Annotated in this window: 198 protein-coding genes and 1 tRNA gene; 81 read left to right on the forward strand and 118 right to left on the reverse strand. The window is 31.2% G+C overall.

Annotation, left to right across the window (positions count from 1 at the left end; translation table 11 throughout):
- The first annotated feature begins 35 nt into the window (after positions 1–35).
- Together PXD04_RS13880 and PXD04_RS13885 are read left to right on the forward strand one after the other, a co-directional pair.
- The gene (locus tag PXD04_RS13880) at positions 36–647 is read left to right on the forward strand and encodes a ZPR1 zinc finger domain-containing protein (RefSeq protein WP_323735432.1); all 612 of its coding nucleotides are present in this window, start codon (positions 36–38) and stop codon (positions 645–647) included.
- Positions 647–1,150 (forward strand): nitroreductase family protein, encoded by a 504-nt coding sequence (locus PXD04_RS13885; protein WP_323735433.1) that lies wholly within the window; start codon positions 647–649, stop codon positions 1,148–1,150. The genes PXD04_RS13880 and PXD04_RS13885 overlap by 1 nt, the downstream gene beginning before the upstream one ends.
- A gap of 11 nt (positions 1,151–1,161) precedes the next feature.
- On the opposite strand, the gene PXD04_RS13890 is transcribed toward PXD04_RS13885, so the two are convergent.
- From PXD04_RS13890 to nadC, 4 genes are all read right to left on the reverse strand, one after another.
- Positions 1,162–2,088 (reverse strand): TDT family transporter, encoded by a 927-nt coding sequence (locus tag PXD04_RS13890; protein ID WP_323735434.1) that lies wholly within the window; start codon positions 2,086–2,088, stop codon positions 1,162–1,164.
- 173 nt (positions 2,089–2,261) lie between these two features.
- Entirely contained in the window at positions 2,262–3,590 is a 1,329-nt protein-coding gene (locus tag PXD04_RS13895; protein WP_323735435.1) for a transposase, read from the reverse strand.
- 311 nt (positions 3,591–3,901) lie between these two features.
- Positions 3,902–4,366 (reverse strand): hypothetical protein, encoded by a 465-nt coding sequence (locus PXD04_RS13900; protein ID WP_323735436.1) that lies wholly within the window; start codon positions 4,364–4,366, stop codon positions 3,902–3,904.
- A gap of 289 nt (positions 4,367–4,655) precedes the next feature.
- Complete coding sequence (gene nadC / locus PXD04_RS13905; RefSeq protein ID WP_323735437.1) at positions 4,656–5,498, reverse strand: carboxylating nicotinate-nucleotide diphosphorylase; 843 nt, start codon at positions 5,496–5,498, stop codon at positions 4,656–4,658.
- A gap of 189 nt (positions 5,499–5,687) precedes the next feature.
- Here nadC and rnz point away from each other — a divergent pair, with 189 nt between their 5' ends.
- From rnz to guaB, 11 genes are all read left to right on the forward strand, one after another.
- Positions 5,688–6,629 carry a ribonuclease Z gene (rnz, locus tag PXD04_RS13910; RefSeq protein ID WP_323737437.1) on the forward strand — a complete coding sequence of 314 codons (942 nt, stop codon included), beginning with the start codon at positions 5,688–5,690 and terminating at the stop codon, positions 6,627–6,629.
- 4 nt (positions 6,630–6,633) lie between these two features.
- Positions 6,634–7,872 carry an SHOCT domain-containing protein gene (locus tag PXD04_RS13915; protein ID WP_323735438.1) on the forward strand — a complete coding sequence of 413 codons (1,239 nt, stop codon included), beginning with the start codon at positions 6,634–6,636 and terminating at the stop codon, positions 7,870–7,872.
- A gap of 122 nt (positions 7,873–7,994) precedes the next feature.
- Complete coding sequence (locus PXD04_RS13920) at positions 7,995–8,951, forward strand: replication factor C small subunit (RefSeq protein ID WP_323735439.1); 957 nt, start codon at positions 7,995–7,997, stop codon at positions 8,949–8,951.
- Positions 8,952–8,963: 12 nt separating this feature from the next.
- On the forward strand, positions 8,964–10,508 hold the full coding sequence (locus tag PXD04_RS13925) for a replication factor C large subunit (RefSeq protein ID WP_323735440.1): 1,545 nt from the start codon (positions 8,964–8,966) through the stop codon (positions 10,506–10,508).
- Between the two features lie 222 nt (positions 10,509–10,730).
- Positions 10,731–11,618, forward strand: coding sequence for an agmatinase (gene speB, locus PXD04_RS13930; RefSeq protein ID WP_323735441.1), 888 nt, complete (start codon positions 10,731–10,733; stop codon positions 11,616–11,618).
- 15 nt (positions 11,619–11,633) lie between these two features.
- Complete coding sequence (gene hemB, locus PXD04_RS13935) at positions 11,634–12,599, forward strand: porphobilinogen synthase (protein ID WP_323735442.1); 966 nt, start codon at positions 11,634–11,636, stop codon at positions 12,597–12,599.
- Between the two features lie 119 nt (positions 12,600–12,718).
- Positions 12,719–13,651 (forward strand): triphosphoribosyl-dephospho-CoA synthase, encoded by a 933-nt coding sequence (locus PXD04_RS13940; RefSeq protein WP_323735443.1) that lies wholly within the window; start codon positions 12,719–12,721, stop codon positions 13,649–13,651.
- Between the two features lie 19 nt (positions 13,652–13,670).
- Positions 13,671–15,224, forward strand: coding sequence for a phenylalanine--tRNA ligase subunit alpha (locus PXD04_RS13945; protein ID WP_323735444.1), 1,554 nt, complete (start codon positions 13,671–13,673; stop codon positions 15,222–15,224).
- 12 nt (positions 15,225–15,236) lie between these two features.
- Positions 15,237–15,386 (forward strand): hypothetical protein, encoded by a 150-nt coding sequence (locus PXD04_RS13950; RefSeq protein WP_323735445.1) that lies wholly within the window; start codon positions 15,237–15,239, stop codon positions 15,384–15,386.
- A gap of 49 nt (positions 15,387–15,435) precedes the next feature.
- Positions 15,436–16,140: a (5-formylfuran-3-yl)methyl phosphate synthase gene (locus tag PXD04_RS13955; RefSeq protein ID WP_323735446.1), complete on the forward strand. Its 705-nt coding sequence runs from the start codon at positions 15,436–15,438 to the stop codon at positions 16,138–16,140.
- Positions 16,141–16,222: 82 nt separating this feature from the next.
- Positions 16,223–17,713: an IMP dehydrogenase gene (guaB, locus tag PXD04_RS13960; RefSeq protein ID WP_323735447.1), complete on the forward strand. Its 1,491-nt coding sequence runs from the start codon at positions 16,223–16,225 to the stop codon at positions 17,711–17,713.
- 26 nt (positions 17,714–17,739) lie between these two features.
- Here guaB and PXD04_RS13965 read toward each other — a convergent pair whose 3' ends face one another.
- From PXD04_RS13965 to PXD04_RS13975, 3 genes are all read right to left on the reverse strand, one after another.
- On the reverse strand, positions 17,740–18,633 hold the full coding sequence (locus PXD04_RS13965; protein WP_323735448.1) for a hypothetical protein: 894 nt from the start codon (positions 18,631–18,633) through the stop codon (positions 17,740–17,742).
- 764 nt (positions 18,634–19,397) lie between these two features.
- Positions 19,398–20,567 (reverse strand): HD domain-containing protein, encoded by a 1,170-nt coding sequence (locus PXD04_RS13970; RefSeq protein WP_323735449.1) that lies wholly within the window; start codon positions 20,565–20,567, stop codon positions 19,398–19,400.
- 18 nt (positions 20,568–20,585) lie between these two features.
- Positions 20,586–21,122 (reverse strand): nicotinamide-nucleotide adenylyltransferase, encoded by a 537-nt coding sequence (locus PXD04_RS13975; RefSeq protein WP_323735450.1) that lies wholly within the window; start codon positions 21,120–21,122, stop codon positions 20,586–20,588.
- Positions 21,123–21,484: 362 nt separating this feature from the next.
- Here PXD04_RS13975 and PXD04_RS13980 point away from each other — a divergent pair, with 362 nt between their 5' ends.
- Complete coding sequence (locus PXD04_RS13980; RefSeq protein WP_323735451.1) at positions 21,485–22,546, forward strand: adenosylcobinamide amidohydrolase; 1,062 nt, start codon at positions 21,485–21,487, stop codon at positions 22,544–22,546.
- Here the strand turns inward: PXD04_RS13980 and PXD04_RS13985 are convergent.
- From PXD04_RS13985 to PXD04_RS13995, 3 genes are all read right to left on the reverse strand, one after another.
- On the reverse strand, positions 22,535–22,930 hold the full coding sequence (locus PXD04_RS13985) for a universal stress protein (RefSeq protein WP_323735452.1): 396 nt from the start codon (positions 22,928–22,930) through the stop codon (positions 22,535–22,537). The genes PXD04_RS13980 and PXD04_RS13985 overlap by 12 nt on opposite strands.
- Positions 22,931–22,938: 8 nt before the next feature.
- Positions 22,939–24,621, reverse strand: coding sequence for an ATP-binding cassette domain-containing protein (locus PXD04_RS13990; protein ID WP_323735453.1), 1,683 nt, complete (start codon positions 24,619–24,621; stop codon positions 22,939–22,941).
- A gap of 115 nt (positions 24,622–24,736) precedes the next feature.
- Positions 24,737–25,285 (reverse strand): manganese efflux pump MntP family protein, encoded by a 549-nt coding sequence (locus PXD04_RS13995; RefSeq protein WP_323735454.1) that lies wholly within the window; start codon positions 25,283–25,285, stop codon positions 24,737–24,739.
- A 490-nt stretch (positions 25,286–25,775) separates the two neighbouring features.
- Here PXD04_RS13995 and PXD04_RS14000 point away from each other — a divergent pair, with 490 nt between their 5' ends.
- Entirely contained in the window at positions 25,776–26,168 is a 393-nt protein-coding gene (locus PXD04_RS14000) for a hypothetical protein (protein WP_323735455.1), read from the forward strand.
- A 364-nt stretch (positions 26,169–26,532) separates the two neighbouring features.
- Entirely contained in the window at positions 26,533–27,600 is a 1,068-nt protein-coding gene (locus PXD04_RS14005) for a transposase (RefSeq protein ID WP_323735456.1), read from the forward strand.
- A gap of 178 nt (positions 27,601–27,778) precedes the next feature.
- Here the strand turns inward: PXD04_RS14005 and PXD04_RS14010 are convergent, their stop codons facing one another.
- Positions 27,779–28,450, reverse strand: a complete 672-nt coding sequence (locus tag PXD04_RS14010; RefSeq protein ID WP_323735457.1) for a DsbA family oxidoreductase — start codon at positions 28,448–28,450, stop codon at positions 27,779–27,781.
- Between the two features lie 168 nt (positions 28,451–28,618).
- Positions 28,619–28,879, reverse strand: coding sequence for a hypothetical protein (locus PXD04_RS14015; protein WP_323735458.1), 261 nt, complete (start codon positions 28,877–28,879; stop codon positions 28,619–28,621).
- A 162-nt stretch (positions 28,880–29,041) separates the two neighbouring features.
- On the opposite strand from PXD04_RS14015, the gene PXD04_RS14020 reads away from it, so the two are divergent.
- From PXD04_RS14020 to PXD04_RS14035, 4 genes are all read left to right on the forward strand, one after another.
- Complete coding sequence (locus PXD04_RS14020; protein ID WP_323735459.1) at positions 29,042–29,338, forward strand: winged helix-turn-helix domain-containing protein; 297 nt, start codon at positions 29,042–29,044, stop codon at positions 29,336–29,338.
- Between the two features lie 42 nt (positions 29,339–29,380).
- Entirely contained in the window at positions 29,381–29,950 is a 570-nt protein-coding gene (locus PXD04_RS14025) for a sugar O-acetyltransferase (protein WP_323735460.1), read from the forward strand.
- 478 nt (positions 29,951–30,428) lie between these two features.
- Complete coding sequence (locus PXD04_RS14030) at positions 30,429–31,115, forward strand: hypothetical protein (RefSeq protein ID WP_323735461.1); 687 nt, start codon at positions 30,429–30,431, stop codon at positions 31,113–31,115.
- Positions 31,105–31,743, forward strand: a complete 639-nt coding sequence (locus PXD04_RS14035) for a hypothetical protein (protein WP_323735462.1) — start codon at positions 31,105–31,107, stop codon at positions 31,741–31,743. Before PXD04_RS14030 ends, PXD04_RS14035 begins: the two co-directional genes overlap by 11 nt.
- Positions 31,744–31,829: 86 nt before the next feature.
- On the opposite strand, the gene PXD04_RS14040 is transcribed toward PXD04_RS14035, so the two are convergent.
- Both PXD04_RS14040 and PXD04_RS14045 read right to left on the reverse strand, forming a co-directional pair.
- Positions 31,830–33,779: a cation:proton antiporter gene (locus tag PXD04_RS14040; protein WP_323735463.1), complete on the reverse strand. Its 1,950-nt coding sequence runs from the start codon at positions 33,777–33,779 to the stop codon at positions 31,830–31,832.
- 150 nt (positions 33,780–33,929) lie between these two features.
- Positions 33,930–34,622, reverse strand: coding sequence for a PepSY domain-containing protein (locus PXD04_RS14045; RefSeq protein ID WP_323735464.1), 693 nt, complete (start codon positions 34,620–34,622; stop codon positions 33,930–33,932).
- A 127-nt stretch (positions 34,623–34,749) separates the two neighbouring features.
- Here PXD04_RS14045 and PXD04_RS14050 point away from each other — a divergent pair, with 127 nt between their 5' ends.
- Together PXD04_RS14050 and PXD04_RS14055 are read left to right on the forward strand one after the other, a co-directional pair.
- Positions 34,750–35,904: a DUF763 domain-containing protein gene (locus PXD04_RS14050; RefSeq protein ID WP_323735465.1), complete on the forward strand. Its 1,155-nt coding sequence runs from the start codon at positions 34,750–34,752 to the stop codon at positions 35,902–35,904.
- 61 nt (positions 35,905–35,965) lie between these two features.
- Complete coding sequence (locus tag PXD04_RS14055) at positions 35,966–36,523, forward strand: nitroreductase (RefSeq protein ID WP_323735466.1); 558 nt, start codon at positions 35,966–35,968, stop codon at positions 36,521–36,523.
- On the opposite strand, the gene PXD04_RS14060 is transcribed toward PXD04_RS14055, so the two are convergent.
- Positions 36,516–36,776, reverse strand: coding sequence for a hypothetical protein (locus tag PXD04_RS14060; RefSeq protein ID WP_323735467.1), 261 nt, complete (start codon positions 36,774–36,776; stop codon positions 36,516–36,518). The genes PXD04_RS14055 and PXD04_RS14060 overlap by 8 nt on opposite strands.
- A gap of 145 nt (positions 36,777–36,921) precedes the next feature.
- Here PXD04_RS14060 and PXD04_RS14065 point away from each other — a divergent pair, with 145 nt between their 5' ends.
- The 3 genes from PXD04_RS14065 to PXD04_RS14075 all read left to right on the forward strand — a co-directional run bounded on the left by PXD04_RS14065 (position 36,922) and on the right by PXD04_RS14075 (position 42,149).
- Positions 36,922–37,626, forward strand: coding sequence for an ABC transporter ATP-binding protein (locus PXD04_RS14065; RefSeq protein ID WP_323735468.1), 705 nt, complete (start codon positions 36,922–36,924; stop codon positions 37,624–37,626).
- Positions 37,627–37,674: 48 nt separating this feature from the next.
- Positions 37,675–39,897 (forward strand): ABC transporter permease, encoded by a 2,223-nt coding sequence (locus tag PXD04_RS14070; RefSeq protein WP_323735469.1) that lies wholly within the window; start codon positions 37,675–37,677, stop codon positions 39,895–39,897.
- Between the two features lie 572 nt (positions 39,898–40,469).
- Positions 40,470–42,149: an AAA domain-containing protein gene (locus PXD04_RS14075; RefSeq protein ID WP_323735470.1), complete on the forward strand. Its 1,680-nt coding sequence runs from the start codon at positions 40,470–40,472 to the stop codon at positions 42,147–42,149.
- A gap of 127 nt (positions 42,150–42,276) precedes the next feature.
- Here the strand turns inward: PXD04_RS14075 and PXD04_RS14080 are convergent, their stop codons facing one another.
- Positions 42,277–43,602, reverse strand: coding sequence for an IS4 family transposase (locus tag PXD04_RS14080; RefSeq protein ID WP_323735471.1), 1,326 nt, complete (start codon positions 43,600–43,602; stop codon positions 42,277–42,279).
- 695 nt (positions 43,603–44,297) lie between these two features.
- On the opposite strand from PXD04_RS14080, the gene PXD04_RS14085 reads away from it, so the two are divergent.
- From PXD04_RS14085 to PXD04_RS14095, 3 genes are all read left to right on the forward strand, one after another.
- Positions 44,298–45,584: an O-acetylhomoserine aminocarboxypropyltransferase/cysteine synthase family protein gene (locus tag PXD04_RS14085; protein ID WP_323735472.1), complete on the forward strand. Its 1,287-nt coding sequence runs from the start codon at positions 44,298–44,300 to the stop codon at positions 45,582–45,584.
- A gap of 155 nt (positions 45,585–45,739) precedes the next feature.
- Positions 45,740–47,215, forward strand: a complete 1,476-nt coding sequence (locus PXD04_RS14090) for a homoserine O-acetyltransferase (RefSeq protein ID WP_323735473.1) — start codon at positions 45,740–45,742, stop codon at positions 47,213–47,215.
- Between the two features lie 130 nt (positions 47,216–47,345).
- Complete coding sequence (locus PXD04_RS14095; RefSeq protein ID WP_323735474.1) at positions 47,346–48,119, forward strand: alpha/beta hydrolase; 774 nt, start codon at positions 47,346–47,348, stop codon at positions 48,117–48,119.
- A 95-nt stretch (positions 48,120–48,214) separates the two neighbouring features.
- On the opposite strand, the gene fbp is transcribed toward PXD04_RS14095, so the two are convergent.
- The gene (gene fbp / locus PXD04_RS14100; protein WP_323735475.1) at positions 48,215–49,309 is read right to left on the reverse strand and encodes a fructose-1,6-bisphosphate aldolase/phosphatase; all 1,095 of its coding nucleotides are present in this window, start codon (positions 49,307–49,309) and stop codon (positions 48,215–48,217) included.
- Positions 49,310–49,498: 189 nt separating this feature from the next.
- Entirely contained in the window at positions 49,499–50,470 is a 972-nt protein-coding gene (locus PXD04_RS14105) for an isocitrate/isopropylmalate dehydrogenase family protein (protein ID WP_323735476.1), read from the reverse strand.
- 108 nt (positions 50,471–50,578) lie between these two features.
- On the opposite strand from PXD04_RS14105, the gene PXD04_RS14110 reads away from it, so the two are divergent.
- The 3 genes from PXD04_RS14110 (at position 50,579) to npdG (ending at position 53,116) form a co-directional block, all read left to right on the forward strand.
- A complete protein-coding gene (locus tag PXD04_RS14110; RefSeq protein WP_323737438.1) occupies positions 50,579–51,157 on the forward strand; it encodes a HEAT repeat domain-containing protein in 579 nt (192 codons plus the stop codon).
- A gap of 213 nt (positions 51,158–51,370) precedes the next feature.
- Positions 51,371–52,321, forward strand: coding sequence for a malate dehydrogenase (locus PXD04_RS14115; protein WP_323737439.1), 951 nt, complete (start codon positions 51,371–51,373; stop codon positions 52,319–52,321).
- 117 nt (positions 52,322–52,438) lie between these two features.
- The gene (npdG, locus tag PXD04_RS14120) at positions 52,439–53,116 is read left to right on the forward strand and encodes an NADPH-dependent F420 reductase (RefSeq protein ID WP_323735477.1); all 678 of its coding nucleotides are present in this window, start codon (positions 52,439–52,441) and stop codon (positions 53,114–53,116) included.
- A gap of 232 nt (positions 53,117–53,348) precedes the next feature.
- Here npdG and PXD04_RS14125 read toward each other — a convergent pair whose 3' ends face one another.
- The 5 genes from PXD04_RS14125 to PXD04_RS14145 form a co-directional block, all read right to left on the reverse strand.
- A complete protein-coding gene (locus PXD04_RS14125) occupies positions 53,349–53,687 on the reverse strand; it encodes a P-II family nitrogen regulator (protein WP_323735478.1) in 339 nt (112 codons plus the stop codon).
- Positions 53,688–53,702: 15 nt separating this feature from the next.
- On the reverse strand, positions 53,703–54,926 hold the full coding sequence (locus tag PXD04_RS14130) for an ammonium transporter (RefSeq protein ID WP_323735479.1): 1,224 nt from the start codon (positions 54,924–54,926) through the stop codon (positions 53,703–53,705).
- Positions 54,927–55,204: 278 nt separating this feature from the next.
- The gene (locus PXD04_RS14135; protein ID WP_323735480.1) at positions 55,205–56,347 is read right to left on the reverse strand and encodes an alanine--glyoxylate aminotransferase family protein; all 1,143 of its coding nucleotides are present in this window, start codon (positions 56,345–56,347) and stop codon (positions 55,205–55,207) included.
- Positions 56,348–57,379: 1,032 nt separating this feature from the next.
- A complete protein-coding gene (locus PXD04_RS14140; protein ID WP_323735471.1) occupies positions 57,380–58,705 on the reverse strand; it encodes an IS4 family transposase in 1,326 nt (441 codons plus the stop codon).
- 2,877 nt (positions 58,706–61,582) lie between these two features.
- Positions 61,583–61,780, reverse strand: coding sequence for a histone family protein (locus tag PXD04_RS14145; RefSeq protein WP_323735481.1), 198 nt, complete (start codon positions 61,778–61,780; stop codon positions 61,583–61,585).
- A 468-nt stretch (positions 61,781–62,248) separates the two neighbouring features.
- On the opposite strand from PXD04_RS14145, the gene PXD04_RS14150 reads away from it, so the two are divergent.
- A complete protein-coding gene (locus PXD04_RS14150) occupies positions 62,249–62,974 on the forward strand; it encodes a 6-hydroxymethylpterin diphosphokinase MptE-like protein (RefSeq protein ID WP_323735482.1) in 726 nt (241 codons plus the stop codon).
- A 654-nt stretch (positions 62,975–63,628) separates the two neighbouring features.
- Here the strand turns inward: PXD04_RS14150 and PXD04_RS14155 are convergent.
- The 12 genes from PXD04_RS14155 to hisS form a co-directional block, all read right to left on the reverse strand.
- Complete coding sequence (locus PXD04_RS14155) at positions 63,629–64,726, reverse strand: GTP-binding protein (RefSeq protein ID WP_323735483.1); 1,098 nt, start codon at positions 64,724–64,726, stop codon at positions 63,629–63,631.
- A 386-nt stretch (positions 64,727–65,112) separates the two neighbouring features.
- Positions 65,113–65,856 (reverse strand): hypothetical protein, encoded by a 744-nt coding sequence (locus PXD04_RS14160; protein WP_323735484.1) that lies wholly within the window; start codon positions 65,854–65,856, stop codon positions 65,113–65,115.
- Positions 65,857–66,031: 175 nt separating this feature from the next.
- Positions 66,032–66,826: a cobalt ECF transporter T component CbiQ gene (cbiQ, locus tag PXD04_RS14165; protein ID WP_323735485.1), complete on the reverse strand. Its 795-nt coding sequence runs from the start codon at positions 66,824–66,826 to the stop codon at positions 66,032–66,034.
- Between the two features lie 126 nt (positions 66,827–66,952).
- Positions 66,953–67,240: a PDGLE domain-containing protein gene (locus tag PXD04_RS14170; RefSeq protein ID WP_323735486.1), complete on the reverse strand. Its 288-nt coding sequence runs from the start codon at positions 67,238–67,240 to the stop codon at positions 66,953–66,955.
- A gap of 4 nt (positions 67,241–67,244) precedes the next feature.
- On the reverse strand, positions 67,245–67,868 hold the full coding sequence (gene cbiM, locus PXD04_RS14175) for a cobalt transporter CbiM (protein ID WP_323735487.1): 624 nt from the start codon (positions 67,866–67,868) through the stop codon (positions 67,245–67,247).
- A gap of 354 nt (positions 67,869–68,222) precedes the next feature.
- Positions 68,223–69,833 carry a DUF6508 domain-containing protein gene (locus PXD04_RS14180; protein ID WP_323735488.1) on the reverse strand — a complete coding sequence of 537 codons (1,611 nt, stop codon included), beginning with the start codon at positions 69,831–69,833 and terminating at the stop codon, positions 68,223–68,225.
- A 189-nt stretch (positions 69,834–70,022) separates the two neighbouring features.
- Entirely contained in the window at positions 70,023–71,111 is a 1,089-nt protein-coding gene (locus PXD04_RS14185; protein ID WP_323737440.1) for a tryptophan--tRNA ligase, read from the reverse strand.
- A 52-nt stretch (positions 71,112–71,163) separates the two neighbouring features.
- Positions 71,164–71,670 (reverse strand): tRNA-intron lyase, encoded by a 507-nt coding sequence (gene endA, locus PXD04_RS14190; RefSeq protein WP_323735489.1) that lies wholly within the window; start codon positions 71,668–71,670, stop codon positions 71,164–71,166.
- 21 nt (positions 71,671–71,691) lie between these two features.
- Positions 71,692–72,450, reverse strand: coding sequence for a sugar phosphate isomerase/epimerase family protein (locus PXD04_RS14195; RefSeq protein WP_323735490.1), 759 nt, complete (start codon positions 72,448–72,450; stop codon positions 71,692–71,694).
- A gap of 12 nt (positions 72,451–72,462) precedes the next feature.
- The gene (locus tag PXD04_RS14200; RefSeq protein WP_323735491.1) at positions 72,463–74,319 is read right to left on the reverse strand and encodes a PINc/VapC family ATPase; all 1,857 of its coding nucleotides are present in this window, start codon (positions 74,317–74,319) and stop codon (positions 72,463–72,465) included.
- Between the two features lie 13 nt (positions 74,320–74,332).
- Complete coding sequence (gene hisI, locus PXD04_RS14205; RefSeq protein WP_323737441.1) at positions 74,333–74,716, reverse strand: phosphoribosyl-AMP cyclohydrolase; 384 nt, start codon at positions 74,714–74,716, stop codon at positions 74,333–74,335.
- 16 nt (positions 74,717–74,732) lie between these two features.
- The gene (hisS, locus tag PXD04_RS14210) at positions 74,733–76,013 is read right to left on the reverse strand and encodes a histidine--tRNA ligase (RefSeq protein ID WP_323735492.1); all 1,281 of its coding nucleotides are present in this window, start codon (positions 76,011–76,013) and stop codon (positions 74,733–74,735) included.
- A gap of 298 nt (positions 76,014–76,311) precedes the next feature.
- Here hisS and aroE point away from each other — a divergent pair, with 298 nt between their 5' ends.
- Positions 76,312–77,163 carry a shikimate dehydrogenase gene (gene aroE, locus PXD04_RS14215; protein ID WP_323735493.1) on the forward strand — a complete coding sequence of 284 codons (852 nt, stop codon included), beginning with the start codon at positions 76,312–76,314 and terminating at the stop codon, positions 77,161–77,163.
- Positions 77,164–77,169: 6 nt separating this feature from the next.
- Here the strand turns inward: aroE and PXD04_RS14220 are convergent, their stop codons facing one another.
- Positions 77,170–78,945, reverse strand: a complete 1,776-nt coding sequence (locus PXD04_RS14220) for an MJ1255/VC2487 family glycosyltransferase (RefSeq protein WP_323735494.1) — start codon at positions 78,943–78,945, stop codon at positions 77,170–77,172.
- Positions 78,946–79,089: 144 nt separating this feature from the next.
- Between PXD04_RS14220 and PXD04_RS14225 the strand changes: the two genes are divergently transcribed.
- On the forward strand, positions 79,090–79,725 hold the full coding sequence (locus PXD04_RS14225; protein ID WP_323735495.1) for a site-2 protease family protein: 636 nt from the start codon (positions 79,090–79,092) through the stop codon (positions 79,723–79,725).
- 44 nt (positions 79,726–79,769) lie between these two features.
- Here PXD04_RS14225 and PXD04_RS14230 read toward each other — a convergent pair whose 3' ends face one another.
- The 5 genes from PXD04_RS14230 to PXD04_RS14250 form a co-directional block, all read right to left on the reverse strand.
- Positions 79,770–80,819 carry a hypothetical protein gene (locus PXD04_RS14230; RefSeq protein WP_323735496.1) on the reverse strand — a complete coding sequence of 350 codons (1,050 nt, stop codon included), beginning with the start codon at positions 80,817–80,819 and terminating at the stop codon, positions 79,770–79,772.
- A gap of 63 nt (positions 80,820–80,882) precedes the next feature.
- Positions 80,883–81,797 carry a quinolinate synthase NadA gene (gene nadA / locus PXD04_RS14235; RefSeq protein ID WP_323735497.1) on the reverse strand — a complete coding sequence of 305 codons (915 nt, stop codon included), beginning with the start codon at positions 81,795–81,797 and terminating at the stop codon, positions 80,883–80,885.
- A 64-nt stretch (positions 81,798–81,861) separates the two neighbouring features.
- A complete protein-coding gene (locus PXD04_RS14240; RefSeq protein ID WP_323735498.1) occupies positions 81,862–82,623 on the reverse strand; it encodes an MTAP family purine nucleoside phosphorylase in 762 nt (253 codons plus the stop codon).
- 4 nt (positions 82,624–82,627) lie between these two features.
- A complete protein-coding gene (locus PXD04_RS14245) occupies positions 82,628–84,076 on the reverse strand; it encodes an RtcB family protein (protein ID WP_323735499.1) in 1,449 nt (482 codons plus the stop codon).
- A 109-nt stretch (positions 84,077–84,185) separates the two neighbouring features.
- Positions 84,186–84,614 carry an archease gene (locus PXD04_RS14250; protein WP_323735500.1) on the reverse strand — a complete coding sequence of 143 codons (429 nt, stop codon included), beginning with the start codon at positions 84,612–84,614 and terminating at the stop codon, positions 84,186–84,188.
- Between the two features lie 314 nt (positions 84,615–84,928).
- On the opposite strand from PXD04_RS14250, the gene PXD04_RS14255 reads away from it, so the two are divergent.
- Positions 84,929–85,099, forward strand: a complete 171-nt coding sequence (locus PXD04_RS14255) for a hypothetical protein (RefSeq protein WP_323735501.1) — start codon at positions 84,929–84,931, stop codon at positions 85,097–85,099.
- A 23-nt stretch (positions 85,100–85,122) separates the two neighbouring features.
- Positions 85,123–85,245: a hypothetical protein gene (locus PXD04_RS14260; RefSeq protein ID WP_323735502.1), complete on the forward strand. Its 123-nt coding sequence runs from the start codon at positions 85,123–85,125 to the stop codon at positions 85,243–85,245.
- 36 nt (positions 85,246–85,281) lie between these two features.
- Here the strand turns inward: PXD04_RS14260 and PXD04_RS14265 are convergent, their stop codons facing one another.
- Both PXD04_RS14265 and PXD04_RS14270 read right to left on the reverse strand, forming a co-directional pair.
- Positions 85,282–86,406 carry an ORC1-type DNA replication protein gene (locus PXD04_RS14265; RefSeq protein ID WP_323735503.1) on the reverse strand — a complete coding sequence of 375 codons (1,125 nt, stop codon included), beginning with the start codon at positions 86,404–86,406 and terminating at the stop codon, positions 85,282–85,284.
- 28 nt (positions 86,407–86,434) lie between these two features.
- Positions 86,435–87,256, reverse strand: a complete 822-nt coding sequence (locus tag PXD04_RS14270; RefSeq protein ID WP_323735504.1) for a UbiA family prenyltransferase — start codon at positions 87,254–87,256, stop codon at positions 86,435–86,437.
- A gap of 214 nt (positions 87,257–87,470) precedes the next feature.
- Between PXD04_RS14270 and PXD04_RS14275 the strand changes: the two genes are divergently transcribed.
- The 19 genes from PXD04_RS14275 to PXD04_RS14365 all read left to right on the forward strand — a co-directional run bounded on the left by PXD04_RS14275 (position 87,471) and on the right by PXD04_RS14365 (position 132,368).
- Complete coding sequence (locus PXD04_RS14275) at positions 87,471–91,853, forward strand: right-handed parallel beta-helix repeat-containing protein (protein ID WP_323735505.1); 4,383 nt, start codon at positions 87,471–87,473, stop codon at positions 91,851–91,853.
- A 388-nt stretch (positions 91,854–92,241) separates the two neighbouring features.
- Entirely contained in the window at positions 92,242–92,613 is a 372-nt protein-coding gene (gene rpl7ae, locus PXD04_RS14280) for a 50S ribosomal protein L7Ae (protein WP_323735506.1), read from the forward strand.
- Between the two features lie 234 nt (positions 92,614–92,847).
- On the forward strand, positions 92,848–93,054 hold the full coding sequence (locus tag PXD04_RS14285; RefSeq protein WP_011406230.1) for a 30S ribosomal protein S28e: 207 nt from the start codon (positions 92,848–92,850) through the stop codon (positions 93,052–93,054).
- A gap of 75 nt (positions 93,055–93,129) precedes the next feature.
- Positions 93,130–93,288 carry a 50S ribosomal protein L24e gene (locus PXD04_RS14290; RefSeq protein WP_011406229.1) on the forward strand — a complete coding sequence of 53 codons (159 nt, stop codon included), beginning with the start codon at positions 93,130–93,132 and terminating at the stop codon, positions 93,286–93,288.
- Positions 93,285–93,737, forward strand: a complete 453-nt coding sequence (gene ndk, locus PXD04_RS14295) for a nucleoside-diphosphate kinase (RefSeq protein ID WP_323735507.1) — start codon at positions 93,285–93,287, stop codon at positions 93,735–93,737. The genes PXD04_RS14290 and ndk overlap by 4 nt, the downstream gene beginning before the upstream one ends.
- A gap of 404 nt (positions 93,738–94,141) precedes the next feature.
- Entirely contained in the window at positions 94,142–95,983 is a 1,842-nt protein-coding gene (infB, locus tag PXD04_RS14300) for a translation initiation factor IF-2 (RefSeq protein ID WP_323735508.1), read from the forward strand.
- A gap of 92 nt (positions 95,984–96,075) precedes the next feature.
- Entirely contained in the window at positions 96,076–96,471 is a 396-nt protein-coding gene (locus PXD04_RS14305) for a 30S ribosomal protein S6e (RefSeq protein WP_323735509.1), read from the forward strand.
- Positions 96,472–96,524: 53 nt separating this feature from the next.
- Positions 96,525–97,754, forward strand: a complete 1,230-nt coding sequence (locus PXD04_RS14310; protein WP_323735510.1) for a translation initiation factor IF-2 subunit gamma — start codon at positions 96,525–96,527, stop codon at positions 97,752–97,754.
- A 24-nt stretch (positions 97,755–97,778) separates the two neighbouring features.
- Positions 97,779–98,150 carry a twitching motility protein PilT gene (locus PXD04_RS14315; RefSeq protein ID WP_323737442.1) on the forward strand — a complete coding sequence of 124 codons (372 nt, stop codon included), beginning with the start codon at positions 97,779–97,781 and terminating at the stop codon, positions 98,148–98,150.
- A 32-nt stretch (positions 98,151–98,182) separates the two neighbouring features.
- Positions 98,183–98,710: an inorganic diphosphatase gene (locus PXD04_RS14320; protein WP_323735511.1), complete on the forward strand. Its 528-nt coding sequence runs from the start codon at positions 98,183–98,185 to the stop codon at positions 98,708–98,710.
- Between the two features lie 29 nt (positions 98,711–98,739).
- The gene (locus tag PXD04_RS14325; protein ID WP_323737443.1) at positions 98,740–99,288 is read left to right on the forward strand and encodes a DNA-directed RNA polymerase; all 549 of its coding nucleotides are present in this window, start codon (positions 98,740–98,742) and stop codon (positions 99,286–99,288) included.
- A 27-nt stretch (positions 99,289–99,315) separates the two neighbouring features.
- Positions 99,316–99,504, forward strand: coding sequence for a transcription elongation factor subunit Spt4 (spt4, locus tag PXD04_RS14330; protein ID WP_323735512.1), 189 nt, complete (start codon positions 99,316–99,318; stop codon positions 99,502–99,504).
- Between the two features lie 11 nt (positions 99,505–99,515).
- Positions 99,516–100,025: a GTP-dependent dephospho-CoA kinase family protein gene (locus tag PXD04_RS14335; protein ID WP_323735513.1), complete on the forward strand. Its 510-nt coding sequence runs from the start codon at positions 99,516–99,518 to the stop codon at positions 100,023–100,025.
- Between the two features lie 7 nt (positions 100,026–100,032).
- A complete protein-coding gene (locus PXD04_RS14340) occupies positions 100,033–100,362 on the forward strand; it encodes a 30S ribosomal protein S24e (protein WP_323735514.1) in 330 nt (109 codons plus the stop codon).
- 25 nt (positions 100,363–100,387) lie between these two features.
- Positions 100,388–100,543 (forward strand): 30S ribosomal protein S27ae, encoded by a 156-nt coding sequence (locus PXD04_RS14345; protein WP_011406218.1) that lies wholly within the window; start codon positions 100,388–100,390, stop codon positions 100,541–100,543.
- Between the two features lie 738 nt (positions 100,544–101,281).
- Entirely contained in the window at positions 101,282–129,808 is a 28,527-nt protein-coding gene (locus PXD04_RS14350) for an Ig-like domain repeat protein (protein ID WP_323735515.1), read from the forward strand.
- Positions 129,809–129,947: 139 nt separating this feature from the next.
- A complete protein-coding gene (locus PXD04_RS14355; RefSeq protein ID WP_323735516.1) occupies positions 129,948–130,673 on the forward strand; it encodes a nitroreductase family protein in 726 nt (241 codons plus the stop codon).
- Positions 130,674–130,780: 107 nt separating this feature from the next.
- On the forward strand, positions 130,781–132,178 hold the full coding sequence (gene argH / locus PXD04_RS14360) for an argininosuccinate lyase (RefSeq protein ID WP_323735517.1): 1,398 nt from the start codon (positions 130,781–130,783) through the stop codon (positions 132,176–132,178).
- 52 nt (positions 132,179–132,230) lie between these two features.
- Entirely contained in the window at positions 132,231–132,368 is a 138-nt protein-coding gene (locus PXD04_RS14365) for a hypothetical protein (protein WP_323735518.1), read from the forward strand.
- On the opposite strand, the gene PXD04_RS14370 is transcribed toward PXD04_RS14365, so the two are convergent.
- From PXD04_RS14370 to PXD04_RS14385, 4 genes are all read right to left on the reverse strand, one after another.
- Positions 132,361–133,386: a 7-cyano-7-deazaguanine synthase gene (locus PXD04_RS14370; protein WP_323735519.1), complete on the reverse strand. Its 1,026-nt coding sequence runs from the start codon at positions 133,384–133,386 to the stop codon at positions 132,361–132,363. The two genes, PXD04_RS14365 and PXD04_RS14370, sit on opposite strands and share 8 nt — an antisense overlap.
- The gene (locus tag PXD04_RS14375; protein WP_336470721.1) at positions 133,387–134,844 is read right to left on the reverse strand and encodes a glycosyltransferase family 39 protein; all 1,458 of its coding nucleotides are present in this window, start codon (positions 134,842–134,844) and stop codon (positions 133,387–133,389) included.
- A gap of 172 nt (positions 134,845–135,016) precedes the next feature.
- Entirely contained in the window at positions 135,017–136,810 is a 1,794-nt protein-coding gene (locus PXD04_RS14380; RefSeq protein WP_323735522.1) for a glycosyltransferase family 39 protein, read from the reverse strand.
- Between the two features lie 374 nt (positions 136,811–137,184).
- Entirely contained in the window at positions 137,185–137,394 is a 210-nt protein-coding gene (locus PXD04_RS14385) for a histone family protein (RefSeq protein ID WP_323735523.1), read from the reverse strand.
- 725 nt (positions 137,395–138,119) lie between these two features.
- Between PXD04_RS14385 and PXD04_RS14390 the strand changes: the two genes are divergently transcribed.
- Together PXD04_RS14390 and PXD04_RS14395 are read left to right on the forward strand one after the other, a co-directional pair.
- The gene (locus tag PXD04_RS14390; protein WP_323735524.1) at positions 138,120–139,895 is read left to right on the forward strand and encodes a ribosome biogenesis/translation initiation ATPase RLI; all 1,776 of its coding nucleotides are present in this window, start codon (positions 138,120–138,122) and stop codon (positions 139,893–139,895) included.
- A 30-nt stretch (positions 139,896–139,925) separates the two neighbouring features.
- Complete coding sequence (locus tag PXD04_RS14395; RefSeq protein WP_323735525.1) at positions 139,926–141,095, forward strand: TIGR04083 family peptide-modifying radical SAM enzyme; 1,170 nt, start codon at positions 139,926–139,928, stop codon at positions 141,093–141,095.
- A gap of 71 nt (positions 141,096–141,166) precedes the next feature.
- Here PXD04_RS14395 and PXD04_RS14400 read toward each other — a convergent pair whose 3' ends face one another.
- Both PXD04_RS14400 and PXD04_RS14405 read right to left on the reverse strand, forming a co-directional pair.
- On the reverse strand, positions 141,167–142,753 hold the full coding sequence (locus tag PXD04_RS14400) for a thiamine pyrophosphate-binding protein (protein WP_323735526.1): 1,587 nt from the start codon (positions 142,751–142,753) through the stop codon (positions 141,167–141,169).
- A gap of 16 nt (positions 142,754–142,769) precedes the next feature.
- Entirely contained in the window at positions 142,770–143,234 is a 465-nt protein-coding gene (locus tag PXD04_RS14405; RefSeq protein ID WP_323737444.1) for a dCTP deaminase domain-containing protein, read from the reverse strand.
- Positions 143,235–143,385: 151 nt separating this feature from the next.
- On the opposite strand from PXD04_RS14405, the gene PXD04_RS14410 reads away from it, so the two are divergent.
- Both PXD04_RS14410 and PXD04_RS14415 read left to right on the forward strand, forming a co-directional pair.
- A complete protein-coding gene (locus tag PXD04_RS14410) occupies positions 143,386–144,198 on the forward strand; it encodes a DUF368 domain-containing protein (RefSeq protein WP_323737445.1) in 813 nt (270 codons plus the stop codon).
- 17 nt (positions 144,199–144,215) lie between these two features.
- The gene (locus PXD04_RS14415; protein ID WP_323735527.1) at positions 144,216–144,899 is read left to right on the forward strand and encodes a class I SAM-dependent methyltransferase; all 684 of its coding nucleotides are present in this window, start codon (positions 144,216–144,218) and stop codon (positions 144,897–144,899) included.
- Between the two features lie 71 nt (positions 144,900–144,970).
- Here PXD04_RS14415 and ftsY read toward each other — a convergent pair whose 3' ends face one another.
- The 20 genes from ftsY to PXD04_RS14515 all read right to left on the reverse strand — a co-directional run bounded on the left by ftsY (position 144,971) and on the right by PXD04_RS14515 (position 161,402).
- Positions 144,971–146,338 (reverse strand): signal recognition particle-docking protein FtsY, encoded by a 1,368-nt coding sequence (gene ftsY, locus PXD04_RS14420; RefSeq protein ID WP_409988280.1) that lies wholly within the window; start codon positions 146,336–146,338, stop codon positions 144,971–144,973.
- A 353-nt stretch (positions 146,339–146,691) separates the two neighbouring features.
- Positions 146,692–148,242, reverse strand: a complete 1,551-nt coding sequence (locus PXD04_RS14425; RefSeq protein WP_323735529.1) for an MFS transporter — start codon at positions 148,240–148,242, stop codon at positions 146,692–146,694.
- 165 nt (positions 148,243–148,407) lie between these two features.
- Positions 148,408–148,824, reverse strand: coding sequence for a prefoldin subunit alpha (gene pfdA / locus PXD04_RS14430; protein ID WP_323735530.1), 417 nt, complete (start codon positions 148,822–148,824; stop codon positions 148,408–148,410).
- Positions 148,825–148,859: 35 nt separating this feature from the next.
- Positions 148,860–149,084, reverse strand: coding sequence for a 50S ribosomal protein L18Ae (gene rpl18a, locus PXD04_RS14435; RefSeq protein WP_323735531.1), 225 nt, complete (start codon positions 149,082–149,084; stop codon positions 148,860–148,862).
- The gene (locus tag PXD04_RS14440) at positions 149,081–149,755 is read right to left on the reverse strand and encodes a translation initiation factor IF-6 (RefSeq protein WP_323735532.1); all 675 of its coding nucleotides are present in this window, start codon (positions 149,753–149,755) and stop codon (positions 149,081–149,083) included. The genes rpl18a and PXD04_RS14440 overlap by 4 nt, the downstream gene beginning before the upstream one ends.
- A gap of 214 nt (positions 149,756–149,969) precedes the next feature.
- Entirely contained in the window at positions 149,970–150,215 is a 246-nt protein-coding gene (locus PXD04_RS14445) for a 50S ribosomal protein L31e (protein ID WP_323735533.1), read from the reverse strand.
- Between the two features lie 51 nt (positions 150,216–150,266).
- On the reverse strand, positions 150,267–150,422 hold the full coding sequence (locus PXD04_RS14450) for a 50S ribosomal protein L39e (protein WP_323737446.1): 156 nt from the start codon (positions 150,420–150,422) through the stop codon (positions 150,267–150,269).
- Between the two features lie 2 nt (positions 150,423–150,424).
- Positions 150,425–151,006 (reverse strand): hypothetical protein, encoded by a 582-nt coding sequence (locus tag PXD04_RS14455; RefSeq protein ID WP_323735534.1) that lies wholly within the window; start codon positions 151,004–151,006, stop codon positions 150,425–150,427.
- A 35-nt stretch (positions 151,007–151,041) separates the two neighbouring features.
- Positions 151,042–151,398 carry a DNA-binding protein gene (locus PXD04_RS14460; RefSeq protein ID WP_323735535.1) on the reverse strand — a complete coding sequence of 119 codons (357 nt, stop codon included), beginning with the start codon at positions 151,396–151,398 and terminating at the stop codon, positions 151,042–151,044.
- A 46-nt stretch (positions 151,399–151,444) separates the two neighbouring features.
- On the reverse strand, positions 151,445–151,882 hold the full coding sequence (locus PXD04_RS14465; protein WP_323735536.1) for a 30S ribosomal protein S19e: 438 nt from the start codon (positions 151,880–151,882) through the stop codon (positions 151,445–151,447).
- 70 nt (positions 151,883–151,952) lie between these two features.
- Entirely contained in the window at positions 151,953–152,183 is a 231-nt protein-coding gene (locus tag PXD04_RS14470) for a YhbY family RNA-binding protein (protein ID WP_323737447.1), read from the reverse strand.
- 63 nt (positions 152,184–152,246) lie between these two features.
- On the reverse strand, positions 152,247–152,564 hold the full coding sequence (locus PXD04_RS14475) for a ribonuclease P protein component 4 (RefSeq protein ID WP_323735537.1): 318 nt from the start codon (positions 152,562–152,564) through the stop codon (positions 152,247–152,249).
- Between the two features lie 339 nt (positions 152,565–152,903).
- A complete protein-coding gene (locus PXD04_RS14480) occupies positions 152,904–153,446 on the reverse strand; it encodes an adenylate kinase family protein (protein ID WP_323735538.1) in 543 nt (180 codons plus the stop codon).
- Between the two features lie 15 nt (positions 153,447–153,461).
- Positions 153,462–153,968, reverse strand: coding sequence for a stage II sporulation protein M (locus PXD04_RS14485; RefSeq protein WP_323737448.1), 507 nt, complete (start codon positions 153,966–153,968; stop codon positions 153,462–153,464).
- Between the two features lie 140 nt (positions 153,969–154,108).
- A complete protein-coding gene (locus PXD04_RS14490) occupies positions 154,109–155,437 on the reverse strand; it encodes a transposase (protein WP_323735539.1) in 1,329 nt (442 codons plus the stop codon).
- A gap of 447 nt (positions 155,438–155,884) precedes the next feature.
- The gene (gene thrC, locus PXD04_RS14495) at positions 155,885–157,081 is read right to left on the reverse strand and encodes a threonine synthase (protein WP_323735540.1); all 1,197 of its coding nucleotides are present in this window, start codon (positions 157,079–157,081) and stop codon (positions 155,885–155,887) included.
- Between the two features lie 483 nt (positions 157,082–157,564).
- Positions 157,565–158,152, reverse strand: coding sequence for a TIGR00267 family protein (locus PXD04_RS14500; RefSeq protein ID WP_323735541.1), 588 nt, complete (start codon positions 158,150–158,152; stop codon positions 157,565–157,567).
- 20 nt (positions 158,153–158,172) lie between these two features.
- Entirely contained in the window at positions 158,173–159,384 is a 1,212-nt protein-coding gene (hmgA, locus tag PXD04_RS14505) for a hydroxymethylglutaryl-CoA reductase (NADPH) (protein WP_323735542.1), read from the reverse strand.
- Between the two features lie 170 nt (positions 159,385–159,554).
- Positions 159,555–160,418 (reverse strand): succinate--CoA ligase subunit alpha, encoded by an 864-nt coding sequence (sucD, locus tag PXD04_RS14510; protein ID WP_323735543.1) that lies wholly within the window; start codon positions 160,416–160,418, stop codon positions 159,555–159,557.
- Positions 160,419–160,670: 252 nt separating this feature from the next.
- Positions 160,671–161,402, reverse strand: coding sequence for a hypothetical protein (locus tag PXD04_RS14515; protein ID WP_323735544.1), 732 nt, complete (start codon positions 161,400–161,402; stop codon positions 160,671–160,673).
- A gap of 133 nt (positions 161,403–161,535) precedes the next feature.
- Here PXD04_RS14515 and aroD point away from each other — a divergent pair, with 133 nt between their 5' ends.
- The 3 genes from aroD to aroC are packed head-to-tail and all read left to right on the forward strand — an operon-like array spanning position 161,536 to position 163,959.
- A complete protein-coding gene (gene aroD, locus PXD04_RS14520) occupies positions 161,536–162,195 on the forward strand; it encodes a type I 3-dehydroquinate dehydratase (protein WP_323735545.1) in 660 nt (219 codons plus the stop codon).
- Between the two features lie 6 nt (positions 162,196–162,201).
- The gene (locus PXD04_RS14525; RefSeq protein WP_323735546.1) at positions 162,202–162,858 is read left to right on the forward strand and encodes a hypothetical protein; all 657 of its coding nucleotides are present in this window, start codon (positions 162,202–162,204) and stop codon (positions 162,856–162,858) included.
- A gap of 6 nt (positions 162,859–162,864) precedes the next feature.
- Positions 162,865–163,959, forward strand: coding sequence for a chorismate synthase (gene aroC, locus PXD04_RS14530; protein WP_323735547.1), 1,095 nt, complete (start codon positions 162,865–162,867; stop codon positions 163,957–163,959).
- A 6-nt stretch (positions 163,960–163,965) separates the two neighbouring features.
- Here the strand turns inward: aroC and PXD04_RS14535 are convergent.
- From PXD04_RS14535 to PXD04_RS14565, 7 genes are all read right to left on the reverse strand, one after another.
- Positions 163,966–164,039, reverse strand: a tRNA-Thr gene (locus tag PXD04_RS14535).
- Between the two features lie 63 nt (positions 164,040–164,102).
- The gene (locus tag PXD04_RS14540) at positions 164,103–164,876 is read right to left on the reverse strand and encodes an MBL fold metallo-hydrolase (RefSeq protein ID WP_323735548.1); all 774 of its coding nucleotides are present in this window, start codon (positions 164,874–164,876) and stop codon (positions 164,103–164,105) included.
- A 176-nt stretch (positions 164,877–165,052) separates the two neighbouring features.
- Positions 165,053–167,920: an excinuclease ABC subunit UvrA gene (gene uvrA / locus PXD04_RS14545; protein ID WP_323735549.1), complete on the reverse strand. Its 2,868-nt coding sequence runs from the start codon at positions 167,918–167,920 to the stop codon at positions 165,053–165,055.
- Between the two features lies 1 nt (position 167,921).
- Complete coding sequence (gene uvrB / locus PXD04_RS14550; RefSeq protein ID WP_323735550.1) at positions 167,922–169,871, reverse strand: excinuclease ABC subunit UvrB; 1,950 nt, start codon at positions 169,869–169,871, stop codon at positions 167,922–167,924.
- A 279-nt stretch (positions 169,872–170,150) separates the two neighbouring features.
- Entirely contained in the window at positions 170,151–170,789 is a 639-nt protein-coding gene (locus PXD04_RS14555) for an RNA-guided endonuclease TnpB family protein (protein ID WP_323735551.1), read from the reverse strand.
- A complete protein-coding gene (locus PXD04_RS14560) occupies positions 170,746–171,276 on the reverse strand; it encodes a helix-turn-helix domain-containing protein (protein WP_323735552.1) in 531 nt (176 codons plus the stop codon). Before PXD04_RS14560 ends, PXD04_RS14555 begins: the two co-directional genes overlap by 44 nt.
- Before the next feature lie 136 nt (positions 171,277–171,412).
- Positions 171,413–172,777 carry an IS4 family transposase gene (locus PXD04_RS14565; RefSeq protein ID WP_323735553.1) on the reverse strand — a complete coding sequence of 455 codons (1,365 nt, stop codon included), beginning with the start codon at positions 172,775–172,777 and terminating at the stop codon, positions 171,413–171,415.
- A gap of 565 nt (positions 172,778–173,342) precedes the next feature.
- Between PXD04_RS14565 and PXD04_RS14570 the strand changes: the two genes are divergently transcribed.
- Together PXD04_RS14570 and uvrC are read left to right on the forward strand one after the other, a co-directional pair.
- On the forward strand, positions 173,343–173,732 hold the full coding sequence (locus PXD04_RS14570; protein ID WP_323735554.1) for a hypothetical protein: 390 nt from the start codon (positions 173,343–173,345) through the stop codon (positions 173,730–173,732).
- A 33-nt stretch (positions 173,733–173,765) separates the two neighbouring features.
- The gene (gene uvrC, locus PXD04_RS14575; RefSeq protein ID WP_323735555.1) at positions 173,766–175,589 is read left to right on the forward strand and encodes an excinuclease ABC subunit UvrC; all 1,824 of its coding nucleotides are present in this window, start codon (positions 173,766–173,768) and stop codon (positions 175,587–175,589) included.
- Here the strand turns inward: uvrC and PXD04_RS14580 are convergent.
- The 4 genes from PXD04_RS14580 to PXD04_RS14595 are packed head-to-tail and all read right to left on the reverse strand — an operon-like array spanning position 175,586 to position 177,946.
- Entirely contained in the window at positions 175,586–176,167 is a 582-nt protein-coding gene (locus tag PXD04_RS14580; protein WP_323735556.1) for a flavodoxin family protein, read from the reverse strand. The genes uvrC and PXD04_RS14580 overlap by 4 nt on opposite strands.
- The gene (locus PXD04_RS14585) at positions 176,164–176,865 is read right to left on the reverse strand and encodes a 4Fe-4S double cluster binding domain-containing protein (RefSeq protein WP_323735557.1); all 702 of its coding nucleotides are present in this window, start codon (positions 176,863–176,865) and stop codon (positions 176,164–176,166) included. The genes PXD04_RS14580 and PXD04_RS14585 overlap by 4 nt, the downstream gene beginning before the upstream one ends.
- Positions 176,866–176,871: 6 nt before the next feature.
- Positions 176,872–177,447 (reverse strand): hypothetical protein, encoded by a 576-nt coding sequence (locus PXD04_RS14590; protein ID WP_323735558.1) that lies wholly within the window; start codon positions 177,445–177,447, stop codon positions 176,872–176,874.
- A gap of 16 nt (positions 177,448–177,463) precedes the next feature.
- Entirely contained in the window at positions 177,464–177,946 is a 483-nt protein-coding gene (locus PXD04_RS14595) for a hypothetical protein (RefSeq protein WP_323735559.1), read from the reverse strand.
- Positions 177,947–178,204: 258 nt separating this feature from the next.
- Here PXD04_RS14595 and PXD04_RS14600 point away from each other — a divergent pair, with 258 nt between their 5' ends.
- Entirely contained in the window at positions 178,205–178,624 is a 420-nt protein-coding gene (locus PXD04_RS14600) for a helix-turn-helix domain-containing protein (RefSeq protein WP_323735560.1), read from the forward strand.
- On the opposite strand, the gene PXD04_RS14605 is transcribed toward PXD04_RS14600, so the two are convergent.
- Positions 178,612–179,175: a hypothetical protein gene (locus PXD04_RS14605; RefSeq protein ID WP_323735561.1), complete on the reverse strand. Its 564-nt coding sequence runs from the start codon at positions 179,173–179,175 to the stop codon at positions 178,612–178,614. The genes PXD04_RS14600 and PXD04_RS14605 overlap by 13 nt on opposite strands.
- A gap of 1 nt (position 179,176) precedes the next feature.
- A complete protein-coding gene (locus PXD04_RS14610) occupies positions 179,177–179,734 on the reverse strand; it encodes a flavodoxin family protein (RefSeq protein WP_323735562.1) in 558 nt (185 codons plus the stop codon).
- A gap of 107 nt (positions 179,735–179,841) precedes the next feature.
- Here PXD04_RS14610 and PXD04_RS14615 point away from each other — a divergent pair, with 107 nt between their 5' ends.
- Positions 179,842–180,375 carry a Yip1 family protein gene (locus PXD04_RS14615; protein ID WP_323735563.1) on the forward strand — a complete coding sequence of 178 codons (534 nt, stop codon included), beginning with the start codon at positions 179,842–179,844 and terminating at the stop codon, positions 180,373–180,375.
- Positions 180,376–181,179, forward strand: coding sequence for a hypothetical protein (locus PXD04_RS14620; protein WP_323735564.1), 804 nt, complete (start codon positions 180,376–180,378; stop codon positions 181,177–181,179).
- 101 nt (positions 181,180–181,280) lie between these two features.
- Here PXD04_RS14620 and PXD04_RS14625 read toward each other — a convergent pair whose 3' ends face one another.
- Entirely contained in the window at positions 181,281–182,309 is a 1,029-nt protein-coding gene (locus tag PXD04_RS14625) for a M42 family metallopeptidase (RefSeq protein ID WP_323735565.1), read from the reverse strand.
- 204 nt (positions 182,310–182,513) lie between these two features.
- Here PXD04_RS14625 and PXD04_RS14630 point away from each other — a divergent pair, with 204 nt between their 5' ends.
- Both PXD04_RS14630 and PXD04_RS14635 read left to right on the forward strand, forming a co-directional pair.
- Positions 182,514–183,665, forward strand: coding sequence for a hypothetical protein (locus PXD04_RS14630; RefSeq protein ID WP_323735566.1), 1,152 nt, complete (start codon positions 182,514–182,516; stop codon positions 183,663–183,665).
- An 82-nt stretch (positions 183,666–183,747) separates the two neighbouring features.
- Positions 183,748–184,443 carry a TIGR00289 family protein gene (locus tag PXD04_RS14635; protein WP_323735567.1) on the forward strand — a complete coding sequence of 232 codons (696 nt, stop codon included), beginning with the start codon at positions 183,748–183,750 and terminating at the stop codon, positions 184,441–184,443.
- On the opposite strand, the gene PXD04_RS14640 is transcribed toward PXD04_RS14635, so the two are convergent.
- From PXD04_RS14640 to rfbF, 33 genes are all read right to left on the reverse strand, one after another.
- Positions 184,438–184,797 carry a hypothetical protein gene (locus tag PXD04_RS14640; RefSeq protein ID WP_323737449.1) on the reverse strand — a complete coding sequence of 120 codons (360 nt, stop codon included), beginning with the start codon at positions 184,795–184,797 and terminating at the stop codon, positions 184,438–184,440. The two genes, PXD04_RS14635 and PXD04_RS14640, sit on opposite strands and share 6 nt — an antisense overlap.
- Positions 184,697–185,446 (reverse strand): AAA family ATPase, encoded by a 750-nt coding sequence (locus PXD04_RS14645; protein WP_323735568.1) that lies wholly within the window; start codon positions 185,444–185,446, stop codon positions 184,697–184,699. Before PXD04_RS14645 ends, PXD04_RS14640 begins: the two co-directional genes overlap by 101 nt.
- A 48-nt stretch (positions 185,447–185,494) precedes the next feature.
- Entirely contained in the window at positions 185,495–186,235 is a 741-nt protein-coding gene (locus PXD04_RS14650; RefSeq protein ID WP_323735569.1) for a phosphopantothenate/pantothenate synthetase, read from the reverse strand.
- A 55-nt stretch (positions 186,236–186,290) separates the two neighbouring features.
- On the reverse strand, positions 186,291–187,178 hold the full coding sequence (locus PXD04_RS14655; RefSeq protein WP_323735570.1) for a hypothetical protein: 888 nt from the start codon (positions 187,176–187,178) through the stop codon (positions 186,291–186,293).
- A complete protein-coding gene (locus tag PXD04_RS14660) occupies positions 187,123–187,470 on the reverse strand; it encodes an ATP-binding protein (RefSeq protein WP_323735571.1) in 348 nt (115 codons plus the stop codon). Before PXD04_RS14660 ends, PXD04_RS14655 begins: the two co-directional genes overlap by 56 nt.
- Before the next feature lie 170 nt (positions 187,471–187,640).
- Complete coding sequence (locus PXD04_RS14665) at positions 187,641–189,083, reverse strand: transposase (protein WP_323735572.1); 1,443 nt, start codon at positions 189,081–189,083, stop codon at positions 187,641–187,643.
- A 372-nt stretch (positions 189,084–189,455) separates the two neighbouring features.
- Positions 189,456–190,787, reverse strand: coding sequence for a preprotein translocase subunit SecD (locus PXD04_RS14670; protein WP_323735573.1), 1,332 nt, complete (start codon positions 190,785–190,787; stop codon positions 189,456–189,458).
- Positions 190,774–191,625 carry a protein translocase subunit SecF gene (locus tag PXD04_RS14675; RefSeq protein WP_323735574.1) on the reverse strand — a complete coding sequence of 284 codons (852 nt, stop codon included), beginning with the start codon at positions 191,623–191,625 and terminating at the stop codon, positions 190,774–190,776. Before PXD04_RS14675 ends, PXD04_RS14670 begins: the two co-directional genes overlap by 14 nt.
- A 177-nt stretch (positions 191,626–191,802) precedes the next feature.
- Positions 191,803–192,291 (reverse strand): flavodoxin family protein, encoded by a 489-nt coding sequence (locus PXD04_RS14680; RefSeq protein WP_323735575.1) that lies wholly within the window; start codon positions 192,289–192,291, stop codon positions 191,803–191,805.
- 4 nt (positions 192,292–192,295) lie between these two features.
- Positions 192,296–192,772, reverse strand: a complete 477-nt coding sequence (locus tag PXD04_RS14685; protein ID WP_323735576.1) for a flavodoxin family protein — start codon at positions 192,770–192,772, stop codon at positions 192,296–192,298.
- Between the two features lie 144 nt (positions 192,773–192,916).
- Positions 192,917–193,378, reverse strand: a complete 462-nt coding sequence (locus PXD04_RS14690; protein ID WP_323735577.1) for a flavodoxin family protein — start codon at positions 193,376–193,378, stop codon at positions 192,917–192,919.
- A gap of 14 nt (positions 193,379–193,392) precedes the next feature.
- The gene (gene argC / locus PXD04_RS14695; protein WP_323735578.1) at positions 193,393–194,421 is read right to left on the reverse strand and encodes an N-acetyl-gamma-glutamyl-phosphate reductase; all 1,029 of its coding nucleotides are present in this window, start codon (positions 194,419–194,421) and stop codon (positions 193,393–193,395) included.
- 18 nt (positions 194,422–194,439) lie between these two features.
- Positions 194,440–195,333, reverse strand: a complete 894-nt coding sequence (locus PXD04_RS14700; RefSeq protein WP_323735579.1) for a ribonuclease HIII — start codon at positions 195,331–195,333, stop codon at positions 194,440–194,442.
- 51 nt (positions 195,334–195,384) lie between these two features.
- Positions 195,385–195,690 (reverse strand): nucleotidyltransferase domain-containing protein, encoded by a 306-nt coding sequence (locus tag PXD04_RS14705; RefSeq protein WP_323735580.1) that lies wholly within the window; start codon positions 195,688–195,690, stop codon positions 195,385–195,387.
- Positions 195,691–195,961: 271 nt separating this feature from the next.
- Positions 195,962–196,858: an acetylglutamate kinase gene (gene argB, locus PXD04_RS14710; protein ID WP_323735581.1), complete on the reverse strand. Its 897-nt coding sequence runs from the start codon at positions 196,856–196,858 to the stop codon at positions 195,962–195,964.
- A 20-nt stretch (positions 196,859–196,878) separates the two neighbouring features.
- Entirely contained in the window at positions 196,879–198,081 is a 1,203-nt protein-coding gene (argJ, locus tag PXD04_RS14715; protein ID WP_323737450.1) for a bifunctional ornithine acetyltransferase/N-acetylglutamate synthase, read from the reverse strand.
- Positions 198,082–198,155: 74 nt separating this feature from the next.
- Positions 198,156–198,587 carry a hypothetical protein gene (locus PXD04_RS14720; RefSeq protein WP_323735582.1) on the reverse strand — a complete coding sequence of 144 codons (432 nt, stop codon included), beginning with the start codon at positions 198,585–198,587 and terminating at the stop codon, positions 198,156–198,158.
- A 13-nt stretch (positions 198,588–198,600) separates the two neighbouring features.
- Positions 198,601–199,815, reverse strand: a complete 1,215-nt coding sequence (locus PXD04_RS14725) for a hypothetical protein (RefSeq protein ID WP_323735583.1) — start codon at positions 199,813–199,815, stop codon at positions 198,601–198,603.
- 1 nt (position 199,816) lies between these two features.
- Positions 199,817–200,857 carry an NYN domain-containing protein gene (locus PXD04_RS14730; protein ID WP_323735584.1) on the reverse strand — a complete coding sequence of 347 codons (1,041 nt, stop codon included), beginning with the start codon at positions 200,855–200,857 and terminating at the stop codon, positions 199,817–199,819.
- A 216-nt stretch (positions 200,858–201,073) separates the two neighbouring features.
- Positions 201,074–201,439 (reverse strand): nascent polypeptide-associated complex protein, encoded by a 366-nt coding sequence (locus tag PXD04_RS14735; RefSeq protein WP_323737451.1) that lies wholly within the window; start codon positions 201,437–201,439, stop codon positions 201,074–201,076.
- Between the two features lie 180 nt (positions 201,440–201,619).
- Positions 201,620–201,949: a DUF2304 domain-containing protein gene (locus PXD04_RS14740; protein ID WP_323735585.1), complete on the reverse strand. Its 330-nt coding sequence runs from the start codon at positions 201,947–201,949 to the stop codon at positions 201,620–201,622.
- A gap of 17 nt (positions 201,950–201,966) precedes the next feature.
- The gene (locus PXD04_RS14745; protein ID WP_323735586.1) at positions 201,967–202,677 is read right to left on the reverse strand and encodes a glycosyltransferase family 2 protein; all 711 of its coding nucleotides are present in this window, start codon (positions 202,675–202,677) and stop codon (positions 201,967–201,969) included.
- 403 nt (positions 202,678–203,080) lie between these two features.
- Positions 203,081–203,659, reverse strand: coding sequence for a flavodoxin family protein (locus PXD04_RS14750; RefSeq protein ID WP_323735587.1), 579 nt, complete (start codon positions 203,657–203,659; stop codon positions 203,081–203,083).
- Between the two features lie 117 nt (positions 203,660–203,776).
- A complete protein-coding gene (locus PXD04_RS14755; RefSeq protein ID WP_323735588.1) occupies positions 203,777–204,790 on the reverse strand; it encodes a glycosyltransferase family 2 protein in 1,014 nt (337 codons plus the stop codon).
- A 15-nt stretch (positions 204,791–204,805) separates the two neighbouring features.
- Positions 204,806–205,579, reverse strand: coding sequence for a glycosyltransferase (locus PXD04_RS14760; RefSeq protein WP_323735589.1), 774 nt, complete (start codon positions 205,577–205,579; stop codon positions 204,806–204,808).
- 138 nt (positions 205,580–205,717) lie between these two features.
- Positions 205,718–206,632 (reverse strand): NAD(P)-dependent oxidoreductase, encoded by a 915-nt coding sequence (locus tag PXD04_RS14765; RefSeq protein ID WP_323735590.1) that lies wholly within the window; start codon positions 206,630–206,632, stop codon positions 205,718–205,720.
- A gap of 5 nt (positions 206,633–206,637) precedes the next feature.
- Positions 206,638–208,461, reverse strand: a complete 1,824-nt coding sequence (locus tag PXD04_RS14770) for a thiamine pyrophosphate-binding protein (RefSeq protein ID WP_323735591.1) — start codon at positions 208,459–208,461, stop codon at positions 206,638–206,640.
- Between the two features lie 30 nt (positions 208,462–208,491).
- A complete protein-coding gene (locus PXD04_RS14775; protein WP_323735592.1) occupies positions 208,492–209,178 on the reverse strand; it encodes a sugar kinase in 687 nt (228 codons plus the stop codon).
- Between the two features lie 62 nt (positions 209,179–209,240).
- On the reverse strand, positions 209,241–209,513 hold the full coding sequence (locus tag PXD04_RS14780; protein WP_323735593.1) for a PfkB family carbohydrate kinase: 273 nt from the start codon (positions 209,511–209,513) through the stop codon (positions 209,241–209,243).
- Between the two features lie 229 nt (positions 209,514–209,742).
- Positions 209,743–210,303, reverse strand: a complete 561-nt coding sequence (locus PXD04_RS14785; RefSeq protein ID WP_323735594.1) for an aldolase/citrate lyase family protein — start codon at positions 210,301–210,303, stop codon at positions 209,743–209,745.
- Positions 210,304–210,349: 46 nt separating this feature from the next.
- On the reverse strand, positions 210,350–211,696 hold the full coding sequence (gene rfbH, locus PXD04_RS14790) for a lipopolysaccharide biosynthesis protein RfbH (protein WP_323735595.1): 1,347 nt from the start codon (positions 211,694–211,696) through the stop codon (positions 210,350–210,352).
- Positions 211,693–212,766 carry a CDP-glucose 4,6-dehydratase gene (gene rfbG / locus PXD04_RS14795; RefSeq protein ID WP_323737452.1) on the reverse strand — a complete coding sequence of 358 codons (1,074 nt, stop codon included), beginning with the start codon at positions 212,764–212,766 and terminating at the stop codon, positions 211,693–211,695. Before rfbG ends, rfbH begins: the two co-directional genes overlap by 4 nt.
- A 3-nt stretch (positions 212,767–212,769) precedes the next feature.
- Positions 212,770–213,546: a glucose-1-phosphate cytidylyltransferase gene (gene rfbF, locus PXD04_RS14800; protein ID WP_323735596.1), complete on the reverse strand. Its 777-nt coding sequence runs from the start codon at positions 213,544–213,546 to the stop codon at positions 212,770–212,772.
- 522 nt (positions 213,547–214,068) lie between these two features.
- Between rfbF and PXD04_RS14805 the strand changes: the two genes are divergently transcribed.
- The 10 genes from PXD04_RS14805 (at position 214,069) to PXD04_RS14850 (ending at position 226,087) form a co-directional block, all read left to right on the forward strand.
- Positions 214,069–215,199: a glycosyltransferase family 4 protein gene (locus tag PXD04_RS14805; RefSeq protein WP_323735597.1), complete on the forward strand. Its 1,131-nt coding sequence runs from the start codon at positions 214,069–214,071 to the stop codon at positions 215,197–215,199.
- Positions 215,196–216,200, forward strand: a complete 1,005-nt coding sequence (locus PXD04_RS14810; protein ID WP_323735598.1) for a glycosyltransferase family 8 protein — start codon at positions 215,196–215,198, stop codon at positions 216,198–216,200. Before PXD04_RS14805 ends, PXD04_RS14810 begins: the two co-directional genes overlap by 4 nt.
- Before the next feature lie 22 nt (positions 216,201–216,222).
- Complete coding sequence (locus PXD04_RS14815; protein ID WP_323735599.1) at positions 216,223–217,266, forward strand: glycosyltransferase family 2 protein; 1,044 nt, start codon at positions 216,223–216,225, stop codon at positions 217,264–217,266.
- Positions 217,267–217,440: 174 nt separating this feature from the next.
- On the forward strand, positions 217,441–218,490 hold the full coding sequence (locus PXD04_RS14820) for a class I SAM-dependent methyltransferase (protein WP_323735600.1): 1,050 nt from the start codon (positions 217,441–217,443) through the stop codon (positions 218,488–218,490).
- Between the two features lie 575 nt (positions 218,491–219,065).
- Entirely contained in the window at positions 219,066–219,593 is a 528-nt protein-coding gene (locus PXD04_RS14825) for a transposase (RefSeq protein ID WP_323735601.1), read from the forward strand.
- 118 nt (positions 219,594–219,711) lie between these two features.
- Positions 219,712–220,206 carry a hypothetical protein gene (locus PXD04_RS14830; RefSeq protein WP_323735602.1) on the forward strand — a complete coding sequence of 165 codons (495 nt, stop codon included), beginning with the start codon at positions 219,712–219,714 and terminating at the stop codon, positions 220,204–220,206.
- Positions 220,178–220,813: a transposase gene (locus PXD04_RS14835; RefSeq protein ID WP_323735603.1), complete on the forward strand. Its 636-nt coding sequence runs from the start codon at positions 220,178–220,180 to the stop codon at positions 220,811–220,813. Before PXD04_RS14830 ends, PXD04_RS14835 begins: the two co-directional genes overlap by 29 nt.
- Before the next feature lie 735 nt (positions 220,814–221,548).
- Positions 221,549–223,111, forward strand: a complete 1,563-nt coding sequence (ltrA, locus tag PXD04_RS14840) for a group II intron reverse transcriptase/maturase (RefSeq protein ID WP_323735604.1) — start codon at positions 221,549–221,551, stop codon at positions 223,109–223,111.
- 400 nt (positions 223,112–223,511) lie between these two features.
- On the forward strand, positions 223,512–224,957 hold the full coding sequence (locus PXD04_RS14845; RefSeq protein WP_323735605.1) for a flippase: 1,446 nt from the start codon (positions 223,512–223,514) through the stop codon (positions 224,955–224,957).
- 8 nt (positions 224,958–224,965) lie between these two features.
- Complete coding sequence (locus PXD04_RS14850; RefSeq protein ID WP_323735606.1) at positions 224,966–226,087, forward strand: glycosyltransferase family 4 protein; 1,122 nt, start codon at positions 224,966–224,968, stop codon at positions 226,085–226,087.
- Here the strand turns inward: PXD04_RS14850 and bsh are convergent.
- Both bsh and glf read right to left on the reverse strand, forming a co-directional pair.
- Positions 226,084–227,055 (reverse strand): choloylglycine hydrolase, encoded by a 972-nt coding sequence (gene bsh, locus PXD04_RS14855; RefSeq protein ID WP_323735607.1) that lies wholly within the window; start codon positions 227,053–227,055, stop codon positions 226,084–226,086. The two genes, PXD04_RS14850 and bsh, sit on opposite strands and share 4 nt — an antisense overlap.
- 13 nt (positions 227,056–227,068) lie before the next feature.
- Positions 227,069–228,169 (reverse strand): UDP-galactopyranose mutase, encoded by a 1,101-nt coding sequence (gene glf / locus PXD04_RS14860; protein WP_323735608.1) that lies wholly within the window; start codon positions 228,167–228,169, stop codon positions 227,069–227,071.
- 114 nt (positions 228,170–228,283) lie between these two features.
- Here glf and rfbC point away from each other — a divergent pair, with 114 nt between their 5' ends.
- The gene (gene rfbC / locus PXD04_RS14865; RefSeq protein WP_323735609.1) at positions 228,284–228,841 is read left to right on the forward strand and encodes a dTDP-4-dehydrorhamnose 3,5-epimerase; all 558 of its coding nucleotides are present in this window, start codon (positions 228,284–228,286) and stop codon (positions 228,839–228,841) included.
- Positions 228,842–228,955: 114 nt separating this feature from the next.
- Positions 228,956–230,467 carry a hypothetical protein gene (locus tag PXD04_RS14870; protein ID WP_323735610.1) on the forward strand — a complete coding sequence of 504 codons (1,512 nt, stop codon included), beginning with the start codon at positions 228,956–228,958 and terminating at the stop codon, positions 230,465–230,467.
- Positions 230,468–230,686 lie beyond the last annotated feature (219 nt).

A 230,686-nucleotide genomic window follows, 5' to 3' on the forward strand; every position in this document is an offset into this window, starting at 1 on the left:
AATGTTAAGAAATAAAAAATTAATAAATGATTATTATGAGTGAAGATAATATAAATTTTACAAAAGAAGTAATGTATTCAGATTGTCCAGTATGTGGTGGAGAAAAAACACTAGAAGTAACAAACAGAACAGATAACATACCTTACTTCGGGGACATATTAGAATCTGCAGTATCTTGTAAAGAATGTGGTTATCAATCATCAGACAGTATATCCTTAGAACATAATGATCCTGTAAGATATACATTAAAAATAGATGATACGAAACTAAATACGAGGGTTGCAAAATCTCAAACAGCTACAGTAACACTTCCTGATTTAGGTTTAAAAGTAGAACCGGGTCCAAAATCTCAGGGTTATGTTTCTAATGTGGAAGGTATATTGAACCGTTTTGAGAGTGCTGTAGTTAGAGCTATAAAATTAGAAGGCAATGAAATAGAACCATCAGTTCAAGAAAATGCACTTAATATTATAGATTCATTAGCAAAAATTAAAATTGGTGAATACAGTACTATACTCATACTTGAGGATCCTTTCGGTAACAGTATAATTGATGATGATGATGCAGATAAGGAATTATTAACTCAAGAGGAAGCGGAAAAATTACAAACTGGTTTCACAACAATCGATCAAGAAGAGGTGGAATAATGACTGTATTGGATGTAATGGAAGAAAGATATAGTGTAAGAGGTTATCTTGATAAAGAAATTGAGAAGGAGAAATTAGATAAAGTTCTTAGAGCAGCACAAATAGCTCCAACTGGAGTTAATGCTCAAGCTTTTAAAATTTTTGTTATTGATACTAAAAAGCATGAAGATGAATTAAAACTTGTTGGTAAATGGGATTGGTTTACTGAAGCACCTTATATTATTGCTGTTGTTTCAAAACCTAGTGATGCATGGACTAGGTGGGATGGAAAGAATATTTCTGATATTGATGCTACTATTGTCATGGATCATATTATACTTGAAGCAACTGAACTTGGTTTAGGTACTTGTTATATTGCTGCTTTTAATAAAGATCCATTATCTGAATTGCTTGGTTTGTCTGATGATTATGAGCCTGTTTTATTAACTCCTTTGGGTTATCCTAACGCTGAGCCTCGTGGTACTGATAGGAAAAGTATAGATGAGTTAGTAGAATTTATTTAAATCATTTTTTTTTAATCTATTTTTTTTCGTAATTCAAAAATGTTCATTAAGAACTGTATTAGTATATATGTTACTAATAATATTGCAATTATCATTTCTATCATTAATTCATATTGCATAAACCATAAATTAATTCCATTATTTTTTAAGAACTCTATAGTTTGAAGAGTCGTTATTGTATTAATTACAATAGGAAATGTATAAGCAGCATATGTTGGGTAAAATGGAAAATGTCTATATTCAATAAATTTTTCTAAAACTATTATGTACAAAATTTTAGTCATAATATAAAAACCCATAACCATGATTAAATTATTTGGAGCGACTGATGAAAGGTATCCTACACTACATAAACTAAATGGGGCTGCATAAACTCCTATAATTGGTTTTGTCTGATTATTAACTGGAATTTTAATGTATCTATAAGTTACTATTAGAAATACTAACAGTACTAGTATAAAGCTTATCCAGAAACATATCGTTCCAATAAATTCTTGATTAAATGTTGGTGCTGTAATGGCTATCATTTGTATTCCTGCAAATACTACAAATGAACCCGCAGTAAAATCACTAGTATCTAATTTATAAAAAAATTTCACAATATAATTTATAACGAAGAAGATATGTAACATGATGGCAATAACCCATAATAACATGGAATAACTACCGATGTAAAAGTAAAGATAATTTGAATACAACATTAATGTCATCGATAATGTAGCGATAATACTTGCTAAAATTGGATTGTTTAAATCTTCTTTAAACGTATTGGGATATTTTACTAATTTTATCAGTACTAATATGAAAAGGAAAGTTGAAATTAAATCGCATATTTCCCTACTATACATAAAATAATCGTAGAATAAATTGCCCATTGCTGTTAATCCTAATATTACTCCGCCTATTGAAATGGGCATCATTTTAATGTTAATGTTCATTCTTTTAATCCTTATAATTTTATTATGTAGATTAAAATATGAGACTTGGCATAAATTAGTTTCAAGAGAAAAAAAGTAATACTCGAAAAAATATTAACCTTTTTTTTCAAAATGATAACCAGCATTATGTCTTTGTTCAAATCAAATGTAACAATACCCTTTTCTTTTATTGTTTATTTTTGAAAATAGTCTTGTATTTTTTTGATTTTCCCTGGGGCAGTCCGTGCCCACTTATACAGTCGTTCCTTGGGGAAGTTCTGCTTACTTTTACGTATGATGTTACATGCTGCGTTGATATCTGCATTTATTAATGTTCCGGTGCTTGTTTTATAGAGTCCTCTTTTTATTCGTTTTCCTTTAAATTTATATTCCTCTTTTTTTTCTTCGTTTGTTTTGTAGGTTGGTAGTATGTCGTTGTCTAGGAAACTGCTTTTGCTTGTGTAGGATTCTTCGGTAATAATTAGTTTGATGTCGTATTTTTGGCATTGTGTTTTTAGTTTGTTTATGAATTTTTTGAAAGCTATTTGTGTGAATATTTGGTTTTGTTTTTTTCCCATATCTGTTTCGTATTGGAAGTTTTTGTTGTATCCGAGTATTATGGTTCCTATGTCTTGTTTTTTGCATGTTTCTATTATGAATTTGGTTGTGTGATCTAGGAAGTTGTTTTGTATTGCTTTAAATTTGGTGTTTATTTTTTGTATTCGTTTGGATGTTTTTAGTCCCTGTTTGTTTAGTATTGATTGGTATTGTGCTGTTTTTTTGCATTTGAAGGCTATTTGATTTTTTAAAAATCGCCCGCCCACAAGATATGGGGTCCCTTCACTTGTAACAATACTTGCAAAATTATTAACACCCAAATCAATACCCATCATTTTACTTTCATCTAAATTTAGGGACTCTTTTTTCATTTGGTATGTGAAATTGGCTTTAAACGTTTGTCCATTCTTTAGGGGTATAATTTCTACTTGTATAATCTTTTTATCACGTATATTTTCAGGAATTCTAATACGTGGTCTGCAATCTTTGGATTTTAACTCTTTTTTATATTCTCTGCTTAAGGGTAATTCAATGTAACCCTGTGCCAATTTTTTCTTGGAAGAAGTTATTGACTCCCGCGGTATTATAATATTATGTAAACTGTTATCTCTCCGTTTAGGTTTATTTAATGGTCGTTTATATTCATTATCGATGCTTTTATTTGTTAATGCCACATAGGAATTAAAAGATTCAACATGCTTTTTAATAACATTATTTGCTATATGGGCTTGAATAAGTGAATAATCTTTACTGAATTCAGTTTTAACTTTAGTGATTATTGATTTGAAATTCAACTGTTTAAAATGTTTATCATCAGCACATTTATCTAATTTAGTAGTTTTTATAGAACAATTTCGTAAATCATTTAATTTCAATGAAATATCCACTAAAACATTGAATTGTTTCTTAGAAAGACCTCTAATAAGAGTACTTTGAGTTAAATATATACAATTTTCATCTATCATAATAATTAATACTGCTTATTTCACTCCATTAACTTTAAAACCGAAAAATCAAGAAAAGAATTTCATAAAATAACAATTCTATGACTTCGATAATATAAATTATAGAATAAAATGTATATAAGTTTAATCCAAGAGCAGCTGGTAAGTAATCAAGGGGGTCTTGGTAAGTAATATTTAACAATATTATATATACATAAGTAACAATCATACCAAAAAAAAAGTTTCATCCACATAAAAAAGTATTACAAAAACGAATTCATGCCAACACTCAATATTTAAAAAAAAGTAACTGTGGTGGTGAAAATGGAAGGTTAGAATAGGTCTTCGTCGTCTTCTTCTTGGTTTGGTTTATCGTTTATTTTCAGAGTTGCTTTTACATCCATACTTAATGCATCACAATCTGCTTTAATTGCATCTAAATGTTTTAGTATTCTGATTTTTTCTTCGTTGATTCTTTCTATGTTTGTGTATGGGTATGTTGATTCTTTGAGCATTTCGTATTCTACTGTTGAGTAAGGATAATCATTTAATTGTTTGCATACATTTGCGAGTACGTCACCTAAGAATTTGTTCATTTCTACTTTTACTCTTTCTCTTATCATTTTGTCATCGTCTAAGTGTTGTTTCATTAGACGTACAACTTCTGCTTTTGCGAATGGGAGTTTTTCATCGTCTTCACTTAGGTATTCTTCGTTTTCTTCTAAATTTTCTTCGTTTTCGAAGTTTTCTACTTCAGTTTCTTCGATTTCTTCATTTATTTCTTCAAATTCTGCCATAATAATCACATTAATTTTTTTTTATATTATTAAAATCATTCACTGTTATTAATTATGTTATTTTTTATTAATAAATGTAATGTTAATTTAATTACTTTTATGATTAATTTTTCATATGTTTCTCTTAACTGTACTGATTCTTATGAAATGACTATTTAATTTACTTAATTTTAATATTATTTTTTTTAAAAAAAAGTTAAAGAAATATAGGTAAAAAACACTTCTTTTCCTAAAATAAAGAAGATATGAATTTAATGAAAATACCACTAAAGAAAATATTTCAAAAAGTTTATAAAATATTCAAACTCAAATCAAGAGATTTTGCACTGTTTGTAATAAAACCACTGGAAATAACATCAACATCAAGCTTAGCATATTCCTCAATATTATCTGGATTAATACCACCACTAACCTCTATTAAAACATCTTCTCTTAATCTACGCTCTTTCAAAGTATTTAAAACAGATTCAATTTCATCAGGAGTCATATTATCTAACATAACAATATCTGCTCCAAACATACTAGCTCGAACAGCATCTTCTTCATTTTCAACTTCAATCTCAATCTTTTTAGTAAAACTAACATTTTCCTTAGCTAACTCAATAGATTCAATAACTCCTCCGACAACTTGGATGTGATTATCCTTAATTAAAACACAATCATCTAACTTAAAACGATGAGTATCTCCTCCACCTATTTCAACTGCTTTTTTCTCAAGTTTTTGAAGACCAGGCGTAGTTTTACGCGTACATGCTACTCTCACATTAGGATTTATTTCCTTCACTTTTTCACAGGTTTTCCTTACAACAGTAGCAATACCACTTAAATGCATCATATAATTCAATATACTTCTTTCAACCATAAGGACATCCCGTGCCTTACCTTCAAATTCAAGAATAACATCGCCCTTACGAATATCATCACCATCAAAAAAAGTACTGCTAATATTCAAACCAAATTCATTTATAATATAATGAGCTACATCCATTCCTGCAAGAACACCATCTTCTTTACATAATATTTCCGCTTGAGCCCATTTATTTTCAGGAACAAGACTATTTGTAGTAATGTCCTCAAATCCAATATCATCATATATATTCTCGATAATCCTGTTATCACTAAATATTGTCATGTTATCATCAATTCCATTTTTTTAGTAAAAGTAACCATTTTTTCTGAATTTTTTTTTTTTTCATTTAATAAAATATATGTTACACGTTAATCAAAAAATATTCTATTTAAAATAGGAAATATAAATATAATAATATATTGAATTTTATTGTTTCATTAATAAAAAAAATATTTATGAGGTATTAATATAATAGAATTAACTTTTTTAGGAACTGCATCAGCTATTCCTACCAAAACCCGTAATCACACGTCTATTGTATTAAAAGTTTATGATAGAACAGTATTATTTGATTGTGGAGAAGGAACTCAAAAACAAATAATGGATGCACAAGTAAGTCCTATGAAAATAGATGATATTTATATCACACACTTACATGGTGATCACATACTAGGCTTGCCAGGAATTATACAATCACTAGCATTTCGTGGAAGAACCAGGCCATTAAACATTTATGGACCACCAGGAATAATAGAATTAATTGAACATATTAAAAAATTAGGTTTCTTCACAATTGCATATGAAATAGTAGTACATGAAATAACACAAGATGATGAAATAATATATCAACAAAACAATTTCTTAATAAAAGCAATGAAAATGAAACACACAATAACAAATTATGCATATAAAATAGAAGAAATCAAGCAACCTAAATTTTTAAGACCAAAAGCCATAGAACTGGGAATTCCTCCAGGACCGTTATTTGGGAAATTACAGGCAGGAATCCCAATTACCCTAAATGGAAAAGAAATACTTCCAGAACAAGTATTAGGACCACCACGAGAAGGAGTTAAACTAGTATATAGTGGAGATACAATACCTCAAGAACAAATGATTTACTTTGCTAAAGATGTTAAAGTTTTGATACATGAAGCAACTTTTGCCAAAGAATATCAAGATAAAGCAATCGAAAATGGACACACTATAGCTGCAGACGCAGCAAAAATAGCTAAAAATGCAAATGTAGAACAATTAATATTAACTCATTTATCGAATCGTTATACAAATTCAAAAACTTTGGAAGACGAAGCTAAAGAAATATTTGAAAACACAGTATATGCCGAAGATATGATGACAATAATAATTGAAAACAATAAACCAGTACAAATAATAAAAAAAGAATGGGTGTAAAATTATGTCTTTATTTAGTAAAACAGAAATTAAACCAGAAATGGAATCATTTATAGCAAAAGGTGAAGGAGTAGGAATAGTTAAAGTCAACGATTACGGAAAAGCTTCCGCCAGATTAGAATCACATAAAATTATTTTAGAATCATATGATAACGAATATCCTATTATAGAATCAATATCATCAATAAGTTATCTAAGTTATGATCCAGGAAATTTTTTCCAAGAACCAAAACTAGAAATAGGTTTAGGACAAAAAAAATACATCCTTGCAGGAGTAGACAATAATGATGATGAATTGGAAGCTTTTTATAAATCAGTACTTAATTTAAAAAATCAGGAAAAAAAACAATTAATCGATTCTAAAACAGATGCTCCAAAAATTCAAAACAAAACAAATAATAACTATGATGAATTAGATGAATTTGAAGAAGAAGTTGAGTCTAAACAAGGAATTAAAGATACAACCAACAAAATCAAAGGATTTTTAAGTAAAAGATTCGTTATATCTGAAGAAAAAGAAGAACCAGCAACACCAATAAATAATCCAAATAATATTAACGAATTCATTGATAAAAAAACAGAAAAAACAAACGATTTAGAAACTGTTCTTGACGAAGAAGAATTTATTGATGAAGAAGACGATGAAGAAATTCTATTAATAGATGAAGAAATAGAAGAAAAACAACCTGAAACAACCAAAACTCAGAAAAAACAGGAAATAGAAGAAATCAATGATTATGATGAGTTTGATGAGTTTGATGAAATAGATGACTTTGAAGAATTAGATGACTTTGAAGAATTAGATGCATTTGAAGATGACGAACTAATTCTTGAAGAGGATATAGAAGAAGAAGTAATTGAAGAAAAACCATCCGAAGATAATGAAAACAGCAATGAAAAACTCCAAAAAACACAACAACCTCCAGAAAATAAAGAAATAACACAACCAACAGCAAAAAATATTAAAGATACAGTAGAACAGCCAGAAGAACCACAAGCAACACCTCAAAAAATCAACAATACAAAAACAGAATTAAATCAGGAAATAACACAACTAAAAGATGATGTTAATAATAACATAAATAAGGTAAATCAACAAGCAAAACAAAATGTTGACAATACGGGAACATCCGAAGAATTTGACCCTGTATATCAAATAAGAAGATACTATGAACTAAAAACGGATGGTATAATCACAGAAGAAGAATTTGAACAAAAGAAAAAACAATTACTAAATCTATAGTTCTGATTAAAATGAAATCATATAATATTGTTGGTATGATAATAGGATTTGTAATCACACTAACAATATTATTAATATTAATAATTAAACTTATAATATGACATTAACATTTAGGTGAAACAATGAATATTCCATGGGTAGAAAAATATAGGCCACAAACATTAGATGATGTAGTAGGACAAGAACAAATAGTGACTAGACTAAAAAGATATGTAGATGAAAATTCAATGCCGAACATAATGTTCACAGGCTCTGCAGGGGTAGGAAAAACAACATGTGCCCTTGCATTAGCTAAAAGTTTACTGGGCGAATATTGGCAACAAAACTTTCTAGAACTAAACGCATCAGATGCTAGGGGAATAGATACTGTAAGAAACGAAATAAAAAGTTTTTGTAAATTAAAAGCAGTAGGATCACCATTCAGAATAATATTCTTGGATGAAGTTGATAACATGACTAAAGATGCACAACAAGCATTACGCCGAGAAATGGAAATGTACACAAAAACATCATCATTTATCCTATCATGTAATTATTCATCCAAAATAATAGATCCAATTCAATCAAGATGTGCAATATTCCGATTTTCACCAATAAAAGCATTTCAAATAATAAACAGATTACAATACATATCAGAACAAGAAGGAATAGAAGCAGAACAATCCGCATTAGAAAACATAGTCTACTTTACTCAGGGAGACATGAGACGTTCTATAAATATATTGCAAGCATCAACAACACAAGACAATAAAATAACAGAAGATGCAGTATATGAGGTAATAAGTAGAGCAAAACCAAAAGATGTTAGAAAAATCATAAACAAAGCATTAGATAAAGACTTTACAGGAGCACGAGATTTACTAAGGGACATATTAATAGTAGAAGGAATAAGTGGTGATGACTTAATTACACAACTATATCAAGAAGTAACTGAAATGTCTTCAGCAGGATTAATAGATGAAGAAAACTTTGTAAAAATAATGGAATATATGAGTGAATGTGATTATAGAATTAGGGAAGGAGCAAATCCAAGACTCCAACTTGAAGCTTTAATAAGTAAATTTTTATTAGTTAAATAAGGTTGCATTAAATTGAAATGGGTAGAAAAATATTCACCTAAAACATTGGGTGACGTACTTGGAAATGCTAAAATAAAAGCAGAAATAGAAGTATGGGCAAAAAATTGGACAAAAGGCATTGTTCAAAAACCATTATTATTAATGGGTCCTCCAGGTGTTGGAAAAACAACAATGGCACATTTAGTTGGAAAAGAATATTTTTCTGAAACGATAGAAGTAAATGCTAGTGATAAAAGATCATATGACATCCTAAAAAGAAGCATAGGCGAAGCATCACAAACAAGAAGTCTGTTCCAAGAAGGTTATAAATTATTAATTATGGATGAAGTTGATGGTATAAACGGACGTGACGATTCTGGTGGAGTAAGAGCAATTAATGAAACAATAAAAAACACCAAACAACCATTAATTATGATGGCAAACGACCCATACAGTAAAAGATTAACTTCAATAAAAACAAAATGTCAAGCCATAAAATTCTCAAAAGTTCATTCAAACACTATTAATGCACAACTAAAAAGAATATGTGCACAGGAAGATATTCAATATGATCCTGAAGCATTAAAAGCTTTAAGCAAACAAAGCAATGGTGATTTACGTTCAGCTATTACAAGTCTTGAAGCAATAGTTGATTCAGAGAAAAACATTACGATGGACAGTATTAACGTAATATCAAAAAAAGACGGAGAACAAAACATATTTGATACTGTTAGAACAGTACTAAAAAGTAAAAACCCAGAACATGTAAAAGAGGCTATGAGGGTTGATGCACAACCATCAATGTTGATAGAATTCATAGCAGAAAACATTCCAAAAGAATATGAACGAGTTGATGAAATAGCTAAAGCTTATGAAATGATTGCTTTAGCAGATTTAAACCTTGGAAGAGCATTCAGAACACAAAATTATACTTACTGGAAATATGCATTCTTGTTTATGGGTAGAGGTGTTGCTGCTAGTAAAAAACAAACATATAAAAAATTTGCCAGATATTCTGGTTCCACCGTATTCCAAAAAATGTCAAAAAGTAGGAAAAGAAAAAATTTAGTAGAAGCAGTAACTAATAAAATGTCTCCTAAACTGCATACTTCACCAAAAGAATTAGAAAAACACATACCATTCTATGAAATATTATTCGAAGATAATGAACGGGCATATGACTTAAAAGAATATTTTAAACTAGAAGATGATGAAGTTAAACTGTTCCGTTCCAGAAAAATACCTGCATCGATAGAAAAAAATCGTATTAAAATGCTTAAAAAACAACAAGAACAAGAAGAGAAAGAGATTCAGAAACAGAAAAAAGAACAAGAAAAAACAAAAAAACAAAAAACATCTGAAGAAAAAGTACTGGTTAACACAGAAAAATTAGATGAAATTATAACTCCAAAACAGTCAAAACAGTCAAAACAATCTAAATCAAAGCAAAACATTAAAAATACAGATACATCTACAAAAAAAGAAAAGAATATTCCAAAAAATAACAATTCAGATAAACAAGATGAAGAAAAACCTAAAACAAAAAAATATAAACAAACAACATTATTCGACTTTTAATCTCATTAAAAGTCCTTTTTCTCAATACCTTTTTTTATTAAATACATAACTAAGATTATAATCAGTATTCAAACATTTAAAACAATCATTTTAACCAATAGATAAGTTATTATAATTTATTTTTTAGTCACTCCCAAAATTTAATTATTTAAAAATCTAAAATATATATTAAATGAATAATATTTTTTATTATTTTCAATATATTACACGAGATTATCTAAAATGTTTTTTTATACAGAAAATATGAATAAATTTGCTTTTTCAACTGAAATTCCTGAAAATGAAGAGATAGAATCAGGGTATGCTATTTTTGGAGTTGCATTCGATAGTACAACTAGCTACAAATCTGGTGCAAGATATGGTCCAAAAGCAGTAAGAGAAGCATCATATAACTTTGAATCATTTAACTTAAAGTTTAACACTTCCTTAACAGTTACTAATTATGATATAGGAGATGTGACTGTAAATTATGGTGATTATGAAAGTACGCATATGATGATAACAGATACTGTTTTATCTCTTCTTAATATGGGGCTTAAACCTATCATGATAGGTGGAGAACATACAGTAACAAATGGGGTTATACAAGCTATTCATGATTATGATGAAAATCTTTTTCATGAACTAACCATAGTACATTTAGATGCACATTTTGATATGAGAAATGAGTATCTTGGAGAAAAATATTCTCATGCAACAGTTTTAAGACGAATTCATGAATTAAATCCTAAAGAAATAATACAATTAGGAATAAGATCAGCAGAAAAAGAAGAATTTGATTATGTTAAAAAACAAGACAACATTTCATATTATACAAATTATGATATTAAATATGACTTTACAACAGTAATTAAACATTTGGAGAAAATTAATACTCCAATATATGTTACAGTAGATATTGATGTGCTCGATCCAGCATATGCTCCATCAGTTGGTACGCCAGCACCATGTGGTATTAATCCTTTTGAATTACAACAGATAATTGGCGTTCTAGCACAGAAAGATATTGTTGGATTGGATGTAGTTGAAGTTTCTGCAGATACAATAGGTGATTCAACCAGTATTAATGCAGCTCAAGTAATATATGATTTTTTATGTTTAAAAAATTAAGGTGGCTAGAAAAATATGTTTCCTAATATAAGAATGAGAAGAATGAGAACAGATGAACGTATAAGGGCAATGTTTAGAGAAACTAACGTTGGGATAGAAGATTTAATATATCCTATTTATATTAAAGAATCAGCTAAAGATGGTGAACCAGAAGAAATTCCAACCATGCCCGGCCAATACAGGTATTCTGTAAACGATGCTATAGAATTTGCAGGACTGCTCGAAGATAGTGGTTTAACATCAACTATTCTCTTTGGAATACCAGATCATAAAGATGAATATGCTAGTAGCGCATATGATTCAAAAGGTATAATTCAACAAACTATTCGAGGATTAAAAGATCAGACAAATCTTGTAGTTCTAGGTGATGTTTGTATGTGTGAATACACAAACCATGGACATTGTGGAATAATAAACAATCAATATGTACAAAACGATGAAACATTATACTATCTTTCAAAAATAGCCATAAGCTATGCTGAGGCAGGTGTGGATGTAATAGCTCCAAGTGACATGATGGATGGACGAGTAAAAGCAATAAGGGAAGCTCTTGATACATACGATTATATTAATACTCCAATATTTTCCTACGCTGCTAAATATGCATCAACATACTACGCACCATTTAGGGATGCGGCAGATTCAACACCTAGCTTCGGAGACAGAAAATCATATCAAATGGACCCAGCTAACTTTAACGAAGCACTAAGAGAAGTGAGTTTAGATGTTCAGGAAGGAGCAGATGCTATAATAGTTAAACCTGCTTTAGCATATCTTGATGTATTAAGAGAAGTAAAACAACAATTTAAAATGCCTACAATAGCATATCAGGTAAGTGGAGAATATTCTATGATTACTGCAGGAATAGAAAAAGGATACATAACTGAAGACTTACTTGATGAAACATTACTTAGCATTAAACGAGCCGGTGCTGATATGATAATTAGTTATTTTGTACCTCAATTACTTGGTATAGAATAATCATTACCCACATCTTTTTTTCCATAACTTAATAACCAATTAAAAATATAAATTTATATATACTAAATAATTACCTTTCTTTAATATATAATTATTAAACACTACAACAAGGAGATTAAATGATATTAAATTCTAGAAACATAGCACAACTAGGTGAAATAGCAACATTACTAGAAGTAAGTGCCTATCCAAAACCAGGAAATGTGCATAGAACACAAGATTTTAATGATATGATTTATGAAGATTTCTTAATCAGCGGAACAGTTCTAAGAGAAAGTCTAGAAATAGTAGCATACAATGCATCAAAATATTATCCAAATTTATTAGATAAAATTCAAATAGGTGATGCAATACTACAGTCAATCAGAACTACTAAAAAATTAGTTAACACAAACACTAATCTAGGCATATCAATGTTATTAATACCAATATCTGCTGGTTGTGGTGCATTAGAACATGAAGAATCTATATACAATCTGCCAAAAATGGTTGATATAATCATGAAGAATACACGGTCAGAAGATGCGGTAGCATTAACTAAAGCCATAATACTAGCTCAACCAGGCGGATTAGATAATAAAACCACGAAGTATGATGTAAATAATAAAAACACAATAGATGACATAATAAATAATAATATTAACTTATATGATTTATTCAAATTATCATCAAAATATGATAAAATATCATACGAACTAATAAATGGTTTACCCATAATATCAGAAATTGGTTATCCAACATACTGTAAATATGAACAACAATACTCAAAAAATGATGTTACACTAGAAACTTATTTAACACTACTATCAAAAGTTCCAGATACACTAATAAATAGGAAGTATGGGGAAGAAGTAGCAAAAGACGTTACTCAAAGAGCAAAAGAAATACTCGAAAACACAGAAATAGCCACACCAGAAAGATTTGAAGAAATAACAACTTTCGATAAATATTTAAGAGAAAATAAATACAATCCAGGAACAACAGCAGACTTCACAGCAGCTTCATTATTTGTAGGTTTAGTTGACAAATACTCAAAAACAGGTTTATACTAAGAATAGGAGATGAAAATTAATGTTAGATAAAATAATAAACGAATTACATCTTTACGAAAAAAAATTACTTAAAGAATTATCAAAAAATACTGAAATAACTCCTGAAGAAATAGCTAAAAATGAAAACATGCCTCTAAAAGCAGTAACTAGTGCTGCAGGAATGTTATCCAGTAAAGATATTATAACTGTAGATAAAAAATCAACAGATCAAATAAAATTATCTGAAGAAGGAAAAGACTATGTAAACCAAGGCTTACCAGAACACAGAATCCTTAAAGCTTTACAAGAATTTTCAGAACAAGAAAAAGACGAAGCCACAATAGATGAAATCATAGAAAAATCTGGTGTAACAAAACAACAAATGAACTTTTCTATAGGAGTAATGATGCGACATAGATGGGTTCGAATGAAAGATGGAAAATTATCTTTAACAGAAGAAGGTAAAACCACAAATATTGAAGAACTACCTCAAGTAAAATTCCTAAAATTCATAAACGAAGCAAAAGAGGTTGCTAGTGACAAAATACCAGGGGAATATGATAAAGTCAGACAAGAATTCAAAAAAAGAAAAGAATTGTTTGATATCAAAACTTCACAAGAATTTAATTTTAAATTAAATGACTTAGGTAAACAAATACTAGATAAAGGAGTAACTATTCAAGAAGAAGCAACACAATTAACACACGAACAACTAAAAACTGGGTCATGGAAAAATCTACATTACCGAGGATATGATATTAACGCATCTGCTCCAAACACTTTTCCAGGTAAAATTCATCCATTACAACAAACAATAGAAGAAATAAGAAGTATCTTCATAGACATGGGATTTGATGAAGCAAAAGGAACAATTCTAGAATCAGCATTTTGGAATTTTGACATGTTATTCCAACCACAAGACCACGCCGCAAGAGAAATGCAAGATACATTCTACGTGAATAACCCACCAATTGCAGACTTACCAAATCAAGAATTAGTAGAAAAAACAAAAATAGAACACGAATGTGGTGGAAATACTGGAAGTACTGGATGGCAATACAAATGGGATGTGGAAATCGCAAAACAAATGGTTTTAAGAACCCATACAACAGGTCTATCAGTAAGATACTTATCAGAACATCAACCTCCTCTTAAAATGTTTTCAGTAGGAAGAGTATTTAGACGTGAAACATTAGACTACAAACACTTGCCAGAATTCCATCAAGTAGAAGGTATAGTTGCCGGAGAAGATATGAGCTTTAAAAATCTCTTAGGTATTCTCAAAGAATTCTATAGAAAATTAGGTTTCAAAGTAAGATTCAGGCCAGCTTACTTCCCATACACATATTTATCAGTAGAATCAGAAATATATGTTCCAGAAAAGAAAAGTTGGATGGAATTAGGAGGATCCGGAATGTTCAGGCCAGAAGTACTTGAACCGTTAGGAATAAAAACTCAAGTAGCAGCATTTGGTTTAGGAATTGAACGATTAGCAATGATGCGTTGTAACGTCGAAGACATACGTATGCTATATCAAAGTGACATTGGATGGTTAAGAAAATTACCAGTAACAAAAAATGTTAAATCATTTTAGGAGGAATATATTATGGTTATAAGTCCTTTAGAATTAAATCTGGAAGCTATAACAAATACAATAACAATGCTTGAAAAAGAAAACAAAGATGAAAACAAAGAAAAAATAGACAGTCTCAAAAAAGAACGAGACAAATTATTAAAAGAATTAAAAGTATTTTAATTCATAAACTTATTTTTTTTTTTAATTATATTTATTTCAGAGTGATTATATGCAATTATTAGTAAGTGCAATAAATCTAGATGAAGCAAAAGAAGCAACAATGGGTGGAGCAGATATTCTAGATGTAAAAAATCCAAAAGAAGGTTCACTAGGAGCAAACTTTCCATGGATAATCAAAGAAATAAGTAACTATGCAAATAATAATATAATTGTTAGTACTACCATAGGTGATGTACCATATAAACCAGGAACAGTATCTCTTGCAGCACTCGGAAGTGCTGTATCAGGTTCAAATTATGTTAAAGTAGGATTATATGGTACAAAAACATATGAAGAAGCATTAGAAGTTATGAAAGCAGTTGTTAAAACAATCAAAGAATATGATTCTTCAATTACTGTTGTAGCATGCGGATATGCAGATGCATACAAAACAGGCTCAATAGAACCAGAGTTCATACCAAAAGTAGCGAAAGATAGTGGTTCAGACTTAGCTATGTTAGATACTTACATTAAAGATGGTCACAGATTAACTGATCATATGACTACCGAACAATTACAAAACTTTGTTAATACAAGTCATAACTATGGATTAAAAGTTGCATTAGCAGGTTCCGTAAACAAAAATGATGTAGCAATGCTTAAAAAAATAGGCTGTGATATCATGGGAGTAAGAGGTTGTGTATGTACTCAAGGGGACAGAAATAATGGAACCATCAACCGAGAATTAGTTCAGGATTTAAAAGATAATATTTAATTAGGATTTAAAATAAAAATAATACTAATATAAAATTTTATAAAAAAATGTTTAAAATTATAATAAATAAAGGGGTATTATAATGAATAAATTTACAGACAAATTAACCAAAGCAGAAGATACTTATACATTTGATGATTTTCTAATAAAACCAGGTTTATCCAGCATAGAACCTAAAGATGTAACATTACAAACCAAAGTATCTACCAATTTTGATTTAAACATACCAGTAATTAGTTCTGCTATGGATACAGTAACAGAATCTGACATGGCAATTTCACTAGCAAGACAAGGTGGACTTGGAGTAATTCATAGAAACTTAACTATAGAACAAGAAGTAAAAGAAGTTAAAAAAGTAAAATATGCTAATGAACTAACAGTTAAAGAAGTAATAACCATATCTCCCGAAGAAACTGTATCAGATGCTCAAGAAATTATGGATATGGAAGGAGTAAGTGGATTACCAGTAGTCAATGAAAATAATATAGTTATTGGTATTATCAGTAGAAGAGATATCAAACCATTACAAGGAAAACATATGAATCGTAAGATTCAAGAAGCTATGACACATAACGTAGTAACTATAACTGAAAATACTGATTTAGAATCTGCATTGGATTTAGCATACGAAAACAAAGTTGAAAGATTACCAGTAGTTGCAGATAACAATGAACTAGTTGGTATTGTTACAATGAAAGATATCCTTGAAAGAAAAAAATATCCTAACGCTGTTCGTGATAAAAAAGGAAGATACTTAGTTGCTGCAGCATGTGGACCCTTTGACATGGATAGAGCAATGGCATTAAGTGATGCTGGAGCAGATCTTATAGCAATTGACAGTGCTCACGGACATAAAACAGATATTATAGAATCAGTACGTGAAATGAATAAAAATGTAGAATCAGATATTCTTCTAGGAAATATTGCAACTGCAAAAGCTGCAGAAGATATTCTAAAAGCTGAAATTAATGGTATAAAAGTAGGTATAGGTCCAGGTTCTATTTGTACAACACGTATTGTTGCCGGGGTAGGAGTACCACAATTAAGTGCTGTAAGTAGTGTAGCAGATGTTGCTTCAGATTATGATGTTCCTGTTATTGCTGATGGTGGATTAAGATATTCTGGGGATATAGCTAAAGCTTTAGCTGTTGGTGCAAATGTTGTAATGGTAGGTAGTTTATTAGCTGGTACCACTGAATCTCCTGGTGAAATGACTATTAGAAATGGTAGAAAATACAAACAATATAGGGGAATGGGTTCTCTAGGAGCTATGACTGGGGGAGTAGGTGCTGGTAAAGACAGATACTTCCAATCAGGTAGTAGTAATATGAATTCTACTAAATTAGTACCTGAAGGAATAGAAGGAGTTGTTCCATATAAAGGAGAAGCTAGTCAAATAGTTTATCAACTAATGGGAGGTTTAAAATCTTCAATGGGTTATGTTGGAGCTTCTTCTATAAAGGAAATGCATGAAAAAGCAGAATTAGTTCATATTACTCCTAATGGTATGTCTGAAAGTCATCCACATGATATAACCATAACTAATGAAAGTCCTAATTATCATCCTAGATAATTAACATTTAAACCCCTTTATTTTTATTAAGATTTTAATTCTTTAATATCTTCAGGATATTTACCAAGAATACGTTCCATTATTGACATCTTTTTGATTTCTGCGAACATAACATTGTACTTTTTATTTTCATTTTGAACATCATTGAATTCTTCATGTAATTTGTTTAAATTTTCTACTATATGTTTATAATCACTTCTTGCTGTTCTAGTGTCTTTTTGTTGTTGTTTTAATTCTTCTGTTAATGTTTTCAATGATTCATTTAAAACAGTATTTTCATTTTTTAAATTTTCATATAACTCTTCTAAGTTATCGTACTGTTTTTGAAGTAATTCTTTTTCTCTTAGAGGTATATCAGAGTTTCCTTTTAATTTTATGTTTTCTTCGGTTAGTTTGTGATTGTTTTCTTCAATTGTTTTATTTTGATCTTCTAGTTTTTTGTTCTCTTTTTCTAGTTGTTCTATTTTTTCTAAGGTTTCATGTAATTTTGAATCAGTGTTTTCTTTATTATTTTTTATAATTTTTAGTTGATTATTTTCTTCAGTAATTTTTTTATTTGCTTGTTCTGACTCATTTAACTTATTTTTGATATCAGAATTATTTGACTTTAATATTTTATTTTCATTATTTAATAGTGAAATCTTATTATTTAGGTCTGCTACTTCTTTATCTAAAATATTATTTTTTTCTTGTATATCATGTAACTTATTTTCGTCTATTTCTATCTTTTCTTTTAAAGTAGTAATTTCCTGTTTTAATATTTCATATTCGTTAATGTCTATTAACTTATCTTCATTATATGCTACTAATATACTTTCTAATGCTTCACCAATTTTAATTCCTTTAGTTTCAGCATTTTTTTTAAACTTATGCCATTCTTCAATATTTTTAATTCGTGCAGTAGCTTGACCAGATGTCATAATAATTCACCATTAGCTAAATTAATTATATTAAAAAATAGTGTTAACATATGTTTTACTTTTTGTTAACAGGAAATGGTATGTTAACAATTTGTTAACAATTATTTATCTTTTAAAGTATACTGATATTATATTGTATCTGTGAACCTTTGTTCTATCTGTACTCAATCTAGTTACCTTTTTTATAAATATTTTTTTAGTTAACATCTTGTTAACATTTCTTTCTTGTAACTAAGTTTGTGAGTACTACTATATAAATGTTGTTAACAAATGTTTTCAAAATGTTTTATAATATTAACATAACTTTTTATTTTTAAAACATCTTGTTATCATATGTTATCACTAAAATTATTGTTAACATTTTGTTAACATTATATTTTTAGATCTATTTTTAATACTTTATATCCTACTTACGTTCTATTTACTCTATTTACATAAAGTTAACTTTTGTTAACAATTAACTTTTTTTTCCATCATAACATATACTCTGATTTTATATGCTCCATAATTGTTAACAAACTTAAAACGTTTTGTTAATCTTATTTAACTATTTGTAAACTTTTTTTAATATATGTTTTGATAAAATTATTTAGTTAACATATTTGATGTCTTTGTTAACTTTTTAAAATATTTGGTTATCAATTTACATTGCAAATATACTAAAAATAACTTATATTTTAATATTTAAGGGGAGATGATATTACAAAATGTCATGTTTTATTGATGTTTTCATTTGTTAACATAATAAAAAAAATAGTTAAATATTAATTAGGTAAGGTTATATAATCTTCTAATTTAATATTTTTTGATATTGCTTTTTCTTTATTTTTTGGTGACATAAATAATGCTAAATCAGCATAATTATACTGAGCTTTTTTCAATGAATCAATTATTGTTGAAACTTCGGTTAAAGGTTTCAATCCATCTGATGTTTCTACTTGAACATTCATTTTTTTATAAGATAATTCTTCTGGCATATCTATTATAACTTCTTCAGGTTTTATATCTAATTTCTTAGCTATTTCTTCTTCTGCTTCTGTTAAATATTTTTCATCCATTTCTACTATTGCTGATGGATCATTGAATTGGGCTAAGTTTATAGTATCTGTTTTCTTATATAACTGTCGAGTATCTAAATTTTTCATAGTTTGTTCTGGTAATCCTTTTGTATTTCTAGTAATATTTATTAAATCACCATCATCCAAATACCTTAATTCTTCCTCAGTAACAGTTCCATCTTCTAATAATCGTGACAATGACACTTTGAACATACTATTGACAATTCTTGTTGTATGATGTTGGTATACTGTAGGATACATAAAATATCTTGCAAGTAATGTTGATTCAGCTGCTTGAACTCCTTTTGGTGTAAGTACAAGTTTGTCTTCATTATATGTTAAACTGTATATTAATCGTTCAGTATCTATTACGCCATATGCAACACCAGTATAATAGGAATCTCTTGCTAAGTAGTCCATTCGATCTACATCTAAATCTCCAGATATTATCTTACCAAATTTTGTTTTTCCATCAACAATATTGTTTATAAGTTTTACATCAAATTGTTCTTCAATAATATCGGTGATGCTTGAATTTGCTATTATTTCTTTGGTCACATATTCATGTTTGTGTTTTAATGCTTTTTCTGATACGTGTGAAAATGGTGAATGTCCTATATCATGTAATAATCCACATACTCGTAGTAATGATATTACTTCATTGTCTAATCCTAATGTTTGTCCTACTTTGTTTGCTAAGTATAATGTTCCTATAGAATGTTCAAAACGTGTATGATTAGCACCAGGATACACTAAGTTTGTGAAACCTAATTGTTTTATTCTTCTTAGTCTTTGCATTTCAACAGTATCAATAATTTTTAATTCAAAATCGGTTAAATGCAAGTCACCATGAATACTATCTCGTATAAATCCCATTTTAAACAACTCTCATGTTTATATTAATTCACTTATTTCTTTTTGATTTAATTTATGTATACGTTGGGTTCCTTTTATTTCATTAATTACTTTAACAACTGCTGGTGGTACTAGTTCTTCCCAATTTGTGTTATTCAGTATTCTTTTTCTTACTTCTGTACCGGAATATTCTGTTCTATTAAATAAGGGTGGCTGAATAACTTTAATGTTTTCTTCTTCAAATAATTGTTGTACTAAACTATTTCCTGAATATACTTTGTTAAATGGGGGTGTTAACATTTTTACATGCCCTACCCATAGTGAATTACAAGAAATATCTTCTAATGGTATAATATAGTATCGTGATGGATCAATGTTAGATTCTCTTAATGCTTTTGTAAGCATTAATATTCTTTCACCACCTGTGAATGGGTTAGAATTTGTATGACTTTTATCGGCACTACCTATACCTATTATTAATTCATCGACTTCTTCAAGAGTATCCTTAATTACATTTATGTGACCTTTATGAACAGGTTGCATTCTACCTATTAACAATCCTCTATTACCATTCATTGTCCTTCACTTTTTCAGTTATTTCTATTATTTGTTATCTATTTTATGTTTTCTTATTATTTATACTTTTCAATGATTTTTAGACTATTTTTAATTATTTACACCTATAAATTAAATTATATTAATTTTTATTTAAATATTCCTTAAGTTTTTTTTCTTTTTTCTTAATTTTGGATGTTTAAAATTTTATTTTCAAAAAATTTTTTTTTTTACTAAAAAACTTTAAATAGTTATTTGAAGATATATTAATATGTATTATTTTTCTCATAGTCCTTTAGGGTAGTGGCAATCCTACGAGACTCTGGATCTTGTGACAGCGGTTCGACTCCGCTAAGGACTATTTTTCTTATTATGGTGTTTCTATGACTACTAATTATTCTGAAGAAATATTCGAAACTAATTTTTTTAAAATAATAAAGAAAGATGATGCTTTAATTCTTAATTTAAAACAGGACAATAATGTGTTAATTTCATCCTGGTTAAATGGTGGATTAAAACATAATATGAAAAACATTGTTAATCAAAGTATTTCTGATGAAGATTATAATATGATGGCTAATGGTGACTTTGACAGTTTTCAAGAATATAAATTTCAAAAATTAAATTTATCCCCACTAACATCTGCAGGTCTTATTACATCAGCATGTATGGATAATTATGCTATTTCAACAAAAAAATATGAAAAATTAGAAGTGACTAGTATCATAACAGCTGGAGCTGATAAGAATGCTGTAAAAGCAGGTGATAAAGCATCTTTTTATGAATATAATAATCATTATTTCTCACATTTTGGTACAATAAACATCATTACTATTATAAATGCAAACTTGGAAGATGGAGCATTAGTTACAGCATCCATAACTGCTACTGAAGCAAAATCCAGTATCCTCCAAGATTTAAAAATAGAAAGTCAATATTCTAATTTTATTGCTACAGGAACTGGAACAGATGGAATAGCAATAATTTCTAACAAAAATAGTGAAAATCATATTGAAAATGCAGGTAAACACTCAAAATTAGGTGAACTAATAGCTACAAGTATCCGAGATGCATTAAAAAAAGCATTATATCTACAAACATTCATGTCAATAGACTATCAGAGTACAGTATTAAGTCGCTTATCACGTTTTAATATATTATTTGATGATTTCTATGAACAATCCTCTGAAACAAATAAAATCGCATATGCCAGCAAATTCTATCACTTTAATAACAATAAAGAAAATGTATCATTTATTAGTTCTATAGTTAACTTAATTGATGAAGTTCAATTACAATTATTGACATGGGATGATGTTGAAACAGTAATAAAGCAATTAATTAAATATTATTTAAATGTTGAAGTACCTGAAAAAAAATTAAAAGAAAAAAATGATGTATTAAACTTGTTGATTAAATCAGTTAATTTACATCTATTTGATTAAAATTATTGGAAGTTTAATGTTTTTTAAAACATTCTGTGTGAAACTACCCAGTAAAGTACTGGTTATACCTGTTTTTCCATGTGTTCCTAACATTATACTATCAGCTTCACTCTTTCGGGTTAATGTCATTAAATCATATTTGGGACTGCCATAAATTATTTGACTTTCACATTCCACATCATTTTCTACAGCATAATCTACAATTGTTTTAATATATTGTTGGGCTTCACTTTCCAGTTCATCATAAGGTCTGGTTGAACCTTGATCAATAATATGTGTAACAATTACTTTTCCACCAGTCTTTTTAGCTAATTTCACTGCTTCAAAACCAGCTTTTTCTGCCAATTTTGATCCATCTGTTGGAACTAATATTTTTTCAAACATCTTTTCACCTATATACTTTCCATTTCAATAAAATGATCTGTTACTTCTTCAGGGTTTCCTTCTTCAATGAGTTTTCCTTTATTTATAAGAATAGTTCTCGTAGATACTTCTTTTACAAATTCCATTGTGTGACTAACTAATATTATTGTGGTTCCAAGTTTTTCATTAATTTTTTTCAATGAATTAGCTACTTGTCTTAATGTAACAGGATCTAAATCTCCGAATGGTTCATCAAGAATTAATATGTCTGGATTTGATGCAAGTACTGTTGCCATTGCAACTCGGACTTTTTGACCACCAGATAATTCAATGAACTGTCTTGAAAGGAGAGGTAAAGGTAAATCTAATGCTTCAAATACTGGTTTAGAGTATTCTATTATTTTTTCCACTTCTATTGTTGGGAATAATATGTTAAGAATTTCAGGACTTAAGTTTAATTTTTCTAATTTAATTATAGCTTCATTTTTTGATAAGTCTGTTAATTGATAGATAACATCTAATGCTTCTTCACTTAACCCAAATTCTTTAGCTTTTTCAAGTGCATGTTCGTATGTTTCATCAGTTTTGGGTGAAATTTTGTATCCTAATTGTTCAATAATTGGTGTATGTGGAGTTAATGCAAATTCCTGGTGCATAAAACCAAGGTTTTTTCGTATATTCATCCTGTTTTCGCCATATTCTGTCATGTTTATCCATTCATCCTTGGCAAGAATTTCTATGCTTCCTTCATCAGCTTTTTCAAAACCAGCTATCATCCGCAATATTTCAGTTTTTCCAGAACCTGTTGGACCAATAATTGATAATATTTCTCCTTTGTTGACTTCAAAATTTATATCTTCGATTGTTAATACGTGACCTCCCTTGTATAAGTAGAAATCTCTCATTAAATTTTTAACTTTAATAATTGGTTGTGTTCTGTCCATGTCTGCAATAGGATATTCTGGTTCTTCATCTTTTAAGAAATCAGTTATAATTTCCTCAGGTTCTCCAATTTTTTTAACTTTACCGTTAAACATTAACATAATTCTATCTGCCATATATCTTTGAATTTCTGGCTGATGAGATACTATAATGACTGTTGTACCATATTTTTCATGAATTCGTTTTATTGTATCAAGTACTTCTTTTCTTTTTTTAGGGCTGCTCATTGTAGCAGGTTCATCTAATAATAATATTTCAGGTTTTTTAGCAAGTTGTCTTGCAAGAACTAATCTTTGTTTTTCTCCACCACTAAGAACTGGGGCAAAATGGTTTGCTTTTTCTTTTAAACCAACAGTTTCCAGTATGTCTAATGCTTCTTCCATATATTCGTCTTTGATATCGTTTATGTCGGCTGTTGTTTCATCTCCAGTTTTTATACCGTATAATTTGTGTATAACATTTTCCACTGCAGTTTTTGACCATAGTCCGAATGATCTTTGGAGGTGTATTGCTGTTTTTTCTTTTAATTCATTTTTGTAGTTATTATAAGTCTTTGGAGTAATTACCATGTCATCAATTGTAATTGTACCTTCATCGAAGGGTTCTACTCCTCTTAGTATTCTCATTAATGTAGATTTTCCTGATCCACTTATTCCCATGATACCAAAGGTTTCATTATCTTTTATTTCAAATGAAACATCATCTAATGCTTTAATCATGTTTCTGTCTTTGAGTTTGTAAATTTTTGTTAAATTTTCTATTTTAATCATATATACATCTTCTTTTTTTTCTTTCTTCTCTTAATAATATATTTAGGGATAATAATTATTAATAATAGTTAATTTTTATAACATTACAGTCTTTGAATTCTTTAATAATTTATTTTTAGAGGCCTAACAAAATTTTGATACCTATTATTATTAATATTATTCCTCCGATTATCTGGAATTTATCACCAAATATGTTTCCTAATTTCTTACCAATATATATTCCAATTATACTGAATAAGAATGCTACAATACCAATTAAGAATGAAGGAAATAGTGGGTTGGTATTAATGAATGCAAATGTTAAACCTACTGCAAATGCATCAATACTTGTAGCAATTGCTAAAAGAGTTACTTCTTTAAAGCTGAATTTATCAGTAATTTCTTCTTCGTCATTACTTAAACTTTCTCGGATCATGTTTAAACCAATGATTAGAAGTAATATGAAACCAATAAGTGGTGCAATAAATGCTATGAATGAGCTGATTGTGCTTCCACAAAAATAGCCGAGTAGGGGCATTATTGCTTGGAATCCTCCAAAGAAAATACCATACCATAATATTTGAGTATTGGTTAATTCTTTTTGTGTAAATCCTTTAGTAATTGATACGCTAAAAGCATCCATAGCTAGGGCAACTGCGATTAAAAATACAGATATGAAATCCATTTTTTTTCACCTAAAAAAAATATTTAATATAATTCTAATTAATTATTTTTAATCTATGATTTATACAGTTTTCAATTAGTGTGTTGATTGAATATTTTTCAGATATTTGTTGCATTATTTTTGTATGGTTATTATTTGATTTTAATATAATTTTATGAAAATATGAATTTTTGAGTTTGGTTTTGGGATATTCCTTTAATATTTTATTTTTAGGACATTTTTTTATTATATGGTATATATGTATTTGTTTAATTTTGTATTTCTTTCATGTTTTGTTTAGGTCTTTTTTTAAATTATTTTCTTTCACTTCGTTATATAAGGGTATAGCGAACTAAAATAGTAATCATTTCAAACAAAAAAAAATAGCATCAGCAGAAAATCTTAACAAATAATTCAAATTCAATTCCATATAAATCCAAATTAGTAAGTATTAATATTTTAAATAACATACATAACTGTAACATATAATAATAATTTGGGAGAAATTTTAATGGAAATAAACAATATACTAGATGCATTAATTATGGACGGAGTTAGTGAAATAGTACAATATTGCGAATGTAAATATAATGATAAACTAATAGAGTTCAGGTTAATCAATGATGATATTGGAGTAGTTGATGAAATAGAATTCAAAATATCTGAAGACGAATGGGCATATGAATATGAAGGTAATGATGAAGATATGAAACTCATGGTAAATGCTATAAATGAAGCACCTTATGAAGTATTCCATAAAAGCGATGTTGGCGCAGAACTAGTATTAAATCATGAAAGCATAAAACCACAAAATGTACCAAATCATATGAAAACAGGATTCTATGTAGATCAAGAAGGTCCTATCCAGTTTACCCTAATAAAAAATGTTGTAAAATTAGATTAATAAACTAATCACCATCTTTTTTTAAATAAAAAATAAATATAGGGTTTAAATTATATTATTTGTATGGATTAGAAGCAGTATATGCTTCACCATTAACATATAACGTATATGAACCATATTCTATATTACCATGATTTTCAAGACTTGAAACATGACAATCACCCGTCAAAGTCCAACTACTTTTAGGGGTCTAGAAAAGTAATATATTTTTACGACCTATAAACGCTTATTTTTTAGTATTAAACATTTAATTAATCTTGGTTAAAAATAATACATTTGGTTTTTACTTGGATTTTTATGAAAGGTTTTTATTATCGAAATATTTAAATAAAACCTTTAATAAACATATTATTAGTGAAGAAAAATGTTATTAGGTTTAAATTTCGATAATTCCAACCCATATACTAGTTTGTTAGAAGAAATATTTAATATTATTGATTCTAGAAGAATCCAACAAATAATAGCTTCAAATGGTATAAAACCATTGAATAAGTTTAATTTTACTTTAAAAGTTATATTTATTAGTCAATTTTTTAATTTAAAGGTTTCATACATCATTGATGAGATAAATAGGAAACCAGAAGTTAAATCTTTTTTTAATGTTAAAACTGTGTTATCAGTTTCTCAGGTTACAGAACTGATTGGACGTTTTTCTGCCCAAACAATAGAAAAAACTATCAATACAATACTCAGATATCTTAATAGAAATAATAGAGTTCAATCACATACTTATTTACTTGATGCAACTCCATTGGATGTTGATTATAATTTTGATAGTAAGAAGATTTCCAAGAAAAATCTTGAAAATAAAGATCCAAAATGGGGTCATGGAACAAGTATTGGCTTCTATATAGGCTTTAAAGGAACTTTTGTACTGGATTACAATACTATGATGCCTGTTTTATTCATAATACACCCAGGTTCACCCCACGACAGTCAAATATTCCCAGAAATACTAGAACAAATGAAAAAACACCACTTATTACACCACAATGATAAAATACTAGCTGATAGAGGATATTATAGTTATGAAAACTATGAAATAGGCTTAAAAAAATACCACATACAACCATTAATCCTCACTAAATCTAATTTCAACATAGAAAAACTAAACAACGCATTAACCTGTCCATTAGAATATTTCAGACAAAACAAAAAAGATAAAGAAAATAAAAGTAAATTCATAAAATTAGCAAACTCATTTTGTAAAAACATAATCAAAAGAAAAAGAATTAAATATGTAAGAAGCCATATCGAAGACTTTTTTAAATTCCTTAAAGAAGGACTAAATTTAAAACATTTCCACAAATATACAACAGAATCTGTTAAAAAAACAACATTACTAACTGTATTATTAGCATCCTTAATAATTAATCAAGGATACACAACAAAAACAGACTTACAAATGCTTTCTGAAGGACGAATAATCTAGACCCCTAACTACTTTTATCATCGAGCTTCACAGTTGTGTTTCCATAATCGTCACTAGGATTAACACTTCCAGTATAATCACTATCAACCATATTTAATTTTTAATAAAAATACTTGATTAAAAAATAGTTTTTGCATCGTTAATTAAAGGATGGGAAAAATGTAGGGGATAGATGGGGTCATTGTTTAGCAGCATATTCTTTAGCAATATCTTCTTCAAATTTAATTTTTCTAAGAACATTAATAAATTCGCTGGTTGGTAATGCTCCAGGTACTGCATGTCTATTATTGAAAATGAAGTAAGGAACTCCTCTTATACCTGTATCAACTGCAACTCTCTCATCAAGTTCTACTTCTTTATCAAATTTATCAGAATCAAGAACATTCTGAACTTCCTCTTTTTCTAAACCTGCTTTAATACTGAGATCTAGGAGAACGTCCTTATTAGCTAGTTCTAAATTTTCAACAAAATATGCTTCGTATAATAAGTTGCTGAATTTATTTATGATACTTTGGTTATTGCTCAGTATTGCGAGTTTGGTTAAACGGTGTGCATCACGGGTATTAGTAAATTTTGTTGTCTCGTATTTTATGTTTAAATTATCTTCATTAGCCCATTTTGTAATTTTATCTATTTCTTTTTGTGCATCTGTTTTGCTTAGATTATATTTCTCTGCAAATCTTTCTAATGTTGTGGTATTGGCAGTTGTTGGTGCATTTGGATCTAATTCAAAGGAATGAATATCCATTTTCACATCATTTAGTTTTAATTCATTTATGGCTTTGTTTAATCTGTTAATTCCAATATAACAGTAGGGGCAGTTGTAGTCAATCCAGTATGATATTTTCATAATTGTTATGCTCCATTGATTTATTTTTTCATTTCATTTTCTTATTATATGATACTCTTTGTTAGTTGTGTTTAATCAATTTTAAGAAATTAGATGGTATTGTTTTCATGTTGTTATAAAATTAATTAAAACATGATAAAAGAGCTATTTAAAAATAAAATGGGGAGTTTAAGTGTTGTTTCCCTTGGATGAGGAATCAGTTGGTTTTATGTTTTTTGTATCTTCTGATACTTCTTCAACAGGTTTATTATTATTGGTATCTTGTGTGTAATGGGTATTACTTTCTTGGTGTACCTCTTGATTATTATTATTGGAATCATTCACCTGGTTATCTGGAATATTAAGGCTAAACTGGTTCATATTTGAAAAAAATAATAAACCTACGAGGATAATTCCAACAATTAAAATTATTAAATTTCTTTCTTTCATAAAATCATCTGTATTTATTTTTTCTTTCCAGGATTAATATTTCTAAATTTCAATATAAATACTTTTTAGTAAACTTGTTTTACTTTAATGGAAAATGTTTAAATAGTTCTAAAGCATAATAATATATAACATATTTTTAACAATATTATTGGACTTGGTACTATGAAAAAGATTATACAATGGATCTTATTAGGAACTAAAGGTTCGGATAATAGGATTAAAATAATTAAAAAAATTAAGGAAAAACCATATAACATAAATCAATTATCAAAAGAATTGAATTTAAATTATAGGACAGTGAAACATCACCTTACTAAATTAAAAGAATTAAATATAGTGGAGTCTTATGGAGAGAAATATGGTAAACTATATTTCTTATCGGATTTCATGAGTGAACATTATGATGAATTCACTGAATTGATAGGACGAATTGAACCAAATAAAATGATAATGGCATGAATACTCATGCTAACAATACTTTTTTTTTTTGAAATGATTATTATGATGACAGAACTAGAAAAACTAAAAGCAGGTTTAGATTATTGTTATGATGATGAAGTAATTATTGCAATCAAGGAAAATGCATTAATGCAATGTCAAAAATATAATAATATTGACCCTCTAGATAATCAGGAACGTGAAAAGCAATTAAATGCAATGTTGGGCTCTGTTGGAGAAAATGTTCTTATTGAACGATTTTTTAATTGTGATAATGGAAAAAACATTTTCGTTGGAAATAATTTCTTTGCAAATTATAATTTAACCATATTGGATGTAACTGAAGTTCATATGGGAAATGATGTTATGATTGGTCCAAATACTTTAATAACAACTGTTGGTCATCCTATAAGTCCTAAAGACAGGCGTAAACATTTAGAAAAAGCTTCTCCTATTGTTATTGGGGATGATGTTTGGATTGGTGGGAATGTAACAATTCTTCCTGGAGTTTCTATAGGCAGCAATGTTGTTATTGGGGCAGGAGCAGTTGTTAATAAGGATATCCCTGATAATTCTTTAGCTGTTGGTGTTCCAGCAAGAGTTATTAAAGAAATTGAAAATGATTTAGAATAAGTTAATTTTTTTTTTAGATTAGTAAGTTATTTGGAAGAAGATAGTGGTCTTCCATAAAACTTTTTTTTTGTTAAATATTTTTTATTTGATTTTTTTATATTATATTACTCAAATAATATCTGTATTTGATACATTTGATTTCGGAGGTGGAAAATTATTATCCTCCTGTTAGAAGAATAGGTATGTAATATAATGCTGCAAATATTATTATTAGTTCAATGAATAATTTTAAAGCATCTTTTGTACCATTATCCAATGTGTTCACCTTCCAATTTTAACAAATATTTTCTTTTTATTTGTTATAATATAACATAAATTTTATGTGCATATATTTATATATTGTTTAATCTATATAAATTTTTGGTATACCTAAATCCTTATCATTTAATTAATATTATTGTCAATAATTCTATATCGTTAATTATTAATTAAATACATTATAAATACTCTTATATAACAATGTAGAAGGTAAAAATAAATGAACAAAGAAACACCATTAAAACTAATAGAAAAATGTCATGCACCAGAATATGGAATGCTGTACGCATTAAACAAGGAAATAACAGAAGAAGAATTTGAAAAAATAAAACCATACATGCAACACTTCACACCTGCAACATTCGAAGATATAATGGAAATATCAGGAGACCCACATGGCTGGATGTGCACAAGAGAAAACGCACCAAAAGTGGAAGAAACACTAGGTATAACAGAAACACTAGACAAAATAGACCAAGACAGACTACAACAAAGAAAAGAATTCGACCAAAACAGGGGCAAAAAAGAAAAAGCACAACTAGAACTAGAAGAAATATTCTTCATGGGAAAAAGACCTAAACAAAAACTATCAAACCTACTAAAAGCAGCACAAACCGTATATGACCCAACAAACAGTTTCAGAGACAACAACTACTACGGGGGAGGACACCTCTTCCTCATAATGAAAAACAGCATATGGTACGTGATGAACAATGGACGAGAAGAAAATAACTGGAACATGAACAACATCGAAATAGAAGAAGCAGGAGGAGCAATAGGATTCAAAGTACCATATGATGAACATGTCCATGAACTAATAAAAATAGTTTCAGAAGAAAACGAATACACTGGAGACACATACAAAGAACCCGAAATAGGTGCCAACGGTGGTTCATGTGGGATCTGAAAAAACATTAAAATTAGTGCTTAAATGCATTGACAATGAAGAATTCGGAAAATTATATGCATTAAATGAAGAAATAACAGATAAAGAAAAACAACTAGTTCAACCATACTTCCGGAAATACAAACCAGTAGACTTTAAAAATATAATGAACATTGAAGGAAATCCTCATGGATGGATGTGCAAAGAAAAAGATGTAACAAAAGTAGAAGAATTACTGGAAATCACAGAAACACTAGAAAGACAAAAAGAAACACAAAAAAAAGTACAACAAGAATTAAATGAAAAAAGAAAAATAAAAGACGATGCAATGACTGAAATTGAAAAAATATTCAATAATGCACCAAGACCAAACAAATTTCTTAAAAAATTAATAAAAAAAGCAGATATAATCTATGATCCAAGAGACAGTTTTTTAACAGATTTTGAAATAGGTGAAGGACAATTATTCATCATAGAAAAAAATTATATATGGTACATAATAAATAATGGACGAAAGGATGATGATTACACATTAAATAATATTAAAACAACAGGTCCTGGAGCAGTAGGTTTCAGAATAGCATATGATGAACATGTACATGAACTAATAAAAATAGTTTCAGAAGAAAACACATATAAAGGAAAATAACATTTACAACCTGATAAAACTGTTTTTTCTAAAAAAAGAGAATGGAATTAAATCTATTTCAGATTATTCCATTTCATTTATATATTTTATTCACTATAAACCTGATTTATAAATTTTTCAATATTTTCTTCATTTCCCGTAAATAATATAAGATCATCTATTTCTAATGGGAAATTAGGACTAAATCCGATTAATGTCTTATTGTTCCGAATGATTGAAGTTACAGTTAAATCATAATCAGCAAAGTCATATTCATCCAATTGTTTTTCTTCGGTAACATATATTGATTCAACATTCAAATCAGTGATTCTTTCATTAAGCTTTGCAGTAATCTCTTCAGGTGAAACACATCTGAACGTATTATAATTATCAGAACGTAAAGTATCAATAGTATCAAGTATTTCATCAACATCCTTATTATAATAATCCATAACTCTACTAAACATGACAATACTGGTTTCAAACTCTTCCGGAATAACTTCATCAGCACCAAGTTCATATAATTCATCAACATTTTTAACATATCTTGTACGGACAATAATATGAACATCAGGATTTAACCTACGCGCAGAATCAACAGTTTTATGAGTAGAATCATAAGTATTTGTAGCTATAACTATACATTTTGCAGAAGTAATCTTCAATTCTTTAAGAACACTTTCATTAGAAGCATTTCCATATATTATAGGAATACCTAACGATTTTTCTTTTTTAACAATCAGAGGATTCATGTCTACAATTATGTATGGTATACTATAATGTTCACATGCTCGAGCCATATTTTTACCATTTACACCAAAACCTACTATTATAACATGATCCTCTAATTCTTCCTCATAATGTTCTTCATGTTTTATCTGTGTTAATTCTTCATCTACCTGGAAAAAGGATATTTTCTTAAATAATTCCACTATTTTCGGGGTAGTTTTTTGTAAGAATGGTGTTGCAGACATTGTAATTATACTCACTGCCAGAAATGTTGTGAACATTTCAGTGTTTATTAAACCATATTTCATACCTTCCCCTGCAAGTACGAATGAAAATTCTCCTATTTGACTTAAAAGGATTGAAATTGATATGATTGTACGTACAGGTAGTTTTAGAACATAACCTGTTATGAATGTGGCAATAAATTTTACTAATAGTACTATTACTGCTAAAATGATTATTAATACAATATTGTAAATGAAATATTCTACATTAATCATTAAACCTATTGATATTAGGAATATGCTCATGAATACATCTTGAAATGGTTGAATGTATCCTAATGTTTGATGACTGTACTCTGTATTTGAAATAATCAGACCTGCAATGAATGCTCCTAGTTCCGGTGAAATTCCTAGGAATGAAGTTGAAAATGTTGTACCTAGACATATGAACAAAACTAAAAGCATATACAAATCTCTATTTTTAGTATGGGCTGCTTCATGTAATGCTCTTGGAACTATCCATAACGCTCCTGCAAGTAAAATAGCAGTTAAGATAATTAATTGCAGAATTGTGGATGGTAGTGTACTCAGATCAATATTTTGACCACCAAGAAGTGGTGTTAATAATAAAACTACAATAACTGCTATGTCTTGGAATATGAGAATACCCAGAGTTACTCTTCCTTGTATTGTATGTGTCAGATGAAGTTTTTGTATAAGTTTCATAACAATTGCAGTACTGCTGAAACATACAAGAAAACCTATGAATATTGCTTCATTCCATGGGATGCTTGAAGTTAGAGATAATATTGTGACTATTGCAGTTGTAAGGACTACTTGCAATAAACCTCCAAGTAGTGCATATTTTTTAATAGCTGAAAATTTTTCTATTGAAAATTCTAATCCTATAATAAATAGAAGGAATATTACTCCCAACTCGGCTATTTCTGTGATTATATCTGTGGAATTAATTAGTTGTCCTAAAATAATTCCTGTTAAAAAAAGACCAATCATTGAGGGTAGTTTGAGTTTATTAAATATTAATAGGATTATGACAGCTGTTATTAAAATAACTGATATGCTTTGTAATAAAATTAAATCCATAAATATTTATCTTCCATTAATCATTATTTCTATATTATTGTTTTTGTTACTTATTTTACTTAACATTTATATAGATTTTATTGGAAAATTTTGTTGTAAAAAAAAGTGAGTTTTTTTTGGGAACAATTCCCAAAAAAATAGGAAAAAAATTTAAACTGTTGGTGCTTCGCCTCTCATAGCTCCACCAGTTACGTTACCATTTGATGAATCAATCTCTGAATATGCTATAATGTCACCATTTTTGTATAGGTTTACTTCATAGTATTTTTTACCATCTATGGTAGTTTCAGAAACTTTTTGGTAATCACTGGTTACACCATTTGGTAAACTATTTTTTGCAATGGACATTGCTTGAGCTTCAGAGATTCCGGATTGTTGGCCTGGATTGTTCTGATTGTTGTTAGTAGAACCATTTTGTTGTGGATTTGTATTTATAGGAGTATTTGATGGTTTTTCATTGTTTCCATTGTTTCCGTTGTTTCCACTGTTACCATTACCGTTACTGTTGCTTCCAGGATTACTTTCAGTGTTTCCAGTATTGCTTGAAGAACTACTGGATACAGGTGTTTGTGAATGTTGGTTGTCATTGGATGATTTTGGTGTTGTATCCACTTTTGTATTAACACTGGAATCTGGTTGTACTATACTTTCATCCACCTGCACTGAATTTGATCCATCACTGCCTGCTTTTGCAAGGTCTGTTACACTTTCTGCTGCTTGTGAATCTTCAGTAGCCACATTAGCTAATGAATTCATAACATTTCCGGTTTCACCTTGATATGTTGCAGCTACAATACCTATTAAAGCTACAATAAGTACTGCTAATATTATTTTTGAATCCATTTATACACCCCTTATTATATAATAGACTTATTTTATAATATGTTTAACTCTTTGTAAATGATTAAATATATAATTGATTAATTAATTTCAATTATATTAAATAATGATTTTAAATATAACTATATTTATGCAAAGAAAAGGAATCACTAACTTACCATTACACACAGATCATACGCCTCCATGGTTGTGGAAACGTATGGTAAAATTGTCTGGAGCATTAACAGAGGTAATACTTGAAGAATATGGTCATGAAGAGTTTTTAAATAGAATATCAAATCCGTACTGGTTTCAAGGATTTTCATGTGTCATAGGTTTCGATTGGCATTCCTCTGGAACAACAACAACTACTTGTGGAGCATTACGTGCTAGTTTAAATCCTGAGGAACATGGAATAGCAGTATTAGGTGGAAAAGGAAAAAATTCCCTAAAAACACCTAAACAAATAATGGAAGTTACAGATACTTTTAATATTTCAGAAAAAGATAAGGATAATCTTATTAAATCATCTAAATTGTCTGCGAAAATTGATAATTCATGTATTCAGGATAATTATACATTATATCAGCATAATTTTTTCTTAACAGAAAATGGTTCATGGGCTGTAGTACAACAAGGTATGAATTTATCTAACAAATATGCGAGAAGATATCATTGGATGAATAGTAATTTGGATGATTTCTTAAAAGATCCACATACGGCAATTGAGTGTGATAAGAAGAATGATGAAACATTGAATATGGCCTCAAAGAAGAGTGAAGAAGTGCAAAAAATTAGTGTGGATTTAATTAATGATAATCCTGAACATTTAAGAACATATTTCAGAAGAAAAGATCCTAAGCAAACGTTATTGTCTGATTATTTTGATTTTGGCAGTGATGAATCTGATCCTACTGGTTTTTTAAAACAGAAATCATTTACTATGCCTAATCATCATGAAGTATTGGATATGGATTTGAGTGATCATGACTTTAAAGTTTTAAAAAATGCTTATGAATTACAACCTGGTGATTATAAAGAGTTAATTTCTTTAAAGGGTATTGGTCCTAAGAAGATTAGGGCGCTTGCATTAATTAGTGATTTGGTTTATGGTAAGGAAGCTAGTTGGGAGGATCCTGTTAAATATAGTTTTGCTCATGGGGGTAAGGATGGTTTTCCTTATCCTGTGGATAAAGAGGTTTATGATTATTCTATTGAAACTATTAAAGATTCATTAAAGCAGTCAAAACTGGATAGTAAGGAAAAATATGATGCTATTAAAAGATTAAATAAGTATATTCATTGAATGAAAAATATTTTATTTTTGTGTTGATAAATATATAATAAAGAACTGGAGGTATTTTCATATGCAATCAACAATTGATGTTTTAAAAACAAGAAGGAGTGTTAAAAAATTTAATGATAAACAGGTTTCTAGGGAAGATTTAAACACTATTTTGGAAGCCGCTGTAAATGCACCTTCAGGTATGAATGCTCAATCTCCTAAAATTCTTGTATTACAAAGAAAAGATATTATTAAACGTTTTTCTGAATGGAACAAGTCTTTTTATCCTAAGGAAGTTTTAGATAATTTGCCTGAAGATTTTGACCCATTTTATAATGCTTCTACATTAATCATAGTTTTAGCAGATAAAAATATTCCTACTTATGTGGAAGATGCTTCATTGGTTATTGGTAATTTGTTAAATGCTGCTAGTAGTATAGGTTTAGGGTCTTGTTGGATTCATAGGGCTAGAGAAGAATTTGATTCTCTTCAAGGGAAGGAATTACTTAAGGTTTGGGATTTATCAGAAGATTATGTTGGTGTGGGACATGTTGTTTTAGGTTATCCTGCTGATGATTTTGTTGTTTCTGATAAAATTATTAAGGATGATTTTGTTGTTTTCCTTGATGATATTATTTAAACATTGACTTTATTTTCCAGCTTGTTGATTTTTCAACTTCTTCTTTAAATTTTTTTAATTCGTGATTTTCTTGTTTTAGTTCTTCTATTTCTCGTTTTAGTTTTCTATTTTCAAGGTCTAGATCTTCGTTTTCGAATATGCTTTGTCCTAATTCGGTGGATAATTGTTTGTAGTTTGATTTTTGTATTTTTATTTCTTCTTCTAGTTGTTTTATTTCATTTGTTAATTTTTTTATTTCTTGGTCTTTGTCCATTTTTATCACTCTTGGTATTATCTTTGTTTTTTGATAATTAAATTTTTTTAAAACAATATAAATTTAGGTTGGCCTAAAAAATATATAGTTGTTATTACAAATATCGAAATAAACATTACATAACCTCAAAAAAAGGATGAAAATCATGACAAAATTAATAGAATTTTCCAATGTATATAAGGAATATAAAACAGGAGAAAACACATTAAAAGCAGCAGACAACTTAAATTTCACAATAAATCGAGGAGAATTAGTAATAATATTAGGACCATCAGGTTCAGGAAAATCCACATTACTAAATTTACTTGGAGGATTAGATTCAGTCACAAAAGGAAAAATCACAGTAAACTCAAAAGAAATAACAAAACTAAATGATGAAGAACTAACAAAATACAGAGCTCAAGAAATAGGATTCATATTCCAATTTTATAACTTAATACCAAACCTCACAGCACTAGAAAATGTAGAATTAATAAATGATATAACAAATGAACCAATAGATGGAATAAAATATTTAAAAAAAGTAAATTTGGAAAAACATGCAAATAATTTCCCATCAGAACTATCCGGAGGAGAACAACAAAGAGTTTCAATAGCCAGAGCAATATCTAAAAAACCATCAATGTTATTATGCGATGAACCAACAGGAGCATTAGACTCAAAAACAGGATATCATGTAATAAAAATATTAATGGATTTATGTAAAAATAACAAAACAACAGTAATCATAGTAACACACAACATTGAACTATCAAGATTAGCAAACAAGGTAATACACCTAAAAAATGGTCAAATCGAAAAAATAGATATCAATGAAAACCCAAAAAATATTGATGAAATAAACTGGTGATTCTAAATGTTATTTAGGAAAATGCTCAGGGATATGAATGAACATAAAATGCAATTTCTAGCGATATTTCTAATGTCCTTCTTAACATTATGGATATTTACAGGAGTAGGTTCTGAAGTTGCCGGAATTCAGCAAACCTCTTCAGAATACTATAAAAACACAAATATGGCTGATATATGGGTTTATTCAGAAAATATTAACAATGAAACAATAAATCAGATCTCACAAATAACTTCTACAAAAAATATGGAAAGACAATTAGTACTACGGACAACAGCCGATTTAAAAGATGATCCTACTGTAACAATACATTTTGTAGAAAATAACACATTATCAAAATATTATCCGATTGAGGGAGGTTCAATAGATCTCAATGATGAAAATGGCATATGGCTAGATAAACGATTTGCAGATGCCAAAAATTTGAAAATTGGGGACAAAATTAAATTAGAATTTGATGGAATCACTATAGAAAAAACAATTAGAGGTTTAGGATATTCTCCGGAATATGTTTATGCTCAAGGGGATAGTTTAATTCCAGATTTTAATATGAATGGTTTCGGATATCTTTCATATAAAGCATTTGACATTAAGGATATTCAATACAATGTGGTGTTAATTGATACTGAGGAGAATTCTGATACATATCAAGAAAAATTGGATGAAAAAATAAATTATGACTCTTATGTACCCTTCAAAGATCATGTTAGTGTAAGTCAGTTTCAAGCAGAAATAGACCAACATGCTATGATGGGATCAATGTTTCCAATAGTTTTTGTCATAGTTGCATTATTAACTTTGTTAACAACAATGACTAGGATAGTTAATCATCAAAGAACACAAATAGGAACATTAAAAGCATTAGGTTTCACGGATAAAAAAATAACATTACACTATATTTCATATGGATTTTATTTAACCTTGTTTGGTTGTGTATTGGGATTAATTATTGGACCATCAACTATGCCTTACCTATTTTTCCCTTCAATGAGTGCATTTTATACATTACCTGAATGGAAAGCAGGATGGGATATTTCATTCTTTATTGTGGCAATAGTCTTATTGATGTTATCCGTATTATTCACTTTTCTTGCAACAAAAAATATTTCAAAAGAGTCTCCATCACAGATACTTTTACCAAAAGCTCCTAAAATATCAAGAAGGGGTTTAATTGAAAAAACAATGATTTGGAACAAAATTGGTTTTAATGGAAGGTGGAATTATAGGGACATACAAAGAAACAAGATTCGATCATTAGTGACAGTAATAAGTATTATTGGATGTACTTTACTATTAATTTCTGCTTTTGGCATGAATGATGGTATGAATGATTTAAAAACATGGCAATATGGTGGTATAAATCATTATGAATCACAATTGGTATTTGAAGATAACATTACTCAAGAACAAATAGATAATTTAACAAAGATATATGATGGTACACAGGTAATGAATCAAAAAATAGAAATTCGGGCAGAAAATATTAAAAAAACAACTAATTTAATGGTTTATAATGAAACTGGTTTGATAACACCAACTGATAAAAATATGCATGAAATCAAACTTCCTAAAGATGGGGTAAGTTTAACAGAAAAATCTGCTGAATTACTTGGGGTGAAAAAGGGTGATGTTATTGAATGGCATTTGTATGGTGAAGATGAGTGGATAAAATCTACTATTGATGAAGTATATGCTGATCCTGCTACACAGGGGATAACTTTATCTCAGGAAAAACTGGAACAAGTAGGCTATAATTTCACACCTAATTATATTGTAACTAAAGAGTCGGTCAATGGTCCTGTTGAGGGTATAAGTTCAATTAATTCTTTCACTGATTTGCAGAGTAGTTGGGATGAATTGATGGAATCAGCAAATTTACTGATTGGTATATTATTAATATTTGCATTTGCTTTGTCTCTTGTAATGTTGTATAGTTTGGGTATTTTGGCGTTCACTGAGGTTGAACGTGATTTGGCAACATTAAAAATAATTGGTTTTAAGACTAAATCTATTCGGAGATTATTTTTGGTTCAAAATTTGATTTTATCAATAGTTGGATTTGTATTTGGTGTTCCGATAGGTTATTATGTTTTGAGGGTGATGATGGATTCTTCTGGTGATACTTTTTATTATCCTATAAATTATTCCTTTGAAACGATTTTAGTGACATTTTTAATAGTTGTTGGTTTATCTGTTGTTGTAAATGTATTATTTTCTAGAAAAATAAGGGATATTGATATGGTTGAATCTCTTAAGAAAGCAAGAGATTAATCTTTTATTTTATTTTTTTTGATTCTTTTTTTTGGTGTTTGTGTCTTTTATTTTTCTTTTGTTTAATTATTTTAAATAGGTTTATTATCTACTTCTAATAAAATATTATTTGTTTAATGTTGAATTAAACACCAAGATATTATGTTAAATTTATAGAGATACATTTTGTAAATTAATATATATCTAATATTATGGTCTAACTTTTAGTTAGAATAACTTATGATTTCTTTTTTATTTAAAGAATGATTAAGGTGAATTATATCCTATATTGAGATGAATTGAGTATTTTTTGGAGAATACTCATATTTGTCTTTTATCTGTTCTGGTTTTTCTTTTATAACAATATATAAGTAATACTTTTTTTATAAATATTAATAATATTTATTATGAATTACAAAAACACTCATTTTATCAAAGAATTTAAATCACTAATAGAAAAAGAAAAAAAATCAAACAAAACAATAACAGGAAAAATAACTGATATAAATAACAATACTTTAAAAATATCCACAAAATATTCGCACAACCTCTCAAAAAACATATCTGTAGAAGTAAATAGAGTAAAAGCTATTGTGACTTCAGCTAAAAATAAAAATATAGAATTAAAAATAGAAAATAAAAATATTTTTAAAATAAATGAAGAAGTATCTATTAAAAATATACAGAAAGATATCATAATTCAAAAACTCCAAGAAACATATGATAATATTAAAGACAATAAGATTAGTGAAGAAAATAAAGAAACATTAAATATTATTTTTGGAAATGAAAAGATTAATTATGTAAATAAAAAGTTTTCTGTTAATAATTTGAATAAGAATCAGAAGGAAGCTGTAAAAAAATCTTTACAAACAGATAAATTTCATTTAATTCAAGGACCTCCCGGAACTGGTAAAACACATACTATTGTTGAAATTATCAGACAGTTATATAAGAATAATAATAGAATATTAATTACCACCCATACTCATATAGCTCTAGACAATATTATTGAACGGTTAACTGATATTGATGATGAACAAATACTTCGTATTGGACAAAAAAGTCAAGTTACATCAAAAGTTATTAAATACACGATGGAAAATCAAATTAAACAGCATAATATGTTCGATGAAATTATTGAAAAAGAAAAATTGATAGCTGATTTATCAAAAAATAGTCTTAACTTTTCAGCTACTTCAAATGTTAGTGATACTCATGAAAGTATTATAAGTAAAATTTTTAGTCAGATAATCAAAATTAAAAATAATAAAATAACTGATGATAATCTTGTCAGTGATGGGCATACTATTGATAATACTGATCGGATAAATGAATTAAAATTAGAGATTGAAAATATTAAAAAAAATATACAAAGTGATATACTTCATACAACTAAAATTTTTGCATCAACAGTACTCTCCTCTTCTAGTTATTTAACAAAGGATATTGATTTTGATTATGTAATAATGGATGAAGCTAGCCAAGTTCCAGTATACCTTGCATTGATACCATTAATGAAGACAACTAAATTTATTTTGATTGGAGATAATAAACAGTTACAGCCAATACAAAACAATAATTCATCTTATCTATTAAATAAATCTATATTCAACTTATTAATAGATAAATATCCTGATAATTTTACTTTCCTAAATATTCAATATAGAATGAATCAGGAGATAAGTGATATAGCAAGTAAATTATATTATGATGGACGATTATTAACTGGAGATAATGTTAAGAATCAGAAAATTATCTTAAATAATCATAAATCATTTCTTTTAGATGATAATCCTCTAAGCATAATTGATACTTCAAATATAAATTTTGATGAATCTAATGTGTCTGGTGGTTGTTGTAATAAGTATGAATCAGAAATTATTCTAAATTTGCTTTCTAATTTAAAATGTAATGGGATTTCATTGGATGAAATAGGGATTATAACTCCTTATAAGAAACAGAAATTGTATATTCAGAAATTATTAAGAAAAAATGAGTTAAATGTAGAATGTGATACTATATATAGATTTCAGGGTAGAGAAAAAGATGTGATACTGGTTAGTTTTTGTAAGAGTTCTCCAAAATCATTAACTAAATTTCAAAAGAATTTTTTGGCTGATGAAAATCAATTAAATGTTTCAATAACTAGATCTAGAAAAAAATTGATATTGATCGGTAATTTTGATATGATTAAATCTGCGGATAATATTAAAAAGCTAATTGATAGGATTTCTGAAGAAAATATTTTATATTTGCAGGATATCCTGTGATATTATTATATTTTGTTCATTTTTTTAGGACTAATTTTAATATTCTTTAGTATATTTTTCATTTTTTTCCAATGCTGTCAAGTTAAGATAGTTTTTGTGTGAAATTTTTTTTGTCTCGTGTTTTTTTTTAAAATGATCTTTTATTGTTGTCTGAGAATTTGTGTCCGTAATCTACTGGTTCTCTGTTGGTTGATTTGATTTCTTTTTTTATGGGTATTAGGTGTTTTTGTAGTATTTTGATTATTTTTGTTATTGTTTGTTGTTGTTTTTCTTTATCAGTGTTTATGAGGTTTAGTAATTCTTTTTTTACCAGTCCTACTGCGATGTTGAAGTTTGCTTGGTAGTCCTTGTATTTGTATTTTTTATTGTTTCTTCGTTTTTGTTCTATTTCTTGGTTTACATCATGTTTTACTATTGTTGCTATGTTGAATACGTATATATCTGAGTAGAAGTCTTGTTCTATTATGATTTTTCTTCTTCCGCTGAAGTTTTCAGTTTGTAGTTTGTTTTTTAGTTTGTCATAACTGGTTTCAATTCCCCATCTTTTGTTGTATATCATTTTAAAGTCATCTATTGTAATTGTTTTATCAAAAACATTTGTTGCAAGGGTTTCTATTTCTCCAGATGATAAGGGGATGGTTATTATTCGTATTTTTATTTTATCTTGCTTTTTTGCTAATTCTTTTATTTCATTATCTGATATTCTTCTCAGGTAATCTTTATCAATTGGTACTTCTATTATTTCATCATCAGTAGTTATATTTTCTCTTTGTTCTATGAATGTGTCTTTTTTAAGACGTATTATAAAAAATGAGTTTAAATCCATTGTTTTTAAAATTAAATCTTTGGAAGGATATCCTCTATCATATATTGTTATTGTCTTCTTAAGATCTATTTTATCTTTAGCATCTTCCAAATGGTTAATAGCATGCTTAACTTCACCATATTTTCTGTTACTAATAGCAGAACTAATGATAAATTCATTAAGTACATCAACCATAGTGGAAACCCTAGCTGTAGAAGTATGGTGGGAATGATTATTATCTTCAATATCAAAATCTTCACGAACAGTAGGATAATTAGGTAAATCAAATATCGAACCATCACCAGCAGTTAAATAAAAACCTTTGAAAGTTTTCAACTCTTCAGGTCTCCTATAAATTTCCCGTATTAACTCATCATTAATATCAATATATGCTTGAGGATTAATAATCATCCTCCTTTGAGAAATAGCTTGCTTAGAAACATCCATATCCAATTCACCCCAATATTCCTCCATAAAATACAAAGCTTCCAAAGCAGTCGTACGGCCACGATTCCAAAGAATATACTTCATAATACATTCCGGAGGCAACTTACGATTACGAAGTTTATTATCAACTAAAATATATTTATCACAAACATAACTATTAAAATTTCCCATACTATCTAATAAAACATTACCTAAAGACATTAAAAACACCAAAATACTATCAATCAAATCCACATAAATTAATAATAAAAAATAAAAATAAATCATGTGTAAATTAATTAAACAATATTATATAGTTCATAATATATAAAAATAACTATAATTAATACTTAAAAACTAGTATAGACAAATAGATACTTATAATATTTAATATAATTAAATAATAAATAGAATTAAGTAAATTTAAAGTAAAAATAAGTTATAATATAAAAATAAAAGAAAATTATGTTAGAAAAACCTTAACTTGACAGCATTGATTTTTTTCTCAGTTTTGTTGGAAACATTTATATACTACATAAAATATAACTATTGTTATATCCTTAAGGATATACTTAAATTCAATTAATATAATAAACATAATATTCTGATGTTATATTTTAAATACATTCATGTATTACTTTTCAAAAAAATCCTCTTAGATAAAGGATTATTTTTAATAATAAAAACTATAACATTGTTATATATTATTTTCATTAAAAATTACCAAAAAAATAATAAAATACACACGGAAAAATAAAAAACAGGACGTGAAACACACAAAATAAAAAAAAGAGAAAAGAAAATAAAAAAAAACCAAATAACAAGAAAAGTTAAATTAAAAGAATAACAAAAACAACAAACAGAAAAGAAAAATCAAATCAAAAAAAAAATAACATATAATAAAAGGAAGTGAAAACGTGGCATACGAAGTAAAAAATAAAAAAAATATAGCAACAATAGGATTACATGTCGGACAAGAAGAAACAGATGAAACAGGCTCAAGAGCAGTACCAATATACCAGACAACATCATACGTATTCAACGACACAGATCAAGCAGCAAACCGATTCGCATTAACAGAACCAGGAAACATATACACAAGACTAACAAACCCAACAACAGAAGCATTCGAAAAAAGAATCGCAGCAATAGAAGGAGGAACAGCAGCATACGCAACATCATCCGGAATGTCCGCAATATTCTACACAATAATCAACCTAACAGAAGTAGGAGACAACATAGTATCAGCAGATAACCTATACGGAGGAACATTCGAATTATTCGAAAACACACTTCCAAACCTCGGAAGAACAGTAAAATTCGTAGACTCACAATCACCAGAAGAATTCGAAGCAGCAATAGATGAAAAAACAAGAGCAATCTATGTAGAATCCATAGGAAACCCAAAACTAGACATACCAGACTTTGACGTATTATCCGAAATAGCCCACAAAAACGGAATACCATTAATAGCAGACAACACCGTAGGAATAGGATCAGTAAGACCATTCGACCATGGAGCAGATATAATATCAAGCAGTGCAACAAAATATATAGGAGGACACGGAACAACACTAGGTGGAGTCATCATAGAAAAAGGAGACTTCAACTGGGACAATGGAAAATTCCCTGGATTAACCGAACCTGATGAAACATACAACGGATTAAAATTCTATGAAGCACTAGGCCCAGTAGCATTCACAACAAGAATAAGAGCAGTACTTGGAAGAGACACAGGAGCAGTACCAAGCCCATTCGGTTCATTCCTATTACTACAAGGACTAGAAACATTAAGTTTAAGAATTGAAAAACATGCAGAAAACGCATTAGCAGTAGCAAAACACTTAGAAGCACATCCAAAAGTAGCATGGGTGACCTACTCTGGTCTAGAAAGCAGTCCAAACCACGAAATAGCAAAAAAATATGCTGAAAAAGGTTATGGTGGAATAGTATCATTCGGACTAAAAGCAGGATATCAGGGAGCAGTAGATTTCATAAATCACACAGAACTATTATCCCTATTAGCAAACATAGGCGATGCAAAATCACTAGTAATCCACCCAGCATCAACAACACACTCACAATTAACAGAAGAACAACAAAGAGCAACAGGAGTAACACCAGATCTGATAAGATTTTCAGTAGGAATAGAAGATTTAGAAGATATATTAGCTGATGTAGACCAAGCATTAGATAAAATATAATCATCTAAACATCCACTTAACCCCCCATTTCAAACCTATTTTTCATAAATATAATTCAATTTAAATTTAAACAGATTACCTATTTTGATAACAAATATTAAATGTAACAAGAAATATATAACAAAATATTATAAAAGACTAAGGGAGGTAAAAAGTTGGCACTTTTAAAATCAATAGGTACAGTAGAAACACAATATTATACATTAGAAGAAGACCTAAAATTAGAAACAGGAAACATATTAAAAACTCCAACAATTGCCTATGAAACATACGGGACATTAAATGCACAAAAAAGTAATGCAATATATGTTTGTCATGCACTAACAGGTGATGCACACGCAGCAGGTTGGCATGACAATGATAAAAAACCAGGTTGGTGGAACATAATAATCGGTCCAGGAAAACCATTAGATACAAATAAATATTTCATCATATGTTCTAACGTAATAGGAAGTTGTAAAGGTTCCACAGGACCTAGCTCAATAAATCCAGACACAGGAAAAGAATACGGATTAGACTTTCCAATAGTTACCATAGCCGACATGGTATCCGCTCAAAAGAAACTAATGGACCATTTAGAAATCACCCAATTATATGCAGTTATTGGAGGATCAATGGGGGGAATGCAAGTACTCGAATGGACAATTTCACACCCTGAAATGATAAGAAATGCAATAATGATAGCATCCGGAGCATACTCTACACCACAACAAATAGCATTTAATGCAGTTGAACGCAGATCAATAACAGAAGATCCAAACTGGAACAAGGGAAATTATTATCATACAGACAAAATACCAGAACAAGGATTATCAGTTGCCCGAATGATAGGACACATCACATACTTAAGCAACGAATCAATGTACGAAAAATTTGGAAGACGACTCCAAGACAAAAACGATTTCAGCTATGATTTCAGCAATGAATTCCAAGTAGAAAGTTATCTTGAATATCAAGGATTTTCTTTCACAAAAAAATTTGATGCAAACAGTTACCTATACTTAACAAAAGCATTAGACTACTTTGATGTCAGAAAAAACAATTCATTAGAAGAAGGATTAAAATCAGTAAGAGCAAAAATGCTCATAATGTCCATAACTTCAGACTGGTTATACACTCATGAACACATGGAAGAAATAGTTCAAGCATTAAGAGCAAATAATGTTGATGTAACCTATTCTAAACTAAATTCAGAATACGGACATGATGCATTTTTAATAGAAAATGGTCAAATGAACTACATTATCAGCAACTTTTTATCTAAAGCAACAGTAAAAGATGTTATGAGTAAACACGTTGTAACACTACACGAATCAAAAAGTGTTAAAAATGCAGCAGAAGTAATGCTTACAAAAAATAAAACACATCTTCCTATAGTCAATTCAAACAATGAAATAATCGGAATCATCACTGCATGGGATTTATCTAAAGCAATAGCTATGAACACGGACAATATAGAAGAAATCATGACAAAGGACGTTGCCACATGTTTTGAAGACGATTCAATTTATGAAGTTGCTCATAAAATGGAAGAAGAACGCATATCCGTTTTACCAGTAATTAATGAAAAACACCAAGTAATTGGTAACATATCAACTAATCATTTATCAAACTTATTAGATTTAGAATAATCAAACATTCTTTTTTTTAGAAAGACTTGGTTCTCTTCTTTTTATCTTATTTTTATAAATTTTCATCTCCATTTACAGTATTCCTCTATTGAAATAAGAGTAAATAGTTTTAACAACATATGTTATTGTAATGTTTAAAAAAGATATTAATTATAAAGTTGAAGGAAAAGGTAAACCATTAATTCTTATACATGGATTATCGGATAGTTTGGAGTACTGGGAACCTCTAAGCAGTATTTTAAAAAATAAGCATAAAATAATACGCTATGATATAAGAGGTCATGGTAAAAGTCCATTAAGTAGGGAAGAAATAAGTATTGATTTACTTGTAGATGATTTAAACATTTTATTAAATAATTTAAAGGTTGATGAATGTATAATAGTAGGATTTTCGATGGGAGGACTAATTGGATTAAGCTATGCTATAAAATATCCTGAAAAAGTTTCATCAATCATATTAATGTCTACTTTTGCAAGATGTTCATCATATGTTGAAAATATTTTTCTACAATTAAGAAATGCTGTTAAATCATCCTATGACGATTTTTATGAATATATACTGCCAATGGTATTATGTCCGAATATAATTGAAGAAAACAAAAAGGAACTTGAAATGATAAAAGAATATGCTTCTAATAATGTAAACACTATGGCGATTGAAAAAGCTATTAATGCAATGCTAGGATTTGACATTATCTATGACTTAGATCAATTTGATATTCCAACATTAATATTGTGTGGAAAATATGATACTCTAGTTCCACCTTCTTTACAAGAAGAAACACATAAAAAAATTATTAATTCTGAAATGATTGTTTTGGATAATCTTAAACATAATTTACTGGTGGGTAAAAATATTTCTAAGATAAGTGATATAATTGTGGATTTTATCTTAAAACAATAACCCTTTTTTCATTAATGAATATAGCGTGTACTAAAACTAGTTTTTTTTTATAAATGGGGGGGGGGTTATGTTGAAGTAAATATTATAATTAATATTTACATATCTTCGAATCTGTCTTCAAGTTTTGTAAGAACACCTGGAAGACTTGTGTATTCCATTTCGTCTGCAGGTAATCTGTGTGGTTCGAATGGTCCGTGTCTTCTCATGTAGTTTGCTACTTTTGTTGCAGTTGTTCTTGCTTCATCAAATGCAGGGTCTGCGAACATGTCAACTGGTCCAACAAGTTCTGCGTTGTTTACTTGGAAACCTAGTCCGATTACACGAGGAGGTCCGTCGAATCTTACAGGTCTTGCATCTGCTTCACCAACAGGCATTAAAGGTCCGTTATGTGATCCTCTCATCCATCCACTTACTAAGTGTGGGAATGCGAATGGTTCTGTTGTTTCTCCACCAGCTGGGAATCCTGATTGTGATCTTACAATTGCTACTGGGTCATCTTTACCTATGTATTTTCCTGCCATGAGGTTAAGTCTGTCAGTACTTACTGCAGCTGCTATTTCACCATCTGATCTTCTGAATATTCTTTTTATTACATATCTTCCTGTTGAACCGATTAAAGCTAATAAATCGTACATTTCATCTGGACAGGACATTGTTACTTTTCTGTTTTCAATTACATCGTATACTTCGAAGTCGAATCCACCGTGTAATGTTGGGTCGATTACTAATCCTGCAGTGTTGAAAGGGTCTGCAAACATTCTGAATAATGGTAAGTTGAATGCTCCTGGTTCTGTTTTATCACAGCAGTATGCGAATACTGGGTCTGATCCTCTTTCTTCGAATTCTATTTCTGCACTACCTGGTCCCATACCTTTAATGTTTCCACTGAATGTATCAGATAATAAGTCTTGACCTGCACCGTATAATTTAAGTCCTTTTGCTACTTCTGCTCCTGCCATGAATGTATCAAATGCGAGTTTGTGTACTTCTTCATTGTCTGGACCGTTTGTGTGGGTCATAATCATGTCTATGTCGTCACCACAATTGGTTATATAGAAATCTTTTAATAATCCTTCTTCTTTTGCTTTTGATAAATATTCGTTACATTTATCTTTTAATAATTGGTGTGTTACTGCGTGTCCACCAACACTACCAATATCTGCTTTAATTATACTTACAGTAGTTTTCATTTAAAATACCTCCTCGGTAAAATATAATATCATTTTATTCATACTCATAATGAGTATTATTAGTTAATCACAATTTTTTTTGTATACGATTGTTTTTCTCAAAAAATTGTATGAATAAAAAAATTTAATAGTTAGTTTTATTTTTCTATTTATAAGTTTATAAATTTATTCATTGTTTGAATGTTGCCTTTACAGTTTTTTGATAATTTCATCACACATTTCCTGAGTATTCTGAGTACCACCCATATCTGGTGTTTTAATTTTTCCTTCTCTTATTATTTCTTCAATAGTGTTCTGAATGTTTTGTGCCTCTTTTTCCATGTTAAGGAATTCTAACATTAAACAACTAGACAGTATCATTGCAATAGGGTTTGCTTTATTTTTTCCAGCTATGTCTGGTGCAGATCCATGTACTGGTTCAAATAGTCCATTGTCATTTCCAATGTTTGCTGAGGGGATTAATCCTAAACTTCCTAATAATCCTCCTCCCTCGTCGGATAAAATATCTCCGAATAAGTTTGTTGTTACAATCACATCAAATTGTGATGGTTTGGTTATCAGGTACATTGCCATTGCATCTATGTAGTAGTCGTTTGGAATTATGTTAGGGTATTGGTTGGCAATTTTATAAAATGCTGTTTTAAACACTCCATCTGTAATGGGCAGTACGTTTGCTTTATGTGCTGCGGTCACAGTTTTTTTCCCTATTTTTTCTGCGTATCTGAATGCATAATCACATATTCTTTCTGATGCTTTATGTGTAATTTTTCTTATTGCAATGGTTTCTTCACCATTATCTTCTTCCATATGTGAATATAATCCTTCCGAATTTTCTCTTATTATTGTAAAATTAATTTCTGGGTTGGTGTATGATTTTATTGGTCTTTGGTTTATGTATAGATTTAATTCTTTTCTTAGTGTAACTATTGCACTTTTTTGTTGGGGGATAGATGTTACTGCTCCGAACAATGTTGAATCACTTTCTTTGCATGAGTTTATTGTTTCTTGGGGTAAATTGGTTCCGTATTTTTTGTAACATTCTTTTCCTGCTTCTTGTGGTATGAAATCAAAATTTGCATTTGTTGTTTCCAGGATTTCTAATGTTGGTTTCATTACTTCTTGTCCTATTCCGTCTCCTGGAATAGTTGTTATTTTAAACAAATTCGTATTCTCCTTGTTTTTGTTATAGTATATTATTAGATGATTAATTATTTATATAATTTGATGCTAAATATTATTAAGATAAATGAACATAAAAGAATTTTCGTGATGATTATGAGTAAAGAAGAAATTGTTAACGCTATCCAAAATTTAAATGATGAAGATGATTTTGTAAGATTAGAAGCAGAAAGTACGATTTCTATGTATATGCCTGCAGAGATTGATGTTTTACATGAAGAAGTGTTGAATATTGATTATCCTAAAAATACTCGTTTAACAATGGTGGAATTATTAAGGGATTTAAAAGATCCTAGTTCTATGGATGTTTTTGTTAAATTATTAAATGATAGGAATAAATGGATTAGAAGACAATCTAGTTCAGCTCTTGCTGATTATGGTGAAGATGCAGTGGAACCTCTATTAACTCTTGTTGATGATGAAAATTGGAGGGCTAGGGGTGGAGCTGTTTGGGCTTTAGCTAAAATTGCAAGACCTGATACTTTGGATGTTTTCCTCAAGGCTTATAAGGATGAAAAAAGTTTTGTCCGTTCCGGTGCAGTATTTGGTTTAGGAAATATTGGTGGGGATGAAGCTGTTGAAGCTTTAAAATATCTTGCTGAAAATGATGAAAGTGGTTATATTAAAGCTAATGCATTAACTTTCCTGGATAAATTAAGTGGGGAATAATTGTTAGTTTTTTTAATAACTTTTTTTTTATTTTTAAACATTTTTTATTTTTTAATCCGATAATTTAATATACACTGTATTTTTTTCATATTTTCCATAATTTTCTATTCATATTTTCAATCCTATTTTTAGAAATCTTTTAATATTATAAACTAAATAAATAAATATTGATATATAATAAAAAAATCAATAATTTTTTTAGGAGGGATTAATATAGTTAAAATCTCAATAATAGGTGCTTCAGGAACAATTGGAAAAAATGTAGCATTTACGTTAGCAAGAGAAGATGTAATTGATGAAATAGTAATGTACTCACGTGAAAGTAGTCATAACAGGGTTAAAGGGGAAGTTCTGGACATGTATGATGCTCTTGCAGCAGAAGATATAGAGAGTGTATTAACAGCATCCAGTAATCTTGAAGACATATCCGATTCAAAAATTGTTTTAATTACTTCTGGAGTTCCACGTCAACCAGGATATACTAGACTTGACTTAGCAGTACCTAATGCCGAAATAATAAAAGAATATTCACAAGCAATAGCAAAATATGCTCCGAATTCAATTATATTAATAGTTACAAATCCGGTTGATGTAATGACATCTATAGCTTTACAATATTCAGGTTTTGAAAAAAATAGAGTAATAGGGCTTGGAAATCACTTAGATTCTCTAAGATTAAAAACAATTCTTGCAAAACATTTTAAAATTCATAATGGTGAAATACACACAAGGGTAATCGGGGAACATGGAGATCACATGGTGCCTTTATTAAGTTCATCTACTATCGGTGGTATTCCACTTAAATATTTTGTACAATCTACTGATTTAGAACCAGATGAATTAGTTAGTAGAATTAGAAATGCCGGTGGAAATATTATTTCTAAAAAAGGAGCAACAGAATATGGTCCATCCTATGCTATTAGTAATCTTATACGAACAATAATAAATGATAGCAGGAAAATTCTTACTGTAAGTACTTATCTTGAAGGAGAAGTAGAAGGAGTATATGATGTTTCATTAGGTGTGCCAGTAATTCTTTGTAAACGAGGAATTCAGAGAATTGTCCCTGTTCGAATGAATGATTATGAAAGATCTGAATTTTTTGATGCAGCAAGAACTGTTAAGAAATGCACTTATAAGATTCGTGAATTATTAGAAGAGTAAATATCTACTTTTTTTTAAACATTTTTTTTAATATTAATACCAAAAATTGTATATATTACATAATATATATGTAATGATTAATCATGATATATTATTTATAAATTAAGAGGTATTAATATGAAAATAGGAATAATTGGTGGAACAGGTTCACAAGGATTAAACTTAGGAAAAAGATTAGCAATAGCTGGAGAAGATGTAATCATCGGAAGCAGAAAAGAAGATAAAGCATTAACTAAAGTAGAAGAAACATTAGAATTACTAAAAGACTACGAAAATATTAATATGGTGGGAATGTCTAATGAAGACGCAGCCAAAGAAGGAGAACTTCTCATTCTAACAGTACCATTAGCAGCACAAAAAGCAACATTACAATCCATAAAAGAATTTGTAGGAGAAAAAATATTAATCGATGCAACAGTACCACTGGAAACAGCAATTGGAGGATCACCAGCAAGATTTGTTGATTTAATGGAAGGATCCGCTGCAGAAAGAACAGCTAAAATCCTTAAAAAAACAGGAGTAAAAGTAGTAGCAGGATTCAATAATATAAGTAATTCACATTTAGAAAACATACCAGAACCAATAGACTGTGACTGTCTCATTGCAGGAGACGATAATGAAGCTAAAGCACAAGTAAAAGAGTTAGTAGAAAAAATACCTGGAATAAAATGCATAGACTGTGGTAAACTAGAAAAAGCACGAATGATAGAAAAAATCACGCCATTACTAATAGGTTTAAACATAAAATATAAATCCCATTACGGTGGATTAAGAATTACTGGAATAGACTTCTAATAAGTCTATTTCTTTCTTTTTCTTTAATAATTCATTACTATTTTTTAAATCAAAAATAATTACCTTTTATAACTCTTCTAAAAATTTGAACATATATTTTCTTTTCAATAATATTATTTCAAAAAAAATAGAATATGGAAAAACCCATATTAATAAGAGAAAGGAGATTAAAAAATTATTATAAGATAAGCATATTTTATCTAAAAATCCTAAATGTCATAGGGACTACAGTTTATAATGCATCATCACCGCGTTCGCCAGTCCTAATTTTAATAACTTCTTCAACGTTAGTTATGAAAATTTTTCCATCTCCTATATTTCCAGTTTTTGCTGCTTCTACAATTGCATTTACAACCTCTTCAACTGCAGAATCATGAACAACTGTAACAAGTTTAACTTTAGGTAAAAGATCTATACGATAACTTTTTCCACGATATTTTTCTTCTATACCTAACTGTTCTCCTCTACCTTTAACATCACTAACTGTGATTCCACGACTGTCCACTTTTTCCAGAGCATCCTTAACTGCATCTAATCTTTCTGTACGTATAATAGCTGTTATCTGTTTCATAGTATCATATTCCTATTATATTCTGTAACCAAGTTCTTCATGTTCTCTAACATCTAAACCTTCTGTTTCTGTTTGTTCATCTACTCTTATTCCCATTATTTTATCTAAAACTTTTGCTATACCATATGTTAATATAAATGAGTAAACTCCTACTGCTACTATACTAATTATTTGTATTATAACCTGTTCTGGATTACCATATATTAACCCAGAAACTCCTCCAATGGCTGGTGTTGCAAATACTCCTGTAAGAATTGCACCCCAGGTTCCTGATAAACCATGTACTCCGAATGCATCTAATGCATCATCGTATCCTAGTTTTGGTTTTAAGTATGATATTGCAAAGTAGGATATGAATACTGTGGTGAATCCTATTATCATGGAAGATGGTATGTCTACAAATCCTGCTGCTGGTGTTATAGCTACTAATCCTGCTACTGCTCCGGTTGTTGCACCAAGTACTGTTGGTTTTCCAGATTTCCAGAGGTCTATTAGTATCCATCCAATCATTGCTGTTGCTGCAGCTACGTTTGTTGTTATTAGTCCGTTTGCTGCTAGTCCGTTTGCTGCTAATGCTGATCCACCATTAAATCCGAACCATCCGAACCATAGTAATGCTGCTCCTATTACTACATATCCTAGATGGTGAGGGAGTAATCTTTGATCTTTTCTTGGTCCTAGTATTAATATTAATGCAAGTGCTGCTATACCTGAGTTAAGATGTACTACTGCTCCTCCTGCGAAGTCTAATGCTCCTAGTTGGTATAGCCATCCTCCTCCCCATACCCAGTGTGCTACTGGGATGTATACTAGTGTTAACCATATTATTATGAATATTAGCCATGCTTTGGCTTTCATTCGTCCTACTACTGCTCCTGAAATTAATGCAACGGTTATTGCTGCAAATGTTGCTTGGAATGCAACAAATAATAATTCTGGTATTCCTGTGTCTGGATGAAGCATATCCAATCCGATTCCTGTTAAGAAGAAATTTGTTGGTATGCCTATAAATCCGTTTAATGTTTCTCCAAATGCAAATTGATAACCAAATGATACCCAGATTATGCTTGCAATGGCGAATGCTGTTAAAGATAGAAACATTGTGTTTAAAACGTTTTTCTTTTTGCTCATTCCTCCATAAAATAATGCTAATCCGGGTAATGTCATTATCATGACTAATGCTGTGGAGATTAAAATCCATGCTGTGTCTCCCGTGTTCAGTAACGTTTCTGCTACCAATTGTATTCCTCCAATATTTTTTTTTTATTGTTACCTTTTTTTTGATATGCTTCTTTTTATTTTATATTTTTTATTTTATTATATCATTATATTTTTTTATAATAAGACGGAAGTAGGAAATACACTTCCGATAATAATAGTATAAAACATAAAGTATATAAATGTTTTTAAAATTATCAAAAATAATAATAAAATAAAGCTAAACATTCTAAAAAACAGAAAAACTTCATCAAACAAAAAAAATAGGAAGTTCCAAACTTCCTACAAAAAAATAATAATTAATTTTTAAGATATACATCTTGTAAAGCTGCAACACCGGCTCCAGCTTCAAAGTCAAATCCAAATTCTTTTAATGTCATTTCTAGACAGGTGAAAGTCATAGCTAATTCCTGTAAACCAGTAATACCCATGTGACCTATTCTGAAAATGTTACCACTAAGGTGATCTTGACCACCAGCTAATTCAATTTGATATTTATCCCTCATAGTTCCGCGTAACTGTTTATCAGTAACACCTTCAGGCATTTTAATACCAGTAAGAGTATTTGAATAATCACCTTCACGTGCAAATAATTCAAGACCTAATGCTTTTGCAGCTTCACGTGTAGCTTCAGCACCAGTGTGATGACGTTTGATACGAGCATCTAAGCCTTCTTCTAATACCATACTTAATGCTTCATTCATTGCATATGTCATTGATACACTAGGAGTGTAAGGAGTTTGAGATTTAGCTCCACTTTTTCTCATTTTTTTCATATCAAGATAATAAGTAGGAGATTCTACTTTATCAACAACATTCCATGCATCATCACTTAAAGTTAACATACTCATTCCAGGTGGTGCAGCAAGACATTTTTGTGAACCACTTAAACAAATATCCAAACCATATTCATCTACTTTAACAGTATCACCAGCAAGAGAAGAAACAGTGTCAACAACAAATAATGTATCATGATCTTTCATTATTTCTCCAACTTCTTTAATTGGATTAACTACAGCTGTTGAACTTTCATTGTGTATCATTGTTAAAGCTTTAGCATCATCGTTTTCTTCTACTACTCTTTTTATTTCAGCCGGATCTGCTGCTTGGCCCCAAGGTACAGTAACTTCGATAGATTCTCCACCAAATACTTCTGTTAATTGCTGAAGTCTTTCTCCAAATTTTCCTCCAACAACATTGATTACTTTATCACCTTTTTCAACAATGTTTGCTATTGCAGCTTCCATTGCACTAGTACCGGAACCTGTTAATAAATATGATTTATTATCAGTTTGGAAAACTTCAGATAACATTGCTGTTGTTTCATCTAAAATTTCACCATATGCTGCTCCTCTATGATTTGTTATAGGTTGTGCCATTGCATCTAAAACCCTTTTTGGAACAGTTGTAGGTCCAGGAATCATTAATAATATGTCTTCCATTGGGAATATTCCTCCAAAAATATATTTTCATAAACGTTTATTAAAATATAATAAGAATAGTAAAACATACTTAGTATATCTTAAGTATAACTAAACTTACTATAATTATACTTATGTCTTTAATACTTTTTTAATTTATCATAAGATTGTTCGCTAAAACTCATTTTTATTAAAAAATTTACATTTTAAAACATACTTTATTTTAACTAATTTTAAACATTATATTTTAACAACATTTAATTCTACTTAAATTCAGTTCACATCTCTTAAATTTTATAATAATCACAGTTTAACTTTCTATATCTCATAAAAATCCTATTAAATTAAGTATAAACTTATATGCTACATATAACATAATTAACATTAAAAACAGAAATTATCATGTTATTCATTTCTAATTATAGATAGTAAAAAGTAACAATAAGACAAAATCAATAGTTAAAACTAATGAATTGCATAAATTTTTCCCGTACTTTATTTAATAAATTTAATTCTACTTCGAAAGTACTAAATCCAATTATACAACAATTCAAAATTGAATCTCAGCTTACTTTCACATAAAATATTACAAGTTGAATTCACATCCTCATTAATAAATATTCCGGCACCTGATTTCTATAATCCTCTTTTGATCTGATTCCTTAGAATTCACACTTCTTTTTGTTTATAATGGTTGTATAGTGTTGTAAGGGAGTTTAGGGAACTATTATATGATTCGAATTTTGTATTTACATATACTATTTTCTATTAATTTTGGGTAAGTGTATTTACACTTTTTAATTTTTGATATTATTAGTAAAGTGTATTTACATTATTGAAATATTTGGTATTTTCTATTATTGTATTTACATATGTGTTGTATTTACACTTTTATCAATTCAGCATATTTGTTTAAGTGTATTTACATTTTATTAAAATAGGTATAATTCTTAAAGTGTATTTACATATTGTATTTACATTATACTATTTTCTATCAATGCTGTCAAGTTAAGATAGTTTTTGTGTGAAATTTTTTTTGTCTCGTGTTTTTTTTTAAAATGATCTTTTATTGTTGTCTGAGAATTTGTGTCCGTAATCTACTGGTTCTCTGTTGGTTGATTTGATTTCTTTTTTTATGGGTATTAGGTGTTTTTGTAGTATTTTGATTATTTTTGTTATTGTTTGTTGTTGTTTTTCTTTATCAGTGTTTATGAGGTTTAGTAATTCTTTTTTTACCAGTCCTACTGCGATGTTGAAGTTTGCTTGGTAGTCCTTGTATTTGTATTTTTTATTGTTTCTTCGTTTTTGTTCTATTTCTTGGTTTACATCATGTTTTACTATTGTTGCTATGTTGAATACGTATATATCTGAGTAGAAGTCTTGTTCTATTATGATTTTTCTTCTTCCGCTGAAGTTTTCAGTTTGTAGTTTGTTTTTTAGTTTGTCATAACTGGTTTCAATTCCCCATCTTTTGTTGTATATCATTTTAAAGTCATCTATTGTAATTGTTTTATCAAAAACATTTGTTGCAAGGGTTTCTATTTCTCCAGATGATAAGGGGATGGTTATTATTCGTATTTTTATTTTATCTTGCTTTTTTGCTAATTCTTTTATTTCATTATCTGATATTCTTCTCAGGTAATCTTTATCAATTGGTACTTCTATTATTTCATCATCAGTAGTTATATTTTCTCTTTGTTCTATGAATGTGTCTTTTTTAAGACGTATTATAAAAAATGAGTTTAAATCCATTGTTTTTAAAATTAAATCTTTGGAAGGATATCCTCTATCATATATTGTTATTGTCTTCTTAAGATCTATTTTATCTTTAGCATCTTCCAAATGGTTAATAGCATGCTTAACTTCACCATATTTTCTGTTACTAATAGCAGAACTAATGATAAATTCATTAAGTACATCAACCATAGTGGAAACCCTAGCTGTAGAAGTATGGTGGGAATGATTATTATCTTCAATATCAAAATCTTCACGAACAGTAGGATAATTAGGTAAATCAAATATCGAACCATCACCAGCAGTTAAATAAAAACCTTTGAAAGTTTTCAACTCTTCAGGTCTCCTATAAATTTCCCGTATTAACTCATCATTAATATCAATATATGCTTGAGGATTAATAATCATCCTCCTTTGAGAAATAGCTTGCTTAGAAACATCCATATCCAATTCACCCCAATATTCCTCCATAAAATACAAAGCTTCCAAAGCAGTCGTACGGCCACGATTCCAAAGAATATACTTCATAATACATTCCGGAGGCAACTTACGATTACGAAGTTTATTATCAACTAAAATATATTTATCACAAACATAACTATTAAAATTTCCCATACTATCTAATAAAACATTACCTAAAGACATTAAAAACACCAAAATACTATCAATCAAATCCACATAAATTAATAATAAAAAATAAAAATAAATCATGTGTAAATTAATTAAACAATATTATATAGTTCATAATATATAAAAATAACTATAATTAATACTTAAAAACTAGTATAGACAAATAGATACTTATAATATTTAATATAATTAAATAATAAATAGAATTAAGTAAATTTAAAGTAAAAATAAGTTATAATATAAAAATAAAAGAAAATTATGTTAGAAAAACCTTAACTTGACAGCATTGATTTTCTATTAATTTTGGGTAAGTGTATTTACACTTTTTAATTTTTGATATTATTAGTAAAGTGTATTTACATTATTGTTATAGTTAATGATTCTATCCTGTTTATTGTCTATGTTGTGTTATGTGGTACTTCGTGTTGATGATTATGGTATGTATTTACACTATTGATTTTTATGTTAATTTTCTTAGGTGTATTTACAATAGTGATGTATTTACATTATTGAAATATTTGGTATTTTCTATTATTGTATTTACATTATTAGTGTATTTACATTTTCTTAAAATAGGTGTAATTCTTAATGTGTATTTACATCATGTATGTATTTACACTTTTTAATTTTTGATATTATTTGTGAAGTGTATTTACATTATTGTTGTTGTGGGTATTTCATGTTTTATTTGGTGGTGTTGTCTTCTGTATGTGTTTATCATTTATTGTTTAAATGTGTATTTACATTATTGAAATATTTGGTATTTTCTATTATTGTATTTACATATGTGTTGTATTTACACTTTTATCAATTCAGCATATTTGTTTAAGTGTATTTACATTTTATTAAAATAGGTATAATTCTTAAAGTGTATTTACATATTGTATTTACATTATACTATTTTCTATTAATTTTGGGTAAGTGTATTTACACTTTTTAATTTTTTATATTATTAGTAAAGTGTATTTACATTATTAGTGTATTTACATTTTCTTAAAATAGGTGTAATTCTTAATGTGTATTTACATCATGTATGTATTTACACTTTTTAATTTTTGATATTATTTGTGAAGTGTATTTACATTATTGTTGTTGTGGGTATTTCATGTTTTATTTGGTGGTGTTGTCTTCTGTATGTGTTTATCAATTATTGTTTAAATGTGTATTTACATTATTGAAATATTTGGTATTTTCTATTATTGTATTTACATTATTAGTGTATTTACATTTTCTTAAAATAGGTATAATTCTTAATGTGTATTTACATCATGTATGTATTTACACTTTCTAATTTTTGATATTATTTGTGAAGTGTATTTACATTATTTGTGTATTTACATTTTCTTAAAATAAGTATAATTCTTAAAGTGTATTTACACAGGTATTGTATTTACAATTTATAGTATGTTGAATTGGTTAAAATGTATTTACAGTGTATTGTATTTACACTTTGTAAACTTATTTTAATTTTAATTTTGTATTTATACTAATGTTGATCCTTATTTATTTAACAAATCTATAAAATGTATTGGACCGGTAAATTGTATATACATTGTTGGTTGTTGTGCTTTTTTTTGGGTTTTGTATATACGGTATTGTTGTGTATATACATTACTCTATTGTTTGTTGTTTTGTGGTGTTTGTATATACAGTTTTGTTGTGTTCATGAAATTGTTGTATATACAGTGTTGGTTGTTGTGATTTTTTATGGTTTTTGTATATACAGTGTAATTTGTATATACATTATCTGTTATGTGATATTTTGTGGTTGTTGTATATACAGTTTTGTTGTGTTCATGAAATTGTTGTATATGCAGTGTTGGTTGTTGTGCTTTTTTTTGGGTTTTGTATATACAATATTGTTGTGTATATACATTAATCCTTTGTTTGTTGTTTTATGGTTGTTGTATATACATTTGTATATGATTTTTTCTTTATTGTATATACAATGCTACTTGTTGTTCTTTTTATGGGTTTTGTATATACGGTGTATTGTGTATATACGTTAAGGTGTTGTTTTGTTGTTTTGTTTTGTTGTATATACAAAATTTTCTTTATGTATATACAAAAAACTTATTGTCTAGTTTTGTTATTATTGTATATACGGTGTAATTTGTATATACATTATCTGTTATGTGGTATTTTGTGTTTGTTGTATATACAGTTTTGTTGTGTTCATTAAATTATTGTATATACAATGCTACTTGTTATTCTTTTTTATGGGTTTTGTATATACGGTGTATTGTGTATATACATTAATGTTTTGTTTGTTGTTTTATGGTGGTTGTATATACAGTAGGGTCCTGTCTGTAATTGTTGTATATATATTATTGCTTGTTATTTTTTTTATGGATATTGTATATATAGTGTAATTTGTATATACATTAATCTGTTATGTGATATTTTGTGGTTGTTGTATATACAAAATTTCACTCATGTTAAAAAATATGTTGTAAAATAAGGTATGTCTAATTTATGGAATGTGTTATATTATGATTGTATTTACAGTAATGCTATTTTATTAAATTGTTTAAAGTGTATTTACAGCGTATCGTATTTACATTTAGTATATTTTGTAGTAGTTTTAATTTCTGTATTTACACTATACTGTATTTACACTTATGAACTTAGTTGTATTATTTTCTTATTGTATTTACAGTTTCTTGTAAATACACTTGCCATAAATCTTTAAAATTAGTAAAGTGTATGTACACTAGTATATGTGCTGTGTTGTGTGTTGGTTTTTATAAATATTTGTTTAATGAAAAATAGTGTTGTTGTTATAAGTTAATGTAGATTATGATTTAAAAATAGTTTTTTTATGAAAGGGAATAAATATATGTTATTTTCTCTTCAATATAACATATACTTAATCGTGTTGTGTGACGAATATTATAATGCTAATTTAATATCGTCGGCAGTGACTGTTTTACGTCCTGCGTGTTTTGTAAATTTATTAGCTTGAGCAGCTACTTCTTCTGCATATTCTTCAACAGCATCTGCTAGTGCTACTGCTGCATCGTCACTTACTCTTTCTGCACCTGCTTCTTTGATGATTCTTTTTAGTGGTGCGATTGGTAATTCTGCCATAATATATCATTATCTCCTATAATTTTATTACTTATAATTATGAAAATAAGTCAGATTTTATAGTTTCTTTTTAATTATAATGGTTAATAAGGGTAATAATAATAAAAATAGTGATTTTTTTTTAAATTGGTTTTATTAGGATGATAAATATTATTATTCATAGATAATTCTATATATACACTTAACAAGTACAGTTTGTCATTAACATTTTAATATGGTTTATCAATGTTTTATCTTTTATTATATTTCATCCAGTATAAAACATTAATTCTTTGGATATTGGTATATTTTAACTTTATAGTTTCATATTGGTGTTATTTTCATATATTGATCTTTTTAAACTAATGCTCTTTTTGAAAATAGTTTCTGAATGAAATGATTTATTTTTTCATTTTTTTAATAAAATCTAATAGTTTTGAATGAAAGAAATAGTATTGTTATTTTAATTTTTTTTTATGGTGGTTTGGATTGTATAATGATTGGGAAATTTGGTATGATTTAATTGTTGATGATTTTTCATTTAGTAAAGATGATGATATTGTGTCGGCTCAACTTTTGGATGAGAAAATTGATAAAGTTGGAAAATATGATTTGTCACATATAGATTTAGCACATAAATCAATAGTGTTTGGGGCAGGACCTTCAATTAAAAAACATATATCTTATCTTAAACGTAATGTTAACTTTAAAGATTATATTTTAATTGCAGCTGATGGTGCAACAACGGCATTACTTGAAGAGGATATAATTCCTGATATGATAGTTACTGATTTGGATGGCAAAATAGAAAGTATTATTGATTCAAATAAAAAAGGATCAGTATTGTATGTTCATGCACATGGGGATAATATGGAAAAAATTGAGGAATACTTGGATAAATTGGATAAAATAATACCTACCTGTCAATGTAAACCTTTTGGAAACTTGGAAAATTATGGTGGTTTTACGGATGGGGATCGTGCAGTGCATATAGCAACATATTCTTTAAAGTCAGAACAGATAATTCTTGCAGGTATGGATTTTGGTAATATTATAACTAATTATTCTAGGCCGGAAATAGGTGTTAAATTACAAAAAGCTGATTCTTTTAAAGAAAAAAAGTTATGTTATGCTGAAAAACTGGTTAATTCATTAAAAAAAGAAAATGTCCAAATTGAATATATTAATTTGAATTCATCAATTTGGATTCCGTAACACGTAAATATGAAAATGTTTAATTATTTTTTATTCCAAAACTTTTCTTAATCATATACTTTTTTTTTATTAACAATTAATACTCAGAGTTGTATATTTTAATATCTAGTTAATAGTTAATAAATACTACTCTAAAATTATTAATAATTACTTTAAAAACATTACACCAAAAATTAATAAATACTAAAATTAGGTAAAAATATTAAAAATAAAATAACTGTGACTAGTGAACAAAATTATTCACTTCACAATTTAAAACAATTATATGTGTTTGTGGGTACAATTAGTTCTTTGTACTAATACTAATATATAAATTAACATATATTCTGTTAATATTTGATTAATTTTGATAAGGTAATTTTAAAAGTTATCCAAACTACGAACAACTCATTTATCATGATACAACTTCAAATATACTTTATAACATATTAAAAAAATGATTGCTTTAAACTAGAAAAAATCTCAAATAAAAAAAAGTAACTGTGACTCTATATAATTTTGTTATATAGAAATTATATGTTCAATCACAATTTAAAAATAAATTTTGTTCTGTGGGTACAATTAAATATTATGTTTCTATCAAATATATACTCTTACATAATTTCATTAAATTTTACATTAATTTGATTAAATTTTTTTGTAATTCTGAATTTATTATTTTTTAATAATAATCCTGACAATATCATGATCCATTAAAACATGTTCCAATCCAACTTTCTGACCAGGGAATTTAACTGAATCACCCCAAACTTTAGCATATTTAAAGTTTTTAACAAAGTCCCTATGTAACTTATGTGCAACATCTTCAATAGTTGAACCTTTACGAATAATTAAAGGTTCATCCATATCAGCCTTTTTACCCTGAGGTTTCAGATATAATCTAATCAAATCAAGATCAACAAAAATCCTTTCTTTTAACTCTTCCATCATTATACCATCATCAGCAGATACAAACAAAGCATTAGGTAACTTCTCTCTTAACGCTTCAAGTTGTGCCTGACTAGCAAGATCAATCTTATTAACAACAATAGTCATAGGAATATATGCACGGTTAGGTTCCATAGCATCAATAAACCTGTCTATTGTAACATCTTCCCTTAGCACAACATCCGCACTATGAATACCATATTCACTTAAAATGGAATGAATTGTTTTTTCATCTAAATGAGTTAATTCAACAGTTGAAACAATGTTTAATCCACCCATTTTTTTCCTAGATACTTTAACTTCCGGTTTTTTCTCATTTGGACGCACACCAATATTTCTTACCTCTTCAAGGATAACTTCCATATGTTCCGGTTGGAATACATCTAAAACCATTATAATTAAATCAGCGTTACGTGTTGCAGATAATATTTCCCTACCTTTACCTTTTCCTTTACTTGCACCTTTAATAATACCAGGAATATCCAATATCTGAATTTTTGCATCTTCATACTCCATAATCCCTGGAACTATGTCTAATGTTGTAAATTCGTATGCTCCTACTTTTGAGTTTGCATTAGTTAAGTAGTTAAGAATAGTTGATTTACCTACTGATGGAAATCCTAATAATACAGCAGTTGAATCTCCACTTTTTCTAACTAAAAATCCTTCTCCTTTGGTTGAAGAACTGTTACGTTTTTCTATTTTTTCTTTAAGTTGTGCAATCTGTGCTTTTAGTTTACCGATATGGTGTGATGTTGCTTTATTTTTTTGAGTCTTTTTAATTTCCTCTTCTATCTGTTTAATTCTATCTTCAGCTGCTGACATATTTTTCACACCATCTATTTTTTTTATAAAATTTTTATACTATTTATTACTCTGTTTTTAATTGTTTTTATTGTTTTTGTTCTGAAAACTTATTTGAGGGTATGATTTGAATAATTTAAAAAATAGTTCTTAATTTTATGAATTTAGTATAATACTTATTAAAAATTGTTGATAATATTCATATAATATATGTCCAGATAACAAAACAATGTCTACTTTGTAATATAACTTAACATTCAATTAAAGATACAATGTCAATAGTATAACAATAAAACAAGAATTTACAGAAAATACAGTTAAACCTGGAGGTTCTAAAACAAGGACATTGATAACACGAAAATATTTTTTGGAATTATATTAAAAAAAAGATTTGAAGAATTAATAGTTTAAGCAACTACTTTCTTCCAAGGTGTAACATAAACACCAGATAATAATCCATTATCAACAGAACTGTTGGTGATTAATGTGGAATAGATGTAAATAAGGTTCATAAAACCAATTTTTTCCTCATTATAATCTACAAAACCTGGACAAAACTTGTTTTCATCCATTTCAGTATATAAATCTTCAGTAATTTTAATATATTCATCATAACTAAGCAACATATCTTCTGTAATGGTTTCACTAGAAACTGAAGGTGTTTGTACCCATTTAAGTTCAATATCATCTTTATTATTTTCACTGAGATTTTTCACGGCTGTAACAAGTAAGTTAAATAAATTACCTATAGTTACTTCATGTTTGTCAATTAAAATTTTGCCCGGAACTTTCTTATTAACTTCTATCCATTTTTTTAATCTGTAGCATGCATTTTGTAACTCTTTAATTGAAATAAATATTGGATCAGCTTTTTCAACAATAATCTTAGCAGTCTGCATAGATGGAGCACATTCAGCATTACCACCATAGATAACATCTAACCGGTACTCTTTATTATGGTATGAACTAAAATCCATGACTTCAGAAAATTTTCCATCTTTAACTTTTGTATTAAAATGAGTTTTCTGATTAATTTTCACTGCAATTCTACCATCAATAGGATTGCCATTTTCATCAGTAACTTCAAACTCAATTTTTGCTGTTCCCCATTCTTTAACTTTAATATCTTCTAATTTAATTATGGAATCCATTATTTTTCACCGTCGTTTTCAATTAATTTATTTTTAATTCTGAAAAATATGATAAATGATAATTATAAATAACTAATATATTATATGTTTTTACTCAGTTAAAATAGTATGGATATTTAATTGACTTTACTTGATATTTTTAATTTTATTCTAGTTTTTCATTAAAAGAATAATCTTATATTATTCTTAGGTATTGTAATGTTATTAATATGATGATTAATATTATTGGTATTATTAAGTATAGTTTGCTGTTTGTGGATAGTTTTTCTTTTGAATAATATATTGTACTTTCTGAATTGTAGCCTCTGCTCGCCATACTAGCATAAACAGTTTCTCCCCTTTCATAAGCTCTTAAGAACATCATTAAGAATAAATATCCTATTTGTTTTACTTTCCACATGTATGGTGTGTTGTTTGAAAGGGCAAAGCATCTGCTTGCCTGTGCCTGTCTTATACTGTTTAGTTCATCATAGAATAAGAAAATGAATCGAACAAATAATGAGAAAATCATAGCAAATTCATTTGGAACATGTAATCTTCTGAAAGCTTCTGCTATGTCTTTCATTGGTGTTATATAAGAGAATAGCACTATTGAGGTAACGCTTATCGTTAATCTTGCCATTAATAGTTCAGCAAATTCTATTCCTTCTAGTGTGATATTTATTCCCAGGGGAAGTGTGTATAATACCTGACCGGGATGTACAAATGGTTGAAATATTGCTATGAATAGTCCAAAGGGTAATATTAGAAGTACTCGAATTAATGCATCTTTTATGGATATTCGGCTTATTGCGATTAAGCTTATTAAATATATTTCCAGTATTATGAATACTATGTAGTTTGAGGATGTAACAGCAAATAATATTGTAATAATTAATACGATTAATTTTATTCTACTGTCTATGTTGTGTAATATACTGTTTTGGTTGGATAAGTATTCCTGTTGTCTTAGTTCATTTATGCTTACCACAATATTATCTCCAAAAGTTTCGCTATGTTTTTTTATGTTCTTTTTTTGTATTAATAATTGTTAAAAGAATAATGGAAAAGTAATCATATTTATATGATTTTTTTTCCTTAATTTTAAAAAATAGTTTTATTTGTTTTTACTAACTAATTTGAATACACCATAGGCTAGACAAACAGTTAGTACAGCACCAATTATTAAACATACAACACCTACTAATGGGTTGTCTTCCATACCTGGTAATGTGTAATCAGGCATCATTGGTTCAATTACTTGTTTTGCTTCTAATACTTGAGGGTTGATATGTTCTGCTGATGCTTCAAGTCCGTCTGGATCTCCTGATGCTAAAAATGGTGATAAGACACATACTATTAATGCTATTACAAAGATTCCGATATAAATATTTTTCTTTTCCATGTTATCACCTGTTGTATGCTAATAAATCAGGTCTTACTGATTCGATTCCTTTAATAATTATAACAGTGATTACTGCTTCAATTAATCCAATCATTGCATGGTATCCTCCCATGAAGAATAATCCTTCAGTTATAGGGAAGGTTCCACTTAATGCCATTTCTAATGCTGCTACTAATGCTGCTATGAAACATCCTGCCCATGCTGCTATGAAGATACTTGGATATTTTCCAATTTTGTCTTGTAATCCTGAAAATCCGTAGTATCCTACGAATCCTCCAACTATTGCCATGTTTAGAATGTTTGCTCCTAATGCAGTTATTCCTCCATCTCCGAAGAATAATGCTTGTAGTACTAATACAATTGATAATACTATTATTGCGGCATATGGGCTACAGAATATTATTGCAACTAATGCTGCACCTAATAGGTGTCCACTTGATCCGAATGGAACTGGCAAGTTGAATGATTGAATTGCGAAGATACCTGCAGCTAATACTGCTAGAAGTGGTACATATTTTTCGTCTAAATTATCTTTACTCCATTTGACGGAGAGGTATAAAAAGATTATTGCTATAATGTATAATATAGCACAAAGTGGTAATGAGATAAAACCATCTGGTATGTGCAATTTTTTGCCTCCTTATTATTTTTTTTAATTAAAATGTAATACATTTTTAATAATTTTTATGATTCTCATATATATGTTTGTTTTAATATTATATAAACATATTGAATTTTGGGGGATTATCTCTTCTTTATTTGAGATTTATATAAAAATTTAAGTGTAGTATTTGAAATAAAGTTTAAATAAGTATTACTTTATCAATTAAAAATAGTAGGATGGTAATAATTTAATACTGCCTTATATATGATAGTTTAAAAAAGTAATACTTATATGGTGTATTGTATTATTAAATAAAATTTTAAAATATATAAACTTCTTTTAAATTAAAATAATAAAATAAAAAAAAGTATAAGGAGATTATTTAACGTTTAATTCATCTTCAGAAAACTCTTCAGACTGTCTGGAAACAAGATCCCCCATTTCCTTTTCCTTTTCAGCATAGAAATCAGGGTCATGTATAGGACAACATTTAAGTTTAGCATAAGGTGAATACAAATCAGTAATCTCACTCTCATTAATATCCCTAATCTCTTTCAAACGTCTAAGAATAGTAAGAACAGTACCATCTTCCATAAGCTTTCCTAAAAATCCTGGACGAGTATTCTCTTTTTGCATGATAAGGAAAACAATCTTCTGAATATCTAACAAATCAAGCCTTTTAATAAGTTCATGGTTGTTAATATATTTCCAACCCTTTTCTTCCCAATCTTTCTGATTATCAAAAGTTTTATAAATATTCTCCTGATACAAATCATCCTTAAAGAAGTCAGCCTCATCATCATAATATCTTTGACCGTTCTCAATCCTAACAAACTCATTACTAGTATCTTCAAAGTAAGGTAAATACTCCAAGATAATATCAACATTCTCAATATTAGGAAACTTGAAAATATTACCAAATGACTTGTTAAGCCCCATCTGCAATGTTTTATAATCAAGAACTTTAATATGTGATTTTTCATCATTAAATAATCTGTGATCCCAAACAACAAGGATGTTACGTATATCCTCAGTAGCTTTACATTTATACTTAATCTGATTATCTGTTATTCTTTCAATTTCAAGCAATAAATAACTTATACGAGTAAGATTTTGAGCTTTAACAGAGTTAGTCATACGAAGACAAATGTACGGATATTTAAGTAACGGTTTGAATTTAGCAGATAATTCTTCCGGTAAATCATGGAAGAATATTTGCATAACCGTTGTATGCTCCATACTATTTTCTTCAACTTGATAATAATATTCAGCTAATTCAGGAACACCAGCCTTCTTAAATGTTATAGTACCCTTAGTGGTTTCAAGAACTTCTAAAGTATTAAGTAAAACATATAATTCAAATATTTTATCATTACTCATTGCAACAAGAATTTCCTTAGTAATAGTGTTATATAATTCAATTTTACTAGGGAACATGAATAATTCATCAAATACTTCATAAGATCTTGCAAGATTGAATGACTCATCAGTTGCCTTACAAGCACTTTCAAGAAGATAAATATCAATAATATCCGGAGTTTCTACGGATGAAAAAATATCATCTTTTAATAACTCAGAAACTTTCTTCTTATTATCCAATAAGTTCTTGTTAATACTATCTAAACTAAATGAACTAAAGTTTTTATTCTTGATATTACCCATATCAGCATTTTTAATGTTTTCAAAAAGATATTTTACAAGACCAACAACATCATCCTGTTCTTCTTTAGACAAATCATCATTACCAATTATCTGTTTAATTTCATCAAAATTATTGATTAACTCTTGAGTTTCAGGAATGTTTAAGAAATAATTATATTTAAAACCTAACAATTCCATTTCATTAATTTCAATAATTTTACTCATTATCTCTGCTTCATCTTTAAAAATTTTTGTAAAAAGATAATGATGTAATCTGGTTTCCACATAATTAAAAACTGTTTGTCTATCGTAATTAGTCCAAATTTCTTCTAATTCTTCAACCATCATAAACCCTCCTAATCATGATTCAGGTCAAAATTAATAATTTTTAACAAATATTTAAGTAAATTTGTTCATATCTATCTGAATATACTTATTTTTATATTCCAATTAATATTTAATCTTTTAATGAAAATATGTTCAATTATCACTTAAAAAAAGTATTAAAAAAAGTGTGGAGGTTATTAAAAAGACTTATCATAACAAGTCCTTAGCAATTTCATGAGCTTCTTCACGCTTAGAATCAAGCTCTTCAAACATATCCGTTAACAGTTCCACAGCGCACTGTTTACAATTACCACAAAGAATCTCACCGGACAAACATTTGCTACGAATAGATTCTAACTCTTTATCATCATCAACCAAATGATATACAAGTAATTCATATACAGAACATTGATCAGGCTGACCACCTAACTCCTTCTGTTCCTGTAAACTGTCACGTCCACCAGTCTTAGCACTTTTAACCTTCTTAGTCGCATCCTTAACAGAATCAGTTAAGTAAATAGCAGTTTTAGGCTTGCTGCTGCTCATCTTTTCTCCTGTAAGACCAGTCATAAACCGGTGAAAAGTAGCAGAAGGTTCAATAAAACCATATTCCTCATTAAATTTACTGGCCAAATCCCGTGTAAGTCGTATATGAGGATCCTGGTCAGGACCAACCGGCACAATAACTGGCTTAGGACCACCATACTCTTCTAACTGTGGATGTAAAATATCAGCTACCTGTAACAGTGGAGTATAAATATGAGCAACATTGGTACTGTTATCAAAACCATAAATACTCCTCATCTGACTAAATGTAACCTTCTTACCAATAAGATACGCTAAATTCTTAACATCCTCATTTTCAGATTGAAGATATAAATGAAAATTATCCTTAGTAACATCTAAACCTAAAGCAATATAATTCTCAATATATTCAACAAGTGCAAGCTCTCTAGATTCTTCTTTACCTATTCCACGAGCAGCATAAGCTTCCATATCTGCAATGGAAAGATAAATATCGGAACCTTTCTCCTGATACCATTTAAGTTGGTCAACAACCATTTTATGTCCAATATGCATCTTACCACTAGGCATCATACCAGTCATAGTAGCAAAATTCTTATTGTTTTTCAATGCATCAGCAATCCGTGAATAATCCCGTTGACCAAAGATTATTCCCCTAGTCATCAATTTACTAGCATCAGGAATATCTTCCACAACATCTTTAAACGCTTTAATACCAAATTGTTCTGTTAACTTCTCATAATCAATAATTGAAGAACCCCATGGATCAATCATATCCATAATACATCAACTCCCTATAATCTCATCTATATTCAATAAATTCTTTTTATGGCCTAGTCCATTCAATATCATAATAAGTGATATCATATTCATCATCAACAACAGCAAGAAGCAAATTCTTACGCACACCATGAGCAACACGGACATAACTGGAGAAATCTCTTACCTTAATCTCCTGTTCCTCCGATAATATTTTTACCAGATAATTAGAATGTCCATCACCAGGAGCATGGCCTCTTTCATAAATCCTGAAATCACTACCATACTTAAAACCTGTCTTAATAATATAACCCCTTGTACGAAGGTCTTTATATACAAGATAATGAGAAAAAATATGCTTTTTCCTAATAATATCAGTCATATGTTCAATACTTATAATCCCTTCATTATCATCATAAATTTCTATCTTATTCTTTTCAAGCAAATATAATGCTTCAATAAATGATAATTCAAGACCCGAATCGGTTAAATTTCCATAATAACGTTTATTATATAAATTATGTGCATGTTCATGCTTAACAATAACACGATCCTCATTTAACACAGAATACATTGGAATAATAATCAACTCCTTTTACAATACATTAATTTCCTTCAAATAATCCACACTTTTACGTATTTGATTAACAGAATAAACTTCAATAACACAAATATCATCATACCTCTGTTTTTCAAGAATGTTAAATATACCTTCAAAATCTATATTATGAGTACCAAGAGCATCATGCATATCATAAGAACCATCATTATCACTTAAATGAATATGATGAATAGAATCACTCATAAACATCTCATCCACACTAAAACCATTATTATGTGCATGACCAACATCAAGCGTAATACCAGAATGAAGCTCATTATCCACTAAATCATACAAAGCTTCAATATTAGTATATAACAATCGTTCAAGCAGGGGCATATTCTCAACACACATCATAACTCCATACTCCTCAGCCTGTGACTGCAAATATTTTAAAGATTCAAGATTATACTCCAAAATTTTATCAGTAAACTTCAAAGCCATAACAGGAATAGAACCCGGATGAACAGTCACACGATTAGCATCTAACTCATTAGCCTTTCTGAATGCACTAACCATTTCAGCATTAGATGCATCCCTAATCTTATCAATATGTGAAGCAATATTAATATCAGACATAGGAGCATGAACACTAATGCCAAGATCATAATTAGAAACATCATCATAAGTCACATGCTTGTAAGGATACTCAGTAATTATTTCAAGATAATCTAATTTAAGTCCAGTAACAAAGTCTAAAATATTCTCTATTTTAGCAGGATACAATCCTAATGTTGAAACACTAATTTTCATGATAATCATCTTCTAGAATAATTCTTCATTTCTTAAACGAGCATATACAGGTTCATCTCTTTTCATAGCTTTAATAATAATTTCAGCCATTTCAATATCCTTCTTAAGCCGGATATTTGCCTTTTTACCAACAGTAGCAGTAAACAAGTACTCATCTTCCACAATAATATCATAACTTGAACCAATATCTTCCTTATTAAAATTCAATGAAAGATAATTGCCAGAAACCTTGACATTAATAGGAATCTTATTATCAATTTCTTTAATTTCAAGTGTAGTAACTTCTATACTTATACCTGCTCGTTCCTCAATCTGTGAAATAGTTCTTCCATTTTTACCAATCACTGCACCAGTATGGTCTTCATCAATTTCAAGCAATACTCTGTTAGGTGAAATTAATGAAACTTCCATTATGGCATTAGGAGCAACACGATCAACTTCTTTTCTAATAACTTTTTCAACAATCTTACTAACAGGACTTTTCTCTTCTTCCTTATCTTCAGATTCTTCTCTTGTCTTGTTAACATCCATTACAATTGTCTGTTCACCATAAGTATAAATCTCATAGAATAATTCGCCGGTTTCAAAGTCTTTAATCTCAATAATCGGTCTTGAAAGATCTGCTTCAAGCATACCTGTAGGAACTTTCACAGTTAACTCGATAGAATAAACTGCATTAATTTCTCCTTTATCAATATAAATTGCAGTGTCAATAACAGAGGGTATAATTCCCAGTTCTAATCTTCCAATAAATCTTTGAACTGCATCAATAGCTCTTGTGGCATGTACTACTCCAATCATACCCACTCCAGCTAATCTCATATCGGAGTATATTTCAAAGTCCCTGGTTTTTCGTACTTCGTCAAATATTGTGTAATCTGGCCGTACAAGTAGAAGAATGTCTGCTGTATTTTCCATGTCTCCTTCTAGTGGTGCGTACTGGGTTATGTTATCATCAAGGTTAAGATCTCTTGGTGATTCCATGGTTTTTACTATCTGCTCCATGTCATAGTAATAGTATTCTGCTAATGCTTGTGCGAACGTACTTTTTCCTGCTCCTGGTGAACCTGCAACTAGAATACCCTTGGCCTGGTTTGATAATCTGTCCATTAATTTTTCGGATACATTATAGTCATCAAGGTTAAGTTTATTCACTGGTTTAATTGCAGTAATTTCGAATCCGTCCGAAAATGGTGGTTTTGCTATTGTTACTCTAAGGTCTCCAAATTGTATGACTGTAGCACCTTTTTTATCAATTTCTATGAAGCAGTCATGTCTTAGTTTTGCTTGTTCTGTTACTTCTTTTGCAATTCGGTCAAGATCCTTGTATCTGAGTGGAACATAGTCTATTTCTACTAATTCTACATGTCCGGGTGTTCCTCGTTTACCTATTGGTGTCGTGTTTTCTCTTAGGTGTACTGAGGACATGTTTTCTGTGAAGAAACTTTCTAGTTCTGTTTTTTCAAGAGTTACTGGTCCTTCTTTTTCGAAGAATATTGTTTCTATTGCTTGTGTTTCTGCAATGTCTCTTTGTAGTTTGTCACTTGTTACAAGTATTGCATTATATTTTCTTGCAACATCTCGTATCATTGCATCTATTTCTCCACCACTTGCAATTGATATTTCATCTAATTGTGGTCTTCTTCCTACAAAGTTTATGCTTATTTTTCCTTCTTCACTTAGTTGTCTTATTTTTCTTATTTCTTCTATACCTTTATATCCTAATTCTTTTCTTCTGTTTGCATGATTTTCTATTTCTGATAATACTGCTTCTGGTATGAGTACTTCTGCGTCTGGGTATTCGTCCTGTATTAGTTCATAAAATTTTTGGTCTATGAGTATGCTAGTATCAGGTACTAGTTTTGTCACTATTTCACCTCCCTTAGTTGTATGTTTCGTCTGGATTAAATATTAGGTTAGTATTTTCTTCAATGTTTTTTCCGTCAGGGGATATTTTCCTGTAAAAACAGGAGTAATGTCCTGTATGGCATGCTCCACCGTTTTGTTTGATTTTGAATATTATTGCGTCCATGTCACAGTCGAATAGTATTTCCTTGACTTCTTGAACATGGCCTGATTCTTCTCCCTTAAACCAAACACTATTCCTGCTTGTACTAAAGTAATGAGCTTTACCTGTTTCAATGCTTTTATTGAAAGCTTCTTCATCAATAAATGCAACCATCAATATTTCATTACTTTCATAATCCTGTGCTATAGCTGTAGCTAACTTTTTTCCATTTATTTCGTGTCTGAAGTTAGGTTTAATCATCCACATCACCAAACTAGTGTGATAATCTTTCTATAGCATCATCTAAAGAAATCGTTTCCTGTTCTCCACTAAGCATATCCTTAAGTGTAACAGTATTATTTTCAACTTCACTCTGACCAATCATAATAACATTGCTGATATTATTGTTATTCGCATAAGATAAATTCTTTTTAAGTTTTTTACCTTTAAGATCAATATCAGTAATAATATCATTGCTACGTAACTTCTGAGCAACTCGTATAGCATCTAATTTAAAATCTTTCTTAATAGGAACAACAAGAACTTTATTATCATCATTACTTTCATACGCGAGGTTCTGCCTATGATAAGCTTCCATAATACGATCAAAACCAAAAGCAAAACCTGTAGATTCCACTTCTTCAGAATCAAAGAGTGCAGTTAAATTATATGTTCCTCCACCAGTAATCTGTTTTTCAGCTCCTAAATCAGGAACATAAACTTCAAACACAATTCCAGTATAATAGTCAAGTCCACGAGCAATAGATAATTTAACAGTATACTCTTCAAAACCAAAAGTTTCAACAACTTTCAAGGTTTCAATTAACTGACAGACAGCATCATAACTCTCTTCAATATCTTCCACAGAAGCTTTAAGATCTTCAAGGTCTCCTCGTGAACCATTAACATTAATAATTTTATTTATAATGTCCTTATACTCATCAGTTACACTACAATCATCAAGTAATGAGTTTAGTAATTCATAATCCTCCTTATCTATACTTGCAATAATTGAGGTAATATCTTCAGCGGAGATATTTAAATGATTAAGAACACCTTTAATAATACCAAGATGTCCTATGGCAACCTCATAATTTTTAATACCTACTTTACTCAGAGCATCGTTTGCCATGGCAATAATCTCTGCTTCATTATAAACTGGAGTTCCGCCAATAACTTCTATACCAAACTGCCAGAACTGCCTGAAACGTCCTGCTTGTGGTCTTTCATACCTGAAACAACTACCAAAATAATACATTTTCAAAGGTTTTGCTGCTTTCTGAAGGTTATTATTATATAATCTTGAAACACTAGCTGTAAGTTCTGGTCTAAGAGCTAAATCTCTTCCACCTTTATCCTGAAAATGATAAATTTCTTCCTTAATACCTTCACCACTTTTGGTAGTGAATAATTCCAAATCTTCAAAAATAGGAGTTTTAATCTCTTTAAATCCGTAATTTTCCACAACACTACGAATAGTGTTTTCCACATATTTTCTTTCTTCCATATCCTCAAATAGGAAGTCTCTAGTTCCTCTAGGTTTATTAAATTCCATATATATTACAACTCTACGATTATTTTAATGATATAATGTTATCATTAATTCCTTTCTCTATTAATTAATACATGTAATACTTACACATAACTATGAAAAAATAGTATGGATAAACAAGGCAACATACTAAAGTAATAGGGTAAAACAGTAATCCATAAAAAAAATAAACATCCACTTAAACAAGTAATAAATGATAAAACCCACTTAAACAGAGATTTATAATTACTTACAAATTACATAAATATATATAATTAATTATATATAGAATTTTACTCTAAAACGATAGGAATAAGTAAAGATGATAACAGGAAAAACCAAGATAACAGGAGTTATAGGACATCCTATAGAACATAGTATGTCACCACCAATGCATAATAATGCATACAAACAACTAAATATGGATTACGTCTACGTAGCATTCCATGTTCAACCAGAAAATATAGAAAAACTAATAAATTCATCAAAAACACTGGATATTAAAGGATTAAATGTAACAATACCACATAAAACCACAATAATACCATACCTTGACGAAATAGATGAAACAGCAGAAAAAATAGGTGCAGTTAACACAATACAATTCAAAAACGGAATAGCAAAAGGATATAACACAGACGGAATAGGTGCAATAAAATCAATACAAGAACACACCACCCTACAAGACAAAAATATTTTAATCATAGGAGCAGGAGGAGCATCAAAAGCAATATCATTCACATTAATCAACGAAAACATCAATTCATTAACAATAGCAAACCGTTCACAAAACAATGCAGAAAACCTGATAAACAACATAAAAAAACAAACAGAATTCACAAACATAAACTATCAACAAATAAACAACGTCGACGAAATACTCAATCAAACAGACATAATCATAAACACCACACCAATTGGAATGTATCCCAATCATCAGGTAAAACCACCAATAAAAACAGACAACATAAACAATAAACATGTGGTAATGGACATAATATACAATCCACTAGAAACACAACTACTAAAACAAGCAAAAGAAAATGGAGCAACAACAATAAATGGAACAAGTATGCTAATAAATCAAGGACTAGAATCATTCAAAATATTCACAGGAAAAGAAGCAACATACGAATCATTCGAAGAAGCCTTACTAGGCCAACTTAAAAAATAATAAGAGTTACATATAGAATAATTCTTCTATAGTACTTTTAAGAGTTTCAAGAGTCTCAACATTATCATGATGTTTATCATACTTCTCTTGAATATTTTTTCTATAAACTTCAACTTTTTCTAAGAAATTATCAAGAATTACTTGATTAACACTATCATGATGTTCACCATAACCTAAACGGTCAACAAACATCGCATTAAGAATTTGCTCATACTGTTTATTAACAGGAATACTCAGCACGGGCTTTTCTAACTGCAATGCTTCAGTAATTAAGGAAAAACCACCATTAGTAATCACACATTTAGCATCTTTAAAATCCTTAAATAACTGTTTTTCAGTAAATGATCTAAACAATACATTACCGTCACGTTCATCCTTATGAAAACCGTAAACAATAAATTTCTTATCAGAATTCTCTTTAAGCAACTTAATAAGCTGACTATTGGAGTCGCTGGTCTGATAAACAAGAATATAATCTTTAACAGTTGGTGTAAGAGCATATATTTCGTCACGAATTATTGGATGAACATACATGGTTGTATTCTCATTTTTTAGTGGAGGATAAAAATATGAATAAATTAATGTTCTATCCGCTCTTTGTATAAAAGCATGCACGACCGCTTCAGCAAAAAGTTTATCCTTAGCATACTTGGTAGGAGAATCATACTTAGCTTCAGTAATTACATGCATATTATCAATAGATAATAAAGGAATACTAAGAATATGTGACAATAGGTTTGCATAAAACTCAAAATCAGAAATAATCAAATCTGGTTTGAACTTCTTAGCTAACTTATACATCTTATTAATATTATTCTTCAAATCACTAGGAACATCCTTCATATTATAAACAAAAGTCTTCTTATAACGTGCCTCATTGTCTTCGTAAACAGTATTAAAGCCACTAATCTCATAAACATTCTCAAATTTGTTACTAAGATACTTGTAAGCCCTGTCACTAGCAAAAACAATCAAGTCATAACCCTCATTAATAAGGTATTCTATAACCACAGCACTTCGTATAGCATGACCTAATCCTTCACCACATAATGAATAAAAAATTCTGTTTTTCTTTCTATGAACGCCATGTTCAAAACTATAATCTAATTCTTCTAGACTCACTTTACTTCCCACCATCTGTCTTGCAGTACTTTTAGCATACTTCAATGTAATATCCTTCAAACCTTCCTCTTCTAAACGTCTTGTAGAAATAAGCAAACGTGGTTTCTCAAGAACTTTAAATCGACTTATTTTACCAATACGTTCAATATAATCAGTATCTTCACCAAAATCAAGGGTTTCATCAAAACCATTTACTTTTTCATGAAGTGATTTATAAGTTAAAATACCATAACAACCAGCACCATGAGGTTTAATCTCTGAAATCTGTTTAGTCATATAATTAGCAAATTCATGGGTTAACTGGTTAATAAAGCTCTTCTCTAAAGGCACGATCTGTGTAATTGCAATTCCGAGATTATGTAATTCGAACTCTTCAACAGCAGATGAAATATAATTATTTGTTAAAACGGAATCAGCATCCAAGAAGAGTAATAATTCTCCTCTAGCAACTTTTGCCCCATTATTACGTCCCACGCTAGGTAAACCCCCTGGAACAACTTTACAACCATATGATTCGGCTATTTCCACGGTTTTATCCGTTGAATTAGCATCTGCAATTATCACTTCCAAATCATCAAATTCCTGTCTTTGTATACTTGTTAACAAGTTTGGAAGAAATTCTTCCTCATTATATGAAGGTATAATTATACTAACTTTCATCAAATCACATCTAAAAGTAGGTTTATGGAAAGTATCAATTTAAACTACTTTAACTATTTATTATTTATAATTAAAATTACTTCCTAAAAAACTATTAATCAGTATATTAAAATATTTAATTAAAAAATATTAAGAGGATTAAAAATGATAACATTTTCAAGAGAAGAAATTAGAGATATTATCATAGCAGTAATAGCTTTAACAATACTTTATGCATTATCTGTTACAAGACCTTTTGGATGGTCAATGGATAGTTTAATGTTATTTATACCAATTTCATTTGTAGCAGTAGGCATAGGATTTATATTACATGAACTTGGACACAAAGTAGTAGCACAACGATTCGGATTCTTCTCAGAATTTCGTCGATGGGACTATGGTCTGATACTGGGATTATTGTCCATACCCTTTGGTTTCATGATATTTGCTCCTGGAGCAGTATACTTCGGATCTTATGGTAGGATGGTAACAACAGAAGAAAACGGTAAAATATCCATAGCAGGACCAATCGTAAACATAATATTAGCATTATTCTTCTTAGCTTTAACATTAACACTTAGACCATACTTATCAATGCAAAATGCTGGAATGATGTACGTACTATTATTAACATTAGTACTGGCATTTAATGTAAACAGTTTCCTAGCAGTATTTAACCTGCTGCCAATACCACCATTAGATGGATCAAAGGTTATTCAATGGAATTTACCCATATACATTGTTACAATGATAATAGCAGCAGTACTAACATACATATCATATACCATTAATTTATTCTAAAAAAACATTCCTTTTTTCCTTATTTTTAAAAAAATAGTAAATAATTAAGACCTATTTTGTCTTAATCTCATAGTAGGATTATCAAGATACGTGTAAAAGTTCCACGACATGAACGTTAAGTCACATTTACCCTTAAACTTGGTGAACACTTCCTGAATCAACTCTTTATCTGGTGTACTGCTATTCATTGTATAAACTGTTAAGTCACCATTAACCACGACATTCGTAACATTAAATTCTGTCATATCAACAGGTTCTGACTGGTTAACAACAGTTAAAGTATGTACTTCAGTATCGCTTCCACCAACTTCAATAATCATGGCAAGCAATAAAATATAACCCATAATAACCACGGGTTTAACAAAATATTTTAAACCAATCTTACCATTAGAATAATAAGCTAATAGCATGAACCCTATTCCAATCAGGAATGGTTGAGAAAATATGCCACCATCAAGCAAGCCTATTAAAGCAACAACCAAAGCAACACTAGCAACAATCCTATGTAAATCCTTCATATCACATGAACCAATCAGTCCAAGAATGTAACAGACAGGCCAAAACACTACAATAACCAAAACATAAGGCATTACAAGTGGAAGGATTGATGAAGCAGTATTAACATGTCCTGGAACAAAATACTTGGCAAAGAAACCTAAAACAGACTTATAAGCATGAGAATGCATAGGACTACTAGTACTAGTAGAAGAACTCATAGAAGTAAGAATTGTATAAAATGATACTCCAAACTGTTGCCTAATATATGCTTCAATAAGTAATCCAATTAATGCACAGGTAATTAAAAGAATAATTGAGAGCTTAATATACTTCAAATGATAATCTTCACTTTTATAAAGAAATTTTTTAACTTTTTCGTTATCTCTTATAAAAGAAGACAATATAAGAGTCACTGCAAGTAACCATAAAAACAGTACAGTTTTTCCCTCAGAGGAACCTTCCAATAAGGGCCAAAGTAGCTGCGTAACAAAGGAATCAACAGAATCCGTAAATAATATGATAAAACCTAACAATGCAAGAACAATACCTGCAATCAATGTTTTATTCAATGAAAATTTAAAATCATTTAATTCCATTTTCTTGACAGCTCCTCCAATTTAATTAAAAAAAAAGTAGTTAAAAGATGAATATCTCTGAAATTAGGATAAATCTAACATTCTCTGAATTCCAACACGAGCCTTATCAGCAATATCCTCATCAACAGTAACTTCATACTTTTCTTCTTTAAGTGCATCCCTAACCTTTTCAAGAGTAATAAGTTTCATAGTAAGACAAAATGCGTCACGTCTTAAAGGATAAAATTCCTTATCAGGGTTTTCTCGTTTAAGTCTGGTAGCAAGATCTATCTCAGTACCAACAACTAACTCCTTAATTTCAGGATCCTTAGCAAGTCTTACCATTCCACCAGTACTTTCAACATAATCTGCAAGAACTCTTACATCATCATTACATTCTGGATGAACAACAATCTTAGCATCAGGATGTTTTTTCCTAGCTTCTTCAATATCCTCTGGTTTAAACATTGTATGTACATAACAATGCCCATCCTCTGGAACTATAATAGCTTCTTTACCTGATTCTTTAGCAGAGTATGTTCCAAGATTATGATCCGGAGCAAATATGAAATCATCACCATCTAATGATGAAACAATTTTACCCGCATTTGCTGAAGTACAAACTATTGTAGCTTCACTCTTGGTTTCTGCCCTACTATTAACATATAACACAACTTCACTATCTGGGTGTTGTCTTTTTGCTTCTTGAAGTTCTTCTAATGAAATCATATCTGCCATCTGACAATTTGCCCTATTATCTGGTAATAAAACTTTCTTGTCTGGATTCAATATTGCAGCAGTTTCTGCCATAAAATTAACACCACAGAATATTATCATATCTGTGTCATCAACATTACTAGCTTTAATACATAATTCCAAAGAATCTCCTACAAAGTCTGCAATTTCCTGTATCTCTTTTGGTTGATAATTATGTGCCAATATTATAGCATTTTTTTCTTGTTTAAGATTTTCAATTTCCTTTATAATTTCATTAGTCATACTCAACCCCTTCTATTATTTAACTCTTTGAAATTAATATAATTTTTTTAACATAAATAATTTATTAGATTATTGCATCATTTAAAGTATTTTGACATTCACAAATCAAATTTTCATTAGTATTTTTAATGCTTTTTGTAATTATCTTGATTAGTTTTTCTTCACAATCCTTCATCGCATCAATAACTTCTGTAGTGGTTAACTTATGTGGGGATATTGATGCAGCATAGTTAGTAACAGCACAAATGCTACTATAGCACATCTGCTTTTCTTTTGCTAGAACCACTTCAGGTACGCCAGTCATTCCTACAACTTTACCACCAATCAATTTATAGAATTGTATTTCTGCGCCTGTTTCAAATCGTGGACCTTCAGTAGCAATATAAATTCCATATGGATGAACTTCACCAGATTTTATTAATGTTTGTCTTAAGTTTTCACAGTATGGTTCCGTGCAGTCAATATGTACAACTTCCTCGTCAAAGAATGTTGACACTCTGCTATGTGTAAAATCTATGAAATTGTCTGGAATTAACAAGTCACCTGGCATGATGTTGGTATCAAGAGAACCCACTGAGTTTGTGGCATAAACTTGTTTTACTCCAATAATGTTTAATGCTTCAATGTTTGCTCTGTAATTAATTTTGTGTGGGGGTACACTATGACCCTCACTATGGCGTGGAATGTAAGCAACTTCTTTATTATCAATTTCCAGAATACTGATAAGCGGAGCTTTTCCATATTTTGTGTCAATCATTTCCTCTCTTATCAGAGGATATGTTTCTTTTAATGAGCTGGTACCAGTTCCACCAATAATGCCGATCATCTGATTACCCCTTAATTACACCTAAAGGTTTCATTTGTGCTACAAGTTTACTAATGCCTGCTTGGTCAGCAGTTTTAACAACAGCATCAACATCTTTATATGCATTAGGTGCTTCTTCTGCTATAACTGGCTGTGAATTTGCTTTAAGAATAATTCCTTTTTCTCTTAATTGTTTCTGTATTTCTTCCGGTGAAAATTCACGTTTTGCACCAGATCTGCTTAGTACACGACCTGCACCATGTGCTGTTGAACCAAATGTTTCATTCATTGCATTTTCTGTACCTGCTAAAACGTATGAACAAGTACCCATAGTTCCTGGTATAAGTACTGGTTGACCATAGTCACGATATTCTTGTGGGATTTCTTTTTGTCCCGGACCGAATGAACGTGTTGCTCCTTTTCTGTGAACATAAACTGTTTTTGTGAGTTTGCCTACTTTATGTCTTTCTCTTTTTACTATGTTATGGGCAACATCATATAGTACGTGCATTCCTAGACTGTCTGCATCTTTTTTGAATATGTTTTCGAATGTTTCTCTTGTCCAATGTTGAATCATTTGTCTGTTTGTCCAAGCATAGTTTGCACCTGCGGCCATTGCATGTAAATATTTTTGTGCTTCATCAGAATCTATTGGTGCACAGGCTAGTTGTCTGTCTGGTAGGTTCATTTTTAATCTTTTTGCGGTTTTATCCATTTCTCTCAGGTTATCTGCACAGATTTGGTAACCACATCCTCTTGAACCTGTGTGAATTAGGATTACAACTTGATCTTTTTCCAGTCCATAATTTTTTGCTGTGTCTTCATCGTAGATGTTATTAACTGATTGGATTTCTAGGAAGTGGTTTCCACTACCTAGTGATCCTAGTTGTGGTATTCCTCTTCTTTTTGCTTTTGTACTGACTGCATCAGGGTCTGCTCCTTTCATGCAACCATTTTCTTCAAGGAATTTAAGGTCTTCTTCCCATCCGTATTCGTTTTCTATGGCCCATGTTGCACCATTAAGTAATACTTCATCAATTTCTGATTCTTTTAAATGTTTTATTCCGTTACTTCCTAATCCGGATGGTATTTTCTTGAACAGTTCATCAACTAATTCCTGCATGTGTGGTTTAACATCTTCTTCTGTGAGGTTTGTTTTTATAAGTCTTACTCCACAGTTAATATCAAATCCTACTCCGCCGGGACTTATTACTCCATTGTTTTCTGCAAATGCTCCTACTCCTCCTATACTGAATCCGTATCCGAAGTGTATGTCTGGTAATCCTATTGATCTTTTCTGTATTCCTTCAAGACAGGCTACATTTGCTACTTGGTTTATTGCACTGTCTTCTATTGTTTTTGCGGATTCATCATCTAAGTATATACGAGCTGGTACTCTCATATCTTTTCTGGCAGATGATGGAATTTCATATACTCCATCTCTTATTTTTTCTAAATCTTGCTTACCTACCATTTTTATTCACTCAGTTTTATTGTAAATTGATTAAGTTTCATATAATTTTTTTTTTTAATATTTTATTTATCTATTTTTAATATCTGTTTTTATCAATATTTTTAATTTTTTATAAATCCACGATGAACTTAATTTTTATCTGGTCTTCTTTTTTTTCTATGTTCATTTCATGATAGGTTATGGCTTTAACTTCTGTTTTATAATTGTATATTGTGGTGTCATAGGTATCTCCCATTATTTTGCCTGTTAGTAAATATTCGTTTTCTTTTTCTGTAATTTTTATATTATATTGTGATGCCATGAAATTTTCACTATCTAATAATATTAGTAGTTCGGTTATCCAATCATATAATAATCCATATTCGTCCTCGGATGTTAATGTAATCTTTTTTGTTATTTCTGGCTTAATCTTCTCTATGTCTGTTATTAAATTTAATGTAGCTAATGCTGAGTTTTCGAATGCTTTTTCTATATTGTTGGATGTTACTTTGATTCCTATATCTGCTGTTGTATCAAAATATTTGAATTTGTTTGTCATATGTTTATTTTTCGTTCTTATTCTTAAATCAATTTTTTTATTTTATTGTTCTATTTTTCAATATTTTTTTTTGGGGGGTATGTCCTGGTTTAAATTGTTTTTATCAAAGTGTTACTATTACTTTTCACATCCACATACATTACTTCTCAAGACCCCATTGATTACTTACCAAGACCCCTTATTACTTACCAGGACCCCTTGGATTTCATTTATATTAACAAAAAAATATACCCAAATTATAGAAACATGAAATAAAATCCGTAAAAAAAATCCATCTCCACGGATATTATTTTTTAAAAAAATAGGTGATAAAAATGTTTAAAAATACAAGACAAAACAAAATAAGGACTCTAGAACCAAAAAAACAATTCATCAACAATGACATCAACATAAAAGAACTAAACATCACAGCAATAACAACAATCATAACAGTATCTACACTATTCCTACTATCACTAGAATTATTTGTCATAACAGGAATATAATCAAAAAACATACGAGGAATAAAATGATAAAACCACAAAACACACAAAAAACAATAAAACACAAAAACTCAAAAAAGAAAAACATTGGAGAAGAAAACAAGACCTTTAACACAATACTCAAAAATGAATACTATATAATATACTAAACAATCAATACTCTTTTTTCTACTTAACTCTTATTACTAAAGATTATCTTTAATCTCCTTAGTATCAAAACGTAAAGTAATATATCGGGAATTACCCTTATTACCTGAACCAGTATAATTAGTATCAATCAAACGTAAAAATTCCAACTTATTAATAAGCCTATTATAAGATGTATAACCTATCTTATTTTCACGATTATATAACTTATACAAATCACCAGAAGTAATCTCTTTCTCATTAACTCTACTAATAAACTTAAGAAGATTCTTCTCATTAGAAGAAAGAGTATCTAAAATATAACCTAAACTAATACTACTGGCAGACTCAATAGCCTTATCAACATCTTCCCCAGAAATTATGCGAGAAGCATTCATCTCAGCATTATTACCACTCATACGAAGCAAATCAATACCTAAACGAAGATCACCATACTCCATAGTAAAATCAGTAATCCTCTCCAATAAACTATCCTCAATAACATCAGGGAAGAAACCAAGATTAGCTCTTTCTTTAAGAATATTAAAAGTTTCACTATAATCATACGGTTTAAAATTAATCTCAGTAGCATTAAAAATGGAACCAACATTCTTATCCAAAATATACCTGAAATCAATATCAGATAAAACAGCAAAAATTCCCGTACGAACACCATTAAAAGACTCATGAGCCCTTAAAATATCATAAAAAATTTCACTAATCAAATTTCCATGAAACAAATGATTAATATCATCCAATGCAACAATCAAAGCCTTTTCAGAATCATACAATTCATTCATAATATTATTATATACTCTTGCAAAAGGAACACCAGTCTCAGGAGGAGTATGACCAACAACTTTCTTATGAATCTGAGAAAAAATATCAAACTTAGTCGAATGCAACTGACAATTCACATACACACATATAATCTCATCATCACAATCACTCTCAGCCATCTCAAACAACTTCTTAATAGAAGTAGTTTTACCAGTAGCAGGAGGACCTAAAATAAGATTATTAATAGGTTTTCCCTTCATTAAAGCAGGCCTTAAAGATAAAGCCATTTCTCTCATCTGTGGCTCTCTTAACTTAAAATTTTCAGGAAGATAATCTGAATTAAAAACAGTCATATCCTGAAAAATTGTTTCATCATACATTAAAATATCATTTAAATTATCCACTTCATTTCTCCTCCATAAAATTATTTTATTATATTATACTGCCCACCGCAAAAGATATGAATGCAACAAACATCCCAATCTTCATAAGTTTTGAAACTCTATGCATATTCTCTTTTTCCTGATTTTTCAATGCAAGCACAGCAGAATAAATGAATATTATATCAGCAACTAAAACTATTACAAGATACACAACACTAAACACATTATAAATATATAATACTGGACTAAGCAAACAAGTCAATATATTTAGTACAACAGCTAACATAACTGCATTTCTTGAACCATACACAATAGGTAAAGTACGAGCATCCTCCTCAAGATCTCCCTCAACATCCTCTGTATCCTTAATAATCTCACGAGACAAAGTCATAAGAAAAGCAAAGAAACCTAAAAAGATACCTAAGTTAACATCCCTTGTAATAAGCCCACCATAAACAAAGGTTAAACCAGTAAGCAAAGCAACAGTAACATTTCCAATAAGACACCTCTGCTTAAAATCATAAGCATAAACTATCATTAACAATGAACAGATAATAACAGTAACCCCATTTTCAAAGGAAATAAAGAAACCAAGAATTGTTGCAATAACAAAAAGTATTAAACTATAATACAATGCATGTTCTAGTTTAATCTTACCAGAAGGTATTGGCCTATCAGGCTTGTTAATCTTATCAATTTCATAATCACAATAATCATTAATCGTGTTACCTGCTCCAGTAGCCAAAAATACGCTAATAGCTCCTAAAACAATTCCGAAAGAAAAAGTTTTTCCAATAATTGCCATCAGAACCACAGCAATCAAAGCCATCACAGCATTACCAACACGCAAAATTTCAATGTACGGATTCATAATACAATTCACTTATAAATTACTTATAATATATTATATGTACAATTTATTTTAAAATGATTTGTACAAAAACTCTAGTTAATTAGAACAATCATTACAGTTAATCAAAAAATTAATGATTAAATATATGTCAAATAAATTCAATATATATCATTTAAGATATTACAAAAGAGTAATATCTACATGTTGATAATAGAATAGGAGGATAAAAAAAATGGTGAACAAAAAAGCAATATTCACAGTTGCAATGCTGCTAATAATACTAACAAGCCTAACAATAATCAGCGCAACAAACACAACAGACGACAACACACACGACATATCACCACAACAAATCAAAGAAACACCAACAACACACACAAACAACACAAAAACAATACACAAAGACACAACACAAAAAACAACACAAACAAAAAAAGCAACAAGCACAGTAAATAGCTATTCGGGATTACTAACTGAAATTAGTAATGCTAAAACATCAACCGACGATGAATACATAATAAATTTAGAAGAAGGAGACTATAAAATTTCCACACCAATAACATGGTCCGGAAGTCAAAACACAAAAAAATTAACAATCAACGGTAATGGAAACACAATTGACGGTCAAAATTCCAAAACATTTCTAACCATAGGGAAGGATTATACAATAATCTTAAACAATATAACTCTATTAAACTGTCAAGGGGGAGCTAGTGGTAATATAAAAAATAATGGAAATTTAACAATTATAAATTCCACATTTAAAAATAATAAAGCCTCATATGGTGGAATAATGGTAAATGAGGGAAATGTGGTAATAACTGATTCCTTCTTTGAAAGTAATTCTGCTGAAATGGATGGTGGAATCATATATAACCCTGGTGGTAATTATGATATTACTATGAAATTAACAAATTCCAAATTTATTAAAAATACTGCTAGAAATGGTGGAGTAATAGCAAGTATCGAAGCATACCCTCTCGATTTGGAGATTAATCATTGTGAATTTGATCAAAATAAAGCTAGTGATTATGGTTCAGCAATAGCAGTTGCTGATGAAGAGATGGAGGGTCCTAATAGAATTAAAGTAAGTAGTACTGATTCCATATTTACAAATAATTCTGCTGGTCATAGAGCCACAATATATATTGGTGAATTAACTGCTAACTTTAAAAATTGTACTTTCATTGATAATAAAGTTTCCGCTAGGGGAGGAGCTATTTATAATTATTTCTCCCAATATTCATTTACTGACTCAAAATTCATCAATAACACCCAAACAGGCGAAGAGGATAACTATGCTGGTGCAGCAATATACCATTATGACAATCAGTATCTATCAACTATTGACAATTGTACTTTCACCAATAATAACGCTTCAGGAAAAAAAGGTGGAGCAGCAATATATAGTTATGGAATGATTGATATAAACAATTCAATATTTAATAATAACTATGCGAAGACAGGTGAAATCATATACACCCAGGATACACTCTCCATAAATAACACCAGCTTTTCAAATAATAACGCAAGCGGTGGAATAATAAAGAATGTGGATAAGTTAGTAGTTAATAATTCAAATTTTACTGAAAACGAAGGTGGAATCACTGCTGGAATTTATAGTCGTTCAAATTGTAATGTGTCCAATACTAGATTTGTAAAAAATAAAGGAATGAACACAGGATCCATTTATATATACTCAGGAAATTCAATAATCCAGAACTCTTCTTTCATCAATAATACTGCCCAAGAATGTGGTGGAGGAATAACTATTCACGAGGCCGATGTATTATTAAATAATTCATTATTTGAAAATAATGAAGCTACTGATCCGGAATTAGGTTTTGGAGGAGCAATAGCTATCGAAGAAAATTCCAATGTCAACATTACAAACTCAAATTTCACAAAAAATAAGGCAGATTTTTCCAGTGCAATATCTAATGAGGGAACAACAAATATTAGCTTTTCCAAATTTTATTTAAATACTGGAAAAGATATTGGTGCAATAGAGAATAAGGGAAACTTATACCTTTATGATTCAGAATTATCAAATAATACTGCCAAAGATGGTGGAGCAATTTACAACAAAAAGAATTTAACCATAGAAAACTCAAACTTTACCAAAAACTCTGCAGCAGACAATGGTGGAGCGATTTATAGTGTATCAGATAGTACTATAAACCTTAAAAATACAAATTTCACCGAAAATAATGCAACAACAGGAGGATCCGTGCTAATATTAACAAGTTCATATATACTCACAGATAACACTTTCAGAAATAACACGCCTGAAAACTTTGGATTAATAGAAGATCAAGGAAGGGAGATAATAAAAATAATCAATTCTGATGCTTATCTTAAAGAACCAGAATATGAGGTTGAAATTAAAATTAATTATATTAGTCAGGGAACATATGGTTGTTATAATGGTTTATTTGATGAATATGATATTACAGAAAAAGATTGCACATATACTTTAATCATGACTAACCCAAATAATGAAACTAAATTCAAAGATAACACTTACTTCTATTATATACCTAAAATGAATACAACTACAAACATTATGGAAAAAAATAATGTCTTAGGAAATGTATCAATTAAAGTAAATGTTACAGATAAAATGGATAAACTAGTTGAAAACGGATTTGTAACAGTATATGATGAAAACAATAATTTATTAGGAGCTGCCCCTTTAGGTAGTGGAGCAATAACAATACCATTAAATATTAAAGAAAAAGGAACTTACACGATTAACGTGTCTTACTGGGGTAATGAAATATACAACCCATCCAATAAGACAGATACCTTAACTGTTATTCCAGAAACAATGATTGAAATAGATATCTTGAATAATACTGAAGGTAATGTTACAATAAAAGTTAATGCAACAGAAAAAGACGGAACTCCATTAAAACAACAGGAAATTAATATTACTCTACCTAATGGTACACAAATTACTGAAAAAACTGATGATAATGGTATAATTACTGTTACAGATACAACAGTTGAATCTGGTGAAAGAAGTGTGGAAGCCACAATTGAAGATAGTGATGATTTAATGGGAAGCACCAAGTCAAAAGATTTAACTGTAATACCTGACTATCAGAAGATTATAGATGAAATGAATGAGACAATTCAAGATTTGAATGGTACTGTTCAGGAGCAGAATCAGACTATTCGGGAGCAGAATCAGACTATACAAGACCAAAACAAAACAATAAATGACTTAAATAACAAGATTAAAGAATTAAATAATACAATAAAAGAGTTAAATGAAGAAATTAATCTTTTACAAAATGAAATTGATAAATTAAATGAATTAATAGATTCCTGGAATAAAACAACAGTCATAAGGGCAGTTCCTGAAAACAACACTGTTGGAGAGACAAAGGTTGTAGTTATACTGGATAACAAATTAGAAAATCCAATTACAAACGCACAGATAACAATTAAAAACAAATCAGGAGAAACAATAGGAATAGGAAAAACAGATAATAAGGGAATAGCAGTAATACCTGTTGATACTTTACCTGGAACAGAAAATATCACTGCAATTTATGCAGGAAACAACAAGTACACAGCAAACAACACCACAGTTAGCATAACCACATATAAAATCAACACAACATTAACTGTAGAACCTATAAGCGGTATAATCGGTGAAGACATTAAACTTATTGCACACATTAAAGATGCCAATAATAATTTAGTTAGTGGTGGAAACCTTGTATTCAAGCTTAATGGTAAAACATTAAGAACTGATGGTAGTTTCAACAGTACTGCTCCGGCATGGAAATTCAAAGTTAACAATGGATTAGTGACAATTACTATCAATGCAGATTTATACTTAAGAAATGCTAAAAATTTAACAGCATCATATAGTGGTTCATACAAATATAATGAAGCAAAAAGTGATGTTGTAACAGCTCAAATCAAGAAACGTGATGCTAAAATTGCAGTAACTGCAACACCATCTAAACAAAAACAATATAAAACAATAACTTTCACAGCAAAACTCTCTGATACAACACCAAATTATAAGAATAAAACAATGATGCATACCGGTACTAAAGTATTATTTAAAGTAAACGGTAAAACAATTAAAGATAAAAATGGAGCAAACTTACTTGTAAAAGTAAACTCAAACAATACTGCATCATATAAGTACACAGTACCTCAGGGTATGGGTGGTGTAACTAATGATGGTAATGTGCGTGACTATAATGTTGAAGCAGTGCTTGTAAGTGATATTTATTATCCTGACACTAGAGGTACCACGAAATTTAATGTTGAAAGAAGTCCTATTACGATAGGTATTAGTAAAGTTACTGTTAACTCTAAGAATCAGTTAAGTGTTCAGGCATCTATCAAGGATTATAAGAATAATTATGTGATAGGCACTAACAATGTTAATATAAAGATTAATGGTAGATCTTATGTTAATGCTAAAACTAATAAGACGCAGAACTTCAAGGTATCTGGTGGTAAAATTAATTTAAGTAAATTACAAATTAATAAGAGCATTAAGATTAAAAGTGTCATGATAGTTACTGGTGCTAGACAGGCATATCTTGGTCAACGTAATGAAACTAGTAAGATTGTTAAAGTTTAGTTCCCATTACTTAACCCCCCTTTTTGACAATTTTTTTTTTAGATTTTTTATTTTATATTTTATTAATGCCTATTCATCTTGGGCATAACTTTATATTATAGTAAAGACATAGTATTAAATAACTAATTTTTAACATACTTAAAACTGTGAGCGAATGAGTATCACTCATTAAGGAGTTTTAAATTAGAATATTTTTTATTATATAAATTATATTTTTTAGAATGGTCATTTAATCAGACAACAGGAGTTGAAATTGTTGTTGCTGTTTGATTATTATTTTTATATAATATGATAAGTTTTAAAACATTTAATTTTAGGATTAAGGCAATCATTTTTATCTCTTGAAATGGATGGTTAAAAAACCAGATGATAATTGGAGGACAATTAAATGGCAAATTCAGTATATGTAAAATTTGAAGTACCAAAAGAAATAGCTGATAAAGTTTACGAAGCTTTAGAAATAGCAAGAGACACAGGTAAAATCGGAAAAGGAACCAACGAAGTAACTAAAAACATTGAAAGAAACAATGTTGCATTAGCAGTTATTGCTGAAGATATTGAACCAGCAGAAATCGTTGCACACTTACCAATTTTAGCAGAAGAAAAAGAAATTCCTTACGCATACCTTCCAACCAAAGAAGAATTAGGTGAAGCTGCAGGACTTAAAGTTGGTACCGCATCAGCTGCAATTATCGATGCAGGTGAAGGTCAAGACTTAGTAAACGAAATCGTTGAAAAAATTGCAGAACTCAAAAACTAATCAGATTGGAGTAAGCACTATATAAAATAAGTAATCTTACTTAGAAGGGAACTCTCATATATATTTTAAATTTTACAATAATAAGATAAGTTTGATATAATAAATTAGATATTCTTGTATAAAAGGGTACTCTATTATTAGAGGATTTATTCTTTCTAAATTTTTTTAATATATCTTGGTGTCACTTCGGTAAATTATTTTTTAGTTAACCAATCAAAATTTTAAGGTGATTATATGGAAGACGGTACTCCAGCTGAAGTTATCGAAGTTTTAAAAAGAACAGGAATGACTGGAGAAGTAATGCAAGTAAAATGCAGAATACTTGATGGAAGAGACAAAGGAAGAATACTCACTAGAAACGTTATGGGAGCTATCAAAGAAGGCGACGTTTTAATGTTACTAGATACAATAAGAGAAGCTAAAGAAATCAGAACTCCATAAGTATAGGAGTCTTTTGATTAATACTTTTTTATTGTTAAGATATTCTTTTTTAAAAGAATTTTTAGGAGTTTAAAAATGAGAACATGTTCATTCTGTGGAGAAGAAATTCCAGAAGGTACAGGAAAAATGTATGTCCGTAGAGATGGATCAATTTCTTTCTTCTGTAGTAGTAAATGTGAAAAAAATAATAAACTTGGTAGAATTCCAAGAAAAGTTAAGTGGGTTAAACAATGAAACAAAGAACATTCGCCATGTTAAAACCTGATGCAGTTAAAAGAAGATTAACAGGTAAAATTTTATCAAGATTTGAAGAACGTGGTATTAAAATAATAGCAGCTAAAACTCTTATGATTTCAGAAGAGCTTGCAAAAACTCATTATGGTGAACATAGTGAAAAACCATTTTTCAATGATTTAGTTTCATACATTACCTCTGGACCAGTATTTGCTATGGTCTTAGAAGCTGATGATGTAATAGCTCAAGTAAGAAGAATGGTAGGAGCAACAAATCCTAAAGAAGCAGATGTTGGAACAATTCGTGGAGATTATGCTATTGATCTTGGACGTAATGTTATACATGCTTCAGATTCTGAAGAATCCGCAGTAAGAGAAATAGGTTTATTCTTCGATGAATCAGAATTCTGTGATTATGAATTACCTGATGAAGATATTATATATGAATAAGAGCCATAAGAATATATTTCTTTTATTTGCTCTTTTTGCTATTATTGTAATGTAGATATAGTAATATTGAAGTTTAATAATGTAATCAATAACTTCAAAACCCTAATAAATATTTATTTTAATTTGCGCAAATAATAAAAAAAAATAAAATATCTACTTATTGATTAGTATAGGATGATTTCAATATTCAAATAAGTATATGTTCTACAACAAGGTAATAAAAAAAGTGATACATTTTATTTAAGTTTTTTCAGGGAACATTCAAGTGATTTCTCAGTATTTCAGAAGTTTAATATGGAAAAATAGAACACTAACTTATTTAACCTACTGTTAAATAATACATAAATTTTAAAGCCTGTAAAACATTGTTTTATGGGATAAGATGATTTTTAGGGGATAAGAAAATGAAAACTAGATCACCTATAGTGTCAGTTTTAGGTCATGTAGACCATGGTAAAACAACGCTTCTTGATCATATTAGGGGAAGTACTATTGCATCTAAAGAAGCTGGTGGGATTACACAGCATATTGGTGCAACAGAAATACCTATGGATGTTATATCATCAATTTGTGGTGAGTTCCTAGAAAAAATGAAGATAGAAGACAGACTTCCTGGTTTATTCTTTATTGATACTCCGGGACACGAAGCCTTTACAACACTACGTAAACGTGGTGGATCTTTAGCTGATTTAGCTATTTTAATAATGGATGTTAACGAAGGTTTTAAACCTCAAACATATGAAGCTTTAAACATATTAAAAACATCAAAAACACCGTTTGTAGTTGCTGCAAACAAGATTGACAGAATTCCTGGATGGAACTCTACTGATAACGCATCATTTTCTGAAGTAGTACAAAATCAACATTCAAAAGTTGCATTTGATTTAGATCAGAAACTATATGAAATAGTAGGAGTATTACATCAGGAAGGATTTGAATCAGAACGTTTTGATAGGGTAAGTAACTTTGCAAGTCAAATAACCATAGTGCCTATAAGTGCACGTACCGGTGAAGGATTACCTGAACTTTTAACAATGCTACTTGGTTTAGCATACCAATACTTAAGAGAACAGCTTCAAATAGAAGAGGATGCACCAGCATCAGGAACAGTTCTTGAAGTAAAAGAAGAAAAAGGTCTTGGATTAACCATAGACACAATATTATATGATGGAGTTCTTAATAAAGACGACCATATTATGATGTTAACAAAGGATAATAAAGTCATATCCTCCAAGATTAGAAGTCTTCTCAAACCAAAGGCATTAGAGGAAATCAGAGAATCCAAGACAATGTTCGAGGATACTGATCAGATTGTAGCAGCAGCAGGAGTAAAAATAGTTGCTCCACGTGTAGATGATGTAGTATCAGGTTCACCATTAAAAGTAGCTAATGATGACAACTTAAGGATTGAGGAAGAATTATTATCTGAAGTGGATAATATACGTATTCAGACAAGTGATGTTGGTATAATTGTTAAAGCCGATACCCTAGGTTCTCTCGAAGCACTAGTTAACATACTTGATGATAAGGATATACCTATAAAATCTGCAGAAATAGGCGATATTTCACGTAGAGATATCATTAATGCATCAATCATGTATGAAGAGGATACTAAATATGGGGTAATAGTAGCATTTAATGTAAACATATTACCATCAGCAGAACAGGAATTAGCAGACCAGGATATCAAAGTATTCCAGGATAAAGTAATTTATCAATTAACTGAGGATTACATTGAATGGGTTACAACAGCAAAAGAACGCCAGAAAAACGAAAGATTACAATCACTTGTACGTCCAGCAACAATACGCATAATGCCAAAACTAGTATTCCGTAACAGTAAACCAGCAATTGCCGGAGTAGAAATAATGTCTGGTATAATTGAAAGAGGTGCTGTATTAATAAACAATAAGGGAAACTATGTTGGTCGTGTAGAAAGCATGGAAGACAATGGTGAAAGCCTACCAAAATCAGCAAGAGGATCAAAAGTCGCAATGGCAATAGCCGATGCAACATTTGAAAAAGATTTTGAAGAAGGAGACATCTTATACGTAGACATGGATGAACGTAACTTCATGGCAGTAATCAATGAATTAGGGGATAAGTTGTTAGATGATGAGCTTCACACACTAGATGAGCTTAAAGAAATTAAACAACAAGTAGAAGATCCAAACTGGGGAGTAGTAAACACTGACTGGAGTGAACTGGACACCCTAGATGAAGATGAATACGAAGACTTCTACTAAAAAAAAATATTATATTACAATAACAAAAAAAATGTAGGAATAAGTAACTACAAAAAAAAACAATACTTAAAAACAAATAACGGAGGCCTATAATGGCATATAAAGTAGTAGTATCAGATGCAGATGTAACATACCAATTAGAATTAGAAGACAAAGATGCAAAAATCGTAAACGGTCTTAAAATTGGAGACGAATTCAGTGGTGGAGTATTAGGACTAAAAGGTTACAAACTCAAAATCACCGGAGGAAGCGACAAAAACGGTTTCCCAATGAAACCTGACGTAGATGGTACAAGAAGATTCAAAAGTTTAGTAAGTGAAGGAGTAGGATTCAAACCTACCAAAAAAGGATTAAGAAGAAGAAAAACTGTACGTGGAAACACAATCGCAGATGACATCTCACAAATAAATGTAAAAGTTTCAGAAAGAGGAGAACAAACACTAGCTGAAATCTTCGCAGAACCTGAAGAAGAAGCACAAGAAGAATAGATACTAGATTATCTAATCTTGATAATTTACTATCAATGGAGGTGTAACTTAAAATGAAAGTACAATCCGAGATAAACATTGGATTAGTAGGTCACGTAGACCACGGTAAAACTACTCTAACAAAAGCTTTATCTGGTATATGGACAGACACACACAGTGAAGAAGCAAAAAGAGGTATTTCAATAAGGTTAGGATATGCTGACATAACATTCAGAAGATGTAATGAATGTGATTCACCTCAATGTTACACTACAAAAGAAACTTGTGAACACTGCGGTTCTAAAACAGACGTACTTAGAAAAGTATCATTCGTAGACTCACCAGGTCACGAAACACTCATGGCAACAATGCTCTCCGGTGCAGCAATAATGGACGGAGCAATACTAGTAATAGGAGCAAACGAGCCATGCCCACAACCACAAACAAAAGAACACTTAATGGCATTAGATGTAATAGGTGTAAAAAATGTTATAGTGGTACAGAACAAGATAGATACAGTACCTAAGGAAAAAGCAATAGAAAACTATCACGAAATCAAAGAGTTTGTAAAAGGAACTTGTGCAGATGGAGTACCAATAATACCTATATCAGCTCAACAAGGTGCAAACATAGATATACTCATTGAAACAATTCAAAAACATATCAAAACACCAAGAAGATCCCTACGTAAAAATCCAAAACTATTCGTAGCAAGATCATTTGATATAAACAAACCTGGAACACACCCTAAAAAGATTAGTGGTGGAATCATAGGCGGTTCTCTAATCCAAGGAAAACTCAAAGTTGGTGACGAAATAGAAATTAAACCAGGAATTCAGATAAAACAAAAAGGAAAATCTGAATGGAGAAGCTTAACCAGTACAATAATTGGACTTGAAGCAGCAGACAACTTTGTAGACGAAGTTGCACCTGGAGGTTTAATTGGAGTGGCATTACTATTAGACCCTGCACTAACAAAAGCAGATTCATTATCTGGTTCAATAGCAGGAAAACCCGGATCACTTCCACCAACCATACAAGAATTTACTATGCAAACACATTTGCTTGATAGAGTAGTCGGAACTAAAAACGAAACAGAAGTTGAACCGATACATTCTTCAGAAAACTTAATGATAAACATTGGAACAAGTACAACAGTAGGACTTGTAACAAGTGCAAGAAACAGTGAAGTAGATGTACAACTAAGATTACCAGTATGTGCAGAAGAAGGTCAACGTGTAGCTTTAAGCCGTAGAGTAGGAGCTAGATGGAGGCTTATTGGTTATGGTATCATCAAAGCATAGAGCAGTAGTTGATACAAATTTTTGATGATGATGATTCAATTAGGCATAGATGTAGTAGGAGAACTAGAAATAATACTGCCCTCATATTATGAATTAATTGTACCATCACTAGTAATCAATGAATTAACCACTCTTAAAAAGAAGGCAAAAGGTAAAGACAAGATAGCATGTAATATCGCATTACAAATAGCACAAAAAGATCCATTCTCAATAGTTGAAATCAAAAAGAATGATCATGTAGATAACTTGTTACTAAAGTACTGTACAAAAGAAGATGTACTATGTACAAACGATAAAAACCTTCGAAAAAGAGCAAGAAAAAAGGGAATCACAGTCATATACTTAAGACAACACAGATTCCTAGAAATAGACGGTTACATAAAACATAAATCGTAAAATAATAGTAAATATGATTTGGAGGAAAAACAATGAATCTTTGGACAGACATAGAATCAGGAAATAACGTACCTGAAGAAATAACTGTAATTGTAGAAATTCCAACAGGCTCTAGAAACAAATATGAATACGATAAAGATAAAGAAGCATTCGCACTAGACAGAGTACTATTCTCACCATTCCACTACCCAGCAGAATATGGTTTCATGCCAAAATCATTATGGGAAGATGGAGACCCATTCGATGTAATGGTAATCATGGACCAACCAACATTCCCTGGATGTATCATAGACGCAAGACCAATAGGTATAATGAGAATGATAGATCAAGGAGACAGTGACGATAAACTATTAGCAGTACCTGTAGAAGACCCAAGATTTGAAAATATCACAGATATTTCACAATTACCAGAACACTACCTTAAAGAAATAGAACATTTCTTTAGCCAATACAAAGCATTAGAAAATAAAACAGTAGAAATTAATGGATGGGAAGATAACCAAGCCGCTAAAGAAGCTGTTTTACATGCAATAGAATTATATAAAGAAAAATATGAATAAACATATGTGAGGTATCCAAAGTGTACGAAATAGCAACTATCGAAGATACAGTTAGAGTACCACCTAATATGTTTGATAAACCACTAGAAGAAGTGGCAGCTGAAATACTTAACAAAAAATATGTAGGAAAACTAGATAAAAAGTTAGGTATCCTAATAACTGTAACACAAGTAACTGACCATTCAGAAGGAACAGTGGTAATAGGAGACGGTTCAGCATTTTATCATGTAAAATTTGATGCATTATTCTTTAAACCAACATTACATGAAGTCATTGATGGAGAAGTAATTGAAATCATTGAATTTGGATCATTTGTAAGAATAGGACCATTAGATGGTTTAGTACACGTATCACAAGTAACCAATGATTACATAACTTATGATGAAAAACGTGGAGCACTAGTTGCAAACGAAACAAACAAATCACTCGAACAATCAGACTTTGTACGAGCAAGAATAGTAGCATTAAGTATGAAAGGAAATTCTACTAAAGACTGTAAAATTGGTTTAACAATGAGACAACCTGGCCTAGGACGTTTCGAATGGATTGAAGAAGAAAAACAAAAATCCAAAAAATAAGTATGAAGAAGTTAAAGGAGAATTATCATGGCCGAAAGAGCATGTACAAGATGTAACTACGTGTCTTTTGAAAAGACATGCCCACTATGTGGAACTGAAACATCTTCAGATTGGACTGGATTAATAGTAGTAGTGGACCCTGATGAATCACAATTAGCACAAGAACTAAACATTAATTCACCAGGAAGATATGCATTGAAAGTCAGAAAAAATTAAGGAGATAAAATGTGCTAAAACTACCAAACTCTTTGAGAAAAGAATTAAAAAAACCATTAGGTGAATTGCACAAATCCATTAATTTAATTGAAATTCCGCTACGAAAACAAATAAAAGAAGAAAAGTTAATAATCGCAATAGGCGATGTTACATCAAAAAACCTTGTTGAAATAGGAATACAACCACAATTATGTATTGTGGACAATCTTACAAAAAGAAAACCTATACAACATAACTTAAATCATACAAACAACATTATCTATGTGGATAATCCAGCAGGAGTGCTAACTGAAGAATTCATAAAATTATGTAGTAATTCAATTCAAGAAGCTACAAATGATAATCCAATAATAATTGAAGTTAATGGAGAAGAGGATTTAGCAGTTTTGCCCTGTGTAATAAACTCACCAATTGACACTTTCATATTATATGGTCAACCAAATGAAGGAGTTGTGTTGGTACGAGTTGAAGAAGCCTATGATAAGGCTTTAAATTATTATAAACAATTAATTAAGGAATAACGATAATATGGAAATTAAAATCTTATCAAAAAAAGAAAACCCATTATTAAATAGGACTGAAATTGAATTTGAATGTGACTATCCAAGTGAAGGAACACCAAACATCCTTGAAGTGAAACATAAACTTGTTGCACTTGAAGACGCATCCAACGATCTCCTCGTGGTGGACAGCATGAAGCCTAGCTATGGAGCTACAAAAGCAGTTGGTTTAGCAAAAGTGTACGATTCCGTAGAAAAATTACAAGAAATTGAACCAAAAGCAGTAATTGCAAAAAACGAAGAACCTGAAGAAGAAGCACCTGCAGAAGAAGAAGCTGAAGCAGAAGATGCAGAATAAATACTACTATAAGGAGTTAATATAAATGTCAAAAAAATACGAATTATATGAAGTAAAAGACGGTAAAATCGTTAGAAAAAACCCAGAATGTGTAAGATGTTCACATGGTATATTCATGGCAGACCATGGTGACAGATATGCATGTGGTCGTTGTGGATACACACAATGGAAAAATGAATAAGCAATTTAAAACAATTTTCACCTCCCAATTTTTACAATTTTTGTAATTATACATTTTTAAATTAAGTTTAAATAATTCTTGATTTTATTTTAATTTTTTTATAATATTTTAACTATAATATAATACCTTATTTTTTAAAAGTATTATTTTATTTTTATTTAATGGTATTTAATTTTATTTTAATTATTTTTTTGGTCTTTAATTATTACTTTTTGTTGTTTTTTTTATATTTTCTTAATTGAAAATGTTTAACTTTAGGTATACCTAAATCTAAAAATTAAGGTGTTTAATGTCTTTGTTTTCTAAATACTCTCATTTAAACGCTTATTAGAAAAGTCATATTTCCATAAATATATATGCTTTAAAGTAATAACATAATACAGTGATAAAATATCACTAAATTTTCTTAAAGTTAAATTAAATAATTGATAAAAAAAGTTTGTATTAGATATAACTAATAATCCAATGCATAATTTATTTATTAAAATTATTACTTAACTAAGGAAAGAAAACAAATAAATTATGACTTATTACAATTATATCAAAAGATATAAAAATTCTAACAAAACACATACAACTAAAAAAGCAACCAATCATAAAACAAGTAAACGTGTAATAATTGTAGTTTATTTAATGATATTTAAAATGATTTTATTAAAAAAAACATGCTAAAATGTGATTTAATCATTCCAAAAATGATATACACAAAATAAAAATCAAAATAAAATGAGAGAGACTATGAAAATAAGAAACAAGAAACTGCTCTGTTTCTTCTTAGTCATGTTCATCACTTTATTATGTTGTTGCATAGTAGCTGCAAACGATAATGTAGCCAACAACACAACAACAACACAACACAAAGAGGTAACTGTAAAAACAGTTCAAAAAGATATAAACAAAAATAATGGGGAGACAATAAAAACAACAAACACAAAAACTCAAAGTGAAGACAATACTATCGAGGAGACGGATGATCAAAATGAAATAGAAAAAGAAAACAAAACAAATGCAAAGGCGATAAACAAAGCTAAGAATACAAGTACAAACACCAAAAGTGCAACAAGCATAAATGGATCCTATGTACTAAACGGTGATATAACATTAAGTGATGGCTATTCACTTACTGCTGATTTCTCACTTGACGGACAGGGACACACAATAACATACACTGGAAGTGGAAATCTTTTCACGAGCAATGGATATAAAGTAACACTATCCAATATTGTAATAAGAAATGTTCCAGGATATGTGATATATGGTGGTTATGGTCATAATTTAACTGCCTGTGAATTCTATGATTGTAATGGAATATACAAGTTTGATGGTGGATTAGGTAATACTGTATTAATAACGACAACAAATTGTTATTTTAGTGGCACGAAAGCTCGAGCATTTGATGCTCAAGTTACAGGGGGCACTACAGGAAATATATTTGTTGCATACACATCCATTTTTGAAAACTATGTTAATCCAATCTTTTATTGCTTTAATAAAGGACAATTTAGAGGTTCTAACTTAATTTTTGGAAATACGATTGCAACTAATGCTGCTTATGAAAATAAAGCGGAAATACAATATCAAGGAAGTAAACCAACAGTATCTGTACAAAAGAAAGCTTTTGATACGAATATAGTTATCACTGCACCTGATGTTCATGTTAATCAGACGAATAATGTAAATGTAAGATTAACTGCTACTATGGATGATGGTACTATTGTAGGTATTCCTCATGAAAATGTGACAATTAAAGTTACTTATGCTAATGGTAGTATACAGAATTTAAATGGTATAACCAATATGAATGGTCAGGTATATTTGACCAGTATGAATGGTGATGCTACGGTACCGGTTATTGCAGCTAAAACTGGTGTTGTAAGAGTAAATGTAACATTTGCCGGATCTCATTGGATTGTTGATACGTCAACAGGAGAACGGTTATATCATGCAGCAACTAAAAGTCAAACTTATAATGTGGTAGGTATTCCAACTACAACAACATTATCTTTGAATGATTCTAATGTTGATAAGGGAGATAAAGTAAAACTTACTGCAAGTATTGTTAATAATGATGATACTAGTGTAATAGTTGATGAAGGTAGTGTAACATTTTATAGGGGTAATACTCAGATTGGAACTGCAACAGTTTCTAATGGGGTAGCAACTCTTGATTACACAACAGATACTTCCGGTACTTTCAGTATTAGAGCAGTATATGGTAGTGCTGATAATTATAATACAAGTACTTCAACTGTTAGTTCATTAACTGTTAGATCAAGTATTAATATGCAGTCAAGTATTGTATTTGTTAATGAGAGTAGAGTAGTTGTTCAATCAAGATTAACAAATGAAAACGGTAATCCTATTAATGGTGGATATCTTAACATCACATACCGTGTTAAAGGATTAGTTGCTACTGATAATACTAAAACACATTATAGTATAGTTGATGATTTAGTAACAGTTAGGAATACAACTAATTCACAAGGATATGCTAATCTTACAATAGATACTAGATATGCTGGTCATTCAAATTCATATACTTATGTTGAAGCAGGACATTATGATGTGAACTTTGAAGGAAATAGTCTTTATGAAAGCACTACTAGTGAAGTAGTGTTTGATAAATTCTCAGATGTGAGAGTATCTTTCCCTAGCAGTATTAATCCTAATATAGTTACTGATGATAATGTTAACTATATCTATTATGGTAATATGGGTGAAACATTTAGGTTCTATGCACTTGCACAGAATACTACAAGTCCATATAATAATATTACACGTAGTACTGTTCGTTTCTGGATGGAAGATGGGAATGTTACAAAAGGTGAATTTTACACAGCAACTCTCAGTGAATCATATCATCTTTTCAATCCTTATGCCTGGCATATAAATGGTACTAATACTAAATTAAATGTTACATTACTAGAAGATAACTTGTATTATGCAAGTAGCACTATCTATTTGGAAGTAAAACCTAAAATGAACACAACTTTACATTATGAGTTTGTTAATACTACTTATAATGATGTGACTTTAAGGGTTAAAGTTGCAAATACAAGTGATGCAGGTCAGGTTGTACCTGGTTCTGTTGTCATTGTTAAAAGGGATGGTACGGAAATTGCTCGTGGTACAACAGCAGCTGATGGTTTCGTGAATATTAAAGTTCCTGGTATGGATGTTGGCAGTTCACCTGCATTAGAACTATCATATGAGGGTAATGTTTCTCATAATGGAAACACTACTAATATTCCAGAGGGTAGTGTTGTAATTGTTAACCGTGATGCTGATGTTGAAGTAGAAGATGTGATTACTGATTACATTAAGTCAACTGTAACTATTACTGCTAATGTTATTGATGCTACTACTGGTGATGATTTAACGGGTAGTGTAACCTTTAAGAAGGATGGTACTACAATTGATAGTGTAACTTTGGTGGAAGGTCAGGCTTCAATTACTTATACTATTGCTGCTAATGAGACTGTAACTATTACTTCAGTATTTAATGGTGATAATTATAATGAGGCTACTGGCTCAACTACTGTAAATGGTATGTTAATTCCTACGGTTACTTCATTAGGGACTATAAGTGCTAATGTGGGTAAATCAGTGGATATTACTGCTACTGTGGTTAATAACACTGCTCTTGTAAGTGAGGGTAATGTTCCTCAGGGAAGTGTGACCTTCAAATATGGTGACCAAGTTCTTGGTACAGTTAATGTAAATAATGGTCAAGCTAAGCTAGAAAATGTTGTGTTTAATCATACTGATAACAGTAGAATTACTGCAACATATAATGATGCATTAAATATTTATAATGCTTCAGAGTCTAGCAGTACTGATGGTACATTAATAGTTAGTCAGGGTAGTGCTCATATTGCATTGCAAAGTGAATATTCTGGTTATTATGGTGATCAGGTAACTATTACTGTTAATGTTACTGATGTTAATAGTGGTAAGAATATTGCTGATGGAAGTATCATATTCAATGATGGAAGTAACCATGAAATACAATTAAATGGTAATGGTCAGGCATCATATACTTACACTATTGGTGATAGTAGTAAAGTTGTTATAACTGCAACTTTAAGTAATGCTAATTACACTACTGTACAGAACAGTACTAATGTGTCCAGAATTATTAATGATACTACTGTAACTATTAGTAATGTTCCGGACACTGCTTCTGTTAGTGAAAGTTTCACTTTTAAGGTTAGACTTAACACAACAGGTAATCAGGCAGTTTCCGGTAGAACAATCATTGTTAGAGTAAACGGGGAAGAAATTACTGGTTTATCACAAACAAATGAAAATGGTGAAATTAGTGTAACTTATACTCCTAAGAACAATACTAGCATAGTAATAAATGCTACCTTTGAAGGAGATAAAAACTACACAGCATCAAATGCTATTGATTCATCATTAACTAGTGATAAAATTAACCTAATTCCAACCAAAGTAACACTTAGTATCAGTCCAACAACTGGAACAGTTTACAGTCCAATCACAATAACAATTGGACTAACAAACAACACAAACACTGCTGATAAAACAGTAAACGGTACAGTAACAGTACACATAGGCACTCACACAGAAACTGTTCAAATTAGCACAGATACTCCTACAAAACAAATAACATACATACCAGAAAATAACTCTACATTAACAATATATGCAGAATATGCTGGTAAAGAAGGAGTATACGCATCTAACAGAACAGCCGATAACGAAGTTGAAGTGGATCTTATAGACACTAACCTGGAAATCACTGTTCCAAGCAAAGTTAACATAAGCGAATCATTCAGATTCAACATAACACTAACTAATGCAACAGGTTCAAACGATAAGATTAATGGACTGGCTGACAAAATCAACGCAACAGTAAACAACGAAAAAGTAACGGTATACTATGACACGGACAACCAGATTTATTATGCTATTTACACTCCAACAAGCAACACTAACGATTTAGTCTTCAATGCAAACTTCACTGGAGACAACAGGTATAAAGCTAAACAAGCAACTGCTCAAACAATAGACAAGGAAAATATTGGCCTTATCTCAACAGTCATGAGCATAATTGTACCGGAAACTGTAAAAGTAGGAACTGAATTCACATTCAAAATCAACCTAACAAACAGTTCTGGAGAAGCAATACCTGGTCAAAGTATCAGTGTAAAGATTAATAACCAAACATACAGTGGCGAATTAACTTATGCAGACGGACTTTATCAAGGTAAATACACGCCAAACAATAATAGTGACATTACTATAAACGCATCCTATGCAGGTACAAACGTATACAATGCAACCGATGCATTTAATGACACATTAACAAGTGAACATATTAACCTAACAGGCACATCCCTGGGAGTTCAGTATCCAAGCACAGTCAATGTAAGTCAATCAGTCGTATTGGTAATCAACTTAACAGACGATTACAACAACCAACTGGACACATCTAACATCACAGTTAAAGTAGATCACAACGAAATAACTACTGGAAGAACAGTTAGTGCTGATGGTAAAACATTAACAGTAACCATTCCAACCAGTAAAGATGATAGATTAACAATTGACGTGGAATATCCTGGACTTAACGGAGTATACAATGCTACAAGCAAAAGATTCACAGTTGATGTTGTTAAAATACCTACAACAACCACAGTTACAACAGTAAATAATACTGCAGGTAATGTTAAAATCAATGTTTCCGTAAAAGGAGATGATGGCATTGACGTTACTAATGGTAATATTACAGTTATAGCTAATGGTTACACATACAGTCCAGTAGCATTAAATGGAGCAAAAGAAATTACAATATCATTAACTAACCTAGTTACATATGGTAATTTCACAATAAGTGTACAGTACTCAGGTAATGACACATATGATCGAAGTAATGCAGAGAGTATAAGTCCTATAGAAGTTCTTCCACAAAACATTACATTCACAGTCACGGCCAATGAATCAGTATATGTAACAGAATATGTTAACATAACAGGTATTCTAAAAGACGGATTCGGTAATTCAATTAAGAACAGGCAAATAAGAGTAACAGTCATAAATGAAGCCGGATCTATCTATGAAGAAAATGCAATAACAGATGACGAAGGTGTTTATCACATTTCATACCCTACATCCAAAATTGGAACGTATAATGTAACAGTATTGTTTGGTGGTATGGATGGTATAGAAAGCACAACTCGTCAAACAAACTTCACAGTAAATCTTATTCCAACAAGGACAGTTGTAAGTGTTAACAATAACCTTACAGGAAACTTCAGTATAAGCGTGAACGTAACAGACAACAGAAAAGGACATACAGATACCCGTGTAGAAACAGGTAGAATAAAAGTAGTAATCAACAATGATGAAACAAACCCAGTTTATCATAACATTACTGGTGCTGAAAGTATAATTCCATTAGATATTCAAACCAATGCTACAACAAACATACTTGTAACATATGAAGCAAATGAAATGTTTAACACTAGCAGTGCAGATGCATTTGATGTTAATGCTCGTGTAAAAGAAACTTACATGTCACTAACAGCATCACAGAATACACCATACAATAAGACAATCACCATAAACGGTACAATCATGTGCGAATGTGGTAGAGGCGTACCAAATGCAGATGTAATACTAGTATTTAATGGATCATACACTCATGAACCAGTAAAAACAGATGAAAATGGTAAGTTCAATTTCACAATTCCTGCCAGTCAAATAGGTAACTTTGAAGTTAACGCATCATTTGACGGATTTTATGGAATGTGCTATCCTTCCAATGCTACTGCAACTTTCAATGTAACTAAGATAATAACCGATACGGAAGTATTAATTGGTGATGAAAGCTCATCAGATTTAAGAGTATTATTCAAAGTATATAATGAAACAACACCAGTAAATTATGGTATTGTAAAATTATATGTTGGCGAAACTCTTATCGATGAAATAGACTTAAGCAGTTCTGCAAACCTACATGATGCTAACGGTTTTGTTGCAAAAGACTACTCAGAAGAATACCTTAGAAATAAAGGTATAACTGGTGGAGTAACTAGTGTAAAAGCAGTTTATGACGAAAACAATTACTACCTTAACAGTAGTGACGAATATTCTGGAGCACTAGGTAATGCAAATATCAAGGTAACAGTAAACCAGACAAGTATATTTGTAGATGGCAGCGTAAACATCACAGTTAATGTAACAGACCATGAAGGTCATCCAATCCGTGGAACACTAACATTAAACATTAGTGGAAACACCACAACAGTACAAATAACAAACGATGACCATGGTATTTACAGTATAATATACTCAAACACTGCATCAGGAGAGTACAATGTAACTGCAACACTGGACTCAGCAATATACAGTACAGTAAGTAACAGTACAAAATTCAATATTACTAAAATACCTACAAAGACCAATGTAACCATACATAATGATTCATGGGCAAATGCAAGTATTGACGTAATAGTATATGACGCTCGTACAAATACCACTATCAGTGAAGGAACATTAAACGTCGTAGTGAATACGAACCCATTAAGTCCTGTACCAATAACTACAACTCCAACAAATATAATGATACCTACAAACTATGCAGGTCAATTCGCATTAACAGTAACATATCCTGAAACTCCAAAATACCTGAGCAGTATAGGAGTAGAAGATGGAACTGGAAACGAAGTTGTAATTAACATACACAAACACGATGCAAACCTCACCGTAACAACCAACAAGGCAACATACAGTGTCGGCGAAAATGTTACAATCAGCGGATACTTATATGATGTAGACACAGGTCTTCCAATAGGTGGCAGACAAGTAAGTGTTGTAGTTAAAAACAGCACAAACTATGCAGTCATAGCATCTTTCACACCTACAACAAGTCCTGAAGGATACTTTGAAATAAATCGTACCTCAACTGTTGCAGGAACCTTTATTGTGAATGCAACATTTGAAGGAACAACCGAAGCTGGTATAAGTAACATTAACTCAGTAAACAATAGCACAGAATTCACCATAAACAAGATTCCAACAACCACCACTGTACATACATTAAACAGTACCTATGGTAATATAACAATCAGTGTTAATGTTAAAGGAAATGATGGACTAAACATCACAGAAGGAACTTTAACAATCAAATTTGGCAATCTTGATGAGTTCACAGCACAAATAACCGGAAACGAAACTGTTATAACACTACCTTCACCTGGTATAGGAGATTACAACCTTAACGTATCCTACCCTGGAAACACCAAGTATGTTGAAAGCAACAATACAGAAAGTAGTGTTACAAGCATAACAGTACAAAAACAGACTGCAACCATAACCGTCACAGCAAACCCTACAAATCCTACCGTAGGAGATACAGTGAAAATCAGTGGATATGTTTATGATGGCATTAATAACCAGACAAACCTTATTAATGGTGTTGTAAACATAACCTTTGTTGACAGTAATGGTAACCCAGAAACAGTAACAGTAGAATTTAACAATTCATACTTTGAATACAATAGACATACAAAATATGCTGGACCAATTAATGTAACAGTTGCATACATTAATGACACATTCATTAACTCAACAGCTAAAACATCATACACTGTAAGTAAAATACCTACAAACACTACTGTAAGTATTCACAATGATACTTATGGAAAAGTAGAACTTGCAGTAACAATAGCTGATGCAAGAAATGGTAACCCAGTAACATCAGGTAAATACAACCTGTCAATAAACGGAATAGTTCAAAATGATTTATCCTATGGACAAGACAACAATTGGACTAACAGTACAACATTCATCGTACCAGTAACCACTACAAGTCGTGAAATCAACGTAACCTTAAATTATACGGGTGACAACACACATGAAAGCAGTACAGGTAAAGATGAAAATGGTGTGACACCAATAGTTATTAACTCCAAAAATCAGACAGCAACATTAACAATAAACGTTAACACCACCGAAACATATGTTGGTGAAACAATAAATGTTAACGGTACACTTATTGATGGACTACGCCAGGTAATTGACGGCAAAATTAACTTAACATTTACCAATGGAACACACACTGATATAAAAGAAGTAAACGTAACAAATGGTAGATTCTCATATAACCGTACAGTAAACATGACTGGAACAGTAAACGTCACTGCAAGCTACCTTGGAAATGACCATATCAATCCAGTGAATAATACTGCACAATACACAATTGATAAACTACCAACAAGTGTAACAATAACCGTTGTTAACAACACAGTTGGAAACTTAACAATAAGTGTAAAAGTAGATGAAACATACCATAACCTGGTACTAGATGAAGGAAACATCACAATACAATATGGAAATACCATAATCAGTGATGCAAAGTTAAATGGTACAACAACACTATTTAACATAACAAGTACTTCACAGGCACCAATAACAATAATCGTAAACTTCACAGGAAATCTTACACACGAATTCAGCACTAACAACATTAACACAGGACTACTTGAAAGACAAACAGGTAACCTTACAGTAAGTGCAAATGACACGGTTAAAGTTGATCAGACACTTACAATAAATGGTACATTCCTTGATGGAATGGGTCAGGCTGCTCAAAGAGAAATCACAGTATACATATATAATTCTACAGGAGACCTTGTAAAAGAGATTCCTACAAGTATCACAAATGAAGATGGAACATTCACAGTACCATATGTACCAACCAAAAACGGAACATACACAGTAAATGCTTCATATATCGGTGGAGACATAATTGCACCAATAACTTCAGAACCATACACATTCACAGTAGAAAAAGTTAATACCAGAACAAATGTAACAGTATTAAACACTACTGCAGGAAACGTAACAATAAAAGTTAAAGTAACCGATGAATATGGTAACAACATAACTAGTGGAAGATTAAATGTAACAGTTGACGGAACTAGTGACATTAAGGAATTCACTAATGTTGATGAATACACATTAAAACTTGAAGGAATACTTACAAACGGTACCCATAGTGTAACTGTCGAATACCTTGGAACAGATGACAAATACAATCCAAGTAAAGCTAACTCAACCGGTACAAACCAGGAGTTAACCAGTATTGATGTTCTAGTACAACAATCATCAATCACAATATTCAAGGATGCAGTCAAAGTTTATGTTGGAGACAACATAACCATTTACGGACGTTTAACGGATGGAATGGGCAATGCTATTGAAAACGCAGTAGTTAACCTAACATTCGCTGACATGAATGGAGAAAACCCTGTGAAAGTATATAATGTAACAGGTACTGGTGGATGGTACTATTATCATAGAACAACAGAAATTGACGGCACTATAAATGTAACAGTTTACTATGATGGTGAAGAAAACAAAATCATTTCTTCAACAAATTCAATCACATACGATGTTGAAAAAATACCAACAAAAGTATATATTAACACATTAAACGAAACTCTGGGAAATGTAACCATCGAAACATGGGTAACAAGTCAACTAAACTCTAGTGAAAATGTAACAGATGGAACTTTAACAGTTTATATCAACAATGAACCATACCAAACACTTAACATGAGTACTTTAACCCCAAATGAAAATGGAAGGTACACTATAACATTAGATGCTGACTATAATGATGGAGAAAACACAGTAAGAGTAGTTTACAGTGGAAATTACAAATATGCTGGTAACGAAGAACACAAAACTGGAAGATTACATAAGGATGATGTAACTATAAACATCACACTTGACAAGGATTCAGAGTTTGTGAACAACAACATCAAAGTGAACGTATCAGTAACACACAATGACAATCCGGTGACAAGTGAAATAAACATTACAATACTCAACTCAACAGGCGGAATTGTAAATGTTATCTCAAACAATGAATACATAAACAACAAAGTATTCACAATAACAAACGACACTGCAGGCATATACACTATCCGAGTTGAATATCCTGGATCTGTCATCTACAATGCATTAAATGCTACAAAAACATTCACATTAAACAGATTACCAACAGAAACATTAGTTGATGTGGTAAGCAATGTGATAAACAATGTAACAATTAGTGTAAAAGTAAATGACATACAAAACAATGAAATTGTTAAAACAGGTCAGTTAAGCATAACAGTTGATGGTAACCAACAAGAACCAGTAAACGTAAATAATAGTGGAGTAACCATTATAAGATTACCAACAACAGGTTCAAGTGTACTGGTAACAGTAAGATACATTGAAAACAACCATTATAATGGAAGTCTTGGACTAAATAGCACAAGTCGTGAAGAATTTACAAACATTACTCTTTCAAAACAGCCAACAAATATCACAATAGAAGCAACACCTAACGAAACATTCATAGGAACACCAATAACAATAACAGGAAAACTCATAAACCCATTAGGTGATGTGAACAACCAAAACATTTACATAACAATCAACAACACAAGATACCAGACAACCACAAGCGCTGATGGAAGTTACACATTCACATACGATGCACAGACAAGTATAAGTAATGGAAACGGAACATTCACAGTAACAGTGGACTACGATCCAAATACAAATACAGTAGCAAACGCATCACACAACACTACAACAATAAAAGTAGATAAAATCCCAACAAACTCAAGTATTGAAATAATTAACAATACTGTTGGAAACATCACAGTAAATGTTAAAGTAGTGAATGCAACAAATGGTGGATCCGTAACAACCGGAACAGTAGAATTCTATGATAAAGATAACAATCTAATCGGAAGTTATCCAATAACAAAAGCTGAAAACATTATCAAACTAGGAAACATCACAACAACAGGTAACATACAAGTTACAGCCAAATACATGGAAAACAATATGTACTTAGCAAGTGATGTGAAACTGGATGATGATAAAACAAAATCATTAGAAAACATTACAGTAAGTAATCAAACAGCAACTATACTAATTGATGTACAACCAACAAGCGTTGAAATAGGACAATCCGTAACAATTAACGGTACTCTTAAAAACGGTATGCTTGAAGACATCAGTGGAGAAAACATAGTTGTAATAAGTATTGATAACCAAAACTACACAGTAAATGCTACTAATGGTAAATTCAGCCTAGTTAACATTACATATACTCAGGGAGTTAAAAAGGTTAATGCCACATACCTTGGCAGTCCAACAATCGGCAGTGTAACAAGTGAAAGCAAAGAGTTCACAGTAAACCTTATTCCAACCAAAACAGTTATCGGAATAGTTAACACTACAGTTGGAAGTGTTGTAATAAAGGTTAATGTAACAAACAATACTGGAGACATTGTAACAACTGGAAAATTATCAGTTAAAGTTGGAAATAATGTGTCACGAACAGTACCTGTAAACAGTACTGGAGGAATAACACTCATCCCATTAACAGAAATAACCAGCATGGACAATGTAACAGTAACAGTTAACTATGTTGCAAATGAAGTATACAATGCAAGTGCTGGTGTTGATGTAAGAACATTAAGTCAATTAGAACCAAAACAGTCAGTGGACATAAACACTACAAGACACGAATCCATAATGGATGTACATGTACTAAAATCACCTGTAAAAATTGGAGAAAACATTACAATAAAAGGAACACTCGTTATTGATAATGGAACCAACGTAAACAATGGTACAACAGGCGATAACGAAATAGTACAAATCTGGGTTGGAGATGTAAATGTAGGAAATGCTACTGTAACTGATGGTAAATTTGAATACAATTATACAACACGTGCTCTTACTAATAATAAAACTGTAAGAATAGTTTATAATGGAACTGAACTTGTAAAACCAACCGAAGCAAACGTGAACTTTACAGTAGAAAAGTTACCTACAATAACCATTATAAATGTATTAAACAATACAGCTGGAAATGTAACATTAAACATAACAGTAAATGATTCATTCAACAATAAAGAAATAACTTATGTTGATGAAGACAATAATGGTAACGGTTACTTATATGTTTACATAGGTGAAAATCTCGTATTAACAGAGGAATTAGATACCAGTAACATCATAAGCTTGCCAAGTTTAACAATACCACAACCAAATGTTAGAGTAACAGTTCAATTTGTTCCAATTAGTGATTCAGTCATTTACACTGGAAGTCAAAATTCAACCACATTTGATGTAATTACTCAAAATGCTAATATTACAATTAATGCTACACCAAATCCTGCAAGTGTGGGAGAAGTTGTAACAGTAACAGGTAAATTAGTGGATGGAATGAATGGAAACATCTCCAATGTAAGATTATCCTGGACAATAAATGGAGTTACAGGAATAGCATCCGGTGAAACCACAACTGATATAAACGGAACTTACAAATTCACATACACTCCTACAAGAGAAGGTGAATATGAAGTTAACGTAACATATGCTGGTGGTGGATCAGTTGGTAGAACAAATGGTACAATCACACTACAAGTAAACAGAATACCAACAAACACAACAGTAAAAGTACTTAACACAACAGTTGAGAATGTAACAATCAGTGTAAGCGTCACTGATAACACTACAAACCCAATAACTAGTGGAAAATTCAATGTAACAGTTTCAAATGATACATGGACAAATACTTCTACTGTAAATATTAATGGTACAAGTACAATAGTTAACCTTAACATAACAAGGGCAGACAGTGATTACACAGTAAAAGTTGTCTACCTTGGTGATGACAAGTACGTTAACAGTACAGGAATTGACAGTCAAGAACGTAGTGAAATACCAGTACATACAGTTAAACAGAATGCAACATTAACCGTAAGAGCAGAACCTCAAACAGCATATGTTGGACGTAACGTAACAATTACAATAAACCTAATATGTGGAATGGGTCATGGAATTACAGATAAAGTGACATTAAACATTACCTCAGAATCAGGTAATGAAACAATACCTAACGTCCAAGTAATCGATGGAGTGGCAGTTTACAACAGAACAAGTCACCTATCAGGACTAGTTAATGTCACAGTAATATATGAAGGTAATGAAACAATAAACCCAATCAAGGCAACGGCTAACTACACAATCATTAAAATACCTACAACCACAACACACATAGGTATGGTTAACAACACACTAGGAAATCTCACAATAGAAGTCAGATTTGCTGATGACATGACTGGTGAAGCAATAACCAGTGGTTCAAACTTCACAATAGGAAGAGAAGGATTCCCAGAATTCATTGATACATACAACTTGGATAATGATGATGCTGATGACAGGTTTAACATCACAAGCAGGGGAACAATCATAGTCAAAGTTAACGAGGCAGATTTCCCAACCGATCAAGCAGTAGTTGGTATTGTAACATTCCTCGGAAATGGAACATACAACACAAGCTGGACATATGCTAGTGATGAAGTAGAAAAAGCACCTACAAGCATAGAATTAAACCTCAACGAAACAGTATACATTAACCAAACAGTAAAATTCAATGTAACAGTCAAAGACACTCAAGGAAATCCAATCGAAGCCATAGTTAACATAACTGTTGGCGGAGTTCCATTCAGAACAGATGAAACAATTCCAACAAATGGAAGTGAATTCACATTCACAAAAGAAGAAGCTGAAAACTATGATGTAGTAGTAACATACCCTGGTAGTCAACTATTATCTAATGCTACAGCTAACAAGACAGTTACAGTTAACAGAATTCCAACAAACACAATAGTAACATTACTAAACAGCACAGTTGGTAATGTAACCATTAAAGTAACAGTAAACGATACAATATACAATAAGCTCTTAAATAATGGAACATTAGTAATAACTGGTGGTGCTCCATGCAATGTAACATTAAATGGAACAGAAACCATAATTAAACTAAATGTAACAAATATAATACCTATTAATGTATATGTAAGATACAATGGAACTGAATATTACCAGCCAAGCAATGGTATGGACAACATAACAGGAACTCAGTTTGAAGTAATAGATGTAACAAAACAGGATGCAACACTAACCTGGACAGTAACACCAAATCCAAACAATGTAGGAAACGAAACCAGAATAACTGGTAAACTCGTGGATGGATTGGGAAATAATGTTACAGACCAAACAGTAAGCATATTAGTAAACAATGTAACATACATTGAAAGCATAGCATTAAATGCTTCCGGAGAGTTCAACGTATCATACACAGGCACAACGAATGGAACATACAATATTACAATTGTAACCAGTGGATCAAGACTTGTTAATTCACTAAATGAAACCAAAACATTAGTACTTAACAAGATAAACACCACAACACTTGTAAGCATATTGAACAGTACAGCAGGTAATGTTACAATCAGAGTAAACGTTACAGACGAATTCAACAGACCAGTAACTAGTGGAAACTTCACAGTAAACATCACAGTTGGCAAAAATGTTCAAGAAGTACCTGTTACAATCACAGGCAACACTACTGATGTATTACTTCCAATAGATACAAGTGATGACTTCAAAGTAAATGTCACATATCTTGGAAGTGACAAGTATAACAGTAGTAATGGATATGATGCTAACACATTAACTGAAAAGTTCACCAACATAACAGTCGGTAAACAAAACGTAAACCTAACAGTTAATGCAGATAGTGAAGAAGTATTCTACGGTTCAAACAATATAATAGAAGGTCGTTTAACAAACGCTACTGGATTACCAATAGCAGGAGTAAACGTAACAATCACATTCAATGGTGAAGATGCAGTTAATGCCACAACCAATGATAATGGTTATTACACATACACCAGAACAACAAGTATAAATGGTAATGTAACAGTAAATGCATACTATGCTGGAAATGATAAGTACAACAGCACATCAAACAATGACTCATACATTGTTAACAGAATACCTACAAACACAACAGTAAGTATAGTTAACAATACTGTTGGCAACATAACAATCGATGTACAAGTAATAAATGCAAACAATCCAACAGTAATAATTACAAATGGAACAGTTAATGTAACAGTTAATAATGTAACAACACAACATAACTTAACAGGTCCATTAACAAGCATTAAACTAAACATTACAAATTGTACAACAGCAAATGTAACCGTTGAATACGTTGGAAACAACACCTACGAAAACAGTACAGGTATAACCAGAAATACATACGGCACAGATAATCCAACAGAATTCACAGAAATTACTGCAGACAAACAAAATGCTACATTAACAATAAGGGAAGGGCCAAACCCTGTAATAGTACTTAACAATGTAACATACAATGGTACACTAGTTGATGGACTAGGAAACAATATTACTGGACAAATAAACATCACAGTAAAAACAATTGATGGTGAATTAATTGATAACACAACTGTAACTGTAAACAATGGAGTATACAACTGGACAAGAACTTCTATTAGAGTAGGAGAACTAAATGTCACAGCATCATACACTGGAAACGAAACAGTTAACCCAATCAATGCATCAGCAATATACATTGTAAACTTACGTCCAACAGTAACACTAGTAAACATCACAAACAACACAGCAGGTAATGTGACAATTGATGTAGAAGTAAGGGATGCTAATGGAACCATACTAACCGAAGGAAACTTCACAGTAAAAGTTCAAGGGCATGCTGATGCAACAGTACAAATAAACGGTACAGTAACACCAGTAAACCTTAACATAACAACATCAACACAATACATTGCAGTCTCAGTAATCTACAATGGAAACGAAACATACAATACCAGTATAGGTATTGATATGAACAAATTCCTGGATGAACCAAGCGTGAACGAAACTGTTACAAACTTAACAGTAGAACTCCAAACACCAACTATGACAATAAATCCTATTGCAAATAGTAGTGTAGGTGACACAATAAAAATCACGGGTCACATAGAAGATGGAATGGGAAACAACATTACCAACCGTAACATCACAGTAAGAATTGGAGAAACAGAATTATCCAACATTACAGATAACAATGGTAACTACACAGTTTACTATACATCAACAAACAATGGAACATTCACGGCAATTGCAAACTATCGGGGAAATAACATTGTACGTTCAATGACAGTTAACACAACATTCAATGTAACAAAACTAAACACAACAACAGTTGTAAAAGTTCTTAACAGAACTGCAGGAAATGTTACAATAATAGTAAACGTTACTGATGAACGAGGTAACCCAGTTGATCATGGAGAATTCAATATTACAATTGACACAAACACTCCAACAAATCACATAATTACCCAAAACATCACAACAGTTAACTTAAATGTTGAAGAAAACGGTACAGTACAAGTAAACGTAACATACCTTGGTGACAACCAATACGAATCAAGTAAAGCAAAAACATATGATGATAACGAAGAACTTGTAGACTTTACAGAAATAGAAGTTATCAAACAAGATGTAAACCTCACAGTTAACGTAACTGCTCCTACAATTCCAATAGGAACACTGATGGTAATTACTGGTGACTTATTCAATGCTAGTGGTGCAGGCATAGCAAATGCATACATCAACTTAACATTTGGTGAATCAGACTCTATACTTGTACAAACAGACTCAAACGGTCATTACAGACACGAAAGAGTAACAAGTATTGCAGGAGATGTTGAAGTAAAAGCATACTATAATGGTAGTGCAAAATACAACAACAAAACCGCAAACAACAACTACACAGTATACAAATTACCTACAAACACCACAGTAAGCATAATAAATAACACTGCAGGCAACGTATACATAGACGTAATAGTATGGGACATGTATCATGGCGGAATAAGAATCTCCAATGGTACATTAAACATCACAGTAAACAATGTAACAGAAACTGTTGATTTCACAACAACAAACAAAACAATAAAACTCAACATATTCAATGACACAACAGCTAATGTAACAGTAGTATACCTTGGTAACAACACTTACCTAAACAGTACAGGTCTCGCATTAGATTCCTGGAAAACAGACAACCCAACAGAATTTACAGAAATCACTGCAGACAAACAAAACGCTACAATCACATTAGAAGTTAACGCTACAAGTGTAACAGTATTTGATACAATCAAATTCAACGGTACACTCGTAGATGGCCTAGGTAACAATATTGCAGGTAACGTTAACATTACAGTAACTAATGGTACAGATAATTACACACACGCTGATGTTGAAGTAAATAATGGTATTTATGAACTAATCAGAACCACAAACCTTACCGGAACAGTCAATGTAACAGTAAACTATGCAGGTAATGATAGTGTCAGTCCATTAAACATTACAAAAACATACACTGTGGATAAACGTGAAACTATCACATTAGTACAAGTAGTTAACGATACAAAAGGTAACTTAACCATAGATGTAGTTGTTAAAGATGCAGTAACCGGTGAAGTATTAACTAGTGGTATAAACCTAATAGAAGTTGACATTACAGAAGGAAAATATCCTCACTCAATAAATGAGACTGGTGTAACAAGAATAACAGTACCTGTAAGTGATAATCGTCAACTAGTAAGAATTACTGTGGACTACCTTGGTAACGGAACATATAAACCAAGCATAGGACTCAATAATGCAACATACACTGACGAATATAATGAAACATTTACAAGCGTCACAGTTAAAGAACATAACTCAACACTAGAGTTAAAAGTAACACCAAGTAATTCAACAGTAGGAACAGTATACAACATTAGCGGATACTTCAAAGATGTAAACGGAACAGCAATAGAAGGAGTAAACCTAACAGTACAAGTCAATAACATTATCATTAATGACAGTGCCATAACTGGTGAAAATGGTTACTTCTCAGTAAATTACACTTCAAACCATGAAGGAAACTACACAGTAACAGTAAAATTCGATGGAAACGACATCATAAATGCTACAAGTAACACAACAACATTCAATGTTAACAAAATCCCTACAAACACAACAGTATATATTGTTAACAATACCGTTGGAAACGTTACATTAAACGTAACAGTAACAGATGAAGAAGGACACCCAATAAACGGTACCCTCAACGTAACCATTGGAACAACTACAAGGCAAGTACCAATAGAGGATGGTGAAAAAATCATCGACCTCAACGAATATGGTATAGGAATTGATTCAACAGAACAAATCACAGCCAAAGTAGTATTCACAGGAAATGACACATATATTAACAGTACAGGAATTGATGCAAGAACACTTGAAAGTGATACACCAACAGAATTCACAAGCATAACAGCTGACAAAGAAACAGCAGTTATAAATGTTGATGTAAACCCAGAAAATTCCACACTAGGAAACACTATTGGCATATTCGGAAGTTTAAACGATACTAATAATAATGCAATAAAATATGCAGACATTAATATCACAGTAAGAAACAGTACAAACGATATTGTCTACTCTGTCAATGTAACAACTGACAGATTCGGAGAATACGAGTACCGCAACAATACACTACCTGCAGGTACATACACAGTTAATGCATCATATTATAGTGAAAACTACAACTACACAAGTGCAGTAAAAACATTCACTATAAACAAGATAAACACTACAATAACTGCAAATGTACAGAATAACACAGCAGGTAATGTAACAGTACGAGTACTAGTAACTGATGAAACTGGAATAAACAGAATAACCGAAGGATATGTGAACATCACAGACAGTGAAGGTAACCTATTAGGACGTGCTAGCTTAGACGGTACAAATGGTGTTGTGGATATTGTTTTACCATCAATAGTTGAAAACAAAACAGTTAACCTAACAGTTAACTATGAAGGATCAGCTAAATATGCAAACAGTACCAGCAATACATTAAAAGAAGTTCAAATAACAACAAGAGATGCAAACATTAATGTAACTCCTGTAAACAGCATGTTCGGTAATACCACAGTAAAAGTTAACCTCACTGACAGTACAACTGGCGATGCATTACCAAATGCTCCATTCAACATCACAGATGCTGATGGCAAAGTTGTTGGTAATGGTACGACAGGCAATGATGGTACAAGCGTTGTGAATGTAACAGTTCCAGTGGGTGAACAAACATTAACAATAGTTTACCCAGGAAACACTACATACACACAAAATAGTGAAGAATTAAGTATAAATGTTACACAACGTGAAAGTACAATCAATGCAACTGTAACTAACACTACTGCTGGAAACGTGACAGTACAAGTGAATGTAACAGATGCAACCACAGGAAAACCTGTGACTAGTGGAAACATCACCATTACAGCTAATGGTGAAACAGTTGCTCGTGTAGAGTTTACCAATGAAACAGGAATAGTTGATGTCTTAACAAACATTACTAATTCCGGTGATTACGAAATCGTCGCCATCTATGAAGGTAATACTAATTATACTTCAAGTGAAGATAAAGGAGACGACTTAAACGTAAACATTGGAAAACGTAATGCTACAGTCACATTCAACCAGCCAATCGTAAACAATACATTCGGCAATACCACAATCAATGTAACAGTCACTGATACAATTACAGGCGAACCTATCATAAACGGTACAGTAAATGTAACCGATAATGATGGTAACCCTATAGGTAATGGTACAACCGACGAAGAAGGTAATGTTATAATAAATATTACTGTTCCAGTCAACGAAAACAATATCAACATTAACTACACAGGAAATGCTACATACAACCCAAGTAACATTACCCAAACAATTAATGTTGATCCTCGTAACAGTACAACTGTCGCAGAAGTAACCAATTACACTGCTGGTAACGTAACCATAAAAGTAAACGTAACCGATAGTATAACAGGTGAACCGGTAACTAGTGGATATGTGAACATAACAGCTAATGGTGAAGTAGTTGGTAGAATTGAACTAAATGAAACCAATAATGGTGTAGTATATGTTGTAACTAACATCACTGATAGTGGTGATTACGAATTAGTAGCTAACTTCGAAGGAAATACAAACTACACAAACAGTTCATATGAACTTGGAAGTACATCTATTGATAAACGTAATGCAACAGTGGATTACAGTGTTGTAAATGCTACTCTTGGTAACACAACTGTAAACATAACAGTAACTGATACAGTTACTGGTGAACCAATAGTAAATGGTACAGTTAACATTACTGACGTTGATGGTAACATTATAGGTAATGGTACAACCGATGAAAACGGTACAGCCATCATTAACATCAAAGTTCCAATCAACACAACAAGTATCATAGTCAATTACACAGGTAACATCACATACAATGAGAATGTTACAACTCAAAGAATTGACATGCTACAACGTAACAGTACAACCGTCGCTAATGTAACCAATTATACTGCTGGTAATGTGACTGTTAGTGTAAATGTGACTGATACTACCACTGGGGCTCCTGTTCCTAATGGTCCTGTTGAAGTTTATGCTAATGGTACACTTGTTGGTAATGGAAGTGTGGCTGATGGTTTAGCTACTGTTGTGACTAATATCACTTCCAATGGTGATTACAATATAAGTGTAAAATATCTTGGAAATGAGAATTACACGGATAGCAGCTATCTTGTCGGTGACACTCCTATTGTTGGTCGTGAAAGCAACATTACTGCTGAAGTGACTAACAATATCTATGGTAATACGACTGTGAATGTTACAGTTGTTGATCCGGTTACTGATGAACCTATTCCTAATGCTACGGTTATTGTAACATTACCGAATGGTACTGAAGTAAATGGTACGACTGATGAGAATGGTACGGTTGTTATTCCTGTTGACATTCCTGTAGGCGAAAATACATTAAATGTAACCTACCCAGGAAACGAAACATACAATGCAACTAAAACCAACATCACATTAACCGTAGGACAACGAAACAGTACAACAACAGCATCCATAGCAAACAGAACTGCGGGTAACGTAACAGTACGTGTAAACATAACTGATATGATTACTGGCAGTCCTGTAACAAGTGGTAACATTACAATCACAGCAAATGATGAAACAGTTGCTCGTCTAGAATTCAACAATGAAACAGGTATTGTTGACGTGTTAACCAACATAACAGAAATGGGCGATTATGATATAATTGCAAAATTCGAAGGAAATACAAACTACACTGGTAGTGAATATGACCTTGGAACAGAAACAATTTACAGACAAAACGCTACAATCACATTAGAAGTTAACACAACAAGCACAACAGTATTTGATACAATCAAATTCAACGGAACCCTCGTAGATGGCCTAGGTAACAAAATTACTGGTAAAGTAAACATTACAGTAACTAATGGTACGGATAGTTACACACACGCTGATGTTGAAGTAAATAATGGATACTATGAACTACCTAGAACCACAAACATTACTGGAACAATCAATGTAACAGTAAGTTATCCAGGTAATAATACAATAAATCCATTAAATATAACAAAAACATACAATGTGGAAAAACGTGACACAATAACATTAGTACAAGTAATAAACGATACAGTTGGAAACCTAGTCATCGACGTAATTGTCAAAGATGCAGTGGACAACACTACATTGACCGGTGTGAACTCTATCCATGTAACCTTTGATGAAGGAACAGTTACAGAACCTATTAATGAAAGTGGTGTGACAAGAATTATTGTCCCTGTAAGTGACGCTCTTCAACACACAGGTATTAAAGTAGAATATCTTGGAAACGGTACCTACAACCCAAGTACAGGATTAAACAATGCAACATATCCTGATGAAGAAGAACCACTCAGAAACATAGATCTTAAACAACACAACTCAACATTAACAGTAACAGTAACTCCACAAACAGAAAGAGTTGGCACAGTATTCAATATAAGCGGATACTTCAAAGACACAAACGGCACAGCTATAAATGGTGCAACATTAATCATATCCATAAACAACACTTACTATAATGACAGTGTCGTGACCGGACAGGATGGTTACTACTCAGTAAACTACACTTCAACAGTTGAAGGAAACTACACAGTTACGGTTAAATATAACAGTAACGGAGTGGTAAACAGCACACTTAACACCACAACCCTCAGAGTAGACAAAGTCTACACAAACACAAGTGTATCAATAGTCAATAATACTCAGGGAAATGTAACATTAAATGTGACTATTACTGAAGTAGATGGAACACCAATAACCAGTGGAACATTAAACATATCCGTTGGAAACAATACTAAAGAAATTACATTTACAAACGCTGAAAATATAATAAGCCTTAAAGACTTAGGACTTAATATAAACTACACAACTAGTGTAAATGTATCAGTAGTATATGTTGGAAGCAATGTCTATGTAAACAGTACCGGAAAAACAGTTGGCACAGAGGATGAATTCAACACTATAAAAGCAGATAAAGAATTTGCAAACATAACCGTTGATATTGATCCAAGTGAAGTGCTAATAGAAAAAGAATATGATGTATCCGGAAAATTAACTGACATTAATGGAAACACAATACCTGACGCAAATATTAACATCACAGTTAAAAACTCAACAGGTATTGTATACTCATTAAACGTAACAGCTAACAGTAACAACGGTAATTACTTATACACAAACAGTACATTACCAGCTGGAACTTACACTGTAAACGTATCATTCTACAATGATAACTATGAATACACTAGTAAGGAAGTTACCTTAGTTGTAAATAAAGTTAACACAACTACCGAAGCATTCATATCCAATAATACTGCAGGAAACGTAACTGTTCATGTAATTGTAACCGACAACAAAGGCCGTGAAGTATCAGAGGGTATTGTAAACATTACTGATGAAACCGGAAAACAATTAGGTACAGCAACACTCAGCACAACAAATAATGGTGTTGTATATATCATACTACCTTCAATAGAAAACAATGGTACTTACACATTCATAGCAAAATATGAAGGAACACCTAAGTACAATTCAAGTTCTGATGAAGAAAGCATGAAAGGCACTGTTATCGTGTCAAGAGAAGCAAGTATCAACATAGACAGCGAAAACACAACATTCGGTAATACCACAGTAAAAGTTAACCTCACTGACAGTACAACTGGCGATGCATTACCAAATGCTCCATTCAACATCACAGATGCTGATGGCAAAGTTGTTGGTAATGGTACGACAGGCAATGATGGTACAAGCATTGTGAACGTAACAGTTCCAGTGGGTGAACAAACATTAACCATAGTTTACCCAGGAAACGAAACATACAATGCAACAAACAAAACATTAACATTCACAGTACAAAGACGTAACAGTACAACCGTCGCTAATGTAACCAATTATACTGCTGGTAATGTGACTGTTAGTGTAAATGTGACTGATACTACCACTGGGGCTCCTGTTCCTAATGGTCCTGTTGAAGTTTATGCTAATGGTACACTTGTTGGTAATGGAAGTGTGGCTGATGGTTTAGCTACTGTTGTGACTAATATCACTTCCAATGGTGATTACAATATAAGTGTAAAATATCTTGGAAATGAGAATTACACGGATAGCAGCTATCTTGTCGGTGACACTCCTATAACAAGCCGTGAATCAAACATCACAGTAAACATTCCAAACGCTACAGTAGGTAATACGACTGTAAATGTAACTGTTGTTGATCCGGTTACTGATGAACCTATTCCTAATGCTACGGTTATTGTAACATTACCGAATGGTACTGAAGTAAATGGTACGACTGATGAGAATGGTACGGTTGTTATTCCTGTTGACATTCCTGTAGGCGAAAATACATTAAATGTAACCTACCCAGGAAACGAAACATACAATGCAACTAAAACCAACATCACACTAACCGTAGGACAACGAAACAGTACAACAACAGCAGAAATAATCAATTATACTGCTGGTAATGTGACTGTTAGTGTAAATGTGACTGATACTACCACTGGGGCTCCTGTTCCTAATGGTCCTGTTGAAGTTTATGCTAATGGTACACTTGTTGGTAATGGAAGTGTGGCTGATGGTTTAGCTACTGTTGTGACTAATATCACTTCCAATGGTGATTACAATATAAGTGTAAAATATCTTGGAAATGAGAATTACACGGATAGCAGCTATCTTGTCGGTGACACTCCTATAACAAGCCGTGAATCAAACATCACAGTAAACATTCCAAACGCTACAGTAGGTAATACGACTGTAAATGTAACTGTTGTTGATCCGGTTACTGATGAACCTATTCCTAATGCTACGGTTATTGTAACATTACCGAATGGTACTGAAGTAAATGGTACGACTGATGAGAATGGTACGGTTGTTATTCCTGTTGACATTCCTGTAGGCGAAAATACATTAAATGTAACCTACCCAGGAAACGAAACATACAATGCAACTAAAACCAACATCACACTAACCGTAGGACAACGAAACAGTACAACAACAGCAGAAATAACAAACTACACAGCAGGAAACGTAACAATACCAGTTAACATAACAGACACAACCACTGGAACACCAGTTCCAAACGGACCTGTTGAAGTATATGCTAACGGTACACTCGTAGGTAATGGCACAGTTAAAGATGGAAAAACAACAGTAACTACAAACATAACCAGCAAAGGTACATATGATATAGTAGTAAAATACCTTGGAAACACTAACTACACGAACAGTAGTTACACCATAGACGAAATCACTGTTGTAGACCGTGAATCAAACATCACAGCAAACATTCCAAACGCTACAGTAGGTAACACAACTGTGAATGTTACAGTTGTTGATCCGGTTACTGATGAACCTATTCCTAATGCTACAGTAATTGTAACATTACCGAATGGTACTGAAGTAAATGGTACGACTGATGAGAATGGTACGGTTGTTATTCCTGTTGACATTCCTGTAGGCGAAAATACATTAAATGTAACCTACCCAGGAAACGAAACATACAACGGAACAAAAATAACAGTACCAGTCACAGTAGAACCACGCGAAAGCCTAACAGACGCAAACATCACAAACAACACAGCCAAAAACACAACTGTTGAAGTAGTAGTAACTGATCCAGTAACAAACAAACCAGTTCCTAACGGTACCGTTGAAGTATATATCAACGATACACTAGTAGGAAGTGGAGAAATAATTAATGGTACAGTAACTATTCCATTAGACATTAATGAAACAGGCAATTATGATGTAGAAGTCATATACTTAGGAAACGAGGATTACAACCCAAGTAACAAAACAATAGATGATGTGGAAGTAGTTGGAAGAACATCCGACATAACAGCAAACATCACCAACAACACACTTGGAAACACCACAATAAACATAACTGTAACAGACCCAGTAACAGACGAACCAATAAGCAATGCAACAGTAATCATCACACTACCAAACGGCACAAAAGTAAATGCAACAACCGATGAAAACGGTACTGTAACAACACCTGTCGACTTACCAAGAGGAGACAACAACATAACAGTCACATACCCTGGTGACGACAAGTACAACTCTACAAACATTACAATACCAGTAAAAGTAGAGCCAAGAAACAGTACCACCACAGTAGAAGTACTTAACAATACTGCAGGAAACATCACAGTAAAAGTAAACGTAACTGATTCAACAACTAACAAACCAGTACCAAACGGAACAGTTAACATATACGTTAACAATACACTCATAGGAACTGGAGAAGTAGTAAATGGAAGCGTAACAATCCCAGCCAACATAACAAACATTGGAACAGAGGAAATCAACGTAACCTACATGGGTAACGATGAATACGCACCAAGCAGTGAAGAAGAAAACGTTGAAATAGTGCCACGTGAAACAAAACTAGTAGCAGAAGAAGTAAACAACACAGTAGCAAACACTACAATAAGTGTAAACATAACCGATTCAACTACTGGAAAACCTATTACAAACGCTCCAATAAAAATAATAAACAATGCAACAGTAATAGCAGAAGGCACAACTGACGATGAAGGTAAAGTAACAATACCAGTCAACTTACCAGCAGGAAACTACACAGTAGATGTAGTATACGAAGACAACAGCCCAAACAAAAATACAACACAACAAATACCAATAACAGTAAACAAACACAACACAACAATCACTCCAACCATCAAAAACAACAAGGTAGACAACACAACAATCGAAGTAAAAGTAACAGACAATGACACGGGCAAACCAGTCGTAAACACATTAACTGAAATAACATTAGAAAATGGAACAAAAGTTCAAGCAACAACAAATGACAAAGGAATTGCAACATACAATGTAAAAGTTCCAGCAGGCGTGAACAACTTGAACATAAAAGTTATAGAAACCCCATACTATAACGAAGCAGAATCTAATGTAAAACTAGACGCACAAAAAGAAAATGTCCTAGTTAAAGTAGAGGAAGTACGTGGAGTAATTGGTGACAAACTTGTACTCAAGGCAAAAGTTACTGACAATAATGGAAATCCAGTAACTGGTGGAAACATAGCATTCAAGATAAACGGAAAAACCGTTACAAGAGGGCAACTATTCGGAACAAACGACACCACACCTTACAAAATAAGCGTAAAAGATGGTGTAGCACAAACCGAATTAATGGCAAACAATGAATTGGCAAAAGCAGAAAACATAACCGCTTCATACAGTGGATCAAACACATACAATGCAAACAAATCTGATACTGTAAATATGAACATAAAAATGAGAACAGCTAACATAAACATTGAAACACCAGAACTAGTAGAACAAGGAACAAACATAAAATTCACAGCAGTAATATCAGACAACACAGAAAACTCAACAGAAACATACATAAACGGCGGATACGTACAATTCAAGCTAAACGGAATTACCCTTAAGAATGCAGATGGAACACCAGTACGTGTAAAAGTAGTGAATAACGAAGCAACTTACACTTATCATGTTCCACTAGGAACAAGTGCAATAAGCAGTAAGACTGGCTTACCTACAAACTACACTGTCACTGCAATATATGATAACAAGGCTTACTATGATGTAGTGAGAAATAATACAACTTACCACGTTGAACCAAAAGCAGTAAAATTCATTTTCAATGAAGTAAGTGTCCAAAACGGAAAATTATCAGTGAAAGCTGATCTAAAAGATGTTGACGGAAACTACGTTGTTGGAAAGAACACTATATGTGTAAAAATCAACGGAAAAACCTACAAGGAAAACGGTAAAACAAAATATTTCTCAGTACGTAACGGTAAAGTAAACCTAACAGGTATCAACACTAATGGTAACAAAATTAAAAACTTAACATTAGTTTCAGGTAACCGTGAACCTTACCTAAACACACAAACGTCCCTAGATAAAATAGGAACATCAGTGAAAGTAGATAAAGTAATCGGAGTACGTGGAGATAAGATACAACTAAAAGCATATATCAATGACATAAATGGAAATCCAGTAACTGGTGGAAACATAGCATTCAAGATAAACGGAAAAACCGCTACAAAAGGACTGCTGTTCGGAACAAACGACACCACAGTCTACAAATTAAGCGTAAGAAATGGTATGGCATCCGTAACAGTAACAGCATCCAAACAATTACATGGAGCAGTTGTAATAACAGCATCCTACAGTGGATCAAACAAATACTTATCAAGCAAAGCAAACGCAGCAAAAATAAGTATAAAAATGAGAAAAGCAGTAATAAGTGTTAAAACAGTAGAAACAACTGAACAAGACACTAACATAAAATTCACAGCCACACTCAAAGATACCACTAAAGGATCAAACAACAGCTACATAAACGGAGGATACGTCCAATTCAAAGTAAACGGAATAACCCTCAAGAATGCAAAAGGAACACCAGTACGTGTAAAAGTAGTGAACAACAAGGCAACTTACACTTATCATGTTCCACTAGGAACAAGTGCAATAAGCAGTAAGACTGGCTTACCTACAAATCACACTGTCACTGCAATATATGATAACAAGGCTTACTATGATGTAGTGAGAAATAATACAACTTACCATGTTGAACCAAAAGCAGTAAAATTCACATTCAACCAGGTAAAAGTCCAAAACGGAAAATTATCAGTGAAAGCTGATCTAAAAGATGTTGACGGAAACTACGTGGTTGGAAAGAACACTGTAAGCATAAAAATCAACGGAAAAACCTACAAAGAAAATGGTGAAGTAAAATTATTCTCAGTCAAAAATGGTAAAGTAAACTTATCAGGTATTAACACTAATGGTAACAAAGTCAAGGAATTAACTCTCGTTACAGGTAACAGAGAACCTTATCTTAGCACAAAAGCAACTACCAAAAAAATCGTAGTTGCATAATACACTAAACACATAAAATTACAATAATTTTTTTCCTTTCTTTTTATTTTTTTTTAACAAATATTAAACACCAAAATAAGAAACACCTAATTTTAATTAAAAAAAATTAATAATACACCTTAACCCCATAATATACTATATGAACATAGAAGAAACAATTTTTAAAAGACAATCATGCAGAACATATTCTCAAACACCCCTAGACGAAGAAACAATAGAAGAAATAAAAACCTTCATAAAACAAGCAAAACCACTAAACAAGAACATAAAATGGGATTATGATCTAGTAACAAGCAATGAAGTAAAATCATTACTAAGATGGGATGCACCACATTACCTTCTACTATTCTCAGAAGAAAAAGAAAACTACAAAGAAAACATAGGATTCATATTCCAACAATTAGACCTATACCTTCAATCAAGAAACATAGGATCATGCTGGCTGGGAATGGTAAGTCCAAACTCAAACTACAAAAACAAAAACCCCCAACAAAAATTTATCATAACAATATCCTTCGGAAAACCAGCAACAACAACACACAGAAAAATAGAAGAATTCAACAGAAAAAAACTAGAAGAAATAACAGATACGGCTGATGAAAAACTAAAACCAGCACAATACGCCCCATCAGCAACAAACAGCCAACCATGGTACTTCACACACAACAATGATGGAACATATAACATCTACAGGAAAAACTTCGGATTCATCAAAAAACGAACAATAGGAAAATGGAATCCAATAGACATTGGAATAACATTAGCACACCTATACATAACAAACAAGGAAACATTCAATTTCCATATTGAAGAAAACCCATCAGAAAAGAAAGGTTACACCTATGAAGGAACATTTGAATTATAAGTTTCTCATTTTACCATTTTACTGATTAATTCTACTTTTAACCACAAATAAAATTAAGGTTTAATTACAAAAATTATAAATAGTTTATTAAAGGATGTAAGATTATTATGGATTTAAGAGCAGGACGTTTTGATGGACAGATGACTGATGATGCAGCCGCTTTTTCATCAAGTATTGAATTTGATAAAAGACTCTTCGATGCAGATATTAAATGTAACAGAGCACATACTACTATGCTTATAGAACAAGAAATCATACCTGAAGAGTCTGGAAATAAAATATTAGAAGCACTGGATAAACTTGAAAACGAGGGAATAGAAGCATTGGATCTTAACCCTTCCTTTGAAGATATTCACATGGCATTAGAGGATTATGTTACCAAACAAATAGGTAAAGAAGCAGGATTCATGCACACAGGTAAAAGCAGAAATGATCAAGTATGTACTGATGTCAGACTTACATTAAAATGGGAAATTGAGAACACCATAGCAAATATTAAAGCTTTCATTGAAACAATAGTAGAAATGGCTAAAGAGAATACTGACACTTTATTCATTGCTTACACTCATCTACAGCATGCACAACCAACTACTTTTGCACATCATTTAATGGCTTATGCTAATGAATTAAGACGTGATTGTGAACGTTTCATGGACACATATAAACGTGTAGATATGAACCCGTTAGGATCTGCAGCATTAACCACAACAGGTTTTCCAATTAACAGGCAAAGAACCACTGAACTCTTAGGTTTCTCAAATGTAATGGATAACTCTATTGATGGTGTTAGCAGCAGGGATTTTGCAGCTGAAACGGTATTTGATTATGCAATGCTTTCAACAACATTGGGTAAAATTTCGGATGAGATTGTTATCTGGAGTACATATGAGTTTAGGATGGTTGAATGTTCCAACCAGTATTCATCCACATCCAGTATCATGCCACAGAAGAAGAATCCTGATATTGCTGAGTTAGCTAGGGGTAAAAGTACTATAGCTTATGGTGAGCTTATGACAATACTTTCAATGATTAAGGGCATTCCTCATAGTTATAATAGGGATTTGCAGGAAGTTTCTCCTCATGTTTGGAATGCTATTGATAATACAAATGATATTCTAAGAATTGTTCATGGTATGCTTGCTACTTTAACTGTTAACAAGGATAGAACAGAAGAGCTTGCTGGTGCAAACTTTGCTACTGCAACTGAACTTGCTGATGTAATGGTAAGGGAGAAAAATCTTCCATTTAGGACTGCTCATCAGATTGTTGGTCGAATAGTGTCTGATGCTATTAGTGAAGGAATTAATACAAAGGATATTGATGATGATTATGTTGACAGGGTTGCTGTAGAAGTAACTGGTGAAAAACTGGGGCTTGGCGAGGAATCTGTGAAAAGAGCACTTGATCCTTTGTTGAATGTTAAAAGTAGGATTGTGAAGGGTGGCTGTGCACCTGAGGCAGTTATGGATTCTATTGAAATTATGGAAAGTTTTTTAAAAGAGTAGTAAGTTATAGTAATAATAGTATTACATATAAACTTTCATGAAGGGTGATTAAATGTTTGAGAAAAGGGATGATATTTATTATGTGGCAGCGATTGTTGTCGGGATTTTAATTATTGTTTATCCTGCATTGGTTGCTTACATTTTAGGTCTTGTCCTCATTATATATGGTGCATTAATGGTTATTAAATAGTTCGTATTAATTCAAGAGCTTCGCCTGGTTCCAGTATGCCGGCTCTTGTTTCTCGCAGTACTCTTTGTATGGAGAATGATTTGTATTGTGGGTATTTCTTATGTACTTGGACTATTAGTGGACAGCCATATCCTTTTATTTTTTTCACATTATATTTTGTTATAATATTTTTTATTTCTGATTTTTCCATCCGTAGTAGTGCGGGTAGGTTTATTCTTATTTTGTCATTGTGTTTTACTATTGCCTGGGATCCTGTTGATAGTAAGTCTCCGAATATCATTACAGTTGTGTCTTCTTTTTCTAGTTGTTCTTCTATTTTTGTATGTATATTCTTTGAGCATCTTCCACATGGGTGTATTTTACCATTTAATGCATCGGTTATTATTTCGTTCATGTCTGTTGGTACGTATTCGTGTTCTATGTTTATGGCTTCTGTTAGATTTTGTATATTGTATTTGAATTGTTTTGGCAGTATTATTGTTCCAGGGTCTATTGTTATGCTTTTTACATTAAATCCTAGTGCTTTTGCCATTACTGTTGAGAAGCTGCTGTCTACTCCTCCTGATAGGGCTATTATTGCTTTTGCTTCGGGGATATTTTCTCTGTTTATGTTTTTTTCCACATATTTTTGTATTATGTTGTTGTTGTATGGTGCTTCTTGTTTTCTTTTTAGTAGTTCTAGGAGGTTGGTGAATACTGTGGTGTATTCTTCTGGTATTTGTTTCTTGTTTAATAGTTTTTCAAGGTGTTTTACTGATAGTTCTAGCTGGTATTCCTTTAGTATGAGGTCTGTGTATGATATTACATGGATTGATTTGATGCCTAGTTTTTCTCTTAGTTTGCCTACTACCCATCCTCCTTTTCCTATTATTATTGATTTTTCTGGCCTGTCTGGTGCTATTATTGTAAGTTCGTCATCTTCGTAGTGTATCTCTTTTATTTCAGGTTCAACGTAGTCGTGTCCTATTTCTTCTCGTATTTGTATTATTTCTTGTATTAGTTTTTCTTTGTTTATCATTTAATCGCACTCGTATATTTTTATTCTGATATTTTCTTTGTTGTTATCGTATATGGGGTGGTATCCTGTTATGTTTGTGAGGTTGCTTGTTGAGTCTATGTAGTATTTTGCGTTTATGCTTTTTAGTTTATCTGTTAAGTTTTCATTGTTTGCTTTGAGTACTCTTGGTATTGTTGTGTATGTGTATTTTTTCAGGTACCAACTGTATGTTACTCCTCTGTCTGATGATATGTTGTATTTTTTGTATTGTGGGTCGTAGTCTTTCAGGTAGTTGCTTGCTAGTTTTTCTTCGTGTGTATGTGGTGGTTCCTGTGTTATTGATGTTATGTAAATTGCGTTTATTGGTATTAGTAGTATTAGTATTATTGTTAGTGTGGTTAGTGTTTTCTTTTTGTCTTTGAATATGTTTTTGGTTGATTTGCATATGAAGTATGTTATTGGTATTAGTATTGGTATTATGTATCTATCAACTTTTACCGGATGATAAGAATGCATTATAATGAAAATTCCCATCCATAAAAACATAACATAGTCCATCTGGTTATCTTTATCTGGAAGCCATTTATAATATAATAATAGTATGGACGTAAAGAGTAATTCTGTTATTATATAAGATACATGATTATAACTAATTATTGCAATTATTGATAAAAGCACTATAAACGAAACTTTCAAATACCTATAATCTATCTTCTCCTTATCATAACATACCAAATTAGAAGCAAACTTAACAATATAAACAGCAACTAAAGCCAAAAGCACATACGATAAAACAGTAGGACTATTATAACTAATGGACAAATTACTAAAATATTCATTAGAAATCGCGTTACTTGTTAAATACTGGGGCAAATTCTGGAAATAATAAAACGGATTTAAATCATAACCCACATTAATACTTGAAACCTGACTACTACTAGACACCTCTAAAAATTGACTAATAAAAGGAATTGTGCCCTGAAAACTAATATAAACTCCGCTGATAATACCAGCAATAATAATACAATATACCACTACGCTACAAACACGTCTGAAAGTTAACTGCCTCTTAAAATCATCAAAATTCAACAAAAGATAAAAACCCATAACAATAAGAATAAAACCCTCAGTAAACCTGGTGAAAAATGCTAGGACAAAGAATAATATAGCCAAATAATAATACTTAAAATCATTCTCCAAACCCTTGATAGTACAATACAAAGCCCAAACACTAAAACATAATGCAGGAACATCAGTAGCACCAGTTAAAGCCCAGGTCACAACAAGTGAAAACATTGAAAAAATCAAACTACCAACAAATGACACTTCCTCATCAAAATACTTATTAAACAATAAGAAAATTCCAATAACAAGGAAAAAGAATAAAATACCTGAAACAACAAACATTGAAGTTTCAGAAACAAAGCCCAACTGAAAAGGAACAGAAACAAGCAATGAAAACACTGGTGGAACACTCAACTGACTACCAATATTAATATGTGAAAAAAGCATAGCATTCTGTAAGTAAACAAAAATATCCCAATAACTCACTCCTCTAATATTCTGACAGCAAACAAGAATAAAAGAATAAACTAGCATAATAATAGAAAGCAGGGTAAGCAGGGAATTATCCTTCAAAATCTTCTTTAAATCATACATAATTATCATGCGTCCTATTATACTCGTTTATATCATTTCTTAGTTTATTATTATAATCTTCAGTCCTCAGGTAGTCATAACCCTTATTCAAATACTTATTCTCATATATTCCAACACTTCCAACTTGTTTAATTAAATTTAAGCCAGGATAATCATATTTTACACTGCTTGTTGTGTCAAGATAATATGATGATGGCTGATGTTCCGGAGAATACGTTAATATTTCCTCAGCAAATTTCACACGCGCTGACACATTACTCGTGTTTATCACGCCACGCTGAGCATATATATTCAAGTACCATGTAACTGCGGGCCAATTATCCGAATGAACATAAGTCGTATTATTTATATGTCTATTTTCAAAGAGCCACTCACATGCATCACCTATATCCTCATAATCGTTTCTTGTAGGAATTTCACCTACAAACAGCAAAGTATTAAACAGTAACGCCAATACAATAACTACTGTTGCTATTTTTCTTAATTTAATTCCGTGCTCATATTTACTTAAATAAGTAAACAATGAATCTATGGCATATGTAATAAAGTATGCTATGAATGGAAGTACTGTGATAAAGTACCTGTCATTCTTTGTAAACAATATAGACTGAAATATCAGGTATGTTACAAACAGTGAAATCATTACTAGTTCATAGTCTAAGTCTTTAATATCATATGGTTCTAAGACTTTCCAATATATGAATAATATGATCAAAAAGATGACTGAACTAAAAATGTATGATATAGATCCTAACGTAAACAGGAAAATTATAAACAACACTAATGATAATCCAATCCCTATCTTACTAATACCATTTAATTCATGTTTGCTGCTTTTAACGGCATCATATAATTTATAAAAGAGTAATATGAATCCTAACAGGAATAATAGGATATATGCATATGCTATAATGGATGGCATATTTCCCATAGGATTAACAATGGCGTTAAAAGTATCTACATTTGGAACATAACTCATTAAGTAGTTAGGTAAGTGATTAATATAATACCAGCTATCCGGAAGAAAACCTGAATCTAAAACAACTGTATTAGAAACGGTTCCACTGAACTGTCCTAAAAATGGGAAAGCTGTTCCAAGATGAATATAAAACTGGTATAAGAACCAGCTAACACTAATAACACCTAAAATTCCGCCAACAATGATGTGTTTTATCTCATGAAGGTTTACTCTATTAATAATAAGATAAAATAGTAATGTAAAAATCATCACTCCCGCAGTATATCTTGAAAGGAATGCATATGCAGCAATAGGGAATGCTAACAAATACCATTTGTGGTTGAATTTATGGGCAATAATAAACAGGTATACTGTAAGAATTGTTCCAGTAACTCCTATAATGTCATTTCCACCGATTGCAACCCATGAGTATAATAAAGTAAATGTTGAAAAGATGACACTTCCAATAAAACTAATATTTTCATTAAATTTTAGTCTTAAAAGTAAATAAAATGATAATATTCCTATAATATAAAATACTGCATCAATATTGAATATTGCTTCCTTGTATGTGTGGCCGGCTATCAGGAACATTTTTGATAGAATTATTGGCAGTACTGGAGCAATGCTGGGAACGTCACCCCAGCCCATTTTAGCAAAAACTCTACCATTTTCTAAATAGAGGTATGTGTCCCAGTTTCCTATTCCAATATTATATTGGGCATATAATTTGGGAATGGTAATTATTAGTAAAAAAATGGATAATGCTAAAATGTATAGTAAATCCTTTTTATTATCTGTGATAAAAGTTTTTATATTATTAATCATAAGAAAAAATATCCATTATTCTTTTTATGTTTACTTTATTTTTTAAAAGATTTAAATTTTGGTTCTATGCTAATCTGGTGGTGACGATTTAATATTATTCTGGGGTAGTGTATTATTTGACCAAATGGCCTATATTAATTATTATGGTAATTGTATTACTGTAATTTTATAAAATCGCCTTTATAAATGGTAAATATAAAAAAGACTTTTTTGTAAAATCAATTACAAAAAGTTCAAATAATAAAATAAGTTTTAATTTATTTTTTTTTAAAAAAAATAAATAAATGATTAAATTATATCAAAAATATGATATTTTAATCATTATTTCCTATAAATTTTTCAACGTTCAATTTTAATTTCTTTCTTTATACTATCTAGAATTTTAACTTAATAGCTAATTGAACATCAGAAGCTTTAACAGTTTTTCTACCAGAGTGTGTAGCAATTTTAACTGCTTCTTCAGCTATTTCTTCACCGTGTTCAGATAAAATGTTTGATAATTCAATTTTAGCGTCTTTTGTTGCTCTAGGAGCACCACCATTTGATAAAATTCTGCCTATAGGTGCTATTGGTAAAGTTTCCATATAATCACTCCTATACAAAATAATATATTTTTGTAGTATTTATATGTATTGTTTTCTTTTTCTTAAAAGTATTAACTTGATATATGATTATACAAGACTTATTGTTATAGTATGAAAACTAAAAATAGCAATAAATTTGTTTTTAAACCATAAATCAATTTACCGTTATTTTTTCTAAAATGAAAAATGAGGTTTTTTCATTGTACATATTAACCTAACTTATTATTACTTTAACCATAATTTGAAATACAAAATTAGATTGAATTATATTATAATCAAGACTTTAAAATATATTTTTATTTTCTATAAACAATATTTATTGAAAACTAGCTTAAATGATTTTTTTTAATATTTAAATATCTAATATCAGTTATTTATTATTGATTTAAGGTTTATGACTTAATGGACTAAAATAGACTTCAAAAAAGATTTTAAATTAAAAATTACTAAAATTTATTACAAAGATTGAAAATAATACTCTCCCAATAGTTAATATGTTTAAACATTTTTCAAAAAAATAAAACAAATTAAATAAATTTTCTAAAATAATAAAATTATTTCCAAATGGTTCATTTTAACATACAATAACTAATAATTTCAACAATCCCAACAAAAACAAAAATATTTAATAAATACAAAAAACATAATATTATAATGATAAATCATTGAAAAAATACCAGTCAATGAAAAAAAGGGAAAAAAATACAAAAAGGGGAGTGTATTACTTGTCACGAATAGCAATATTAGAAAAAGACAAATGTCAACCAAAAAAATGTAACTACACCTGCATAGAATACTGTCCAGGAGTACGAATGGAAGAAGACACAATCATAATTGGAGAAGACAAAAAACCAATCATCTCAGAAGAACTATGTTCCGGATGCGGAATCTGCGTAAACAGATGCGTATTCAACGCAATAAACATAATCAACCTACCAGAAATGCTACAAGAACAACCAATACACAGATACGGACAAAACACATTCGAACTATTCGGAATGCCAACAATAGAAGAAGGATCAGTAGTAGGACTACTAGGACCAAACGGAATAGGAAAATCAACAATACTCAACATACTATCAGGACAAACAATACCAAACTTCGGAAACTACCAAGAAGAAGGAAACTGGGACAAAGTAATAGAACACTTCAAAGGATCACAACTACAAAACTACTTCAAAAAACTATCAAACAACCAAATAAAAATAGCATACAAACCACAAATGGTAGACCAACTACCAAAAGTAGTAAAAGGAAAAGTATCAGAACTACTAGAAGGAGTAGATGAAAGAAACAAAATGGAAGAAGTAGTAGAAAAACTAGAACTCCAAAACACACTAAACCGCAAACTAGGAAAACTCTCAGGAGGAGAACTACAACGAATAGCAATAGCAGCAACAATACTAAGAGATGCAAACTTCTACTACATAGACGAACCAACATCCTGGCTAGATGTAAAACAAAGACTAAACACAGTAGAAGTAATAAGAGACCTAACAGAAGAAAACAGAAACGTACTAGTAATCGAACACGACCTAGCAACCCTAGACGCAATGAGTGACTACGTACACGTAATGTACGGAGAAGAAGGAGCATACGGAGTAGTAAGTAAACTAAGAGGAGTAAGAGTCGGAATAAACGCATACATAAACGGATTCTTAAACGAAGAAAACATAAGAATAAGAAAACAACCAATAGAATTCGAAATAAGACCACCAAGTGACCTGATAGAATCAGAAACAATAACAAAATACACAGACTTCCACAAAAAATACGACAACTTCGAACTAGAAGTAGAAGAAGGAGAAATAAACCAAAGCCAAGTAATCACAGCATTCGGACCAAATGGAATAGGAAAAACAACCTACGCAAAAATACTCGCAGGAGTAACAAAACCAGACTCCGGAGAAATCGAAGAAGAAATAAAAATAGCATACAAACCACAATACATACTATCAGACTTCGAAGGAACAGTACAAGACTTCCTATATATGAACGCAAAAGGATACGGAACAAACGTCTTCAAAACAGACATATCCAAACCATTCGACCTAGACAAAATACTGGAAAAACAAGTGAACAAACTCTCAGGAGGAGAACTACAAAGACTAGCAACCGCAGTAACACTCTCACAAGAAGCAGACGTATACGTACTGGACGAACCAACAGCATTCCTAGATGTAGAACAAAGACTTAAAGTAGCAAAAGCAATAAAACACTTAATAACAAGAGACGACACATCAGCACTAATCATAGACCACGATATAGTATTCATAGATTACATATCAGATCGGGCAATGGTATTCTACGGAGAATCAGCAAAAAGTGGACATGCAACCGCACCAATAAACCTAAGAGATGCAATGAACAAATTCCTATCTGATGTAAAAATAACATTCAGAAGAGACAAAGAAACAAACAGACCAAGAGTAAACAAACAAGAAAGCTACCTTGACAGAGAACAAAAAGAAAAAGGAGAATATTACTACCTGGAAGAATAAACTAAAAAACAAAATAAAGGTATGATAAAAATGCATATAATGATAGTGCCAACAATGGGATGTCCAGCAAATTGTAGCTACTGCTGGAACTCAGAAACAGTATCCAAAGTAATGACAAAAGAAACAGTCAATGACATAGTAGACTGGTTAAAAGACTTCAAACAAGAACCAGTAACATTCACATTCCATGGAGGAGAACCATTACTTGCAGGATATGAATTCTACGAACATGCACTAAAACAGATATCAACAAAACTATCACACTTATACCCAGCATATGCAATACAAACAAACCTATGGCAAATGGATGATAAAACAGCACAACTATTCAAACAATATGAAATACCAGTAGGAAGCAGTCTGGACGGTCCAAAAGAATTAAATGACAAACAAAGAGGACAAGGATACTACGATAAGACACTAAAAGGATATGAAATAGCAAAAAAACATGATTTACGGGTAAGTTTCATAAGCACATTCACCAATTACTCCATAAAACATAAAGAAGAAATATTCGAGTTCTTCAAGAAAAATGGATTAAATCTTAAAATACACCCAGCACTCCCATCCATAAAAGATGACAATGGTGACGGCTACGCATTAGAACCAAAAGACTACGGAGAATTAATGCTATTCCTACTTGACCAATACTTGGACCTTGCAGATACAATAGAACTCAAAAATATTGACCATCTCTGTAAGGGAGTATTTATGAAAAGAGGATTTGTTTGTACATATGTAGACTGTATGGACAGCACATTCGCAGTAGGTCCTGAAGGAAAAATTTATCCATGTTATCGATTTGTAGACATGCCTGAATATGAAATAGGCCACGTTAAAGATAAGCCAACACCAGAACAACTGATGAATACCAGGGCAGAGAAACTATTGCAGGAATACAAGGAATTTGTGGATGAAGACTGTAAGGAATGTAAGCATATTGATTACTGTAGGGGTGGATGTCCGTACAATGCATTAGCAATTAGTGATCATAAAGTAGAAAATGTTGATCCACACTGTGAAGCTTATAAGATGATATTTGACAAGATTGATGAATTAATGAATGAGAAGTTAGACTTTGCATTTGAAGAACTTGATCAAACAGTGGAAAAAGATTATAATTTCACATTAAATGTTGGATTTGAGAATATGCCAAAGGGTGGTAAAAAGTTCACGGTAATGGATATTGCAATGAAATAAGATTTATTTCATACAACTACTATTTTTTTTTGGATAAAATTTTTAAAAGAGGAATGTGGGAGAAGGTTAGTTTAAGGTAATGGGATTGGTACATCTGCTACTTCTATGTTGAATAGGTGTGGTTTCTTTTCTTCTATTGCTTTGGCTAGTTTTTCGTTTAGTTCTTCGATGCTTGTTATATTATCTGCTTCTATATTGTAAGCATTTGCTATTTTTATAAAGTCTGGATTTTCTAGGGTTACCTGGTATTTTGGTAGGTTTTCCATATCCTGCCATTGTTTAATGATTCCCAGCATGTTGTTGTTTATTATTATTACTATTATTGGGAGTTTGTATGTGTTAATGACGGCTAATTCTTCTATTGTCATTTGAAGTGCACCGTCTCCAGTTACTGCTATTATCACATCTTCTGATCGTGTGTATGTTGCTCCTATTGCTGATGGTATGGCATACCCCATTGGTCCTAGTCCTCCGGAGAATAGTATTTGACCATATTTTTCTACGGTCGAGTCAATTGTGAAGTATGTTGGTATGGTTCCTGCATCTATGGTTAGTGTGATGTTTTTATGAACGTGTTGTAGTATGTTTTTTATCACTGTTTCTGGGTGTAGTTTTGTTGTTTGTTCTTGTATTTTTCTAGGTTTTTCTTGTTGTAGGTTTATCCTGTTTGTCCATTTGTGTATATTTGTTTTTATTTCTTTTTTGTTTATTTCTTGTAGGAATTCTTTTATGTTGTTGTTGTGGAATGTTTTGGCCTTGTTGTGTTCTAGGTTTGTGTTGACTTGTATGATGTTTTCTGTGTTTATGTGACTTGTTGTTCTCTCGGATAGTCTTGTTCCTAACGCCAGTATTAAATCAGCATGTTCTGATGCATAATTTGCTTTTTTTGTTCCTCGGGTTCCTGTTAGTCCAAGGTTTTGTTCATCTTTTTCGGTTATGATTCCTCTTGCAGTCCATGTTGTTGTTAGTGGTATTTCTGTTTTTTTCATAAACTCTTCCAGTTCTTTTATAGCATCTGCATAAATAATACCGTAACCTGCAATAATTAATGGTTTTTCACTTTCTTCTATACGTTTAATCATATCAATAATATCAGATTCATTAGGTGACTTAATTTTCTTGGTATGAATTACCTTGTGAGATATATTCATAGGTTTATTTTGAACATTTTTTGGTATATTAATATGGAACGGACCAGAAACACCATCATCAAAATGCATAAAAGCCTCATTAATACTATTCTCTAACTTCTCAGGAGAACGAGCATGATAAGACTTAATAGTAATAGGCTTAAACACATCATTCAAAGGCAAATCCTGAAACGTATCCAAACCCTTAACATCAGTAGAAACATCACCCGTAAGAACAAGAAGAGGAACATTATCCTTAAAAGCCGTAGCAACACCCATAGTTAAGTTCATAGCACCAGGACCAGCAGTAGCAAGACAAACACCACACTTACCACTACAACGAGCATAACTATCAGCAGCATGAACAGCAGCCTGCTCATGCCTAGTTAAAACATGCTTAATCCTTGACTTACGCAGAGCCTCATAAATCGGGATAATCTGCTCACCAGGATAACCAAAAACATATTCAACACCATGCTCCTCCAAAAGTTTAACAAGATACTCAGCAGTATTTTTATCAGTCTTCATAACAATCTCCCCCCTTTTAATCCTTACTCTCCTGGTAACTACCAGAATACTCACCAGAACCAGTCACCTTAAAGACAACAGCCTGCGCAATACGTTCACCCTTTTTAATCTCATAATCATAATCCCCATTATTCACAATCAAAAACTGTAAAGTACCATAAAAACCAGGATCACCCACAGCAGTATGAACACTAATAAAACTCCTTAAAAGAGTTGAACGAGGAAGATAAAGCATAGCATAACCTACAGGAATATTAGTTTTACCCATAATAGTAACACTATAACTTGATTTAGCCTTCAAAGTATAAATTCCGTCAACACACTCAACCTCTTCAAGCTCTGGAAGATTCTTTTTATTATCAACTAAAGAACCACCACCAACCTGTCGATACAACTTATCCATTTTAAGGTCAATACCAGATGGCTGAATAGAATCATCATACTCTGGAAACAACCTTCTTAACTCTTCTTCTCCTAACATAAAACAGACCCTCAAAATTATCAATACTAATAGTATGAATTAAAAATTATTTAACTTTTTTTAAACAAAAATAGTAGTAACAAAAAAAATAGGGAGTCACTAAATGTTTAACTACATGGAAATGATAAAAATATTCCTAAGAGGAGTACTAATGGGAACAAGTGATATCATGCCCGGAATATCCGGAGGAACAATAGCACTCATAACAGGAATATACGATAAACTAATAAACTCCATAAGTAACATAAAATTCTTATTCCTAAAACCATTACTAAAAGGAAACATAACCGAATTTAAAAAACAATTACTCGAAGAAATAGACTTTGAATTCTTCATACCATTAGGACTCGGAATGGTATTAGCCATGATACTAATGGCAGGCATAATTAACTACTTACTAGGAAATTACGCAGCATTCACATATTCATTCTTCGCAGGACTAATACTAGCATCCATATTCATATTATACAAACAACTGGATGCATTTAACATCAAAGCAATAACAATAACAGTAATATTTGCAATATTGGCATACATCTTCGTAGGACTAAATCCAATGCAGGCATCACACTCACTGCCAATACTATTCGTATCAGGATTCATAGCAATCTGTGCAATGCTACTGCCAGGAGTATCAGGATCATCACTACTATTACTACTAGGACAATACGAATACATGATAAACGTAATACACCAAATCTCAATCATAGAAATAATAGTCTTCGTAGTCGGAGCAGGACTAGGATTCATGAGTATGAGCAGAATAATAAAATACATGCTAGAAAACCATAAACAAATCACCGTAGCAACCCTCATAGGAATCATGCTAGGATCAATGAGAGTACCTGCACAACACATAATAACCGCACCAACCACAGCACTACCCATCTGCATAATCATAGGAATAATAGGAATGGCAATAGTCCTAATTGTAGAAACAAAATTTAATTACGAACTAATATAAAGAGAGGAAAAAAATATATGAACAATTTAAAAAAACACTTTAACCAAGAAGCAGAAGCATTCGACAAACAAGTACTAAAAAACATACCAAAATATCCAGAAATGCTAACAGCATTAATAAACGCAATACCAGACAAAAAAGAAAAACCTAAAATACTGGACCTGGGATGCGGAACCGGAAACATAACAAAAAAAGTATTGGAAAGATACCCTCAAGCAGAAATAACATGCCTAGACCTATCAGAAAACATGATAGAAATAGCTAAAGAAAAACTCTCCCAATACAAAACAATAAAATACATAGTAGGAGACTTCACAAAAACAGACATCACAGAAAAATATGATGCAATCATATCATCACTAGCACTACACCACATACCAACAGATGAAGAAAAACAAGAAATGTACAAAGCAATATACGAAGCATTAACAGATGAAGGAGTATTCTATAATGCAGATGTAATACTAGGAAACAGCACATACAACGAAAAACTAAACAATACAGTAGCTACACAAGACATGAAAAAAGTTGGAGTAACACAAGAAGAAATAAATGAACATAAACAAAAACGAGACGATAATGATATTCCAACAACCGTATACAATCATATACAAATGCTAGAAAAAGTAGGATTCAAAGAAATAGATATTATCTGGAAATACTATGCAAATGTAGTGTATGGCGGTACAAGAAAAGAATAAACTCCCACCTATTTAACATTTTTCTTATTTTAATATATTTTATTTCAAACAAAAAGAAGTATTTGAAGAAATTATTCTTCTTCAAAAATTTGCTGAATCATCCACTCAGGTTTAAATTCCATTAAATCCTCATAAGACTGACCAGTACCAATAAATAATATAGGTTTGTGAATAACATGACCAATAGATATTGCAGCCCCACCTTTAGCATCAGCATCAGCTTTTGTTAAGATGATACCATCAACATCAATCACTTCATTAAACTTGGTTGCTTGTTCGGTAGCATCATTACCCATTAATGCATCTCCAACATATAATACAATATCTGGTTTTGAAACTCTTTTAATTTTCTTCATTTCATCCATCAAGTTTGCATTTGTCTGCATACGGCCTGAAGTATCAATCAATACAACATCTTTTCCAGTAGCTTTTGCATGATCAACAGCATCAAATGCTACTGCAGCAGGATCTGAGTTTCGTTCATGTTTAATGATTTTAAGGTTCAAATTCTTTGCATGATGTTCTAATTGTTCTATTGCACCTGCTCTGAACGTATCTGATGCACCTAGTACTGAGGAGTATCCGTGTTGTTCAAGATATTTTGCTATTTTGGCGATTGTTGTGGTTTTTCCAGTACCGTTTATTCCTACAAACATTATTTTGTATGGTTCACCTTTTTGTTTGGATGCTTCTATATCACCTAATAAATCATAGGAACCATTATCAATAATTTCGGTTATTGCCTTTTTAAGTGCGTTTGTGGTGAATAACTCCATATCTCCTCTACGTTTAATTTTTCTACCGATTAGGTCTTCTTTAACAGATTCAACTATTCTGTCAGCTACATCAAATGCAACATCTCCTTCTATGAGTGAGAATTCAAGGTCTTCCAGTATTTTGGATATGTTTTCTTCTTTTATTGTTTTCTTGGTTATGAATGAGAAGGCTCCGCCTTTTTCTTCTTCACCTTCATAAGCTGGTTTGTCTTTTTTTGGTTCTTCTTTTTTGTCTCTTTTTAAGAATCCGAATCTGCTTTTTTTCTCTTCTTTTTCTTCTTTTTCTTGAGGTTCTTCAGCTGTTTCTTTAACTTCACTGACTTCTTCTTCTTTTTCTTCTTCAACAGGTTTTTCTTCTACTTTTTCAGGTTCGGTTTTTTCTTCTGTTTTTTCGTCTTCTTTTTTATCTTTAGGTTCTTCCTTGTTTCTTCTTAAAAATCCGAAAAATCCTTTTTTCTCTTCTTTTTCTTCAGTTTCTTCAACTTTTTCTTCAGGTTTTGATTCTTCTTCTGAGGTACTGGTTTCTTCTTCTGATGTGACTTCTTCCTCTTCTGTGACACTAGTTTCTACAGTTTCTTCATCCGTGGTTGTTTCTTCTTCTTCTTTTTCTATATCTTCTGATGCTTTGTCTTCTGGTGTTTTATCTTCTTGTTTTTCTTCAATACTCTCTGAAGGTTCTTCAGCAGTTTCTTCAACTTTTTCTTCAACTTCTTCTGTTTTATCTTCAGAATATTTGTCTTCTATTTCTTGAAGCCCTGATTCTAGGTTATCTAATTGGTCACTAATCTGTGATTCTGGTAATTCTTCTTCAGGTATGCTGTCAGATGCATCTTTAATTGTTTTATTTAATTTTTTTCTTAGAAAATCAAACAAGTTTTCACAATCCTTATAAATTTTAGATATTATTAAATTATAATATGTATTTTCTAAGTAAAATAAGTAATTATAAATACGAAATAGCTAATAATAAAATTTTCAAAAAAAAGAGGTTATGATCAAAAAAATAGTATAATAACTTATTTTTTTAATCGTTTAATCTGATATAATTTAACATCATTTAATGTTAAAGTAAACAAAAGACCCAATGCTAAAAGAATCGAAGTAACACTCATAACTAATTTCATAGCATCAGTCAAAACAGTATTAACCACTTTCTCCTTAATACTGGTGTCTCCACGTAATTCAGTAACATTAACATGTCCCACCTTCTGAAGATATTCCTGACTTTCAGCATGGAATTGTTCATCACTAACCTGGCCAGGAGCATAAGTATTAACAGCATCATGTAATCCCCAAGTAGCACCAACAATAAGAATACAACCAATTATTGCAGTACCCATAGAAGTACCTAATGTCTGTCCTGTAGATAACAAACCTGAAGCAGAATTCTGATTTTCATCATTAGTACCAACTAAGGAAATATCCATTCCTAATGCCAATATAAATCCTAAACCAAATCCGAATAAGAACATTCCTGGTGCAATAGTATTAAATGTTGTGTTAACTCCAAACTGAGTTGAAAGAATTGTGGACGCAAACATTGAAATTAAAAATCCTAATGTCATAATATTCTTATGATTAATCTTAACCGTAAGTTTAGGGGCAATTATTGATGCTAATAACAATCCTATAGTTGCAGGCAATAAGTTCAGACCGGTTGAGAAAGCATCCAGTCGCAATACGCTCTGTAAAAATAAAGATATTGCAAATAATGAACCGCCCATAGCAAGACTAGTTATTAATCGTATAATTGTTCCAACACTTAAGTTGCGAACTTTAAGCATGTTAATATCAAGTATTGGTGTTTTATCCTGTTTTTTAATACCGTACTCATATGAAGCAAACAAGTATAACACTACTAATGATATGAGTACTAATGCAATGGTTATGAATACATGCTCTTCTAACAGGAGAATACCAAGTACAAATGTAATTAATCCGAATATTAATAGTATTGAACCGGTTATATCAAAGTCTTTCATAGTTAATGAAGGTTTGAAATCCTCAATCTTACCAGAGAATAGGAATACTATTACTATGATTATTAATTCTATTATAAAACCATATCTCCATGTAAGAAATGTGGTTACTACACCACCAAATAATGGTCCTACTGCAGCAGCAATTCCGGCCATTGCACTTATTATTGCTAATGCAAGGGTACGTTTATCTTTTTTGTATGTTTGACTAGCTATTGATATAGTTGCAGGTGTCATTAATGATCCACCAATTCCCTCTAGTAATGACCATCCTATGAATAACATTAATGCATTCTGACTGATTGATGCAATTAATGCACCTATACCATATATTCCTGCACCAAGAAGGAATACTTTCTTTTTTCCTATAATATCTTGTAGTTTTGATCCAACTAACATTAATGATGCGGTAATTAATGTATAAAAACTAATAATTAATTGTATTGTGCTGACTGTTGTATTCAAATCGGATACTAACTGTGATATTGCCACGTTCATGAATGTAGAATCTAGGGTAATTATGAAGGTGGCTAGGGATATTAGTATCAGTGGAATCCAAGTAACTGTCACTATTTCATTTTCATCCATGGAAGTTATCCTCCAATTTAATTATAATTAAATGTTATTTATGGTAATATTCAATATTTATTTTTTTATTAAAATGAAAATAGCGTCTTTCAAAATAAGTGATATCTAAAAATATGAGTTTAATGTTGGTGGTTAAAATAAAAGAAAGTAGGATACATAGAGTAATTATTGTACTCCTGTTTCTTTCATTAATCTTTCTACTTCTGGTCTTCTTTGAGTAATGTAATCATTAATTTTCTGTAATTGTTCAGTTAATGATCTGATTAATTTTTCTACTTCTTCTTTGTCTTGTTTAAGAGTTTCCTCAGTTTCTTCTCTGCTTCTTTTTATTGCTACATCAGAACCTACGCCAACAATAATATCTTCATTTTTAAGTTCTGTTGTGATGAAACATCCAGCTCCTATTGGAATTAAGGTTTCTTTTCCGGTAGCTCCTTTAATTCCTTTAACAGCTTCCTGGGCAGAGCGAATATCATTTAATGATACGTTTAATTGTTCAATCTGTTGGGTGATTGTTTCCCCTTGTTGTTGTAACTGATTAATCTCCTTAACCATTTGTTCTAATTTTTGTCTATCTTCCATTGGAACACACTCCTATTTATAGTGTACCATGAAGTTTATAATAAACTTTTTACGATAGGATCAGTTACTTCATCTGCTGATATTTCAGAGATATCGTCGAAGATGATTTGGTCTCTGTTTAATCTGTGTTTACTACCAAATTCAGAATATAATTTTTCTTCAACATCTTCTACTTTTATTGCTTTTAATTCTCTTGTGAATACTTTGGTCTTATCAACATCTAAAAGTTTTCCTTTTACTCTAAATATTTTTGTTTTCATAATGTTCCCTCAAATAAGTTGAATACTTGATCAATCCTTGCTAGTTCGGGTCCTGTAGTTTTATTTCCTACAATAACTCCGTTAGAATTTGCAATGATACATGCTCCTACGAGTTTTACTCCACGGTTAACTGTACCAATCTCTGCAGGTACTCCTAATACATCTTCAACTAAGTCTAGTTCTTCATCTGTTGCATCAGGATGAACTAAAGCACCTTTATTGGTTGCTGCAATTGTTGAACCAACAATATCCAGACCGGCTATGGTACTTTCTACAATTTCCACATCTAAGGTATCTCTGATGATTTTCTTTGCATCACTTGACAATTCTGGATTTACAATAGCTCCATTGTCGTTAGCTACAATAATGTTACCTATTGCAGTTAATTTGTCTGGTATTATTTCCACGTTAATATCATGTTCACTTAGTATATCTAATTCATGTGAAAAGACATATGGTGATACAAGTAGACCGTTAGAATTTCCAGCCATTAATGCTCCTGCTAGATTACTACCACAGATTGGCGTTTTTATTATTGGTACTTGTAAAGTTTCTTCGATACTTTTTAAATATGTATCTTGGAGTCCCTGTGAAACTATAGCAACATTATCTTTTGCAAGTATAGAAACACCTAAATTAGGATTTCCATCAATATCGAATCTTTGTATCATTTTATCACTCCATCTGTGAGTTTTATTAAATATGTATCAATATAATTAAAATGCCCACCTCTCAAACATTCTAAATTATATTTAAGTAGGGAAGAGAGTTGATTAAGTTCTCTTGTACATGTATACATTATTATCTACTTCTTTAGTAACTCGTAATTTATGATAAAGAAAATAGATAACATAATAATCTCATAGTTAGCATTTAGTAAAAAAATTATTCATCTACTAATGTTACTTCTACTGTACCGTCTTCTTCAACAGCTTTAACTTTAATTTTTGATGGGATTTTTTCTCGTCCTCTTTCCCAAATTTTTTCGTTAACAGCTGTGTCAATTATAACATCTTCAGCTTTCATATGTTTTTGAATGAATTCTCTGATGTATCTCATTGCTTTTGGTGACCTTTTAGTTCTAGGTACTCTTTTTACATCTCTAAGAGGAATTGTGTAAATTCTTTCCATTCTAATACGCTCCTATAAATTATATAAAAATCAAAGATAAACTCTAAAAGCTTATACTTTAATTTTGCTTCTTCTCCATTGTCTAGCTTTTGGATGAGTTCTTAATTTTCTTGATGTTTTTATCATAGCAAATATAGGAACTCTTCTGTTTTGTTTGCCTTTTTTAGCTAATCTTAATTTTTTTGGTAAATTTTTGTTACGACTCATTTTTACTTCCATCCTATAACTCTTGATTGAATATGCTGGGGAAATATTTCATTAATGTTCTGTCCCTTCTCTTCAAGCAATACTCTAATTTCCATCTCATAATCTGAACTATTATGAATATCACTCTCAGCCTTTTGGAGATTAAATAATCTGTCACTAGTATCATTGATTGTCTTATAACCAATACCTGTTAAGTTAACATACTGGACATTCTTCCTATCCTCTAAACTTTGAATCTCATTCTGTGTAAGCTTAGGAATTCTGTCTTCACGTCTAGTGCCATCAGCTATTAAATCAAACTCATCAGCTAAATACTCAATAACCTCATGATGAATATGGTTAATTCCATTATTAGGAAATTGATCTTCAATTATCATATCCACAGCAGTATTTAAAATACTAGTATCTAACTTCAATACTCTGTGCTTAAATCCTAAACTGTTTGCTGATTCTATTGCTGGCTTGGATGAATTAAAAACACCAAAGTTAATGGTTATTAATTCAACATCATAACCAAGTTTATCCAAAATAACGGCCATTAATGAACTATCTTTACCGCCACTATATAATACAGCTGTCTTCATAAAAATACACGATATATCATATAATATGAAAAAGATTATTTTCTTGTGATATGAATTTCACGTTTAGTATTAGTTGTTTCTCTTAAGATTTGTTTTAATGTAGCATCACTAACTGGAATCTGTATTCTACCAGATTGTGCCATTTGAATTAGTTGCATTTCAATTGCATTAACTAGTTCTGCCTTTGTTAATCTTAAGTTAGCGAGTCTTTGACGTGCTTCTGGGGACAAAATCTGTCTAAGTGCATTTTTCTTTTGCGCTTCATACTGTTGTCTCATCTGCTCTTCTTGTTGCATTTGTTGGTAATTAGTACCTTGCTGTTGTTGAGCAGCCATTTGCTGTTGTTGAAGTTGTTCCATTCTTCTACGTCTAATTTCGTCAAGTTCACTCATTTAATACAACTCCCTTTTGTTTTAGTATCATACCAAAATAATTTAATTAGTATTTTGATAATTCAGGAATATCTTTTATGATTTCAGCAGCTTTTTTATCTAAGTAAGATTGACCTGCAGGTGATACAGCTCTACCTTCTTCTGTTTTAACTACGTAACCTGCTTCTTCAAGTTGTTGTAAAGCAGTTCTTATGATGGATCCACTTCCTTTTCTGAATTTTTCAGGACTGGTTCCTCTGTCTTTGTTTCCACCATATTTGGTTTGTAATCTGCTAAGTCCTACTGGACCATCCATATAAACTCTTCTTAATAAAGCTGCTGTTCTTACATACCACCAATCTGGGTTTTCAGGTCTGCGTTCTTTGTGAACACCAGTTTTAACAAACTGTGACCATGCTGGTGCGTTTATTTTATCATTTTCTTTAAAATCTTCACTTAATGCGCTGATTAAACTTTCAGCAGGTACATCGAATGCTGTTGTCATTGTTTAATTAGCCTCCTATTAAATTATAATGTTTTATTTTTAAAAAATTGCCTATACTTAATAGAGATAATTATTTTCTCTTATATAATACTGCAACATTACCACGAACATCAATTAACTTGGATTTTGTAGCTGAAACAATTTCTTCTAAAAACTCATCCTTATTGGATGCAATAGTTCTAGAAAAACGAATCTTAACAATTTCACCATTCTTTAACTGACGTTTGATTTCTTCAATAACATTTTCATTAATACCATTCTTACCAATATTAATTTCAACTGCATTTAAAGAATTTCTCATTATTTCTTTTCTACTCTGGACTTTGCTCAAATTATCATGACTCCAAATAATTAATATTTTAACCTAGTTTTTCTTATGAGTGTAAGGAACTTTAGTTAAGTTACCACATTCAAGACATTTTCGGGTAATTGTATTACCAGAAAGTCTTACTCTTAAGTTAGCCCCTGGTTTAAGGAATTTATTACAATTTTTACAAAACCTTCCTCGCCAATAATAAGGTAATGTTATATTATATTTAGTAGAGATATTACGAGTTAACTTAACATAACGATCAGAACGTTCTGGGTGAGATGAAAACTCTTTTTCAGCCTGATTAAATAAAATCTGCATTCTTTCTAATGCTATTTTATTAACATACTTTGGTCGTTTTCTTCTACTCAAAAATATCTAATCCTCTAAAAAATATAGAATATTCTTCTTAAGTGCAAGGAATGAAATTATGAAAAATACATAAAATCTAGATAGTAAACTTAAGAATAATAATATAATTTATGTAATCAATTACTTAAATATGTTATGCCCATAAAAGATAGACAAAATAATAAACCCCATAAAACAGGTATAAACAATAATACAAACAACAATTAAAGTAATAAATGAGGGATAAAAAAATAAAAAATAGAAAAGTATTAATAACAGAACAGATTAAACACCACAAAACCAATCACATATTTCTAGAAATTTTGATGGTGATGATTATATTTACAATATAATATAATACTATAACATTTGGAAATAATCTGCTAAATAATCAATTTCTCCTAAACTAAAAGACACATCACCATTAATAACATCAACAATCTCATCTGCCAACTCATCAATACTTTTATTGCTTGTTTCAATCTCTTGTATACAGTCACCATATGTTTCATAACTTTCTGATGTACAAATTCCAAGTATCTCAGCAGAAACATTCTCCTGTATCTTTTCATCTTTCCAATCACGAGTATTTAACCTATCCCTAAGAATAAGCGGATCACATCTTAATACAATAACCAAGTCTGCATTAGGATAATCCTGTGCCAAATGACCTTCAAAAATTATCAGTTCCTTCTGAGAATCTCTGACAATAGCATCAACAACTGGCACCATTTTATCAGTATCAACAATTTTATACCCTCTTTTTTCATCAGTACCTAAATTAAGATCATAATCCTCAAGCAAACTGTTTATACTAATAAATGTAGCATCAATCTTCTCTCTTAGTTTAGATGTAACTGACGTTTTTCCTGTACCTGGAGTTCCAGTAATAATTACTAACATAATAATTCTTCCTCATTATACAACCATACTTAAAAGTAATGGTGTAACTGCTGCTTCAATAATTGCTGCAAATACTAATAGTACAAATGATACTACAATAGTAAATATTATGTCTTTGAAGCAAATTTTCATATTCTCTACCTGTGAACTTAAATTCCCTGCAAATAATGCCTGAATACAAAGTAGTTCAGTCTTTGTTATTATAAATGCCCCTGTTAATGACAATATCAGTGCGGTTATTTCAAATATTCCATGAGGTACTGTTCCAACAAGGAATATTAGGGGTGTTGTTAATGTATAAACATATCCAATCAGAATACCATTTACTATTATTGCAAATATGGATAATAATGAGAATATTATTCCACCCGCAAGAATCACCAGATTTGCAGTAATATTGTTCACAAATAAGCTTACAACATTTTCACTAACGGATTCCATAGAAATTTCCTTTAGCATTTGTCTGATAATCTCGGTTACTATTGCTTCAAAGCTTTTATTAAATACTGCTCCTATGATTATAGAGCCTGAGACTTGGCATAAATTAGTTTCAAGAGAAAAAAAGTAATACTTGAAAAAATATTAACCTTTTTTTTCAAAATGATAACCTGTATTATGTCTTTGTTCAAATCAAATGTAACAATACCATTTTCTTTTATTGTTTATTTTTGAAAATGGTCTTGTATTTTTTTGATTTTCTCTGGGGCAGTCCGTGCCCACTTATACAGTCGTTCCTTGGGGAAGTTCTGCTTACTTTTACGTATGATGTTACATGCTGCGTTGATATCTGCATTTATTAATGTTCCGGTGTTTGTTTTATAGAGTCCTCTTTTTATTCGTTTTCCTTTAAATTTATATTCCTCTTTTTTTTCTTCGTTTGTTTTGTAGGTTGGTAGTATGTCGTTGTCTAGGAAACTGCTTTTGCTTGTGTAGGATTCTTCGGTAATAATTAGTTTGATGTCGTATTTTTGGCATTGTGTTTTTAGTTTGTTTATGAATTTTTTGAAAGCTATTTGTGTGAATATTTGGTTTTGTTTTTTTCTCATATCTGTTTCGTATTGGAAGTTTTTGTTGTATCCGAGTATTATGGTTCCTATGTCTTGTTTTTTGCATGTTTCTATTATGAATTTGGTTGTGTGATCTAGGAAGTTGTTTTGTATTGCTTTAAATTTGGTGTTTATTTTTTGTATTCGTTTGGATGTTTTTAGTCCCTGTTTGTTTAGTATTGATTGGTATTGTGCTGTTTTTTTGCATTTGAAGGCTATTTGATTTTTTAAAAATCGCCCGCCCACAATGTATGGGGTCCCTTCACTTGTAACAATGCTTGCAAAATTATTAACACCCAAATCAATACCCATCATTTTACTTTCGTCTAAATTTAGGGGCTCTTTTTTCATTTTGTATGTGAAATTGGCTTTAAACGTTTGTCCATTTTTTAGTGGTATAATTTCTACTTGTATAATCTTTTTGTCACGTATATTTTCAGGAATTCTAATACGTGGTCTGCAATCTTTGGATTTTAATTGTTTTTTATATTCTCTGCTTAAGGGTAATTCGATGTAACCCTGGGCTAATTTTTTCTTGGAAGAAGTTATTGACTCCTGTGGTATTAGGATATTATGTAAACGGTTATCTCTGGTTTTAGGTTTATTTGATGGTCGTTTATATTCATTATCGATGCTTTTATTTGTTAATGCCACATAGGAATTAAAAGATTCAACATGCTTTTTAATAACATTGTTTGCTATATGGGCTTGAATAAGTGAATAATCTTTACTGAATTCGGTTTTAACTTTAGTGATTATTGATTTGAAATTCAACTGTTTAAAATGTTTATCATCAGCACATTTGTCTAATTTAGTAGTTTTTATAGCATTATTTCTTAATTTATTTAATTTCAATGAAATATCCACTAAAACATTGAATTGTTTCTTAGAAAGACCTCGAATAAGAGTACTTTGAGTTAAATATATACAATTTTCATCTATCATAATAATTAATACTGCTTATTTCACTCCATTAACTTTAAAACCGAAAAATCAAGAAAAGAATTTCATAAATAACAATTCTATGACTTCGATAATATAAATTATAGAATAAAATGTATATAAGTTTAATCCAAGAGCAGTTGGTAAGTAATCAAGGGGGTCTTGGTAAGTAATCAGAGGGGGTCTTGATAAGTAATATATTTCATATTCCTATACATACTTAACAATCATACTAAAAAAAAAGTTTCATCTACATAAAAAGTATTACAAAAACGAATTTATGCCAACACTCAGCCTATAAAAATAATTAATGATAATATTATTAAGTTCTTGTTTCTGGAGAAGTATTCTCTGGTGTAAGTTTTAGTAAAAATTTGTTTAAGATCTTTCATATGGAATACTTCCATTTGTAATTTATTTAAAAAGAATGGGTGGTTAAAAAGAGAGTTTTTACATTGTTTGTAAAACTCTTCTAATTTCTTCAGGGTCTGAAGATACTTGGGTTGGTTCTTCACATGCATCTATTGCAACATTAGGATCTTTAAGTACATGTCCTGTTACTACACAGACTACACGTTCACCTTTGTCTATTTCACCATTTTCCACTAGTTTTCTTAGTCCTGCTATGGATGCTGCACTTGCAGGTTCTACTCCAATACCTTCTGTTCTTGCAAGATATTTCTGTGCATCTAATATTTCATCATCAGTTACAGTATCTGCTGTTCCATTGGATTCTTTTATTGCTCTCATAGCTTTAACACTACTTACAGGTGCTCCTATTCTTATAGCTGTTGCTATTGTCTCTGGGTTTTCTACTGGTGTTACTTCTTCTTTTCCAGCTTTCACTGCATTTGCTATTGGGGCACTGTTTACTGCTTGAATTCCTGTCATCATAGGAGTGTCTTTTATGTATCCTGCTTCTTTAAATTCTGTTATTCCTTTCCATATTGCGGATATGTTTCCTGCATTTCCAACTGGCAGTACTATTCTATCGGGGGATTGCCATCCAAGATCATGTACTATTTCCATACCTATTGTTTTTTGTCCTTCTAGTCTGTATGGGTTTATTGAGTTAAGCAGGTATAATTCTCCGTTTAATGCTAGTTGGGTAATTGTTTCTAGTGCATCATCGAAGTTTCCATCTACTCCGAATACTTTTGCTCCATGGAACATTGCTTGTGCTAGTTTTCCTAGTGCTACTTTTCCTGAAGGTAATAATACTGCACATTTTAGTCCTGCACGTGCTGCATAAGCTGATAATGATGCGGAGGTGTTTCCTGTGGATGCACATCCTATCATGCTTACTCCTAGGTCAACTGCTTTTGTTGTTCCTACACTCATTCCTCTGTCCTTGAAACTTCCGGTTGGATTTGATCCTTCTACTTTAACATATAAATCTACGCCTAGTTCTTCACCTATTTTTTCACATTTACAGAATGGTGTTCCTCCTTCGTCTAGGCTGATTCTGTTGTCAGCATTTACTGGTAAAAATTCTTTATATTTCCATATGTTGTCTCTTCTGTTTTCGAATGTTTCTTTTGGTATGTTATCTACTTCTGTTACTACTTCTAGTATTGATCCACATTCGCAGGTATATATTATTTCATCATCGTCGTATTCTGCTCCGCATGAAATACATCTTATCATTATAATTCTCCTATTAATGTTATTATTTTGTTTGGATATTTTGATTTACCCTAACTAATTAATGTATAATTATTTGTTATTGGTATAATAAGTATTTTTAAGAATGTTGTTTAAAATTAGTGTTTAGGATGTGTAGGGGGGTTTGATGTAGGGTGATTTTTTTTAACAATTCAAGTGGTGAATGAATTTATTCAAAAAAAATTTTTTTCCTAGCTATTTACATCAAATCCCTTACAGTATTAAATTTGTCCACATAGTTAATAAACTTATTGGTTTAGGTATATTAAAATTCAAAGTACATTAAATGATAATGAAATTTAACATTATTTATTAAATGATTAGAATAAACGATAATAATAATTTAAATATAAGTTTTTTAAAAAATAAAACATCAACAATAAACTAATACGGATAACAATGTGTCTTTTATTAAAAAATAGATTAATAATAGGGGAGTTTCCTGGAAATAAGCATATAAATTGCTTATCCATGACCACCACCCATAAGGAAACTTATGATAACAATCAAAACCCCAACACCAATAATCTGTAGAGCAGTTTTTGACATGCTTTCACGAGCAATCTTACCAAGATAACAGCCAAGAACAGTTAACATGACAAAACAAACAATTAATGTTGCAGTAATTGCAGTATAAATGTCACCAAATATGAAAAATGGTATTGAAGGAATAAAAGAACCAAGAAAACTTGCAGAACCATGAGTCAACATACTCATAAATACTCTATATTTTGCCTGTTCATGAATAACAGTATCATCAAGTTTACGTTCCTTAAGGAGCATTTGATTTTCCAAATCCCGTATAATTTTTCCTTCCTCGGCATGTTCACCAACATAAGAACCAAAACCATTACTTAAAGCAATAGCAATACCACCACTAAGGCCTGTAAGACCAACAGTCCATGGATTAACGTTACCACCCGTTGAAATACCCATCAAAGCAGCCGTTAATGAAATACTGAGAACAGTTAAAATACCGTCAAGGGAACCTAAAGCAACATATCTACTTAAAGCAATATAATCTCTAATAATTTTTCTTAAAGTAATCTTCATTTTTAATCAAATTCTCCAAATTATCGGCCTAATTCTTTATGTGCTCTTGCCAAATGTCCGGCAGCTAAAGCACCAACTAATGATAATTCACCTGCAAGAACAATGCTTGCAACGATAGAAGCAAATTTATTAACCTTGCCACTACCCTTCACATCCATAATGTTCATTGATTCAGTAGCAGTTTCAAGTCTTGTACCTCCACCAACAGTAGCAACAGGCAAATCAGGTAAAGTGATACTAAAGTATAAATCGCCATCCACATCTTCAGCAGTGGTAATTCCAATACTTCCCTCAACAACATGGGCAGGGTCTTGACCACATGCTAGAAATACTGCTGCAACCATATTGGCAAAATGTGCATTATAACCATAACTTCCACTAATAGCAGAACCTACCAAGTTTTTAGCATAATTTACTTCCACAATTGCTTCGGGAGTAGTTTTCAATGTTTTTTCAACAATTTCCTTAGGAACTGTTACTTCTGCAACCAGACTTTTTCCTCTTCCTTCAATCATATTGAGAGCTGATGGTTTTTTATCAACACAGAAGTTACCACTAAGAGCTATTACATGGATATCATTCTCTTTTTCCATAAAATTAATTGCTTCTTGGGTAGCAATTGTCACCATGTTCATTCCCATACTGTCTCCAGTTTCATATACAAAACGTGGATATACTAGTTTACCTACGATTGCTATTGGATCAATTTTTATGAGTTTTCCATGGTTTGTTGTGCTTTCAGCAACTTTTTTAATTTCATCAAAGTGTGTTTCGATCCATTTTTTTAGTTTACTTGCATCATGTACATTTTTGGTCTTAATAACTGGTGCTCTTGTCATTTGATTATTAAGTATTGATACTGAGCATCCTCCTGACTTTCTTATAACTGAACATCCCCTGTTTACGCTGGCAAGTAATGCTCCTTCTGTTGTTGCCATGGGAACATATGTTTCTATTTTTTCATCTTCTTCTGTGTTTATGATTACTGGTCCTGCAACTCCGACTGGTACTTGTATGGTTCCTATTTGGTTTTCTATATTTTTTTGTGCTGTTAGTGTCATGTCAATGGAGTATTTTCCTATATGTTCTAGTTGTGTGCCTGACTTGTTTTCAATGTATTTGCGTCTAATGTCTGTGGCCTGGTTTGCATTTTCTGCATATTTTTCTATTTCGTGAATTCTTATTTCACCAGAATCTAATTTTTCAATTATTTCATCTGTATTTAAATTCATTTTAATGCTTCCTTTATAATGTTGTTTTATAAAATTGTTATCTTATTTGTTTTTGGATTAATATGAAATTATTTGTTAAATATTTTTTTTGGTTAAAAATTAGTAAAGTGTATAGATTTATTATTGTTCTATACATTATGAATGTTAGGGATGATTTTATAGAGTAGGTATTATATATTTTCTTTTAGTAAGTCTACAATATCACTTGGTTTATCTGCTACTTTTATTCCATGTTGTGCTAATATTTCTTTCTTGTTTTGAGCGGTTCCATCAGTACCTTCAATAATTGCTCCTGCGTGTCCCATACGTTTTCCTAGTGGTGCGGACACTCCGGCTATGAATGATATGACTGGTTTTGTAACGTGTTTTTCAGCATATTCTGCTGCTTTAATTTCTGCTATTCCACCGATTTCTCCTAGTAACACTATTTGTTCTGTTTCTGGGTCTTCTTCAAATTTTCTTAGTGCTGTAATAAAGTCCATACCTGTTACTGGGTCTCCTCCAACACCTAAACATGTACTTTGACCTAATCCTGCATCTGTTATTTGACTTGCTACTTCATAGGTTAATGTTCCGCTTCTAGATACTAGTCCTATTTTTCCTTTGTTGAATATGTGTGTTGGCATAATTCCTAGTTTACCTATTCCTGGTGTAATAATACCGGGGGTGTTTGGACCTATGATTGTTGTGTTGTTTTCTTTTGCATATTTAACAATTTCCATTGTGTCGTGGATTGGAATATGTTCTGTTATTATTATCACTAGGTCGACTTGTGTTATTGCTTCAAATGCTGCATCCTTTACAAATGGTGCTGGGATGAATATGATACTTGCGTTGATGTCTGGATGGTATTTTTTGATTTCCTCGATGGAATTGTATACTGGTACTCCTTCAACTGTTTGTCCAGCTTTTCCAGGACTGGTACCGGCTACTATGTTTGTTCCATATTCTATCATTTCTTTTGTATGGAATCTTCCTTGTTTTCCTGTTATTCCTTGAACTATTGCTTTTGTGTTTTCATCTAATAAAATCAATTTAACATTCTCCTAAAAAATTATTAATATTGATAATCTATTTTATATCATTATATTTTCTATGATTAATTACCTTATTTTTCTATCTGTTTAAAGTAATATAAAAACTTTCTTTTAATGTTGTAACAAAAAATTATAATCTCTTAATAAAAATAGATAATTTCTAATAATAATAAAATATAATTAAACATTTACAAAATATAAAAAATATTTAATGAAAAAAAGTAAATTATATAAAATAAAGAGGTACAATTATTTATTCATAATCCTACTACGAAACATAAAACTTTCAGCCAAATCAATAATATTACCATTCATAATTGCACTAACAGAAAAAATAACACTCCCAGGTATAACATTTATAGGAGTGTGCCTTTTAACAAGATACGTATTTTTATTACCAAGAATAGCACCAACCATAGCACCAGCAACAACACCCACCTGTTCAACATTAGTAACATTAGCAACAACCACAGGATCATCAGTCTCATTAGAAACAAAACCAACACCAGGTATATGAGTAATACCATTCACTACACTAGATTTAACACTATAAACATCATCCATCCCACTAGCAGCTCTCACAGCACTCTCCGCAACATTACCTACAAAATACTCACCACAATAAGTGTCAAAACTAATCACAACAGCATCCGGAATAAAATTATCATCCAAATCAAGCTCAACATAAGATATGCCCTCACCAGCATCTTCACGTCTTAAACTAACACCATTCAAATCATCAAAACCAAGAGCATTCTCCTTAAAACACTCAAAAATAGCTTGATTAACAGATTCTAACAAGGAATCATCATCAATAATAGCAGTGATAACAATATCATCACCAGTAACATTACTTAATAATGCATGAATAGCACCAGCATCCCTAATCTTATATAAACTCTTCTCAACATTTTCAATCAACGAATCACTACAGGAAACATCATTATCTGATATGTCAATTCCATGACAAAGCATTTTCATATAATAACCTCACAAAAAAGAATTATATAAATATCTTTAATTAATCATACATAATTTTTTTTAGTCATTACCAAGAAAAATAATACATAATACAAAAATATTAGAATGGGAGTAGATTAAAATAAAAACAGTAGTGTGTGCTTCAATAGTAGAAGAAAACCAGGAAAAAGTTATACAAACAGTTAAACAAATAACAAATGAAGAACTAGGATATATTGAACTTAGATTAGATACAATACAAGAAATAAACTCAGAAAAAGCAACAAAAATAATAAAAGCAATAAAAGAAATAACACCCATACCAATAATCCTAACAAACAGAACACCCAAAGAGGGAGGATACTTCAAGGGAACCGAAAAAGAAAGAATAAAAATATTAGAAGAAAACGCTCCCCTAGTCGAAATAACAGACATAGAATTAATGACAGAAACAACACTCAGACAAAAAGTAATCAACAAAGCAAACAAAACAATAATATCATACCATAACTTCCAAAAAACACCAACAATCGAAAAACTACAAGAACTAGTAAATCAAGCCACTAAAATTGGAGACATACCAAAAATAGCAGTACAACCCAACACAAAAGAAGACACATATACCCTGATAAAATTAATAATGCAAAACAATGGAATTATAGGAATAAGCATGGGACAACTAGGAGCATACACGAGGATAATGGCACCAATAATGGGTTCACCAGTAACATACGCTTCAATAACAAAAGAATCAGCACCAGGACAATATGATATAAAAACAACAAATGAACTAATAAAAAAACTACAACAATGATTAAAAATGAACACAGAAGAAAAAACAATAATAAAAACATTAAACAAGATAGGAGTCGATACAAGGTTTATAAGCTTATACAAAGACAATATCTATATAAACAATCTTAAATTCTCAAAATTTTCCAGAAAAAAAGAAGAAGAATTCCAGGAATTATATCCACAAATAAATATCATACGATCAAAAATATTCCAGAAAATATGCATAAAAGTGTCAAGAACAGTAAAAAATCAGATAAAACCACGACAAACATTATACATAAAAAATGATGAAAGCATAGAAAACATACTATTATACATCCTCCTAGAACCATACAAAAGAAAATATGGAATAAAAATAACCGACAAAAAAGAAAAAAAACATATAATCGTAAGTAACAATTGCTTAGATGACTTTACAATAAAATACATAGATTTAATGACAAATGCAGAACAAATAACAAACAAACTGGAAGAAAACAGGATATATCCATTAACTCACGTTCCACACCAATGGATAACCGACTGGGCAACAACAAACAATATAAACTACAAAAAAACAAAAAAATATGATGAAACAATATCAAATGAAATAATAAACTTCCTAGAAAAACACATACCAAATGTGCAGGAATCAATAATTCAATCAGTAAACTATTTAGATGAAAACAATAACAAGAGGTAAAAGATAATGGCATCAAATACAACAGGAGAAATATTTAAAGTAACAACTTTCGGAGCAAGCCATGGAACAGCACTGGGAGCAACAATTGATGGATGTCCAGCAGGAATAAAAATAAGCAGAGAAGACATACAAGAAGAACTAAACAAAAGAAGACCAGGAACAAGCAACATAACAACAGCACGTGACGAAAAAGATCAAGTAGAAATACTCTCAGGAATATTCAATGGAAAAACAGATGGAACACCACTAACAGCTATAATCAGAAACAAGGACCAAATCAGTAAAAACTATGAAAACCTAAAAAACAATCCAAGACCAGGACATGGAGACTACTGTTGGCAAAAAAAATACGAAAACTATGACTATCGTGGTGGAGGAAGAGGAAGTGGACGAATAACCATAGGACATGTCATAGGAGGAGCAGTAAGTAAAAAAATACTGGAACAATATGATATATCAACAACAGCACACGTAACAGCAATTCATAACATAAAAACAGATAAAAAATTCACATTAGATGAAATCAAAGAAAACATTACAAAGAATAATGTACGCTGTGCAGACCTTGAAAAGGCTGCTCAAATGGAAGAAAGAATACTTGAAGCAAAAAAAGATGGAAATTCAGTAGGTGGGGTAGTAGAAATAATTATAGATAACGTCCCTGTAGGACTTGGTCAACCAGTATTTGATAAACTTGATGGTGATTTAGCAAAAGCATTAATGAACATTGGAGCAGTAAAAGCTGTGGAAATAGGATTAGGTGTTCAGAGCAGTCAATTAACTGGAAAAGAATATAATGACCAATACATACTGGAAAATGATATTATAAAAACAGAAACCAATAATTCTGGAGGAATACTTGGTGGAATGTCAAATGGTATGCCTATAATATTAAAAATTACAGTTAAACCAACTCCATCTGTAAGCGGTATTCAAAAAACAGTTAACCTGGAAGAAAACAAGCAATCAATAATAGAAATAGAAGGCAGACATGATCCATGCATATGTCCTAGAATCACAACTGTAGCAGAATCTGCTTGTAATATGGTTCTTGTTGATCATATGATAAGAGCAGGATTCATACATCCCGATAAAATTTAAATTATAAGCCCCGAGGGGGATTTGAACCCCCGATCCCCTGATTACGAGTCAGGTACTGTGCCGGGCTGAGCCATCAGGGCATTTATATTAAAAAAAAATTTAACTAACAAATTAACTATTACTATTTCTTCATATTAATAATTTTATATGAATTGGTCTAAATTCATAGTTAACCCGTCAGTTGCAGCAATTGTTCTAACACCAGTATTCTTGGTGATTATCCTCGTATTTTGGAAAGGATTATTCATAATTAAGTTAACGCCTAAATGGGTCATTATAGCAATTCTTGGTTGAACTTCTCTAACTAGCTCTTCAAAGTCAATCGTTCTTAGATGGCCCTTAATTTTTCTTTCTCCTTCTTTAATCACACAACCTATTAATACGTCAGCATCTTCATGTTCATCGGCTAGTTCTGGAAAATACTCGGTATCTGCCGTGTAATTAATATTTAATCCTTTGTAATTAATGTTAAATCCTACACAAGTGGGATCTCCATGATTTGTTTTTGTACCCCTAATCTGAATATTTTTTTCTTTTATCACTTCACCCGGTTTTAAAACCGATATTTTAGGCTTTGATTGATGATATTTTGAGATACTAGGACCTAATTCTTCAGTTCCATTAATTACACTATCACTTGCAATAACATGTCCTGTTTTTTTGGTCATTCCCTGAGTCATTGCTTCAATTAGCACTTCTGCGTCATTATAATGGTCGGTATGACAGTGACTAACTAGCAACATGTTAATTTTTCTAGGATTCAGGCCGAATTGGTGGCTTCTAACTAAAGCACCTGGTCCTGGGTCTACATGGATATTCTGGCCATCAATATCATCGATTCTAAACCCACCAGTCATTCTTTTTTGGCTGATTGTTGCGAACCGACCCCCGCCTGTTCCTAGGAATTGTAGTTTCATAATATCCCAATCCTAGTTTTTTCTAACGGATAATAAAATAAATATTATCTACTTGTTAATATGCTTAGATAAATATATATATTTTCCTATATTTAATAAAATAATACATTTGATTAGGATTAAAAACATCGTTTAAGTATTATTGAATAAATAACTTATAATCTTTTTTTCAACTGTTATTCAAGCATAGGCTTTAAATATAATCCAGTATACGAATCTGTCTTAGCTACTTCCTCAGGAGTTCCTTCTGCAACTATTTGACCACCCATATCTCCACCTTCCGGACCTAAATCAATGATATGGTCAGCTGTTTTAATAACATCTAAGTTATGTTCAATAACAACAAGAGTATTACCTTGATTTCTTAATTTAATCAATACTTTAAGTAAACGATTAATATCATCAAAATGAAGACCCGTGGTAGGTTCATCAAGGATATATAATGTATTGGACGTACTTTGTCTACTTAATTCCTTAGCAAGTTTAACTCTCTGAGCTTCACCACCAGAGAGGGTAGTTGCAGGCTGACCCAGCTTAACATAGCCTAACCCAACATCAACAAGTGTCTGTAATTTTTTTCTTATTTTAGGAATGTTTTCAAAGAATTCAAGTGCTTCCTCACTAGTCATCTCCAATACATCATTAATATTTTTACCTTTATATCTTATGTTTAATGTTTCCCTATTGTATCGTTTACCTTCACAAACTTCACATGGCACATAAACATCTGCCAAAAAGTGCATTTCTATCTGTACAATTCCGTCTCCATTACATGCTTCACATCGTCCACCTTTCACATTAAAACTAAATCGTCCAGGTTTATATCCTCTTTGTTTAGCCTCGGCAGTCTGAGCATATAATTCACGGATGTATGTAAACAGTCCAATATATGTTGCAGGATTGGATCTAGGCGTACGACCAATAGGAGATTGATCTATTACGATAATCTTATCAATATTGTTTATTCCCGTGATACTTTTATGTTTACCTACCTTAAACTTGTGTTTATGGGTTAATTCCTCATCAATTCCATGATATAATATTTCATTCACAAGAGTACTTTTACCAGAACCTGAAACTCCAGTAACACATATAAATTTACCAAGAGGGAATTTTACATTAATATTTTTCAGATTATTTTCTTCTGCTCCATTTATTGTAATGAATTTACCGTTTCCTTCATGTCTTTCTTTTGGAACAGGTATTTCCTTAGCTCCTGATAAATATTGGCCAGTAAGTGATTTCTCATTATTTTTAATGTCTTCTGGTGTTCCCTCGGCGGTTAAGATTCCTCCATGTTCACCAGCACCAGGACCTATGTCTACCACATGGTCTGCTTCCAGTATTGTCTCTTCATCATGTTCAACAACTATTAAAGTATTACCTATGTCACGTAAATGTTTAAGTGTGCCAATCAGTTTCATATTGTCTCTTTGATGTAAACCTATACTAGGTTCATCCAGGACATATAATACACCTACGAGTCTACTTCCAATCTGTGTTGCTAATCTTATACGCTGAGCTTCTCCACCAGAAAGTGTTCCTGATGAACGAGCTAATGTTAAGTAGTTTAATCCCACATCATTAAGGAATTCAAGTCTTTCCTTAATTTCTTTAAGAATTTCTTTTCCTATAAATTCTTGTCTTTCTGTTAATTTAAGGTTTTCAAAGAATTCTCTGCTGTCACTTAATGAAAGTTTTGTTAAATCTGCTATGTTAATATCTCCAACTGTAACTGCAAGCATTTCAGGTTTTAATCTGTCTCCATGACATGTTGGACAGTCATTTAATGTCATGTATGTTCTTGCAGCTTTTCTCCGGTATCTTGAGGATGTTTCTATGAATAACCTTTTCATATAAGGGATTACTCCCTCGAATGTTTTGGTTACATTGCGCTGTTTGTTACCTGAACCAAAAGAGAATGATATTTTCTCGTTTCCACTACCATATAATATGATGTCCTGATGTTTTTTGGATAAGGTGTGGAATGGTACATCTAGTTTAAATCCGTAATGGTTTGCTACACTTGCTATCATCTTATTATAGTATGTGTCTGTTTTCTGTGAATTACTCCATGGTTTGATTGCTCCATCACGAAGACTTAATGTTTTATCTGGTACTATTAGGTCAGGGTCTGCTTCCAGGGTGCTTCCTATACCATTACAACTTGGACATGCGGCTTGTGGATTGTTGAATGAAAACATTCTTGGACTAATTTCTGTGAAATTTATTCCACAATCAGGACAGGCTAATGCTTCACTATAGTATTGGTCAGCTACTTCCGGGTTGCTGTTGGCTATTGTTATTAATCCTTCTCCTATTTCTAATGCTGTTTCAACTGATTCTACTAGTCTTTTTCTGAAGTTTTCATTATTTGCTACTTTAAGTCTGTCAACTACTATTTCGATGGTGTGTTTATTGTTTTTGTTTAGTTTAATTTCATTGTCTAATGATAGTATTTCTCCATCTACTCTTGCTCTTACAAATCCTTTTTCTTTGTATGATTCAAATACTTTCTGATGCATTCCTTTTCTGTCTTTTATAACTGGTGCGAGTAGTATTATTTTTTCTTGTTCGTTTTCGTTGATTATTGCTTCGGCTATTTGTCCTGGTGTTTGTTGTGATATTTCTTTTCCACAATTGTAGCAGTGGGCTATTCCTATTCGGGCATATAATAGTCTTAGGTAGTCATAAATTTCCGTAACTGTTCCTACTGTTGATCTTGGATTTACTCTTGTTGTTTTCTGGTCAATTGATATTGCGGGTGATAATCCTTCTATGTAGTCTACTTCTGGTTTTTCCATTTGTCCAAGGAATTGTCTTGCATATGCTGATAGTGATTCTACGTATCTTCTTTGTCCTTCTGCGTAGATCGTGTCGAATGCTAGGGATGATTTTCCGGATCCACTTAGTCCTGTTATTACTATGAATTGGTCTCTTGGTAGTGTTAGGTCTATGTTTTGTAGGTTGTGTTCTCGTGCTCCTTTTATTATTATTTTTCTGTCTTGTATTGCTCTGTTTCTTATTTCTTCTTTGCTTTCCATTTTATTGCTCCTTTAATTCTTGTATTCTATCTCTTAGTTTTGCTGCTCTTTCAAAGTCTAGTTTTTCTGCAGCTTCTTTCATTTCAATTTCTAGTTCTTCTATTAACATGTCAACTTCTTCGATTGTTATGTTGTCAATTTCTTGTATGTCTTCAACTTTGCTCTTAATCTTTTTATCTTTAAGTTTACGTACAACATTTCTAGGTACAATATTATGGTCCTTATTGTATGAAAGTTGTATTTTTCTTCTACGTTCAGTAATGTTTACAGCATTTCTAACAGAATCTGTTATATTATCAGCATACAATATAACTTCACCGTCAACATTTCTTGCAGCACGACCAATAGTCTGAATAAGAGATGTCTGTGAACGAAGAAAACCCTCCTTATCAGCATCAAGAATAGCAACCAAAGAAACCTCAGGAAGATCAAGACCCTCCCTGAGAAGGTTAACACCAACAAGACAATCAAACTCCCCACGACGAAGATCATCAATAATCTCCGTACGCTCAAGAGTAGTAATCTCCGAATGCAAATACCTGCACTTAACATTCATCTTAATATAATAATCAGTCAAATCCTCAGCCATCTTCTTAGTAAGGGCAGTGACCAGGACACGCTGATTCTTCTCCACACGATTTCTGATTTCACCAAGCAAATCATCAACCTGATTCTTCACAGGCCTAATAATAGGCTTAGGATCAACAAGACCAGTTGGACGAATAATCTGCTCAACCTTATTCTTACTCCTACCAATCTCAAAAGGAGCAGGAGTAGCAGACACATACAACACCTGATTCTGAGCCTTCATAAACTCATCAAAACGTAAAGGCCTATTCTCCTTAGCACTAGGCAATCTGAAACCATACTGGACAAGAGTCTCCTTACGGGCACGATCACCCTCATACATACCACGAATCTGAGGAACAGTAACATGAGATTCATCAATAATAGTCAGATAATCATCAGGAAAATACCTTAATAACGAATAAGGAGTTTCACCCCACTTCCTACCATTCATATGCATAGAATAATTTTCAATACCAGAACAATAACCAATCTCCTGAATCATTTCCATATCAAAATTTGTTCTCTGCTCAATACGCTGAGCCTCAACATACTTACCCGTAGCCTTGAAAGTAGCAACACGTTCAGCTAACTCTTTCTTAATATTCTTAATAGCCACATCCTGTTTCTCACGGGCAATAACAAAATGCTTTGCAGGGAAAATAATAACCTTACGAACTTCCTCAATAATATCACCCTTCAAAGGATCAATCTTATATATGCAGTCAATCTCATCACCCCACAACTCAACACGAAGAGCATAATTAGCATTTATAGGGAAAATTTCCACAACATCTCCCCTAACCCTGAAACGACCCCTAATAAATTCAATATCATTACGTTCATACTGCATTTCAACAAGAGCACCTAAAATATCTTCACGACCAATAATCTGCTCACTTTCAAGTTGAAGAGTAAACTCCGCATAATCATCAGGACTACCAATACCATAAATACATGAAACACTACTAACCACTATAACATCATCACGAGTAAGAAGAGACTGAGTAGCAGAATGTCTTAAACGATCAATCTCCTCATTAACAGCAGATTCCTTATCAATAAACGTATCAGTTTGAGCAACATAAGCCTCCGGTTGATAAAAATCATAATAACTGACAAAATATTCCACAGCATTATCAGGGAAAAACTCCTTAAACTCTTCAAACAATTGGGAAGCAAGAGTCTTATTATGGCTCATAACAAGAGTAGGCTTATCTAACTGCTCAATAACATTAGCCATAGTGAAAGTTTTACCAGAACCAGTCACACCCTCAAGTGTCTGCTCTTTATCACCATTTTTGAAGTGTTCAACAAGAGACTCAATAGCTTTAGGTTGATCACCAAAAGGTTTATAATCAGAATGTAATATGAATTTTGACATAATACATCTATATTTCTACAAAGTAATTTAATAATATTTTGGGCTCTGTAGAAAACCTTGCTTTGAGTGAAGTATGAGTAATAACCCAAATATAGTTTTTTTACAGAGGGAAATATTTTATTTCAATATTTTCCTTTCTTCATCATAATACAATTCTCACTCATATTGAGTAATTGTATTTTTCATATTGATTCCTGCCTAATTGCCGCTAATGCTAAGCATAGTAAGTGGTACAGGCGATCTCCGGGAAACCCTCGGTTCATATAAATTAATGTGTGATTAATAATGATTTTGTTTGATTTTTTTTAATCCTTCATGGTGTATGTTTTTGGCTGCGTTTATGTCTCTGTCGTGTTTGTTACCACATTGGGTGCATGTCCATGTTCGGTTGTTTAGCGTTAAGTCTTCATTGTAGTATTGACAGTTGTTGCATGTTTTGCTGGATGGGTACCATTGGTTTATGTGTATTAGTTTTCTTCCGTGTTCGTATGCTTTTTGTTCTATTATTTTTGTGAACATGTGCCATGATTTTTCTTGTATACTCTTGGATAGTCTGCTGTTTTTTAGCATACCTTTGATGTTTAGTGTTTCCATGCAGATTACTTGATATTTTTCTGTTAATCGTTGTGCTATCTTATAGAAATGATAGTCTAGTATGTTATGTCTTTTTTCATATGTTTGTGCTATCTTCTTTTTGATTTTATTGTAGTTTTTGCTGCCAAATTCTTTCTTGGATAGTTTTCTTTGTAATCTTCGTATTCTATTATTTAGCTGTGCGATTTTGTTTTGTTGTGGGAACTGTATTATTTTGCCCGTGTTTATTGTGACAAAACGTGATACTCCCAAATCAATACCACAACTACGATTATTACTCTTAAAAACATGTCTTGTAACATTTTTTACATAAAATAGAAACAAAATATTTGCCGGATGCTTTTTGTTTAACTGTTACAGATTGTATTTTGCCGGTTATCTTTTGTTGTGTACGAAATCGTATCCAACCTACCTTAGGAAGACGAATACATTTACCATCAATCCGGGTATTGTTATTGATATTATTGGTTTTATAAGATTGTACTGGATTATATTTATTTTTATGGCGTGGATACTTGCTGATTTGGTTAAAGAATCTGTTAAATGCATTTTCTAAATTTTTCAATGATTCAATTAAACCTGTGGAATCAACTCGTTTTAACCAAGTTTTAGACTTTTTTAGCTCAGTTAACATAGCTGAACAATCATAAAAAGACAAATACTCCCCATTTTCAGTATATACTTTCTTTTTGGCATCCAGAAAAGTATTAAAAACAAACCGACAACAACCAAACTGATTGGTGAAAAAATTCTCCTGAACCTCATCAGGATAAATACGAACAACAAAACTCTTATACATAACAACTTTCAAAAAAATACACCAAATAATAAAATATTAAATATAGATAATAAATTATTACTTATTGTATAGTTAATCAATGTCGTCAGGTTAAGCTTTTGATATGAAAATATTTTCCTGTTTTTTTTTGGCATATTAACTTTTTTTTTTAAAATGTTGGTTTGTATTGTGTTTGTATGTATCTGTTGGGTGTTGTTTTCTTTCTTTCATATTGACGGGGCTTTTTAACTTTGTTTGGTGCGGGTGTGCATTTTTTTATTAAGTTATTGATGAAGTTTTTGACTTTTGATGGATCTAATATTGTTTCGAATAAATCTATTTTTAATCTGCTGATAAGATGGGATTGATTTACATCATAATAATCTTTTTTTCCTTTTTTTCTCATATTTTTGTTAATTATTAGATTTAAGTATATTCTGGAATAGCAAAATATGTTATATAGTAAAAATGTAGAGTATATGTCTTGTTGTATTCCAATTTCTGTTTGTGCGGTGTAGTTTTGTATTTGTAGTCTTTGTTTAAGTGTTTTATATGTGCATTCTATTCCCCATCTGGCTTTATATATTTCTTTTAATTGTTCTTTACTCATAGTTTCTTGTGGTAAATTTGTTATTAATGTTTCTATTTCTCCAGTTTCTAGTTTTATATTTACAATTCTTAAATTTAATGAATTAAAGAATCTTATTTTATTTTTAAAATAGTTGTTTTGGAATTGGTTTCGTCTTGTTTTGTCTAATTCTATTTCAACTATTTCATCATCAGAAGTCATGGATTCACGTTCTCCTATGTATGTGTCTTTTCTTAGTCTGATAACAAAATAACTATGCATTTCTATTATTCTAACCATTAATTCAATAGAATTATATCCTCTATCGAATATAAATATGGATTTTTCAGGAATTATCAGTCTTTTACACTTTTCAATATTTTTATGAATCAAAGTATGCTCGCCAACACCCCTTTTGCCAATTAAACCATCAATCATGAAATCATTTAGAACATCAACAACACCTGAAAAGACAACATTAATCTTTTTATCATAATTTTCTTTAAACCCAAATTCTTTCAATGTTAACTTTTTATTTGGTAATTCAAAACGAGATCCATCACCAGCAAATAAACGAAACCCATAAAAAGTTCTAAAGAACTCACAATTCTTTTGTAAATTTATATAACCAATATTTCTCAAATAATTAATGCTTATTCTTTTAAATACATCTGGATTGATATTAATTCTCTGTTCTGAAAAACTCTGTTTACTATAACTACCAACACAATCTTTTGAATACTTTAAATGAGTATCAATATTGTTCTGAATAGTTTTACGTTGATTAAACAATATATGTTTAACATAATCACCAAAACCCCATATACGATTACGAGTAAAAGCAGAATCATTCAAAACATGTTTTCTAAAATCAACACACTCAGATTCTATAGAATCTTCAATAAAAGAGTATTTAAAATTATCATTTTCATACGGACAAACATTTTCTAATCCATCAAAAATCAAAAAGTAAATCAATAACTTACAACAAAATAATATTGAGGGAATGTTTTTTAGCTTCATAATATAAACTATTCCCTCATTTCATATATAAACTATTCTACTATTTTTAAACATAAAATAAAAATCATATAACTTCTTAATTATGCTACTATTTGATAAATATCAAAATAACAAAAAAATAAAACCAGAATAATCACTATCAAATAAATAAAATAAGGATACTGTAAAATAAACATCATGAAGAAATAATATATTATAAAAACATCTAATTTTAATTATATGAGCCTATTTTTAAAAATAGTTAAATAATTAAGAAATTTAATAAAAATTAGTTTATAAAAATCAGTTAAAATTAAATTTAAATCTTTTACATAAAGAAAGAAATCTTAACCTGACGACATTGTATAGTTAATAATTATTTGATAATAGTATTTAAATATTTTGATAAAAAGTATTACTTTTCACACTTTATTCATATGATTTCTACAGGGCCATATTTTGAAAAAAAAATTTCAAATAGAAGCTTCATAAATAAGTATAATACAACTTCAAAGGAAAAATTAATAAAATGATAGACTGGGACATAAAAGAAATAGAAAAAATCGAACAACATTACAAGAAAACACTCAATCCCAGCTTAAATTTAACATACTTCTGCAGACACTTCGAAGAAATCTACAGACTACTAACAGATGAAGAAGAACTACTCCCCGACATATTAAACGACATAACATATTACACAATCAATGGAATAAACGCCAAATACAAGGTATTAATAAGTGCCGATACAGATAAACAACAAACAGAAAAATTATTAGCAAGAAGAATGAAACAAAGAGCACAAAGACAAGAAGCAAGAAATAAAGGATTAACAGAATATCATAAATTCATAATAAAAGAAGTAGCAGAATTCATAAAAAAATACCCATACTGGAAAGAATTATTACGATACAAATAAAAACAATATACAATTACCTAGGAGAATAATCTCATGTCAATGAAAATCACAAGCCCCGAAGAACTCCCACAAAAACCAGGAGTATACATCATGCACAACAGTGATGATGAAATAATATACGTGGGCAAAGCAAAAAAACTAAAAAACAGGGTACAAAGCTACTTCAGAGAAGAAGACAAACTAGACAGACCAAAAACACAAGTACTAATGAAACACTTCTCATACCTAGAATACATATTAACAGACACAGAAAAAGAAGCACTAATACTAGAAGCAAACCTAATAAAAAGACATAAACCACGATACAACATAAGCCTAAAAGATGGAAAACAATACCCATACATCAAAATAACAAACGAAGAATTCCCCAGAATACACATAACCAGACGACTACTAAATGACGGAGCATCATACTATGGACCATACACCGATGCAACAAATGCAAGAGGATTCATAGACTTCATAAACAAAAACTTCAAAATAAGAACATGCAAACACATGGACGGACCATGCTTAAACTACCAGATAAAACAATGCAGTGCACCATGCGTAAACTACATCACACAAGAAGAATACAATAAAAACATCAGAAGAGTAAAACTCTTACTCATGGGAAGATACAAGACCATACTAAAACAATTAAAAAAAGAAATGAACAAATACTCCAAAAACATGGAATTCGAAAAAGCAGCCATAATAAGAGACCAAATCGAAAACATACAAGTAACACTAGAAAAACAAAACATCCAACCAACAAAAGACGTAGACCAAGACATCATCGGAATAGACCATAACGACTCAGAAGCAGCAGTAGTAATAATATCAGTACGAAACGGAAAAACCAACAAAAAAGACGACATAATACTAAAACAAATAAACGGATTCACAGACACAGAAATACTAACAGAATTCATAAAACAATACTATTCAACAGCACCAGCACCAGACGAAATAATACTCGAAGACTCAATAGAAGATGAAGAAATAATACTAGAATGGCTAGAAGAAAAACAAGGACATAAAATAAAGATAAAAGTAGCAGAAGAAGGACATTACCTGACACTCATACGAATAGCTAAAAAGAATGCACACATCAGCTTAACAGAAAACACCAAAGAAGAAGAAAATCCATTACTCACACTAGAACAATACCTAAGACTACCAAAACTACCATACCACATAGAAGCATTTGATATCTCAAACATTTCAGGAATACACGCAGTAGCATCAATGGTAGTATTCGAAAATGCAAAACCAGCCAAAAAAATGTACAGAAAATTTAAGATGAACACACCAGGACCTAACGATTTTGCAATGATGAAAGAAGTACTAACAAGAAGATACTCCAGAATAGCACCCGGATACGATGAACAAAAAGCATCATCCGATTCCATGTACATCAAACCAGACCTAGTACTTATAGATGGAGGAAAAGGACAACTAGGAATGGCAGTAGAAGTATTTAAGTCACTGGGAATCAATGACGTTCCACTGGTAGGACTTGCAAAAAAATTCGAAGAATTATACGTGCCAGGCAGAAGCCAACCAATCATTCTTCCAAGAAAATCAACAGCACTACACCTACTACAATACGTAAGAGACGAATCACACAGATTTGCAATAACATTCCACAGACAACTAAGAAGCAAAGCATTCACAAAATCAATACTTGACGAAATACCAGGCGTAGGAAAAAAACGAAAACAAGCCCTACTAGCACATTTCGAAAATCTTGACGCAATATATGATGCAAGCTATGAAGAAATATGTGAAGTAGAAGGAATAAACAAAAAATTAGCAAAAACAATATACGAAACATTAGAAAATGATAAAAATAATAAAAAAAAGGAAATTTAAAGTGTTGCAGAATCAAGGTCAAGCTTATGTGGGATAACCTCATATTCATCGAGTTCATAACCAATATCCTCATAATCTTCCAATACCCATTCATCAAGTTTACTATCTATCATCAAATCTCCAATATCTAATATTTTATTAACTTGGAAATTACCAGTAGCCAAGCATCGATGAGTATTCTCTATTACAAAATCATTAATATTTTTAGACATATGTGTAATCATGAGAAGAGCTTTTGTTTCAGGTATTGTTAACTCAGGATCATAATTACATGAACCCAGACGATCTAAGAACATTTTTGAATGACCTGCAATATCATTATAAAATACAGGGGCCGTGAATATGAAATAGTCTGAAGCTCTGATTTTATCCATTATGAGGTTATAGTCATCATCAAGTACACAACCACCTCCTTTTTCACAGGCTCTGCAACCAGTACAATATTTTATATCATAATCATCCATAAACAGAACTTCGTTACTTCCATCATTGTCTTTGATTCCAATAGTTAAACGGTCAACAATTTGTTTAGTAAATCCGTTCCTATGGGACGATGTTATCAAGGTTAATACTTTCATATATAATCACCAGGATTAAGTTTTTCATTACCAAAAGGACAAATATATAAGCACATTCCACATGCAACAGGATGACCCTCATTTTTTCGTGACATTAAAAATTCACCACACTTTTCAGGACTATAAGACTTTTTAGGGTCAGGTAAATCAGTAATTGCTTTACCGGGGCATGCTTTAACACAAACAGTACATTTTCCACAAGGAGACTCCATAGTATCTCCGGCATATTCAGATAATGGTGCATTTGTAAGAATTGTTGCCCAAGTTAATCTTGGACCAAACTCCTTTGTAGTTAAAAGATTATTCTTTCCTAACCATCCAATACCAGCAAGATGGGCACTAGCTTTATTACTGAAAGGCATTTTAAGGTTCAAATTCTCATTTTTACCTGATACATCAAGAACTAATGCATCATAGCCCTCTTTTTCAATTTCTTCAACAATTCTGTCAGCAATCTTAGAAACCCTTTGATGGGAATTAAAGTATTCATCCAAGTATTCCTGTGCTAATTTATCATTACTATATGTTAGGGGTATGTTTTCAATAATTTCTTCAATCATTTTATGGCCAATAGCAATAGCATAGGGGTATTTGCAAATGTCCTCTCCATATGTTTCTATCAGTTCATCCTTATTTTTTGAAAAATCTGCAACACCGTAAATGTCACTATATTCTTCTAAACATTCAATTATTGACATCCTAATCTACTCAGTAAATCCTATGATAAGTGTTCCTATTCTTTCTTCATGTGATAATTCAAAGCAATCCTTAATGTAATGGTCGGTTCCAGTGGATGGAACAGCCACTTTAAGGCTTGTTACCATACTTTCCAAGTCTTCATCAGTGAAAAAAGAACTTGTGGAACTTGTCATTACAAAGAATTGTTTTTCACCGAGTGTTGCAAGATTGTTATATGTTACAAAGTTATCTGATAAGAAGAACACATTTGGATCGTTTCGTAGGTCTTCTAACTCTTCTTCATCATATATTGTTTCACCAATTATTTGTCCGGATTCTGTTCGGAGTGTGAAAGAATTATTGTCCACGTCTTCAGGACCCATTTCTCGTTCTGGCCTTTCATCATTATTTAAAACTATTACTAATGCTTCTTCTTCTTTGAAAGCTTCTTCCATTCCCTGGTTAATAAATGGTACTAGTTCATCTAATCGTTTCATTTCATGTTGCAGGACTTGTTTTTTCATGTCATCTGTCATTAACTCTACAATCATGACACCTGGTTCTTCTTCTATTGTTTTAATCAGGTCTGTTGTAGCACTCATTATCTTCACCTATTTTCTAATCTTTTTTAACATTAAATCCTACAAGAATTGAAGCAAGCTTTGCATCATCTTCAAAATTAAAGTATTCTTTAATATAAAGATCTGCTAATGGGTCGGGACTACTTGACACTACATCACATGTATCCTCTAATTCTTCTACTTCAATAAATTGGACTGGTGGTAATACAAATGCTTGTTTTGTAGGATTTTTTTCTAATGCTTCACTTTTAAGATTGTTTTCCAGTTCTTTAGGGTCTTGTGTTAACACGAAGTCTGGTGTTACGAATGTAGCATTCTTGTTGGATTCATGTTTCTGTTTCTGTTCATTGTTTACTATTTCTTCTCCAAGAATGTTTCCATGATTATCAACTAATTGTACTGTTGGTGTTGGAGGTGGTCTGAATGTTGCTGTTTTAATTATTGCTACGGTAAATTCTCTGTTTAAACATTCATGTACTCCGTAATTGATTACTGGTATGAGTTCTCCACTTTTTTCCATTTCTATTTCAAGGATATGTTTACGTACTTCGTCATTTAAAACACCAACGCTTTGAACTCCTCTTAGAGGATTTATGGTGTCTAAAACTTCTTGCAGTACTTCTTCAGGATTTTTAGTTATAATTATTCCTCCCTATTTTTTAGATTAATACTTAAAACTTGTTTAACATTATTTAAGTATTTTATTGTATTTTAAGAGCAACTGGTATGTTCAAACATACTATTAAATTATTTTTAATCCTAGGGTCAATATAATAATATGGATGAATACAAAGAAATTTTTGAATCATGGGGTGGCCCAGATTGTCCAATGGAAGCAACTGTGGAATTAATTGGACGAAAATGGGTTATAGCATTAATTAGAGATATGTATGTAGGAAAAAAACATTTCACCGAATTTAAAAAGAATAAACCTGCTTTAAATAATTCTGTCTTGTCAGATACTCTTAAATTCATGTGTGAAAAGGGATTGGTTGAAAAAATAATTATTGATGAAGATAAAAGAAGTAACACGGAGTATCACCTTACTGACAAAGCTAAAAAACTTAATCATGTTATATATGCCATGATATTATATGGATTGGATGTATTGGATTGTTGTGATGAATTACCCGAGATTAAACATAAGATGAAAAAGGGGTACTATGAATTATTTGAAATAGGGGATTATAAAGAGTAGCCGAGGATGATTGTAATTATCCGGTCAGTATAATCCATATTGTACAGGTCCTTAATGTAATGGTCTGATTCTGTTGAAGGTGCTGCAATTGATAAGCTAGAAACAAGTTCTTCTATCTTGTCTTCACAGGATAATTCACCTCTTAGTTGACTTACCATGAAAAACTGTTTTTCGCCTGGTGTGGAAAGATTAGGGTATGTTGCAAAATATTCGGATATGAAATATACGCTGGGATCATTACGCAGGTCCTCTAGTTCTTCGGGGTCATATACTTCTTCTCCAATAAGAGTACCGTTTTCACTCATAAGTGTAAGTGTTGGTATTTGTTCTTCAACAGGAACAATAACATCAGTCTTATCCTTAATGATGACCAATGAGGTATCTTCATTCAAAGCTTCTTCTACTCCTTTATTAATGAGGGGAACCATTTCATTAAGTCTTTTCATCTCTATTAAGGTTATATTCTTTTTAGCTTCCTCATTTAAAGTATCAACTTTAATAACTCTGTCATCATTTTCCAGTAGTTCCTTAATTTTTTCATGTACTGACATATTATTGTTCACCTACCAGTTCCTGTGCAGTCATTCTAACTTCTTCTATTAACCTATGGGAATCGCCCCGTGTTGGCTTATTTTCTCCTATTGATAATATTTTCACTAATTCACATCCAATAGAATTAAATACTCGTGCTTTCTTAGCTATATATTCATCATAATGTCCATCTCTAGCTCCATAAGTATGAATTACAACACATTTGGGATTATTTTTTAATTGATTAGGGGTTGTTTTGGTCATTGAATAGAACCGGTCCATGAAAACACGTCCTTGACCACATATTTCACCAAAATAATTGGGACATGCAAAAATAAAAGCATCCGATTCACTCACTTTTTTCATAACACGGTTAAAATCATCATCTAAAACACACATTGTGGGTTTTTCAAAACTTTTGCATGCCCTACATGCTTGACAACCCCTTATTTTCATATCTTCAACAAAGTACACAGTATTGTGTCCATTGTTTTCTTCTATTACCTCTGTGAATATGTCCACAATATGCTTACAATTCCCATTTTTTCTCGGACTAGCAATTACACTCACAACATTCATGTATAACACCCTGTTTATTACTAATAAGTTTGTTTTATTCATTATTTAAAATAATTATATCAATTTTCATAATAATTATTTATATTATTTTCATCATAACTTCATATATGAAAGAAAGAATTTCTCAGTTCTTTACAGAAAGTGGTCTAGTATTTTTAAATCCTGATGATTTATTTTATTTTAAAACAGAAGAACCAGACAAAAATGGTATAATTTCATTAGTATTTTATAGTATTATGCTAGCATTAGTTATGGGAATAGCTACTGGTAACCTGGTTATTATCGGCGCATTAGTGGCAGCATCATTAATCCTCCCATTAGTTTACATGTTTATACATACAATATTCGTATTTATCTTTGCTAGACTTTTAGGTGGATCCGGCTCATTTATGAACACTTTTAACTTAATGAGTTATAGTGGTGTACTGAATATTTTACTAATTATTGCAATAGCATTATCTATTTTCAATCCTTTTGTTTTTGTACCAATATTAATGTTGGTGTCTATCTGGAAAATTGTTCTAGAAATGATAGCTGTAAGTGAAGAACATAATATAGGTTATGGAAAAGCATTTTTATCAACAATAGGAATAGTCTTACTACTATCAGTAATAGTCCTGATAATAGGGGGGTTGATTTAAATGAATGGCGGTAAAATATTAGGTATTCTCATAATTATTGCAATGATATTATCAGTAGCAATGGTAGGATACAATTCAATAACACACAAGATGGATAATAAACAAAACATAGTTAAAACAGTTGACATACTTGACGAATCAGAAATCAATCAAACATTCCCTGAAGAAAACTCAGAAGCAATACAAACAATAAACATTAACCTCGACCAAAAAGTGGGCGGAACTAACATAAAGTTTGCAGATAATTCAACCACAATATATAACATCACATCAAACAATGAAAAAAACAATAAAACAACAGTTACAACAAACAAGAAAGGCACACAATTAGATGTAAACATTGACTCAGAGGACTCACAAAACACGATAATCCTGAGTAACAAGTACAAGTACACAATAAACGGTGATATTATTGCTGGTGGATTTTCATCAGATTTAGGAAATAATGCACAAGTAGATGCAATTAACATTAACATAACTGCTGGTGGAGTAGATCTTAAACTTAATGGTGGACAGTTAACAACAGTAAATTCACAGATTAATACTGGTGGAATAAACATATATGGAGAACCAAAAGGTGTAACAACCATTAACTCACAGATTGAAGTAGGTGGACTGAACCTACAAGCGAAAAATGCAATAGCAGATATTTTCTCCGATATTAAAGTTGGTGGAATAAACCCTGGAAAATATCAGAAAGTTGGAAACAATGAGTACAAAGGAAACTTATTTGATTCTTCAGAAAACAAGTTAATTATTCATAATAACATTAGATTAGGTGGAGTTAACACTCAATCCTTCTAATTAAACTCTTTTTTTTAAAATTATATTTGGAATAAATTAGTTACTAATCAAACATGGGGCTGAAAAAATATTAAATGATTATAAGTGTGAAAAAAGATCACTTATAAACGTTTTAAGAACTCAAGAATGAGTTTAACAGTGTCCTCAACATCTTTAACATTCACAACACTAATAGGTGTATGAATATATCTAGAACCAGAGGATAATGTAGCTGTTGCAATTCCTTCACGGGTAAGATGAATAGCAGTAGCATCAGTTGTTCCACCATCACCTACTTCAACTTGATAATCTATTCCAGCAGCTTCTGCAGCTTCAACTAATAACTTTTTCATCATAGGATGGGTTAATAATCCTCTTCCACTAGCATCTGCAAATGATATAACAGGTCCTTTTCCGGCTTTAATATATGCATCTTCCTGTTTAACTCCCGGATGATCACCAGCAATTGTCACATCTAAAGCTATTGCCATATCTGGATTAAGTTTGAATGCTGAGGTTTTTGCTCCTTTTAATCCTACTTCTTCCTGTACAGTACCAACACCATATACTGTTGCATCACAATCGGTCTGTTTCATTACTTCAGCCATCACAGCACAACCTACACGATTGTCTAAAGCTTTACCCATTACAAGGTCGTTTAAACATTCTTCGAAGTCTGTGTGGAATACGATTGCATCACCAATTGACACTAAACTTTCTGCTTGTTCTTTGTCTTTTGCTCCTATGTCAATGAACATGTCTTTGTATGAAATAATTTTCTTAGCTTCTTCTGCACTGGTGATGTGTGGTGGTTTTGAACCAATAATACCTGGTACTTCACCATTTTCTGTTTGAACATATACTTTCTGGTTTAATAACATTTGATCGTTGATTCCACCAATTTTCACGAATCTTAAAAATCCGTCATCATCAATGAAACTTACCATTAATCCGATTTCATCCATGTGTGATGCTAACATAACACTAGGTTTTCCTTCTTTTCCTTTGTGTGTGGTTATTAGGTTACCCATTATGTCTGTTTCCATTTCATCCACGTAATCTTTTAGTTCTTCTTTTAGTATGTCACGTACTTCGTCTTCAAATCCTGAAATACCACATGCTTCGGATAATTTTTTTAATAAATCTTTCATTGTTAAACCTCTCTATTTAATTTTTAAGTTTTTTTTTTATTCTTTTGGATATAACTAACTTTATCAATCCTATTATAATAACCTTTGTTAAGTTTTATATCATAACAATAATGTAATTAAATACTAATAATATAATACACAAATAATATTATTATTGAATACAAATTGAATGAAAACCATTCAATAAAGAGAGTGGATTAAATTATGGATGCTTTGACAATAATAATAATGGTAGTCCTATTTGTTCTAGCAATGCTATTCGTATTCTCAACAGCACTACTAACACCCTATATTGGAAAGAAAAACCTAATCTCAGTATTATTACTAGGATTAATAGTAGGAGTAGCAGCAGGCGCATTTCTATTATCACCAATATCAGAGGACATACCTGACTTTACCAGAACATTAGTAGAAGAAAGCGTTGATGGAAATGACAATATAGAACTGGACTTGTCAACCAATGGAAACTTAACACAAATAATACAAAACATCTCCTCAATAGAAGGAGTAGAAAAAGTAGACTATAACGGAATAACCGTAAAAATAGACGAGGAATTTGATTCCAATACAGAAAAACAACTGATAATGACTGCATTAAACAACAGTGACCCGGGAGTATCAGATATAAAAGACAAGGGAAATAACACATTCTTCCTAGAAATGACAGATAATGCAGATCCACAATCAGTACTCGACAACATATACAAAACATTCAGCCGTGAAACATACACTCACCTAAAATACACATCAATGCAAGCAAACGTAACAGTAAAAGCAAAACAAGTAACACGAGCACTGAATCAAATATCAGAAAATGATGTGGTAGTACTGAATGTAACTGGTCCAACCGAAACACAAAGTGCAATGATAAACAAAGTCATACCAACAGGAAACAATCTCATAATAGTTTCAGGAATACTGGGAGTAATAGTAGCAGCAGCAGGATTCTTTGTAGATTCACTGATAACATTCATAGGAAACCTTAGGAAAAAACGCAACAAAAAACCTTCAAGAAAAGAAAACATAAAACGAAAAGTAGTTCCAGGAACAGAAAAACAGAAAGGATCTCCTAGAAGAAACAGAAGAAATAAAAAGAAATCAATAGACATATTTGATGATTCATTTGATAACAGTCCAAAACAAAACATTGGATCAAACAAGCATTTCAAACAATTAACAGTAGACGACTTCCAAGAAGAAAAAACTGTTAAACAGGAAAAACCTAAAAAACGCTTCTCATTCAGACGTTCATCAAACAAAGATGAAAAACAAGAACAAAAAACAGAAAGTGAAAAGAAAACAAGAAACTCTCAGAAAAGGGGAACACCAAGGTTCAGACCTAAACGAAGAGAATAACAAACAAATAATTCTAAATCCACTTTCAAACAAACATATTTTTTTTTATAATTATTATTTTTTTTTAGGAGTAATTATTCTTATGAAATCCGTAATATTATACTCTGGAGGAAAAGACAGTACAATGGCAGTATATGAATCACAAAAAAATGGTGATGAAATATACGCACTACTAGCAATGGTATCCAGAAACAAAGAATCATACATGTTCCATGTACCAGACATACACATGGTAGACTACTGTTCAGCAGCAATGGAAATACCATCAATAGATGTTTTAACCGACGGAGTGAAAGAAGAAGAACTAAACGACCTAGAACAAACATTAACAAAACTCAAAGACAAAGGAGTAGAAGCAGTATACTCCGGAGCCCTAGAATCAGTATATCAAAAATCAAGAATAGACAAAATCTGCAAAAAACTAGGACTCAAATCAATATCACCATTATGGCATAGAAATCCAATAGAATACATGCAAGAAATAGTAGACCTAGGATTTGAAGTAATCATCACAAGCGTATCCGCATATGGACTCACCAAAGAATGGCTGGGAAAAACAATAACACAAGAAACAATAGAAGAAATAAAAGAATTAAACACAAAATACGGGATACACCCAGCATTTGAAGGAGGAGAAGCAGAAACATTAGTACTTGATGGACCAATGTTTGACAGAAAAATAGTAATAGACGAAGCAGAAATAACATGGAACTTTGATAATGGAATCTACGACATCAAAAAAGCTCACTTGGAAGAAAAATATGATTACAGTCTATGAAGTAAACCAATCAAACACATAATCCTGATTATCCGTATAAATTTCCACTTCAATATCCCCCAATGAGGACATGCTCTCATCAATAAGATGTAAATTATTGTTCAAAGCAGATTGTTTATTAATAAAGAATGTTAATAAAGAATCTTCCCTATTTTTTTCCAATATATTACAAAGCAGTTCTTCCTGTTCATTCTTAACTATTCTATTCTTTATACTTGAAAGCAAACTTAAATCACCTTCAACCAGGATATAATTATCTTCTGTTACTCTTATGGTAGGTTTTCCGCTCACTATGTTTATGATGCTGCTTTCTACCCTTGATTGGTCTTCTGTTAGATTTACCTTTGCCCTTATTCTTACCCTGACTTCTTGGATGATTGTTTCTTGGTTTAATTTCATGCTGTATCAACATCCTAACACTATTTTTAAAGTTCTGAATATGACCCTCATTAATAAGCATATAATCTGCTCTTGCAATAACATTACCTATACCAAAGTTAAGCTCACGATTATCCCTTTCAAGAAAAACCTTATAATCTGGTGAATCATCACTACGTTTTCTTCTAATAAGACGATTAAATCTTTCCTGTGGATTAGAATGAATCGCAATAATCTTAAAGTTTTTAAAACGTCTCCTGAAATACTGCACTTCTTGAGGGCTACGTATACCTTCTATGATATAAACATTCTGCTCAATTTTTTTAAACTTCTTAGGCTTATTAAACTTATTATTTCCCCTATGAATCTTCTTAACATGGCCATTACGATTGTTACGCCTCTTTGAATGATTAAATATTTCCTGAATGCAGCGGTCAGCAACCACATTATTACCATACTGTTTTCTAAGGTTAACAGCAGCTTCACCCGGAGTACAATTTTGACGTTCAGCCTCTCTACGGATAACATCACCCATACTAATAGTATAAATGCCCTCCTTTTTAGCAATTCTGGAAATAATACTCTTTCCTGAACCGGGTAAACCTGTTACACCAAAAACTTTCAATTTACATAACTCCTCAAAAATATGTCTAATTATATTATTTGTAACTACTTATTCAAACCTTTTTATAATATCATGAATAGCAGTGCTTAAATTATCTTCATTACTAAAATTGTTAATACGTTCTTTTAAATCATTTTTATCATAATCCATTAACTTGTTTACAGATTCAATTAGTAATGGCATGACTCGGACAATATTATCAACAATAGTTACAGTAGATGTTTGAGCAGTCCGGGATAATGGATTAAGATCAACATTAACAATATTCTTACCTAACTTTGCTAATTTCTCAGCACGATCACCATCTTCTAAAGGGATGAAAATAACATCAGACTTACTGATTCCTTCAATACTAACAGGTGACCGTGGACCATTCAAATCAGGAGTGTCAATAAAATCATCTTCATCAGTACCTAAAAGTTCAGTAACTCCAAGATTACTGTAAACCTTCTCAATGTTCGCTATTCTCTCAGGAGTTCTGTAATAAAGGTTAATCTCTACAGGAATGTCTAACAATTTAGATAATTCTGCAACTTCCTCTGCAACAAGTGCTGTAGTATTACCATTAACTGATAATACTGGATGTTTGCATGTTAAAAAATAGCAACTTGCAACTTCAATTGTATTATATGAGTTAGCAGTGGTTTTCTCACCAATAAGATAATCAAAGGTTTCTCCACGACCATGAGCTATCATACCTGAATCTGCAAGTATTCCCTTCTTATGTGCTTCAACAATTTTCTCTCTATAAACTAATGATTCATATCTTGGATGGTCTTTATTCAACATATATAAACTATTAGTATTTTATAATATTTTAGGATTTGTATTAGAAGTGTTGGGCTTAGATATTATTAATTTTCATGAAAATAGTGTATAATGGATTAATGAATTCATAAGTTTCATCAACCTTATAATCAATGGATTCAATTATGCCTGCATTTTTAGATTCAATAATGAAAACGTCCAATAAATCTTTTTCTTCTTCAAGTAAATTCTGTTTAATCTCAGGAACTATTATCTGGTCATTTTCTCCGGGAGTGATATGTGTACTTATTTCTCTAAGAATTCTTTTATAGTTTTTATTTGCAATATTTTCATGTAAATACTTGGTTAATATGCTTTCTTTAGCTATTTTAATTCCAGTAAGTGCAGTATTACATGTAATTTTTTCATTTTTATCACATAACCAAAATATATTATAACCAATCTCATGTATCATTAATGGCATACCAAAAGTGTATTTTACCATCAATTCTAATGCTTTATCATCAAGTTCCATGTTAATCTCATTAAAAACATTGGTATAAAATTTAGACACGTCATTGTCTGATAATTTTTCTATTGGTATAATGTTAAATATACGAGTAAATGATGGATTCATCTTTTTAAATTTATTGAAGTTTTGTGGATAGCTAGTTAATATGAATCCAACGGGTATGTCTTCATCAATATATGAATCAAGTTTTGTTGCAAAGCTTTTATACCAATTTGCAAATTTATCTGTTCTGCTTAAACCATTCACATCATCAATAATTATCATCAAACTTTTCTTTTCATTTTTAAAGTAACCACATAATTCTTTAATGAATTCTGCAAAATGTCTAATTAAATAGGATATTTCTTTTGACTCTTTATTTTTTAGTTTTACATTTAAGCTCATGAAGCCAACATTTTCAATGTTGTCCTCGAATGTATGAAATATTTTTTCTGCCCAGCTTTTCAGTTTCAATTTCTTCTAATAATGTTTCAATAATTGATGTAATTAAATTTTTTAAGGTATTTATTCCATCATTTGATATATTAAGAACAATCATATCAAAATTTTTTTCAAGGATATGTTTTGTATTTGTTGATAATGATGATTTTCCCATACCTCTTTTTCCAATCATATAAAAATGTCTGTTGTTTCCATGGATAATATCGGGGATGTGTCTTAAGATAAGTTTAAGTTCATCTTCTCGACCTACAAAATATAATGGTTTTACTATATTTCCTGGAGTGAATGGACTTTCTTTGGTCATTTTGTAATTGTACCTATTATTCCTTTATTCTTATTTTTATTTTTAGTAGTCATATTTATTATTTTTCACCTCAATATTATTACTAAAATTTTATTTGTTATTACTTATAAATGTGGTTATTATCATGGAGGATATCTATTGAATATTTTGAGACTTGGCATAAATTAGTTTCAAGAGAAAAAAAGTAATACTCGAAAAAATATTAACCTTTTTTTCAAAATGATAACCTGTATTATGTCTTTGTTCAAATCAAATGTAACAATACCCCCTTTTCTTTTATTGTTTATTTTTGAAAATAGTCTTGTATTTTTTTGATTTTCCCAAGGGGCAGTCCGTGCCCACTTATACAGTCGTTCCTTGGGGAAGTTCTGCTTACTTTTACGAATGATGTTACATGCTGCGTTGATATCTGCATTTATTAATGTTCCGTTGCTTGTTTTATAGAGTCCTCTTTTTATTCGTTTTCCTTTAAATTTATATTCCTCATTTTTTTCTTCGTTTGTTTTGTAGGTTGGTAGTATGTCGTTGTCTAGGAAACTGCTTTTGCTTGTGTAGGATTCTTCGGTAATAATTAGTTTGATGTCGTATTTTTGGCATTGTGTTTCTAGTTTGTTTATGAATTTTTTGAAAGCTATTTGTGTGAATATTTGATTTTGTTTTTTTCCCATATCTGTTTCGTATTGGAATTTTTTGTTGTATCCGAGTATTATGGTTCCTATGTCTTGTTTTTTGCATGTTTCTATTATGAATTTGGTTGTGTGATCTAGGAAGTTGTTTTGTATTGCTTTAAATTTGGTGTTGAATTTTTGTAATCGTTTGGATGTTTTTAGTCCCTGTTTGTTTAGTATTGATTGATATTGTGCTGTTTTTTTGCATTTGAAGGCTATTTGATTTTTTAAAAATCGCCCGCCCACAATGTATGGGGTCCCTTCACTTGTAACAATACTTGCAAAATTATTAACACCCAAATCAATACCCATCATTTTACTTTCATCTAAATCTAGTGACTCTTTTTTCATTTGGTATGTGAAATTGGCTTTAAACATTTGTCCATTCTTTAATGGTATAATTTCTACTTGTATAATCTTTTTATCACGTATATTTTCAGGAATTCTAATACGTGGTCTGCAATCTTTGGATTTTAACTCTTTTTTATATTCTCTGCTTAAGGGTAATTCAATGTAACCCTGAGCTAATTTTTTCTTGGAAGAAGTTATTGACTCCCGTGGTATTATAATATTATGTAAACGGTTATATCTGGTTTTAGGTTTATTTAATGGTCGTTTATATTCATTATCGATGCTTTTATTTGTTAATGCCACATAAGAATTAAAAGATTCAACATGCTTTTTAATAGTAACATTTGCTATATGGGCTTGAATAAGTGAATAATCTTTATTGAATTCGGTTTTAACTTTAGTGATTATTGATTTGAAATTCAACTGTTTAAAATGTTTATCATCAGCACATTTGTCTAATTTAGTAGTTTTTATAGCATTATTTCTTAATTTATTTAATTTCAATGAAATATCCACTAAAACATTGAATTGTTTCTTAGAAAGACCTCTAATAAGAGTACTTTGAGTTAAATATATACAATTTTCATCTATCATAATAATTAATACTGCTTATTTCACTCCATTAACTTTAAAACCGAAAAATCAAGAAAAGAATTTCATAAATAACAATTCTATGACTTCGATAATATAAATTATAGAATAAAATGTATATAAGTTTAATCCAAGAGCAGCTGGTAAGTAATCAAGGGGGTCTTGATAAGTAATATATTTCATATTCCTATACATACTTAACAATCATACTAAAAAAAAGTTTCATCCACATAAAAAGTATTACAAAAACGAATTTATGCCAACACTCATTTTTAACAAAAAATGAGTATGTACTGAAAAATTTAATATTTACTTCAAAAAAACTTTATAAAAAATGAAAATTATTAGGGGGTTAATATGAAAAGAAGTTATTACTTATCTTTTCTTTTTCTTCTCTGCTTCTTCACGAGCAATAGTTTTTCTTCCTTTCTTCTTATTCTTTTTAGGTTTTGAGGAAGATTTATTAATACTTATTTCTTCTCTAGGATTTTTAACAAGGAATGTTTCCATGTAATCAGCAAATACTGGTCTGGTAACAAATATACCTATAATTACCCCTACAACAGTAGTTACTGCGAACCCTGTGAGCATACCAATACCTGTTGCACCACGAGCAAATCCGATATATGCAAGTGGAAGCATAGCTGCTATGAGTGTTCCTGCTGATGCATAAACTATGAAGAATGCATCTTTTATTCTTGTTTTCACAATGTTTTTACGATCACTTCTGTCACGTCTTGCAAGAACTTCATCGGTCATCACAATCTGGTCGTCTACCCCTGTACCTATTGTTGCTATCATACCTGCAATTGCTGACAGGTCTAAGTTCCAGTGGACGATTGATGCAAATCCAAGTATAAGTACAAGTTCTGATAGGCTTGTAAATACGATTGGAATTACGAGTGATGGTGAACGGTATTTGATTGATACGATCACTACTATTGCTAAAAGTGCTAGGAATCCTGCTATGAGGGAACCGGTTTCAAATTGTGAACCCAGTTCTGCTGATACACTGTTTACTCCACTAATGGATAATTTTACAGGTAATGCACCTGATTCTAGAACTGTATGTATCTCTGTTGCCTGTTGTTGTGCCTGTTCTTTTGTCTGTTCTCCACCGGATACTTCTATGTCGGTGGTTCCCACACCATTTGCAAGTCCTGCATCTAATTGTGGTGAGGAGATGAGCTTGTCATCCAAGAACATTTGCACTTCTGCACCGGCTTGTCCTTTTGCTACTTCAGCAAACTTGTTTGAAGCATCTAAGGATACGCTGAATGGAACTTTCCATCTGGTACCTGTTACTTCTGCTGCACTTACTGTTGAAATATCTGCTCCTGTAAGTGCTGTTTTGTTGTTTATTTTTGCTTCGAATTTACCCGGTGTACTTATGATCCGTTCTACTTCTTCGGGTCGTACTCCAGCTATTTCTACTATTACGTCTTGGTCTCCACTCTGTCTTACTTGAACATCACTTATTCCGAAGGCGTTTAACCTTTTGTCCAGTACTGCTGTCACAGTATTCATTGTATCCTGGTCTACTGGTTCTTCTAGGTGTAATTGTATCATGGATCCACCATCTAGGTCTAATCCTTCCTGTAATCCAAATATACCTATACTTGCTATACTTACTATTAATAGTACTGCCAGTAAAATCGTTCTCGGTCTTTTTAAGAATTGTTTGGTGGCTGGTTTAATTGTGACCACCTCTTTCCATGTGCCATTTTAGTATTCCTAAGTTCATAAGCCATGTGGCAAGTAAATCTGAGAGTAATCCCATTATTAGAACTGCGGATATGTCTTCAAGTACCTGAGCGGATGGGATGAATATTTTTACTACAATAAATAGTACTATCATTGATGCAAGTGCAGAGATTGTGAGGGTTATACCCGTTTTACATGCTCCTTCTGCACGGTCATCAAGGTCTCCATCTTTTCTTTTAAGTAATCTTGTTGTTAAAAGAATATCGGTATCTACTCCATACCCTATGAGCATTAGCAATGCACCTACGCTTGCAATGGATAATGGTATTCCGAATAGGGACATACTTCCTACTGCAATTGAAAGGTTACATACTGCTGATAAGATAATAGCAAATGATGGTACGAAGTCTCTGAATACGAAGAATACTGTTGCTGCCATGAATACGAATGCGAATATTAATGCGTATATTATTTGCACCATAGCTGCTTCACTTAGTAATGCTCCTACACTCTTGAAACTCAGTACCTTGAATTGGCCATTGACTTTTGATTCAAAGGCGGCCTGGTCAACATCACCTGCTATGGTTACAGTTGCAGTGTTTCCTGATATGGATGTTTCTACATCTGATATTCCAATGCTTCGTGATATTGTGTTTGATACATCTGCTTCACTCATTGGTTTATTTAATTCTAATGTTACTAATGTTCCTCCCTTAAGGTCTACTCCTTCGTTGAGTCCGAATACTCCTATGTAGGCTAGTGAGAGTATCATTAGTATTACTGGAATTAAAATCAGAGGCTTATGAGATTTTCTTGTAATATAATTGATTACATCTACCATCTCATGTTCTCCTTTTATTATGATGTGATTTTAACATTAGATGTTATTTTCACATTTTCATTTTTAATTTAGTATAAATCTAATTATATTGTTAAAAGTATATAATCTTAAACCTTTTAATTACTAAATTTTTTCTTTTTAAAAATATCTTAAAATAAGGATAAAGATTGGGGGAGTTTAGGAGTATAAGTCAATGTCTAACTGTTTTATTAGTTTTATCGTGTTAATCTTCAGTTCTTCTTCGCTTTTATTGTTTACTCTCATGATGAATGAGTTTACAATATGGGCTTCTTTGTCTTCTAGTTTTTCTTTGATTTGTTTTAGAACATCATATCCTTGTCCTGTGTTTGTGGTTGTGAATATGATGATGTTCTTGTCTTTGAAATTGTTTTTTGATATGAATGTCTTTATGGCGGGTGATATTCCTCCTAGTGTGGAGGGACAACCTAGTATTATTAAATCGTAACCTGTCATGTCTATAATTTCTGGTTCTATACTTGTTTCTTGTGAGCGTAGTGCGTTGATGTTGTTACGTATGTTCTTCAGAAATCCTTGTTTCTTGTTTAAATCTTTTATTTCAGCAATGTCTGATTCAAGCTTTTCTTTTAGTGTGGTGGTGATGATTTTAATACTTTTATTTGATGAAAAAATTATTATAGAAGTCATTTTTCTAATTTCCTATTTTTAGGTTCAAATCCTTAATTGCTGCTCTTGTATTGTCCATGATATCATAATCGTCTCCGCGTGTTATGATACTGAATGCTCCGATTACGTTCCCGTTATGTTTTCGTACAAGCCTTGCCATTCTTTTCATGGCTATGTCTCCTCCTATTCCTTTCATTGTATTGAATAGGATTATGTTCTTATTTTTGAAGTCCATGTTATCTATCAGTTTCTTTATTGCGGGAGCTATTGATCCAAACCATACTGGTGTTCCTATGAATATTGTTTCATAATAGTCTATGTCCAGTTTTGTTGGTGATATGCTTGCAGAGTCTATTAGGCTTGTAAACATGTAATCAAGTAATGTTCGGTTTTTTGTGAAATCAGTGATTTCTCTGATGTGGGCTTTTAGTTCTCGTTTGATTATGTGTGCTGCAAGGCCAGTATTTCCGGACCTGGTATAGTATATAATTAATGTTCTCATAAAATATTCACCCACGATTTAAAAAATATAATTTGAATCTTATCTATTTTCTTATTTAGATGAACTATTTAATATAAATATCCATTAAATGTATTTAATATTAAGTTTTATTTTAAAAAAAATTAAGAAAAATTGTTAGGGGGATTATTCTTCACTTAAAGCATCCATGACTAATTGTTTGGTGTCATTACCTTTAAGGGCTAAAGAAAATGAACGTTTAACAATTCCACCTTTAGCAGAGATTTTATCATTCATAGCATTAACTGTCTTATTACCACCACTACTCATCATAGTAGCAAAAGTTATAACATTAACACCATTAAAATCATTTTCATCAATAAACTGTAAAACAGCAGGTGCAGGCTTAGAAGCCCAAACAGGGGTACCAATATAAACAGTATCATACTCTGAAAGATTAACCTTTTCATATGAAATACTGGTTTTCTTTCCTATAACAGAATCCACAGCACCAAGAGCATAACCCAGAGCACCGGACCTGCTTTTCTTGTCTTTAATCTCCACTAGTTTTGCATCATTTTGTTCAGCAATAATCTCTGAAACTTCTCTTGTATTGTTTGTTCTTGAATAATAAACTACTAAATCCATAATAACTCCCCTCATTATGGGTATAATCCTACTTCACGTAATCCTTCACGTTCATCAAATCCGAACATGATATTCATGTTCTGCACAGCTTGCCCTGAAGCACCTTTAACAAGGTTGTCAATAGCAGACACAACAACAAGATGATCCTCATCGTCAAGGGATATTCCACCTATTTGACAGTAATTACTTCCGCGGACACTTGCAAGAAGAGGAATCTTATTATCATCAAGTACTTTAACGAAAGGTTCATCCTTATAATATTCACGATATAACTCGTAAACATCATCAGCGGTCACATCACCTTGGAGTAAGAAACTGTGATTTGTTGTGATAATTCCCCTGATAACCGGTACAAGGTGTGGAGTGAATGAAACTTTCACATCTTTTGTTCCAAACTTTCTTAGCTGTTCTCTAATCTCAGGTGTATGCCTATGATTATTAATTGCGTATGGTTTAATATTGTCACTACATGTAGGATAATGGGTATTGGCATTAGGATTTACGCCGGCACCACTAACACCACTTTTACTGTCTAAAATTATTCTGTCAACCAGTTTGTTTTCAACAATTGGAAGACTGGAAAGAATAGCGCCTGTAACAAAACATCCTGGATTGGCGATAAGCTGTGCATCTTTGATTTGTTCCCTGTTTATTTCGGGTGAACCAAAAACAGCTTCTATTTCAGGGTGTAAGTGTTCCATACCATACCATTTTTCATATGTGCTTATATCACTGAAACGGAAGTCGCCACTAAGATCAATAACTCGACTACCATTTTCCAGGTATGTTGGTACAAGTTTCATTGATGCTCCATGAGGTAATGCACTAAACACTAAATCTGCATCAACATCTGTTGGGTCAGGGTTACTGAAAGTATAATCTAATCCTTCAAGGTTAGGATGTAATTTACTAACAGGTTCTCCCTCATTTTTACGGCTTGTAACATATTTAATATTCACGTTTTTGTGTCTGTGAAGCAATCTTAATAATTCTCCACCAGTATAACCACTAGCTCCTATAATAGCTACATCTATTTTGCTCAAAAATTATACTCTCCTCTCTCATTGTTTAATATATGGTTTAACATTCTTAAAATGTGTCTTTGCAACTTTATCTAATATATTTTTATCAATATTTTTAGGCTTTGTTTTTCTAAGACTAATATTATATCTTTCTTCTATCTCTTTTAATGTTTTTTCATAATGGTACTTGGCAATAATGCTGCTGGTTGCAACAGGAATAAATCTTTCACCATCAGATTCCTGGATAACTTTAATCTTGTCATCTACGTCAAGGTAGTCATTCATCTTCTTATAATCAAACTTGTCAATAATTATTAACACGTTTGTTGTATTAACTTGTTTTAAGAGATTGGTTATTGCCTTAGAATGAAGGTAGGCTAGTAGGTGATTAAGGTTTTTACCTTCACTTTTAAACTTGTTGTATAGTTTGTTATAACTGAAGGGTGTTAATATGAGTGTTTCATGGTTTATGCCTAGTTTTTCAATTTTTTTGTACTGGTTGATGATTTGTTTTCGGGATAATTTTTTGCTGTCAGTAACACCAATCCTCTTCAATTTAATATTTTCATCATGTGATGTAGATACAGCCGTGATAACAAGGGGACCATACCATTCACCCTTACCAGTTTCATCAGAACCAATAGTAAAATCATAGTTATCCAACATACTAATAGAATAATTACTTCTATCTTCAATATTATTGTCTCTAACAACTGGTTCAACATACTCCCTTTTTTCAAGAACATCATCCAAAAAAGAAAAAGATGCCCCGTTCTCATTAAAAACAAGCTTATTAGAATTATACAAAACAAAAAACAAATCACCATCCTTAATCCTAACACGCTCATACTGATGAGGAGACTCATGCCGTAAATCCCCACACAAACTCAAAAAACGACCAACTTCCAAATCACTTAAACTAACAGACTTCATAAAAACCCATCAAATAATATTTTCTTCAAATCCTCTAGATACCGTTTAATTTCATCCAATTATAACACCATCCTCAAGAACATTTCTTAAAAAAGAAAAATTTTTAGTTTCATTATAATGATTCTGTGACATAATATGTGCTGATATATACTGTTTTTGTGTTAAAAGAATATCTATTACTTCTTCACTAATATAATCTTCAAGTTCTTCCTCATTGTTGGCAATAATTAAAATATCAATATCAGAATCTTCAGTATCTTCACCACGTGCAACAGAACCAAATAATATTATTTTCTTAATATCTTTTGATTTAATTTTTTTCGCAAATTCTTTTGCAATTTCTACTCTATTATACATCCTTTTCCTCGAAGTTTACATACATTATGTGAATATATTTATTTAATTCATAATTAAATTTCTTAATTAAATATGATAATTTTAACTAAAATTATAATTTTCAATTTATTTTGTCTTAAAAAAAGTATACATTAATATCACTAAATTATTTATAAAACTTTGATTAATAAAATAATAAAATATCAAAGCATATCTAAAAAATAATCCTAACATAAGAAATAATACAATTAAACAATAATCTAATCCTAAAAAATAAATAAAATAAAATGAACTATTTTCTAACCATAGTTCCAATACCATCCTTAGTAAAAATTTCCAATAATATAGAATGGTCAATTCTACCATCAAGAATATGAGCAGTTTTAACACCATTCTCAACAGCATTAATACAAGTTTCCACCTTAGGAATCATACCACCAGTAATAATATTCGTATCAACAAGCTCTCTAAGCTCATCCACATGAATCCTGCGAATAATACTATCCGGATCCTCAGGATCAGTCATAATACCAGGAACATCAGTTAAAACAATTAACTTCTCCGCATCAATCTCAGAAGCAATACTACCAGCAACAGTATCAGCATTCAAATTCAAAGTATTACCATACTTATCAGTACCCACAGGAGAAATAACAGGTATATAATTTTCATTTGTTAACACATCAACAATATCTGTATTAATTTTATCAATCTTTCCAACATATCCCAGGTCAACCTCAATAATTTCCCCATTTTCCTGCTGAACCTTTGTAGGATCTCTCTTACTTGCCTCTATAAGAAAATCAGCAGTACCATTAATACCAATACTCTTTCCACCATGTAACCCAATATTAGACACTATCTCAGTATTAATTTTACCTACAAGAACCATTTTCACAATATCCATAGTCTCAGAGTCAGTTACTCTTAATCCACCCACAAACTTGGAATCTTTTCCCATTTTCTCCATAGAACGGGATATTTCAGGTCCTCCACCATGAACAACTACTGGCTGCATACCCACATACTTTAACAGTACAGTGTCCAATGCAGTGTTGCTCATAGCATTTTCATCAATCATAGCATGTCCACCATACTTAATCATTATCTTTTGTTTATGAAATTTCTTAATGTATGGTAACGCCTCTATTAAAACATTACTTATATCTGTTGGTTCATATTCTACCATATCATCATTCCTCCCCATTTTTATGTTGTGTAATCAGCATTTATATGAACATATTCACAGGTAAGATCACAACCATAAGCTGTGGTACTGTAATCTCCTTCATGAATATCTACTTTTATAATAACAGTCTTTTCCTTCATTATCGCTTCTGCCTCTTCAAGCAGTTCCGGCTTATCATAAGTAGTAACTACTCCATCCTCTACAATAGGCACGTCCTTGTCCTGGTTACCAATACTTATAGACACATTATCCGGATCAAAGTCTACACCGGAGTATCCCATAGCACTAATTATTCTTCCCCAGTTAGGATCAGCCCCCGCAAGCGCAGTTTTAACAAGACTACTTGAAACAATAGACTTGGAAATTAGTATAGCATCATCTAATGTTCTGCATCCTCCAGCTTCTACCTGCATGAACTTATCTGCACCTTCACCATCACGGGCTATCTGCTTAGCAAGAGAAATGCACACATAATCAAGTGCTTCCTGGAAGTTTTCATCATATTCTCCACACACTTCATCAGTACTTAATAACAGTACAGTGTCATTTGTACTTTCATCACCATCAACCACAACCATGTTAAATGATTTTCTTATACTTTCATTCAATGCTTCCTGTAACTTTTCCTGTGACAATTTCAGGTCGGTTGTAATAAATCCGAGCATTGTCCCCATATTAGGTGCTATCATACCTGAACCTTTACACATACCAGCTACTCTGAATGTGGTTCCATCCTTTAATGTGTGTTCTACTGCACATTCCTTCTTAACAGTATCTGTTGTGAGTATTGCATTAGCAGCATCACTTGCATGACTCTTGGAGTTTCCAAGTTGAGATAATGATTTTTCTGCTACTGGTTTAAGTATATCCATAGGCATTTGTCTTCCAATAACACCAGTACTTGCAACAGCCACATCCTCTAATGGAATGCCTAGTGTATCGGCGGTTAGCTGTGCAAGTTCCAAACCATTTTTTATTCCTTCTTCCTTGGTGTAGCAGTTGGCGTTTCCACTGTTTACTATTATTGCAGATATTTTTCCATTTTCCAAGTGTTTCCTTGTAATTGTTATTGGTGCTGCGTATACTTTGTTTGTTGTGTATACGCCTACGCATGTACTGTTTTCATGGTATATTATTGTCACACCATATTTTCCTTCTCTGTACCCGCTTACCTGTACAGAGCCTATTGAACATATTCCATTGTCTAAATTTTTCATAATCATCATATTCCAATATAAAATTTTCTGTAAAAAAATATAAAAAAATAATTAAAAATAAGGGCGATTAATTAATTATATCAGTTTGAAGAGCTTGAGGAACTGCTTCCACTACTTCCACTACTACCATATGATCCACTTCCACTACTTCCACTTCCACTTGAGGAACTGCTATGTTGGGCTGATCCACTTCCACTTGAGGAACCACTATCCGAACTTGATGATCTCTGTGAACTACTGCTGTCACTGCTACTACGTGATGAACTTGACCTGTAATTGTAATTGTTAGATGAGGATGAGTAAGATTTTTTACTATATGATGTGCTAGGTGTACTATTGGAGGCATTGGTTGAATCGTTTATTGATAGGTTAGTATTGTTCTCAATATCTTCTAGTATGCTTGCCTGTGGAAGATCCAAGTGTACAAATGCTGCTGCTATTGTTCCACATATGAGTGCTAAGAGTCCTACTATTAATATTAACAGTATCTTTGATTTTGTTTCACCATTCATACCTTTTTCACCTTCATGTAGCTACTGTAACTATTAGTAATGCGAACAACATTGCAACTAGGCCAAGCCATGCATTACCTGTATTCCATCCGATGAGTGTGACAAGGAATACAAATATGAATACTCCTGCAAGTAATCCGTTCCTGTTTTTTATGTATTCTAGTGCTGAACGGGTAAACTCTGATGGTATATAATAAGCGTATTTACCATTTGCTAGGTCAAATACTATTACTGGAGTGTCTTCATATATTTTTAGTTCATCTGTTATATGAGCATTTTCTCCGGCTTCACGACGACTTTTACCGATTCCAACTCTTAGGTTCAGTCCGTTGTTCATTGCATACCATGCACAGTCAAGTCCTGTTTTCAGTGCTATTTCCTTGTTTGGGAAGTTTATTATTAGGTCGTCTCCTCCTACACGGTATCCTTCGATTTTTCCTTCACTTTCATTGGTGATGTATGAGTTAATGTCATTCATTATCTCGATTAGCTTGTCTTTACCATATTTTGAGATAAATCCTGTTGAATCCTTTGCATCAATGTACATGAAGTTATCTATTTGTACTGGGGTAATGTCTACTTTTTCCATTGTTGGTGTTGTTTCAAAGATTATTCCGTATTCTCCGCCTAGCTTGGTGAATCCTACTCCGCTTGTTGGTCCTATTTCATTGTTCATGTCTATTGCACGTTCAATGGATGCTGCTCCGGTCATTCCTACTGCGGCTCTTATGTTACAATCGTTTTGCATACCTAGTGTGATGAGTCGGATTGCTATTCTTATTCCATCTTTCTTGGAGGGCATTTTGGATACAAGTTCTGTTTTGCTTCTTTCTATAATTTCTCCGTTTGCTTTTTCTATCATCTGAACAAATGTGTCCATTAATGGTGATTTCTTAAATAGTTCAACGTATAAGTAACGGTCGTTTCCCATGATTATGTTACTTAATAGTGCAAACTCGTTTACTTCATTATCTGCTGCCCGTATTTCTATGAATTTACGGTTTTGTGGCAGGTCTCTCTGGTCAATTTCTTGTTCGAGGTTTGCAAATATTGTTTTACTATTTATTTCGGCGGGTCTTACCTCAACTAGCATTGTCTTGGTAAGGTTTATGAGTGAAACGTAATCTGTTTCAAGCTCGTTTGTTGCAAAATAGTTTGTTCCAATACTTAATACTCTTTTATTTAGAAGACGGCTGAATAATCCTTTGATGAGATTATCTAATGCCATTTTATCGTCGTCCTCCACGTTCTATAGAGATTTCAAATTGTCCCGGTTTTTCCATGAGCATACTTGGTTTCACGCTTACTATTGGAAACTTCCATGTTCCCAGTCTTGCTGCCATTGTACTTGCAATGTTCCTGGAGTTGTGTTTGATGAATGAGTAATCTGTGTCATTTATTATGATGTTAAGGTTGTATGGTGATTCTTCAAGTACTTCATCAGAGTATATTATGTTTAATTCGAATGTTCCAGGTCTTGTGAAAAGGTCGTTACGTACTGCTACAAGTGGTGAGTGGTCAAGGTTTAACTTGTTACGTACTGTTACAGCAATTGTTCCTGCATTTTTTACTGCTTCCTTGTAGTCTTTTGGGTTTACTAGTACGAATATTAGGAAGTCTGAGTCTTCTATGTCATCATCTACGAAGCTTACCATCTTGTTTAGTAGTGGTAGTTTCATGAAGATGTTTTCTAGTTTTGAGTCAATCTCGTTGTCTTCTTCCTTGTTTACTCTGTTTATTGCTTCTTGTGCTACGGCTAATCCACTGAATTTACGGTTTTTCTTTGCCTTGTAAACATCAAATCCTCTTGTTTCGAATTCGTTTAATGATTTTGAACAGATTTTTTGTAGTAGGTTTTTAACTTTTTTTGGTGGTGCCGGTTTTCCTATTTGGAATCGTCCATTTTTTACTCGGTATGGTAATCTTCTACTGTCTATGTCCTGGAATTCGTCCTGGTAGTCTCTGAAGAAGTCGTTGGATAATATTTTTGCATCTTCTTCGTATGCTAGGTTTAGTATGTAATGGTCTGCGATGGTTCCTGCTGGTACTGGGAATACTTCATCGTTTTGTATCATTTCATTAAAGCCATCTTTATCATCAATTTCATGTCTTAATGGTGCATCAGCTAGTACTATTGGTTCATGTCCTAACTTTTGAAGTGTGCTTATTGCTACTTTTAGTGTTTTAAGACTTGGTGTTACTTTTCCTGTTTCTTCATCGGGTTGTTGTCCGTAGTATGCTACATTTGACCCATCAACAATTATTTTCAAAAGATCACCTGTATAATATTTATATTTTAAAATTTCTCTGTTCCTTTATTATATCTAATTATTTATTTAGTTTTCTTAGTATTTATCTTTATAATTCTAGATTTTAAATGATGATATAATCTTTTTAAAGTATTGTTAAAGATTATATATTATTTTTACTAGTTTTATTCTTATTTTACTGTTTGCTAATAAATAATTAGATTACCTGATTACCTTTTAGGATAATCTCATAATTGCTTCAGCTAAGTCACCATTAACTTCTTTTAGTGCTGCTTCAGCTTCTTCTTTGCTTTTTCCGGTTTGGGATGAAACTAGGTCAACATCGTCCTGTGATATTTCAATGTCTTCAGTACTTTCTGAGCTTTTAATCCTTTCTTCTGCATCACCAGAAATCTGGTAAGTTTCACTGCCCATAGCCTTCATAATGCTAACTTCTGCATTCTTAATTACTATTTCCTTATCTTTTAGGGTTATGACAACTTGTTCAACACCTTCAAGTTCTTTCATATTCATACCCATTTTTTTCATCTGTTTTTCCATCTGTCTTAACTGTTTAGGGTTTATTTTACCGCCTGGGAACATAATACTCATATCTCCTCTATAATTATAATTTATTAAATAAAATATTAATTAATGCTATATATATTATGTAATTAGTATACTATTAATTTTATTGTTAAAATAATATATTTTCAACAATTAACTAGTATATTATTAAAAATTTTTTGATAAAAAAAGTGAAAACTTGTTGGATGAAAATAATTATTCATCATACTCCTTGAGAGCTAACTCACTGACAAGCTCATTAATACGTTTCTTCTGTTTTTCCATCTTATTATACAATTTAAAAACTATATAAAAAAGGAAAAGAATCGATATAATATAAACAATATCCAAGCCACGACCAAAGCCAAAAAACCTTGCAAAACTGGTAGTAATATCAGGGAATACAGTAACTATCATAACAACAATCCAAGCACAAATCCATAAAGACAAAACAAAGTTGCTGAAAGAATCACGCCGGAACTGATAAATACCAAAAAGTATACCTATAATACTAAGTACAAGGAGAATAATCTGATAAGTTAACATTCTAAACCAAACCTCACCTACTTCTTAAGAGTTTCATTTAAAAACTCTAAAATAATCTTCAAACCAACCAAAGTATTAGTACCCTTCTGAATAGTACGATCATCATAAATGGTAGTCATAGGAACCTCAAGCATCTCTAAATTACGCCTATTAATCTCACCAATAATTTCACTAGACACACCATACTGAGGACTCTTTAACTGCAACTTACGAGCAGCACTAGCAGTAAAAGCTCTAAGACCAGACTGAGAATCAGTAACCATCTTTCCCTGGAAAATATAAGTAATATAATTCATCACAGTATTACCAAAACGACGACCCGCAGGCATATCTGAGAAATCACGAGAAGCAATCACAACATCAGCAATACCATCCTGTAACGGAGGATACATCCTATACAAATCATCAGGGTTATGCTGACCATCAGCATCAAAAGTAATCATAATATCAGCACCCCTACTAAGAGCAGCCCTGATACCAGTCTTAATTGCACCACCCAAGCCAACATTAATAATATGTCGGTAATGATAAACATTAGGAGCATAACGCTTAACTAACTCCCTGGCAATAACAGGACTCTTATCCTTGGAACCGTCATCAATAATTAAAACCTTAAATCCACGTTCAACAAGACCTGTAACAACTTCCTCCAAAGTATTTTCCTCGTTATAACAAGATAAAATAATGTAAATATCCTTAGTAATCTTTGGCACATCTTTAGTAATCATAATAGTAAATCCCTCAAAGTCAATGTATTCAATTATATTAAAGTTAATATATATTTATGTAAAAAATACTTGATATACTTTATAAAAATCCAAAATACAAACTACCACCCAACACAAACATGCTCAACACAAGAAACAACAAACACAAAACAAAATACACAACAAACAACTTCCAATTCCTATTCTCATCACGAGTAAAATAAGTGTAAACTAGCAACACCAAAGACAAAAACAAATTAAACTCAAAAAAGAGAATATTAGCACCTATAATAACAGGATTTCTACCAAGAAACAACTCAAGAATCAAGGGAGTCACAAAAATAATACCTAAAACCAACAAATAAGATTCAAGATAAACCCGGGTAGACTTCCTAGACAAAAAAGGCTTACTAGACATAAACATTCAATCCTCACAATTAATTTTTTTCAACACATCCACCATACGCCGAGCAAGATAATCACAAGTCTCCAAAGCAACATCATCCTCAGAAGTATCACCAACACCCGTAGCACCAAAATGAGCAGTAGGCCTATCATCACCAACCACAATACCACCCTGAATCAAGAAAAAATCATACAACGAATGAATAGTAGTCTCCTGACCACCATTACGAAAACCACCACAAGACAAAGCACCACAAACCTTAAACTTAAAAGCATGAACATTACGCAAAGGCCTAAGACGATCAATAAAAGACTTAGCAAGACCCGTCATATCACCAAAATAAACAGGACTACCCATAACCACACCATCAGCATCTCTCACCTTCTCAGTTAACTCCCTCATATCATCATCAATAACACACTCATCAGTCTTCTTACAACAATCACAACCAGTACAATACTCAATCCTCTTATCATGTAAACAAATAAGCTCAGTATCAACACCAGCTTCACTAATCTTATCTAAAGTACGCTTAACCATAAACTCAGTATTACCCTCAGCACGTGGACTACCAACAATACCAACAACTTTCAACATCAAAATAAACCTCTATTAAAATATTTATAATAAATAATATATTAAAAACAATATTAAAAAATTTTCATAAAATAAAATTATTTAAACTTCAAAAAATAATTAAATCAAAAGTAATAATTAATAAAACTTTTTATACAATAGTTTATAAACAGAACTTGGAACAATATAAATCAACAATAAATATATTGATAATAAAAATCCTTTAATCCATCCAGTATGCTTATATAATGCTGCTAGCAATGAAATAACATTAATTTTAACATCTTTCTTATCCAAGGCTTTATCAGTCATAATAGCGACAGGAAGAACAACCAAATAATTATTGGTGGGAAGAGAATGATTATCTAAATGTGTATAAAAAATCTTACGGATATTTTTATCATTAATCATCAACCCAGAATGAAGCCAACCTTCATAAAATTTAGTAAATGTATATGTATGCTCTGCATCATTCTCAGGATTATCACCTTGAATAATTAAATCATGTTTTGCTCGATAGATAAAAAAATTTTTATTAACACTCTTACTAATCAAAGACATTTGAGGAAAAAAATTAGGAATATTATCATATGCACGAATAATATCATCAGATTCAAGAAGTTCTGTACGAAAAATATAAGATGATATAAAAGCAAGATCCATAAAATATTTACCTTCTATAATATTCACTAAATCAACAGCATGTATCTCTCTTTTTGGATTAAATTCTTCAATGATCTCTGTCAAATCTTTGTTTTGACCTTCTTTCTTATTACTGGGGAGTAATGGTGAAGAAACGTGAACAAAATCGTAAGTACTACTATCAACGGCTTCAATGACATCATTACAATCACTAAAATCATAACTATCATCATCAGCCAACAACCAAGTATACTCTAAACTACTAGTTCTAAGACCCTGAGTAATATTAGCATTACCACCAATATTCAAATTATTCCTAATAATCGACATATTAGGAAACAACTTCGAATACTTAGCACAAACATCTCTCGTATTATCAGGGGAACAATTATCTATAACAGTAAACTTACAATCTCTAAAAGGACTATCCAAGAACTGTTTAAGAGTATTTTCTAAATAAAGTGCCCTATTATAAGTAACCAAAACTAATTCCAATTTATCTTCAATCATATTTATTCTCCATTTTTAAAAAGGATTTAAACTTTTTATATAATTCCATCCATTTTCTTTGTTGAAATTTTGTAGTACATACATTAATATTAAATATATAATAATTTTTAATATTCGTTGTAAAAATATAGGAATAAACGTATACCAGTCCCCACAGGAGGTATAAATAATTTTTTCAGGGAAATGTTTTTTTTGTAATTTTGGAAGTAACTGATAATATGTTTCAGATAATGAATCACCTATAGATCTATGGATTAAATTTGTTGGAATTACATATGATTTATAACCTTCTTTTTTTATAGATAGTACATAATCAGTGCCGTATAAATGCCAATCATCACATGTTTTTTCATCGAATTTATGTTTATTAAAAACTTTTTTAGGAATGATTATTAGACATTCATCTAATGTTTTTATTTCTAAAGGAGTTTTAAGTGTGTAATCTGATACTCTTCTTGGAGGTTCACCCATTAAAATATTGGTATATAAATGGATATCTTTTTTACCTAAAACTCCTACAGCACCGATTTTATCTAATTTTTTAATTTCAAGTTCTGTTTTACTTAACCAGTTTGTTCCAATAAATTTAACATCTTGATGAACAAATAGTAAATAATCTCCTTTTGCTTTTTTAGCCCCATAATTTAAAGCAGATGTAGCACTATAAAATCTATTTTTTTCATTGTTAATTAATATTAAATCATAATTTGAATCTTGTTGTGATAAACTATTTAACAAGTATTCGTTTAAAATTTCTTTGTTATTATATACACAGATAATACTGAACATAGTTTCACCATTTAGTTTATAATTTACAGGAATATTGGATTATTGTTTAATATTTTGCTTGTTAGTTATTATTTAATACTTATTTTCATTTTTTTCTACATTATATGATGACTTGAATAATTTTTGTTCTTTTTTCATTTAATTTAAATTATTAATTTTTTTTATCCATTCAATAGTTTTACCAATTCCTTTATTAAAGGTGTATTTGATTTTGAAAGGAGTGTCTTTTTTTAGTTTTGATATATCTGCTGACATGTACATTACTTGGTCGGGATTATATTCTCGTTTTCCAAAGTTTACTTGGTATTCTGGATTAATTTGTTCACATACTGATAGTATGTACTCTTTTAATGTTTTTTCTTCTTCACCTGCAATTAGGTAACATTCGCCGTGTTTTCCATTTATGGCAATTTCATATAATGCATTTGCACAATCTTCTGAATAGATATAATTCCATACCTGTTTTGCATCAGTAGTATCAAATTCTTCATTATTTAATGCGGAAGTTATTAATGAACATATCATGCTATGCGTATCTCCGGGTCCATAAACGCTTAAGATTCTTGTCCAGCAATGTTTAATTCCTAATTCATCAGATAATAGTTTGCTTAGTTTTCCCGCCGTATATTTTGCTATGCCATATCCTGTTGTTGGATTTACGGGGGTTTTATCAGTTAGTTTGGTGTTATGAACACCTAGTTCTGCTTGTGAACCTGCACCTACAAATACGTTACAACCACTGTAATATGCTAACTTTGTAGCATCTAATGTATACTGTATGTTCTTCTCCTGGGAGTACACATTATTCCTGTTTTTAAAACCATAAGTATTAGACCAGGCAAGATGAAAGAAAATATCTCCTTTAATTTTATCTTTTAAGGATAATAATTGGCTATTATCACATTCAATAATTTGAATATTGTGATGTTTTGGAATTTTTTTATTATTTCTAGAATTTGGGCGGGTAATTAAGGTTAATTCATGTTCGTCTTTTAATAATTTGATTAAAGCTAATCCAATCATTCCTGTGGGGCCTGTTATTATTATTTTCATAGATTTTATTCCTTGTTTTCAATTAAGTTAATGTACATGTTTTCTTCTAATTCTTTCCTGTCGAGGAATGGTTTCATGTCTTCTAGTGGTGCGGATATCATTTTTCCATTTGGTAATTTTTTGGAAGCACTTTTTGGTTCAAATGCCTGTGTGGTGTCTACAAATACTTCACATATTATTGGTGTATCGATTTTTAATGTTTGTTCAATTGTCTCTTTTAAATGATTGATATTATGGCAGCTCATGTATTTGTATCCGTATGCTTCTGCTATTTTACTCATATCGGGGAAACTAACATCTCCACTATCTGATCCTATACCAATAAATGGTTTTTCAAAGAATGAACGTTGAGTAATCCTTATTGACTGGTATCCATCATTATTTATTAAAAATAATTTTATAGGTAAGTTGTGATGAATAATTGTTTGTAACTCTTGAAGGTTCATCTGTATACTTCCATCACCACAAACACATATTATACTATCTTCAATGCCTAAACATGCACCTATTGCTGCAGGTAAATCATAACCCATTGATGCAACACCTGAATTAACCACTAATCGCTGTCCTTTTTTAAGCTTATATCCATGGATACATGCACATGCTGCACCATTGGCCACAACAATTTTATCATCTTCTTTCATACATTCAGATAATGTGTCAAGAAATGCGTAGACATTTATAGGTTCTTTTTGTTCATATTTGCTGGAATCACATACAGGATATTTTTCTTTCCATTCATTACATTGTTTTACCCAAGATGAATAATTAAAAACAGTGTCTGGACATTTGTTTTCAAGGTATTCATCCAGTTTTTCCAGAAATTCTTTAATATCTGATTGAATTGGCATATCAATTTTTAATGTTGGTTTTTCTATTTCTGCAGGGTCTATTTCAACCATTATTTTATATGCTTCTCTTGCCCATGAGTCATATGCAAATGATACTTGTCTTGTACTTAATCTACAACCCAGGGATAATATCAGATCACTGTTTTGGACTGCAAAATTTGCTGGTCGGTCACCAAATGAACCTCCACATCCTACAGTTAATGGATTATCATATTCTAAGGAATCAGTAGCATTCCATGCATTAACTACTGGAATTTGTAATTTATTCACAACATTCAAAAATGATTCGTAAGCATTATTTGTTCTAATAGCACTTCCAGCATAAATAACAGGTCTTTCGGCCTCTTTAATTTTATTCACTACCTCTTTTAATACATGTTCTGTAACTGGTTTTCCAAGGTCAGTATTTAATTCTTTTGGTTCAAATTCAATCAAATCATCAGTATCTATTATTGCTCCCTGAATATCTAGGGGCACATCAATCCAGCATGGTCCTGGCCTACCATGTAATGCTAAGTAAATAGCTTTTTCCAGACAATATTTTATATATTTGGGGTCAGTTATCATTTCAGCATATTTTGTCATAGAATCAATTGTGGATACAATATTCCATTCCTGATCACCTAATTGTCTTAAATCAAGTCCTGTGCTATCAACAGTCATTTCATATTTCACTTGTCCTGAAATAACAAGCATAGGTATTGAGTCAAGATATGCTCCTAGAACACCAGTTATTGCATTTGTACCTCCAGGTCCAGTAGTTACACATACACATGGAAGTTTATTTGACATACGATAATATCCCTCTGCTGCTATGGAACAAGCTTGTTCATGATGATTATGGATACATTTAATGTTCTGGTTATGTCCAAAACCATCATTAAGGTGCATAGCACCTCCACCAACAACGGTAAATACAGTGTCAATACCTTTTTCGAATAAAAATTGTGCAATATAATCAGCTACTCTTATCTTCATAAAAAATACTTCCCTCTACTATTTTTTTTCTCATCTTTGTACTCTTCCAGATTCGTTTCCATCTACTAAATTTTCTACTTCTTCAACACTACAAAGATTATAATCTCCTTCAATTGTATGTTTCAGACAACTAGCCGCCGTAGCAAATTCAAGAGATTCTTGAATAGATAAATTATTCATAAATCCATAGATTAATCCTGCAGAAAAACTGTCTCCTCCACCAACACGATCAACAATATGAATAGAATACTCTTTGGCTTGATAAATTTCTTTTCCATCATATATTACTGAAGTCCATTTATTGTCGCTTGCAGAAAGTGAAGTTCTTAAAGTACATGCTACATATTTGCAAGGATATTTCTCAAGAAATTGTCTTGCAACATTTTCATATGATGAATAATTAAGTTTTCCCATTGTTACATCAGTATCATCTGCAACTATTCCAAAGACTTTCTCAATATCCTCTTCATTAGCAATACAAACATCAATGTACTCTATTATTTGTGACATGACTTCACATGCTTCGCGGGTACTCCATAGTTTTGAACGATAATTTAAATCACAACTAACAGTTAATCCCCTTTTCTTGGCTTGTTTACAGGCTTCAAGAGAAATATTTGACATTGTTTTACTCAGTGCAGGGGTTATTCCTGATAAATGAAACCATGATGCATCTTCAAAAATTTCTTTCCAATTAAAATCTTCTGGTTCTGCCATGGATATTGAAGAATATTTTCTATCATAAACAACTTTAGATGGTCGTTGACTAGCACCTTTTTCTAAAAAATAATACCTAAACGTTCACCTCCTCTTTTAATAAAGTTTGTTTTCACACCATATTTTCTTAAAGTATTCAATGCAGATTGGCCAATTTCATTAGGTGGTATTTTTGTTACAAACTCAACAGGAATATTAAAATTTGCTAACGAAATAGCAACATTTGCCTCACTACCACCATAAACCACATCAAACGAATCAGATTGTACAAACCTTTTAAAACCATTTGCAGATAATCTTAACATTATCTCTCCAAAAGTCACTACTTTTTTCATATTAACCACTATAGTTCCACATCAACTCTTTGTTTCAAATCATTGAATCTGCTTTGATCTTCATCGACAATTGACTGATAATAGTTTAATTTATTTTTTAAATATAGGTATTCGAATTCAATAGCCATATCAATAGCTTCTTTAAAATTATCATCTAACTTTTTAATATCAAATACAATTTTTCTAGTTTCAATACGATCTATAGAGTCCTGAAGTGCTTTAATAAAATCTATGCTGTTAACAGAGATGGTTCCCCCGAATGCACTGTTAAAACCGTATCGTTAGATAATTTTATGATATTTTTACAGTATTCCATCATTTTTGGTCCATTAATTTCAGATTTTGGGATTCCGCATGAACTGGAGAAATCACTTCTACCAATCACAACAGTGTCTAAAAAGTCTTGATTTTCTTTATATATGTCTTCCATATTCTTGTAGGCAGTAATTGTCTCTAAATTAATGATTTTATCAATATCTCCTTCTTCTTTTGATGGAAATACTTTATGGTATGCATTCCTAAATTTTGATGCTGCAAATGGTGTTTCTATCATTGGAGCCATTATTCCATCGGCACCTAATATTTTGCAGTCATCAAGGTCTCTGACAGCTTCACATCCACCAATTTTAATGTACATTTTAAGTCCTGATTTTGATATTATATCTCTTAATTTGGTTAATTCATCTTTTCGGGATCCTTCTGTTTCAAACTCGGATTTTACTGCAATTACTCCAAAATCTTTTTTCAATGTTTTAAGTAAATTAATCATTTTTTCTTCAGTAGTATTCATAAAAATCACGTTAAATAATGTATAACCACAAATTTTGTCCGTAAATCTAATTTAATGAATCTTCAATGCATTTTATCATATAATCAATCTTTTCATCCGTCATTCCCGGATAAACACCTATCCAGAATGTATCATTCATGATACGTTCAGTATTCTTCAAATCTCCAACAATCTTATACTTCGTATTATCGTCACGAATTTCATCAAAACAAGGATGTTTAATAATATTCCCTGCAAATAACATCCTAGTTTGAACACCATGATCTTCAAGATACTGTACCATATTATTCCTACTTACCCCTTCACGTACAGTAATCATAAATCCAAACCAACTAGGATCTGAATTCTCACATCTTTCAGGTAGCAAAATTTTATCTGATAACTCTTTTAAACCATCATATAACCTTTTAAAGTTATTTTTTCGTTTCTCAACAAATGTTGGAAACTTTTCTAATTGGGCACAACCAATAGCGGCTTGCATATCAGTCGCTTTTAAATTATATCCAAAATGTGAATACACATATTTGTGGTCATAACCAACAGGCAATTCACCATATTTGCCAGTGAATCTGTTTCCACAAAGATTGTCCTGGCCAGATTGACATTGGCAGTCCCGTCCCCAATCCCTAAAAGATCTGATTATTTTATGAAGTAATGCATTATTCGTATATACTGCTCCTCCTTCACCAGTTGTCATATGATGTGGTGGATAAAAGCTACTGGTTCCAATATCTCCAACAGTACCTGTTTTCAGAGTTTCACCATTAATAGTATAAGTACTTCCAAGAGCATCACAATTATCTTCGATAAGCCATAAATCATGTTTATCACAGAACTCTTTAACAGTATTTAAATCAAATGGATTTCCCAGAGTATGAGCAATCATAACAGCACGCGTTTTGTCAGATAATGCTTCTTCAAGATGTGAAACATCAATGTTATACTCCGGTATAGTCACATCCAAAAATACTGGTACTGCACCATACTGTATCATAGGAGCTACAGTTGTGGGAAAACCAGCTGCAACAGTAATAATTTCATCGCCCCGTTTAACTTGTCTATCCTCAAGTAATGGGGAAGTTAAAGCCATGAAAGCCAAAAGATTAGCAGAACTACCAGAATTAACAAAAGAACAATATTTAACACCCAGATATTCACAGAGTTTCTCCTCAAATTCTATGGTATATCTACCAGTTGTTAACCAAAACTCAAGAGAACTATCTACAAGATTCACTAATTCCTCTTCATCATATACTCTGGAAGCATAATTAATCTTATCTCCCTCTTTAAAACTGGAAGGAAGATTATGATATTTATCCGCATATTCTCTAACCATTTCTAAAATCAGGCTTCTTGCTTCATCTTCATTCTTATTATCAAAAATATTAATCACCCCATATCTTTCAAATATTCATTAATTTGACAATCAGTGCATTCACGCATATCTTTATTAGATATATAACATTTAGTCCATTCAACAGTCTTTTCAACAGCTTTATGTATATCCCAAACATTTTTCCAGTTAAAAACCTTTTTAATCTTAGTATTATCTAGTTTTAAGAATGCTGATTCATGAGGACCATTATCTGAATTATCAACCCAACAAATTTTATCTTCAGAATTTTTATTAAAAAAATCACAATATAATCCCGCAATTTCACCTGTTGTTAAACAATCCCTTTCATCCGGACCCACATTATAATAACCAGCAAAAGCATCATCTTTGTACTGTTTCATTACAATAGTCAAATACACAAATAACGGTTCCAAAACATGCTGATATGGCCTAATAGAATAAGGATTTCTTATAATAATATCCTCTTTATTAATGGAAGCACGAACACAATCAGGTATTATACGATCCTTAGCAAAATCGCCACCACCAATAACATTACCTGCACGAGCAGTAGAACAGCTAATACCTAACTCTTTGAAGAACGAATTATTATAAGAATGAGTTACTAACTCAGAACAAGACTTACTATTAGAATAAGGATCAAAACCATCTAATTTATCAAATTCTTTAAAAGAATGATTATCATCCTTATTTTCATACACTTTATCAGTAGTCACATTAAGAAAGGACCTTACACAATCATTGTTTCGAATACATTCACAAACATTAACTGTACCCATAACATTAGTTTCATAAGTATAAACAGGCTTTTCATAACTAGTGCGGACAATAGGCTGAGCAGCCATATGAATAACAATATCTGGAGCATATTCATCAAAAATATTACTTAGCATATCATAATTACGAATATCTCCAATAATTGATGTAAGTCGTGAATCTAGACCTACTAATTCATAGATATTAGGAGTAGTTGGAGGATTAAGAGAATAACCTACCACATCACTACCCATATTACATAAAATCTCAGATAACCAAGAACCCTTAAAACCAGTGTGTCCAGTAATGAGAACACGTTTATTTTTAAAAAATTTATTCAACCCTTTCACCAACTACTTCCAAATATACCAAGGAGCATTATCTTCATCCCATAACTTCTCAAGTGCATCATGGTCACGTTTAGTATCCATACACTTCCAAAAACCCTTATGTTTATAAGACTTAAGTTCACCATCTAAGGCTAAGTTCTCCAAGGGATCCTTCTCAAAAATGGTAGAATCATCAGATATATAATCTAACACTTCTGGCTCCAAAACCATGAAACCACCATTTATCCAACCACCATCCTCTTTAGTCTTCTCAGAAAACTGAGTAATAGTATTTTCATCATCAATCTTCAAGACACCAAAACGACCATCCAAGTTAATAGCAGTGATAGTAGCTAACTTTCCATGATTCTTATGATACTCAAGTAACTCTCTGAGATTTACATCACAGACACCATCACCATAAGTAAGCATAAAAGGCTCATCATCTGGTAAATACTCTTTAACCCTCTTAATACGACCACCAGTCATAGTATTAAGGCCAGTATCTACTAAAGTTACCTTCCAAGGTTCTGAATAATTATTATGAATATGCATTTTATTCTCTGATAAATCAATTGTAACATCACTAGTATGTAAATAATAATCAGCAAAAAACTCCTTAATCATATGGGATTTATAACCAAGACATATTATAAACTCATTAAAACCATAATATGAATAAATCTTCATAATATGCCAAAGAATAGGCTTTTCACCAATTTCGATCATAGGCTTCGGTTTAAGGTGGGATTCTTCGGAAATTCTTGTTCCAAAACCACCCGCAAGAATGACTACTTTCATAATATTTTAACTCCATTATATAGTTGAAAAATAGTAACTAAGTTTATGATATACGCTCAAACAAATATTATATTTAATCCAATATTTTTTCTTAAAAAAGAAAATAAATATTTAAATTTGTCTTAAATATCCATATAAGTCTCATAAAAAGAGTTGGTTAAATTAGTTAACTTATATTTAAAATTAGGAAAATCTAAGAATTTAATAAAAAAGATAAAATGATAAAAAAAAATTTTTAATCATATATTTAAAAGAGTTTTGTTTATAAAATAGAAAAATAGGGTGATATACTGTTAAAATAGATGAATTAACAATTTTTCAAAATAAAAAAAGAAAAAATATTTTATAAAGTAAGATTTATGTATTATAAAGAAAATATTAAATATTATTAGTAACTGTAAAATTAGATTTTTATGTAACTTTTAAAAAAAGAAGTGTCATTTTTTGATATGTCTTTTTATGATATATGTATTTATGATAATATATTATGATAAAATTTTGTTCAATAAAGGTTGTATTAATATGAAAATTTGTATGGTATTAGAATTCTTTATTCCTCATTATAATGGTGGGGGAGAACATAGGTATCATGAAATTGCTAAACGATTAGTACAACAGGGACATACAGTTGATTTACTGACAATGAAAATCCTAAACATTCCAGAATACGAAGATGTTGATGGTATAAATGTTCACCATATTGGTCCAACCATAAAAAAAGCTCCATACAGGAGTGCAACAGATTTTATTCAATATTTTTTTGCTGTAACTCGATGGTTACTCAAGCATGATTATGATGTAATAGATGCACAAGCATATTCTCCATTATTATCATCAAGAATAGCAGCACGCATTAAAAAAACTCCATTAATTGGAACAATTCATGACACCAGTTCAAATAGTAATGATCAATGGATTCAATCCTCCAAAATTGCTAATACTATGGAGAAATTCTTAGTTAACTTGAATTTTGATAAAATATTAACTGTGAGTCACGCTACAAAGAACTCATTAATAAATGACTTTGCAGTAAACAGTGATAAAATTTTAATGTTATATAACGGTGTTGACATTGCAAAATATGATGCAGTACATATAGATGGCGTACTTAAAAACAACATAATTTTTGTGGGAAGACTAGCACCACACAAACACGTCGACCATTTAATAAACTCAGTAAACATAATTCAAGAAAAAATACCTGACATAAAACTAACTATAGTCGGTAAGGGAGAAGAAAAAGACAAACTAATCCAAATGGTAAACAAATTAGAACTAGAAAAAAACATCAAATTCAAACAGGATCTCACAGATGAAGAATTAATAACTGAAATAAAAAAATCAGAACTATTAGTCCTACCATCAACAAGAGAAGGATTTGGAATGGTACTGGCAGAAGCAAACTGCTGCTATAAACCAGTAATCACCTATGCATCAGGAGGAACAGTAGAAGTAGTAGAAAATGGATACAATGGATTTCTAATAGAACCAGAAAATATAGAAGATCTAACACAAAAAATACTAGAAACACTAGAAAACAAAGAACTAAATCAAAAACTAGGACAAAATGGAAGAAAAAAAGTAGAAAAAGATTTTGACTGGGAAAAAATTGTTAATCAATATATAAATGTACTATGTAATGTGATATTATGATAAATATTGTTTATGCTTCTGATGATAATTATGTACCTTATTTACTTGTATCTTTAAATTCATTATTTGAAAATAATAACCAAATTAAATTAAACATTTTTATTTTAAGTAATGAAATTTCAGATAATAATCAAAATCAAATAAAGAAATTATCTTCAAAATATTCTAATGTCCATGTATTTTTTATAGAACTTAAAAATATCATCAATAAAATACAATTTGATAACTCAAATGAATTATTAGACATTAATTTGACGTCTTATTGTCGTTTGTTCATGGAGGAGTTACTTCCTAAAAATATTAGTAAGATAATATATTTTGATTGTGATTCTTTAATTGTAAGTTCTTTGAAAGAACTTTGGAATATAGACATAAGTAAATATTTTTGTGCTGGAGTACTTGATCCAACACCTGTGTATTATAAAAAGATTATAGGATTAAATGAAAATGATATTTATATTAATGCAGGTATGTTATTAATTAATTTAGATAAATGGCGTGAATTTAATTTAAGTAAAAAGTTTTTAAAATTTTTAGAAGAACATAAACATTTAAATATTCATCATGATCAAGGCGTAATTAATGGTGTTTTAAAGGATGAAATTTTAGTTATATCACCTAAATTTAATTATTTAGGTCCATTTCATGGTAAAGATTATAAAACAACACTTAAATGGTATGGTGTTTCCTATTCATTTTATGATCAAAATGTAATGAATGAAGCACAAAATAATCCTGTTTTTATTCATTTTTCTGGAAGATCAATAGAAAGACCTTGGGTTAGTAAAGAAAATTTTTATCGAAAATTATATGAGTACTATGTTAATAGTTTAGATTATGATAAAAACAAAATATTCAAAAATACTGGAACTATTTCTTTAATGGGTAAATTACAGTTTTATGTTTCAAATAATAAATATGGGTATTTATTTATGAAAATAGTTCCTAAAAAAATTGCAGTTATGCTTAAAAATTTTGTTGTATATAAACAAGTTAAATAATTGTTGTAAGTGGTTTTGTAAAATGGAATATAAAGTTACCATAATAACACCTTGTTATAATATATCTAAGTTAAAAGATTATTCTGATAATTTTTTTATTAAAAATTTTATCTCTGTAAAAAATCAAACTATAAAATATGAAAATATTGAACATATATTTGTTGATGATTGTTCAACAGATAATACTTTTGATTTATTAAGAGATTTATCAAAAAAATATTCAAATATTAAACTTTTCAGAACCAATGAAAATACGGGTAGTCCTAGTATTCCAAGAAATATTGGTATTAAAAAAGCTACATCAAAATATGTCATGTTTTTAGATCAAGATGATTATTTAGAAGAAAATTCAGTAGAAATATTATATAATACAATTAAAAATAATAATGTTAATTTGGTTTCTTCAAATTATTACTCTTATGATGGAATAAAAAAACTTAAACATAAATCATTTAATCATGAAAATTTATATGTGTCATTTAATGATGAAAAATTAATAGATTTTATGACCTATTTGCAGACAAAAATATTTGATGTAGATTTTTTAAAAAAAAATAATATTCATTTTCCGAATTCTTATAATGAAGATGTTTATTTTTATATATTAAATTTATGTTTTAATAAAAAAGATGTGATAATTTTAAATAATTTTTATAGTTTTGTATATAATTCTAATAACCAAGCATCTATTTCTCGTAGATTTAATAAAAGAATCTTATTTGATTATGTGGATAGATTTACAGATTCTATGGATTTATTATTGGATGAAAAAATGAATATAAAGTTTATTGTTGATTTTCATAAGAATAATTTGATTTCAATAATGAGTACTTTGTTATTATCAAAAGAAACTAAAAATATGAATGTTATGTTTAAAAAATCAAGGGACTACTTTTTAAAATATGATTTTTTAGAATTTCAACTTGGTGGGTACTGGAAAATATGTTACAATTTAATATATACTAATCATATTTTTTTATTTAAATGTGTTATGTATATTATTCAAATGTCATTTGAAAATAGTTTATTTAAAAAATTCTTTAGAAATAAAAATTATGAATGTTAAAGAGTTAATATACAGAATAAAAGAAAAAAGAAATAATTTTAGAATGTAATTATATTAATTCTTATATAATTTTTAAAAGATAATGCATGTGCACTGAAGAATTTTAAAAAGTAAAGGATGTTACAAAAATAATTATCAATTGTATATAGGTTTAATAATTAGGTAGGTTAGAATATGGAAGGAAGTAATAATGTAACTATGTGTAGGGTTTGTTCGGAACAGTTTATTGTTGATGAAGAGTATGATGTCCCTGTTTTTGAAGAAAATTTTCCTGAAGGTATTTTTAAGTATGTTGTTTGTTCAAATTGTGATTCTATTCAAATTAGGGATATACCTAATAATTTAAGCGAATATTATGAAAATGAAAGTTATTATTCATTTTCTAATTTTAATAAGTTAGTCCAGTTTTTATTATATCATTATCATAGGAATTATTTTGATTTTGATTTAGTAGGTTGGATAACTAGTAAATTCATACAATATGATGAATCATGGAATTGTGTTGCAAAGCTTTTTAAAACTAATCAAATTGATTTAAATAGTAAAGTTTTAGATGTTGGTTGTGGAAATGGGATTTTTATAAGGCATCTCTCCGACTTAGGTTTTAAAAATTTATTAGGTATTGAACCTTTTATTGATGAAGAAATAATTACAGACAGCTACAATGTGTTAAAAAAAGAATTACAAGAATTAAATAATGATTCTAAATTTGATCTTATCTGTTTTAAAGACAGTTTAGAACATGTTTTTAACCCTATTGAAACATTACGGGAAGCTTCAAAGAGGTTAAATGATGAAGGAATTATTTTGATAACTATTCCTTTAAAAAATGGAGTTATATGGGATGTTTATAAAGAGTACTCCTTTGTATTATGTCCTCCTACTCATATTTCAGTACCTTCAATAAAAGGTATGATGGAAATATCTAAATTATGTAATTTGGAGATTAAAGAGTTAATTTGTGATTCTAATGAATTTTTAGTTTTGATGAGTGAAGATAAAATAAATTCAAGAAGACAATATGAAAAAGGTTCTATCAGTTCTCATTTTAATTCATTAAATCCTTTTAAAAAAATTTATAATTTATATATCAAAAAATTTTCGACTAAAATATTTCCTGAAAAGAAATTATCAATGTATCAAGTAAGAAATAAAGTTTTTAGTTTAAATAAAGAAAATAAAACGGATCATGCAACAATAATACTAACTAAATCTAAAAAATAATTATGTGTGAAAATGAATCCAATTATTTCGATAATTCTTCCATACAATGGAGAAGAATACATCAACCAATTATTTAATTCCATGTGTAATCAAACTATACACTTTATAGTTTTGGACATTAAATACGTATATTTTGTATATTTTTCAGCCATTTCATGAAGTAAGATTTGTTGTTTATAATTTTTTTCATAGTCTTTGTATATATTTTTGGAGTTGTTTTTGTGTTTTGATTATATGAAAACTTATTTCTCATTTTATTAATCTCAATACTGATTGTTCAGAATCCTGTTGATAATTAGTTAATGATTTTTTCTTTTTTTGGTTTAAAGGAGGGTGTGCGACAACTCTCAGACATAACTAATTTTTTTATAGTTTAAATCTTTCTATTTTTATTATAATTTATTGATTTTATTTAGTTTTTTATAAATTTTTCGTATTCATTTTTATTTTACTTATTAATTGTGTTTTTTAGGTATATTTATATATAAGGTTGTATAAATATATTATATAGAGAATTGAATTTATTGGTTTTGTTATTTATGGTTTTACAAGAAGATACTGTTGGTCAGACTTTTTTGTTACCTAAGGATATACGTACTATGATTCCTGAGGATCATGTTTGTTTTTTTATTGAAAAACTTGTGAATTGTGTGGATTTTAGTGAGATTGATTTTCAGTATGTTGATACTCCTGGTCAGAAGGCTTATTCTGCGGCCATGTTGGTTCGTATCATTATCTTGGGTACTATTTATTCTATTCATAGTAGTCGTAAGTTGGAACGTATTGTTCGTGAGAATATCGTGTTTATGTATTTGGCTGGATTTCAAACCCCTGTTTTCAGCACTATCGCAGCTTTTAAACGCGAACACAAGGAGATTATAGAAAAAATTTTTCTTGAAACAATAAATTATGGACATAACAAGAATTTAATTGATTTAGACAGCATTAGTATCAATGGAAGTAAAACAAGAGCATATGCCAATAAATATAATAATTTAACCAATGAAGATGTACTAAAACTTTTACATATCATTCGTAAAGGCATTATTACTGATATGGAAGAAAATAAAGCTTTAGAAAACCGAGAAAACAAAACCGTATAAAATACAAACGATACCAAAGAACAAATCAAAGAAGCACTACGAGAAGCACGTAATATCAAAGTTAAACCAGATGAAAAACCAAAAACAATAAAGAAAATAAAACACGAAGAATCACAAGATGAAGTGGATGAAGAACAACAAACTAGATACTTACCGTAATAAACCGATGAAAAACAGTATGGAGCATGATGAGAGCAAATTTGACGAAGAAATGTATGAACTAATCGATGAAAATGATTTAAACTTCTGTGGAAAACAAATACTAAAACAAGCCATAGAACACCCAGAAACAGCATACAAACAAATAAGAAAACTAGAAAAATGCAAAACAGAACTAGAAAAGAGTGGTAAAAATACCGTTAATTATACAGATCCAGAAGCATGTAAAAGTCCCAACAAAGAAGGAATAACACAAACCGGATACAACGAACAAATACTAGTAGACAACAAAAACGGACTAATAATAGCAGTAGACGTAACCACAGATGGAAACGACCAAAAACAACTAATACCAATGATAAACCAGACACAAACAAACCTACAAAACGCCCTAAACCTAACAAATGAAGAATCAATAACAAATAATGCAAAACATGGATATACTAGCCGATAACGGATACTACACCAACCAAACAATACATGATATCTACGAAGAAGGAAAATACTCCATATTAATGCCAAATAGAGAACAAGCAGGCAAACAAAAAGATTGTCTAAGACGAAACAGCCAAAGAAAAACCAACACTAACAAAAAAGATGGTTACGGAAAACACAACATGATAAAAGACGAAGAAAACTACGCATACATCTGTCCAGAAAACAAGATACTACCTGTTAAACAAGTTTATCCTGGAAAATACACGGACAGAATAATCTTTTACACTAGTGAATGCAGCAAATGCCCATCCAAAAAGATCTGCTTAACCAACAAGATGACTGGTAAAGTAATAACAGATTACACAAGTTATGCTAAAGAACTACTGGCTTATAAATTCGAAACACCAAACGGACAAGCTCAATACAAGAAGAGAATGCCCATGGTCGAACCACGATTCGCATACAACAAATACACACTAAAATACAGACAATACCACCTACTAGGACTAAGCAACGCAAAAATGCAACAAACACTCATGGCCACAGCACAAAACATAGTAAAAATACATAACATAGAACAAAAAGAACTAACAAACAATAAAAAGACAATAAATCTAAATTAAAAAATAGAATATAAAACTAAAATTGAATCAAAGTGCCCAAAACAATTATCCTAAAACACAATAATTGTTGCACACTCTCTTAGTGCGACGAGCAATCGTCTTTCCCTCCTTAAAGGTCAGTACAACATCTTTTATAATATTCGAATGTTGTTAATCTAGTTATGTGGATTATTCTCGCTCGAAACTGCATCAACTGGTAACGGATGGTGTGGGTTGCATGAGAGTTAAGTGTCTAATCATAGTTTCTAGTTTCCAAGAAACTTGAGGGCTAGAGAAAAAAAACCAATATGATTAACGATAAGTGAAATTCTATAAGCATCGTGATGTGCAGCGATAGGAAATGGATTCTGATTACCTATCGTATTACAAACCCATGAGTAATTTACTCTTTTGAGAAGTGAATTTGTACATAACCTCTTTGATGGTTTGTCGGTGTATTGGAATAATCTATAGTTGGTTGCAGTCTGACGGAAGATGAACTCGGTAAGCCCGGCATGGTCCGAATTTACAACTAGTCATGTGATATGGTAATTGTTCGGTAGGCTACTGCGTGAGCGGGTGCTAATAGTCCTTGTTGGGTAAGGGATGTTAAGAAAGCTAATGACTCCATCGTCGTTAAGGCACATAAGAAACAAATATTTTGAGGGTATAATTATGGGAGTATATGCTGACTTTAACAGGTATGTCCGACGAATATAAGTCGAGTAAACAAATTATATTAAGGTGTTTAATTCTATGTATTTAGATGAGAATATAAATTATGTTGAAAAGGGCAAGGGTCTTTCGATTCAAGCTTTCACTGAATTATATGAGTCTGAGTTTGATTCTATGTGGAATGATATTTCATGGGAGAAGATAACGAGGCACATCTTTGATTTGCAAGAAAGAATATTTCGTGTTGTAAAAGAAAAGAAGGATTATAGGTATGCTAGAACGTTAGAAAAGCTTTTATTGAAGAGTGATTCTGTTCTTCTTTATTCTATAAAGAGAGTTACTCAGATTAATAAAGGTAAGCGTACACCTGGTATTGATAATATGGTTGTAACGTCTGATTCTATGCGTATGGCATTGTTCTATAAGCTTCGTAGTATAAATGTAAATAATTTTAGAGTTTCACCAGTTAGGCGTACTTTTATTCCTAAGAAGAATGGTAAGAAGAGACCTTTGGGTATTCCTACTGTTCGTGATAGGGTTATGCAGATGGTTGTCCGTATTGCTCTTGAGCCTCGATGTGAAGCTGTGTTTGAACCTTGTAGTTATGGTTTTAGACCTGTTCGTAGTGCTGGTCATGCTTTAGCTCGTATATATTCTGCTACTAGGCATATGACTAGACCATGGATATTTGAGGGAGATTTTAAATCCTGTTTTGATACACTTAATCATGACTGGATACTGAAGCAGTTGGGGAATTTTCCTGCAAAACATATCATAGCTTCTTGGTTAAAGGCAGGATACTTACATCTTAATATGTTTCATCCTTCTAGAAGTGGTACTCCTCAAGGTGGTATCATTTCACCATTGTTAGCTAATTTAGCATTACATGGTATGGAAGAAGCATTAGATGTAACATATCGCAGTTTCAAGAACACTTATGGTACTACATTTTATCATAATAATTCTAAGTATGTTGTTGTCCGTTATGCTGATGATTTTGTTGTATTATGTAAAACAAAAGATGATGCATATGCTGTTTATGATAAATTAAGGATTTATCTAGTTGAACGTGGTTTAACACTTGCTGAGGATAAAACTAGAATCGTTCATATTAGTGAAGGATTTGATTTTCTTGGATTTAACATAAGATGTTTTAGCACAAAATCAGGAGATAAAGTATACACACAACCTAGTAAAGACTCATATAAGAAACTTTGTACTAAAATAAGAGATATTTATGTTAGATGCAGAAATAATATTCCGTTACTTATTGACAAATGGAATAAATTGCTATTTGGTACAGCTATGTACTGGAGACAAACTGTTTCTAAACGAACATTTAGTAAAATTGACCATTATGTTTGGAAACTTACTAAAAGAGCTCTGAAAAGACTACATAATAATAAACCATTTAAATGGATTTATAAGAAATATTTCCAGCCCGATATTAATGGTTGGAGTAATAATAAATATATTCTTACTGATCCATCTGATAAGTCACTACAGCTTATTCGAATGGATTGGATTCATGTAAAGTATGCTCGTATGATTAAACATGATTGTTCCCCTTATGATAGGAACTACTTTAATTATATAGAGAATAAAGTAGGTAAAAGTGCTTATAACTGTCTATATGGTGGATGAATATATCATAAGATTTATACTATTTTTTTTACATGAAAATTACATGCTCGAGCCGTATGTCTTGAAAGGGACACGTACGGTTCCTAGGAGAAGAGGAGAGAGTAATCTCTCTGATTTATCCGACATTAAATAAAAAAATACATTAATACATTACAAAACAAAGAATAAAAATGATATTTTATAGTAAAAATAACTGTTTAAAATGCTTTAAAAAATTATTTTTTAAGTATTTTATTTAAAGTATAAAAATTAGTTATATCTTGGTGTTATTGCATAATTTCCAATAACTTAAAATTTATCACTACACCTTTTGACAATCTTAATTTTTTTAGTTAAATTGAATATTATTAAACAACAAATATTAGTGTAATAATAAAACATTTTTTTAGGATTAATTATTATGAGTGTTACAACGAGAGTAGTTAAGAATTCTAGTTTGTTAATGGTGACTAGTGTAGTTACTAATTTAATGATGTTTCTTTTAACATTGTTCACTGCCCGGTATTTGGGAACTTATAATTTTGGTCTTATTTCCAGTGCTTTAAGTGTTATTGGAATTTTTGGCGTTTTCTGTGATTTTGGACTGGGTATGTATGCTATTCAGAAAGTTTCACGTGATCATAATCTTACTGCTCGTTATTTTGGAACAGCATTTGTTTTACGATTAATTTTAACCATTTTAACCTTCGTGATCTATGTTTTGTTCACGACTGTCAGTGGTTTTAGTGGCGAATCCTTCTGGGTAATGGTTGTTGTTGGAGGTTATATGTTTTTTAATTCTCTGACTACTTTTTATTATTCTATGTATCAGAGTAATGAACAGATGCATTTTCAGACAATTGTGAATGCGGTTTATAGTGTTGGTGTTTTCATAGTAGCATTAGTCTTCATTTACTTAGGAGGTAATGTTGTTTGGATTGCAGCGGCTTATCCAATTAGTATGTTCATTGCATTTGTAGTTGGTCATATAATTAAAATCAGACATTATCCGAGGTTTACCTTTGACTTCAGTAAATCTTTTATTGGAGAGTTAATTGTTAATGGTATTCCTTTTGGTATTACGGGAGTTTTTACTTCTATTTACTTTTGGATTGCATCTGTAATGTTAACTTTTATGTCAGGTAATGTTGCCGTGGGATTGTTCAGTTCTTCTCAGAAGTTGTTACTTGTACTTTCTTCACTGTTTATGCTGATTTCTAATGCGGTTTTCCCTGTGATGAGTCAGTTGTATGTGACGGATACTGTTAAGCTTAATGCTTTGTATCAGAAGATGTTGAAGTATTTGTTGATTTTAAGTGTTCCTATTGCTGTTGGCAGTGCCATTTATTCGGCTGATATTATTCGCATCATATTTGGTGAAGCTTTCATGGATGCTTCCACGGGTTTAAGTGTACTTATCTGGGCGGTTATTTTCATGTTCCTCAGCGGTACTACTTCAACGCTTCTGGGTGCTATTAATAAGCAGTTTTTGGTGACTAAGGTTACTATGGGAGGTGCTATTGTTAGTGTAGCTGCTAACATGTTTCTAATTCCATTGTTTTCCTTTGTTGGTGCTAGTATTACTGCTGTGTTAACGGAGTTTGTTGTTTTGGTGTTGATGCTTTATGCATTGAGACGTACGGAGTTTGGATTAAATGTTAGAAAAGCGGTTGTACCATTTTTGCAGGTGTTAATTGCTAATATTATCATGGCATTAGCGTTAGTGTATCTGCATTTACCATTTATTCTGGGGGTTGTTGTTGCGGTTGTGGTTTATGTAATTGCATTGTTTGTGACTGGTGCTTTTAATAAGGAAGATCGTGATATATTATTTGGTTTGGTTGAACAGGTAAGAGATAGGGGATGATTTTTTCTATGAATATTGTTGTTGTTACTGAGTATTTTCCATCCGGGGATTGTCTTGATATTAAGGGTGGTGTGGAAGTTTGTTGCTATAATGAGGCAATGGAGCTTTCCAAGTATCATGAGGTTACAGTTCTCACATCCAAGGAATCTGAAATTGATGAGTTTGATATTCATGATGTGCATGTAGTATGTTGTGGGGACAATAGAAGTTATGTGCAGAAGGGTTCTTTTACTTCAAGGCTTAAATTTATGAAGGATGCACTCAACATGCATGAAATGCTGGGGGATATTGATTTGGTTATTGGTTATAATTTCATCACATACCCTGTTGCATATAAGTTAGCTAAAAAATTAGGTGCAAAGGTTGCACTTCGTTATCATGATGTATGGATAGGTGAATGGACTAAGAATATGGGAATCACGGGACTATTTGGTGAAGTACTTGAGAGATACATTTTAAGACAAAATATAGACTTATATGTTGCGGTTTCCGATTTTACAAGGAATAATCTTAACAAGTATGTACCAGAAGATAAAACAATCACAATACATAATATAGTTGATTTTCCTAATGTTACATCAGACAAATATCTTTCTCCAACTGTTTCATGTGTGGCAAGGCTGGTTGAATATAAAAGGGTAAATGATCTTATTAGGGCAGTAGGTTTAATCAAGGAAGAAATTCCTAACATCAAATGTCAAATTGTTGGTACAGGCCCTGAAGAGGAAAGATTAAAGAGCCTTACAGGCCAGTTAAACTTGGAGGATAACATTGAATTCCTTGGTTTTGTAGAAGATCATGATGATGTTATGAGAGTAGTTAAATCATCACATGTTTTCTGTCTTCCAAGTATAGTGGAAGGTTTTGGTATAGTTATAATAGAGGCACAGTCTTTGGAAACACCATTTGTTGCTGCTCGCATTCCTCCAGTTGTTGAGTCTAGTGGAGAAATGGGTGGTCTTTTCTTTGAACCAAAAAATTATCAGGAATTGGCTTCTCAGATATTGAAATTGTTGAAGGATAAAGAACTCTATGAGAAGTTACAAGTTGAAGGTCTTGAAAATAAGGATAATTATACAAAAGAGGTTATTGGGGGTAAGTTGAATAAGGCTTACTCTAACCTATTCTAGTTTTGAAAATTAATTTCTTGTTCTTCTATTAGGGGGTAGACTGCTAATTCATTGCTTTCCAAGTCGTAGTTATGCATTTTTACCGCATTTATGCTGCTGTTGTCATATGTTTTGTAGTAGTATATTCCTTTATCCGTGTTTACACAGGATGAGTATATGGTGTACTCATATTTTCCGGGTGCTACTTCACAGCATCCTTTTTGTTGATATACTGATTCGAGTATGTGGAAGAATTGATTCACACTTTTAATTTCATCATCATTTTCAAGCACATTTTCATGTGTGAATGCTACTTTTACGAAGCGTGACATACTTGATAAGTCTCCAGGTAATCCTATTGCTCCCATTCCTCTGCTGTATGTGTCTAATTCTATTTTTTCTGAGAATGTATTGTCCGGTGTTTTTCTTGATAGGTGTCTGTAATTGTTTAGGTTAAATAGTTGTTTGTCGAATGATGGGCTGTTGGTCATTACTCCTAGGGGGTTGTCGTATATTTTCATTCCATCTTCCATGCATTCTATTACTATTGATTCGTTTTTGTCGGATATCATCCAGTGTAGTGGGGATAATGGTAGTTGTTCACTGAAGTTTATGTTTACCAAGTTAATATTTTCTATTAGCTTTTTTGCTTCTTTGATATTTTCTGCTTGTCCCAGTATCCATGGTATGAATTCGAATGGTGTGATATTATCATTTTCTTTATTTATTTCATAGTATTTTGCTTCAGGAAAGTTAAGTCCTGCCATGCTTAGTCCTTTTTCATTTGTTGCATCGTAGTATAATGGATAATTTTCTACTACGAATGCCATTCCTATTATTGCATAGTGGGTGTCGATATTTTCTTCTTTTCTGAATGGTAATGTGTAGTTTCTTGGTGTTATTACTACTGTTTCATTGTATGAAAATTCCAGGTCTAGGTTTCTGCCAAAGTAATGGCTTTTTGAGTTAAAGCTTGCGGCGGTACACATATTATCACCATTTTCAGTTCATTTCTTTTTCAACTGTATTCAATGCTTCTTCTATGATTTTCCACATGTCATAGTATTTGTATGTTCCGAGTCTTCCTCCGAATATCACGTTTTCTTCTTTTTTTGCTTTTTCTTCGTATTTCTGGTATATCGTGTTGTTTTCAGTATTGTTTACTGGGTAGTATGCTTCGTCTCCTGGTTTCCATGTTGCCGGGTATTCTCTGGTTATGATTGTTTTCGGACTATCTGATCCTTCAAAGTGTTTATGTTCTATGATTCTGGTGTATGGTATTTCTCGTTCTGTGTAGTTTATAACGGCGTTTCCCTGGAAATTTTCCATGTCTAATGTTTCTGTTTCGAATTTTAATCCTCTATATTCTAGTCTTCCATATTCATAGTCATAGTATTGGTCTATCATTCCCGTGAACACTATTTTATCTGCTATGTTTTCCCAATATTTTCTGTCTTCGAAGAAGTCTGTTTCTAGTTTTACTTCGATTCCGTCTAGCATTTTCTCGATTACATTTGTGTATCCGTCGAGGGGTATTCCCTGGTATCTGTCGTTGAAGTAGTTGTTGTCGAATGTTAATCTGACAGGTAATCTTTTAATGATAAATGCTGGAAGTTCACAACAGTCTTTTCCCCATTGTTTTTCAGTATATCCCTTAATTAACTTAGTATAAATATCTGGCCCGACGAGGCTGATTGCTTGTTCTTCCAGGTTTTGTGGCTCAGTTATTCCTGCTTCCCTCTTTTGTTCCTCTATTTTTGCCATTGCCTCTTCTGGTGTTTTTGTACCCCACATTTGATAGAATGTGTTCATGTTGAATGGTAAGTTGTACATTTTGTCCTTGTATACTGCGACTGGTGAGTTTATGAAGTTGTTAAATTCCGTGAATTGGTTTATGTACTCCCAGACTCTTTTATCACTTGTGTGGAAGATGTGTGCTCCATATTTGTGTACGTTTATGTTTTCCTGTTTCTGGGTGTATATGTTCCCTCCGATATGGTCACGTTTTTCTATTACTATGCATTTTTTTCCTGCTTTTGTCATTTCGTAGGCGAATATTGAACCGAAGAGTCCTGATCCTACTATTAGGTAATCGTATTTCATATTGTAAAATTCCATTAATTTTATTATGTATTATGTTTGTTTTTTTATTGTAATAAAATTTAATAATTATTTTTTAGAAAAATAATAATTAATTAAATAATGTAGGAAGATTTTATGGCAGATTTTAAGTTTATTAAGACAAGTATTGAGGGCGTGGTCATCGTGGAACCACAAGTATTCGGTGATAACAGGGGCTACTTTATGGAAACATATCATGAAAAAATATTCAAAGAAAATGGTATCACCGCCGATTTTGTTCAGGATAACCAGTCCAAGTCCAAAAAAGGTGTACTGCGTGGTCTTCACTTCCAGTACAAGTATCCTCAGGGCAAACTTGTAAGAGTTATCAGCGGCGAAGTCTTTGATGTTGCAGTGGATATGAGACGTGATTCACCCACTTATGGCAAATGGGAGGGTGTAATACTCTCTGATGAAAACAAGAACCAGTTCTATATCCCTCCAGGTTTTGCTCATGGATTTGTGGTTTTAAGTGATACTGCCGAGTTTACTTATAAGTGCACGGACTTTTATCATCCTGAGGATGAGGGTGGTATCCGGTGGGATGATCCGGAGATTGGTATTGAATGGCCAATAGGGGACATTGATGAACTCATATTATCTGATAAGGATAAACTCTGGAAAGCATTAAGTGAAACAGAAACCAACTTCTAATAATAGGTTTACCCAGTAATCTCCCTTTTAAACATACACTTTTTTTGATAAAGTATTTTATTTATAAAAATTCATAAATATATTATTAACATAATATATGGGGGTATGTATTTTATGAAATATGATAAAATATTGCTGCTTCTTCTGGCAACATTTTTACTCTTAAACATTGTCTGTGCCGTAAATAGTACAGAAGATGATATTGAACAGGGTCATGTTATAAGTAAACAAGATGTAACCAGGAACAATGTAAAAGGAGTATCACAACATTATGATGTTGACAGTTACGAATCGCTAAAAAAAGCATTAACCACGCGAGATTATGATACAGTAACAGTTAACATCAGAAAAAATATTAAATTAGAAGAAAACACGCTATTAAACAAGAAAATTACAAGTTTAAACATTAATGGTAACAACAATAGCATTGATGGAGATAACAAATATCAGCTCATCAGAATCTATGAGGATAGCAATGTCAACATTGATGGACTTAAAATAGTTAACTGTAAGGATAATGCAATAGATAATAGGGGAACACTCACAATAACAGACACCACATTCACAAACAATAAAGCAAAACAGGACGGAGGAGCAATAAAAAACTATCAGGGACGAATAACAATAGCATACACACAGTTTAATAAAAACACTGCAGGAAATAATGGTGGAGCATTATTAAACTATCAGGGAACAATGGAAATAAGTAACTCTACCTTCACAGGTAACACTGCAGTAAACAGTGGAGCAGTACATAACTCTGATGGAAAAATCACAATATCAAACACAACATTCAAGGGTAACAGTGCAACAAAAGATGGGGGAAGCACATATAACTACCAGGGAACACTCCACATCAAAAATAGCGAATTCAAGGACAACAATGCACATTACGCTGGTGCAATATATAATCACATGGGAGAACTAGGAGTAAACAGTACTCTGTTCACAAATAATACTTCTCAGAATGATACTGGGGCAATTGAAAACTACCAGGCAACAACCATAATAACCGGTTCCACATTCACGGCTAATCGTGCAGGCAACTACGGGGGAGCATTATACAATTATGATGGAAACATGATAGTATCACAGTCAAAATTCACGAGTAACCATGCAGATAATGATGCCGGTGCACTGGAAAACTATCAGGGTAAATTAACAGTTAAAAACTCTAAATTCACAAGTAACAAAGCATTACTAAATGGGGGAGTAATAAGAAACTATGATGGAACATTAACACTAACACAATCCACATTCAATAATAATAAAGCAGCTAATGGTGGAGCAATATATAATACGCTCGGTAAAATGACAATAAAAACATCAAACTTCACCAAAAACAATGCAGATAATACCGGGGCAATCTATTCATCATATAACACTCTAACAATCACAGGCTCCAATTTCAGTTCAAACACTGCAAAACAAACAGCAGGAATCCGAAATTATGATGGAACACTAAAAATCACAACCACAACATTCAAAGAAAACAAAGCACAAAATGATGGAGGCGCACTATACATTTATAATAGTCGCTCCGAAATAAAAAAGATAGTATTCGAAAAAAACAATGCAGATATTGTTGGAGCAAGTGCGACAAGCAATTCTCTTTCCCTTTTATAATCAGTATAATGCAATTATACGTTGTATTATTAGCCTAGTTATGTGGGCTATTCTCGCCCGAAACTGCATCAACTGGCAACGGATGATGTGGGTTGCATGAGGGTAAACGCCTAATCACATTCCTAATATCCATGGATGTGTGGGCTAGAGAAAGACTAATATTGGCTAATGATGAATGAACTCTTATAAGCGTCGTAACCAATGGCAATGGGGAAGGAT

Origin of the sequence: Methanosphaera sp. ISO3-F5 (genome assembly GCF_034480035.2) — an archaeon.
Lineage (GTDB): Archaea > Methanobacteriota > Methanobacteria > Methanobacteriales > Methanobacteriaceae > Methanosphaera.

Bases quoted from the DNA above. Each gene is read 5' to 3' on its own strand.
- PXD04_RS13880 (WP_323735432.1), top strand. From the start codon at position 36: ATGAGTGAAGATAATATAAATTTTACAAAAGAAGTAATGTATTCAGAT.
- PXD04_RS13885 (WP_323735433.1), top strand. From the start codon at position 647: ATGACTGTATTGGATGTAATGGAAGAAAGATATAGTGTAAGAGGTTAT.
- PXD04_RS13890 (WP_323735434.1), bottom strand. From the start codon at position 2,088: ATGAACATTAACATTAAAATGATGCCCATTTCAATAGGCGGAGTAATA.
- PXD04_RS13895 (WP_323735435.1), bottom strand. From the start codon at position 3,590: ATGATAGATGAAAATTGTATATATTTAACTCAAAGTACTCTTATTAGA.
- PXD04_RS13900 (WP_323735436.1), bottom strand. From the start codon at position 4,366: ATGGCAGAATTTGAAGAAATAAATGAAGAAATCGAAGAAACTGAAGTA.
- nadC (WP_323735437.1), bottom strand. From the start codon at position 5,498: ATGACAATATTTAGTGATAACAGGATTATCGAGAATATATATGATGAT.
- PXD04_RS13915 (WP_323735438.1), top strand. From the start codon at position 6,634: ATGTCTTTATTTAGTAAAACAGAAATTAAACCAGAAATGGAATCATTT.
- PXD04_RS13920 (WP_323735439.1), top strand. From the start codon at position 7,995: ATGAATATTCCATGGGTAGAAAAATATAGGCCACAAACATTAGATGAT.
- speB (WP_323735441.1), top strand. From the start codon at position 10,731: ATGTTTTTTTATACAGAAAATATGAATAAATTTGCTTTTTCAACTGAA.
- hemB (WP_323735442.1), top strand. From the start codon at position 11,634: ATGTTTCCTAATATAAGAATGAGAAGAATGAGAACAGATGAACGTATA.
- PXD04_RS13940 (WP_323735443.1), top strand. From the start codon at position 12,719: ATGATATTAAATTCTAGAAACATAGCACAACTAGGTGAAATAGCAACA.
- PXD04_RS13945 (WP_323735444.1), top strand. From the start codon at position 13,671: ATGTTAGATAAAATAATAAACGAATTACATCTTTACGAAAAAAAATTA.
- PXD04_RS13950 (WP_323735445.1), top strand. From the start codon at position 15,237: ATGGTTATAAGTCCTTTAGAATTAAATCTGGAAGCTATAACAAATACA.
- PXD04_RS13955 (WP_323735446.1), top strand. From the start codon at position 15,436: ATGCAATTATTAGTAAGTGCAATAAATCTAGATGAAGCAAAAGAAGCA.
- guaB (WP_323735447.1), top strand. From the start codon at position 16,223: ATGAATAAATTTACAGACAAATTAACCAAAGCAGAAGATACTTATACA.
- PXD04_RS13965 (WP_323735448.1), bottom strand. From the start codon at position 18,633: ATGACATCTGGTCAAGCTACTGCACGAATTAAAAATATTGAAGAATGG.
- PXD04_RS13970 (WP_323735449.1), bottom strand. From the start codon at position 20,567: ATGGGATTTATACGAGATAGTATTCATGGTGACTTGCATTTAACCGAT.
- PXD04_RS13975 (WP_323735450.1), bottom strand. From the start codon at position 21,122: ATGAATGGTAATAGAGGATTGTTAATAGGTAGAATGCAACCTGTTCAT.
- PXD04_RS13980 (WP_323735451.1), top strand. From the start codon at position 21,485: ATGACTACTAATTATTCTGAAGAAATATTCGAAACTAATTTTTTTAAA.
- PXD04_RS13985 (WP_323735452.1), bottom strand. From the start codon at position 22,930: ATGTTTGAAAAAATATTAGTTCCAACAGATGGATCAAAATTGGCAGAA.
- PXD04_RS13990 (WP_323735453.1), bottom strand. From the start codon at position 24,621: ATGATTAAAATAGAAAATTTAACAAAAATTTACAAACTCAAAGACAGA.
- PXD04_RS13995 (WP_323735454.1), bottom strand. From the start codon at position 25,285: ATGGATTTCATATCTGTATTTTTAATCGCAGTTGCCCTAGCTATGGAT.
- PXD04_RS14000 (WP_323735455.1), top strand. From the start codon at position 25,776: ATGGAAATAAACAATATACTAGATGCATTAATTATGGACGGAGTTAGT.
- PXD04_RS14005 (WP_323735456.1), top strand. From the start codon at position 26,533: ATGTTATTAGGTTTAAATTTCGATAATTCCAACCCATATACTAGTTTG.
- PXD04_RS14010 (WP_323735457.1), bottom strand. From the start codon at position 28,450: ATGAAAATATCATACTGGATTGACTACAACTGCCCCTACTGTTATATT.
- PXD04_RS14015 (WP_323735458.1), bottom strand. From the start codon at position 28,879: ATGAAAGAAAGAAATTTAATAATTTTAATTGTTGGAATTATCCTCGTA.
- PXD04_RS14020 (WP_323735459.1), top strand. From the start codon at position 29,042: ATGAAAAAGATTATACAATGGATCTTATTAGGAACTAAAGGTTCGGAT.
- PXD04_RS14025 (WP_323735460.1), top strand. From the start codon at position 29,381: ATGATGACAGAACTAGAAAAACTAAAAGCAGGTTTAGATTATTGTTAT.
- PXD04_RS14030 (WP_323735461.1), top strand. From the start codon at position 30,429: ATGAACAAAGAAACACCATTAAAACTAATAGAAAAATGTCATGCACCA.
- PXD04_RS14040 (WP_323735463.1), bottom strand. From the start codon at position 33,779: ATGGATTTAATTTTATTACAAAGCATATCAGTTATTTTAATAACAGCT.
- PXD04_RS14045 (WP_323735464.1), bottom strand. From the start codon at position 34,622: ATGGATTCAAAAATAATATTAGCAGTACTTATTGTAGCTTTAATAGGT.
- PXD04_RS14050 (WP_323735465.1), top strand. From the start codon at position 34,750: ATGCAAAGAAAAGGAATCACTAACTTACCATTACACACAGATCATACG.
- PXD04_RS14055 (WP_323735466.1), top strand. From the start codon at position 35,966: ATGCAATCAACAATTGATGTTTTAAAAACAAGAAGGAGTGTTAAAAAA.
- PXD04_RS14060 (WP_323735467.1), bottom strand. From the start codon at position 36,776: ATGGACAAAGACCAAGAAATAAAAAAATTAACAAATGAAATAAAACAA.
- PXD04_RS14065 (WP_323735468.1), top strand. From the start codon at position 36,922: ATGACAAAATTAATAGAATTTTCCAATGTATATAAGGAATATAAAACA.
- PXD04_RS14070 (WP_323735469.1), top strand. From the start codon at position 37,675: ATGCAATTTCTAGCGATATTTCTAATGTCCTTCTTAACATTATGGATA.
- PXD04_RS14080 (WP_323735471.1), bottom strand. From the start codon at position 43,602: ATGTCTTTAGGTAATGTTTTATTAGATAGTATGGGAAATTTTAATAGT.
- PXD04_RS14095 (WP_323735474.1), top strand. From the start codon at position 47,346: ATGTTTAAAAAAGATATTAATTATAAAGTTGAAGGAAAAGGTAAACCA.
- fbp (WP_323735475.1), bottom strand. From the start codon at position 49,309: ATGAAAACTACTGTAAGTATAATTAAAGCAGATATTGGTAGTGTTGGT.
- PXD04_RS14110 (WP_323737438.1), top strand. From the start codon at position 50,579: ATGATTATGAGTAAAGAAGAAATTGTTAACGCTATCCAAAATTTAAAT.
- npdG (WP_323735477.1), top strand. From the start codon at position 52,439: ATGAAAATAGGAATAATTGGTGGAACAGGTTCACAAGGATTAAACTTA.
- PXD04_RS14125 (WP_323735478.1), bottom strand. From the start codon at position 53,687: ATGAAACAGATAACAGCTATTATACGTACAGAAAGATTAGATGCAGTT.
- PXD04_RS14135 (WP_323735480.1), bottom strand. From the start codon at position 56,347: ATGGAAGACATATTATTAATGATTCCTGGACCTACAACTGTTCCAAAA.
- PXD04_RS14140 (WP_323735471.1), bottom strand. From the start codon at position 58,705: ATGTCTTTAGGTAATGTTTTATTAGATAGTATGGGAAATTTTAATAGT.
- PXD04_RS14145 (WP_323735481.1), bottom strand. From the start codon at position 61,780: ATGGCAGAATTACCAATCGCACCACTAAAAAGAATCATCAAAGAAGCA.
- PXD04_RS14155 (WP_323735483.1), bottom strand. From the start codon at position 64,726: ATGTCAGCAGCTGAAGATAGAATTAAACAGATAGAAGAGGAAATTAAA.
- PXD04_RS14160 (WP_323735484.1), bottom strand. From the start codon at position 65,856: ATGGATTCCATAATTAAATTAGAAGATATTAAAGTTAAAGAATGGGGA.
- PXD04_RS14170 (WP_323735486.1), bottom strand. From the start codon at position 67,240: ATGGAAAAGAAAAATATTTATATCGGAATCTTTGTAATAGCATTAATA.
- PXD04_RS14180 (WP_323735488.1), bottom strand. From the start codon at position 69,833: ATGATGGTTGAAGAATTAGAAGAAATTTGGACTAATTACGATAGACAA.
- PXD04_RS14185 (WP_323737440.1), bottom strand. From the start codon at position 71,111: ATGATTGATCCATGGGGTTCTTCAATTATTGATTATGAGAAGTTAACA.
- endA (WP_323735489.1), bottom strand. From the start codon at position 71,670: ATGTATTCTGTGTTAAATGAGGATCGTGTTATTGTTAAGCATGAACAT.
- PXD04_RS14195 (WP_323735490.1), bottom strand. From the start codon at position 72,450: ATGAAAATTAGTGTTTCAACATTAGGATTGTATCCTGCTAAAATAGAG.
- hisS (WP_323735492.1), bottom strand. From the start codon at position 76,013: ATGGAATTTAATAAACCTAGAGGAACTAGAGACTTCCTATTTGAGGAT.
- aroE (WP_323735493.1), top strand. From the start codon at position 76,312: ATGATAACAGGAAAAACCAAGATAACAGGAGTTATAGGACATCCTATA.
- PXD04_RS14220 (WP_323735494.1), bottom strand. From the start codon at position 78,945: ATGAAAGTTAGTATAATTATACCTTCATATAATGAGGAAGAATTTCTT.
- PXD04_RS14225 (WP_323735495.1), top strand. From the start codon at position 79,090: ATGATAACATTTTCAAGAGAAGAAATTAGAGATATTATCATAGCAGTA.
- PXD04_RS14230 (WP_323735496.1), bottom strand. From the start codon at position 80,819: ATGGAATTAAATGATTTTAAATTTTCATTGAATAAAACATTGATTGCA.
- nadA (WP_323735497.1), bottom strand. From the start codon at position 81,797: ATGACTAATGAAATTATAAAGGAAATTGAAAATCTTAAACAAGAAAAA.
- PXD04_RS14240 (WP_323735498.1), bottom strand. From the start codon at position 82,623: ATGATCGGCATTATTGGTGGAACTGGTACCAGCTCATTAAAAGAAACA.
- PXD04_RS14245 (WP_323735499.1), bottom strand. From the start codon at position 84,076: ATGGTAGGTAAGCAAGATTTAGAAAAAATAAGAGATGGAGTATATGAA.
- PXD04_RS14250 (WP_323735500.1), bottom strand. From the start codon at position 84,614: ATGACAAACAAATTCAAATATTTTGATACAACAGCAGATATAGGAATC.
- PXD04_RS14255 (WP_323735501.1), top strand. From the start codon at position 84,929: ATGTTTAAAAATACAAGACAAAACAAAATAAGGACTCTAGAACCAAAA.
- PXD04_RS14260 (WP_323735502.1), top strand. From the start codon at position 85,123: ATGATAAAACCACAAAACACACAAAAAACAATAAAACACAAAAACTCA.
- PXD04_RS14270 (WP_323735504.1), bottom strand. From the start codon at position 87,256: ATGAATCCGTACATTGAAATTTTGCGTGTTGGTAATGCTGTGATGGCT.
- PXD04_RS14275 (WP_323735505.1), top strand. From the start codon at position 87,471: ATGGTGAACAAAAAAGCAATATTCACAGTTGCAATGCTGCTAATAATA.
- rpl7ae (WP_323735506.1), top strand. From the start codon at position 92,242: ATGGCAAATTCAGTATATGTAAAATTTGAAGTACCAAAAGAAATAGCT.
- PXD04_RS14285 (WP_011406230.1), top strand. From the start codon at position 92,848: ATGGAAGACGGTACTCCAGCTGAAGTTATCGAAGTTTTAAAAAGAACA.
- PXD04_RS14290 (WP_011406229.1), top strand. From the start codon at position 93,130: ATGAGAACATGTTCATTCTGTGGAGAAGAAATTCCAGAAGGTACAGGA.
- ndk (WP_323735507.1), top strand. From the start codon at position 93,285: ATGAAACAAAGAACATTCGCCATGTTAAAACCTGATGCAGTTAAAAGA.
- infB (WP_323735508.1), top strand. From the start codon at position 94,142: ATGAAAACTAGATCACCTATAGTGTCAGTTTTAGGTCATGTAGACCAT.
- PXD04_RS14305 (WP_323735509.1), top strand. From the start codon at position 96,076: ATGGCATATAAAGTAGTAGTATCAGATGCAGATGTAACATACCAATTA.
- PXD04_RS14310 (WP_323735510.1), top strand. From the start codon at position 96,525: ATGAAAGTACAATCCGAGATAAACATTGGATTAGTAGGTCACGTAGAC.
- PXD04_RS14315 (WP_323737442.1), top strand. From the start codon at position 97,779: ATGATGATGATTCAATTAGGCATAGATGTAGTAGGAGAACTAGAAATA.
- PXD04_RS14320 (WP_323735511.1), top strand. From the start codon at position 98,183: ATGAATCTTTGGACAGACATAGAATCAGGAAATAACGTACCTGAAGAA.
- spt4 (WP_323735512.1), top strand. From the start codon at position 99,316: ATGGCCGAAAGAGCATGTACAAGATGTAACTACGTGTCTTTTGAAAAG.
- PXD04_RS14340 (WP_323735514.1), top strand. From the start codon at position 100,033: ATGGAAATTAAAATCTTATCAAAAAAAGAAAACCCATTATTAAATAGG.
- PXD04_RS14345 (WP_011406218.1), top strand. From the start codon at position 100,388: ATGTCAAAAAAATACGAATTATATGAAGTAAAAGACGGTAAAATCGTT.
- PXD04_RS14350 (WP_323735515.1), top strand. From the start codon at position 101,282: ATGAAAATAAGAAACAAGAAACTGCTCTGTTTCTTCTTAGTCATGTTC.
- PXD04_RS14355 (WP_323735516.1), top strand. From the start codon at position 129,948: ATGAACATAGAAGAAACAATTTTTAAAAGACAATCATGCAGAACATAT.
- argH (WP_323735517.1), top strand. From the start codon at position 130,781: ATGGATTTAAGAGCAGGACGTTTTGATGGACAGATGACTGATGATGCA.
- PXD04_RS14365 (WP_323735518.1), top strand. From the start codon at position 132,231: ATGTTTGAGAAAAGGGATGATATTTATTATGTGGCAGCGATTGTTGTC.
- PXD04_RS14370 (WP_323735519.1), bottom strand. From the start codon at position 133,386: ATGATAAACAAAGAAAAACTAATACAAGAAATAATACAAATACGAGAA.
- PXD04_RS14380 (WP_323735522.1), bottom strand. From the start codon at position 136,810: ATGATTAATAATATAAAAACTTTTATCACAGATAATAAAAAGGATTTA.
- PXD04_RS14385 (WP_323735523.1), bottom strand. From the start codon at position 137,394: ATGGAAACTTTACCAATAGCACCTATAGGCAGAATTTTATCAAATGGT.
- PXD04_RS14395 (WP_323735525.1), top strand. From the start codon at position 139,926: ATGCATATAATGATAGTGCCAACAATGGGATGTCCAGCAAATTGTAGC.
- PXD04_RS14400 (WP_323735526.1), bottom strand. From the start codon at position 142,753: ATGAAGACTGATAAAAATACTGCTGAGTATCTTGTTAAACTTTTGGAG.
- PXD04_RS14405 (WP_323737444.1), bottom strand. From the start codon at position 143,234: ATGTTAGGAGAAGAAGAGTTAAGAAGGTTGTTTCCAGAGTATGATGAT.
- PXD04_RS14410 (WP_323737445.1), top strand. From the start codon at position 143,386: ATGGGAACAAGTGATATCATGCCCGGAATATCCGGAGGAACAATAGCA.
- PXD04_RS14415 (WP_323735527.1), top strand. From the start codon at position 144,216: ATGAACAATTTAAAAAAACACTTTAACCAAGAAGCAGAAGCATTCGAC.
- PXD04_RS14425 (WP_323735529.1), bottom strand. From the start codon at position 148,242: ATGGATGAAAATGAAATAGTGACAGTTACTTGGATTCCACTGATACTA.
- pfdA (WP_323735530.1), bottom strand. From the start codon at position 148,824: ATGGAAGATAGACAAAAATTAGAACAAATGGTTAAGGAGATTAATCAG.
- rpl18a (WP_323735531.1), bottom strand. From the start codon at position 149,084: ATGAAAACAAAAATATTTAGAGTAAAAGGAAAACTTTTAGATGTTGAT.
- PXD04_RS14440 (WP_323735532.1), bottom strand. From the start codon at position 149,755: ATGATACAAAGATTCGATATTGATGGAAATCCTAATTTAGGTGTTTCT.
- PXD04_RS14445 (WP_323735533.1), bottom strand. From the start codon at position 150,215: ATGGAAAGAATTTACACAATTCCTCTTAGAGATGTAAAAAGAGTACCT.
- PXD04_RS14450 (WP_323737446.1), bottom strand. From the start codon at position 150,422: ATGAGTCGTAACAAAAATTTACCAAAAAAATTAAGATTAGCTAAAAAA.
- PXD04_RS14455 (WP_323735534.1), bottom strand. From the start codon at position 151,006: ATGAAGACAGCTGTATTATATAGTGGCGGTAAAGATAGTTCATTAATG.
- PXD04_RS14460 (WP_323735535.1), bottom strand. From the start codon at position 151,398: ATGAGTGAACTTGACGAAATTAGACGTAGAAGAATGGAACAACTTCAA.
- PXD04_RS14465 (WP_323735536.1), bottom strand. From the start codon at position 151,882: ATGACAACAGCATTCGATGTACCTGCTGAAAGTTTAATCAGCGCATTA.
- PXD04_RS14470 (WP_323737447.1), bottom strand. From the start codon at position 152,183: ATGAGAAATTCTTTAAATGCAGTTGAAATTAATATTGGTAAGAATGGT.
- PXD04_RS14480 (WP_323735538.1), bottom strand. From the start codon at position 153,446: ATGTTAGTAATTATTACTGGAACTCCAGGTACAGGAAAAACGTCAGTT.
- PXD04_RS14490 (WP_323735539.1), bottom strand. From the start codon at position 155,437: ATGATAGATGAAAATTGTATATATTTAACTCAAAGTACTCTTATTCGA.
- thrC (WP_323735540.1), bottom strand. From the start codon at position 157,081: ATGATAAGATGTATTTCATGCGGAGCAGAATACGACGATGATGAAATA.
- PXD04_RS14500 (WP_323735541.1), bottom strand. From the start codon at position 158,152: ATGAAGATTACTTTAAGAAAAATTATTAGAGATTATATTGCTTTAAGT.
- hmgA (WP_323735542.1), bottom strand. From the start codon at position 159,384: ATGAATTTAAATACAGATGAAATAATTGAAAAATTAGATTCTGGTGAA.
- PXD04_RS14515 (WP_323735544.1), bottom strand. From the start codon at position 161,402: ATGAAAATGCTTTGTCATGGAATTGACATATCAGATAATGATGTTTCC.
- PXD04_RS14525 (WP_323735546.1), top strand. From the start codon at position 162,202: ATGAACACAGAAGAAAAAACAATAATAAAAACATTAAACAAGATAGGA.
- aroC (WP_323735547.1), top strand. From the start codon at position 162,865: ATGGCATCAAATACAACAGGAGAAATATTTAAAGTAACAACTTTCGGA.
- PXD04_RS14540 (WP_323735548.1), bottom strand. From the start codon at position 164,876: ATGAAACTACAATTCCTAGGAACAGGCGGGGGTCGGTTCGCAACAATC.
- uvrA (WP_323735549.1), bottom strand. From the start codon at position 167,920: ATGGAAAGCAAAGAAGAAATAAGAAACAGAGCAATACAAGACAGAAAA.
- uvrB (WP_323735550.1), bottom strand. From the start codon at position 169,871: ATGTCAAAATTCATATTACATTCTGATTATAAACCTTTTGGTGATCAA.
- PXD04_RS14570 (WP_323735554.1), top strand. From the start codon at position 173,343: ATGATAGACTGGGACATAAAAGAAATAGAAAAAATCGAACAACATTAC.
- uvrC (WP_323735555.1), top strand. From the start codon at position 173,766: ATGTCAATGAAAATCACAAGCCCCGAAGAACTCCCACAAAAACCAGGA.
- PXD04_RS14580 (WP_323735556.1), bottom strand. From the start codon at position 176,167: ATGAAAGTATTAACCTTGATAACATCGTCCCATAGGAACGGATTTACT.
- PXD04_RS14585 (WP_323735557.1), bottom strand. From the start codon at position 176,865: ATGTCAATAATTGAATGTTTAGAAGAATATAGTGACATTTACGGTGTT.
- PXD04_RS14590 (WP_323735558.1), bottom strand. From the start codon at position 177,447: ATGAGTGCTACAACAGACCTGATTAAAACAATAGAAGAAGAACCAGGT.
- PXD04_RS14595 (WP_323735559.1), bottom strand. From the start codon at position 177,946: ATGGAAAAAAGTGGAGAACTCATACCAGTAATCAATTACGGAGTACAT.
- PXD04_RS14600 (WP_323735560.1), top strand. From the start codon at position 178,205: ATGGATGAATACAAAGAAATTTTTGAATCATGGGGTGGCCCAGATTGT.
- PXD04_RS14605 (WP_323735561.1), bottom strand. From the start codon at position 179,175: ATGTCAGTACATGAAAAAATTAAGGAACTACTGGAAAATGATGACAGA.
- PXD04_RS14610 (WP_323735562.1), bottom strand. From the start codon at position 179,734: ATGAATGTTGTGAGTGTAATTGCTAGTCCGAGAAAAAATGGGAATTGT.
- PXD04_RS14615 (WP_323735563.1), top strand. From the start codon at position 179,842: ATGAAAGAAAGAATTTCTCAGTTCTTTACAGAAAGTGGTCTAGTATTT.
- PXD04_RS14620 (WP_323735564.1), top strand. From the start codon at position 180,376: ATGAATGGCGGTAAAATATTAGGTATTCTCATAATTATTGCAATGATA.
- PXD04_RS14625 (WP_323735565.1), bottom strand. From the start codon at position 182,309: ATGAAAGATTTATTAAAAAAATTATCCGAAGCATGTGGTATTTCAGGA.
- PXD04_RS14630 (WP_323735566.1), top strand. From the start codon at position 182,514: ATGGATGCTTTGACAATAATAATAATGGTAGTCCTATTTGTTCTAGCA.
- PXD04_RS14635 (WP_323735567.1), top strand. From the start codon at position 183,748: ATGAAATCCGTAATATTATACTCTGGAGGAAAAGACAGTACAATGGCA.
- PXD04_RS14650 (WP_323735569.1), bottom strand. From the start codon at position 186,235: ATGTTGAATAAAGACCATCCAAGATATGAATCATTAGTTTATAGAGAG.
- PXD04_RS14660 (WP_323735571.1), bottom strand. From the start codon at position 187,470: ATGACCAAAGAAAGTCCATTCACTCCAGGAAATATAGTAAAACCATTA.
- PXD04_RS14665 (WP_323735572.1), bottom strand. From the start codon at position 189,083: ATGATAGATGAAAATTGTATATATTTAACTCAAAGTACTCTTATTAGA.
- PXD04_RS14675 (WP_323735574.1), bottom strand. From the start codon at position 191,625: ATGGTAGATGTAATCAATTATATTACAAGAAAATCTCATAAGCCTCTG.
- PXD04_RS14680 (WP_323735575.1), bottom strand. From the start codon at position 192,291: ATGACTTCTATAATAATTTTTTCATCAAATAAAAGTATTAAAATCATC.
- PXD04_RS14685 (WP_323735576.1), bottom strand. From the start codon at position 192,772: ATGAGAACATTAATTATATACTATACCAGGTCCGGAAATACTGGCCTT.
- PXD04_RS14690 (WP_323735577.1), bottom strand. From the start codon at position 193,378: ATGGATTTAGTAGTTTATTATTCAAGAACAAACAATACAAGAGAAGTT.
- PXD04_RS14700 (WP_323735579.1), bottom strand. From the start codon at position 195,333: ATGAAGTCTGTTAGTTTAAGTGATTTGGAAGTTGGTCGTTTTTTGAGT.
- PXD04_RS14705 (WP_323735580.1), bottom strand. From the start codon at position 195,690: ATGTATAATAGAGTAGAAATTGCAAAAGAATTTGCGAAAAAAATTAAA.
- argB (WP_323735581.1), bottom strand. From the start codon at position 196,858: ATGGTAGAATATGAACCAACAGATATAAGTAATGTTTTAATAGAGGCG.
- argJ (WP_323737450.1), bottom strand. From the start codon at position 198,081: ATGATTATGAAAAATTTAGACAATGGAATATGTTCAATAGGCTCTGTA.
- PXD04_RS14720 (WP_323735582.1), bottom strand. From the start codon at position 198,587: ATGAATGGTGAAACAAAATCAAAGATACTGTTAATATTAATAGTAGGA.
- PXD04_RS14725 (WP_323735583.1), bottom strand. From the start codon at position 199,815: ATGGCATTAGATAATCTCATCAAAGGATTATTCAGCCGTCTTCTAAAT.
- PXD04_RS14735 (WP_323737451.1), bottom strand. From the start codon at position 201,439: ATGTTCCCAGGCGGTAAAATAAACCCTAAACAGTTAAGACAGATGGAA.
- PXD04_RS14740 (WP_323735585.1), bottom strand. From the start codon at position 201,949: ATGTTAACTTATCAGATTATTCTCCTTGTACTTAGTATTATAGGTATA.
- PXD04_RS14745 (WP_323735586.1), bottom strand. From the start codon at position 202,677: ATGATTACTAAAGATGTGCCAAAGATTACTAAGGATATTTACATTATT.
- PXD04_RS14750 (WP_323735587.1), bottom strand. From the start codon at position 203,659: ATGTTGAAAGTTGTTGGTATTGTTGGTAGTCCACGTGCTGAGGGTAAT.
- PXD04_RS14755 (WP_323735588.1), bottom strand. From the start codon at position 204,790: ATGATTGAAGATAAATTGGAATTAGTTTTGGTTACTTATAATAGGGCA.
- PXD04_RS14760 (WP_323735589.1), bottom strand. From the start codon at position 205,579: ATGTTCAGTATTATCTGTGTATATAATAACAAAGAAATTTTAAACGAA.
- PXD04_RS14765 (WP_323735590.1), bottom strand. From the start codon at position 206,632: ATGAAAATAATAATAACAGGCCCCACAGGAATGATTGGATTAGCTTTA.
- PXD04_RS14770 (WP_323735591.1), bottom strand. From the start codon at position 208,461: ATGAAGATAAGAGTAGCTGATTATATTGCACAATTTTTATTCGAAAAA.
- PXD04_RS14775 (WP_323735592.1), bottom strand. From the start codon at position 209,178: ATGGCAGAACCAGAAGATTTTAATTGGAAAGAAATTTTTGAAGATGCA.
- PXD04_RS14780 (WP_323735593.1), bottom strand. From the start codon at position 209,513: ATGAAAAAAGTAGTGACTTTTGGAGAGATAATGTTAAGATTATCTGCA.
- PXD04_RS14785 (WP_323735594.1), bottom strand. From the start codon at position 210,303: ATGAATACTACTGAAGAAAAAATGATTAATTTACTTAAAACATTGAAA.
- rfbF (WP_323735596.1), bottom strand. From the start codon at position 213,546: ATGAAAGTAGTCATTCTTGCGGGTGGTTTTGGAACAAGAATTTCCGAA.
- PXD04_RS14805 (WP_323735597.1), top strand. From the start codon at position 214,069: ATGAAAATTTGTATGGTATTAGAATTCTTTATTCCTCATTATAATGGT.
- PXD04_RS14810 (WP_323735598.1), top strand. From the start codon at position 215,196: ATGATAAATATTGTTTATGCTTCTGATGATAATTATGTACCTTATTTA.
- PXD04_RS14815 (WP_323735599.1), top strand. From the start codon at position 216,223: ATGGAATATAAAGTTACCATAATAACACCTTGTTATAATATATCTAAG.
- PXD04_RS14820 (WP_323735600.1), top strand. From the start codon at position 217,441: ATGGAAGGAAGTAATAATGTAACTATGTGTAGGGTTTGTTCGGAACAG.
- PXD04_RS14830 (WP_323735602.1), top strand. From the start codon at position 219,712: ATGAAGTGGATGAAGAACAACAAACTAGATACTTACCGTAATAAACCG.
- PXD04_RS14835 (WP_323735603.1), top strand. From the start codon at position 220,178: ATGCAAAACATGGATATACTAGCCGATAACGGATACTACACCAACCAA.
- ltrA (WP_323735604.1), top strand. From the start codon at position 221,549: ATGTATTTAGATGAGAATATAAATTATGTTGAAAAGGGCAAGGGTCTT.
- PXD04_RS14845 (WP_323735605.1), top strand. From the start codon at position 223,512: ATGAGTGTTACAACGAGAGTAGTTAAGAATTCTAGTTTGTTAATGGTG.
- PXD04_RS14850 (WP_323735606.1), top strand. From the start codon at position 224,966: ATGAATATTGTTGTTGTTACTGAGTATTTTCCATCCGGGGATTGTCTT.
- bsh (WP_323735607.1), bottom strand. From the start codon at position 227,055: ATGTGTACCGCCGCAAGCTTTAACTCAAAAAGCCATTACTTTGGCAGA.
- glf (WP_323735608.1), bottom strand. From the start codon at position 228,169: ATGAAATACGATTACCTAATAGTAGGATCAGGACTCTTCGGTTCAATA.
- rfbC (WP_323735609.1), top strand. From the start codon at position 228,284: ATGGCAGATTTTAAGTTTATTAAGACAAGTATTGAGGGCGTGGTCATC.
- PXD04_RS14870 (WP_323735610.1), top strand. From the start codon at position 228,956: ATGAAATATGATAAAATATTGCTGCTTCTTCTGGCAACATTTTTACTC.